This window comes from Saccharothrix sp. S26 (genome assembly GCF_021390395.1).
Lineage (GTDB): Bacteria > Actinomycetota > Actinomycetes > Mycobacteriales > Pseudonocardiaceae > Actinosynnema.
Map to the genome: position 1 here is coordinate 57,672 of NZ_JAJUWT010000006.1, position 230,686 is coordinate 288,357.

194 protein-coding genes and 15 pseudogenes (1 of these 209 running past the window's edge) are annotated in these 230,686 nt (G+C 70.4%); 112 read left to right on the plus strand and 97 right to left on the minus strand.

What is annotated here, in order from left to right; translation table 11 throughout:
• From LZG04_RS10875 to LZG04_RS10910, 8 genes are all read left to right on the plus strand, one after another.
• Positions 1–172, plus strand: partial view of a hypothetical protein gene (locus LZG04_RS10875; protein ID WP_233815709.1) — the 3' portion only. 2,882 nt of this gene lie to the left of the window's left edge; 172 of the gene's 3,054 nt are visible here — the last part of the coding sequence; its start codon lies off the left edge, out of view; the stop codon is at positions 170–172.
• Between the two features lie 22 nt (positions 173–194).
• The gene (locus LZG04_RS10880) at positions 195–884 is read left to right on the plus strand and encodes a DUF4255 domain-containing protein (protein WP_233815710.1); all 690 of its coding nucleotides are present in this window, start codon (positions 195–197) and stop codon (positions 882–884) included.
• On the plus strand, positions 881–3,061 hold the full coding sequence (locus tag LZG04_RS10885) for an ATP-binding protein (RefSeq protein ID WP_233815711.1): 2,181 nt from the start codon (positions 881–883) through the stop codon (positions 3,059–3,061). Before LZG04_RS10880 ends, LZG04_RS10885 begins: the two co-directional genes overlap by 4 nt.
• A 28-nt stretch (positions 3,062–3,089) precedes the next feature.
• Complete coding sequence (locus tag LZG04_RS10890) at positions 3,090–5,183, plus strand: DUF4157 domain-containing protein (protein ID WP_233815712.1); 2,094 nt, start codon at positions 3,090–3,092, stop codon at positions 5,181–5,183.
• A 246-nt stretch (positions 5,184–5,429) separates the two neighbouring features.
• Positions 5,430–6,953, plus strand: a complete 1,524-nt coding sequence (locus tag LZG04_RS10895) for a phage tail sheath family protein (RefSeq protein WP_233815713.1) — start codon at positions 5,430–5,432, stop codon at positions 6,951–6,953.
• 40 nt (positions 6,954–6,993) lie between these two features.
• The gene (locus LZG04_RS10900) at positions 6,994–7,434 is read left to right on the plus strand and encodes a phage tail protein (RefSeq protein ID WP_233815714.1); all 441 of its coding nucleotides are present in this window, start codon (positions 6,994–6,996) and stop codon (positions 7,432–7,434) included.
• Entirely contained in the window at positions 7,431–7,886 is a 456-nt protein-coding gene (locus tag LZG04_RS10905) for a hypothetical protein (protein WP_233815715.1), read from the plus strand. Before LZG04_RS10900 ends, LZG04_RS10905 begins: the two co-directional genes overlap by 4 nt.
• Positions 7,883–8,041 (plus strand): DUF6760 family protein, encoded by a 159-nt coding sequence (locus LZG04_RS10910; RefSeq protein ID WP_176947121.1) that lies wholly within the window; start codon positions 7,883–7,885, stop codon positions 8,039–8,041. The genes LZG04_RS10905 and LZG04_RS10910 overlap by 4 nt, the downstream gene beginning before the upstream one ends.
• A 1,050-nt stretch (positions 8,042–9,091) precedes the next feature.
• On the opposite strand, the gene LZG04_RS10915 is transcribed toward LZG04_RS10910, so the two are convergent.
• Positions 9,092–9,994, minus strand: coding sequence for a hypothetical protein (locus tag LZG04_RS10915; RefSeq protein ID WP_233815716.1), 903 nt, complete (start codon positions 9,992–9,994; stop codon positions 9,092–9,094).
• 460 nt (positions 9,995–10,454) lie between these two features.
• Between LZG04_RS10915 and LZG04_RS10920 the strand changes: the two genes are divergently transcribed.
• The 12 genes from LZG04_RS10920 to LZG04_RS10975 all read left to right on the plus strand — a co-directional run bounded on the left by LZG04_RS10920 (position 10,455) and on the right by LZG04_RS10975 (position 20,578).
• Positions 10,455–10,919 (plus strand): hypothetical protein, encoded by a 465-nt coding sequence (locus LZG04_RS10920; RefSeq protein WP_233815717.1) that lies wholly within the window; start codon positions 10,455–10,457, stop codon positions 10,917–10,919.
• Between the two features lie 27 nt (positions 10,920–10,946).
• A complete protein-coding gene (locus LZG04_RS10925) occupies positions 10,947–11,381 on the plus strand; it encodes a phage tail protein (RefSeq protein ID WP_233815718.1) in 435 nt (144 codons plus the stop codon).
• A gap of 22 nt (positions 11,382–11,403) precedes the next feature.
• Positions 11,404–12,168, plus strand: coding sequence for a LysM peptidoglycan-binding domain-containing protein (locus tag LZG04_RS42430; RefSeq protein WP_233815719.1), 765 nt, complete (start codon positions 11,404–11,406; stop codon positions 12,166–12,168).
• Positions 12,165–13,916 carry a VgrG-related protein gene (locus LZG04_RS10935; RefSeq protein ID WP_233815720.1) on the plus strand — a complete coding sequence of 584 codons (1,752 nt, stop codon included), beginning with the start codon at positions 12,165–12,167 and terminating at the stop codon, positions 13,914–13,916. The genes LZG04_RS42430 and LZG04_RS10935 overlap by 4 nt, the downstream gene beginning before the upstream one ends.
• 21 nt (positions 13,917–13,937) lie before the next feature.
• Positions 13,938–14,252, plus strand: a complete 315-nt coding sequence (locus LZG04_RS10940; protein WP_233815721.1) for a PAAR domain-containing protein — start codon at positions 13,938–13,940, stop codon at positions 14,250–14,252.
• A complete protein-coding gene (locus tag LZG04_RS10945) occupies positions 14,249–14,659 on the plus strand; it encodes a GPW/gp25 family protein (protein ID WP_233815722.1) in 411 nt (136 codons plus the stop codon). The genes LZG04_RS10940 and LZG04_RS10945 overlap by 4 nt, the downstream gene beginning before the upstream one ends.
• Complete coding sequence (locus tag LZG04_RS10950; protein ID WP_233815723.1) at positions 14,659–16,593, plus strand: putative baseplate assembly protein; 1,935 nt, start codon at positions 14,659–14,661, stop codon at positions 16,591–16,593. Before LZG04_RS10945 ends, LZG04_RS10950 begins: the two co-directional genes overlap by 1 nt.
• Positions 16,590–17,150 carry a phage tail protein gene (locus LZG04_RS10955; protein ID WP_233815724.1) on the plus strand — a complete coding sequence of 187 codons (561 nt, stop codon included), beginning with the start codon at positions 16,590–16,592 and terminating at the stop codon, positions 17,148–17,150. Before LZG04_RS10950 ends, LZG04_RS10955 begins: the two co-directional genes overlap by 4 nt.
• Positions 17,150–18,457: a zinc-ribbon domain-containing protein gene (locus LZG04_RS10960; RefSeq protein WP_233815725.1), complete on the plus strand. Its 1,308-nt coding sequence runs from the start codon at positions 17,150–17,152 to the stop codon at positions 18,455–18,457. The genes LZG04_RS10955 and LZG04_RS10960 overlap by 1 nt, the downstream gene beginning before the upstream one ends.
• A 54-nt stretch (positions 18,458–18,511) precedes the next feature.
• Complete coding sequence (locus LZG04_RS10965; RefSeq protein WP_233815726.1) at positions 18,512–19,585, plus strand: NAD-dependent epimerase/dehydratase family protein; 1,074 nt, start codon at positions 18,512–18,514, stop codon at positions 19,583–19,585.
• A gap of 176 nt (positions 19,586–19,761) precedes the next feature.
• Complete coding sequence (locus tag LZG04_RS10970) at positions 19,762–20,382, plus strand: response regulator transcription factor (protein WP_233815727.1); 621 nt, start codon at positions 19,762–19,764, stop codon at positions 20,380–20,382.
• 1 nt (position 20,383) lies between these two features.
• Positions 20,384–20,578: a hypothetical protein gene (locus LZG04_RS10975; protein WP_233815728.1), complete on the plus strand. Its 195-nt coding sequence runs from the start codon at positions 20,384–20,386 to the stop codon at positions 20,576–20,578.
• Between the two features lie 109 nt (positions 20,579–20,687).
• Here the strand turns inward: LZG04_RS10975 and LZG04_RS10980 are convergent, their stop codons facing one another.
• From LZG04_RS10980 to LZG04_RS10995, 4 genes are all read right to left on the minus strand, one after another.
• Positions 20,688–24,143: a BTAD domain-containing putative transcriptional regulator gene (locus LZG04_RS10980; RefSeq protein WP_233815729.1), complete on the minus strand. Its 3,456-nt coding sequence runs from the start codon at positions 24,141–24,143 to the stop codon at positions 20,688–20,690.
• Positions 24,144–24,566: 423 nt separating this feature from the next.
• Complete coding sequence (locus LZG04_RS10985; RefSeq protein WP_233815730.1) at positions 24,567–27,827, minus strand: BTAD domain-containing putative transcriptional regulator; 3,261 nt, start codon at positions 27,825–27,827, stop codon at positions 24,567–24,569.
• Positions 27,828–28,116: 289 nt separating this feature from the next.
• Complete coding sequence (locus LZG04_RS10990) at positions 28,117–28,551, minus strand: MerR family transcriptional regulator (RefSeq protein WP_233815731.1); 435 nt, start codon at positions 28,549–28,551, stop codon at positions 28,117–28,119.
• Positions 28,552–29,222: 671 nt separating this feature from the next.
• The gene (locus LZG04_RS10995; RefSeq protein ID WP_233815732.1) at positions 29,223–29,414 is read right to left on the minus strand and encodes a hypothetical protein; all 192 of its coding nucleotides are present in this window, start codon (positions 29,412–29,414) and stop codon (positions 29,223–29,225) included.
• A gap of 590 nt (positions 29,415–30,004) precedes the next feature.
• On the opposite strand from LZG04_RS10995, the gene LZG04_RS11000 reads away from it, so the two are divergent.
• On the plus strand, positions 30,005–30,634 hold the full coding sequence (locus tag LZG04_RS11000) for a LysE family translocator (RefSeq protein WP_233815733.1): 630 nt from the start codon (positions 30,005–30,007) through the stop codon (positions 30,632–30,634).
• A 6-nt stretch (positions 30,635–30,640) separates the two neighbouring features.
• Here LZG04_RS11000 and tsrT read toward each other — a convergent pair whose 3' ends face one another.
• Together tsrT and LZG04_RS11010 are read right to left on the minus strand one after the other, a co-directional pair.
• On the minus strand, positions 30,641–32,353 hold the full coding sequence (gene tsrT, locus LZG04_RS11005; protein ID WP_233815734.1) for a tryptophan 2-C-methyltransferase: 1,713 nt from the start codon (positions 32,351–32,353) through the stop codon (positions 30,641–30,643).
• Between the two features lie 420 nt (positions 32,354–32,773).
• Positions 32,774–33,299 (minus strand): annotated as a pseudogene (locus tag LZG04_RS11010) (hypothetical protein).
• A gap of 574 nt (positions 33,300–33,873) precedes the next feature.
• Between LZG04_RS11010 and LZG04_RS11015 the strand changes: the two are divergent.
• Positions 33,874–34,812, plus strand: coding sequence for a ThiF family adenylyltransferase (locus LZG04_RS11015; RefSeq protein WP_233815735.1), 939 nt, complete (start codon positions 33,874–33,876; stop codon positions 34,810–34,812).
• On the opposite strand, the gene LZG04_RS11020 is transcribed toward LZG04_RS11015, so the two are convergent.
• A complete protein-coding gene (locus tag LZG04_RS11020) occupies positions 34,786–36,894 on the minus strand; it encodes a tetratricopeptide repeat protein (RefSeq protein ID WP_233815736.1) in 2,109 nt (702 codons plus the stop codon). The two genes, LZG04_RS11015 and LZG04_RS11020, sit on opposite strands and share 27 nt — an antisense overlap.
• 113 nt (positions 36,895–37,007) lie before the next feature.
• On the opposite strand from LZG04_RS11020, the gene LZG04_RS11025 reads away from it, so the two are divergent.
• Positions 37,008–41,084, plus strand: a complete 4,077-nt coding sequence (locus LZG04_RS11025) for a BTAD domain-containing putative transcriptional regulator (protein WP_233815737.1) — start codon at positions 37,008–37,010, stop codon at positions 41,082–41,084.
• 205 nt (positions 41,085–41,289) lie between these two features.
• Here LZG04_RS11025 and LZG04_RS11035 read toward each other — a convergent pair whose 3' ends face one another.
• Positions 41,290–41,709 (minus strand): hypothetical protein, encoded by a 420-nt coding sequence (locus LZG04_RS11035; protein ID WP_233815738.1) that lies wholly within the window; start codon positions 41,707–41,709, stop codon positions 41,290–41,292.
• Between the two features lie 552 nt (positions 41,710–42,261).
• Here LZG04_RS11035 and LZG04_RS11040 point away from each other — a divergent pair.
• Entirely contained in the window at positions 42,262–42,717 is a 456-nt protein-coding gene (locus LZG04_RS11040; RefSeq protein ID WP_233815739.1) for a hypothetical protein, read from the plus strand.
• 955 nt (positions 42,718–43,672) lie between these two features.
• Here LZG04_RS11040 and LZG04_RS11045 read toward each other — a convergent pair.
• Together LZG04_RS11045 and LZG04_RS11050 are read right to left on the minus strand one after the other, a co-directional pair.
• Positions 43,673–44,677, minus strand: a complete 1,005-nt coding sequence (locus tag LZG04_RS11045; protein ID WP_233815740.1) for a hypothetical protein — start codon at positions 44,675–44,677, stop codon at positions 43,673–43,675.
• A gap of 1,013 nt (positions 44,678–45,690) precedes the next feature.
• Entirely contained in the window at positions 45,691–46,197 is a 507-nt protein-coding gene (locus tag LZG04_RS11050; protein WP_233815741.1) for a hypothetical protein, read from the minus strand.
• A 909-nt stretch (positions 46,198–47,106) separates the two neighbouring features.
• Here LZG04_RS11050 and LZG04_RS11055 point away from each other — a divergent pair.
• Entirely contained in the window at positions 47,107–47,439 is a 333-nt protein-coding gene (locus LZG04_RS11055; RefSeq protein ID WP_233815742.1) for a hypothetical protein, read from the plus strand.
• Between the two features lie 135 nt (positions 47,440–47,574).
• On the opposite strand, the gene LZG04_RS11060 is transcribed toward LZG04_RS11055, so the two are convergent.
• Both LZG04_RS11060 and LZG04_RS11065 read right to left on the minus strand, forming a co-directional pair.
• Positions 47,575–48,117, minus strand: coding sequence for a TetR/AcrR family transcriptional regulator (locus LZG04_RS11060; protein WP_233815743.1), 543 nt, complete (start codon positions 48,115–48,117; stop codon positions 47,575–47,577).
• A 568-nt stretch (positions 48,118–48,685) separates the two neighbouring features.
• Positions 48,686–50,128, minus strand: a complete 1,443-nt coding sequence (locus LZG04_RS11065) for an MFS transporter (RefSeq protein WP_233815744.1) — start codon at positions 50,126–50,128, stop codon at positions 48,686–48,688.
• Between the two features lie 325 nt (positions 50,129–50,453).
• Here LZG04_RS11065 and LZG04_RS11070 point away from each other — a divergent pair, with 325 nt between their 5' ends.
• The 16 genes from LZG04_RS11070 to LZG04_RS11145 are packed head-to-tail and all read left to right on the plus strand — an operon-like array spanning position 50,454 to position 64,421.
• Positions 50,454–51,497 (plus strand): acetylserotonin O-methyltransferase, encoded by a 1,044-nt coding sequence (locus tag LZG04_RS11070; RefSeq protein ID WP_233815745.1) that lies wholly within the window; start codon positions 50,454–50,456, stop codon positions 51,495–51,497.
• Positions 51,494–52,552 carry a hypothetical protein gene (locus LZG04_RS11075; RefSeq protein WP_233815746.1) on the plus strand — a complete coding sequence of 353 codons (1,059 nt, stop codon included), beginning with the start codon at positions 51,494–51,496 and terminating at the stop codon, positions 52,550–52,552. The genes LZG04_RS11070 and LZG04_RS11075 overlap by 4 nt, the downstream gene beginning before the upstream one ends.
• Complete coding sequence (locus tag LZG04_RS11080) at positions 52,540–53,781, plus strand: activator-dependent family glycosyltransferase (RefSeq protein ID WP_233815747.1); 1,242 nt, start codon at positions 52,540–52,542, stop codon at positions 53,779–53,781. Before LZG04_RS11075 ends, LZG04_RS11080 begins: the two co-directional genes overlap by 13 nt.
• A gap of 39 nt (positions 53,782–53,820) precedes the next feature.
• On the plus strand, positions 53,821–54,144 hold the full coding sequence (locus tag LZG04_RS11085; protein ID WP_233815748.1) for a muconolactone Delta-isomerase family protein: 324 nt from the start codon (positions 53,821–53,823) through the stop codon (positions 54,142–54,144).
• A gap of 22 nt (positions 54,145–54,166) precedes the next feature.
• Positions 54,167–55,327 (plus strand): class I SAM-dependent methyltransferase, encoded by a 1,161-nt coding sequence (locus LZG04_RS11090; protein ID WP_233815749.1) that lies wholly within the window; start codon positions 54,167–54,169, stop codon positions 55,325–55,327.
• A gap of 54 nt (positions 55,328–55,381) precedes the next feature.
• The gene (locus tag LZG04_RS11095; protein ID WP_233815750.1) at positions 55,382–56,650 is read left to right on the plus strand and encodes a beta-ketoacyl synthase; all 1,269 of its coding nucleotides are present in this window, start codon (positions 55,382–55,384) and stop codon (positions 56,648–56,650) included.
• Entirely contained in the window at positions 56,640–57,851 is a 1,212-nt protein-coding gene (locus LZG04_RS11100; RefSeq protein WP_233815751.1) for a ketosynthase chain-length factor, read from the plus strand. The genes LZG04_RS11095 and LZG04_RS11100 overlap by 11 nt, the downstream gene beginning before the upstream one ends.
• 5 nt (positions 57,852–57,856) lie before the next feature.
• Positions 57,857–58,102 (plus strand): acyl carrier protein, encoded by a 246-nt coding sequence (locus LZG04_RS11105; protein ID WP_233815752.1) that lies wholly within the window; start codon positions 57,857–57,859, stop codon positions 58,100–58,102.
• A gap of 17 nt (positions 58,103–58,119) precedes the next feature.
• On the plus strand, positions 58,120–58,905 hold the full coding sequence (locus LZG04_RS11110) for an SDR family NAD(P)-dependent oxidoreductase (protein ID WP_233815753.1): 786 nt from the start codon (positions 58,120–58,122) through the stop codon (positions 58,903–58,905).
• Positions 58,905–59,876, plus strand: a complete 972-nt coding sequence (locus tag LZG04_RS11115; protein WP_233815754.1) for an aromatase/cyclase — start codon at positions 58,905–58,907, stop codon at positions 59,874–59,876. The genes LZG04_RS11110 and LZG04_RS11115 overlap by 1 nt, the downstream gene beginning before the upstream one ends.
• A 7-nt stretch (positions 59,877–59,883) precedes the next feature.
• Positions 59,884–60,174 (plus strand): antibiotic biosynthesis monooxygenase family protein, encoded by a 291-nt coding sequence (locus LZG04_RS11120; protein WP_233815755.1) that lies wholly within the window; start codon positions 59,884–59,886, stop codon positions 60,172–60,174.
• A gap of 50 nt (positions 60,175–60,224) precedes the next feature.
• Positions 60,225–61,268, plus strand: coding sequence for an acetylserotonin O-methyltransferase (locus tag LZG04_RS11125; RefSeq protein WP_233815756.1), 1,044 nt, complete (start codon positions 60,225–60,227; stop codon positions 61,266–61,268).
• Positions 61,265–62,170 (plus strand): MBL fold metallo-hydrolase, encoded by a 906-nt coding sequence (locus tag LZG04_RS11130; protein WP_233815757.1) that lies wholly within the window; start codon positions 61,265–61,267, stop codon positions 62,168–62,170. The genes LZG04_RS11125 and LZG04_RS11130 overlap by 4 nt, the downstream gene beginning before the upstream one ends.
• A gap of 33 nt (positions 62,171–62,203) precedes the next feature.
• Positions 62,204–62,659 (plus strand): nuclear transport factor 2 family protein, encoded by a 456-nt coding sequence (locus LZG04_RS11135; RefSeq protein ID WP_233815758.1) that lies wholly within the window; start codon positions 62,204–62,206, stop codon positions 62,657–62,659.
• Complete coding sequence (locus LZG04_RS11140) at positions 62,593–64,212, plus strand: acyl-CoA carboxylase subunit beta (protein ID WP_374202801.1); 1,620 nt, start codon at positions 62,593–62,595, stop codon at positions 64,210–64,212. The genes LZG04_RS11135 and LZG04_RS11140 overlap by 67 nt, the downstream gene beginning before the upstream one ends.
• A gap of 14 nt (positions 64,213–64,226) precedes the next feature.
• On the plus strand, positions 64,227–64,421 hold the full coding sequence (locus LZG04_RS11145; protein ID WP_233815759.1) for an acyl-CoA carboxylase epsilon subunit: 195 nt from the start codon (positions 64,227–64,229) through the stop codon (positions 64,419–64,421).
• Between the two features lie 13 nt (positions 64,422–64,434).
• Here LZG04_RS11145 and LZG04_RS11150 read toward each other — a convergent pair whose 3' ends face one another.
• Positions 64,435–65,202 (minus strand): SDR family NAD(P)-dependent oxidoreductase, encoded by a 768-nt coding sequence (locus LZG04_RS11150; protein ID WP_233815760.1) that lies wholly within the window; start codon positions 65,200–65,202, stop codon positions 64,435–64,437.
• A gap of 241 nt (positions 65,203–65,443) precedes the next feature.
• On the opposite strand from LZG04_RS11150, the gene LZG04_RS11155 reads away from it, so the two are divergent.
• Positions 65,444–66,523, plus strand: coding sequence for an LLM class flavin-dependent oxidoreductase (locus LZG04_RS11155; protein WP_233815761.1), 1,080 nt, complete (start codon positions 65,444–65,446; stop codon positions 66,521–66,523).
• Between the two features lie 1,030 nt (positions 66,524–67,553).
• Positions 67,554–68,348, plus strand: a complete 795-nt coding sequence (locus tag LZG04_RS11160) for an AfsR/SARP family transcriptional regulator (protein WP_233815762.1) — start codon at positions 67,554–67,556, stop codon at positions 68,346–68,348.
• Here the strand turns inward: LZG04_RS11160 and LZG04_RS11165 are convergent.
• Positions 68,322–68,981: a TetR/AcrR family transcriptional regulator gene (locus tag LZG04_RS11165; RefSeq protein ID WP_233815763.1), complete on the minus strand. Its 660-nt coding sequence runs from the start codon at positions 68,979–68,981 to the stop codon at positions 68,322–68,324. The genes LZG04_RS11160 and LZG04_RS11165 overlap by 27 nt on opposite strands.
• Positions 68,982–69,082: 101 nt before the next feature.
• Here LZG04_RS11165 and LZG04_RS11170 point away from each other — a divergent pair, with 101 nt between their 5' ends.
• On the plus strand, positions 69,083–71,209 hold the full coding sequence (locus tag LZG04_RS11170) for an ATP-binding domain-containing protein (RefSeq protein WP_233815764.1): 2,127 nt from the start codon (positions 69,083–69,085) through the stop codon (positions 71,207–71,209).
• On the opposite strand, the gene LZG04_RS11175 is transcribed toward LZG04_RS11170, so the two are convergent.
• Positions 71,151–71,474: a substrate-binding domain-containing protein gene (locus LZG04_RS11175; protein ID WP_308199055.1), complete on the minus strand. Its 324-nt coding sequence runs from the start codon at positions 71,472–71,474 to the stop codon at positions 71,151–71,153. The genes LZG04_RS11170 and LZG04_RS11175 overlap by 59 nt on opposite strands.
• 45 nt (positions 71,475–71,519) lie before the next feature.
• Entirely contained in the window at positions 71,520–72,029 is a 510-nt protein-coding gene (locus LZG04_RS11180) for a hypothetical protein (RefSeq protein ID WP_233815765.1), read from the minus strand.
• Between the two features lie 200 nt (positions 72,030–72,229).
• Between LZG04_RS11180 and LZG04_RS11185 the strand changes: the two genes are divergently transcribed.
• The 3 genes and pseudogenes from LZG04_RS11185 to LZG04_RS11190 all read left to right on the plus strand — a co-directional run.
• Positions 72,230–72,703: a ricin-type beta-trefoil lectin domain protein gene (locus LZG04_RS11185; RefSeq protein WP_233815766.1), complete on the plus strand. Its 474-nt coding sequence runs from the start codon at positions 72,230–72,232 to the stop codon at positions 72,701–72,703.
• Positions 72,704–73,055: 352 nt separating this feature from the next.
• A pseudogene (locus LZG04_RS42950) lies at positions 73,056–73,169 on the plus strand (hypothetical protein); the annotation flags it as partial.
• 49 nt (positions 73,170–73,218) lie between these two features.
• Positions 73,219–73,611: pseudogene (locus LZG04_RS11190) on the plus strand (transposase family protein); the annotation flags it as partial.
• Here the strand turns inward: LZG04_RS11190 and LZG04_RS11195 are convergent.
• Positions 73,597–74,082, minus strand: coding sequence for a DUF2231 domain-containing protein (locus tag LZG04_RS11195; protein ID WP_233815983.1), 486 nt, complete (start codon positions 74,080–74,082; stop codon positions 73,597–73,599). The pseudogene LZG04_RS11190 and the gene LZG04_RS11195 sit on opposite strands and share 15 nt — an antisense overlap.
• Before the next feature lie 227 nt (positions 74,083–74,309).
• Between LZG04_RS11195 and LZG04_RS42435 the strand changes: the two are divergent.
• The 5 genes and pseudogenes from LZG04_RS42435 to LZG04_RS11220 form a co-directional block, all read left to right on the plus strand.
• Positions 74,310–74,546: pseudogene (locus LZG04_RS42435) on the plus strand (fumarylacetoacetate hydrolase family protein); the annotation flags it as partial.
• 382 nt (positions 74,547–74,928) lie between these two features.
• On the plus strand, positions 74,929–75,915 hold the full coding sequence (locus LZG04_RS11205) for a GlxA family transcriptional regulator (protein ID WP_233815993.1): 987 nt from the start codon (positions 74,929–74,931) through the stop codon (positions 75,913–75,915).
• 117 nt (positions 75,916–76,032) lie between these two features.
• On the plus strand, positions 76,033–82,686 hold the full coding sequence (locus tag LZG04_RS11210) for a LamG-like jellyroll fold domain-containing protein (RefSeq protein WP_233815767.1): 6,654 nt from the start codon (positions 76,033–76,035) through the stop codon (positions 82,684–82,686).
• A gap of 10 nt (positions 82,687–82,696) precedes the next feature.
• Positions 82,697–88,339 carry an RHS repeat-associated core domain-containing protein gene (locus LZG04_RS11215; RefSeq protein WP_233815768.1) on the plus strand — a complete coding sequence of 1,881 codons (5,643 nt, stop codon included), beginning with the start codon at positions 82,697–82,699 and terminating at the stop codon, positions 88,337–88,339.
• Positions 88,340–88,926: 587 nt separating this feature from the next.
• Positions 88,927–89,088 (plus strand): hypothetical protein, encoded by a 162-nt coding sequence (locus LZG04_RS11220; RefSeq protein WP_233815769.1) that lies wholly within the window; start codon positions 88,927–88,929, stop codon positions 89,086–89,088.
• 541 nt (positions 89,089–89,629) lie between these two features.
• On the opposite strand, the pseudogene LZG04_RS11225 reads toward LZG04_RS11220, so the two are convergent.
• From LZG04_RS11225 to LZG04_RS11235, 3 genes and pseudogenes are all read right to left on the minus strand, one after another.
• Positions 89,630–89,767, minus strand: a pseudogene (locus LZG04_RS11225) (transposase); the annotation flags it as partial.
• Between the two features lie 233 nt (positions 89,768–90,000).
• Positions 90,001–90,444: an ATP-binding protein gene (locus LZG04_RS11230; protein WP_233815770.1), complete on the minus strand. Its 444-nt coding sequence runs from the start codon at positions 90,442–90,444 to the stop codon at positions 90,001–90,003.
• A gap of 123 nt (positions 90,445–90,567) precedes the next feature.
• The gene (locus LZG04_RS11235; protein ID WP_233815771.1) at positions 90,568–90,804 is read right to left on the minus strand and encodes a hypothetical protein; all 237 of its coding nucleotides are present in this window, start codon (positions 90,802–90,804) and stop codon (positions 90,568–90,570) included.
• A 524-nt stretch (positions 90,805–91,328) separates the two neighbouring features.
• On the opposite strand from LZG04_RS11235, the gene LZG04_RS11240 reads away from it, so the two are divergent.
• Complete coding sequence (locus LZG04_RS11240; protein WP_233815772.1) at positions 91,329–91,955, plus strand: calcium-binding protein; 627 nt, start codon at positions 91,329–91,331, stop codon at positions 91,953–91,955.
• Between the two features lie 369 nt (positions 91,956–92,324).
• Here LZG04_RS11240 and LZG04_RS11245 read toward each other — a convergent pair whose 3' ends face one another.
• The 7 genes from LZG04_RS11245 to LZG04_RS11275 all read right to left on the minus strand — a co-directional run bounded on the left by LZG04_RS11245 (position 92,325) and on the right by LZG04_RS11275 (position 99,472).
• Positions 92,325–92,615, minus strand: coding sequence for an IS3 family transposase (locus tag LZG04_RS11245; protein WP_233815773.1), 291 nt, complete (start codon positions 92,613–92,615; stop codon positions 92,325–92,327).
• A 355-nt stretch (positions 92,616–92,970) separates the two neighbouring features.
• The gene (gene larC, locus LZG04_RS11250) at positions 92,971–94,128 is read right to left on the minus strand and encodes a nickel pincer cofactor biosynthesis protein LarC (protein ID WP_233815774.1); all 1,158 of its coding nucleotides are present in this window, start codon (positions 94,126–94,128) and stop codon (positions 92,971–92,973) included.
• Positions 94,125–94,811: a nickel pincer cofactor biosynthesis protein LarB gene (gene larB, locus LZG04_RS11255; protein ID WP_233815775.1), complete on the minus strand. Its 687-nt coding sequence runs from the start codon at positions 94,809–94,811 to the stop codon at positions 94,125–94,127. The genes larC and larB overlap by 4 nt, the downstream gene beginning before the upstream one ends.
• The gene (gene larE / locus LZG04_RS11260) at positions 94,808–95,644 is read right to left on the minus strand and encodes an ATP-dependent sacrificial sulfur transferase LarE (RefSeq protein ID WP_233815776.1); all 837 of its coding nucleotides are present in this window, start codon (positions 95,642–95,644) and stop codon (positions 94,808–94,810) included. The genes larB and larE overlap by 4 nt, the downstream gene beginning before the upstream one ends.
• Positions 95,641–98,154 carry a SpoIIE family protein phosphatase gene (locus LZG04_RS11265; protein ID WP_233815777.1) on the minus strand — a complete coding sequence of 838 codons (2,514 nt, stop codon included), beginning with the start codon at positions 98,152–98,154 and terminating at the stop codon, positions 95,641–95,643. The genes larE and LZG04_RS11265 overlap by 4 nt, the downstream gene beginning before the upstream one ends.
• A complete protein-coding gene (locus LZG04_RS11270; RefSeq protein WP_233815778.1) occupies positions 98,126–98,506 on the minus strand; it encodes an STAS domain-containing protein in 381 nt (126 codons plus the stop codon). The genes LZG04_RS11265 and LZG04_RS11270 overlap by 29 nt, the downstream gene beginning before the upstream one ends.
• Positions 98,507–99,046: 540 nt before the next feature.
• Positions 99,047–99,472: an ATP-binding protein gene (locus LZG04_RS11275; RefSeq protein WP_233815779.1), complete on the minus strand. Its 426-nt coding sequence runs from the start codon at positions 99,470–99,472 to the stop codon at positions 99,047–99,049.
• A gap of 138 nt (positions 99,473–99,610) precedes the next feature.
• Here LZG04_RS11275 and LZG04_RS11280 point away from each other — a divergent pair, with 138 nt between their 5' ends.
• The 3 genes from LZG04_RS11280 (at position 99,611) to LZG04_RS11290 (ending at position 101,349) form a co-directional block, all read left to right on the plus strand.
• Complete coding sequence (locus tag LZG04_RS11280) at positions 99,611–100,006, plus strand: ATP-binding protein (protein WP_233815780.1); 396 nt, start codon at positions 99,611–99,613, stop codon at positions 100,004–100,006.
• Between the two features lie 688 nt (positions 100,007–100,694).
• The gene (locus tag LZG04_RS11285) at positions 100,695–100,946 is read left to right on the plus strand and encodes a hypothetical protein (RefSeq protein ID WP_233815781.1); all 252 of its coding nucleotides are present in this window, start codon (positions 100,695–100,697) and stop codon (positions 100,944–100,946) included.
• A gap of 175 nt (positions 100,947–101,121) precedes the next feature.
• Positions 101,122–101,349: a hypothetical protein gene (locus tag LZG04_RS11290; RefSeq protein ID WP_233815782.1), complete on the plus strand. Its 228-nt coding sequence runs from the start codon at positions 101,122–101,124 to the stop codon at positions 101,347–101,349.
• A gap of 18 nt (positions 101,350–101,367) precedes the next feature.
• Here LZG04_RS11290 and LZG04_RS11295 read toward each other — a convergent pair whose 3' ends face one another.
• The gene (locus tag LZG04_RS11295; protein WP_233815783.1) at positions 101,368–101,805 is read right to left on the minus strand and encodes a DUF4383 domain-containing protein; all 438 of its coding nucleotides are present in this window, start codon (positions 101,803–101,805) and stop codon (positions 101,368–101,370) included.
• A gap of 369 nt (positions 101,806–102,174) precedes the next feature.
• On the opposite strand from LZG04_RS11295, the gene LZG04_RS42955 reads away from it, so the two are divergent.
• A complete protein-coding gene (locus tag LZG04_RS42955) occupies positions 102,175–102,450 on the plus strand; it encodes a hypothetical protein (RefSeq protein ID WP_374202802.1) in 276 nt (91 codons plus the stop codon).
• A gap of 199 nt (positions 102,451–102,649) precedes the next feature.
• Here the strand turns inward: LZG04_RS42955 and LZG04_RS11305 are convergent, their stop codons facing one another.
• On the minus strand, positions 102,650–103,531 hold the full coding sequence (locus tag LZG04_RS11305) for a hypothetical protein (protein WP_233815784.1): 882 nt from the start codon (positions 103,529–103,531) through the stop codon (positions 102,650–102,652).
• Between the two features lie 132 nt (positions 103,532–103,663).
• On the opposite strand from LZG04_RS11305, the gene LZG04_RS11310 reads away from it, so the two are divergent.
• On the plus strand, positions 103,664–103,990 hold the full coding sequence (locus LZG04_RS11310) for an RICIN domain-containing protein (protein WP_233815785.1): 327 nt from the start codon (positions 103,664–103,666) through the stop codon (positions 103,988–103,990).
• 28 nt (positions 103,991–104,018) lie between these two features.
• On the opposite strand, the gene LZG04_RS11315 is transcribed toward LZG04_RS11310, so the two are convergent.
• The 3 genes from LZG04_RS11315 to LZG04_RS11325 form a co-directional block, all read right to left on the minus strand.
• Positions 104,019–104,159, minus strand: coding sequence for a hypothetical protein (locus LZG04_RS11315; RefSeq protein ID WP_233815786.1), 141 nt, complete (start codon positions 104,157–104,159; stop codon positions 104,019–104,021).
• Positions 104,160–104,318: 159 nt separating this feature from the next.
• Positions 104,319–104,678, minus strand: coding sequence for a hypothetical protein (locus LZG04_RS11320; protein ID WP_233815787.1), 360 nt, complete (start codon positions 104,676–104,678; stop codon positions 104,319–104,321).
• Positions 104,679–105,700: 1,022 nt separating this feature from the next.
• Positions 105,701–106,429 carry a TetR/AcrR family transcriptional regulator gene (locus LZG04_RS11325; protein ID WP_233815788.1) on the minus strand — a complete coding sequence of 243 codons (729 nt, stop codon included), beginning with the start codon at positions 106,427–106,429 and terminating at the stop codon, positions 105,701–105,703.
• Positions 106,430–106,686: 257 nt separating this feature from the next.
• Between LZG04_RS11325 and LZG04_RS11330 the strand changes: the two genes are divergently transcribed.
• The 4 genes from LZG04_RS11330 to LZG04_RS11345 all read left to right on the plus strand — a co-directional run bounded on the left by LZG04_RS11330 (position 106,687) and on the right by LZG04_RS11345 (position 115,053).
• Positions 106,687–107,169, plus strand: a complete 483-nt coding sequence (locus tag LZG04_RS11330; protein ID WP_233815996.1) for a (2Fe-2S)-binding protein — start codon at positions 106,687–106,689, stop codon at positions 107,167–107,169.
• Entirely contained in the window at positions 107,166–108,149 is a 984-nt protein-coding gene (locus tag LZG04_RS11335) for a xanthine dehydrogenase family protein subunit M (protein WP_233815789.1), read from the plus strand. The genes LZG04_RS11330 and LZG04_RS11335 overlap by 4 nt, the downstream gene beginning before the upstream one ends.
• Positions 108,146–110,332 (plus strand): xanthine dehydrogenase family protein molybdopterin-binding subunit, encoded by a 2,187-nt coding sequence (locus LZG04_RS11340; RefSeq protein WP_233815790.1) that lies wholly within the window; start codon positions 108,146–108,148, stop codon positions 110,330–110,332. Before LZG04_RS11335 ends, LZG04_RS11340 begins: the two co-directional genes overlap by 4 nt.
• A gap of 65 nt (positions 110,333–110,397) precedes the next feature.
• Positions 110,398–115,053, plus strand: a complete 4,656-nt coding sequence (locus LZG04_RS11345; protein WP_233815791.1) for a glycosyl hydrolase family 18 protein — start codon at positions 110,398–110,400, stop codon at positions 115,051–115,053.
• Between the two features lie 36 nt (positions 115,054–115,089).
• On the opposite strand, the gene LZG04_RS11350 is transcribed toward LZG04_RS11345, so the two are convergent.
• Positions 115,090–115,485, minus strand: coding sequence for a hypothetical protein (locus tag LZG04_RS11350; protein ID WP_233815792.1), 396 nt, complete (start codon positions 115,483–115,485; stop codon positions 115,090–115,092).
• 68 nt (positions 115,486–115,553) lie between these two features.
• Between LZG04_RS11350 and LZG04_RS42440 the strand changes: the two genes are divergently transcribed.
• Positions 115,554–116,039: a zinc ribbon domain-containing protein gene (locus tag LZG04_RS42440; RefSeq protein ID WP_308199044.1), complete on the plus strand. Its 486-nt coding sequence runs from the start codon at positions 115,554–115,556 to the stop codon at positions 116,037–116,039.
• On the opposite strand, the gene LZG04_RS11360 is transcribed toward LZG04_RS42440, so the two are convergent.
• The gene (locus LZG04_RS11360; RefSeq protein WP_233815794.1) at positions 115,996–116,235 is read right to left on the minus strand and encodes a hypothetical protein; all 240 of its coding nucleotides are present in this window, start codon (positions 116,233–116,235) and stop codon (positions 115,996–115,998) included. The genes LZG04_RS42440 and LZG04_RS11360 overlap by 44 nt on opposite strands.
• A gap of 176 nt (positions 116,236–116,411) precedes the next feature.
• Between LZG04_RS11360 and LZG04_RS11365 the strand changes: the two genes are divergently transcribed.
• Positions 116,412–118,277, plus strand: a complete 1,866-nt coding sequence (locus LZG04_RS11365; RefSeq protein WP_233815795.1) for a recombinase family protein — start codon at positions 116,412–116,414, stop codon at positions 118,275–118,277.
• A 223-nt stretch (positions 118,278–118,500) separates the two neighbouring features.
• On the opposite strand, the gene LZG04_RS11370 is transcribed toward LZG04_RS11365, so the two are convergent.
• Both LZG04_RS11370 and LZG04_RS11375 read right to left on the minus strand, forming a co-directional pair.
• Positions 118,501–123,072, minus strand: a complete 4,572-nt coding sequence (locus LZG04_RS11370) for an NACHT domain-containing NTPase (RefSeq protein ID WP_233815796.1) — start codon at positions 123,070–123,072, stop codon at positions 118,501–118,503.
• A 247-nt stretch (positions 123,073–123,319) separates the two neighbouring features.
• The gene (locus LZG04_RS11375) at positions 123,320–124,255 is read right to left on the minus strand and encodes an HNH endonuclease (protein ID WP_233815797.1); all 936 of its coding nucleotides are present in this window, start codon (positions 124,253–124,255) and stop codon (positions 123,320–123,322) included.
• 1,045 nt (positions 124,256–125,300) lie between these two features.
• Between LZG04_RS11375 and LZG04_RS11380 the strand changes: the two genes are divergently transcribed.
• From LZG04_RS11380 to LZG04_RS42965, 4 genes and pseudogenes are all read left to right on the plus strand, one after another.
• Positions 125,301–127,340, plus strand: coding sequence for a hypothetical protein (locus LZG04_RS11380; protein WP_233815798.1), 2,040 nt, complete (start codon positions 125,301–125,303; stop codon positions 127,338–127,340).
• Positions 127,341–127,756: 416 nt separating this feature from the next.
• Positions 127,757–128,872 carry a hypothetical protein gene (locus LZG04_RS11385; RefSeq protein WP_233815799.1) on the plus strand — a complete coding sequence of 372 codons (1,116 nt, stop codon included), beginning with the start codon at positions 127,757–127,759 and terminating at the stop codon, positions 128,870–128,872.
• Positions 128,873–129,191: 319 nt separating this feature from the next.
• Positions 129,192–129,649: pseudogene (locus LZG04_RS42960) on the plus strand (transposase); the annotation flags it as partial.
• A gap of 4 nt (positions 129,650–129,653) precedes the next feature.
• A complete protein-coding gene (locus LZG04_RS42965; RefSeq protein WP_374202807.1) occupies positions 129,654–129,902 on the plus strand; it encodes a transposase in 249 nt (82 codons plus the stop codon).
• Positions 129,903–129,979: 77 nt separating this feature from the next.
• On the opposite strand, the gene LZG04_RS41640 is transcribed toward LZG04_RS42965, so the two are convergent.
• The 3 genes from LZG04_RS41640 to LZG04_RS11405 form a co-directional block, all read right to left on the minus strand.
• On the minus strand, positions 129,980–130,312 hold the full coding sequence (locus tag LZG04_RS41640; RefSeq protein ID WP_267936016.1) for a DUF4158 domain-containing protein: 333 nt from the start codon (positions 130,310–130,312) through the stop codon (positions 129,980–129,982).
• 61 nt (positions 130,313–130,373) lie between these two features.
• Complete coding sequence (locus LZG04_RS11400; protein ID WP_233815800.1) at positions 130,374–131,201, minus strand: abortive infection family protein; 828 nt, start codon at positions 131,199–131,201, stop codon at positions 130,374–130,376.
• Positions 131,202–131,206: 5 nt separating this feature from the next.
• Positions 131,207–134,587: a hypothetical protein gene (locus LZG04_RS11405; protein WP_233815801.1), complete on the minus strand. Its 3,381-nt coding sequence runs from the start codon at positions 134,585–134,587 to the stop codon at positions 131,207–131,209.
• A gap of 505 nt (positions 134,588–135,092) precedes the next feature.
• Here LZG04_RS11405 and LZG04_RS11410 point away from each other — a divergent pair.
• The 5 genes from LZG04_RS11410 to LZG04_RS11430 all read left to right on the plus strand — a co-directional run bounded on the left by LZG04_RS11410 (position 135,093) and on the right by LZG04_RS11430 (position 143,512).
• Entirely contained in the window at positions 135,093–136,523 is a 1,431-nt protein-coding gene (locus LZG04_RS11410) for a recombinase family protein (protein ID WP_233815802.1), read from the plus strand.
• 6 nt (positions 136,524–136,529) lie between these two features.
• Positions 136,530–137,840 (plus strand): hypothetical protein, encoded by a 1,311-nt coding sequence (locus LZG04_RS11415; protein ID WP_233815803.1) that lies wholly within the window; start codon positions 136,530–136,532, stop codon positions 137,838–137,840.
• Positions 137,841–138,148: 308 nt separating this feature from the next.
• Positions 138,149–139,447: a recombinase family protein gene (locus LZG04_RS11420; RefSeq protein WP_233815804.1), complete on the plus strand. Its 1,299-nt coding sequence runs from the start codon at positions 138,149–138,151 to the stop codon at positions 139,445–139,447.
• Between the two features lie 471 nt (positions 139,448–139,918).
• Positions 139,919–142,621: a hypothetical protein gene (locus LZG04_RS11425; protein WP_233815805.1), complete on the plus strand. Its 2,703-nt coding sequence runs from the start codon at positions 139,919–139,921 to the stop codon at positions 142,619–142,621.
• A gap of 12 nt (positions 142,622–142,633) precedes the next feature.
• A complete protein-coding gene (locus tag LZG04_RS11430) occupies positions 142,634–143,512 on the plus strand; it encodes a hypothetical protein (protein WP_233815806.1) in 879 nt (292 codons plus the stop codon).
• Between the two features lie 589 nt (positions 143,513–144,101).
• On the opposite strand, the gene LZG04_RS11435 is transcribed toward LZG04_RS11430, so the two are convergent.
• The 5 genes from LZG04_RS11435 to LZG04_RS11455 all read right to left on the minus strand — a co-directional run bounded on the left by LZG04_RS11435 (position 144,102) and on the right by LZG04_RS11455 (position 152,955).
• A complete protein-coding gene (locus LZG04_RS11435; RefSeq protein WP_233815807.1) occupies positions 144,102–145,118 on the minus strand; it encodes a hypothetical protein in 1,017 nt (338 codons plus the stop codon).
• 330 nt (positions 145,119–145,448) lie between these two features.
• The gene (locus LZG04_RS11440) at positions 145,449–146,762 is read right to left on the minus strand and encodes a DUF3322 and DUF2220 domain-containing protein (protein ID WP_233815808.1); all 1,314 of its coding nucleotides are present in this window, start codon (positions 146,760–146,762) and stop codon (positions 145,449–145,451) included.
• Positions 146,762–150,490 carry an ATP-binding protein gene (locus tag LZG04_RS11445; protein ID WP_233815809.1) on the minus strand — a complete coding sequence of 1,243 codons (3,729 nt, stop codon included), beginning with the start codon at positions 150,488–150,490 and terminating at the stop codon, positions 146,762–146,764. The genes LZG04_RS11440 and LZG04_RS11445 overlap by 1 nt, the downstream gene beginning before the upstream one ends.
• A 12-nt stretch (positions 150,491–150,502) precedes the next feature.
• Positions 150,503–151,399 (minus strand): DUF4194 domain-containing protein, encoded by an 897-nt coding sequence (locus LZG04_RS11450; protein WP_233815810.1) that lies wholly within the window; start codon positions 151,397–151,399, stop codon positions 150,503–150,505.
• Positions 151,396–152,955, minus strand: coding sequence for a DUF3375 family protein (locus tag LZG04_RS11455; RefSeq protein ID WP_233815811.1), 1,560 nt, complete (start codon positions 152,953–152,955; stop codon positions 151,396–151,398). Before LZG04_RS11455 ends, LZG04_RS11450 begins: the two co-directional genes overlap by 4 nt.
• A 756-nt stretch (positions 152,956–153,711) precedes the next feature.
• On the opposite strand from LZG04_RS11455, the gene LZG04_RS11460 reads away from it, so the two are divergent.
• Positions 153,712–153,921, plus strand: a complete 210-nt coding sequence (locus tag LZG04_RS11460; RefSeq protein WP_308199045.1) for a transposase — start codon at positions 153,712–153,714, stop codon at positions 153,919–153,921.
• Between the two features lie 57 nt (positions 153,922–153,978).
• Here the strand turns inward: LZG04_RS11460 and LZG04_RS11465 are convergent, their stop codons facing one another.
• Both LZG04_RS11465 and LZG04_RS41645 read right to left on the minus strand, forming a co-directional pair.
• Positions 153,979–154,530 carry a hypothetical protein gene (locus tag LZG04_RS11465; RefSeq protein ID WP_233815813.1) on the minus strand — a complete coding sequence of 184 codons (552 nt, stop codon included), beginning with the start codon at positions 154,528–154,530 and terminating at the stop codon, positions 153,979–153,981.
• A 349-nt stretch (positions 154,531–154,879) separates the two neighbouring features.
• Positions 154,880–155,014 carry a hypothetical protein gene (locus LZG04_RS41645; protein ID WP_267936023.1) on the minus strand — a complete coding sequence of 45 codons (135 nt, stop codon included), beginning with the start codon at positions 155,012–155,014 and terminating at the stop codon, positions 154,880–154,882.
• A 554-nt stretch (positions 155,015–155,568) separates the two neighbouring features.
• On the opposite strand from LZG04_RS41645, the gene LZG04_RS11470 reads away from it, so the two are divergent.
• Positions 155,569–156,471, plus strand: coding sequence for a phosphatase PAP2 family protein (locus tag LZG04_RS11470; RefSeq protein ID WP_233815814.1), 903 nt, complete (start codon positions 155,569–155,571; stop codon positions 156,469–156,471).
• Between the two features lie 221 nt (positions 156,472–156,692).
• Here the strand turns inward: LZG04_RS11470 and LZG04_RS11475 are convergent, their stop codons facing one another.
• Complete coding sequence (locus LZG04_RS11475; protein ID WP_233815815.1) at positions 156,693–157,004, minus strand: hypothetical protein; 312 nt, start codon at positions 157,002–157,004, stop codon at positions 156,693–156,695.
• A gap of 257 nt (positions 157,005–157,261) precedes the next feature.
• On the opposite strand from LZG04_RS11475, the gene LZG04_RS11480 reads away from it, so the two are divergent.
• Positions 157,262–157,747 (plus strand): HDIG domain-containing metalloprotein, encoded by a 486-nt coding sequence (locus LZG04_RS11480; RefSeq protein ID WP_233815816.1) that lies wholly within the window; start codon positions 157,262–157,264, stop codon positions 157,745–157,747.
• Here LZG04_RS11480 and LZG04_RS11485 read toward each other — a convergent pair.
• Positions 157,742–157,915, minus strand: a complete 174-nt coding sequence (locus tag LZG04_RS11485) for a hypothetical protein (RefSeq protein WP_233815817.1) — start codon at positions 157,913–157,915, stop codon at positions 157,742–157,744. The genes LZG04_RS11480 and LZG04_RS11485 overlap by 6 nt on opposite strands.
• A 192-nt stretch (positions 157,916–158,107) precedes the next feature.
• Between LZG04_RS11485 and LZG04_RS11490 the strand changes: the two genes are divergently transcribed.
• A complete protein-coding gene (locus LZG04_RS11490) occupies positions 158,108–158,272 on the plus strand; it encodes an L-threonylcarbamoyladenylate synthase (RefSeq protein ID WP_267936026.1) in 165 nt (54 codons plus the stop codon).
• A 153-nt stretch (positions 158,273–158,425) separates the two neighbouring features.
• Here LZG04_RS11490 and LZG04_RS11495 read toward each other — a convergent pair whose 3' ends face one another.
• Together LZG04_RS11495 and LZG04_RS11500 are read right to left on the minus strand one after the other, a co-directional pair.
• Positions 158,426–158,980: a hypothetical protein gene (locus LZG04_RS11495; protein ID WP_233815819.1), complete on the minus strand. Its 555-nt coding sequence runs from the start codon at positions 158,978–158,980 to the stop codon at positions 158,426–158,428.
• 269 nt (positions 158,981–159,249) lie between these two features.
• Complete coding sequence (locus LZG04_RS11500; protein WP_267936029.1) at positions 159,250–159,888, minus strand: carbonic anhydrase; 639 nt, start codon at positions 159,886–159,888, stop codon at positions 159,250–159,252.
• Between the two features lie 219 nt (positions 159,889–160,107).
• Between LZG04_RS11500 and LZG04_RS42445 the strand changes: the two genes are divergently transcribed.
• From LZG04_RS42445 to LZG04_RS11515, 3 genes are all read left to right on the plus strand, one after another.
• The gene (locus LZG04_RS42445) at positions 160,108–160,443 is read left to right on the plus strand and encodes a hypothetical protein (protein WP_233815820.1); all 336 of its coding nucleotides are present in this window, start codon (positions 160,108–160,110) and stop codon (positions 160,441–160,443) included.
• Positions 160,440–161,450 carry a sensor histidine kinase gene (locus LZG04_RS11510; protein WP_233815821.1) on the plus strand — a complete coding sequence of 337 codons (1,011 nt, stop codon included), beginning with the start codon at positions 160,440–160,442 and terminating at the stop codon, positions 161,448–161,450. Before LZG04_RS42445 ends, LZG04_RS11510 begins: the two co-directional genes overlap by 4 nt.
• 201 nt (positions 161,451–161,651) lie before the next feature.
• Positions 161,652–162,089 (plus strand): ATP-binding protein, encoded by a 438-nt coding sequence (locus LZG04_RS11515; protein WP_233815822.1) that lies wholly within the window; start codon positions 161,652–161,654, stop codon positions 162,087–162,089.
• Positions 162,090–162,097: 8 nt separating this feature from the next.
• Here the strand turns inward: LZG04_RS11515 and LZG04_RS11520 are convergent, their stop codons facing one another.
• Together LZG04_RS11520 and LZG04_RS11525 are read right to left on the minus strand one after the other, a co-directional pair.
• The gene (locus LZG04_RS11520) at positions 162,098–162,460 is read right to left on the minus strand and encodes an STAS domain-containing protein (protein WP_233815823.1); all 363 of its coding nucleotides are present in this window, start codon (positions 162,458–162,460) and stop codon (positions 162,098–162,100) included.
• A 239-nt stretch (positions 162,461–162,699) separates the two neighbouring features.
• On the minus strand, positions 162,700–163,905 hold the full coding sequence (locus tag LZG04_RS11525) for a PP2C family protein-serine/threonine phosphatase (protein WP_233815824.1): 1,206 nt from the start codon (positions 163,903–163,905) through the stop codon (positions 162,700–162,702).
• A 78-nt stretch (positions 163,906–163,983) separates the two neighbouring features.
• Between LZG04_RS11525 and LZG04_RS11530 the strand changes: the two genes are divergently transcribed.
• Positions 163,984–164,487 carry a MarR family winged helix-turn-helix transcriptional regulator gene (locus tag LZG04_RS11530; RefSeq protein WP_233815825.1) on the plus strand — a complete coding sequence of 168 codons (504 nt, stop codon included), beginning with the start codon at positions 163,984–163,986 and terminating at the stop codon, positions 164,485–164,487.
• Between the two features lie 99 nt (positions 164,488–164,586).
• Here LZG04_RS11530 and LZG04_RS11535 read toward each other — a convergent pair whose 3' ends face one another.
• Complete coding sequence (locus LZG04_RS11535) at positions 164,587–164,811, minus strand: hypothetical protein (protein ID WP_233815826.1); 225 nt, start codon at positions 164,809–164,811, stop codon at positions 164,587–164,589.
• A 37-nt stretch (positions 164,812–164,848) separates the two neighbouring features.
• On the opposite strand from LZG04_RS11535, the gene LZG04_RS11540 reads away from it, so the two are divergent.
• From LZG04_RS11540 to LZG04_RS11550, 3 genes are all read left to right on the plus strand, one after another.
• Complete coding sequence (locus LZG04_RS11540) at positions 164,849–165,289, plus strand: ATP-binding protein (RefSeq protein WP_233815827.1); 441 nt, start codon at positions 164,849–164,851, stop codon at positions 165,287–165,289.
• Positions 165,286–165,456, plus strand: a complete 171-nt coding sequence (locus LZG04_RS11545) for a hypothetical protein (protein WP_233815828.1) — start codon at positions 165,286–165,288, stop codon at positions 165,454–165,456. Before LZG04_RS11540 ends, LZG04_RS11545 begins: the two co-directional genes overlap by 4 nt.
• Before the next feature lie 98 nt (positions 165,457–165,554).
• On the plus strand, positions 165,555–166,643 hold the full coding sequence (locus tag LZG04_RS11550; RefSeq protein WP_308199047.1) for a PP2C family protein-serine/threonine phosphatase: 1,089 nt from the start codon (positions 165,555–165,557) through the stop codon (positions 166,641–166,643).
• Positions 166,644–166,886: 243 nt separating this feature from the next.
• On the opposite strand, the gene LZG04_RS11555 is transcribed toward LZG04_RS11550, so the two are convergent.
• The 4 genes and pseudogenes from LZG04_RS11555 to LZG04_RS11570 all read right to left on the minus strand — a co-directional run bounded on the left by LZG04_RS11555 (position 166,887) and on the right by LZG04_RS11570 (position 170,077).
• The gene (locus tag LZG04_RS11555; protein WP_233815829.1) at positions 166,887–167,108 is read right to left on the minus strand and encodes a hypothetical protein; all 222 of its coding nucleotides are present in this window, start codon (positions 167,106–167,108) and stop codon (positions 166,887–166,889) included.
• A 77-nt stretch (positions 167,109–167,185) separates the two neighbouring features.
• A complete protein-coding gene (locus LZG04_RS11560) occupies positions 167,186–168,238 on the minus strand; it encodes an IS30 family transposase (RefSeq protein ID WP_374202803.1) in 1,053 nt (350 codons plus the stop codon).
• Between the two features lie 202 nt (positions 168,239–168,440).
• Positions 168,441–169,337: pseudogene (locus LZG04_RS11565) on the minus strand (transposase); the annotation flags it as partial.
• Positions 169,338–169,471: 134 nt separating this feature from the next.
• Positions 169,472–170,077, minus strand: a complete 606-nt coding sequence (locus LZG04_RS11570) for a GAF and ANTAR domain-containing protein (protein ID WP_233815830.1) — start codon at positions 170,075–170,077, stop codon at positions 169,472–169,474.
• 857 nt (positions 170,078–170,934) lie between these two features.
• Between LZG04_RS11570 and LZG04_RS11575 the strand changes: the two genes are divergently transcribed.
• Complete coding sequence (locus LZG04_RS11575; RefSeq protein ID WP_233815831.1) at positions 170,935–171,414, plus strand: hypothetical protein; 480 nt, start codon at positions 170,935–170,937, stop codon at positions 171,412–171,414.
• Positions 171,415–171,519: 105 nt separating this feature from the next.
• Here LZG04_RS11575 and LZG04_RS42970 read toward each other — a convergent pair whose 3' ends face one another.
• Positions 171,520–172,338, minus strand: a complete 819-nt coding sequence (locus tag LZG04_RS42970) for a protein kinase (protein WP_374202804.1) — start codon at positions 172,336–172,338, stop codon at positions 171,520–171,522.
• An 806-nt stretch (positions 172,339–173,144) separates the two neighbouring features.
• Between LZG04_RS42970 and LZG04_RS11585 the strand changes: the two genes are divergently transcribed.
• The gene (locus LZG04_RS11585; RefSeq protein ID WP_233815833.1) at positions 173,145–173,549 is read left to right on the plus strand and encodes an ATP-binding protein; all 405 of its coding nucleotides are present in this window, start codon (positions 173,145–173,147) and stop codon (positions 173,547–173,549) included.
• 303 nt (positions 173,550–173,852) lie between these two features.
• Here LZG04_RS11585 and LZG04_RS11590 read toward each other — a convergent pair whose 3' ends face one another.
• From LZG04_RS11590 to LZG04_RS11600, 3 genes and pseudogenes are all read right to left on the minus strand, one after another.
• A complete protein-coding gene (locus tag LZG04_RS11590) occupies positions 173,853–174,038 on the minus strand; it encodes an ANTAR domain-containing protein (RefSeq protein ID WP_267936116.1) in 186 nt (61 codons plus the stop codon).
• 96 nt (positions 174,039–174,134) lie between these two features.
• Positions 174,135–174,266 (minus strand): annotated as a pseudogene (locus tag LZG04_RS11595) (hypothetical protein); the annotation flags it as partial.
• The gene (locus LZG04_RS11600; RefSeq protein WP_233816085.1) at positions 174,226–174,537 is read right to left on the minus strand and encodes a hypothetical protein; all 312 of its coding nucleotides are present in this window, start codon (positions 174,535–174,537) and stop codon (positions 174,226–174,228) included. The gene LZG04_RS11600 and the pseudogene LZG04_RS11595, both read right to left, overlap by 41 nt.
• A 22-nt stretch (positions 174,538–174,559) precedes the next feature.
• Between LZG04_RS11600 and LZG04_RS11605 the strand changes: the two are divergent.
• Both LZG04_RS11605 and LZG04_RS11610 read left to right on the plus strand, forming a co-directional pair.
• Positions 174,560–174,739 (plus strand): annotated as a pseudogene (locus LZG04_RS11605) (transposase); the annotation flags it as partial.
• Between the two features lie 932 nt (positions 174,740–175,671).
• Positions 175,672–176,028 carry a MerR family transcriptional regulator gene (locus LZG04_RS11610; RefSeq protein WP_233815834.1) on the plus strand — a complete coding sequence of 119 codons (357 nt, stop codon included), beginning with the start codon at positions 175,672–175,674 and terminating at the stop codon, positions 176,026–176,028.
• 499 nt (positions 176,029–176,527) lie between these two features.
• Here the strand turns inward: LZG04_RS11610 and LZG04_RS11615 are convergent, their stop codons facing one another.
• From LZG04_RS11615 to LZG04_RS11645, 7 genes and pseudogenes are all read right to left on the minus strand, one after another.
• Complete coding sequence (locus tag LZG04_RS11615; RefSeq protein WP_233815835.1) at positions 176,528–177,739, minus strand: PP2C family protein-serine/threonine phosphatase; 1,212 nt, start codon at positions 177,737–177,739, stop codon at positions 176,528–176,530.
• A 499-nt stretch (positions 177,740–178,238) separates the two neighbouring features.
• On the minus strand, positions 178,239–179,681 hold the full coding sequence (locus tag LZG04_RS11620; RefSeq protein WP_233815836.1) for a SulP family inorganic anion transporter: 1,443 nt from the start codon (positions 179,679–179,681) through the stop codon (positions 178,239–178,241).
• 569 nt (positions 179,682–180,250) lie between these two features.
• A complete protein-coding gene (locus LZG04_RS11625) occupies positions 180,251–180,547 on the minus strand; it encodes a DUF202 domain-containing protein (RefSeq protein ID WP_233815837.1) in 297 nt (98 codons plus the stop codon).
• Positions 180,544–180,705, minus strand: coding sequence for a hypothetical protein (locus tag LZG04_RS11630; RefSeq protein ID WP_233815838.1), 162 nt, complete (start codon positions 180,703–180,705; stop codon positions 180,544–180,546). The genes LZG04_RS11625 and LZG04_RS11630 overlap by 4 nt, the downstream gene beginning before the upstream one ends.
• 117 nt (positions 180,706–180,822) lie before the next feature.
• Positions 180,823–181,448: pseudogene (locus LZG04_RS42450) on the minus strand (MEDS domain-containing protein).
• Between the two features lie 87 nt (positions 181,449–181,535).
• Positions 181,536–183,005, minus strand: coding sequence for a PP2C family protein-serine/threonine phosphatase (locus LZG04_RS11640; protein ID WP_233815840.1), 1,470 nt, complete (start codon positions 183,003–183,005; stop codon positions 181,536–181,538).
• A 4-nt stretch (positions 183,006–183,009) separates the two neighbouring features.
• Entirely contained in the window at positions 183,010–183,732 is a 723-nt protein-coding gene (locus LZG04_RS11645; protein WP_233815841.1) for a GAF and ANTAR domain-containing protein, read from the minus strand.
• A 634-nt stretch (positions 183,733–184,366) separates the two neighbouring features.
• Between LZG04_RS11645 and LZG04_RS42975 the strand changes: the two are divergent.
• Both LZG04_RS42975 and LZG04_RS11650 read left to right on the plus strand, forming a co-directional pair.
• A pseudogene (locus tag LZG04_RS42975) lies at positions 184,367–184,543 on the plus strand (ANTAR domain-containing protein); the annotation flags it as partial.
• 56 nt (positions 184,544–184,599) lie between these two features.
• Positions 184,600–184,827, plus strand: coding sequence for a hypothetical protein (locus tag LZG04_RS11650; protein WP_233815842.1), 228 nt, complete (start codon positions 184,600–184,602; stop codon positions 184,825–184,827).
• A gap of 67 nt (positions 184,828–184,894) precedes the next feature.
• Here LZG04_RS11650 and LZG04_RS11655 read toward each other — a convergent pair whose 3' ends face one another.
• From LZG04_RS11655 to LZG04_RS41655, 4 genes are read right to left on the minus strand one after another with little or no spacing between them, the layout of a single operon-like run.
• A complete protein-coding gene (locus LZG04_RS11655; RefSeq protein ID WP_233815843.1) occupies positions 184,895–186,748 on the minus strand; it encodes a CheR family methyltransferase in 1,854 nt (617 codons plus the stop codon).
• A gap of 26 nt (positions 186,749–186,774) precedes the next feature.
• Complete coding sequence (locus LZG04_RS11660; RefSeq protein WP_233815844.1) at positions 186,775–187,518, minus strand: STAS domain-containing protein; 744 nt, start codon at positions 187,516–187,518, stop codon at positions 186,775–186,777.
• Positions 187,519–187,525: 7 nt separating this feature from the next.
• Positions 187,526–188,143 (minus strand): chemotaxis protein CheB, encoded by a 618-nt coding sequence (locus LZG04_RS11665; protein ID WP_308199050.1) that lies wholly within the window; start codon positions 188,141–188,143, stop codon positions 187,526–187,528.
• Positions 188,140–188,505 (minus strand): chemotaxis protein CheB, encoded by a 366-nt coding sequence (locus LZG04_RS41655; protein ID WP_267936040.1) that lies wholly within the window; start codon positions 188,503–188,505, stop codon positions 188,140–188,142. The genes LZG04_RS11665 and LZG04_RS41655 overlap by 4 nt, the downstream gene beginning before the upstream one ends.
• A gap of 561 nt (positions 188,506–189,066) precedes the next feature.
• Here LZG04_RS41655 and LZG04_RS11670 point away from each other — a divergent pair.
• Entirely contained in the window at positions 189,067–189,804 is a 738-nt protein-coding gene (locus LZG04_RS11670) for a GAF and ANTAR domain-containing protein (RefSeq protein ID WP_233815845.1), read from the plus strand.
• Positions 189,805–189,839: 35 nt separating this feature from the next.
• Here the strand turns inward: LZG04_RS11670 and LZG04_RS11675 are convergent, their stop codons facing one another.
• Complete coding sequence (locus LZG04_RS11675) at positions 189,840–190,877, minus strand: Ppx/GppA phosphatase family protein (RefSeq protein WP_233815846.1); 1,038 nt, start codon at positions 190,875–190,877, stop codon at positions 189,840–189,842.
• A gap of 934 nt (positions 190,878–191,811) precedes the next feature.
• On the opposite strand from LZG04_RS11675, the gene ctaD reads away from it, so the two are divergent.
• The 4 genes from ctaD (at position 191,812) to LZG04_RS11695 (ending at position 195,349) form a co-directional block, all read left to right on the plus strand.
• Complete coding sequence (gene ctaD, locus LZG04_RS11680; protein WP_233815847.1) at positions 191,812–193,575, plus strand: cytochrome c oxidase subunit I; 1,764 nt, start codon at positions 191,812–191,814, stop codon at positions 193,573–193,575.
• Between the two features lie 18 nt (positions 193,576–193,593).
• A complete protein-coding gene (locus LZG04_RS11685; RefSeq protein ID WP_233815848.1) occupies positions 193,594–193,860 on the plus strand; it encodes a DUF3040 domain-containing protein in 267 nt (88 codons plus the stop codon).
• A gap of 212 nt (positions 193,861–194,072) precedes the next feature.
• Positions 194,073–194,939, plus strand: coding sequence for an inositol monophosphatase family protein (locus tag LZG04_RS11690; RefSeq protein ID WP_233815849.1), 867 nt, complete (start codon positions 194,073–194,075; stop codon positions 194,937–194,939).
• A 41-nt stretch (positions 194,940–194,980) separates the two neighbouring features.
• Positions 194,981–195,349 carry an STAS domain-containing protein gene (locus LZG04_RS11695; RefSeq protein ID WP_233815850.1) on the plus strand — a complete coding sequence of 123 codons (369 nt, stop codon included), beginning with the start codon at positions 194,981–194,983 and terminating at the stop codon, positions 195,347–195,349.
• A gap of 19 nt (positions 195,350–195,368) precedes the next feature.
• Here LZG04_RS11695 and LZG04_RS11700 read toward each other — a convergent pair whose 3' ends face one another.
• Positions 195,369–195,743 carry a hypothetical protein gene (locus LZG04_RS11700; protein ID WP_233815851.1) on the minus strand — a complete coding sequence of 125 codons (375 nt, stop codon included), beginning with the start codon at positions 195,741–195,743 and terminating at the stop codon, positions 195,369–195,371.
• A 64-nt stretch (positions 195,744–195,807) separates the two neighbouring features.
• Here LZG04_RS11700 and LZG04_RS11705 point away from each other — a divergent pair, with 64 nt between their 5' ends.
• Both LZG04_RS11705 and LZG04_RS11710 read left to right on the plus strand, forming a co-directional pair.
• The gene (locus LZG04_RS11705) at positions 195,808–196,470 is read left to right on the plus strand and encodes a DUF2231 domain-containing protein (RefSeq protein ID WP_233815852.1); all 663 of its coding nucleotides are present in this window, start codon (positions 195,808–195,810) and stop codon (positions 196,468–196,470) included.
• Positions 196,471–196,775: 305 nt separating this feature from the next.
• Positions 196,776–197,918, plus strand: a complete 1,143-nt coding sequence (locus tag LZG04_RS11710; protein WP_233815853.1) for a glutamate--cysteine ligase — start codon at positions 196,776–196,778, stop codon at positions 197,916–197,918.
• A 73-nt stretch (positions 197,919–197,991) separates the two neighbouring features.
• On the opposite strand, the gene LZG04_RS11715 is transcribed toward LZG04_RS11710, so the two are convergent.
• Positions 197,992–199,473 (minus strand): amidase family protein, encoded by a 1,482-nt coding sequence (locus LZG04_RS11715; RefSeq protein ID WP_233815854.1) that lies wholly within the window; start codon positions 199,471–199,473, stop codon positions 197,992–197,994.
• 211 nt (positions 199,474–199,684) lie between these two features.
• Here LZG04_RS11715 and LZG04_RS11720 point away from each other — a divergent pair, with 211 nt between their 5' ends.
• Positions 199,685–201,466, plus strand: coding sequence for an N-acetylglutaminylglutamine amidotransferase (locus tag LZG04_RS11720; protein ID WP_267936044.1), 1,782 nt, complete (start codon positions 199,685–199,687; stop codon positions 201,464–201,466).
• A 62-nt stretch (positions 201,467–201,528) separates the two neighbouring features.
• Here the strand turns inward: LZG04_RS11720 and LZG04_RS11725 are convergent, their stop codons facing one another.
• Entirely contained in the window at positions 201,529–201,993 is a 465-nt protein-coding gene (locus LZG04_RS11725; RefSeq protein ID WP_374202805.1) for an ANTAR domain-containing protein, read from the minus strand.
• 708 nt (positions 201,994–202,701) lie between these two features.
• On the opposite strand from LZG04_RS11725, the gene LZG04_RS11730 reads away from it, so the two are divergent.
• Entirely contained in the window at positions 202,702–203,004 is a 303-nt protein-coding gene (locus LZG04_RS11730; RefSeq protein ID WP_233815857.1) for a DUF6292 family protein, read from the plus strand.
• Positions 203,005–203,431: 427 nt separating this feature from the next.
• On the opposite strand, the gene LZG04_RS11735 is transcribed toward LZG04_RS11730, so the two are convergent.
• From LZG04_RS11735 to LZG04_RS11745, 3 genes are read right to left on the minus strand one after another with little or no spacing between them, the layout of a single operon-like run.
• On the minus strand, positions 203,432–204,016 hold the full coding sequence (locus LZG04_RS11735; RefSeq protein WP_233815858.1) for a hemerythrin domain-containing protein: 585 nt from the start codon (positions 204,014–204,016) through the stop codon (positions 203,432–203,434).
• Positions 204,017–204,026: 10 nt separating this feature from the next.
• Complete coding sequence (locus LZG04_RS11740; RefSeq protein ID WP_233815859.1) at positions 204,027–205,247, minus strand: hypothetical protein; 1,221 nt, start codon at positions 205,245–205,247, stop codon at positions 204,027–204,029.
• The gene (locus tag LZG04_RS11745) at positions 205,244–205,675 is read right to left on the minus strand and encodes an STAS domain-containing protein (protein WP_233815860.1); all 432 of its coding nucleotides are present in this window, start codon (positions 205,673–205,675) and stop codon (positions 205,244–205,246) included. Before LZG04_RS11745 ends, LZG04_RS11740 begins: the two co-directional genes overlap by 4 nt.
• A 1,216-nt stretch (positions 205,676–206,891) precedes the next feature.
• On the opposite strand from LZG04_RS11745, the gene LZG04_RS11750 reads away from it, so the two are divergent.
• The gene (locus tag LZG04_RS11750) at positions 206,892–207,164 is read left to right on the plus strand and encodes a hypothetical protein (protein WP_233815861.1); all 273 of its coding nucleotides are present in this window, start codon (positions 206,892–206,894) and stop codon (positions 207,162–207,164) included.
• Between the two features lie 233 nt (positions 207,165–207,397).
• On the opposite strand, the gene LZG04_RS11755 is transcribed toward LZG04_RS11750, so the two are convergent.
• Complete coding sequence (locus tag LZG04_RS11755; RefSeq protein ID WP_233815862.1) at positions 207,398–207,712, minus strand: helix-turn-helix transcriptional regulator; 315 nt, start codon at positions 207,710–207,712, stop codon at positions 207,398–207,400.
• Positions 207,713–207,773: 61 nt separating this feature from the next.
• On the opposite strand from LZG04_RS11755, the gene LZG04_RS11760 reads away from it, so the two are divergent.
• Positions 207,774–208,808, plus strand: coding sequence for an NAD(P)/FAD-dependent oxidoreductase (locus tag LZG04_RS11760; RefSeq protein WP_233816015.1), 1,035 nt, complete (start codon positions 207,774–207,776; stop codon positions 208,806–208,808).
• A gap of 92 nt (positions 208,809–208,900) precedes the next feature.
• Positions 208,901–209,485: a hypothetical protein gene (locus LZG04_RS11765; protein ID WP_233815863.1), complete on the plus strand. Its 585-nt coding sequence runs from the start codon at positions 208,901–208,903 to the stop codon at positions 209,483–209,485.
• Positions 209,486–209,525: 40 nt separating this feature from the next.
• Here LZG04_RS11765 and LZG04_RS11770 read toward each other — a convergent pair whose 3' ends face one another.
• Genes LZG04_RS11770 through LZG04_RS11785 form a run of 4 tightly spaced genes read right to left on the minus strand, consistent with a single transcriptional unit; the run spans position 209,526 to position 212,058 of the window.
• Entirely contained in the window at positions 209,526–209,936 is a 411-nt protein-coding gene (locus tag LZG04_RS11770) for an arsenate reductase ArsC (protein ID WP_233815864.1), read from the minus strand.
• A 33-nt stretch (positions 209,937–209,969) separates the two neighbouring features.
• On the minus strand, positions 209,970–210,653 hold the full coding sequence (locus tag LZG04_RS11775; protein ID WP_233815865.1) for a helix-turn-helix domain-containing protein: 684 nt from the start codon (positions 210,651–210,653) through the stop codon (positions 209,970–209,972).
• Positions 210,650–211,591: an FAD-dependent oxidoreductase gene (locus LZG04_RS11780; protein ID WP_233815866.1), complete on the minus strand. Its 942-nt coding sequence runs from the start codon at positions 211,589–211,591 to the stop codon at positions 210,650–210,652. The genes LZG04_RS11775 and LZG04_RS11780 overlap by 4 nt, the downstream gene beginning before the upstream one ends.
• Positions 211,561–212,058, minus strand: a complete 498-nt coding sequence (locus tag LZG04_RS11785) for an FAD/NAD(P)-binding oxidoreductase (RefSeq protein WP_233815867.1) — start codon at positions 212,056–212,058, stop codon at positions 211,561–211,563. The genes LZG04_RS11780 and LZG04_RS11785 overlap by 31 nt, the downstream gene beginning before the upstream one ends.
• A gap of 114 nt (positions 212,059–212,172) precedes the next feature.
• On the opposite strand from LZG04_RS11785, the gene LZG04_RS11790 reads away from it, so the two are divergent.
• Positions 212,173–212,832: an arsenate reductase ArsC gene (locus LZG04_RS11790; protein WP_233815868.1), complete on the plus strand. Its 660-nt coding sequence runs from the start codon at positions 212,173–212,175 to the stop codon at positions 212,830–212,832.
• A gap of 13 nt (positions 212,833–212,845) precedes the next feature.
• Here the strand turns inward: LZG04_RS11790 and LZG04_RS11795 are convergent, their stop codons facing one another.
• Positions 212,846–213,484, minus strand: a complete 639-nt coding sequence (locus LZG04_RS11795) for an arsenate reductase ArsC (RefSeq protein ID WP_233815869.1) — start codon at positions 213,482–213,484, stop codon at positions 212,846–212,848.
• 140 nt (positions 213,485–213,624) lie between these two features.
• On the opposite strand from LZG04_RS11795, the pseudogene LZG04_RS11800 reads away from it, so the two are divergent.
• The 6 genes and pseudogenes from LZG04_RS11800 to LZG04_RS11825 form a co-directional block, all read left to right on the plus strand.
• A pseudogene (locus tag LZG04_RS11800) lies at positions 213,625–214,068 on the plus strand (phosphate ABC transporter ATP-binding protein); the annotation flags it as partial.
• Position 214,069: 1 nt separating this feature from the next.
• The gene (locus LZG04_RS11805) at positions 214,070–214,873 is read left to right on the plus strand and encodes a response regulator transcription factor (RefSeq protein ID WP_233815870.1); all 804 of its coding nucleotides are present in this window, start codon (positions 214,070–214,072) and stop codon (positions 214,871–214,873) included.
• A 55-nt stretch (positions 214,874–214,928) separates the two neighbouring features.
• The gene (locus LZG04_RS11810; protein WP_233815871.1) at positions 214,929–215,252 is read left to right on the plus strand and encodes a helix-turn-helix transcriptional regulator; all 324 of its coding nucleotides are present in this window, start codon (positions 214,929–214,931) and stop codon (positions 215,250–215,252) included.
• Between the two features lie 33 nt (positions 215,253–215,285).
• Positions 215,286–215,585, plus strand: coding sequence for a helix-turn-helix transcriptional regulator (locus tag LZG04_RS11815; RefSeq protein ID WP_233815872.1), 300 nt, complete (start codon positions 215,286–215,288; stop codon positions 215,583–215,585).
• Positions 215,582–216,646: an ACR3 family arsenite efflux transporter gene (arsB, locus tag LZG04_RS11820; RefSeq protein WP_308199052.1), complete on the plus strand. Its 1,065-nt coding sequence runs from the start codon at positions 215,582–215,584 to the stop codon at positions 216,644–216,646. Before LZG04_RS11815 ends, arsB begins: the two co-directional genes overlap by 4 nt.
• Positions 216,616–217,524: an NAD(P)-binding domain-containing protein gene (locus tag LZG04_RS11825; protein ID WP_233815873.1), complete on the plus strand. Its 909-nt coding sequence runs from the start codon at positions 216,616–216,618 to the stop codon at positions 217,522–217,524. The genes arsB and LZG04_RS11825 overlap by 31 nt, the downstream gene beginning before the upstream one ends.
• A gap of 134 nt (positions 217,525–217,658) precedes the next feature.
• On the opposite strand, the gene LZG04_RS11830 is transcribed toward LZG04_RS11825, so the two are convergent.
• The 6 genes and pseudogenes from LZG04_RS11830 to LZG04_RS11855 all read right to left on the minus strand — a co-directional run bounded on the left by LZG04_RS11830 (position 217,659) and on the right by LZG04_RS11855 (position 224,084).
• Positions 217,659–217,883 carry a hypothetical protein gene (locus LZG04_RS11830; RefSeq protein WP_233815874.1) on the minus strand — a complete coding sequence of 75 codons (225 nt, stop codon included), beginning with the start codon at positions 217,881–217,883 and terminating at the stop codon, positions 217,659–217,661.
• Between the two features lie 71 nt (positions 217,884–217,954).
• The gene (locus tag LZG04_RS11835; protein ID WP_233815875.1) at positions 217,955–220,027 is read right to left on the minus strand and encodes a PhoX family phosphatase; all 2,073 of its coding nucleotides are present in this window, start codon (positions 220,025–220,027) and stop codon (positions 217,955–217,957) included.
• Positions 220,028–220,192: 165 nt separating this feature from the next.
• Positions 220,193–221,467, minus strand: a complete 1,275-nt coding sequence (locus LZG04_RS11840; RefSeq protein WP_233815876.1) for a helix-turn-helix domain-containing protein — start codon at positions 221,465–221,467, stop codon at positions 220,193–220,195.
• A 42-nt stretch (positions 221,468–221,509) separates the two neighbouring features.
• The gene (locus LZG04_RS11845) at positions 221,510–221,683 is read right to left on the minus strand and encodes a hypothetical protein (protein ID WP_233815877.1); all 174 of its coding nucleotides are present in this window, start codon (positions 221,681–221,683) and stop codon (positions 221,510–221,512) included.
• Between the two features lie 114 nt (positions 221,684–221,797).
• Complete coding sequence (locus LZG04_RS11850; protein ID WP_233815878.1) at positions 221,798–222,775, minus strand: MFS transporter; 978 nt, start codon at positions 222,773–222,775, stop codon at positions 221,798–221,800.
• Positions 222,762–224,084, minus strand: a pseudogene (locus LZG04_RS11855) (FAD-dependent oxidoreductase). Before LZG04_RS11855 ends, LZG04_RS11850 begins: the two are co-directional and overlap by 14 nt.
• A 101-nt stretch (positions 224,085–224,185) precedes the next feature.
• Between LZG04_RS11855 and LZG04_RS11860 the strand changes: the two are divergent.
• Positions 224,186–225,055 carry a metalloregulator ArsR/SmtB family transcription factor gene (locus tag LZG04_RS11860; RefSeq protein ID WP_233815879.1) on the plus strand — a complete coding sequence of 290 codons (870 nt, stop codon included), beginning with the start codon at positions 224,186–224,188 and terminating at the stop codon, positions 225,053–225,055.
• On the opposite strand, the gene LZG04_RS11865 is transcribed toward LZG04_RS11860, so the two are convergent.
• The gene (locus LZG04_RS11865; protein ID WP_233815880.1) at positions 225,027–225,344 is read right to left on the minus strand and encodes a hypothetical protein; all 318 of its coding nucleotides are present in this window, start codon (positions 225,342–225,344) and stop codon (positions 225,027–225,029) included. The two genes, LZG04_RS11860 and LZG04_RS11865, sit on opposite strands and share 29 nt — an antisense overlap.
• Positions 225,345–225,447: 103 nt before the next feature.
• Between LZG04_RS11865 and LZG04_RS11870 the strand changes: the two genes are divergently transcribed.
• Both LZG04_RS11870 and LZG04_RS11875 read left to right on the plus strand, forming a co-directional pair.
• Positions 225,448–225,768, plus strand: coding sequence for an ImmA/IrrE family metallo-endopeptidase (locus tag LZG04_RS11870; protein ID WP_233815881.1), 321 nt, complete (start codon positions 225,448–225,450; stop codon positions 225,766–225,768).
• 47 nt (positions 225,769–225,815) lie between these two features.
• Positions 225,816–226,021: pseudogene (locus LZG04_RS11875) on the plus strand (cobalt transporter); the annotation flags it as partial.
• A 389-nt stretch (positions 226,022–226,410) separates the two neighbouring features.
• Here the strand turns inward: LZG04_RS11875 and LZG04_RS11880 are convergent.
• The 4 genes and pseudogenes from LZG04_RS11880 to LZG04_RS11895 form a co-directional block, all read right to left on the minus strand.
• Positions 226,411–227,183: pseudogene (locus LZG04_RS11880) on the minus strand (ADP-ribosylglycohydrolase family protein); the annotation flags it as partial.
• A 6-nt stretch (positions 227,184–227,189) separates the two neighbouring features.
• Positions 227,190–227,468, minus strand: coding sequence for a hypothetical protein (locus LZG04_RS11885; RefSeq protein ID WP_233815883.1), 279 nt, complete (start codon positions 227,466–227,468; stop codon positions 227,190–227,192).
• Positions 227,469–227,552: 84 nt separating this feature from the next.
• Complete coding sequence (locus LZG04_RS11890) at positions 227,553–227,792, minus strand: DUF2795 domain-containing protein (protein ID WP_233815884.1); 240 nt, start codon at positions 227,790–227,792, stop codon at positions 227,553–227,555.
• Between the two features lie 123 nt (positions 227,793–227,915).
• Complete coding sequence (locus LZG04_RS11895; protein WP_374202808.1) at positions 227,916–229,379, minus strand: SulP family inorganic anion transporter; 1,464 nt, start codon at positions 229,377–229,379, stop codon at positions 227,916–227,918.
• Between the last annotated feature and the right edge of the window lie 1,307 nt (positions 229,380–230,686).

A 230,686-nucleotide genomic window follows, 5' to 3' on the forward strand; every position in this document is an offset into this window, starting at 1 on the left:
GACGGTGCCCCGCGCGGACGGCCGGTTCACCGCGCAGCTGCTGATCCTGGCCAAGGACCAGACCGGGCCGCGCACGATCACCGCGACCGGACCCGGTTTCGGCCCGGTCCGCACGCCGTTCCTGGTGGTGGCCGCGTCCATCGGGCCGCCGGACATGGTGGCGCGCCGGTGAACCCGACAACGAGGAGGTGCCCGTGATCCACGAGGTGGACGAGGCGATCCGGCGGATGCTGACCGCCGCCGGCGTGCCCGGCGGTGGGGGAGAGCTGGCGTTCGACGCCCCGACCAAGGACTGGTCCGCGCGCCGCAACGCGCCCACGGTCAACGTGTTCCTGCACGACATCCGCGAGGACGTGGCGCGACGCCACGCGGGTGGCATGGAGGTCTACGACGACGAGGGCGTGCTGGTCGGCTGGCGCGGTCCGGCGCGGTGGTTCGAGCTGGCGTACCTGGTCACGGCGTGGACCAACCGGCCGCAGGACGAGCACCGGCTGCTGTCGGAGGTGTTGGCGACCCTGGTGCGCACCGAGCGGATGGCGAACGAGTGGCTGACCGGGACGTTGGCGGAACTGGGGCTGGGGGTGATCCTGAACTCGGCCCAGCCGCCGGACGGGCGGGCGACCTCGGAGATGTGGTCGGCGCTGGGGGGCGAGCTGAAGCCGTCCATCGACCTGAAGGTGATCGCGCCGCTGGCCGGTGAGTGGACCCAGGCCGGTCCGCCGGTGACGGAGGGCGTGGTGCTGGAGACGGCGGCGCAGGCGGGCGAGCGCTCGCGGCGGCTGCGCTACGAGGGGCCGACGAGCGCGGAGGGCGACGGTTTCGCGGCCACCAGACCACGGCCCGTGGCGGGTCCGAGGCGGCGTCGCGGGGGAGCGATCCGATGACGGAGACGATGACCGGCGTGTCCACCGAGCCGACCGCGCAGGGGCGGCGGTCGGGACTGGACGAACCTGCCCGACCGGGAGGTGCCGCCGCCGACCCGGCCCTCGGGGCGGCGTTCGAGGGGGACGCCGCGCCGTCGGCCGGTGCCGCGCGCGAAGCGGACCTGCTCTACCTCTGGGCGCGGTTGGGCGCGGTCGAGTGGCGGGTTCGGCAGGCGGTGGCCGAGGCGTTCGCCGCCGACCCCGACCGCCGCGACCCCTACCGCGGCCTCTACCTCACCGCCGACGCCGTGCGGCGCGTCCTCGACGCACCGCGGCAGCCGCCGCTCTTCCCGCCGCGGGACGACCTCGACCTGGACGCGTTCGCCGCCGACGTCCCGCCGCCCGGTCCCCGGCTGCTCGCCCTCGCCGAGGACTTCACCCTCGACCCGCTGGACGTCGAGCTCCTGCTGGTGGCGCTGGCCCCCGACGTGGACGCCCGCTTCGAGCTGCTCTACGGCTACCTCAACGACGACGTCACCCGCCGCCGGGCGACGGTCGGCCTGGCACTGCGGCTGTGCGGCGCGCCCGCGGCCGGGCCGGGGCGGTTCCGGCTGGCGACGACCGCGCCCCTGGTGGCGGCCGGCCTGGTGGAGGTGCGCGACCCGGCCGAGCCCGCGCTGGCCCGCTCGCTGCGCGTGCCCGACCGGGTGGTGGCGCACCTGCTCGGCGACGACACCCCCGACCCGGCGGTGGCCCCGCTGGTCCACGTCGTGCCCCGGCACAGCACGCCGGCGGCCGAACTGCCCGAACGGCTCGGTGCCGGGTTGCGCGCCGGCATCGGACCCGTCCACCTGCGCGACAGCGGCGGCGACGCCGGGCCGACGGCGGTCGCCGCGCTGGCCGCGGCGGGCCGGGACGCGGTGGTGGTCGACGTGACGGCGTTGGCCGACCGCGACCAGCCGGACCTCGCCGCGGTGGTCCGCGAGGCCCGGTTGCGGGGCGCGGGCATCGTGCTCGGGCCGCTGGAACCGCTGGTGCCCGAACGGTCGCGGTGGGTGCGCGAACTCGTCGCGCTCGCCGGTGACGTGCCGGTCGTCCTGCACAGCCGGCAGCACTGGGACCCCAAGTGGACCACGCGGCCCGTGGTGTCGCTGCCCGTCCCGTCGCCGTTGCCCGCGGAACGGGCCGCGTGGTGGACGCGCGCGTTCGGCGGCGAGCCTGCCTTCCTGCCGGACCTCGCGGGTTACCGGCTCGGCGCCGAGGAGGTAGACCGGGCGGTGGCCGTGGCGTCGCGGCTGGCCGCCGTCGAACGCCGACCGGTGGCGCTGGAGCACGTGCGGGCCGGCGTGCGGGCGCAGAACGGGGCCGGGCTGGACCGCCTGGCCCGGCGGATCGTGCCCGGTGTCGGCTGGGACGACGTGGTGCTGCCGGAGCGGACCCGTGCCCAGCTCGCCGAACTGGTCGTGCGCGCGAAGCACCGCGAACGGGTGCTCGGCGAGTGGCGGATGCGGCCCGGCGGTGGCCGCGGGCGTGGCGTGGTGGCGTTGTTCGCGGGCGAGTCGGGCACCGGCAAGACCATGTCCGCCGAGGTGGTCGCGGGTGAGATCGGCATGGACCTGTACGTGGTGGACCTGTCGACGGTGGTGGACAAGTACGTCGGCGAGACCGAGAAGAACCTGGAGCGGATCTTCACCGAGGCGGCGGGCGTGCACGGGGTGCTGCTGTTCGACGAGGCCGACGCGGTGTTCGGCAAGCGGTCGGAGGTGCAGAGCGCGCACGACCGGTACGCCAACGTGGAGTCCGCGTACCTGTTGCAGCGCATGGAGTCCTTCGACGGCATCGCCGTGCTGACCACCAACCTCAGGTCCAACGTGGACGAGGCGTTCACCCGCCGCATCGACGTGATCGCCGACTTCCCGGTGCCGGACGCCCGGCAGCGCCTGGCGCTGTGGGACCGCTGCCTGGGCCCGGCGCTTCCCCGCGCCGACGACCTCGACCTGGAGTTCTGCGCGGAGCGCTTCGAGCTGGCCGGCGGGTCGATCCGCGCGTGCGCGGTGACCGCGGCCTACCGGGCCGCCGCCGGTGACCGGCCGGTGACCATGGCCGACGTGGTGACGTCGGTGCACCTGGAGTACCGCAAGCTCGGCCGGCTCGTGCTGGAGAGCGAGTTCGGGCCGTGGCTGGACGCGGCGCGGTGACTGGTTCTTACCGATGCGGGAGGCAGTGATGCACGCTCACGAACACCAACACCAGCACGAGGACCACGCTCACCGGCGGGTCCGCCCCCAACGGGCCGCGGGCGGGGCCGGGCGCGGCGTGGACGAGGTGCTGAGGCTGCAACGCCTCGTCGGCAACTCGGCTGCCTCCGACCTCGTCCGGTCGGTGGTCGACGAGGCGGAGGCGGAACGGGCCGAGGTGCAGCGGTCGAGCGTGCGGGAAGCGCTGAGCGGTCCCGGCAAGCCGGTGCCCGACGACATGCGGTCGGAGGCCGAGGCGCGGCTGGGTGTGGACCTGTCCGGGGTGCGCCTGCACACCGGCGCCGCCGCGGAGCGTTCGACGGAGGAGATGGGCGCGCACGCGTACACCACGGGCCGCGACGTGGTGCTCGGTCGCGGCGGCAAGAACTGGAAGACGCTGCTGCACGAGTTCGACCACGTGCGCCAGCAGGCCGAGGGACGGGTCGAGGGCACCGACCAGGGCAACGGGATGCGGGTGAGCGACCCGTCCGACCGGCACGAGCGGGAGGCCGAGGCCAACGCCACCAGGGCGCTGCGCGGCGAGCCGCCCGGCCCGCACCACCACGGCGGCGCGGCGGGCGGCCACCACGGCGGCGTCCCGGTCCAGTTCGCGAGGATCCGGGACGTCCAGCCGGGGTTGAGCAAAGACGACGTGAAGCGGATCGAGCAGCGGCTGCGCGCCACCGAGCTGCAAGTGCCCGTGCCGCTGCCCGCCGGCAGGACCGAGCTCCGCACCAGGCGGCAGGACAACGCCCGGGGCATCGACCCGCGGCTGCACGTGACGAGCAGCACGGTGGGGCTGGCGAGGATCGACTGGAACGAGCTGATCGCGGGTGCCCCGATCCCCATGGGCTATGGCCCCTACGAGATCAGGGTGCTGCCGCACAGCGCCGATGCCCTCGCCGTCGCCACCGATGAGCTGGTGGAGCTGATGGACTCCCAGCACTTCAGCGGCGAGGCGCTAATGGAGAACTTCACCCGCCCCCTGATGGAATGGCTGGTGCGCCAGCGGAGCAACTCCGGCGGCGACGTGACGGTCGTGGCGAACCGCGTGACGACCGACGAGGGAACGGGCACCGAGATCACCGTCGGTGGTCGCCCCGGCTGGGACACCCAGGCCAACCAGATCGTCACGGGCTACGGGGAGGACCGCCGGCACATCATCGCCTGGCACGCGATGCGCGGGGCGTTCGAGAACGCCTTCAACGCCGCGCTGGCACCCGGCGAGAACATCAAGGAGCGGATGCGGGCCCTCATCCGGATCCTGAACGCGCCAGCCACCTGGGCGGACCTCGACGCGGCCGAGAGCGGCAGCGAGAGCGGCAGCCAGGACATCGGTGGGGCGGGGAGCCAGGGCGGCAGCGACGTGTCCATGGCCGACGTGCCGGCGGCCGCCACCACCTCGCCGCCGTCGCCGGCGGGCAGCGGGATGGAGCTCGACACGCCGCCCCGGGTGGCTTCACCGAACTCCGACCACGGATCGTCGCAGGCGGGCAGCACGACGTCGGAGCAGTTGCGCGGGGACCTGGTCGCGGCCGTCACCAGGGTGTTGGACATGCTGTCGAACAACCCGTTCAACCTGTGGGCGGGCGACGCCCAAGCGAACCAGTCGATCAACCGGGTCCGGCAGCAGGTGGCCGCCGAGATGAAGGCCAAGTCCGACGACCAGGAGCTGGTCGACGCGGTCCGCGCGCGCGCCAGGGAAAAAGCGGAGACGCCGAACCAGGACCAGCCCGTGTGGACGGAGGTGCGGGACACGCTGGAGGGCACCCCGGCGGACGAGGCTCGGACGATCCTCCAGTCCATGGTCGACACGTTCGACGTCGACATCCCGGTGGCCGGTGGCGGCAACGCCTCCACCACCTACCCGGCCTCCGACGACCAGATCGCCGCCGTCCGCAACACCCTGGCCACCGGTCTCGCCCAGGAGCTGCTTGCGATGTCCGACAACGACCTGCCCGGTGACTTCGACAAGCTCATCGACACCATCGGCCGGTGGTTGCGGCGGTTCCTGCGCCCGGAGCACCTCCGAACCACCGTCGAAGGCGGTCGTCGCACGGTTCGGCGTCGTCCGCAGAGCTGAGCCCAGCGGCACGAACCGTTCCCGGCCATCGGCCACGGCGTCCGCGCCCACCCCGCCCCGGCGCACCACCGCGCCGGGGCCGTTCGGCGTGCCCGGAGGCGCGTCCGCACCGCGGATGTCTTTTAGGGCAACGGCTCTGCCCCCGGTCGGGGTCCGCGAGCCCTGCCCGCGCGGGGCCGGGCGCAGCAGGCTGGGAGGTGCCAGAGCGACAGCAGCCGCCAGAGCGGGAAGAGACAGGGAGCGACCATGCCGCAGTACCTCTCACCGGGCGTCTACGTGGAGGAGGTCCAGTCCGGGGCGCGGCCGATCGAGGGCGTCGGCACCGCGGTGGCCGCCTTCATCGGCTTCGCCGAGCGGGGACCCTTCCACCGGCCGACCCTCGTGGCGAACTGGAACCAGTACGTCCAGCTCTTCGGCGGTTTCACCGAGGACGCCTACCTGCCGCACTCCGTCTACGGCTATTTCGCCAACGGCGGCGGCGCGGCGTACGTGGTGCGGGTCGGTGGCGAGGCGACCGACGCCGAGGCCGAAGCCACCGCGCCCGCGCCGGCCGAGCTGGGCGGCCTGCACGTGGCGGCCCTGCCCGGCGCGGGCCCGGACCTGTCGGTCGAGGTGGCCGACGCCGACGGCGAGAACCCGCCCGACGACCGCTTCAAGTTGCTGGTCAAGCAGGGCGGCAAGGTCGTGGAGACCTACGACGTCTCCACGAAGAAGAACGTCAAGAACTACGTCGTGACGCAGGTGTCCGAGCGGTCCAAGCTCATCACGGTCACCGAGCGGTCCAACGGCGCGCTCGCCCGCCCGGACAAGCAGCAGGTGGCGCTGCCCGCCGCGCCCGCGCCGTCGAAGGCGCTGGCTCGGCTCGACGCCAAGGAGTACCTGGGCGACCCGGACGAGCGCACCGGCATGGGCGGCCTGGAGAGCGTGGACGAGGTCACGATGGTGGTCGCGCCCGACCTCATGAGCGCCTACCGGCGCGGCCTGATCGACCTGGAGGGCGTCAAGACCGTCCAGCTCGCGATGATCTCGCACTGCGAGCAGATGGGCGACCGGGTCGCGCTGCTCGACGCGCCGCCCGGGATGAACGCGCAGAAGATCCGCACCTGGCGGCTGGACGAGGCCAACTACGACTCGAAGTACGCGGTGCTGTACTACCCGTGGATCAAGGTCTTCGACCCGGCCAACGGGCGCAACACCCTCGTGCCGCCCGCCGGGCACATCGCGGGCGTGTGGAGCCGCAACGACAACGAGCGCGGCGTGCACAAGGCGCCCGCCAACGAGGTCATCCGCGGCGCGGTGGACCTGGAGATCAACATCAGCAAGAGCGAGCAGGACCTGCTCAACCCGATCGGCGTGAACTGCGTGCGGTCGTTCCCCGGCCGCGGCATCCGGGTGTGGGGCGCGCGCACGCTGTCGTCCGACCCGGCGTGGCGCTACCTCAACGTGCGCCGGCTGTTCAACTTCCTGGAGGAGTCGATCCTGCTGGGCACGCAGTGGGTCGTCTTCGAGCCCAACGACGACCGGCTGTGGGCCAGCATCCGGCGCAACATCACCGGGTTCCTCACCGAGCAGTGGCGGCGGGGCGCGTTGTTCGGCCGCACGCCGGCGGAGGCGTTCTACGTCAAGTGCGACCGGGAGAACAACCCGCGCGAGTCGATCGACCTCGGCCAGGTCGTGTGCGAGATCGGGGTGGCCCCGGTCAAGCCCGCCGAGTTCGTGGTCTTCCAGCTCTCCCAGTTCTCCGACAGCACGAGCCTCGTCAGCGAATGACCCGCCCGCGCGGGCGTGAACGAGAAAGGCGGCACCACCGATGGCAGAGGGCGATGCTCTTTCCACCCACATCTTCGGCGTCCAGCTCGGCGGGTTCACCGTCGAGTCGCTCCAGGAGGTCAGCGGGCTGACCGTCGAGGAGGACGTCGTGGAGGTCTCGCAGGTGACGGAGACCGGCAAGCCGGTGCTGCGCAAGCAGCCGGGCGCGCAGAAGGGCGGTGAGGTGACGCTCACCCGGGGCCTGGACCAGAGCGTCACGTTCACCAACTGGCTCAAGGAAACGCTGGAGAAGGGCGCGGTCACCGCGGCCCGGCAGGACATCACCATCGAGGTCAAGGACACCGAGGGCAACACGGTCCGCCGCATGACGCTGTACCGCGCGTGGGCCAGCAAGTGGGAGGGGCCCTCGTTCAAGGCGGGCGAGTCCAGCGCGGCCACCGAGAAGGTGACGCTCGTGTTCGAGGAGATCACGGTCGAATGAGGCGGCGGACGATCGCGCTCGACCAGCTGGACGAGCTGGTCGAGCCCAAGGACGAGCCGGAGCGCGGCACGGCGCGCGGCGGGCTGCGCACCGAGTTCGACTTCGAGCTGCCGCGGGGCTACGTCGACCCCGACGGCGTGGTGCACCGGCACGGCCGGATGCGCTTGGCCACCGCGCGCGACGAGCTGCGGCCCCAGATCGACCTGCGGGTCAAGGAGAACCCCGGCTACCTCAGCGTGGTGCTGCTCAGCCAGGTCATCACCCGACTGGGCACGGTCCGCGAGGTCCACGCCGGGGTGGTCGAGCAGATGTACGCCACCGACATCGCGTTCCTCCAGGACTTCTACCGGCGGATCAACAGCGAGGGGCACACCCGGGCGGGCGTGACCTGCCCGTCGTGCGGCACCGCGTTCGAGGTCGACCTCGCGGGTGGTCGCCTGGGGGAATCGTGACGTACGCGGCCGACCGGCTGCTCGAAGAGGTCGCGTACGTGGCCTACCACTTCCACTGGCCGCGCGAGGAGATCCTCGACCTGGCGCACCACGAGCGCCAGAGCTGGGTCCGCGAGATCGCGCGCATCAACACGAGGGTGAACGAGGGGAGGTGACCCGATGGGTTTCCGGGACTGGTTGCGGCGCGGGAAGCGTGTCGCGGAGGCGACTTCTGTGGCTGAGGGCGCGGATGGGGCGGGTGCCGCGAGGCCCGAGGCCGACCGGGTCGCCGCTCCTGCTCGTCCAGCCTGGGACGGGGGTTGGCGCGCCGTGCCGCCGTTGGCCGGGGTGGTCCGGCGCGGCGGTGTGGCGGTGGGGGATGGGCTGCGGTTCCGGGACGGGCTGACGTCCTGGCGTGACCACCGGGTCGGCGGGGAGCTGGGGCACTCGGTGAGTGCGAGCGCGCCGTCCGGGCTGGTGGGCGGGGTGATCGGGCCGGAGGTGTCGGAACGTTCGCGCTATTCGGGCGGCGGGCCGTTGCTGGTGGCGTGGCGGGAGGAGGGCGGGCCTGCGGTGCGTGGGGAGGTCGGTGGCGTGGGCGGGAAGGCCCCGACCACCGGAACGGCCGGCCGGTCGCGCGGGGCCCCTGGCGCAAGTGGGACAGACGGGTCCGCCCACACCACCCAGACAACCCAGGCCGCGCGGACCACGCAGACCACGCAGACCGCGCAGACCGCGCAGGCTCTCGGGACCGTCCGGACCGCCCGGACCGCCGGCACTGCCGGGACAGTTCAGGTCTCCCGGTCTGCCCGGAACGCCCCGACCGCAGGGACCGGTCAGACCGCCGAGATTGCCGGAACTGCCGGGAGTGCCGGAACGGCCGGGACCGCCGAGGCCGGCGGGACCGGCCGAACCGCCGCAATCGCGGGGACGTCCGCCACCGCCGGGATCCTCGGGACTGCGGGGATGGCCGGGAACGCCGATATGGCCGGTGGCACTGGCGGGGCAGGTGCGGCCGATGGGGCGGGCGGGGCAGTCGGGATGGCTGGGCCGAAGGCTTCCACCGCACCGCTCGTGGTTTCGCGCGCCACCTCGCCGACCAGCCGACCTCCCGCCTCGTCCACCTCGCCGACCAGCCGTGCTTCCGCCTCGCCGGCGTCGCCGACCAACCAGTCTGCCGCCTCGCCTGCCCCGCGAACTGGTCGGGCTTCCGGATCGCCGGCCTCTCAGGTCAACCGGTCTGCCGCCTCGCCTGCCCCGCCGACCAGCCAGCCGCCCGCCTCGCCCGCCTTGGTGACTGGCCGGTCTGCCGGCTCTGCCGCCGAGTCGCCGAGCGGTCGGCCTGGTGCCTCGTCCACGTCGGCGAGTGATGGGTCTGCCTCGGCGGCGGCGTCGGCGAGTGGGCCGGCCCCTGCGAGCGGGGGGTCTACTGATACCTCCTCCGCTTCGCCGGTCGGTCCGCCTTCAGCCTCGGCGAGTGGTCGGTCCGCCGCCTCGTCCGCCGCACCGCTGACCGGGCTGCCCCCTGTCTCGCTCGCTCCGCCGGCGACAGGCCCGACGTCCGCCGCCTTGCCGGTGATGCGCTCAACCACACCGCCCACCGGCTCGCCTGGGTCGGGGTCCGCCCTGCCGCCTGCCGACTCGCCCGTGGTGCGGGCCACCCCGCCACCCGCCGGCTCACCCACCGGCTCGCCGCCCGTGGTGCGATCCGCCGCGTCGCCCGAGGTGTCGGTTGCCAAGCCGGCTGCGGTGTCGCCTGTGGCACCGGTCGTCCCGAAGTCCGCCCCATCGGCCGGCGCGGCGGCGGTTGCGCCGTCCGCTGCGGCCAACGGGCCGAAGTCGCCCAACACCAGTGCCGTCCAGTTGAGTCCGCTCCGACCCCCGTTGACGCTCGCCAAGCCGCCGATGTCACCGGCCCGCGCGCTCCCCGTGGTGGGTGCCGCGCAGCCGAAGGCCGCCAAGGCGGGCGGGCGACCCGCGTCGCGCTCGGCACCGGTGCTCGGCGAGCCGCTGACGGCCCTGCCCCCGACCGCCTCCACCGGCAGCCACGCCCCGGTGGTGCGGCGCAGCACGTCCCCGACGCCTCCGGTGGCCCGTCCGAAGCGGGGCACCGGGATCGGTGAGCCCATGTCGGACCTCCCGGCCACGGCGTCGCCGGTGAGGGCACGTCAACCGAAGGCACCTGACAGCAAGGCACCCGCCGGCGAGGCACCCGACGGCGATCCACCCGCGCCGCGGACGGCTCCGGCCGTGCGGACCACGCCACCGGACCGGCCGGTGCAGCGCGCGACCGCCACGGCACCGGAAGCCGGTCCGCGACCGCAGCGGCTGCCGGTGGTGACGGTCACCCGGCTCCCGGCCGGGCAGACCACCGCCCAGCTCGCGACGACCCGAGCCGAACCCGAAACCCGCCTGCGGCCCCTGATCGCCGAACGCCCCCTCACCACCAACACCGGCACGGGCCTGCCGGAACCGTTGCCCCACAAGGCGACAAGGCCCGTCGTGAGGCCCCGGTGGCCGGGCACGCCCGCCGCGTCAACAGGCCCGCAGCAGGCCCCATCGTCAACCGGCAGCCCCAGCCGGCCGCCTGTGAGCGCGCCGACCACCCGGAGCGTGCACGTCCAGCGGCACACCGGTCACCAGCGCACCGCCACGGCGGTGGTGCGCCCGACCCCGCCCCAGCCGCTCGACCACGCCTCGAAGCTGCCGTCGATCGCCCACCCTCACCCCTCCGGCACGCCGACCACGCCCGACCGGGACAGGACCGCGACCGCGCCGGCCGATGCCCCGCGCCCGACCGCCGGGAACGCCCCGGTGAAGTGGCCGTCCACCAAGACCGTCCAGCGGGCCTCCACGGCCACCAAGACCACCAAGACCACCCCCGCCCGCACCGACCCGCCGACCGCGGAACGCGGTGACGACGGCAAACCGCAGCTCCCGTTCGACCTCGACGACCTGGCCCGCAGGCTGCTCGACCCGGTCGGCCGGCTCCTGCGCGCCGAGCTGCGCGAGGGCCGCGAGCGCAACGGCCGACTGCACGACCGCCGCCGCTGAGCCGGCCGGCCCGACCAAGGAGCACCAGTGAGCGACGACGTGTTCGCCAGCAGCGTCTTCTTCCGGCTGACCATCGCCGACGACGACCTCGGCATGTTCCACACCTGCGACGGCCTCGGCGCGCAGGTGGAGGTCGAGCAGTACGCCGAGGGCGGCAACAACAACTTCACCTGGAGCCTGCCCTCGCGCATCACTTGGTCCAACATCACCATGACCCGTCCGGTGACCGCCGACTCGGCCAAGGTCCTGAAGTGGTTCAACGAGGTCCTCAAGGAGGCCGACCGCGAGGACGGCGAGATCGTCGCCCTGGCCCCGGACCTCACCCCGATCGTGAGCTGGCAGGTGATGGGCATCATCCCGGTCCGCTGGCAGGGCCCCAGCTTCGACCCGAACCAGTCCCAGGCCGCCGTGGAGACGCTGGAGTTCGCCCACGAGGGCCTCCACGCGTCCGGCGACGACTGAGCGCGAGCGAGGAGGGCGGACCGTGGCATCGAAGTTCCAGGCCGGGGTCGCGAAGACGGGCAAGGCCGTCTCGGCGTACTTCGGCTCCGGGCTCGTCAAGGCGCAGTTGGTGATCATGGAACCGCCGGCGACGAGCGGGGCCAAACCGGGTGCGCGGCTGGCCACGGTCAAGTTCCAGTTCAACCCCAACCGGCTCTCGCTGAGCAAGAGCGTCGAGTGGCGGCGCAAGCCCGCGCGGATGGCCGACCAGGCTTCCCTGCCGGAGTTCGTCGGCAGCGGCCCGCGGTCGTTGAGCGTGGACGTGTTCCTGGACGCGACCTCGGAGCACGACAACTCGGTGGAGGAGGGGGTGGAGAAGCTGATGATCGCCTGCGTCCCGACGAAGGCCAGCCTGCGCAAGGAGAAGCCCGCCAGCCCGTGGGTGCGCTTCGAGTGGGGCACCGCCAAGTCGGTGTCCTTCGACGGCGTGCTGTCCAGCCTGTCGGTGGAGTACTCGCTGTTCGACGTCGACGGCAAGCCGCTGCGCGCCACCTGCTCGCTGTCCATCGAGGAGGCGGGCACGGGCACGCCCGGCCAGAACCCGACCTCCGGCTCGCGGGAGGCCCGGCGCACGCACCGCGTGGTCGCCGGGGACAGCCTGCCCCAGCTCGCGTGGCGCGAGTACGGCGACGCCACCGCGTGGCGGGTCATCGCCGAGGCCAACGACATCGACGACCCCATGGTCCTGGTGCCCGGCACGGAGCTGCTGGTGCCGGGCACCGCGGGTGGAACGGAGGAGGAGCGGTGACCACGCCGAACGCGATGGGGGACAGCCACGCCGCCAGCGCGGTGATCACGGTGGATGGCAGAGAGCTGGGCGACGAGGCGAAGTTCCTGGTCCGCTGCGTCGTGGACGAGAACGTCGGGCTGCCCGACAGCGCGGTGCTGACCTACCGCGACGCGAACCGGGAGCTGCTCCAGCGGGCCGCCGTCAGGATCGGCAGCCGGATCGACGTGGCGATCGCCGCCTCCGTCGCGACCGAGGCCGAGCGCGTGTTCAGCGGTGAGGTCACCGCGCTGGAGATGGACTACGACAGCAACGCCGTGCTGGTGGTGATCCGGGCGATGAGCCGGGCGCACCGCCTGATGCGCGGCCGCAAGGTGCAGGCGTTCCGCAACATGTCCGCGTCGGCCGTGGTGCGCAAGGTCGCCCTCGGCGCGGGCCTGACCGTGGGCCGGCTGGACGTCGCCAACGTCACCTACCGGCACCTGAGCCAGGCCGGGGTCTCCGACTGGGACTTCCTCCAGATGCTCGCCCAGGAGCACGACGCCGTGGTCCGGGTGGACGACGGCGGGGAACGGCTGGAGTTCGTCAAGCTCACGCCCGCGAGCAAAGCCCCGAAGGCGGCCGCAGCGGGCGACCCGCACGTGCTGCGGTTCGGCAGGAACACCCACTCCCTGCGCGCCGTGCTCACCACGGCCGACCAGGCCAACGGCGTCGAGGTGCGGAGCTGGGACGTGGCCACCAAGAAGGCGCTGGTCGCGGTGCAGCCCAACACCCCGAGCAAGACCGTCCGGCCGGGGTTGGCCGCGAGCACGGCCAACGCGAAGTTCCCCACGAAAGCGCCGTTGCTGGTCACGGACACCCCCTACGCGACCCAGGCCGAGGCGACCCGCGTGGCGCGCTCGCTGGAGGCGTCCACCGGCGCGGGCTTCGGCGAGCTGGAAGCCGTGGTCGACGGCAACCCCAAGCTCCGCGCGGGCGACCCCGTGACGCTGGCGCGCTACGGCCCCGACTTCGACGGCAGCTACACCGTGACCGGCGCGCGCCACGTCCTCGGGCCCGAGACCGGCTACCGCACCACGTTGACCGTCAGCGCCTCCTACGACCGCTCCCTGGCGGGCCTGGTCACGGGCGGCAACGCGCCCGCCCGCAGCCAGCGGGTGCCCGGCCTGGCGACCGGGATCGTCACCGACATCAAGGAACCCGGCCGGGACCAGCGCGGCTGGGTGCGGCTCAAGTTCCCCTGGCTGGACGACAACTACGTCACGGACTGGGTCCGCACCGTGCAGTGGGGCGGCGTCGGCGGCGGCGGGGTGTTCAGCCCCGAGGTGGACGACGAGGTCCTGGTCGGCTTCGAGCAGGGCAGCCTGGACCGGCCCTACGTGATCGGCGGGCTCTACAACGGCGTCGACAAGCCCTCGCCGCACGGCCGCGCCCTGGTGGACCCCCTGCGCGGCAAGGTCAACCGCCGCTCCGTCGCCGACCGCAACGGCAACCGGTTGGAACTGCTGGACAGCCGGGCCGCCACCGGTGTCCGGCTGGTCACGGGCGACGAGCGGCTGGAAGTCCTGCTGGACGACAAGCAGAACCGGGTCGAGGTGTCCGTGCGCGGCGCGAAGGGCGCGATGGCGCTCAGCTCCGTGACCCTGAGCAGCACCGGAGCCACGGTCAAGGCCGGCACGGGTTCCGTCACGCTCGACAGGTCCGGCATCACCATCGACGCAGGCGTGGGCGTGCTCACGCTCAAGGGCACCCTCATCAAGCTCAACTGACCACGTGAGGAGAGTTCCGCCATGCCCATCGCCGCCCGTCAGGGCGACCTGACCGTGCACGGCGGCGCGATCGGCGCGCCGCTCAACCCGCTCTCGGCGGCCCACCTGCTCACGGTGCTGATCGAGGGCAAACCCGCCGCGACGATCAACTGCGTGCACGTGTGCGCCGTGGTGCCGCACAACGCCGTGCCCAACATCGTCATGGTGACGCCCGCCATCGCGCGCCGGGGCGTGCTCATCGGCGGCCTGGCCGCCGTCGGGGCGCTGGACGAGACCTCCTGCAAGGCCAAGATCTCGCCCCGGCCGGGCACCGTGATGATCGGGGGTGCGCTGTGAGCGCCGACTTCGTCGGCCGCGGCTGGGGCTTCCCGCTGCGCGTCGGCCCCACCGGCGGCATCGGCATGGTCGACCGGGACCAGGAGATCCAGGAGGCCATCCGGCTGATCCTCGGCACCGCGCCGGGTGAGCGCCCGATGCGGCCGGAGTTCGGCTGCGGCATCCACGACCTGGTGTTCGCCACCGCCGACGGCGCGACCGCCGGGCGGGTCTCGCGCGAGGTGCGCACGGCCCTGGACCGCTGGGAACCGCGCATCGACGTGACCGACGTGGTGGTGGCGTTCGACTCGGTCGACGTCGGCACGCTCTACATCGACATCCGCTACACCGTGAAGTCCACCAACGACCAGCGCAACCTGGTCTTCCCGTTCTACACGATCCCGTCCGAGGAAGGGGAGGCCGACTGATGGCGATCCCAGCGCCCAACCTGGACGACCGCCGCTTCCAGCAGTTCGTGGACGAGGCCAAGCGCTACGTCCAGCAGAGCTGTCCGGAGTGGACCGACCACAACGTGTCCGACCCCGGCGTCACCCTCATCGAGACCTTCGCGCAGATGACCGACCAGCTCGTGTACCGGCTGAACCGGGTGCCGGAGAAGAACTACCTGGCGTTCCTGGACCTGCTCGGCGTGCGCCTGTTCCCGCCCACCGCGGCCCGCGCGCGGGTGACGTTCTGGCTGTCCGCGCCGCAGGCGGAGACCGTGTCACTGCCCGCGGGCACCGAGGTCGCGACCATGAGCACGGAGTCCGCCGAGGCGACGGTGTTCGCCACCACCGGCGAACTGCCGATCGTGCCGTGCGACCTGGCGCGGCTGGTGACCAGGTCCGCGTCGGGCGAGCACGCCGACCGCACCCGCGACCTGGAGGCGGGCAAGGACGTGCCGTGCTTCCAGGGCACGCCCGAGCCCGGCGACGCCACCCTGTTCGGGCTGACCGCCGCCGTGCCGAACTGCGTGGTGGTGCTGCGGCTGGAGAGCCGTGTCGAGGGCATCGGCGTGGACCCCCGGCAGCCACCCCTGGTGTGGGAGGCGTGGACCGGCGTGGACTGGGCCGCCTGCGAGGTGGACGAGGACGGCACCGGCGGCCTGAACCGGCCGGGCGAGGTCGTGCTGCACGTGCCCGCCGGCCACACCACGTCGGTGATCGCCGGGCAGCGCGCGGGCTGGCTGCGCTGCCGGGTCACCGAGCCGGTGCCCGGCCAGCCGTTCTACTCCGAGTCGCCGACCGTCCGCGAGGCCGAGGCGTACACGATCGGCGGCACGGCCACCGCCGAGCACGCCGAGACCGAGGTCGACGTGCCGCTGGGCGAGTCGGCCGGCGTGCCCGGCCAGCGGTTCCGCGTGCCGAGGGCGCCGGTGCTGCTGGACGGCGACCCGGTGGTCGTCCAGGTCTCCGCCGGCGACGGCTGGGAGGACTGGTCGGTGGTCGAGGACTTCGGGGTCTCCGGGCCCGACGACCGGCACGTGGTGCTCGACGCGTCGATCGGCGAGTTCCAGTTCCCGCCCGCGGTCCGCGAGGCCGACGGCACGTTGCGCCGCTACGGCGCGGTGCCGCCGAAGGGCGCGGTGCTGCGGGTGGCGCGCTACCGCACCGGCGGCGGGCGGTCGGGCAACGTCGCGCGCGGCGTGATCTCGGTGCTGCGCAGCTCGGTGCCCTACGTGTCGGCGGTGGTGAACCGGGAGGCCGCGACCGGCGGCGTGGACGCCGAGACGGTGGCCGAGGCGAAGCTGCGCGCGCCGAACCAGCTCCGGGTGCAGGACCGCGCGGTCACCGCGGAGGACCACGAGCTGATCGCGCGGCAGGCCGCGCCGTCGTTGGCCCGCGTGCGCTGCCTGCCCGTGGAGGGGGAGGCGGGTGCGGCGCGGGTGCTGGTGGTGCCCGACGCGGTGGCCGACGAGGGCGACCGGTTGCGGTTCGAGCAGCTCGTCCCGTCCGACGAGGTGCTGGCCGCGGTCTCGGGCCGGTTGGACGAGCGGCGGCTGCTCGGCACCCGGCTGGTCGTGGAACCGCCGCGCTACCAGGGGATCACGGTGGTGGCCCGGCTCACCGCGGCCGACGCGAACCAGGTGCGCGAGGACGCCTTGACGGCGCTGTACCGGTACCTCAACCCGCTGCGCGGCGGACCGGACGGCCGCGGGTGGGGCTTCGGCAGGCCGGTGCAGTTCGGCGAGGTGTTCTCGGTGCTCCAGGCGGTGCCCGGGGTGCTGCTGGTGGACGAGATCCGGATGTTCCCGGCGAACCCGGTGACCGGGGCGCGGGGCGCGCCGGTCGACCGGCTGGACGTCGCGCCCAACGCGCTGGTCTTCTCCCACCAGCACCAGGTCGCGGTCGGTGCGCCGTGACCAGGGCGGCGTTGCCGGAGCTGCCGAGCAGCCACCCGTTGGGCGACATGCTGCCCGCGCTGTACGCGACGGACGACTTCGCGCAGCGGTTCACCTCCGGTCTGGACGCCGTGCTGTCCGCTGTGCTGTCCACCTTGGACAACCTGCCCGCGTACCTCGACCCGGCGCTCGCGCCCGAGGACTTCCTGGCGTGGCTGTCGTCGTGGGTCGCGGCGGGGCTGGACCCGGCGTGGCCCGAGCCGCTGCGGCGGGCGTTGGTGCGCCGGGCCGTGGAGCTGCACCGCAAGCGCGGCACGGCCCGCGGGTTGGTCGAGCGGCTGGAGCTGTCGCTCGGGGTGGGCGCGGAGGTGGCGGACGGTCCCGGCGCGCGCTGGTCGGGCACACCCGACACGCCGCTGCCGGGTGCGGCGGCCGAGGTGGTCGTGGTGCGGGTGTGGCCGGGCTCGTCCGGTGCGGTGGACCGGGAGCGGGTCGAGGCGCTGGTCGGCGCGGTGTGCCCGGTGCACGTCCGGTGCGCGGTCGAGGTGCTGGACGCGCCGCCCGCGGGTGAGGGGTGATGGCCGTGGTGCGCCCGTGCCCGCAGTGCGGCGCGTCCGTGCAGGACGGCGACGACTTCTGCGGCAACTGCGGAACCTACCTGGGGTGGTCCGCAGAAGCCGCCCGACCGGCCGCGGAACCCTCGACCCCGCCCGTCGGGCAGGGGACGTCCGCGCCGGAACCGGCCGTGGCGCGGGAAGCGGCGAAGGCCCCGGTCGAGAAAGGGCCGGGGCGGTCGGACGCAGGCCCGGGAGCGGGCGAGGACCCGGTCGAACAGCAGCCGGAGCGGCCGGCGGGGGAGGAGCCCCTGGCGTCGCGGGTCGAGGCGGCCATCGAGGAAGGGCCGCCGGACCCGGCGGCACCGGTCGCCGCCGCGCGCGAGCCGGCGGACCCCGCCCGACCCGGCCTGTGGGCCCGCTGGCGCGCCTGGGTCCGCTCGCGTTTCGGCGAGGACGGCGCGACACCGCCCGCCGAGACCGGACCACGCGCCACCGAACGACCGGAAGCGGCGCGGGTCCGGACCACCGCCGGGTCGGAGGCGGTCCTCGCCGAGGGGCGGTCGGACGTGGTGCTGGGGCCCGTGCTGCCGGCCCGGCCGGAGGCCAAGCGCCCGTTGCCGAGCACGACCACCGAGGTTGAGGTGGACGGTCCGCCGTGCCCGGTGTGCGGCACCGCCAACCCGCCGGGCCGCCGGTTCTGCCGCCGCTGCGCCACCCCGCTCCAGGGCGGCACCCCGGCCCCGGTCGAGGGACGTCACCGCCGCCCGCGCCGGCACGGCGACACGTCCCGGTGGCTGCGCCGGCTGGCCGCGCTGCTCGTGGTCGCCGCGCTGGTGGTCGCCGGCATCCTGTTCTACCCCCGGGGAGTCGAGCTGTTCGAGGACCTGCGCGACCGGCTGGCCACACCGGCGGCGATCGCGCCCGTCCGCACGGCCGCCACGGCCGAGGTGCCCGACCACCCGGCCGCGGCCGCCGTGGACGGGCTGTCGAACCGGTACTGGGGCGCGCCCGCCGTGGGCGACGCGGTCGAGTTCGGCTTCGACCGGCCGTTCCGGCTGCTGTCGGTCGTCGTCCACACCGGCGCGTCGGCGCAGCCCGAGCAGTTCCGCGAGCAGGCCCGGCCCACGGCCGTGGACCTGGTCGTGACGGTCTCCGGCGGCGCCACCCGCACGATCCCGGTGACGCTCAACGACCAGCCGGGACCGCAGCGCACCGACACCGGCATCAGCGACGTGGTCGCGGTGCGCTTGGTCGTGACGTCCGCCGCGGGGCTGGGCGCCGGCCGGCACGTGGCGCTCGGCGAGGTCGAGTTCTTCCGCCGCTCCTGACCGGGCGGGCAGCAGGCGCGGACGGGTCCGCGCACGGATGGAGAGGAGCACCCCGTGGACATCGCAGTGGTCACCGGCTCGGCCGGGCTCGTGGGCGGCGAGGCGGTGCGGCGGCTCGCGCCGCGGTTCGACCTGGTCGTCGGCATCGACAACGAGATGCGGCAGGAGTTCTTCGGCCCGGCCGGGTCGGTGGCCCGCGGCCTGGCCGAGGTCCGGCGCGTCCCCAACTACCGGCACCACCGGGCCGACGTGCGCGACCAGGCGGCGGTGGACGAGATCCTGCGCACGTGGGGCTCGGACGTGCGACTGGTGGTGCACGCGGCCGGGCAGCCCAGCCGCGCCTGGTCCGCCGAGCGGCCCCTGGTCGACTTCGGGGTCAACGCGGTGGGCGCGGTCACCGTGCTCGACTCGGTCCGGCGGCACTGCGGCGAGGCGGTGTTCGCGCACGTGTCCACGGTCAAGGTCTACGGCGACGTGCCGGACGCGCTGCCCCTGGTCGAGACCGCGACCCGGTGGGAGCTGGACCCGTCCCACCCCTTCCACGAGCACGGCGTGGACGAGTCGCTGCGGCTGGACCGCGCGGACCGCACGTTCCTCGGCGTGTCGAAGCTGGCCGCCGACCTCGCCGCCCAGGAGTACGGCCGCCGGCTCGGCATGAGGGTGGGCGTGTTCCGGTGCGGCAGCCTCACCGGCGCGGGGCAGGCGGGCGTGCGCGAGCACGGCTTCGTGTCCCACCTGGTGCGCAGCGCCGTGCGCGGCACGCCGTACCCGGTCCTCGGCCACGGCGGCAAGCAGGTGCGCGACGTGCTCGACGCGCGTGACCTGGTGGACGCCGTGTGGCAGTTCCACCTCGACCCCCGACCCGGCGAGGTCTACCACCTGGGCGGCGGCCGCGAGCGCGCCGCCTCGGTGCTGGAGCTGATCGCCCGCTACGAGCACCTGACGGGCGTGGAGGTGCGGTTCGACTACTCGCCGCAGGCCGGGTTCGCCGACCCGCGGTGGTGGATCAGCGACACCCGCAAGTTCCGACGCGACTACCCCGCCTGGTCGCCCGCGCACGGCCTGGACGACGTGCTGCTGGCCCTGCACGAGCACTGGGCCGCGGCGGAGGAGGTCGTCCAGGCGTGACTTCCATTCCCCTTGACCGGGCGACATCCCGCGGTGTTGAGTGCTGGTCGGGCGTCTTCACGCCACTCTTCACGCCACTCGGCCCCCATGAAGAACTCTTGTAGAAGCGCTTGAGAGCGCCTGAAGTCGCGCCTCGCAGACTCGGTGTCGGGGAACCGGATCTGTGGGAGGCAGCGGTGGAACGAGTTCGGGTCGTCGTCCAGGCGGCGGATCACCTGAGCCTGGCTGGGCTGACCAGCTACCTCGGCTCGCGGGCCGAGATCGTGGTCCTGGACCGGGACCAGCGGGCGCGGGCCGACGTGGTCGTGGCCGCGGTCGACCGGATCGGCCCCGAGGTGCTGACCGGCCTGCGGCGGATCGCCGCCGACGTCGGCGCGCCGGTGGTGCTGGTCCTCGACGAGATCGGCGAGAACGACGTGCTGGCGGCCGTGGAGTGCCGGGTGGTGGCGATCCTGCCCCGTGCGGCGGCGACCGGCGAGCGGGTGCTGCGCAGCGTCCTGGCGGCCGCGTCGGGCGGCGGCGTCATGCCGCCCAGCCTGGTCGCGGAGCTGCTCAAGCACGTGGAACGGCTCCAGCGCGAGCTGGTGTCGCCCGACGCGAGCGTGCCCAAGCTGACGCCGCGCGAGGCGGACGTGCTGCGGCTGATGGCCGAAGGGCTGGACACCGCCGAGATCGCCGGCCGGCTGTCCTACTCCGAGCGCACGATCAAGAACGTCTTCTACGGGTTGACCACCAGGCTCAACCTGCGCAACCGGCCGCACGCGGTCGCCTACGCCCTGCGGAAGGGGATGATCTGAGGTGGACGAGACACTGGTGGCCGAGCGGGATCGCGCCAAGCTGCGGCGGGTGGTCGACCTGGTGCGGCGGGGCCTGAGGTCCGGGAGCGCGCCGCGCGGCGCACGGCCGGACCGGGGCTGGGTGATGTCGGCGGACGGCGTGATCGGCGCACCGGCGGCGGCCGACGACCAGCCCGCCGCGACAACCGGCGGGTGAGGCGCCAGCCGGCCACGAGCCGGCCGGGCACCACGGAGCGCTCGCGGTGCGGGCAGCCGTGTCGCCGGTCGGCTGCGCGCCGGTGGTCCAGGGGCAACCGCGTCGGCGGTCAGCCGACGCGGGCGGTGGCCCGGCGGACGTCCCAGGCGGCACCCAGGTCGCGGTAGATGCCGACGGCTTCGCGCAGCGCCGCGCCCGCCTCCTCCGCCCGCCTGCCCCGGGAGAGCAACACCGCGCGGTCCTCCAACGTCTGCGCCGCCTCGAACACCCGCCCCACCGACCGGTAGTGCGCGACGACGTCCGTGAGCCCGTCCGGGTTCTCCTCCAGCACGCAGCGGCAGCGCCGCGCCGCCGCGGCGGCCCTGGCCGCGGTCGACTCCATGGCCGCCTCCGCCTCGCAGGCCTCGACCGCGGCACGCGCGGTCGCCCGGTCGCCGCAGTCCAACGCCACCCGGACCAGCTCGGGCAACCACTGGTGCCGCAGCATCATCCGGGCGTACTCGGTGTCGAGGATCCCTCCCCACACCTCGATCGACCCGGCGTGGTCGCCGTTGCGGTACGCCGCGGCGGCCCGCGCCGCGACCAGGAAGTCGTTGTTCTCCCGGTTGGCCGCGGTCGCCAGGGACAGCGCGAGGCCCTCGTGCAGGTGCCGCTTGAGGGTGACCTCGTCGTCCCGGTGCGCGGCGATCAGCGCGGCGACGCCGTGCAGCAGCATCAACCCGCCCTCGCGCAGGCCGAACCCGCTGATCCCGGAGTCGTCGTCGAGCACCGCGTCGAGCCGGCCCACCGCCTCGTCCCAGCCGCCGAGCCAGAACCGGTGCACGGCCGCGCCCACCTGGAGCGCCGCCACGGGCGCGCCGTGCCCGGCCGCGTCGAACGCCTGCCGCATCGTGTCGGTCGCCTCGTCCAGCCGGTCCAGGCACTGGAGCGTGAACACCCGGTTGTCCAGCAGCACCAGCTTCAGGTCCGTGAGGCTGTAGTCGGTGCCCACGATGTCCAACGCCTGGTCGAGGTAGGCCAGCGCGCTCACGTAGTCCCTCCGTGCCGCGTCGACCTGCCACAGCACCTCCAAAGACTGGCCGATCGCGAACGGGTCGGCCGCGCGTTCCCCGACCGCGATGGACTCGCGCGCGCTCGCCGCCGCCGCGTCGAGGTCGTCCAGCCCGGCGCGCTGCACCAGCGCCAGCAGCGACAGCAGCCGGGCCCGCCACGCGCCCGGCAGCACCGGGTCGGCCAGCGTCTCCCGCAGCGACGCGAGCGCCTGCTCCGGCCGCGACGCGCGGAACGGCACGTAGGCCGACGTCCACCGCACCTCCGCGATCCGGTCCGGGTCGCGCAGGTGCGGCAGTGCCCGCCGGGCGTGGTGCTCGGCCTCGGCGTCCCGGCCGATGCGGAACAGCGCGCTGCTCAGGTGCGCCCGCAGCGTCGCGGCCTGCTCCTCGGGCACGGCGGTGGACCGCAACGCCCGTTGCAGCAGTTCGACCGCGACCAGGGGCGCTTCGTAGACCAGCGCGGGAGCCCGCGCCAGCAGCCAGTCCACCACCCACGCGCCGAAGTCGCCGGCCGCGGCCAGCAACTGCTCGGCCACGTGGTGGACCGGCGCGCCGGCGTCCGCGAGCGCCTGCGCGGCCTGTTGGTGCAGGGCGTTGCGCAACGCCGCGGGCGTCCGTTCGTACAACGCCTGCCGCAGCACCGGGTGCCGGAACGCGATGCGCGACCCGGCGTCGCGCAGCACCCCCGCCGCGGCGGCCTCCTCGAACGATGTCACCAGCTCCGCCACCGGCCGGGACAGCACGATCGACAGCCCGTCGACGGAGAACTCGCCACCCAGCAGCGCGGCCCACCGCAGCACCTCGCGCGTGGGCGCGGAGACCAGGTCGAGGCGGCCGTCCACGGCGGACACCAGGGAGCCGGGCACCCGGTCGAACGCGTGCTCGCCCACCTCGGCCACGTCCTCGCCGACCACCACCAGCCGCTCGCGCAGCAGGGCGTCCGCGACCTCCCGCACGTACAGCGGGTTGCCGCCCGCCCGCGCGGCGATCTCGCGCAGCGCCGGACCGGGCGGCGCGCCCACCAGCCGCCCGACGATGTCGGCCACGTCCGCGTCGCCCAGCGGCGCGAGGTCCAGCACCACACCGCCACCGGACTCCACGACGCGGCGCAGCCGGACCACCTCCGCCCGGCGCGGCACCGGCCGCGCCGCGCCCATCAGCAGCAGCGGCAGCCGCCGGGTCAGCCCGCCGAGCCGACGCCACACCTCGGTACTGCTCTCGTCGGCCCACTGGAGGTCGTCCAGCGCCAGCGCCAGCGGCGCGTCCCCGCACAACCGCTCCACCAGGTCGACCAGCCGGTCGACGCCGCCCGCGACCGGGTCGCCGTTGCCGAAGATCGACCCGGCGGGCTGCCGCTCGCGCAGCGCCCGCGCCACGGCCGCGCGACGCGGGTCGGCGGCGGCGAGATCGACCCCGAGCGCGTCCAGCGCCAGCCGGAGCGGGAAGCGGCTGTCCAGCTCGTCGGCCACCGCGTGGGCGGTCTGGTGCCCGGCCAGCCCGGCGCGGGCCAGCGCGGCGGCCAACAGCGCCGACTTGCCGATGCCCATCTCGCCCTCGACCCACAGCGTCCCTCCGCGTCCGGCGGCCAGGCCCTCGACCGCCCGCGAGACCGCGGCCAGCTCGGCGTCCCGGCCCAGCAGCACGGGTTCGTCGGAAGCGCGGACCACCGGCGCGGCGTGGTGCGGGGCGAAGCGGTCGGCGAACGACGGCGCGGCGGACGACGGCGGCGTGGCGCGCGGGGGAGTCGGCGCGGAGCCCGTGCCGCCCAGCACGAGCCGGTGCGCCGCGCGCAACCCCGGCCCCGGCTCCACGCCCAGCTCGGCCAGCAGCACCCGGCGGGCGTCGCGGAACACCTCCAACGCCTCCGCGCCGCGCCCACCGCGGTGCAGTGCCAGCACCAGCAGCTCGCGCGCCCGTTCCCGCAGCGGTTCCTCGGCGACCAGCGCGCCGAGGTCGGCGATCACGTCGGTGTGCGTGCCGGTCGCCAGGGCCGCCTCGGCGCGCAGCTCGCGCGCGGCGGTCCGCTCCGAGGCCAACTCCCGCCGCCGGGACTCGGCGAACGGCCCGGTGAGGCCCGCCAGCGCCTCGCCGCGCCACAACGCCAGCGCAGCGTCGAACGAGCCGAGCGCCGCGTCCGGGTCACCGTCGGCCAGCTGCCGCTGCCCCCGCGCCCGCAACGCCCGGAAGTCGGCCAGGTCGGAGTCGTCCGGGTCCCACCGGAGGCGGTAGCCGGACCCCACCGACTCCAGCACCTTCGACGCCGTCCCGCGAGGCCGGTCGGGCTCCAACGCCTTGCGCAGCAACGAGACGTAGGTGTGCACGCTGCCCTCCGCGGTGGCCGGCGCGTCCTGACCCCACACCCCGGCCACCAGGTCGCTCCGCCGCACCGCCGCGCCGGCCCGCAAGGCGAGCATCGTGAACACCGCCCGGGGCCGCGCCGAACCCAACGGCACCTCCCGATCCCCGATCCAAGCGCGCACCGGCCCCAGCACGGCCAACCGCAACCCCGACATCTCGCCTGCCCTCCCAAGGCTCCTCACGTCGCGGGACGCCTCCGCACCCCACGACCGCGCGCGTCCGCACGCCTGGTTCCCGGAGGTCGCCCGGTGCCGACGCGCACGTCCTCCCCTTCCCCGCTCCGCCCCGCACCCCCGGCGAGGGCGGCTCGCGCCACGCGACGCGGCCGCGTTCCGGCCCGCCGCACGTTCCAGCCCCGCCCCGGCGGCGGCCGACGCCGTGCGGCGGAGCCGGGTTCCGGCTTTGCCGCACGCACGATCCGTCCCCGGCGGGTGCGGACGCGCCGTGCGGCGCAACCGGGTCTCGGCTGGTCGCACGTACCGCCGTTCCCGATCCGCCCGGTGGGGGCGGCCCAGCCGGGCCTCGGCCCGCGCGCACCTCTTCCCCGATCCGCGCGCGCACCGACCGGTCGAGGCGGCTCACGCCGCGTGGCGCAGCCGGGCTTCAGCCCGGCGTGCGTCCGGCTCCGCGCCGAAACCCCGGTACACCGCCACGGCCTCCCGCACGGCCGCGTCGGCGGCGGTGTGGTCGCCGTGGCCGGCCAGCAGCTCGGCGGCGTCGTCCAATGCCTCGGCCAACTCCACCGGCCGACCGGCCTCCCGGTACCGCGCCGCCGCGTCGAGCACGAGGGCCGGGTCGCGGTCCACCAATCCGCGGCAGTGCGACGCCACCGCGCCCGGGCCGGCGTGACCGGCGGCGCGGGCCGCCAGGTCGCCGTCGCCCGCCCGCGACGCCAGCCGCGACAGCAGGGGCAGCCACCGGAGGTTGGGCGCCACGCGGTCGGGTGCGAGCAGGCCCGTGACCGCGGTGAGCGCGTCGTCCAGCCGTCCGGCGCGTTCGGCGAGGAGGGCTTCGGCGACGTCGCGGAAGTCGTCCAGGAAGTCGTCCCGGTGCTCGGCGGCCGCCCGCAGGTGCCGCAGCGCCGCGTCCGGCCGGTCCTGGCGGACCGCGACGAGCGCGGCGACGCCGTGCGCGGGAGGTGCCGGCCCCCGGTCGCGCGGCCACGGGCCCGGCGTCGGCTCCCGGTGAGCGTCGACCAGCCCGACCGCGTCCGTCCAGCGACCCCGCCAGTAGTGCTGGACGACGGCGGCGGAGTGCGGCCGCGTCGCGCGCAGCAGCTCGTCCGCCTCGGCCAGCCGGTCGAGGTGCTGGAGCGTGAACACCTTGTCGCCCACCAGGTCCGACTGGACCTCCGGCACGACCGGCACCGCCAACGCCTCCTCGACCTGCCGCAACGCCTCGGCGTGGTCGCCGCGCGCGGTGGCCGCCCGCCACAGCCCGCGCCGGGCCTGGGCCACGGCGAAGTCGTCGCGCACCTCCCGCGCCAGCCGCAGCGCCCGCCGTGCGGCCGCCTCGCCCTCGTCACCGGTCACCACGACCGCCGTCAACGCCTCCAGGCGGGCCCGCCAGACGGGAGGCGTGGCGTGGTCGGCGACCGCCGCCCGCAGCACCTCCACCGCGTCGGCGGCGCGACCCTCGCGGTGGTGCGAGGCGGCCAAGACCCAGCGCACCTCGGCGACCAGGTCGTGGTCGCGGGCGCGGGCCAGCGCGTAGCGGGCGTCGGCCTCGGCCCGGTGGCCGAGCCGGAACACCAGGCGCGCCAGCTCGGCGGCGAGCCGTTCCCGGTCACCCGCGGGCACGTCCGGACGCGCGATGGCCGACCGCAGCACCGACACGGCCAGCTCCGGGTCCCGCGCCGCGACCGCGGCGGCGTGCTCGACCAGCCAGTCCACCACCCAGCGGTCGACCGCGGTCGGCGCGGTGGCGAGCTGCCGCGCCACCAGCCCGACCGGCGACCCGGCCGCGGCGAGCGACTGGGCGGCCTGGCGGTGCAACGCCGCCCGCACCGCGGCCGGCGTGCCCAGGTAGAGGGCCTGGTGCACCAGGTGGTGCCGGAAGGCGAACTCCGCGCCCGCCTCGACCAGCACCCCGGCCGCCGTGGCCTCCTCCACGACCGCAACCAGCTCGGACACCGGCTGTCCCGCCACCACCGCCGCGTCAGCGGGCGCGAACGCGGCGCCCAGCAGCGCCGCCCGGCGCAGCAGGTCCAGCGCCTCCGCCGACAGGAACGCCAACCGCCTGGTCAGCGCCGCCACCAACGACGACGGCACGTCCTGGCCCGTCACCGACGCCTCGGCGAACCCGTCGCGGACCTCCACCGCGTGCTCGCGCAGCAGCGCGTCGACCACTTCCCGGACGTAGAGAGGGTTGCCGCCCGCGCACCCGGCGAGCCGGTCCAGGCCGTGGCCGGGCGGCGCGCCCACCAGGCCGGTCACCAGGGCGGTCACCTCGTCCCCCGCCAGCGGTTGCAGGACGAGCAGGTCACCGGCCTCCACGACGGCGCGCCGCACCCGCGCCACGTCCTCGCGGTGCGGCACCGGCCGCGCCACCGCGATCAGGAGCAGCGGGATCCGGTGCGACAGGCGCACCAGCCGGTGCCACAGCAGCACGCTCGCCTCGTCGGCCCACTGGAAGTCGTCCAGCGCCAGCACCAGCGGCGCTTCCGCGCACAGCTCGCAGACCAGGTCCACCAGGCGGTCGATGGCGTCGAGCACGGGGTCGCCGTCACCCGCCGGCGCCGACAGGTCGCGGGCCAGCCCGACGCGGCGCGGGTCCGGCGACGTGACCGACACGGCGAGGGCGTCGAGGGCCACCCGGAGCGGGAAGCGGGCACCCAGCTCGTCGGCCGCGGCACGGGCGACGCGGACGTCCGCGCCGGCCAGGGACGCGGCCAGCAGGGACGACTTGCCGATGCCCGGCTCGCCTTCCAGCCACAGCGCCCCGCCCCGGCCGGCGTCCACTTCGGACACCACTCGCCGCACCAGGTCCAGCTCCCGGTGTCGTCCGACGAAGTGCTCCGCCGCCTGGAGCGGGGGATCGGCGGGTGCTGGGCTCGGGACGGACTGGTGGCGGACCGCCTCGCCCTCCAACACCCTGCGGTGGGCCTCCCGCAGGGCCGGGCCGGGCTCGATGCCGAGTTCGTCCGCCAGCACGCGCCGGGCGTCGCGGAACACCTCCAGCGCCTCGGCCTGCCGGTTGCCCTGGTGCAGCGCGGACATCAGCAGCGCCCGCAGGCCCTCCCGCAGCGGGTGCTCGACCACCAGCCCAGACAGCTCGGCCACCACGTCGGCGTGCTTGCCCAGCACCAGGCCCAGCTCGGCGCGCCGTTCCACGGCGGCCAACCGCAGCTCGTGCAACCGCGACCGCTGGGACTCGGCGAACCGGCCCGGCACGGAGAAGAACGCCTCGCCCTCCCACAGCGCCAGCGCGGCGTCCAGCTCCGCCACCGCTCGCTCGGGGTCGCGCCGCGCCAGCTCCTCCGCCCGCTCGCGGTGCCGGTCGAAGCGGTGCACGTCCAGCGCGTCGTGGTCCAGGCGCAGCGCGTACCCCGCGCCGGAGGAGGTCAGCACCACCCCGGCCGACCGCTTGGACCGCTCCGGCTCCAGCGCCCGGCGCAGCCCGGAGACGTAGGTGTAGAGGCTCGCCCCGGCGGTCGCGGGCGGCGCGTCGCCCCACACGCCGTCGACCAGCTCGTCCTTGGAGACCGCCTCGTTCGCGCGCAGCGCCAGCAGGGCGAACACGGCGCGCCTGCGCGCGGTGCCGACGTCGACCTCGGTGCCGTTGCGCCACGCGCGCACCGGACCGAGCAACCTGACCACCAGCGAAGCGGTCGTGCTCATCGACATCGGGACACCCCCCGTGTGGAAATAGGGGCCGAGTGGCGTGCTCTCGCAGATGGCGTACCTGCTCCGCCGCGCGTCGACTGGTGCTCAGTTCCTACTCGTCCGCCACGTTATCACGGCGTCGTTGCCGCAAGAATGTCCGCGAAGTCCGTCTCAATGGGCCCTTTTCGCTGGTCGCGCGACGTTACTTCGGCGTTGGCCCGATCGTTGCAGTGATCTTCGTGGCAGTTTCGGGAAACCTGAGATTCCGTTCAGCGTGGAATAGTCGGATGGCCGACGGCGCGGTTCACCGGAATGGCGGCAAGGGAACCGGGCGGTCGGTCGCAAGTCGGACGCGCACATCGGCGGGCAGTCGGCCGCGTGCGGGCACTTGACCAACTGCCGGCAGCCGCACGCCGGCGTCGAGTTCAGCGTCTTCAGCCCCGCCTGGCGCTCCTCGATCTCCCGCTCGATGCGGGCGTGATCGGCGATCTCCTGCCAGGAGCCCGCCGGACTCCTCGGCCTCGTCCAGCAGCGAGGAGATCTCGGTCGGACTGAAGCCGATGTTTCGGCAGGTGCGGATCATGGACCGGCGGTCGAGCACATCGTGCGGGTAGTGCCTTTTGCCGCAGATCTTCGGATCTTCCTCCAGCAGGCCGACGTGCTCGTAATAGCGCAGCGCGGACGAGGCCACTCCCGATGCCTTGGCCACTTGGGCGATCGGCGGGAGTTCTCCTGTCATGATCGTCCCCCGGTTCGTCGGACCGGCAGACCCGCCGGCGTCGATCTGTCGGTACTGCGTCTTGGCCGGTACGCCTCCGGACCGGAAGTACGCCGCTCACAGGACGTTCCGGGTGAACCGTGCTCGCACGCGCCGAGCGGTGCGTTCCTCACAGCTACGGCGCGTCCCGGTCACCCAGGGGACGCGTTCACGACCTGGGTGCCGGGAGTGCGGGAGCCCGAAGTCGTGCGCCGAACGCGCGGCCTCCACATCGGCGGTTCCGCCCACCTGGTAGGACGGCCGGCGTCGACCGCGGGCCGTGCGGATCAATTCCGCGTTCCGATCGGGACGGACCGCGTCTTATTCTGCGCGGAGGCGCATCGGTGAGGTTCGCCGATCGTCGGTCGGTGCCGCGAAACAATTGCGCGCCGTTTCGCCGCGTCGGGCTCACGCGAATGCGGATCGTCGCGCCGACAACGCCGGGCGGCACGGTCGCCCAAAGTCCACGCCACGTCGGCGTGACCACCGAAAACCGATCCCTGGGCACGCAGCGGTCAGGGTGCAGGCGATCGGCGTGCCGGAGGACGGCAGGAGGTCGAGCAGCCGTGCCGAGGGCAACGGCAGCGGCGAACCGGCGGCGGCGCGGCGGCCGGTGGCTCCGCCCGGCGTACGGGACCGCTGCTCCGTCCGGCTCATTTCGGTGCTCGTGGCTCCACAACCAGCTCAAGCGCCTGGGACGCCCGGACAAAGCGGTCGAGCACCTGCGCGAGGCGCGGATGCTGTACGAGCAGGCGCGCGACCTCCGCCGACTGGCCACCACGGTCAACGCGCTGGCCACCGTCGAGTCCCACCGCGGCCACGGCGAGGTCGCGCTTGCCCTCCATCACGACCCGCTGTGCGCTGCGGCTACGCGACGGGCGTCCCCGACGACCTCACCATCGTGCACCACTGCCACGGTATCGATCTCGGCCGGCGCGCCGACGACCAGATTCACGGCGTGTCCCACCACCTGGCCGCCGCGCTGCTCTCGCGCTTCGCGAGCGGGCTCACCGAGGCCGGCTCGGCCGAGGACTTGGCCCTCGATATCCGGGCGCGGGGCGCCCCGACGCACTCCCGACAGACCTCTACGGGCTGTGCCAGATCGTGGACGCAGTACCGGGCATCGATCTCGGGGCATGCTGACCCGCTTGGCGCCGCCCGGGGAGGCCGACCGGACGCTGGCGGAGGGGTGCTCGCGCAGGCGCGGGACATCGGCGGCCAGCGTCCCTCTCACGCCCCGATCCTGGTCATGCGGGAGCCGCTCGTGGCGGGCATCGTCGCCGCGCGGCAGGGCGATGAAAGGGCCGCAGCCTGCGTCGAAGACTACCTGCGACCATCCTCTTCGGACAGTCCGAACAAGGTTGGAAGACAGGACGAGGTCCGGCCCCGGAGCGCTGCTGTGGCCCAGGCCGTCAGTGGGGAGAATGATGGGTGCATGACGTCAGGGCTGCTGTCCTACCTCGGGTTGTGTCTGCTGATCACGGTGACGCCGGGGTTGGACACTGCCGTCGTGGTGCGCAACGCGCTGCGGGGTGGCACGCGCGCGGGACTGTGGACGGCGGTGGGGTGTGCGGCGGGGTTGTTCGTGCACGCGTTCGTCGTCGCGATCGGGTTGGCGGGACTGTTGCTGAGAAGTCAGTTCGCGTTCGACCTGGTCCGGTTGGTCGGTGCGGTGTTCCTCGTGCTGTTGGGGCTGCGGTCGCTGTGGGTGGCACGCAGGCCGGTCGTGCCCGCCCCCGGGCCGCAGCGGGAGGTCGGGCGGTGGGGTCGGCGCGCCCCCGCTGTCCAGGGGTTGATGACCAACCTCACCAATCCCAAGGCCACGCTGTTCTTCCTGGCCGCCCTGCCCCAGTTCGTGCCCGTCGACGAGCCGGGCAGGGCGGTGCCGGTCGCGGTCGGTCTGGCCGTGATCGCCGTCCTGTTCAGCCTCGCCGGGCTGGGGCTGGTCGCGGTGGGCCTGGGTCGAACGCGGCGGTGGCTGGATTCGCCGCGGGCGCGGCAGGCGCAGGAAGCCCTGCTCGGTGCGACGCTGGTCGCGCTGGGCGTGCGGGTCGCGTTGGAGTGAGAGGGCTCAGGTCCCGGCGGGTACCGCGATGCCCTTGGCCCTCGCCTCCTCGATGATCGAGTCGCGGTCGCGCCACCGGGACCAGAAGGCGCCGCGGTACCCCAGTTGCACCATGCTGGTCAGGAACGGGTTGTCGGCGTAGTTGTTGTCATGCCTGCTCAACCCCGGTGCGGTCGGCAGCATCACGCGCGGGTGGTCCCGTTGTGGGATGTGGTCCCACATGAACCGCAGGGTGTTCAGCCACCGCCCGTCCGGCCGGGACAGCGTCTCCTCGTCTTCCGGCAGCAGGGGCGAGAAGTAGTACACCGGTCGGAAGCCGCCGGAGGGCTCGAACAGGAACTGGCGTTCGTACTCCACCACGCTCGCGCACTGGTCGATTGTCCTGAGCACGATCGGCTGGGTGGCGGTGTTCGACTGGAGCCCGCGCACGGTGCGCTCGCCCGAGCACTGCCGGGCCAGGTCCATGCCCAGCGGTGAGTACGGGAAGGCCCGCAGCCCCAGGGTGAACCCCGCCACGGTGGCGTCCAGCGCCATGATGCGGTCGATGCACTCGCGCAGGGTGTCGAGGGTTTCGCCCGGCATGCCCAGCAACACCTCGACCATGGTCAGCATCCCGCGTTCGCGGGCCAGTTCGACGACACGCACGGTGTCGTCGAAGGTGTAGTACCTGGTGCCCTTGGCGGTGACCTTCCAGCCGCTGAGCAGGTCTTCCCGGACGTGGTCGGGCGCGACGTTGACACCGCGGCAGCCGGCCGCGACCAGCAGGTCGGCGAACTCCTCGTCGAAGGGCGCGGGCTGGGAGTAGATCCACAGGCGCAGCGAGTGCAACGGGGACGAGGCGTCGGTGTCCTTGCGGCGCGCGATCTCGCGCAGGACCGCCTTGCTGTTGGCGATGGACAGGTTGAATTCGCTGTCGGTGGTGTGCAGGTCGTGCACGCCCTGTGCGGTCAGCGCCTCGACCTCGTCCACCACCGCGGTCACGGCGCGGCGCGCGAAGCCGTTGCCCTTGGCGTCGGGTTCGACGCAGTGCGCGCAGGTGAAGGGGCACCCGCTCTTGGTGAGGATGTTGCCCAGGCCACCGTGGTGGTAGTGGGCCAGGTTGTCCACCTTGTACTCGACGCCCGACCGCCTGGCGTAGGCGGTGTCGCGGTTGACCTGCCAGGCACGACTCTCCCCGTGCCCGGCGTGGGCGAGCGGGAACGTCGGCAACTCCGCGGACACCGGCACGCGCGTGACCACACCGCCGCCCTCGTTGACGATCAGGCCGGGCACGTCCCGCGGCGAGCCGCCGGTGAGCAGCACGTCCGCGAGCCGGCAGATGACCAGTTCGCCCGGTCCCTTCACCCCGAAGTCCACGCCGAAGTAGTCGACGAGCGCGAAGGGCATCGACGAGAACCCGACCCCGCCCACCACCAGCGGCGCGGTGGTCAGGTGCCGGATCTCGGTGATGATCTCGCGGTGCTCCCCGACGAACACCTTCTGCTCCTGCGGGTAGATCGTGTCGGTGTTCCGCACGGTGACGCCGACCAGCAAGGGGCGGCGGTGGTCGAAGTACCCGGCCAGCACCGCCCGCCACTCGTCCCGGTGGAAGTTCAGGTCGATCACCTCGACGTCGAACCCCGATTCCTCCAGGGACGTCGTCAGGATATCGAGCGCGTATGGCGTGATGGTCGGCCGGATCTTGTTCGGGTTGACCAGGGTGACCAGAGCCCGTCCCATGTCAGAAAATCCCCCGCATTCCGTCTTCGCGACAATGCACACGCTACTCAACAGGGCTCTTGTTGTCAGAGTCCGTAAGAGTGAATTGCCGACGCGGTTGCGATTTGATCGACGCGTTCATTCCAGATCGGCGGGAACGTAAAAATATTCCGACCGACGCGGGATCCGGTACGGGGAGGGGATTGATGTTCCCCCGGGTTTCGCGGGGTCGGGTTACTTGACTTCATGCTGATCGCCCCCAGGAGAGGTCGCCATGCCAAGGAGTTGCCCGCCGGAGTTCCGCAGCAAGGTCTTCGAGCCTGCTCAAGGCCGGCCGCACCGTCGCGCTGTGGGGTGCCGAAAGTCGGCACACGGGCCATGACCTGCGTTAAGCGGCTGCGGGTTCCAGCCGCAACACCACATCATCGCGCAAGAGGATGTTCAGTTCGGGTGCCGCCCAGCCCTCGCATCGGCACGAAGGCGCACAGCTCGCAGCCCTGGCTGACCAGGTTCTCGCTGGAACACCACCGACCGCGTCAGGCTGCGCATGAGCAGCGGAACGATGATCCTGCCGTCCTCCACAAGCCGCTCCCACCACGCCTCCAGCAGATCCCACGCGGCGACGGTGACGACGATCCGGTCGAACGGCGCGTGCCGGGGCACCCCGTGCTCGGCGTCCGCCTCCACCACGTTCACCGCGTGGTACCCGGCTGCCGGAGCCGATCTCCAGTATCCGCATGCCCGGCTGGATGTCGGCCTGCTCCAGCATCATCGCCCGGGTGTGCGGGACCGAAACCGTGCTGACGGCTTCGCCCTGCTCGTTCCACTTGGTCAGCAGCGTGCCTTTGGCCGCATACGTCTTGTCCAGCGGCTCGCCGGGGGCGAACGGGTGCCGCGGTACCGCTGACAGGGCGGCAATCACGGCGTCGCTGTGCGCGGCACCCGTGTCGCGCAGTTGGTCGACCATTGCCCGACGGAGCGCCTTGGGACTGGCAGCCGCAGCTTCCGCACCATTATCAGTGTCACTTGCAGTGTTCACGGGTCACCTTCTGAAATGGTCGTCGCCGCTCCGCTACTGGTGGTTGGGGCGGTGCAGGACGTCTTGGCCGACGGCGTTCGCGGGCCGTGGCCAGGAGATCAGGACGGGCTGTCCCGGTTCCTGTCCGAGATCCTGTACCGGATCCCGTCCCGGTCGATCCGGAGCCTCCGCCCCACCACTACACGGGGATCGGAGAGCGCATGAACGGGAACGCACGACACGAACCGGCGGCCGGGGACGAGGAGCCGCGCCCGTCGGGCTGCCTCCCGCCGTCTGCTGGAAGGGGAGGGGGCCGCCGGACGGTCCTGAGGTTCATCCGGGACGAGTCCGTCTTGGTGACCCGCTGCAACCGCAACGACCTGAACAGCTGAGAGGAGGACGAGCCGTGCGGTTCCCTTGCGTCAAACCTGAGCACGCGCCCTTCCTCGTCGGGGAGGACAAGGTACAGATCGGCGGGATCGTGCCGGGTATCGCAGCCGTGATACCCGACCCCGATGGCTGGGTGTGGGCGCTGCTAGTGCTGCTCGACGGCACGCGGACGGTGGGCCAGGTCGCTGCGGCCCTGGTTCACCGCTTCCCCGAGCGCCCGGAGTCGGACGTGCGGGACGCCGTCGATGAGCTCTACCGGGCGGGCCACCTCTACGACGCGGACGCGGTAGGGGCCGGGGAGCCCCTGGATGAGCGGTACGCGACGACACGGGCCCTATGGCGGTGCATGGACCGCACCCCCAGGCCCGATGGCGGGGACGTCCAGGAGTTGGTGCGGCAGGCCCGCGTGGCCCTGATCGGCGTCGGCGGGGTCGGTTGCGCCGCGGCACAGGCCCTCACCCGCTGCGGCGTGGGCGGGCTGCACCTGGTCGACCCGGACGTGGTCGAGCGGTCCAACCTAGGCCACCAGGGCCTCTACACCCGCCGTGACCTGGGCACGCCGAAGGTCATCGCCGCCCGACGCCGGCTGCGCGCCCACAACGACGACGTCGAGATCACCGTCGAGCGCGCTCCCGTCGAGGGGCCCGAGCGGTTGCGGCGGCTCGCGGCCGACCACGACGTGCTCGTGATGGCCGCCGACACCCCTGCCGCGATCCGGGACTGGACCAACGAGGCGTGCCTGGCCACCGGCACGCCGTGGACGTACGGCGGCTACCACGGGCCGCTGGTGCAGGTCGGCGCCTACCTGCCCGGCGCGGGACCGTGCTACCGCTGCGCCCGCGCCGGGGACGCCGAGCCACCGATCACCGCGTGGCCGGGGAAGTCGCCCGCCGTCCACGCCGCGAGCAGCGTGTCCGCGGGCTATGCGGGGCTCACCGTCGCCCACCTCGCGCTGAGCCTGCTTACCGGCGTGCCCGCGCTGCCGCACCACAACGAGTATCGGCTGAACCTGGTCACCTGGCGCAGCGAGATCGTCGAAGCACCCTCAGCCGGCTGCCCCGCCTGCCGCTAACCCGTCCGCCCACCGCCGCAGCTCCTCGGCCCTGGGCGCGCCCAGCCCAGACAACAGCCCAGCGGCCTGGCATAGGCGCACCGCCGCATCGGACGGGCGACCGACGCGGATCAGCGAGGTCGCCATCGTCTCCAGCGAGGCGGCCCGGTCCCCGGCGGCCGCGTCGTCGTCGGCGTAGGCGGCCAGCGCCCGCAGGCACGACTCGATCGCCACGTCGTCCTCGCCCAAGCCCTGGTGCGCCACGGCGACGTCGTGCCACGCGTACCCCACCCCGAGCGCGTCGCCCACCTCGCGGCGCAGCGCCAACTGGCGCCGCGCGAAGACCAGTGCCTGCCCGAACCGGCCCAGCGCCGCGTTGAGCTGCCCGATGTTGCACACGACCGTCGCCTCGGCCAGCACATCCCCGGTCGACCTGGCCACGGGCAGCGCCGCCTCGTAGAGCACCAGCGCCTCGGCCGGACGCCCCCGGTCCCGGCCGTCCGACCCGAGCCCGCACAGCGCCTCGCACCGCCGCTCCGGGTTCTCGGCGCGGTCCAGCACCGCGCGGAAGTCGGTGTTCGCGGCGTCGTAGTCACCCAGCAGCCGGTGCGTGTTGCCCCGCCGGACCAGCAGGAACGCCTCCGCCGCGTGGTCGCCGACGGCCTGCGCGGCGCGCAGCCCGTCGTGTTCGGCGTCGAGGCGGTCTCGCCAGAGTGCCCGCCTGCCCAGTGGCAGGTGCCGCGCCGCGCCGGCCAGCAGCACCACGGCCGTGGTCAGCCCGCGCCGCACCGCGAGCCGCCGGGTCGCCACCAGCGTGGTGTGCTCGACCGCCAGCCACTCCCAGGCTTCCGCGCGTGTGCGCACCGGTGTGGCCAGCGGGCCGCGGGGGAGCGCCAGCCGGGGCTGGCCGGGGAAGAGCAGTGCGTCGGCCGCGTCGGCGGCGTGCGCGTACCAGTTCAGCAGGCGGTCCACCGCCGCGCCGCGCGCCGGATCCCCGGCGGCCAGGGAGGCCGCGTAGGCGTGGAGCAGGTCGTGAACGCGGAAGCGCCGCCGCCCGACCTGCTCGACCAAGTGCTCGTCCGCCAGCACCCCGAGCAGGTCGGTCGCCTCGTCGAGCCCGCCGCCGACGAGCGCCGCAGCGGCGTGCGTCCCGAACTCCGCGGCCGGGTGCAGCCCGAGCAGCCGGAACAGCCCGGCGGGAGCGGCGGGCAACCGGCGATATGACCAGTCGAACACCGACGTGATCGCGCTGCGCTCGTCGCCTCCCCGCTCCAGCGCGGCCAAGCCGCGCCTGATCTCGCGCACCACGTCGGCCACGTCGATGAACCCGCTGGACGTCACGCGGGTGGCGGCCACGCGCAGCGCGAGCGGCAGCCGCGCGCATGCCTCGACCAGTTCGGCAACAGCCGCGCGCTCGCGGTGGGCGCGTTCCCCTCCGATGATCCCCGCGACCAGTTCGAACGCCTCGTCGGCGTCGAGCAGGTCAACCGGGACGAGGGTGGCGCCCTCGCCCACCGCGAGCCCGTGCAGTGCCTTGCGGCTGGTGACCAGCGCCAGGCAGCCGGGTCCTGCGGGCAGTAGCGGGCGGACTTGCTCCGCGTCCGCCGCGTTGTCCAGCAGCACCAGCACCCTCCGCTCGGCCAGCAGCGACCGGTACAGCCCACTCTGCGCGTCGACGTCGACGGGGATCCGACCGTCCGGCACGCCCAGGGCGGCCAGGAACCCCGCCAGAACCACGCTCGGCACGGCGGGGGATCCCGGCCCGAAGCCTCGCAGGTCCGCGAACAGCGTCCCGTCGGGGAACTCGCGGCGCACCCGGTGGGCCCACCGGATCGCGAGCGTCGACTTGCCGACCCCGGCCGTCCCGTGCAGAACCTGGACCACAGCGGACCCGTGACCGGCTCCGCCTTCGGGCAGGCCCCGATCCAGCGCGGCGATCTCGCGCTGCCGCCCCGAGAAGTCCCGCACCCGGCCGGGCAGCTGCCGGGGCACCGGGGGCCGCGGCGCGGCGGGGTGCATGACGATCTGGTCGATCGTCCCCGCTTGCACCACCGTCCCGACGACCGAGCCGACCTCGTTGTGCACCTCGTCGCCCTGCCCCATGGGATACAGTCTTGCGAGCGCAACTCGGTCTTCCCGTCCTCGCGGGGCACATCACCCGAACCGCGCAACGCCGCTGCGACACCCGCGCGTCACCGCGACGCTGGAGGACGTCGGTGAAGATCCGCCTGCTCGGCAGCACCACGATCCTCGGTCGCGACGAGGAGCTGCGGCTGGACCGGAGCCCCGAGCGGCTGCTGCTCGCCGCACTCGCTCTGAACCCCGGCGTCGCGCTTCGGCTCGACGGCCTGGTGAACCGCGTGTGGTCCGCCGATGCCAAGCTGAAGGATCCGCACAAAACCCTGGTTGAGTACGCCGGGAACATTCGCGGCTACATCGGGCGGGCCGGAGGCAACCCGCAGCAGCTGGTGTACGACAGCAGGGCGAAGACCCTGTGCTTGTACGTCGATCACGACGCGGTCGACTACCACCGATTCCTCAAGCTCCTCGACGAGGCGCGCCGCCTGCTCGACCCAGCCCTGTTCGACGAGGCGGTGGCCGCGTGGACGGGCACGCCGCTGGCCGACCTCGGCGACGACCCGAACCCCTGGGTGAGCGCCCGCAGGTTGGCCATGGAGCAGGAATTCCGCAAGTGTCAAAGCGAACGCCTCCAGCTGATGGTCGACGCCGGGCACGCCGGACGAGCGTTCATCGAGGTGACCGCGCTGCTGGAGACTCACCCCGCCGAGGAATTCCTCCTACTCGGCGTCCGCGCGCTGGCGGAGCAGGGCCGCAGCGACGAGATCACGCGGTGGGCGCAAGCGGCCGTGCGGCTCGTCACCGACGCGGAGGGCGCCCCGGCGGTGCTGCGGAAGATTCAGCGCCTCGCCGCAGGTGTCCCCTCGACAGAGCACCCAGCCTCCACGCGCGGACCGGCACGGGGCTCCCGCGTCCGTGATCTGCTGGAGCTTTCCGAGACCTACGCACGGGACGTGAGCGTCGACGCCGACCTCCGGATCGAGCGCACCGTAGAAGCCAGCCTGCTCGACGCGCTGTTGGGTCCCCGCGAGGACAGACCGTTCGCGGTCGTCGGCGAAGCCGGATCCGGCAAGACCACCCTGCTGAACTCACTGCACCGCCGGTTGTCCGCCGTGCCGAACCTCGAACCCGTCCTGGTCCCCGCGCCGTGGCTGCTGCGCGCGGGCGACGCGGGCATGATCACCGAGCCCTTCGGCGAGTTGGCCGCAGCCGGGCGCAGGCCGATCCTGCTGCTGGACACCGCGGACCTGATGCTCCACGACGATGGTGCCAAGGAGCTCCTTCACCGCGTGCTCAACGCCCTCCACGCCTCGGGTTGCACCGGCGTCTACTCCACTCGGCCCCAAGAAGCCGCCAGTCTCACCCATCCCCGGTTGAGTCGCTGCGACCTCCAGCGCTACGACGACGCCGAGTTGGAGCGCGCCGTCACCGCGCTCGTCGCCCGCTACTGCCCTGACGTGCCCGTCGAGGAGGCCATCACGAAGGTGCGCGGCGCGACTGCGCGAGAGCTGCCCGCCGCCGACGTGTGCAGAAGCCCGCTGCTGCTGCGCGTGCTGTTCGACCTGGCCACGCCCGTGCTGCCCGACCTGAAGGATCTGGACGTCACCAGCCTCTTCCTGGACTACTGGGAGCGCAGAGTGGTCAGGGACGCGCGCACCGAAAGCGAGACGACCAGACGCGCGCTCGCCACGCACAACCTGACCGCGACCGCCGGTTGCGCCGGGATCGGCTTGCTGGCCGAGGGAGTGCCGGAGGTGCCGCACGAGTCCTTCGCCCGCACTGTGGGCAGGGCGGCCGGGGCTGACGTCGACCGGGCCGCCCTGCGGGAGGAGCTGGACGTCCTCGTCGAACGCGGCGTCCTCATCCGAGGAGGGGCCAACGCGGGCTTCTTCCACCAGACCATGTTCGAGTTCGCCGCCGCCCAAGGACTGCTGGACCGGCGTGGCCCTGCGGCCATCGGCCCCCTCGTCGACCGCGCGTGCAGACACGGCGGTGACCTGTTCGTGGGCGCCGTGCTCGAACAGGTGCTGGTGCTCTGCGGCGACCAGCCGCTGTTCCGCGCCGAAACCCGCCGGGCCGTGCACGCCCTGCTCGAAGCCGACAGCCAGGCTGTGCAGGCAATCGGCGCGGTCGCCTGGGCCCACCACCCAGCCCTCCTGGACGACCCCGTCACCGCGCTGGGCAAGGCGGGCGCGTCGGCGCTGGAGCGCGCGACCTGGAAGCTGCCGTCCATCGCGGGCAAATGCCCGGACGACATCGTCGACCAGCTGACGGTGCTCTGGCGGGCGCAGGAGGAACCGACCAGCCGCGCCGCCGTGCTACGTTCCTTCACCCGCTCCGCGATGCGCGCACCGGACGAGGTCGCAGACGCGCTGCACGAGCTGGACCTGCTCCAAGCCGTGCGGGACACCGACTCCTCCGAGTTCCGCTCGGCCCTGCTCGAAAGCCTGCTCGCGGTCGTACCGCAATCACGAAACCTGCTTCGCACGGTGGTGCTGCACCTGATCGAGCACTCCACTGATTCGGTGCCCGACGAGCTGGCCCTCCTCGCGGACAACTGGTCGGCGGTCGGGGGCGACAATATGGTCGGCCGAGTCGCCGAAGTGCTTGCTGCCGCGGAGAAGCATTCCCACAGCGTGATCACGGCGTTCGCTCGGGTGAACGCCGCGGAGTGGGAGCGCAACGGCGCTTGGAACGATCACCAGACATGGGAGGCGTTCCTCCACCGGGTCCGCGCGAACGAGCCGCCCATGCCCTCCACCAAGCGTCTCCTGACCGTGCGGACGATCGAGAACTTCCTCGTCCGGCTCGACGGCGAACACGCTCGGACCACCATCGACTGCCTGCTCGACTGGCCGGACGACGAACTGGGCGAACTCGTCCGAGTCACCCTGCTGCCCAATGTCCTCCGCTCCAGCTCACCCGCCGCCGCGCTACTCGAAGAGGCTGCTGCGGCCTCTCTCGCCGAGATCAAGAAGCGCCCTGCTCAAACCGGTCGCACGGGCCTCCTGCTCGACGTGCTCACCCAGGCCGATCTGCCCCAGGGGCTGCTGTACAGGGTGCTGCCGCTCCGAGTTCCGGATTGGGACAGCAGCGATGCGCTGCTCCGGCTCAGCCCGGTCGCCGCCGATCACGGGCACCCGTCCGCCCAGCGGTTCGTCGGGCACGTGCAGCGTGGCGTCCGAAAGCTGTCCGACGCGCAGCTGGACGTCTTCTTCTCCACGCGCACCGCGCACCTGCCCAGGACCGATGAGGTGTTCGACGCGGTCCTGGGCATCGCGATTTCCTCAGGCCGCACCGCGGACCTCACGACGATCGTCCGCTCTGCTTCGGCGACCAAGAGCCGGGTCAACCGCCACGCGCCGGAGCTGCTGCGGTACTTCCGGGAGCTCATGACGGGTTCCAGTGAAGAGCAGGCCGCGGGCGTCGGGTTCTTCGCCGAGCTGATGTCGTCCATCGACACCGGGATGCCGTGGCCCGAGCTGCGGGCCGTCCTGGACCAAGTCCACGACCTGGAGCTGCTCGCCGCGCTCATCGCGGCGCTGTGGCACCAGACGCCGACCGGGAACGTCAGGGACCAGGTCGACTGGCTCGGCCGGTTCGTCGAGATCAGCCCCGATGCCCCGATCCCGGTGGCCAGCCGAGGCGACGACGCCCCGCACACCGCGGTCGCGGGCGCCGCGGCCCTGGCCGTCATGTACATCCTCGGCCGGAGCGAGCCGCCGAACGCCGAGCACTGGCCTGTGATCCGGGCGCTGGGCCTGCACCAGCTCGACGAGGAGGCCGTGCACGTCGACGGCCGCAACTTCGCCATCGTCTGCCACTACCTGGCCCTGCTCGCCGTGGACGAACCACGTGTCTCCGGGAGGTTCCTGCTCGACTACCTCGCTGCGGCCGGGACCGGCACTTTCTTCGGCTGGGAGCCGGCACTGTGGCGGCGTGAGCTGCGCAACGCGGTCCTGCCGCTGTGCGTCTCGGGTGGCGCCGGGGCCGTCCGCAAGCTCATCGGCGCCTGCGAACTGTTGGACGAGCCGATCGCCGAAGTGATCACCGAGGCGGCCGCCGAGTGGAACTATGCCCAAGCACGCGAGCCACTGAAGGCGCTGAGCCAGGCCGAGCACCGGCCGGGTGTGCGCGCCCACCTGCTCGCCCTGCTCCGAAACCACGACCGCAGCTTCGGCACGCAGGAGTTCCCGGAGATCCTGAGCGCCTGACCGTGGGGAGAAGCGTGGACCCATGTGCGCCTATCCGAGGCTCAGGCCCTGCCCCGGGCGGCAACCGCTGTCGAGGCAGTGTCGACCCACCACGACGCCAGGTCCGGCCGGCCCGAAGTTCGTAGATGGTCAGCAGCGCCTCGTGCTGCGCAGGCCACACGCCGGCCTGGGGCCAGTCTCGCAGTTGCCGCCGGCTTGTCAGTCGCTATGAATGCAGCAGCGGCTTGGCGGTGGCCGTCTTGACCGCTTCGGCGTACTGCTCGGCCGTGAAGCCGGTTTTCCGCTCGCACTTGCGGATGTCGTCGTAGTACCAGATGAAGCCGCCGGACATCTTCGCTCCGGCGTCGGCCCACGTCCTCAGCTTCTCCCGCACCTGGTCCGGTGTGCGGTCCTTGCCGCAGTCGTCACCGTGCCGGCACCACAAGCCTGGGTCGAGGTGCATGCCGCCCATGGCCGCGGCCCACTCGTCCAACGCCTCTTTGTGCGCGTTGTGATCGCCGCCTGCGTAGCACTGGAGGTAGACGCGGTCCACCAAGGAGCCGAGCTGGTCCTTGACCTCTGTCCAGTAGCCCCGCCGGGTGTAGGGGACGACGGTGAAGTTCCGGTACCCGATCCTGTTCGCCATCCTGGCGAACTTCACCGTCGAGGGCATGTCGTAGCACGTCTCGTCATCGCTGTTGAGACGGTCACCCCGAGCGTGGCCAGGAGGACCCGGAAGTTGCGGTAGAGGACGGAGTCCTCCTGGTCCCCGTCTCTCCGGTCGATCAAGTTCTTGATCTTCACCCAGTCCGCCGACTTGTAGTCGGTCGAGTACGAGCCGACCGAGATCTCGACCCGCCTCACCGTCGTGGTCTCCCCGAGTCCCGGTGACGTCAACCGCTTCACCAGTTCGGGCCACTTCCGGTGGCCACGTATTCGCCGTCCGACACCACGGGCTTGTCGTTGTAGATCAGGTCGCCTTCCTTGAGCCCGGATGTCGCGGCCTCCGCCTCGCCCGCGAGGTGGAGGCTCCAGAGGATGACGGTATCGAACCCGGACTGCTGGAGGTCTTCCAGAACTTCCTCGGCGGCCGCCGTGCCGCCGTCCGTTCCGTCTTCGTTGACGCTGGGGTCCGCGCACCGACAGGAAGTGATACGCCATGCGATCCGTCCGCACCGCCGTAGCCGAGGGCTTCGCCTTGGCCGCCGCCCTCACCGTCACCACCACCGCAGCCGCAATGGAGGACATCCCGGTCGAGCGGATCGTGTTCCAGACCACCGACGAGGACAACATCGACCACCTGCGGGTGGTGCTGTGCGCCAAGGCCACGGGGGCCACCACCTACCAGTTGACCATCCAGCTGCTCACCCCGGACGAGCCACTCCCACCGCGCTCCGACGGCACCTGCATGGCCCACCGGATCACCGACATCCCCGGCGCCCAGCAGATCCTCGACTCCGTGCACCTCGACCCCGACGGCACGCGCGAGACCACCGCCCGCGCCACCGACGACTACGACGCCCACGAGGTCGGCGACATCACCAAGGACAAGCCCGCCGTCATTCAGGATGTTGCGGAATCCACGGCCATAGAGAACATTCAGGTCGGCCTCGTCAACGTCCAGGACGTGGCCAATCGCAACGGGAACCGCTGATTCCCGATGTCCCGGCGAACACCCAGACCGCCACCGTCGGCTTCAAGGCCGAGGGAAGTGGGGGCTGATCGGAGCGAGGTCTCTCGTTCCAAACCACGCGGCCCGATGGTTCCGGCCAGTCGCGCATGTCGAACCAGCGGCCTGGGCCGTTGGCCGAGGCTTCCACCGTCGCGGCCGACGAACGGACACGACCGTCCACTGCACCTGCACCCGGAAGAGGCACCACGCCGGCGGCCGAGTCGTACACACGTCGACCACGCCGGACTCGTCGGTTCTGTCGCTCATCACATGGTCCCCTTGCCCGTGGCCCGGTCGACCGGGCAGACGTGGAGGGCCAACGCACAGGCTCTGCATCGAGCCGGTCTGCCGCGCAGGGAGGCCAGATCGCCGTACTCGGCCAGGTGGAGTTAGGCCACGGCGTCGGTGACGATGTCCCTGGGGGCACGTCGAGCAGGGTTTCCAGATCGAATCCGCGGAGGTGGAGTCCAGTCACGTCATGGACTTTCACCGGGCGTGCCAAGGAATTTCGGCTTCTACCCACGATGGGTTCGATCGGCGACTGCCACGACCACGCCATGATCGAATCGTTTTGGGGACGCGTGCAGACCGAACTGCTCGACCGCCGATGATGGCACACCCGCTTCGAGTTGGCCAACGCCCTGTTCGAGTACCTCGTGATGTTCCACAACCGCCGCCGCACTCTCAGTCGTAGACGTCGTTCGCGGTGACCTTCGCCCACCCTAACCTCGATCCGAGGCCCTTCGGCGAGTAGGCATCTTGCCATCCGGCTCGCACCTCGTCGCGGAGACGACGCTGGGACGGGTCGGCCATGCCGGCGTCGAACCCGTCGGGCACCACCCCTGATCCCTACCGCCGCATCGACGGAGGAATGCCCTCCAACCCCGGGTGGCGCCCGACGCCTGTTCAAGGGCTCACTTCCGCTGATGTCGATGGGCTACGTCAACCATGGGCGGTCTTGGCCGGCGACGGCCAACCGGTGGGTGCCGCTGTTCTCGCTCAACCACGTGGTGATGTAGCCGAGGGCGTCACGTACCGGTTGTTCATCGGTGTAGTGCTTCGCGGCGCGTCCATAGATCAGTCCGCTCACGTCGGCCTTGCCGAGGAGGTTGTACGCGAACGCCTTGTCCCCGGGTCCGATCGTCCAGCCGAAGGTGTGCGAGAACGCACCCTTGTCGCGCCATTCGGACCCCCGGCGGAGTTCGGCGCAGATCTTTCCGTCGTTCTCGCAGTCCCCGAAGTTGAAGCGGAGCTCGAACAGGCCGTGGTCCATCACCGTGCGGTTGGCGGGAAACTGTTTGCGTTTCCCCGCGTCGGTGTTGTGCTTGGCGAGGGCCCACAGCACGTTCTGGACGGTGCCGGACACGGCCACGGCCTCTCCGGGCAGGAGTCGTTCGGACAAGAGGTCGTTCCAGCCGTTCCCGCCCGCGGCGCCCGCGCCGAAGCCGTACAGCACGCTGACTCCCGCTGGGAGGAGGATCCTCCGCGCCATGTCTCGAAGGCCGGCCATGGAGCAGGAGTACCGGTACTTGCGGGGGTCGGAGCAGTAGTCAGGAGATTTGAGGTCCAGCCACACGAAGGCCAGCTTGTCCTTGTGGTGGGCGGCCCTTTCCATCATCTTGGCCATGGAATCACCACGGCTGGAGGGGAATCCGGTGCAGTCGTGGTCGGCATCCCACGTACTGCGCCTCCAGGACGGGCAGGCGTCGACTTCGATGGCGTTGGCGCCGTGCTTGGCCGCGGCGTCCACCCCGTAAGCCATCAGCACGCGGTGCGCGATCGCCCAGACCGGCCGGCGGTTGTCCTGCGACGGAGAGGTGATGTCGTCGACGTGCCCGGTGGCTTGAGGGCTGAGCGTGGGATGCGGGTCGAACGGCTCGGTCCGCGGCTCGGCGGCTGCGGAGAAAGGCACGACGAGGCAGGTCATCAGCGCGGCGGTCACCGCGGCGACGAGCCTGCGCCCGGGCCGCGTCCGACGGCTGAATTCCGAAGATCTCATTTCGACGTCCTCTGTGGAGTGTGGTCGCGAGTCGATGTGCTCGCGATCTGATGGGAGATCCGCCCGCAGGTGATCGCAACATGGCACACGTCGTTACTCTGTTGCCTCCGATACGGTGGTTTTCGCGGCCACGGACACCCGGTGTGGCATCGGCAGGGTTGGCGGTGGGGTGTCACCACGTCGTATCGCACCCGTATGCGAACACGCCGGTACGCCCATGCCCCCGAATCATGTTCATGAACGCGAAGTGGATCGATCGGTCGCGGCTCCCAGGCACCTGTCGGGATGAACTCGTCGACTTCCCCGCACTTCCGCGTACCCAGGGCCGAAGGCCTCACCCCGAAGCGACTTCTCTCACGAGAAGGACTGGGACTTGTGGGACTTCGTCAGTAGCTGTTCCCGGACTACTGAGGTTGGGTGAGTCGACGGCTGCTGAGGCGGATCACGGGCCGGCCGCACCATGACCCCGTGGTGGTGTAGGCGTTCGCGGTCGGCGTCACCAGCATCTCCGCCGAGAATCCCATGGTGTCCACCATCGGTCGACGCGCGGTGTGATCCCACCCCCGCCACGGGCCTGCGGTGCCACGCGAGCAGGGTGTCGGGCGTGATCGAGAATGCCTCGCGCCCTCGCTGTCGATCAACCAACCTGGAGGGCAGCGAGTTGGGAACCGACCTCGGTTCGTAGCGGACCGGACCCGCGAGCCGCCGACGGGGGATCGTCCTCTTGCGGCAGCACGAGCGGTTCCGCGTTCTTTGTCGCCCTGCTGTCGGAGCAGCAGGTGACGACGCACGGGCCACGAGTACGGTGCCGGCGCCAAAGATCAACTATCCCTCGTCGCCGCCATGGTCCAAGCCAGTGGCGGCCGGAACGTGTGAAGTTCCCGGTGCCCGATCAGTGGTCAGAGAGCCGGGCACCGGGAATCCAATAACCGAGGCAGCCTCGCCGGGTCGACCCGTCACCTCCCGTACAGTGCGGTCTTGCAAGAACTCGACACCGGGGGCGCCACTTTGAATGCTGGGCCGTTGGTGATCGACAGGACCACCTCGCCCTTGTGGTCACTCTCTTTCAGGTCGCAGTAGAAGTTCGTCTTCGTTTCGAATTTCCAGCGACTTATCCATCCCGACATGTACCAGTAGTCGTGCCGCCAGTCGCCGACCCTCGTGTCGACCCTGAATAGGAATACTTTTTCTCCGCTCTTCACGGTTTTCTCGCCGAACTCCTTCGTGGGCTTGTACGTATGCGTGAACTTGACGTACAGCGCGCGAACGTCTTCTGCGTGGTAAGTGTTGTCGAAGTACACATCCGCCCAGATGTCCGTTGCCCGCGGTGAGCCGTTCCCGTCATGCGCGCTTCCAGGCCGGCTACCGGGCACGACGGTCGCAGTGGCCACGGCGGCCGTCGAAGTCGATATTGCGACGATGGCGAAGACTAGGCCCAGTGCGCGCTGTCGTAGTTTTGTCATGATTTGAAGGTTAGCTCCACCGGAGCGGGCTCTACGGGCAAACCGGAGACCTCCATGCCATCGGTGGACGGTGTCACCGCAAAGAGTTAGACATTAGGTGGGAGACCAGGTCGATGCGCACCCGTCGGAATGGCGCTTCACCCTTCGTGGCGATGTGCACTGGAGGAGTTCGAGTAGAATGCGCGTCAACCTCAGACGGTGTGGAGTGGTCCGGCGTCGCACATGTCCAGGCCGTTCTCAGTTCGGGCTGTCCACGGACTCCAGCAAACACGTGTCGGTGTCGCGTGGTGCGACGCAGTACGGCGACTTCATGCCGCAGCACCAGCAGCTCCACGTCCTTGGCCGCCGATGGCCGGGCGAGCGGCATCAACCAGCCGACGACCGGGGACGGCGGCCGTAGCGCCACGCCTCGCGATCATGCTCCTACCCGATCGCCGCAGGTCGGCGCCTCACTACTGTGACCGGGCGCGGCGTGGTCGACTTTTCGCGTGAGCGGAGGATCGTGCGACGTCCGGGCCGACCGTTCTGCGTCGTGGTGCGCGGCTGCGAAAATCCGCAGTATGGCCGCACGACAGTCAAAACGTGAAGAGTTCTTCGCGTAAGCCTCGGGTCAAGGTTCGGAGCGGCGGGGACGGTGTCGACGGGGCGCGTGCTGCGCCCGGCCGGGTCGAGCCGAGAGCTTCCCGAAATTCCGTTGACCGGTGGTAGGCAGGCTGAACATCATGGCCGACATGCACCAGTGACCAGTGACGACCGGAGAGTCCGACGGCGGGTTCGAGTCACTCCCCGCCGCCCTCCGCCGTGCCGCTCGAAGCCCGCACCGCGTGATCGGTGCGGGCCGCCCGCCACTGGTCCCGAGGCGATGTGCCGCACCACGCCTCCTGCACGAGCATGGAGCCCACCGAAACCATGAGCGACCTCCGCCGTACCGCCCTGCCCGCCGAACGTGCCCGGTCGGGCATCGACCGCGAAGCGCTCTGGGTGGTCGACGACCTGGGCCTGCCCGCCGTCCGCACACCGAAGGTGCCCAGCCGCGAACGCATTCACGTGCCACTGCTCGAACGCGACCGGCGGTGGATGTTCGAGGGCGACGAGCACGTCCACGGTCCGTCGTCCGGCCGCGGACGCCACGCCACCCGGCAAGGTCGCGTTCGAGCCCGACGGGAGCGGCACCTGGGCACCGGCACCCGGTATGCCGTGCTCCGCGCTCGACTACGGGGTCGAGGTCGCCGTCAGCTGTGAACGGCTGTCACCGGCGCGCTGTTGCACGGCGCGCCGGTGAAGGTCTCGTGCGGCGACCGGAAGCTCTTCGGCGGCCGGCAGTTCGTGCGGGATCGACGGTCCTCTGGGCTTCCTTCGATGCCCTGAGGCGGTTGTTCACGCCATTCCCGACAGCAGGGCGTCGAGTTGCCCGAACGCGGCGTCCGCCGCCTCCGGCGCGAGTTGGACTCCCTTCACCACGGCGATGATCAGCTCAGTGATGTCGCCGGCATCGACCCCCGGTGCCCAGTCGTCCCGCTTGGCCAGCATGTCGCGCAACGACCGGCGCCAGTTGGCCTCGTGGGCCTGCATCACCGCCCGGACGATCGGATCACGTCGGGCGCGCAGGTCCAACTCGGCCGTCACCACGAACAAGGCGGGGGAGTGCTCCAGCAGTTCGCGTAGGTGCGCCAGGTAGCCGCGCAGGCTCTCCGCCGGGTCGAATGCCTCCGGCAGGACCGCTGCGAACTGGCCGATCGTGTACTCGGCGACGCTGGCGACGATCTCCCTCTTGCCGGGGAAGTGGTGGTGCAGGGTGGAGTGGTCGATGCCGACGTCCTCGGCGATCTGACGCAGCCGCAGCCCTTCGAAGCCGACCTCGGCCACCTGGCGAAACGCCGCTTGGACGATCGCCGCCCGTCGGCCGCCTCGTTCCCGCATCGCTAACCTCCGTGCCTGACCGGTCAACCGAGGGACGTTTCCGCAAACCCGAAGTCCGTCCACGGAGGACGGGCGTCGACGACCCGCGGGGCGGGGAAGTCCAGCCCGGACGGGCGGGACTTCCCGTTCACCGGCCCGGTGCCGGCGGCTGGACCGCTTGATCGTCACGACATTATCGTCCATCACGGCGGCGGTACCGGTCGGAGGCCGGTCGGGCGTCCGGTCACGGCCGTTGACGGGACCGCCGCAGCACCGGACCGCGCGCGGGCCGTGCCGGACCGTCCGGGTGGGATGGTCGGGATCGCGTGACAGTGACCTGCGGCGCCGACGACCGGCGTCCTCGGCCGGGCTGTGCCCGGCGCACGGGACGGAAGCCGACGGGCGGCGGGGCTCACCGGGTCGCTGCGGCCGGGGTGGTGGCGACAGCCGACGCCCCGCACCCGGCGCGGACCCGGACCGCCGGTGCACGCCGGGTGCGGGCCGCCCCGCACCCGAGTGTCGCGGTGATCCCCAGCCCGGGATCCGACGACGGCACGGTCGTGCGATCGGCGGGGCACCGGTGCTGCCCTCAAGCGGCGTTCGTCGCGGGTGCCACGTGGGGCCGCCGGGGCAGGAGCGCGGTCAGCGCGCCGGTGGCCGCGAACCCGCCGATCAGCCACGGCCACGTGGAAACCAGCGCGTCGGTGGCGCCCGAGTGGGCGTTGGCGAAGTACACCGTTCCGACGACCGCCACTCCGAGCGCGGAACCGACTTGCTGGCTGGTGGCGAAAATGCCGGATGCCGCGCTTCCCCACTTCGAGGGGATGGAACTCAGGGCGAGGTTCACCAGGGGGACCGAGACCTGGCCGAGGCCGGCGCCGGCCACGACCAGACCGGGCACCAGCGACCACGTGCCGGTCTGCGCCGATGAGCCGTCGACCTCGACCAGGGTCCACGCCGTGCCGATGGCGAGCAACACCGCGCCCGCCATGAGCGCCCGGCCGCCGAACTTCGCGGCGAGCACCGGGGCGACCGGTGCGACGAGCAGCGTGCCGACGCTGTAGCAGACGATGACCAGGCCGGCTTCGGTCGGCTGGTACCCCTGACCGAATTGCAGCCACAGCGAGAACACCAGGAAGAACCCCGTCATCGCCGCGAAGAGCAGTGTCTGGATCGCGAGGCCGGCCACGAAGGTGACACTCCGGATCACGTCCGCGGGGAAGAGCGCGTCGTCCTGGCGGGTTCGGGCCTCCACGACCAGCAGGCCCGCGATGGCCAGCACACCGGCGGCCAGCCACGCGAATCCCGACAACGGCCACCCGTTCGCGTGGCCGTTCTCCAGGGGAAGCACGATCGCCACCAGACCGGCGGCGAGCAACAACGCGCTGATCCACCTCGGGCGTGTCTCGCCCTTGGCCTGCCTCGGCACCGTGAGCACCGCGCCGACCAGGATGAACACCATGATCGGAACGTTGATCAGGAAGATGGTGCGCCAACCCCAGCCGAACAGGTCCCAATCCACCAAGACCCCGCCGAGGACGATGCCGCCCGCGGCCGCGATCCCGCCGACCGCGCCGAAGACGGCGAAGATGGCCGCACGCCTCTTCTCGTTCGTGATCGTCCGGTAGGTACCGAGGACCTGGGGCGCGATCATGGCGGCCGCGATGCCCTGGACGCCCCGGTAGGCGATCAGCTCGCCGACCGACCCGGCCAGGCCGCAGCCCAAGCTCGTCACGGCGAACAAGGCGGTGCCGAGGCAGAAGACCAGCCTGCGACCGTACCGATCGCCGAGGTGCCCCGAGATGATCAAGGTGCCCGCGAAGCCGAGCAGGTAGGCGGAGATCGTCCACGGCAACGCCGACGCGTCCGATTGCAGGCTGCGTCCGATGGCGGGCAGCGCGGTGTTCACCAGGGTGGCGTTGACCAGGTCCATCATCGCCGCCGCCATCAGCACGGCGACGGCGAAGCGCCCGGGCTCCGCCGTGGTGGGCGAGGGCGCGTCCACGGCGGCCCGGTGATTCGTCTCACTCACGTCGTCTCAATTCACTCGTAGGCAACTCAACCAACCAGTTGGTCGAGAGAGTGGCACATCGGTGGATCGCGGTGCAACCGCCCCGGTGCGCGGTCGGCGGGCTCGTGGCTGCCCGCCGGCGCGGGGCACGAGACCTCACGGGCGCCACCCGGAGGTCCGCGTGAACGGTTCGGTGATCGATCGCCTGTGGCCCGGCTCCGGCGGCGGTCGCGATGGTCGGCGGAAGGGGGTGAACCGCTGCTCTTCCGTTGCTCTTCCGCGACTCCAGGAGTGATCGAGGGGCCGGTCCTAGCCTTCGTGGACAAGACGAAACGGGGGAAGAAGGATGGCTTCGAGCGCCGATTACGAGCACGTTTTCCTGCTGTTGTACGCGAACGTCACCGGTCAGGCGCTGGCTGTCGCGCTCGACCTGGAGATCGCCGACAAGATCGACGCCGGCCTGACCGAGCCTGCCGAGCTGGCGCGCGACCTGGGTGCGGACCCGCTGAACCTGACCCGGTTGTTGCGCGCGCTGGTCGCCCTCGGACTCTGCACCGAGGACGCGGACGGGCGTTTCGGTCTGACCGCGAGCGGCGAACTGCTGCGCACGACGGACCCGAACTCGCTGGCCGACCTGGCGAAGCTGACCACGGCGCACATCGGCGACCTGGTCGGCTGGCGGGAGATGAAGAGCTCCGTGCTGACCGGGAAGTGCGCCTTCGAAGAGCGCAACGGCACGGACTTCTTCGGCTACCTCACCGCCCACCCCGAGCTGTACCGGAGCCTCAACCTGGCGATGCGCGGCGGCTCGCGGCTGATCGGCAAAGAGGTCGCCGAGAGCTACGACTTCCCGCGCGGCGCCGCGGTCACCGACATCGGCGGCGGTGACGGCACCCTGCTGGCGAACGTGCTCGCCGCGCACCCGGACATGACCGGGACCGTCTACGACACGCCGGCCGGTGTGGAGCAGGCGAGGGCCACGCTCGACGAGGTCGGTGTGGCCGACCGGTGCACCGTCACGGCCGGTGACTTCTTCGAGAACGTGCCCGCCGGATCGGACGTGTACCTCATCAAGAGCGTGCTGCACGACTGGGACGACGAGTCCTCACGCCGCATCCTGGTCAACTGCCGCCGTGCCATCCCGGACCACGGGCGGCTGATCATCCTCGAACCGCTGCTCGACGACTCGGCCGCGGCGTCCGGCAGCGTCTACTCGCGGTTGAGCGATCTCAACATGATGACCGCGCTCGGCGGCAGGGAACGCAGCAGGGCGGACTTCGAGAAGCTCTGCGCCGACTCCGGGTTCGACGTCGTCGGGGCGCGCCGGCTGGAGCGGTTCGACATCGCCGTGATCGAAGCGGTCCCAGTCGTCGCCGGGGACGCCCGATGACCTCGCCCGGCAGCGATCGGATCGGCACGCTCCTGCTCGCCGAGCGGGCCGTCCAACACGTCCACGCCTTCCACGGGGACCTCGTGGCGAGAGCGCTGCTGGCCGAGGAGGAAAGCGGCGGTGAAGTGCGCCCGAAGGGCGGGGTGTACCGGTGCCGGGACGGTTCGCTCGCCCTGGTCGACGGCGCGGTGCCGTTCGACGTGATCGGCGACCAGCGGTTCGCGAGCGCGCCCGGTGAGCACGGCACCGGGCAGTACACGTTGGACGTCGTCGACGACGTCATCCGCGCCGAACCACCGGTCCTGCCGGAGCCCGCGGTCGACCAGGACGACGTGGACGCCGCTGTCGGCGAAGCCCTGGGGGATCGGCTCCCGGCGGAGCCCGACCTGGTCGCGGACGTGATCAGGCCGGTCGTCGCGCGCCTGCTCCGCGCCGGCCTGGGTTTCGGAGCCGAGCCGCGGCGTCTCCTGCAACTCACGGAACAGGCGGGCCCGGCAATGGACGCGGCCGTGTGCCCGCCGCGGACGGTGGACGCGCGCGCACTGGAGGACTCGCTGCGGGAACTGCGGGAGCTGTGCGGAGCGGACCTCATCCACATCGCGGTGTTCGGCACCGAGATGGCGGTCAACCTCACCACGAACGCGGCACGACGGATGCTCGGCAACGCGCCCGTCACCGACCCGGCCGCGCTCGTCGGCGACGTGCTCCTCCAGGACCCGCCGGTGCGGCTGCACAGGTTGTTCGCCCGGGAACCCGTGGACCTCGCCGGCCACCGCGTGAACGCCGGCACGCGGGTCCTCGTCCTGAACGGCGAAGCCCGGCCCGGGCAGGACCACGACCGGCCCGGGGCGCTGGCCGTCCGGGCCCACCCCCGTCCGGCCCGGTGGGCGATCGCGGTCGCGGTCGCGATCTGCTCGTCCCTGAACGCACACGCGAGTCGCCTCCGACCGGCGGGCGAACCGGTCCGGCGACTGCGCACCCCGGTGACCCGGGCCATCATCCGGCTGGGCATGACGACCGCGGACCACGAGGCGGGGCGACCGTGCGCGTCCTGATGACCTCGGTGCCGGTGGCAGCCCACTTCAACACGATGGTCCCGCTCGCGTGGGCGATCGAGGCCGCCGGGCACGACGTGCACGTCGCCGTGAAGCCGCAACTCGTCGACCACGTGACGGGCGCCGGTCTCGTCGCGGTGCCGGTGGGTTCCGGTGACGGACACGCCGAGTTGCTCGGTCGACTCGGCGCGGACCTGGTCGACTTCTACGCGAGCGTCGACTTCACCGGCATGCGCGGAGACCCGCCGCAGCAGGTGCTGAGCGCCAACGACGTGCTCACCGGCACGTTCTACGCGCCCGCCAACGACACCCGGTTCATCCGGGACGTGGCGGACTACGCCGATCACTGGCAGCCGAACCTGATCATCTGGGAGCAGTTCACGTTCGCCGGTGCCGTCGTCGGCGCGGCGAAGGGTATTCCGCACGGCCGCCTGGTCTGGAGCCCTGACCTGTTCCACCGGATGCGACAGGACGTCGAGGCCGCCTTGACCGGACAGCCGCCGTGGCGGCGCGACGACGCGCTGGGCGACTGGTTGGCCGCCGAGATCGGTGCGTTCGGCGGGGTGTTCGACGAGGACCTCCTCTTCGGTCAGTGGCAGATCGAGCTGTCACCGCCGGAGATCAGGCTGCCGTCGCCCCGGGAGGTCATCCCCGGCCGCTACGTGCCGTACAACGGGCCGTCCGTCGTGCCGGACTGGCTGCGCGAACCACCGGACCTGCCCAGGGTCGCCCTGACGATGGGCATCACGGCTCGCGGCGGGGACTACGCGAACCCGGTCGACGTCCGAGCGGTGATCGCCGAACTGTCCGAACTGGACGTCGAGGTGGTGGCGACGGTCGGGACCGGTGAACGAGACGGGATCGGCCCGGTCCCGGACCGCGTCCGCCTCGTCGACTTCGTGCCGATGCGCGCGCTCTTGCCGACCTGCGACGCGGTCATCCACCACGGTGGTGCCGGCACCTGGGCCAGCGCGCTGGTGTCGGGCGTGCCCCAGATCGTCGTGTCGACCCTGTGGGACAACGTCTTCCGCGGGAAGCAGCTCGCCGACCTCGGCGCCGGGCTGTACCTCACGCCCGCCGAGGCCGGTCCGGCCGCGGTCCGCGACGGGCTCGTGACCGTGCTGTCCGACGAGAGCTTCCGGGCCGCGGCGCGGCGCCTGGAGCACAGCGTGCGGGCCCAGCCGACGCCCGCCGACGTCGTGCTGCGACTGGAAGAGATGGCGAAGTGACACCACCGCGCGGGCGCGGTGCCGGACCGAAGGAGTGACATGGCCCTTTTCGCTGTGCTCGTCGCACCGCTGCCGGCGAGCCAGGTGCTGCCCGAGTTCCTCGAGATCCTGCCGCAGGGCTTCGACTACCACCGCAAGCTGATCGACGAGGGAGTGATCCGGCACAGCTGGATCCGGGTCGGTACCCAGGGCGGGCTGAACATCTACGACGTCGAGTCGCACGAGCAGTTGCTCGGCGCGCTCTACGCGAACCCGGTCAGCAAGTACCTCCAGTTCGAGATCATCCCGCTCGCCTCCCGGACCAGCTTCGACCCGGGTTCGTGGGGCAAGCAACCAGCCGCGACCACCGCGCCCGAGGCGTGACGACAGAACGAAGGAGCACATCGTGGACCAGCTTGGCCTCGACGAGATCGAGCGGTTGATCGGCGCGGCCGACGCCGGGGACGACGAGCTGCGCGGGACGATCTCCGACCTCGGCGCCGCCCGCGTGGCGCGACTGCTGGTCGAGGAGATCGTGTTCCGCGCCGATCCCGCGAACGTGCACCGCACGTTCGACGTGGTGCTGGAGCTCACCGGCACCCAGCCGTTGAGCTACGTCTTCCAGGTGCGGCCGGACGGGCGCATCGAGCACTCCGAGGGCACCAGCGAGAACGCGGTGCACGTCATCACCTACGACATCGCCGATCTGGTCCGCGACGTCTTCGGCACCGTTCGCACCCCGCGGCCCGTCCGACGGGCGATCCGCAGCCGCTTCGAGGAGTCGCACGACGCCGCCGCGGACCGCGGCCTGCTCGAGTCGGTGCTGTACTCGCAACGGGCCACCGCGGCGGTGCTGTCCGGTGTCGACGCACCCGCACCGGACCTCGGCCACCTGTCGGCGCGCTACCTGTCGGACAAGTGGGGTGGCCTGCACTGGTTCACACCGCACTACGAGTGGCACCTCGCCGGGCGCCGCCACGAGCGGTTGCGCATCCTGGACATCGGGGTCGGCGGGTTCGAGGGACGCGACACCGGCGGCGGGTCCATGCTGATGTGGCGCCGCTACTTCCCGCGCGCGGTGATCTTCGGCATGGACATCTTCGACAAGTCCGGCCTCGACCAACCGCGGATCAAGACGCTGCGGGGGGACCAGAACGACGAGGAGTGGCTGGACCGGGTCGCGACGGAGCACGGACCTTTCGACATCGTCATCGACGACGGGAGCCACGTCAACGAGCACGTCCGCACTTCGTTCGGAGTCCTCTTCGAGAAGCACCTGAGGCCCGGCGGGATCTACGTGATCGAGGACATGTGGACGTCCTACTGCCCGGGCTACGGCGGGGACGACGCGGCGGAGGCCGGGCCCGCCACGTCGGTCGGGTTGATCAAGCAGTTGGTCGACGCGTTGCACCACGAGGAGCACCACGTCGCGGCGGGAGTGGCGGACGGCGGCGTCGCGTCGTGGGTGACCGGCCTGAGCGTTTACCGCAACCTCGCGTTCATCAGCAAGGGCGTCAACATCGACGGCGGTATCCCCCGGTTCATCCCCAGGCGGGGACTCGCCTGAGCACCGGCCGGCGGGCTCGCAACCCGTCGCCGTCCCGCGAGAGATGAGGTGAGGATGTCTCAACGAGTCGCTGTCACCGGCCTCGGTGTGGTCGCGCCGGGCGCCATCGGCGCGGCGGATTTCTGGTCCCTGCTGTCGGAGGGACGCACCGCGACCCGCAGGATCACGTTCTTCGATCCCGCGCCGTTCCGGTCGCAGGTCGCCGCCGAGATCGACTTCGACCCGGCCGCGATGGGGTTCTCCCCCCGCGAGCTGCGCAGGATGGACCGCTTCGCCCAGCTGTGCGTGGTCGCCGCCCGCGAGGCCGTGGCCGACAGCGGCGCCGATTTCGCCGGCACGGACCCGTTCCGCGTCGCGGTGGTGATCGGGAGCGCGGTCGGGGCGACGATGTCGTTGGACGCCGAGTACCGGATCGTCAGCGACAGCGGTCGGTCGTGGCTGGTGGACCACGACTACGGCTCTCCCCGGCTCTACGAGCAGTTCGTGCCCAGCTCGGTGGCCGCCGAGGTGGCGTGGCTGGTCGACGCGCAAGGACCGGTCTGCGTCGTGTCCACCGGGTGCACCTCGGGTATCGACGCGGTCGCCCACGGCGCCGCGCTCATCCGCGAGGGCAAGGCCGATCTGGTGATCGCGGGGGCGACCGACGCCCCGATCGCGCCGATCACCCTGGCGTGCTTCGACGCGATCAAGGCGACCACACCCCGCAACGACACCCCCGAGATGGCGTCCCGGCCCTTCGACCGGACGCGCAACGGTTTCGTGCTGGGCGAAGGCGCGGCGGTGGTGGTGCTCGAGAGCGTGGCCCACGCGCGGCGGCGCGGTGCGCGGATCCGCGGCGAGATAGCGGGTTTCGCCTCGACGGCGAACGCCTACCACATGACCGGCCTGCGCAAGGACGGTCACGAGATGGCGCACGCCATCACGACGGCGCTCGACCAGGCCAGGATCGCGCCCGAGGACGTCGACTACGTCAACGCGCACGGCTCCGGGACCAAGCAGAACGACCGCCACGAGACGGCGGCGTTCAAGAAGAGCCTCGGCGCGAAGGCGCGCGACGTGCCGGTGAGCTCGATCAAATCCATGATCGGGCACTCCCTCGGGGCGATCGGCTCGCTGGAGATCGTCGCCTCGATCCTCGCCATGGAGCACGACGTGGTGCCACCGACGGCCAACCTCGAACACCCCGATCCCGAGTGCGACCTGGACTACGTGCCGGTGGTCGCGCGCGAGCACCGGACCGACGTCGTGCTCACGGTGGGCAGCGGGTTCGGCGGGTTCCAGAGCGCCATGGTCCTGACGAGCGGGCGGCGTGATGAGCGATAACGTCGTGGTCACCGGGATCGGGTTGGTGACACCCAACGGCCTCGGCACCGAAGACGTCTGGGCGGCGATGTTGGCCGGGCGCAGCGGTCTGTCGACGATCACCCGGTTCGACGCGACCCGCTACCCGGCCCGGATCGCGGGCGAGGTGTCCGAGTTCGCCGCCGAACAGCACATCCCCGGCAGGCTCATCCCCCAGACGGACCACATGACCCGGATGGCGCTCGTCGCGGCCGAAAGCGCGGTGCGGGACGCCAAGGTGGACCTGGCCACCGTGCCGGAGTTCGGCGGGGGAGTCGTCACCGCCGCCGGCGCCGGTGGCTTCGAGTTCGGCCAGCGCGAGCTGGAGAGCCTCTGGAGCAAGGGGCCGGAGTACGTCAGCCCTTACCAGTCGTTCGCTTGGTTCTACGCGGTCAACACGGGGCAGATCTCGATCCGGCACGGCTTGAAGGGCACGGCCGGAGTGGTCGTCGGCGATCAGGCAGGCGGGCTCGACGCGGTGGCACAGGCACGACGGCTGGTGCGCGCCGGGCACGAGCTGATGATCACCGGTGGTGCGGACAGCGCGCTGTGCCCCTGGGGCTGGGTCGCCCAACTCGCGAACAACCGGGTCAGCCGCGCGACCGAACCGGACCGGGCCTACCTGCCGTTCGACCGCCGGGCGTGCGGCTACGTCCCCGGTGAAGGCGCCGCGATGCTCGTGCTGCGTCCGGCCGAACGCCGTGACGCGGTACCCGGCTACGGCGAGATCGTCGGTCACGCCGCGACTTTCGACGGCAAGGCGGCCCGTGACGCCGCGGTGGGGGTCCGCAAGGCGATCGAGCTCGCGCTGGCCGACGCGGCGCTCACGCCCGGCGACGTCGACGTCGTGTTCGCGGACGGGTCCGGCACGCCGGAGCTGGACGACAGCGAGGCGGCGGCGATCGCCGAGGTGTTCGGCGCCCGGCGCGTTCCGGTGACAGTGCCCAAGACGATGGTGGGCCGCCTCTGCTCCGCGGGTCCGGTGCTCGACCTGGCCCTGGCGCTGCTCGCCATCCGGGACGGCGTCGTGCCTCCCGTCGTCAACAGCGCGCCCGCCCCGGACCACGTCCTGGACCTGGTGGTCGGCGAACCCCGTGCGCTCGACGTGCGGACCGCGCTCGTGGTGGCACGGGGTTATGGCGGGTTCAACTCGGTGATGGTCGTCAGGTCCACGGAGGGGTGATTCCTGTGCCCGCACGACGGGTCACGATCGAAGACGTCCGGCAAATCCTGGTCGAGGTGGCGGGCGCGCCGGACCCCGGCGACGCCGCGGGCGGTGTGGACGCCGAGTTGAACGAGCTCGGCTACGACTCGATCGCCGTGCTCGCGGCGGTCGCCAAGGTCGAACGCGACTACGGGGTCAAGGTGGACGAGGGTGAGCTGCTCGACGCGACCACGTTGGCCGACCTGGTCGAACTGATCAACGCAGCGTAGTGCCTGGAGGTCGGGAAATGCCGAACACAGCGGAGAGAACAGCCCTGGTCACCGGTGGCACGAGCGGGATCGGCCTGGCCGTCGTGCGGCAGTTGGCGAGGTCGGGCGCATCGGTGCACCTGTGCGGCAGGCGCGCCGACGTGGTCGAGGACGTCGTGGGGCAACTGGTCGCCGAGAGCCTCGACGTCACCGGGAGCCCGTGCGACGTGCGTGACGCGGACGACGTGCGGGAGCTTGTGCGGGCGGCGAAGGGAAGGCGCGGTCGGATCGACATCCTCGTCAACAACGCGGGCCGCAGCGGTGGCGGCGTCACTGCCGACATCCCCGACGAGCTGTGGGCCGACGTGATCGACACCAACCTCAACAGCGTCTTCCGCGTGACCAGGGAGGTGCTCAAGAACGGTGGGATGCTCGAGTCCGGTTGGGGTCGCGTCATCAACATCGCGTCGACCGGCGGCAAGCAGGGTGTCGTGCTGGGTGCGCCGTACTCCGCCTCGAAGCACGGCGTCGTCGGGTTCTCCAAGGCGCTCGGCCTGGAACTGGCCAAGACCGGCGTCACGGTGAACGCCGTGTGCCCGGGGTACGTCGAGACGCCGATGGCCGCGCGGGTGCGCAAGGGGTACGCGGAGGTGTGGGGCACCACCGAAGAGGAAGTGCTCGACAGGTTCAACGCCAAGATCCCGCTCGGCCGGTACACCACGCCCGAGGAAGTGGCCGGGCTGGTCGGCTACCTGGTGTCGACCTCGGCCGACCCGGTGACGGCGCAGGCGATCAACGTGTGCGGCGGGCTCGGGAACTACTGATGCTGGGACGTGACATGCAGAGCAACGAAGCAGGCGGCCTTCGCACGGAACACAGGACCACCGTCCCGGCCCCGGCCGCGACGGTGTACGAACTGCTCGCGGACGTCCGCGGGTGGCCGGTGATCTTCCCGCCGACGATCCACGCCGAGTCGTCGGAACTGGGCGGGGGCGACCAGCGCATCCGGCTGTGGGCGACCGCGAACGAGACGGTCAAGACGTGGACGTCGATGCGGCGGCTCGACCCGGTCGGCATGCGCGTCGACTTCGCGCAGGAGGTGCCGCAGGAGCCGGTGGCCGCGATGCGCGGCTGGTGGGCGGTCGAACCGCTGTCGGCGGACAGTTGCGCCGTGCTGCTCGGTCACGAGTTCTCCGCCGTCGACGACGACCCGGCGGCGCTGTCGTGGATCGAACGCGCGGTCGACACCAACAGCAACCGGGAACTGGCCTCCCTCGCGTCCGCCGCGGCGCGTGCGGTGAGCCCCGAGGAGCTCGTGTTCGACTTCTCCGACAGCGTCGAGGTCGTCGGACCGCGGCACGCGGCCTACGAGTTCATCGACCGGGCCGACGAATGGCGGTGGAAGCTGCCCCACGTCGCGAGCGTCGCCCTGACCGTCGTCGCACCGGACGTCCAACTGCTCGAGATGGACACCGTCGCGAGCAACGGTTCCACGCACCGGACCGCCTCGTACCGGGTCTGCTTCACCGACCACGCGATCGTGTACAAGCAGACTGAGTTCCCGCCGTTCCTGGCCGGGCACACCGGGCGCTGGTCGTTCACCGAGGCGGAGGGGCGCACGGTGGTCGAGTCCAGCCACACGGTGGTCCTGAACCCCGACGGGCTCGAACGGCTGCCGGAGGAGGCCCGTTCCGTCGGCGCGGCGAGGGACTTCATCACGTGCGCGCTGAGCACGAACAGCCGGGCGACCTTGGGCCTGCTGAAGGAATTCGTCGAGCGGAACAACGGGAGATGATCCAACGGTGCTTATTTTCGTCAACCTGTTCCGCGTCCACGGTGACGAGACCGAGTTCGAACGGGTCTTCGCGAGCACATCGGATTTCATGACGAAGAAGGACGGTTACCGCCGGCACCGCCTGGTGCGGGTGAACGGGGCGGAACCGCGTTACCTCAACATCGCCGAGTGGGCCGACGAGGACGCGCTGCGGGCCGCGGTCGCCGACCCGTCGTTCGAGCCACACGCCGGCGCCTTGCGCGAACTCGCGTCGTCGGAATCGTTGCTCTGCGAGGTCGTGCAGGAGTACCAGGCGTGAGCCGCGCTCACGGCAAGTCGTCGGAGTCTTGAGTACGAAGGGGAGAGCACATGTCGGAGCTTGTCGAAGAGCACGTGGACACGACCTCGGTGATCGCCAGGATGACCGAGTTCCACAGCGGCCTGCGGCTGGGCCACATGCTCAGCACCGTCGCCGAGTTGGGCGTGGCCGACCACCTGGTGGACGGCCCGTTGCCGGTCGACGAACTGGCGGCCCGCACGGGGACGCACGCGGACTCGCTGTACCGCGTGCTCCGGGCGCTGGCCAGCAAGGGCGTGTTCACGGAGGTCTCCCGGCGCGAGTTCGGCCTCACGCCATTGGCGGACACGTTGCGGTCGGACGCCGAACGTTCCATGCGGGACGTCTTCCGGCTCCAGGGCAAGCCGTTCATGCGCGACGCCTACGGCGCGATCGAGCACACCGTCCGCACCGGAGAACCGGCTTTCGAGCACGTCAACGGGGCGTCGCTGTTCGAGTACCTGGCAGCGCGGCCGGAGATGACGGCGCTGTTCAGCCGGGCCATGGGCAACGGCGCGCGCCAGGTGCAGCGAGCCGCCGTGGCGGCCTACGACTTCAGCGGCATCCGGCTCCTGGTCGACGTGGGCGGCGCGCACGGCCACCTGATCGCGATGGTCCTGGACCGCTACCCGGACCTGCGGGCGGTCCTGTTCGACCAACCGCACGTGGTCTCGGGCGCCGGGGAGTTCCTGGACGGCACCGGCCACCGGTCGCGCATCGAAGTGGTCGGCGGCGACTACTTCGAGTCGGTGCCCGCCGGTGGCGACGCCTACGTGCTCTCGCACGTGTTCCACCAGCTGAGCGACGAGGAAGGGCTGGTGGTGCTGCGCAACATCCGCGAGGCGATGGTCCCGGGCGGGAAGCTGCTGATCGTCGACCCGATCCTGCCCGAGGGCGACGTGCCGCACCCGGGCAAGTTCATGGACATCACGATGATGGCCCTGACCCGCGGGCGCGACCGCACCGAGCAGGAGCTGCGCGACCTGCTGGCCGGGGCCGGGCTGCGGCTCGTCGAGACCGTCGCGCTGAGCGCGCCGTCGAGCATCGCGGTCGTCACGACGGGCGCATCGGCGTGACGACCGCGCTGACGGAGCTGGCGGACGGCGCCTACGCCTACACGCAGGAGCCCGGTGGCTGGTGCGTGAGCAACGCGGGCGTGCTGTGCGGCCGCGACGGTCCCATCCTCATCGACACCGCCGCGACGATCAGCCGGGCGCACGCCCTCCGGGACGCGGTGGAGAGCCTGGGAAAGGGCACGGTCCGGTACGTCGTGAACACCCACCACCACGGCGACCACATCTTCGGCAACTGTGCCTTCTCGCCGCCGGCGACCGTGATAGCCCACGACGCGGCCCCGGCCGAGATCCAGAAGGCCGGCTTGGGCCTGCAATCGCTCTGGCCCGACGTCCAGTGGGGCGAGGTCTCGCTCGTCGAGCCGCACGTGACCTTCTCCGACCAGCTCGACCTCGAACTCGTCTCCGGCACCGTGCAACTGTTGTTCGTGGGGCCGGCGCACACGACGAACGACGTCGTGGCGTGGTTGCCGGAACCGCGGGTGCTGTTCGCGGGCGACGTGGCGATGAGCGGGGTGACGCCCTTCGTCCTGATGGGATCGGTCGCCGGATCGCTGCGTGCCCTGGCCCGTCTGCGCGGGCTCGGCGCGCGCACGGTCGTCTGCGGCCACGGGAAGGTCTCCGGTCCCGAGGTGCTCGACGACAACGAGGAGTACCTCCGCTGGCTCCTCGACGTCGCGCGGTTCGGTGTCGAGCGGGGTTGGACGCCGCTGGAGACGGCCCACCGGGCGGACCTCGGCGCGTTCGCGAAGCTGCTGGACCCGGAGCGGATCGTGGGCAACCTGCACCGCGCCCATGCCGAACTGACCGCACCGGGGTCGCAGCTGGGCGCCGAGCTGCCGGTGCGCACCGCGTTCGAGGAGATGGTCGACTTCAACGGCGGGCTGCCCCGGTGCGACGCGTAGCCCTGACACACGGACATGAGGGGATGAGTGCTGATGACCGACTCCACGACCGTCGAGAGGCACATCGCGTGGGCCGAGCTCGGCCAGTTCTACGCCGAGCAGATGGCGGTCCTCGATGACGGGGACGCCGAGGGGTGGGTGGACACCTTCACCGAGGACGGGGTCTTCGTGCCGCCGAACGACGCGCCGGAGGTGAAGGGGCGGCAGGCGCTGCTCGTGGGCACGCGCAGCACTGTCGCCAGGCTCGACGAGGCGGGCACCGTGCGAAGGCACGTGCAGACCAACATGAACCTCGTCGAGCTGTCCGGCGACAGTGCCCGGACGGTGTCCTACGTGCTGGTCGTCGATTCGACGCCCGGCGAGCCGACCCGGATCACGACGTCCACCGTGATGCGGGACGAGCTCGTCCGGGACGGGGCGCGATGGCTGGTCGCCCGCCGCGTCGTGCTGCGCGACGACGCCGACGCCCGTGGCGGGAGCCCGTCGTGACCGCCGGTGCCCACGACCCCGTGGCGGAGCTGACGGAGCTGAGACGCCGGGTCCTCGACGGACCGGGCGAACGCGCCACGGCCGCCCAGCACGGCAAGGGCAAGCTCACCGCACGGGAACGGATCGCGCTGCTGCTCGACCCGGGAACCTTCCACGAGGTGGAGCCCTTCCGCAGGCACCGCGCGACCGGCTTCGGCTTGGAGGCGAACCGGCCGCACACGGACGGCGTCGTCACGGGCTGGGGCAGCGTGCACGGCAGGACGGTGTTCCTCTACGCGCACGACTTCCGCGTCTTCGGCGGCTCGCTGGGCGAGGCGCACGCCGAGAAGATCCACAAGATCATGGACATGGCACTGGCCGCGGGCGCGCCGCTGGTGTCGCTGAACGACGGCGCGGGCGCCCGGATCCAGGAGGGCGTGACCGCGCTGGCCGGGTACGGCGGGATCTTCCGCCGCAACTCGCGGGCCTCCGGCGTGATCCCGCAGATCAGCGTCGTGCTCGGCCCGTGCGCCGGTGGGGCGGCGTACTCGCCGGCGCTCACGGACTTCGTCTTCATGGTCCGGGGCACCGCGCAGATGTTCGTCACGGGCCCTGAGGTGGTGCGGGCGGTCACCGGCGAAGAGATCACGCAGGACGGGCTCGGCGGCGCGGACGTGCACGCCGGCACGTCCGGTGTCTGCCACTTCGCGTACGACGACGAGCGGACCTGCCTCGAGGACGTCCGGCACCTGCTTTCGCTGCTGCCGCAGAACAATCGCCTGCTGCCCCCGGTGGTGGACACCGACGACGACGCCGGCCGGGTCTGCGAGTCGTTGCCGGCCCTGGTCCCCGCCGATCACAACCAGCCGTACGACGTGGTCGACGTGATCGCGGAGATCGTCGACGAGGGCACCGTCTTCGAGGTGCATGCCCAGTGGGCCCCGAACGTCGTCTGCGCGCTCGCCAGGCTGGACGGCCGGGTCGTCGGCGTGATCGCCAATCAGCCCCGGCACCTGGCCGGTGTGCTGGACATCGCGGCGAGCGAGAAGGCCGCCCGGTTCGTGCAGATGTGCGACAGCTTCAACATCCCGCTCGTGACCCTGCTGGACGTGCCGGGCTTCCTGCCCGGCGTCGGCCAGGAACACGCCGGGATCATCAGGCACGGCGCGAAACTGCTCTACGCCTACTGCAACGCCACCGTGCCGCGGATCTCGGTCGTGCTGCGCAAGGCCTACGGCGGCGCGTACATCGTGATGGACTCCCGGTCCATCGGCGCGGACCTGGCGTACGCCTGGCCGACCAACGAGATCGCGGTGATGGGTGCTGAAGGTGCGGCGAACGTGGTCTTCCGCAAGCAGATCGCCGCCGCCGACGACCCGGCGGCGATGCGTGCGCGGATGATCAAGGAGTACCAGGCCGAGCTGATGCACCCGTACCACGCGGCCGAACGGGGCCTGGTCGACGACGTCATCGACCCCCGTGAGACCCGGGCGGTGCTGATCCGGTCCCTGGCGGTGCTCGGTGAGAAGCACGCGGACCTGCCTGCCCGCAAACACGGCAACCCACCGCAGTGACCGGGCAGGCGGAGATGATCCGGATCGTCAGGGGCCGGCCGGGCGACGACGAACTGGCCGCGCTGGTCGCGGCGCTACTGGCGCTGCGGTCGGCGCGGCCGTCGTCCGCGCGGGCACCTCGTGCCGCTTCGCCGGGTTGGTGCCGTCCGGACCGGCCGATGTCGCGGCCCGCGCACAGCTGGCAGGGTCGGGGACTCCGCGCCTGGTGATCCGGAGCGGGCGTCACGTGACGCTGAGCCCGCCGTCCAACACGAAGATCGTGCCGGTGGCGAACGCCGCCTCGGGCTTGACGAGTTGGGAGATCCACCACGCGACCTCGGTCGTCTCGCCCACCCGTCGCAGCGGTGTCCGCTCGGCGATGTCGGACAGGAACCTGTGGTACGCGTCGGCGTCGGCTCCCATCGCGCCACCGGGTCCCCGGTCGATCACGCCGGGCGCCACGGCGACCACCCGGATGCCCAGCGGAGCGAGTTCGATGCTCCACGTCCTGGTGAGGAAGTCGAGTCCCACCTTGGTGGCGCCGTAGGCGGTGAAGTACGGCCAGCCGCGCCTGCCCAGCGAACCGGCGGACGACATGTTGACCACGATGCCACCGGTTGCGGCGAGCGCGTCGACCGCGTGACTGGTCAGCAGGATGGGCGCGCGGAGGTTCACCGCCAACTGGGTGTCGAGGGAGTCGGCCGTGATGTCGGAGAGCGACCGTGGCAGGGCGATGCTGGCGTTGTTGACCAGGACGTCGATCCGGCCGAACCGCTCGAGGGCGGTGGCGACGATGACCGACGGTGCGTCTGCGGCGGTGATGTCGGCGACGAGCGGGTGGATCGAGTCGTACCCGTCGGCCGTTTCCTCCAGCGTCCGCTCGGTCCGCCCGACGACCAGCACCCCGTAGCCGTGTGCGGCGAGTTCCCTGGCCACGGCGCGGCCGATGCCGGCACCGCCCCCGGTGACGACGGCCGCGCGCCGGATGTCCTCTCCTGCATCGGTAGTCATGGCCACGAGTCAACAACGCTCCGCTTGAGCACCCGTGGAGCGGCGCTACACCGGTGGACGGGGCGACCGCGGCGGGGTGGCCGCCTGGGCGGAGGGGTCAGGCGATGCTCAAGCGTCGCGCGACACCGGGATGCCAGGCTCGACGGCACGACGTTCGGGCAGGTCTTCCTCATCACGTTCAGCGAGGGTCGCTCGATGTGCGCCGGCATGCCCGGCTGGACTCACCAGCAGGAGACTGATCATGCGCTTCGGCATCAACTTCTTCCCCACCCTCGGACCCTCCGACCGGTCCGCGGCGCAGTACTACGACGAGAGCCTGAGGCTGACCGAGCTCGCCGACGAGCTGGGATTCGACCACGTGAAGACCGTCGAGCACTACTTCTTCCGCTACGGCGGCTACAGCCCCGACCCGGTGACCTTCCTGGCCGCCGCCGCGGCGCGTACCCGACGACTGCGGCTGGTCACCGGCGCCGCCATCCCGGCGTTCACCCACCCGGTCAAGCTCGCGGCGAAGTTGGCCATGTTGGACAACATCTCGCGGGGGCGGCTGGACGTCGGCTTCGGCCGCGCCTTCCTGCCCGACGAGTTCGAGGCGTTCCAGGTGCCGCTGGACGAGAGCCGTGACCGCTTCGACGAGAACGTCGAGGCGATCAGGCGCTTGTGGACGGAGCAGGACCTCGTCTGGGAGGGACGGTTCCACCGGTTCGGCCCGGTCACCCTCCTGCCGCGCCCGTACCAGCGGCCGCACCCGCCCATCCTGGTGGCCACGGCGTTCACGCCCGAGTCCGGTGAGCGCGCCGGGCGCAACGGCTACGGGGTCCTGCTGGTGCCGTCGATCTCGTCCCGCGAGCACGTGCAGGAGATGTTGCGCGTCTACCGCGCGGGGCGTGCGGAAGGTGGACACGACCCGCAGGGCGGCCAAGTGCACATGAGCTACACCCTGTCCGTCGCGGAGGACGGCGACCGGGCGCGCGAGGCGGGCCGGCGGCAGATCGAGCACTACACGGCGAGCCTCGTCGAGGCCGTCGAATCGTGGGGCCGGGCCCGCAGTTCGGCTTACGCCGGCTACGAGCGCCTCGCGGAAAAGGTGCGCAAGGCCGACTACCGGCAGCAGTTGGCGGAGAACAAGGTCCTGGCGGGCACGCCGGAGGAGGTGGCGGCGCAGCTGGCGGAGGTCCGCGAGTGGTTCGGTGACGTGACGGTGAGCCTCCAGGTGAACTCCGGCACCGCGACGTACCGGGAAGCCGAACAGAGCCTGCGCCTGTTCGCCGAACACGTGCTGCCACGGCTCGGCGCCGCCGGCAGCCCCGTCGGTTCCTGATGCGGTGAATACCGACCCGGTCGGCGGTGGGTGCGCACACCGCCGACCGGGTCGCGGACACCACAACGGGTGAGTGCCTCGAAGGCGGCGGAGGATCCTCCGCTGCCTTCGGTCGTCCGGGTGTCGAGGGGGCAGGGGGTCCGACCGCCTCGCGCCGCTCGTCGGCTGATGCGGTGGAGTTCGAATCTACGGCGACGCCCAACCAACTTGTTGGTAGAGTGTGGTGCCGTGGTGTTCACGGACCAGGGAGGGGGGTGGATGCCTGCCCCAGGTGCGCAGTCGTCGGTCGGGGAGGTGCCCGCTCGTCGGGTTCAGGGCCGCGGGCCAAGCGCGGCGACCGGGTGTGGGGTGGCTTTCGACCGGACCGCAACCGGGCGGCGGTGGTTTTCGGGCACGACGCGGATGTGACCGAAAGCCATTTCTCCTGTTGTTGAGCAGGCGTGGTGTCGTATCCGGCTTCGCCGCGGCGGGTCGGCTGGTCGAGTATTTTTTGAATGGTGGTCGAATACGCCTCGCGCGGGAATGTCGTGAGGTCGGGCGCCGGCGCGGCACGGCGGGGGACTGGTGGTTCGCCTTGTCGTCGAAACTCGCACAATGACCAGGTCTGCCGAGGTGGGTGCGTTCCGCATCACCGGCGAGGGGGCGGGGTTCTGGTAGTGTAATGGTGACACCGGGTGATCGGAATGGATGGGGTTTCCGTTTTCCTGGCGCGACTGGGTGCTCGGGGGAAGGGTTTTGCGTGAGCGCACACCTCGTGCTGGGTGGTCGATGCGCTCAAAGCGCTCAATACTTGTGCCGACGAGCACGATGAATCCAACTTCAGCAACGCATCATCTGGTCATGCCGGTGGCGTGGGAGAAGCTGCTCGTAGAGCCGGCCGGTTGTTGCCGGAGTCAAATCACATACGGGGGGACGCATGGTGCGCGGTACGTATACGGATTTCACTGACCTGCGTTCGATCGGCGGGTACGACCACGGTGCTCCCGTGGTGGTGCCGAGGCAGGCAGGTCGGTTGGACCACGGCCGGTCGATGGACGTCAAGGTGCTCGGCTCCGCCTCGGTCGCACTGTGCGGCAAGTCGATCATGCCGACCGCGGGCAAGCCGAGACAGCTGCTCATCCTGCTGGCGCTCCGGTGCGGTCGCGCGGTCCCGGTCGCCACCCTCATGGAGGAGCTGTGGGGCGACGACATCCCGCGCAGCGGGACAACGACCCTGCAGACCTACATCCTGAAACTGCGTCGGCTGATCGCCATGACGCTGCCATCGGACTCCCGCGGGGCGGCGAAGGAGTTGCTGCTCACCAGCTTCAACGGCTACCAGTTGAACGCCACTTGCGCCTCGTTCGACCTGCTTGAGTTCGAACGCCTGGCCGCTGACGGCGAGGCCGCGCTCGACAACGGCGACGCGCTCGGCGCGTCCAGGATCCTCAGCCGCGCGCTCGACCTCTGGCGGGGCCCGGCGCTCATGGACATCCCGACGGGGCGAGTCCTGACCACGGAGACCGTCGGCATGGAGGAGGCCCGCATGCGCGCCCTCGAACGCCGAATCGTCGCCGACTGCCAGTTGGGCAAGTACGCGGCGCTCGTGCCGGAACTGCGCGTGCTGGTGGAGCAGAACCCGATGGATGAGAACTTCTGCGCGCTGTTGATGATTGCCTTCCAGCGGTCCGGCGCCGCATGGCGTGCCCTCGAGGTGTACCGCAACCTGCGCGTCTCGCTGGTGGAGGAGTTCGGCGTGGAACCGTCCGCGCGCATGCAGCGCCTGCACCAGGCGGTGCTGGAGAACACGCAGGAGCTGTCACTGCGGGAGTACGGCCTCCTGTGAGGGCCACAACGGCGCCAAGCCGCGCTCCAGGAGGTCGAAGGCCGTTTCCGCGCGGGCGACCGCCGCCGGGAAGGTGCGGTGGGCACTGCGGCCGGAGCGGAGGTCACGGGCGTTGTGGTCGGCGAGGACCCGCTGCGTGCCGAACACCTGGGCGGCAACGAGGTGGGCGGTGAACTCGTCGCTCAGCCCGCCCGAGGCGAGCAACTCGGTGGTCAGTTCCCGTTCCTGGTCGAGCATGTAGGTGGTCAGGCGGGTCATCAGCGTCGGTGTGGAGTACAGCAGGTTGTGGAACGTGATGGCCGGCAGCGTGTCGTTCAAGCCGGTCAGGGGGTCTCGCTCGGCCAGCCGGTCGAGGAAGCTCCGCCGGAGGGCTTCGAGCGCGGACGCGCCCGCCGGGCGGTCCCGTACGACCTGGGCCGGGTTCTTGGCGTCGTCGATGAACCGGCGCAGGACGAGGTCTTCCTTGGTGGGGAAGTAGGCGAACAGGGTCGGCTTGGACACCTCGGCGGCGGCGGCGATGTCGGCGACGGAGACGTCGTCGAAACCCGATTCCCGGAACAAGGCGAAGGCCGCTTCCACGATCGCCTCGCGGGTGCGGCGCTTCTTGCGCTCCCGCAGTCCGAGCTCCTCCATGGGTACAGCCTAGCCTAGTCTGCCTCGGTCAGGAAGTTGACTGGGTCGTATACTTGACCGAGTTAAGAGATCCTGCCTTCCTTGTGAGGTCCGTCAAGACCATGCGCCAGCCTGACGAGGGCTCCGTCGAGTCCGAGATCCGCGCCGAACGCGACTACCTGGACGCCTGCCGCGCCCAGCTCGCCCGCATGCGTGAGGAGGTCGGCACGATGCTGGCCACGGGTGCGGGGGAGGGCGAGGACGTGGTGGACAAGTACTTCAACCACATGCTGCGCCAGTTCCGCGTCCAGGTGATCGAGGACTTGGCCGACATCGAGGGCGCACCGCTGTTCTTCGGCCGCCTGGACTACCCGGCGAACGAGGTCTACGAAGGCGTCGCCGACCGCGTGCGGCGGAGCGGATCGCCCACGCGCACACCGACCAGTGATCTCGTCTACGTCGGCCGCCGGGGTGTCCGCGACGACGACGGCGAGCCCATGGTCATCGACTGGCGCGCCTCGTTGGCACGCGCCTTCTACGAGGCCAGCACCCAGGAGACGATGGGCGTTCGGGTCCGCCGCCGGTACGGCTTCGACCACAACGGTGTCCTGACCGCGTACGAGGACGAGCCGATCGACCGCCCGACCGGGGCGGGCGGCGGGAGCGATTTCCTGGCCGAGGAGATCGAGCGGCCGCGCAAGGGCCCGATGCGCGACATCGTGGCCACGATCCAGCCCGAGCAGATGAGCCTGGTCCGCGCCCCGCTGGACCGCACGTTGTGCATCCAGGGCGCACCCGGCACGGGGAAGACCGCGGTGGGCCTGCACCGCCTGGCCTACCTGCTCTACACCGAGCGGGAACGCCTGCGGAAGGACGGCGGGGTCGCGGTCATCGGGCCCAACCGCTCCTTCCTCTCCTACATCCGCAACGTCCTGCCCGCCCTCGGCGAGGTCGAGGTCTCCCAGGCCACCATCGACGAGCTGATCGGCCCCGGCATCGCTGTCGGGCGCGTCGACTCGCCCGAATCGGCGCGGGTCAAGGGGGATGCCAGGATGGCCGAGGTGCTCCGACGCCACCTGTGGGCGCGCATCCGGCCGCTCGACGAGGTGGTGGAGGTCAAGCACCAGCACCGCACCTGGCGGCTGTCCCCGGAGGAACTGGCCGAGGAGGTCGAGGCCGTGCTCGGCCGCGGCGTCGACTACGGCACCGGCCGTGAGCTGCTGGCCCAACGCCTGGCACACCTCGTGCTGCGCCGGATGGAGCAAGCGGGCACCCCGACCGCCACCATGGCGCAGCTCCGCCGCCACAAGGCGATCAACCGCGCCGTCGGACGGATGTGGCCCGAGGTCGACCGCGCCCGCCTGGTCCTCGACCTCCTCACCGACGAGGCGCAACTCGCGCGGTCCGCGGCCGGCGTCCTCTCCGCCGACGAGCAGCGGGCCATCCTGCTCACGCCCCGGCCGCGCGGTGCGAGGTCGATCGGCTGGACCAGCCTTGACCTGGCCCTGCTCGACGAGGTCCAGGCCTTGGTCGAGCGCCCGGCCAAGCTCGGGCACGTCGTGGTCGACGAGGCCCAGGACCTCAGCCCGATGCAGATCCGGGCGATCGCCCGGCGACTGACCGGCTCCTGCACCGTCCTCGGCGACCTGGCACAGTCCACCAGCCCGGCCGCGGTGCGGTCCTGGACCGAGGTCCTCGAACACCTCGACCGGGCGAACGGAAGGGTCGAGGAACTGACCCGCGGCTACCGCGTGCCGACCGAGGTCATCGACTTCGCCGCCCGCCTCCTGCCGCACATCGCGCCTGGGCTCACCGGCCCGACCTCGTTCCGCCACACCGCCGACGCCCTGCACATCACCGAGACCGCGCCGGGGGAGAAGATCGCGACCACCGTCACGACCTGCGTCGCCGCACTGGCCGGGGAGGGGGCGATCGGCCTCATCGCCGCCGACGACGACATCCCAGGCCTGCACCGGGCCCTTTCCGACAACGGCTTGCCGCACACCGTGCTGGGCACCGACGGTGCGGGTCTGGAGGCCGAACGCCTCACCCTGACCCCGGTCACGCTCAGCAAGGGACTGGAGTTCGACACCGTGGTCGTCGTCGAACCGGCCCGCATCGCCCAGGCGGAGCAGCGCGGCCTCCAACGCCTCTACGTCGCCTTGACCCGAGCCGTCAGCAACCTGCACGTCATCCACGCCGAACGCCTGCCGGAACCCCTGACGCGGGAACTCGCGATGACCGACTGAAGCCGTCCGGTTCGTGGTGATGCGAGGCCGTGGAGCTCCGTCGTGGTGTCACGGCTTTCTCCACCGGGGAGAACCCCGCGCGGGTGTACCCGGTCGTCGGAGGCTCGTGGTGGATGAGGGTGCGGACCGGGTCGCGGATGACGATGTGGGTGCCGAGCATGACGTGCTCGGCCGTCTGGGACTTGGTGCGCACGCGTTCCAGGGCCATGCGCACGGCGGTGCGGCCCAGTTCCTCGTGTGGCACGTGGACGGTGGTGAGGTCGATGTCCGGGGACGGCCAAGGCGGATGAACTCACGCTTGACAGCTGTCTCACCCAGGCCAACCAGGCTCGACCCCGGTTGACGCACGGGACCAGTGAACATCGCGGGGGTCCTTCTTGCCCGGACGTCCGTCGCCGGATGGCGAGCGTGTCGATCTGGGAGGGCGGTGCCACATCTGGCCCACCCAGCCGGAGCGGTGATCGACTGGACCGCCACAGGTCAGTGCCGGCAACTTGCTCGGCGGATCTCCAGTCGCCCTGGTTGCGCGCATGACGATGCGACCGCACGAGGCCACCTGCGGGGATTCTTCACTGGCCGGCGATCGGAAGTTCGTTTCAGCCATTCGGCGGTCAAACTCGTCGGCATCCATGCTGCAGCGGACTTCGTCGGTGGTGTTCTTGCCGGTTTCGTCGACGAACTTCAATCCGCCGATCTTGCCTAATGCATGTCCGGTGGTCGGTTTGATCAGTGGATGGCCGATGATGTCGGATGGCTTCCCGGTGATCGCGGCGATCTCCGCCTCGAACTCAAGGTGGGCCAAGGTGACGCGGCCGAGCATGTACTGATACCCGGAGAGTGGTTCGATGACGTCGAAGATTGGCCGGACGTTGTTGTCCGGCGGTCACGCCCCGACACCGGACAACGTTTTCACGCTATACCTGGAACCGGTGCCCGATCAACCAGGTCGGAGACGTCAATACACACACGCCGCCGCCAGTTCGCGACGCGCGCCAATAGTCTGAACTCGAGGGATAAATCATGGGACTCAAGGGAAAGCGCATTCGACTCGTCGGTGTGGGCGCGGCGGTCGCGTTCGGGTCGACGCTGCTGGCCGGTACCGCAACCACGGCGCAGGCGGCGCCGGTGTACTACCAGGTGATCAACGCCAACGGCATCAACTCCTGCCTCCAGGTGAACATCTCAGGCGGCAAGGGAAACCTCGTCCTCGGCAACTGTGACCGCAGCGCGAAGCAGGTGTGGACGATCAGCGGCGGCATCTTCAGGAACCCGGTATCGGGCCACTGCCTCGACGGAAACGGCGCGGATGTCTACACATTCCCCTGCAACGGTGGCGCGTATCAGAAGTGGACGACCATCTCGAGCACTTCGAAGAAGTCCATCAGGCACGACTGGAGCGGTAAGTTCCTGGACGGGAACGGAGCCCTCGGTGCCAACGTGGTCTTCCAGCCCAGCATCGAGACGGCGTCTCGATGGGTGATCGACCAGGTGTGATGAACCCGGTGACCCCGTGAGCGCGGCGGGCCGTCCGCTGGCGGCCCGCCGTCGCCCTGCCGGACGAGCAAGAACTCGGACCTGGGTGAGGTGCTGGTGGACGGGGAGAAGCGTGGCAGTGCGCGACGGCCGCCTGGACTTCGCCGCGTTGGCCGCGGCTCCCCGAGGGCGCGACGAACGTCAGCGTCGGGTGAACCGGACGCCGGTCCCCTGCGCCGGTAGTGACTGCCAGTCAACAACGCCCGGGCAATGGCAAGCCGGATCCACCGATCGGGTTACCTGGTGTTGATCGCCGCACGCCGAACATCGGGGCGGGCACCGTGAGTGTTCATCAACGCGATGGGGAAGTTCGGTGCCGCGTGCCGAGCGTCCGTTGGAGTCCGACGGATCTGCTTTGACCGAGCTCGCTGTCGACCTGCGCAGATTGCGGCAGAAGGCGGGTGCCCTGTCGTACCGGGAGTTGGCCCGGCTGGCGCATTGCTCCTCAAGCACGTGGTCGGACGCTGCCGGTGCCGATCCCGATCGACCGGGTCGCCGCCGACCGGCCGTTCTACTCGGGCAAGCATCGGATGCACGGGGTGAACCTGCAGGTGATCGCCTCGCCGGACGGCACGATCCTGTGGGCGTCCGGCCAACTGCCGGGCAGCACGCACGACACCGCCGCAAGGGCTGCCACGGCTACGACCAGACCGGCGACCATCTGCTCACCCCGTACAAGGGAAAGAACAAGCTGCAGTCGCAGAAGGACGCCAACCCCGCCCACGCCCGGCTCCGCGGCTCCGGTGAACGCGCCAACGCCCAACTCAAGACCTGGCGCGTCCTGTGCACGCTCCGCTGCTGCCCCGTACCGCGCCGGCCGCCTGGCCAAGGCCATTTACGCATTCGTCGGGTCGTCAGGCTCGGTAGGCCGGTTTCATGATGGGTTTGGGCAGGTTGGTTCGGCTGTGCTCGGCGGCGCCGAGCCGCTCGATGAGCTCACCGCTCAGCCAGCCGCCGATGGCGCTGACCAGGACCCCGGTGCAGGCGAGGGCGAGCGCAGGGCCGGTGGCCTGCCAGGCGGGCTGCTCGGCCCTGAGCAGCCAGCTGCTGGCGAACAGCGTCAACATGGCGATGTTGGTCAGGGCGTGGAGCCGGCCAACCTTTCGAATGGGGCTTTGGGGTGGGGCGGACACGGACCACTCGATCCACGCCGCCGCTGTGCTGAGGACTCCGAGCACCACTCCGGCGGCGATGAGGTGGGCCGCGGTCACGTCGAATCCGGGACGGTGGGTGAGGATGCGCAGCAGGTCGAACCCGACGGCCGTGGTCAGCAGGCCGGGAGGTGAGATGACGAGGATCGGCTCTGCGGCACAGCGCGCGATCTGGACACGGTGGCGCACGGTCGCCCACCTCCTCGGAACGGTTCGTCACACGGCTTCCCGCCGTTCGCGGTCTCAGTCCACCGGAGGTGGAACAAGACCCGACCGGGTGACACTTGACCTCGGGCCGTGACCGGGTCGCAGGGACGCGACACCGACGATGGGTCGATGTCCGCCGGTGGCTTGACGGGAGCGCCGCTCGTGGCGAACGACGCGAGCGGTCCGTTCCGGCGCTGCGGGGTGAAGCCGTGGCGGCGCAACCACAGCCCGACACCCTGCTCCGTCATGTCCACTACATCGCCGGCTACACGATCTTCAACGACTGGTCCGCCCGCGACCTCCAGCCCGCCGAGATGGCCGTGGTCCTCGGTCCGTGCAAGGGCAAGGGCAAGGACACCGCCACCACCTTCGGACCCTGGTTGGTCACGCCGGACGAGCTGGACGCGTACCGCGAGGACGGCGTGCTGCGCCTGGCCGTGACCGCCGAGGTGAACGGCCGCCTCGTCGGCTCCGACCTGCTGTCCACCATGAGCTGGACGGTCGAGGGGACGCCTCCCGGGGCGCGCTCGTGCGACCGGGTGACGTGCTCGGCTCCGGCAACGGCGGCTGCCCGGCCGAGCTGTGGGCAGGGAAGCGGAGTCGCCCCCGCCGTGCCCCGGCGACACACTCTCGAGGGCATCGGGCGGATCAGGACCAGGGTGGTCGCCGGGGTCGAGGCCGACCGTTGCCACGCGCCCGCCGCCGGCCGCAGACCAGGCCGTGACAGCCCGGTCCCACCGTCGGCCTTCGTGCGGAGAAACGCCGCTGACCGGCGGCGAGCCCCGATAGGTTTCCGGCATGGGCAAGGGAAACGGAGACCAGCGGCGGATGGTGATCGTCGCCTACGACGACGCCCAGATCCTGGACGTGGCGTGTCCCAGCGGTGCGTTGGAGATCGCGAACCGGCACGGTGCGGCGCCAGGGTACTCGGTCGAGCTGGCGACGCTCAGCGGGGAGGAGGCCCGGAGCTCGTCCGGGATCACGCTCGGCGGCGCGCGGCCGCTGCCGACCGTGCACGGGTCGATCGACACCGTGATGGTGGTCGGCGGTGTGGGCAGCTGGGCCGCCACCCAGGACGAGCGGTTACTGGCCCAGGTGCGCCGGCTGGCCGCGCGGTCCAGGCGGATCGCGTCGGTGTGCACGGGGGCGTTCGTGCTGGCAGCCGCCGGGTTGGTGGACGATCGGCGGGTCACCACGCACTGGCGTTACGGCGAGTGGCTGGCGAGGTGGTACCCGTCGGTGGCCGTGGACCCCGCGCCCCTGTACGTGAGGGACGGCGACGTCTACACCTCGGCCGGCATCACCAGCGCGCTCGACCTCACCCTGGCGCTCATCGAGGACGACAACGGGCCGACCATCGCCCGCGCCGTGGCCCGCGAGCTGGTGACCTACCTGCACCGGCCCGGCGACCAGGCGCAGATCAGCATGTTCCTGTCCGCCCCGCCGCCGGGCGACCGGTTGGTGCGCGACCTGCTCGGCTACCTGAGCGCGCACCTGGCCGAGGACCTGAGCACGTCGGTGCTGGCGGCGCGGGCCGGGGTCAGCACCCGGCACCTGAACCGGCTCTTCTCCACCCACCTGGGGACCACGCCCGCACGGGCGGTGCGCGCGGCGCGCACGGAAGCCGCCGCGCACCTGGTGCGGGGCAGCGAGCTGCCGCTGGCCACGATCGCGCGCCGGTGCGGGTTCCGGTCGGCGGAGACCATGCGGCAGGCGTTCCTGGACCACTACGGGGTGACGGGGGACAGGATTCGCAGGATGTCGGACATGCCCGAGCCACTGGCGCCTTCAGGGGCACACACTTCCGGTTCGTGAACAACGCAGGGGTCCTGCGGTGCGGAGACCGGGCCACAGGACCAGTTCACGCCGACCAGAGCGAGGCGGCGTCGGGGGACGCACGCGAGAGCAGACCTTGGGGGCCTAATGGCGCGCGTGCGCGGTGTCGTCCTGTTCGCCGTCCTGTCCGTCATAGCCGCCTTCGTGCTGGTGTCGGTCCAGCCGTGGACGTCCGCACCGCCGCCCGACCCCGCGCCGGTGGCCGAAGCACCCGACGAGCTGTCCGCGTCGCTGGCCGCACGCCGGCAGGGCACCCGGGTCGAGGTCGCCGGCCTGCGCACGGAGACCGCCACGACCTACGCCAACCCCTCCGGCACCTGGACGGTCGAGCAGTCCGTCGGGCCGGTGCGGGTGCGCCGCGGTGACGACTGGGTACCGGTCGACACCGACCTGACCACCACTTCCGACGGCGGCCTCGCCCCGAAGGCCGGCCCGGTCGACGTGCGGTTGTCCGGTGGTGGCGCCACGCCCTTGGCCAGGGTCGCGGCGGGCGGCGCGGAGCTGACCCTGACCTGGCCGCGGGCCTTGCCGGTGCCGCACGTCGACGGCGACACCGCCACCTACCCGGACGTGCTGCCCGGCGTGGACCTGCGGGTGCGGGCGACCGACCAGGGCTTCGGCCACGACCTCGTGGTCCGGACGCGGGAGGCCGCCGCGGACCCCGCCCTGGCCCGCGTCCGGTTCGGCCTGGCAACCAAGGGGCTGAGCCTGCGCGCCGACGAGGCCGGGAACCTGTCCGCCACGGACGCCTCGGGAGCGGTCGTCCACTCCGCCGCCGCCCCGCTGATGTGGGACAGCCCTGACGGCGACGCGCCGCGCACCGAGCGGCGGGTCGGGGTCGAGCTCGGCGACGGCACGCTCACCCTGCTGCCGGACCCCGCGCTGCTGGCCGACCCGGCGGCCCGGCTGCCGATCGTCATCGACCCCTACCACTCGTTCACCACGCCGATGGCGCACAACTCGTGGACCCTGATCCGCCAGGCGTTCCCGGGGCAGGCGAACTGGAACCTGCGCCCGCACGACGAGGACACCCGGATCAAGGGCGTGGCGCGGATCGGTCACGCGCCCGGCTACGCGTCCGACTTCCTCGACCGGTCGGTGTTCCAGTTCAACCTCGACGCGGTGCGCGGCGCGGACGTGATCGGCGCGACCTTCAAGGTCTACCAGGTCTGGAAGTACGCCAACACCTGCGACACCGCCGCCGTGGACAACATGGTGCTGCACGTGACCGACCCGATCGGCCCGGGCACCACCTGGACCTCGCACTGGAACAAGTTCTGGGGGCAGCAGGCATGGCCCCGTTCGGCGGCCAAGCTCGGCCAGCCCTGCGGCCCGGACTGGGTAGGCGTGAACGTGACCGGCGCCGTCGAGGCGGGCGCGAACCAGAACGGGCTGGTCACGCTCGGCCTGCGGGCCGGCGACGAGACCGGCGACGCCGGCTGGAAGCGGTTCTACGTCCAGGACGGCTACTACCCGAAGATCGAGATCGAGTACAACCGCCGGCCGCTCGCCCCGACGGACCTGCGCACGGAGCCCGCGCTCTCGCCCTGTCACTGGTGCGCCGGGGTGACCTACGCCCCTGACACCACCCTCTCCCTCACCGGCGTCGGCTCCGACCCGGACGGCGGCCAGGTCACCGCGTCCTGGCTCATCGGGTCGCCCGCGCTCGTGAAGAAGCAGGCGCTCTCGTCCGGGTTGCGCGCCCGGACGTCCATCGAGACCGACGCCTACGCCGACGGCACGAAGGTCGACTGGACCCTGGGGATCTCCGACGGGGAGCTCGCCGGGCCGGTCGTGCGCGGTCCATCGTTCACCGTCGACACGACACCACCGTCGGACGCGCCGACCATCGCCAGCCCGACCTATCCCGCGGACAACGCCTGGCACGGCGGCGCCGGTGTGCCGGGCACGTTCACCTTCACGCCGCCGGCGGCCGACGGCGACATCGACCACTACCGGTACGGCTGGACGACCCCGCCGACCACCAAGGTGCTCGCGTCCAGCCTCGGCGGACCGGGCACGGTGACCACCGCGCCACCCGCCGACGGCGTGCAGACACTCTACGTGCAGAGCGTGGACAAGGCGGGGAACGAGAGCGGGATCCGCGAGCACCACACGCACGTGCGGGCCGGCAACGGCGCCCGGTCCCAGTGGTCCTTCGAGGGCAACGCGCAGGACACCGCGTTCCTGGGCGACCGGCACGGCACGGTGCACGGGCCGACGACCTACCAGCCGGGCGCGGTCGGCAACGCCGTCCGGTTCGAGCGTGGCGGCACGGTGACCGCGCCGCGCGCGGTCTCCACCGACGCGAGCTTCACCGCCGCGGCGTGGGTGCGGCTGGACGACGTCGTGCACACCCACACCGCGGTCAGCCAGTCCGGTGCGGCCGTCGCGGGCTTCGAGCTCGGGTACCGCACCGAGGCCGGCGCGGGCCACTGGTTCGTCCGGATGGCCACCACGCCGACGGCGACCGCGACCGTGGTCACCGCCCAGGCCACCCAGCCGGCGGCGGAGGACACCTGGACCCACCTGGCCGGCGTGTACGACGCCGAGAAGGGGGAGCTGCGGCTGTACGTCAACGGCGTGCTGTCCGCGACCGTCGTCCACCGGTCGACCTGGAACGCCGACGGCGAGGTGCACATCGGCAACGCGTTGCTCGGCGGCGGCTACCAGAACCACTGGCTGGGCGGTGTCGACGAGGTGCAGCTGTTCGACCGGGCGGTCGGCACCGGTGAGCTGAAGGCCATGGTCGGCAGCAGCAACGTGCAACTCGCGCACTGGAAGTTCGACGAGCGCGCGGTGAGCTCCCAGCCCGGCCGGACGGCGGCCAACGCGGTCCCGGGCGGCCAGGCGGCCGTGCTCGGCGAGGAGGGCGCGGAGTTCGTCACGCCGGGCGCGAGCGGCGACCGGGGCACCGGCGCGCTCCACCTCGACGGCCGCGGCCACGCCACCACGAACGAGCCGACCCTGCGCACCGACCAGAGCTTCACCATCGCGGCGTGGGCGCGGCTGGACGCCACCGGCGGCGACACCCGGCCGGTGGTCAGCCAGCACGGCACGAACACCTGCGGTGTCTGCCTGCAGTACCAGGCGACCACGGACCGCTGGGTATTCGTGCTGCCCAGGTCCGACGACGTCAACCCGCCCACCGGCTACGACTTCGTCCAGTCCAAGCAGGCGGCCGTCGCCGACGACTGGGTGCACCTGGTCGGGATCCACGACGCGTCCGTGCCGGAGATCCGGTTCTACGTGGACGGCGAACTCGCCGGCCGGCAGGCGAGGACGGTGGGCTGGCGGGCGACCGGGGCGCTGCGGATCGGCGGGGGCAACCTCGACGACCACTTCGTCGGCGACATCGACGAGGTCCGCCTCTACAGCCGGGCCATCTCCGACGACGAGATCCGCGGCATCGTCAGCGCGGAGGGCGTGAGCGAGGGTTCCTGGAAGCTCGACGGCACCGCCGACGACTCCTCCGGCAAGTCACGCGACGGAGGACTCGTCGGCGACCCCTCCTGGGTGGCGGGCCAGACCACCGGACCGGACCCGGCGGACCTCGCGGTGCGGCTGTCCGGCTCCGGCCAGCACGTCAGCGCGCCGAACGCCGTGGACACCACCCGCAGCTTCTCGGTCAGCGCGTGGGCGCGGGTCGACCAGGCGGGCCGACAGGCGTCGGTGGTGTCCCAGAGCGGCGCCACGCTCAGCGGGTTCACCCTGCGCTCCACGGCCGGCGGCCGGTGGTCGTTCGCCATGCCGCGACTGGACATCTCCGGCGGCGGCGGCATCGACGAGGCGCTCGGCACCCCCGTCCAGTCGGGGGTGTGGACGCACCTGGTCGGCGTCTACAGCCGGGACCGCGGCCGGGTCGAGCTGTACGTCAACGGCCTGCCGGCCGGGTCCGCCGCCCACACCACGACCACGTTCAACGCCACCGGGAACCTCCTCATCGGACGGTCCAAGATGGACAGCGACTTCGCGGGCGCGGTGGACGACGTGTCGGTGCACGGCCGTCCGCTGTTCGTGGACGAGATCCGCGCGATGGCCGGCCGCGACCTGACCCTGGTGCACAACTGGCAGCTCGACGAGCGCGGCGGTGCGACCGCGGCCGACTCGGTCGGCACCCGGGGCGGCGCGCTGTCCGGCGGCGCGGCGTTCACCTCCGGCCGGGTCGGCAACTCCGTGCACCTGGACGGCGTCGACGACGTGGTCTCCACCAGCGGCGTCGACCTCGACGTGGCGAGCGGGTTCACGGTCTCGTCCTGGGTCCGGTTGGACGGCTACACGTGCGCGACCGCGTGCCGGTACACGGCGGTGAGCCTGGACGGCGCCCAGCACAGCAAGTTCCGGCTGGGCCACCAGGTCGACACCGCGCAGGGCGACCGCGGGTACTGGGTGTTCGAGCTGCCCGAGCCGGACGGGTCGGTCACCGAGGCGGCGGTGAGCGTGCTGCCCGGTGAGGTGAACAAGTGGGTGCACCTGACCGGCGTGTACGACGCGGCCACCGGGAAGGTGTGGCTCTACGTCAACGGCACGCGGGTCGACGACGGCACCCTGCTCACCCCGTGGGCCGCGGGCGGAGCGCTGCGGATCGGACGCGGCCAGGCGGGCGGGGCCGCGAGCGGGTACTGGAAGGGTGACGTCGACGAGGTCCGGATGCACACCGGTGCGCTGGACAAGGCACGGGTGAGCGCGTTGTACCGGTCGTTCCCGGCACCGGCCGCGCCGGCGGAGCTCCCGGACGCGGACGCCGGTCACTGGACCTTCGACGAGGCCGTCGGCACGGTCGCGGCCGACGCCAACGGCCGGTTGCCGGCCACCCTGCGCGGCGGCGCGACCTGGATCGGCGGGCGCGACCGTGCCGCCGGCTGGTTCGACGGTACGTCCGGATACGCCGAGACCGCCGGCCCGGCGCTGCGCACCGAGCAGAGCTTCTCGGTCGCCGCGTGGGCGTACCTGGCGAGCGGGATCACCACCGACCGGACGGTGGCCGGCCAGGACGGCGCACAGGCCGGCGCGTTCCGGCTGGGCTACGACGCGACCGCGCGCCGGTGGTCGGTGGTGGTCGCGCCCGCCGCGGCCGGCGCCCAGCCGGTCTCGCTGACCTCGACCGAGGTGGCCGGCCCGGCCGACTGGACCCACCTGGTGGTCACCTACGAGCAGTCCACCGGCGAGCTGAGGCTCTACGTCAACGGCGTGCTGTCCGGCCTGCGGCTCGGGGTGGTCGTGCCGGGGTCGGCCGGCCCGTTCACCATCGGCCGCGGCAAGGCGAACGGCGGCCCCACCGGGTACTTCCCACGCGGGATCGACGACGTGCGGGCGTACAGCCGAGCGTTGACCGACGGCGAGGTGCGCCGGGTGCACGACGCGGCCCCGGCGATCGAGCTCGCCTCCTGGAGGTTCGACGCCGACAGCGGCGAGGACCACTCGGGGCGCGGCAACCCGGTGACGCCCGGCGCGGGGGTGTCCTACGTGGACGGCGTGAGCGGCCGTGCGCTGTCGCTGGACGGGGTGGACGACTCCGCCGTCGCGGCCTCGGCGGCGGTCACCATGCGGTCCAGCTTCACGGTCAGCGCGTGGGCGCGCCTGTCCCGGGCCGACCGGGTGGCCACGGTCGTGGCGCAGGACGGCTCGCGGATGAGCGGGTACGCCCTGCAGTACCGGCCGGAGCTCAACCGCTGGGTGTTCGGCACCCGCCTGTCCGACAGCGACGGCGCGGAGGCCTACCACGTCAGGTCGGCCCAACCCGCCCGCGTCGGGGTGTGGACGCACCTGGTCGGGATCTACGACAGCGCGGCCCGTGAGCTGCGGATCTACGTGGACGGGCAGCCCGCCGGGGCACGGGGGACCGGTGCGCTGTGGCCGGCCACCGGTGCGCTCACCATCGGCCGGAGCAAGGTCGACGGCGTCGGGGCGGAGTACTTCCCGGGCGCGATCGACGAGGTCCGGGCGGATTTGGGCATGGTGTCCGACCAGGACATCGCCGAACGGGCGGGGTGGCCGCCGCCGCCGGCGGGCCTGCTGGGCAGCTTCGCCGACGTCAACGGCGAGCGCCGCACGATGAGCACGAGCTCGACGCTCCCGGCCGGGTACCGGATGGTGGCGCCCCTGGGCACGCTCCCGGCCGCCGACACCCCCGGCACCCACCCGCTCTACGCCTGCGCGTCCGGGACGGGCGACGGGTTCACCTCCCGCCAGGAGACCTGCGAGGGCGGCACCGCGCTGGGCACGTTGGGCCCGGTGTTCACCGACCCGCCCGAGGGCGTGCCGTCGATGCCGGTGTACCGGTGCGCGGCCGGCGGCGGTGAGCGCTTCGACGCGACCGACTGCGGCGCCGGCGCGACCGTCGAGGTGCCGCTGGGCCACACGATCGCCTACGCCCCGTACGCCCGCTACTACAGCCGGACCGGTCGCGACCACTGGTCGACCACCGGCGGCACGCTGCCGGGCTACCGGTTGGAGCACGTGCAGGGCTGGGTGCCGCTGGTCCCGCTGCCCGGCACCGTGCCGCTGCTGAGCTGCCGGACCGGTGTCGACGAGTTCTCCTCCACCCGAAGCGACTGCGAGGGCGGTCGGAACCTCGGCGTCATCGGGTACGTGTGGCCGGTCAAGCCGGCCGAGGTGGACACCCGGCAGGTGTACCGGTGCACGGTCAACGGCCAGCGGTTCGTGTCCACGCGCGAGGACTGCGAGGGCCGGCAGGTCGAGGGACCGCTCGGTTACATCACGTACCCGTCGCCCGTTCCGGCAGCCTGAGGGGAACGCCATGCCTGTACGCAAGCGCAGCTGTGCCCTGGTCGTGACGCTCGCCCTGGTGGCGGCGCTGGTCCAGGTCCCGCCGAACGCGGTGGCGGCGGGCGGTCCGTCCGTCCCGCTGCCCTCCGTCGGCTCGGTCCCGGTGAGCGGGCAGGGCGACGCAGGTCCGCCGGCCGACGACCAGACCGGCCCGGGCCTGAGCGGGGACCAGGGGCCGCGGCCGATCGACCCCGGGTCGGGCGATTACGCCGCGACCGCGATGAAGCCGTCGGCGACCTGGGACGTCTCCGCCCACACCGGCGACTTCAGCTGGAGCTACCCGCTGAGGGTGCCGCCGGCACCCGGCGGGCTCACCCCGGACATCGCGCTGTCGTACTCCTCCAGCGCGGTGGACGGGCTGACGTCCTCGACGAACAACCAGGCGTCCTGGGTCGGTGACGGGTGGTCGTTGTGGCCGGGGTCGGTGGAGCGCGACTACCGGTCGTGCTCGGACGACCTGGGCGGCGAGGACGGCCAGCCCGGGGACCTGTGCTGGCGCAGCGACAACGCGACGTTGTCGTTGAACGGTGGCGCGACACCGCTGATCCGGGACGACGCGACCGGCGTGTGGCGGCCGAAGAACGACGACGGCTCCCGGGTCGAGCGGATCACCACCGGCGGCAACGGTGACGACAACGGCGAGTCGTGGCGGATCACGACGGTCGACGGCACCCAGTACCACTTCGGCACGGTGCCGTCGGCGGCGTCGACCTGGACGGTGCCGGTCTACGGGGACGACGCGGGCGAGCCGTGCCACGTGCCCGGGTCGTTCGCGTCGTCCGGCTGCGTCCAGGCGTACCGGTGGAACCTGGACAAGATCGTGGACCGCAACGGCAACATGGTGCTGTTCACCTACCAGAAGGAGGGCAACCACTACGGCCGCGACAAGAACAGCGTCGCGGCGGCCTACGACCGGGGTGGTTGGCTGCACCAGGTCCGCTACGGCCTGCGGGCCGACGACGCGTCGGTGCGCGCCACCGGGGTGGTCGACTTCACGACGGTCGACCGGTGCGTCCGGGACTCGGACTGCACGTGGTCCAAGCCCGACAACCTGCCCGACGTGCCGCTGGACCTCAAGTGCGACGGCGGGAGCTGTCCGAACCTGTGGTCGCCGACGTTCTGGACCACCAAGCGGCTCCGCACGATCACCACCAGGGTCCTGCGTGACGGCTCCTACCAGCCCGTGGACTCGTGGACCTTGCGGCACGAACTGCCCGACCCGGGCGACGGGGAGAAGCCCGCGCTGTGGCTCGCGGGCATCACCCACGCCGGTCACGCCGACGGCACGCTCAGCCTGCCCGAGGTCACGTTCCACGGTGCCCGGCTCGTCAACCGGGTGCACGGCGGCGACGACGGGTACGCCTCGCTGGTCCGGTTCCGGATGAACACCATCGTGTCCGAGACCGGCGGCGCCGTCTCGATCCGGTACGCCGAGCCGGAGTGCGTGGCCGGGCGCACCATGCCGGCCGAGCCGCACACCAACACCCTGCGCTGCTTCCCGTCGAAGTGGAAGCCCACGGGCGCGCCGGAGCGCACCGACCACTTCCACAAGTACGTCGTCGCCCAGGTGTCCCAAGTGGATGGTCTGGCCGGCGGTCTCGCCCACGAGACCCACTACGAGTACCTGGGCGGGGCCGCCTGGCACTGGCCGACCGCCGACTCCGGTGAGGAGGACCGCAAGACCTGGAACGAGTTCCGCGGTTTCGCCACCGTCCGGGTGCGCACCGGTTCCGGCCAGGACGGCAACCGGACCATGGCCGAGCAGCGGTTCCACCGCGGCATGCACGGCGACAAGCTGCCGGGCGGCGCGACCAGGGCGGCCGAGGTGAAGGACTCGGAGAACAAGGTGCGCGCCGACGTCGACTGGTTGCGCGGGTTCGAGTTCGAGAACGCCTCGTTCCGCCATGAGCAGGCCTCGCCGTCCGAGCCGCCCCGGCTGACCAAGACGATCACCGATCCGCACGTGACGGGCCCGACCGCGACCAGGGGGCCGTTCCGGGCGCACCGGGTGCTGCCGGGCGTCACCACCACCTACACGCTGCTCACCAGCGGGCGGCGCACCACCCGCATGAGCACCGCCTACGACGACCACGGCCGGGCCACGAAGGTCGATGACGAAGGCGACGTCGACGACCCCGAAGACGACCGCTGCACGCTGACCGGCTACCGCGAGGACACCACCCGGTGGCTGGTCGACCTCCCGTCGCGCACCGAGACCTTCGCGGTCCGGTGCGACCGGACCCCGGTCTTCCCCCGCGACGCGATCACCGACCGGAAGATCACCTACGACGCCGACGGCAACCCGACCCGGATCGAGGTCGCGAAGGAGCGGCCCGCGACCGGACCGGTCTACGTGACCACGTCAACCACCGCGTACGACTCCCACGGCCGGGTCACCGCGTCCACCGACGCCCTCGGCAACACGACCACGACCGCGTACACACCGGCGATCGGCGGACCCACCACCACGACAGCGGTGACCGCGCCGCGGGCCGGGCCGACCGCCGCCGGGCTGGTCACCACGACCACCCACGACCCGTCCTCCGGCCAGGCCGCGAAGGTGGAGGACCCCAACGGCCGGGTCACCGAGACCGACTACGACGCCCTGGGCCGCCGGACGGAGATCTGGCTGCCCAACCGACCGAGGGCGACCCACGCGCGGGGCAACGCCCGGTTCGCCTACGAGGTGCGCACCACCGGGCCGGTCGCGGTGACGACCACGCGGATCGGCCCGAACGGGGTGTTCACCGCCGCGACCGAGCTGTACGACGGGCTGCTGCGGCTGCGGCAGAAGCAGACACCGGCGGCGGGAGGCGGCCGGCTGCTGGCCGACACCCGCTACGACTCGCACGGCCGGCCGTTCAAGGTCACCCGGCCGTACTACAACGAGGGCCAGGTCGGCACCGACCTCGTGTTCCCGGCGGACGCGGCGGTGCCCGCGATGACGGTGACCGAGTTCGACGACGCCGGCCGACCGGTCGCGGAGGTGCTCAAGGGCACCGGCTTCGAGTGGCGGACCACCACGGAGTACGGCGGCGACCGGGTGCACGTGACCCCGCGCCAGGGCGGCACGCCGACCACCACGATCACCGACGCGCACGGGCGGACCGTCGAGCTGCGCCAGCACCACGGCTCGGGCTACCACTCGACCACCTACCGGTACACCAAGGCGGGGCGGATCGCGCAGGTCGTGGACGAGGCGGGCAACACCTGGCGCGCCGAGTACGACCTGCGCGGCCGGATGACCACGTTGGACGACCCGGACCAGGGCGTCACCGCGATGACCTACGACGACGCGGACCGGCTGACCACGACGACCGACGGGCGGGGCGGGACGGTCGCCTTCTCCTACGACGGGCTCGGCCGCCGCACCGGCAGCTACCGCGGCCAGGTCGGCGGCACCCGGCTCGCCGAGTGGACCTACGACACGGCCTCCAACGGCAAGGGCCACCCGGCGACGACCACCCGGTTCGCCGGCGGCCACCGGTACACCACCAGCATCGGCAACTACTCCCAGCTGTACCGGCCGACGGAGAAGTCGGTGACGATCCCGGCCACCGACCCGGCTCTGGCCCCGCTCGCCGGGACCTACACCTGGTTCGCCTCCTACGGCTGGGACGGCAGCCTGTCCGGCGAGTCGTACCCGGAGGTCGGTGGACTGGAGACCGAGACGGTCGACTACGTCCTCGACGACGCGGGCCGGCCGAGGTCGAGCACCGGGACCTACCAGGGCGACACCGTCGACCTGGTGGGCGCGACCGCCTACACCCGTTACGGCGAGGTCGAGCGCCTTCAGCTCGGCTCGGGCACGAAGCGCGCGTGGATCTCCCGGTACTACGAGGACAGCACCCGCCGGTTGAAGCGCACGATCGTCGACGCCGAGGTGCCGGCCCCGATGCAGACCGACATCAACCACACCTACGACCCGCAGGGCAACATCACCTCGATCACCGACCGCCCGATCGGCCTCGCCGCGGACACCCAGTGCTTCCGCTACGACGGCCTGCGCCGCCTGACCGCCGCGTGGACCCCGGCCGCGTCCTGCGCGGACCCGGCCGCCGCGCTGGGCGGTCCGGCCCAGTACCGCAATGGCTACACCTACGACCCGGCCGGCAACCGGCTGACCGCCACCAGGAACGGCACGACCAGCACCTACACCTACCCGTCGGGGCACACCGTGTCGTCGGTGACCACCACGTCCCCTTCGGGCACCAACACCGTCGACTACACCTACGACGAGGCCGGCAACACCACCACCCGCACCGGCGAGAGGTTCGACTGGGACGAGGAGGGCACCCTGACGTCGGTCACCAAGGGCGGCGCGACCACGTCGTTCGTCCACACCGCGGACGGCGAGCGGCTGCTCAAGACCGATCCGGGGGGCACCACGCTGTACCTGCTGAACCAGGAGGTGCGGCTGGCCAAGGGGAGCAGCACCCCGAAGGCGACCAGGTACTACACGTTCCATGACGAGACCGTGGCCGTGCGCCAGGGCGCGGCGCTCACCTGGTTGGCCGGCGACCACCAGGGCACACCGCAGGTCGCGGTGAACTCCCAGACGCTCCAGGTGACCAAACGCCGGTTCGACCCGTTCGGCGTGCCACGCGGAACGGCGCCGACGGCGTGGCCGGGGGAGAAGTCCTTCGTCGGCGGCGAGCACGACCCCTCGACCGGGCTGACCCACCTCGGCGCCCGCGACTACGACCCGGAGCTGGGCCGGTTCCTGTCCCTCGACCCGGTGATGGACCTGTCCGACCCGCAGCAGCTGCACGGGTACGCCTACGCCAACAACACGCCGGTAACGTCCCAGGACGCGTCGGGCCTGTTCACGTCCGAGTGCGACAACTGCGGGTACGTGGACTCCAGGGCGTTGCAGAACAAGGAGGACAACCCGAAGTCGAAGCCGTACAAGCCGCGCGGCAAGCCGAACGGCACCGGCCGGATCCTGCCGTCCGAGACAGTCTTCTCCACCCCCAAGAAGATCAACGACGTCCTCGGTGCCGTGCTGGAAGGGCTCAAGCGGTCGGACCTGATCGAGGAGCACATCCTGGCGTTGGGGAAGTTCGGCGACTACAACGAGTTCATCCAGCTCAACCGCTGGTACGGCAAGGTGCTCGACGTCCTCGACCACAAGTGGGTGCGGAGCCTGGGGCGGCTGAGCGCTCTCCTGGGTCCGGGTCTGTCCTACGCGGACTACCGGGCCACGGGTGACCGCCCGGTGGCGGCGGCGATCAAGACCGGCATCGAGACGGGCTTCTCGTGGGGCGGCGCCCTGATCGGCGGCGGGGTGGGCGGGCTGTTGGGTGCGCCGTTCGGCATGTTGGGCTCGCCCACCGGCATGGTGGCCGGCGCGGGCGGTGGCGCCTACCTCGGCAACATGCTCGGTGGCGAGGTGGCCAAGGCGGCCGACCCGGTCATCGACATCTTCGGCGCCTACATCGAGGACGGCATCGAACCCCACAACCTGGTGGGCAGCCGCCTGTTCGACATCGGCATCGGCATGCAGGCCGCGGCCGACGGCAGCATCAGGGAGAAGGCCCGGGACGGCGAGATCTCCGGATCCGACATCGTGGACTCGTCGATCGACGTGGGCCTGTCCGTTCTCGGCTGGTAGCCCGGGACGACGCGGTGGCTGGGCGTTCGCGGCGTTGGCCGCCGACGCCGCGGACGTGCCGGCCAAGGTCCGCGACGCGCACGAGCGCCAGCCCGACCGGGGCGAGGGCTGGTACCTGGTGTGCCGCCCGAGGCGCCCGACCCCGCCGATCGAGCTGGAGCGGTACCTCACCCCGGCCCGCCCGGTCGCCGACACGGACCTGGTGGGCCGTGAACTGACCGAACTGCGCGAACTCGAACGGGATCTGGATGTCGACGACCCGCGCGGCGACGCCTACGCCGAGGCCGTCGGGCTGCTGGAGTGGCAGCCGCGCGGCGCGGCGAAGGAACAAGGACTGGTCACCCGGTCGCAGGACTACGTCCCGGTGGCCGACGACGGTTACGCCGTCTACAGCGTCCCGCGGGACGGGCCGCTGGTCGACGCCTGGCGCAAGACCCTCACCGAGGTCGACGTGAACCAAGCGAAGCGGCTGCCGGGTCGCCGAGTGGGACGACCGGACCATCCTGGCCGGCGACGACGAACTGGGCACCACGATCACACTGCTCGACCTGACCTCCGCCGACGACGCGCGCATGCGGGTGGACCCGGTGCCACTGCCCCCGCGCTCCACCCGCGACGCGTTCGCCTACGGCTACGGCGGCGGCACCCCGGCCACCACCTACCAGACCCTGCTGCGCTGCGCGCTGGACGACAGCGGCCAAGTCGAGACGGTGCTGCGCGCGGAGTCCTGGAAGAACAGCCAACGGTGAGCCGTGCGCGGACGTGCTCGCCGAGTGGGCTGTCCGGTATGACGGTGACCCGCTCGCCACGTTCGGCGGCCGCAAGGGCGTCGGCCATGCCCGGTGTGCCGGTCGGGCTTTGCCTGCCCCTCGGCTGGCGGCGAATCGCGGATCGCTGGATGCAGCCCCAAAGCTTCGACAGGCGCGCTCTTCGCGGCTGCTGCCTGGTCTTTTCCGCCGGTTCCGTCCGAGCAGGCCAGGAAGGTTCCCAAGACCGCGAGGTTCACCGACTCGACGACGCCGTCGAGGGTGGTCTGTGTACACCTGACCGTCGAGCCACCGGTCACTCGCCGTCGGCATATGGGAGTATTCCTCGACTTTTGATCGTAACGCGCTTCCGGTGCGGCGATGACACGTACGAGTTACGCAGCTCTCCCAATTGTGGTCGACCGGTTCCGCGTGCGCGGTGAACTGGAAGGAGATCGGTGCGCGCAAATCCAGGGTCAGATCCACCCTCGGAGCGGTGGTGAGCGCGGTTGTGGCGGCTTCGTGGTCGCTGGTGGGTGTGCCCGCCGCGCATGTGCAGCTCGGCGAGCAGCAGTTCGTGCAACTGGGACCAGACACCGGCCCCGTTCCAGTCACGCAGCTTTCTCCAGCAGGTCATCCCGGAGCCGAAACCGAGCTCCTGCGGAAGAAACTCCCACTGGATCCTGTTCGGCAAGGTTTGTCACCCTTCTTGTGGTGGGCCGGTCGGGTGTGTGCCTGGCTGGTAGCCAGGAGGAGTCCGACGTCCAAGCGTTACGCGATAACGCAGTTCTTCGATCCGGCTGGTCGTCCCGAACCGGGGCGGACGGCTTTCGGCGCCCCTGCTGAGCGGGCGGTCTTCGGACCTTTGTCGAAGCGCCGCTCTGCCAGACCTTCCGTTGGAGGGGGCGGAATCGGTCAGGGGATGGGGATGCGGCCCCAGACGACTTTGCCGCCGTCCTCCTGGCGAACGCCCCAGGCGTTGCAGATCGTTTCGATCATGGTCATGCCGTTGCCCCGTTCGGGGCTGACGCTGGAGGAACCGACGACCGGTGTGCGGTGGGGGGTGGCGTCGCGAGCCTCGACGACGAGTTCGGGCCCGCGCTCGGGGTGGACTTCCCGGCGCAGCAGCAGGTGCCGGGGGTGGTCGGCGTGGTCGCAGGCGTTGGACGCCAGCTCCGTGGCCACCAGTTGCACGTCGAGGACGAAGCCCTCGTCACACGTGTGCAGTACTTCGCCGATGCGGTTGCGCACGGCGGCGAGGTCGTCGCAGGGCACCGAGGTGTCCACCGCCACCTGGCCGGTGGTCCGGCCCGCGTCGGCGTGACCGTCCGCACCGCGCTCGTCGTGCGCAATCGTCATCCCTTCACCTGAACCGGTTGCGCTGTCCGGGTCCGAAGTGGCCCCCGCGGTGGGATGTTCGGGGTTCGAGCGGGCGTTGTTCACTACATCGGATTGCCCGAAACGTTCGCACCCCATGCGTGGTTAGCCCATTCGGTTCAATGCCGGTGTGGGTGTCGCCGCCTGAGTCTTGGGCCGTCGGGGGTCATGCACCAGTTGCTCGTCGATGAGGTCGACCGGCAGGAACGACAGGTCGAAGGCGTCGAACCGCTTCGCCAGGTCGCACGCGACGATCTCGACCGAGCCGCTGGCTGTGGCCGGCGCAGCAGCCGGCCTCGGTACACCGCTGTTCACGGCTACCGTCGACAACTGGGAGCCCACTCGACTACGAAGACATTTTCACACGTCCGGAAACGGCACGCAGCCGGCTGATGGGTGCCGCTGCCGATGGCTGACCTGGGAAAAGGTGCTCAGAGCAGGGTGAGCGGTATGGCGTCGATCAGGCGCCCCGCGTGGTCACTTCTCGTCGTGTGACCCTGAACTTGGCGACTGCCTGGGGCAGCACGCCAGGCCTGGCGGGCAAGGCGGTATGGGCGCACCTGACGAATACGGTGCCGCCGGTCGAAGGTCCGCCGTGAGCGGCGCAGGTTCGACGAATGGTCCCTGCCGTTTGCTGCGAGGCCGCACTCCCGGACGGCCGGATGCTTCCAGCTGGCCGCTCCCGACGCTTCGGCAACCACTCCCGCGTACGACGTGATCAAGCCCTCAACGCCACGGCGGGTCGCCACCGAGGGGCGACGGTCATCGCCGCGTCGTCGTCGGCCTTTCCCGGTCGGCCAAGACGCACGTCTCATGGGGCGGTCGGCGTCGTGTCGGGCGGGTCTGGCACAGGGCTGTGCCGGGCGGTGATCAGGGCGATATCGTCGCCGGCAGGCTGGTCGCCGCAGCGGCCCGGTCGACGCCACCGGCGTCAGCGCGGCGATCACGTTCTCCGGCGCCGCCCCATCGCCTTGTCGCACCGTGTTCGGCAGCCCCGGTTCGTCCACCCTCGCCGGCACCAACGGTTCCGATGTGATCTGCGGTCTCGGATACGCCACCACCATCAACGGCGGCACGGCAACGACGTCATCTACGGCGGATCCGCCTCCAGCACCATCACCGGCGGCAACGGCGATGACACCATCTACGCCGGTGACGGCGACGACATCATCAACGGCGGCAACGGAAACGACACCCTGCACAGCCAAGGTGGCAACGACCGCAGCTTCGGTGAAGACCTCGTCGCCGGCCTGTTCACCTGGCTGTTCGACAACGGCAACGACATCATCGTCGGCGGACCCGTCGACGACACCCTCGACGGCCAAGCCGGCGACGACAACCTCACCGACACCTCCGGCGACGACACCATGAAGGGCTCCAACGGCAACGACACCATCAACGTCCAGGACGGACTCGGCGGCGACACCGCCGACGGCGGCAACGGCACCGACACCTGCACCACCGACACGACCGACACCAAACTCAGCTGCTAACCGCCAACACACGCACGACGCCGGGCCGTCACCGGCCCGGCGGTCGGCGCCGCTGTTCCTGCCGAAACATCCTCAATGCAGGTCAGGCGTCGTGGTGGTACTTGTTGAGGATGTCGCCCGGTCGCTGCAGTCGGTGGATGCCGAGCTGGTGACCGCAACCTGCTCTGTGGCCGGTGGTGGTGGTCTCAGCGTTCGGTCGAGGAGTTCGTGTCCGCGGTTGCGGATCGAGCGCTCCATGATCGTGTTCATCCGCGCTGTTGGGACACCGGGTCTGGCAACATGGTCGGGCTGGTGGCTCCCCGTCAGGTGATGACCAGGGTGGAGGGGACGGTGATCATGAGGTTGTTCCCGAGGACCGGACACCAAATTTCATGCCACGAAGCGAGAATCTTGACGACAGCCGACGCGGACCTCGTACGGGGCGCGGTAGTCGACTGTCGAATGTAAACGGTCGTGGTTGTAGTAGCCCAGGTAAGCGAAAACGCCGCGTCGAGCGGCGTCGCGGGTGTCCCAGACGGTGGTGCCGATCTCGGTCTTGAGGGTGGCGAAGAACGTTCCGCTACCGCGTTGTCGAAGCACGACCTTCGCAAGCCTCAGCTGCGGCAACACGCCGCTGGTCGAGGAGGCGTTCGGCCGCCAGACGCTCGCGCTGCTGGCCACCCTCAACGCCGAGTGCGCCGGCGTTGCCGTGGGGCGGCGACGCCGCCCTCGCCCATCGTGACGGCGCCAGCCGCTGAACCTGTCCGGTGCCGTCCGGATTCGGCCGCCGCACCGGCGGCTGACCGGTTTCGGCGTTCGCGCATCCCCTTCGACGCGCTCGACTTCCCCGCGCGTCACGGAGGGGGCCGCCAACCTCCGATTGGCGGATGTCACCGCCGCCGTCGAGCTGCGGGCGCAGCGCGCCCACGGCGGCGTCTGTGGGCATAGAGCCAGAATCTCCACGTCCTTTTCCGAACGCTATGGGCAGCAGGCGCAGGGGTGACGCTGTGGTCGAGTGGTCCGGTGCCGCGCTCGTCTAACCGTCAGCGCGTCGGTCGGGCAGTTGCGCCGGAACCCTGTTGCGGGCCTCCTGGTAGGACAACCCGAGTGCGGCGGACAGGGCTACGACGTCGTCGTGCTCGGGCTTGGTGGTCCAAGGCCCTTGTTTGACGCGCACGGGGTGTCCTTGGACGGTGGTGGTCGTGGTGGTGCGGGGGAGGGTCAGGCGGTCGACGGTCGTGCGGCGCAAGCCGAGGCTGCCGGTGCTGCGGAGCAGCAGCGTCCCCAGTTCCGACGCGAGGTGCGGTGGGCACAGGACGTGCACGACGTGGCCGGGCCGGTTCTTCTTCATGCCGACAGAGGTGATCCACACGTCGGCGGCACCCGCCTCCAGCAGCACGTCCACGGTGTGGCCGAGGGCTTCGCCGGTCACGTCGTCGACGGTGGTCTCCAGCACCGCCATGGCGGTGTGCCCGCCGCGGCCGACCGGTTCGGCCAGCACGGCCTGCAAGACGTTGGGGCGGTCCGGGAACTCCCGCGACCCCGCGCCGTAGCCGACCCGCGTCACCGTGGACTCCGGCATCGGGGTGTAGCGGGTGTCGAGCGCCCGCAGCAGCACGGCGCCGGTGGGTGTGACGGTCTCGGCGTCGATATCGGTGCCGCGGACCCTCGCTCCCGCCAAGAGCGCGGCGGTGGCGGGCGCGGGAACGGGCAGGATGCCGTGCCTGGTCCGGACGGTGCCCGTGCCGAGGCCGACGGGTGCCGAGTGGACCTCGGTGATGTCGAGGGCGTGGACCGCCGCGCTGACGCCGACGATGTCGACGACGGTGTCGTGGCCGCCCAGTTCGTGCAGGTGGACCACCGCCGGGTCGATGCCGTGGATGCGGCCCTCGGCGGCGGCGAGTTCGCGCAGTGCCCGCACGGCCCTCTCGGCGACCGGTACGGGTTCGGCGCGGGTGGCCAGCGCGATGAGTTCGGAGGCGTTGCGGTGGGTCGGCTGGGGTTCGACGGTGACCACGGCTCGACGGGCGGCGATTCCGTTGCGGTGTGCCGGTTCGACGTCGAGTTGCCAGCCCGTGAGCCCGGTGGCCGCGATGGCGGCGCGGATCCGGTCCAGGGGAGCGCCGAGGTCGACGAGGGCCGCGAGCAGCATGTCGCCCGACAGGCCGCACGTCGGGTTGAGGAACAGGATCACGTGGTCCGTCGCTCGTAGGTGGTGGCCAGGCGGTGGGCGGCCATCGCCGCGCCGTAGCCGGAGTCGATGTTGACGACGGTGAGGCCGGCGGCGCAGGAGGTGAGCATGGCCAGCAGCGCGGTCACGCCTTCGAGGGCGGCGCCGTAGCCGGTCGACGTGGGCACCGCGATGACCGGGCACGCCACTAGGCCGCCGACCACCGAGGCCAGCGCCCCTTCCATGCCTGCTACGACGACGACCGCGTCGGCGTCGGCGAGCTGGTCGGTGATGGCGAGCAGGCGGTGCACGCCCGCCACCCCGACGTCGCGGTGCAGCCGGACCGGCAGGCCGATGGCGGTGGCGACCGCCGCTGCCTCGGCGGCGACCGGTCCGTCGGCGGTACCCGCCGTCACCACCGCGAGCCGGAACGACCTCGGGGCCGCCGGTCGCCAGACCAGCAGCCGCGCGTCCGGTTCGTGGTCGGCGCCGGCGACCGCGGCGGCCACGTCTTGGGCCTGGTCGGGCTCGACGCGGGTCACCAGCACGGGTCCGGTGTTGGCCTCGAGCAGCCGGCGCACGATGGCGATGATCTCCTCGGTGCGCTTGCCCGGTGCGTAGACCGCCTCGGGCAGTCCCTGCCGTGCCTGCCGGTCGGTGTCGACGCGGGCGAAACCCAGGTCCGCGAACCCCTCGGCGCCGCTCATGTCGGCCGCGGGGCGGTGAGTGCGGTCGCGGGGATCAGCACGTTCATCCGGCCACTGGTGAAACCTGCCAGGTCGAGCGAGCAGAAGGAGAAGCCCGCGCCGCGGACGACGCGGTCGATCGCGGTCGCGTGCGCCGTCAGCCGGGGGATGTCGGCTGCGGGGACCTCGATGCGGGCGAGCGTGCCGTCGGCGTGCGCGCGCACCCGCACCACCGGGAAGCCGAGGTCCTTCACCGCGTCCTCGGCGGCTTCGACGCGCGCGAGCGCCTCGGTGGTGACCGGGTCGCCGTAGGCGATGCGCGACGACAGGCAGGCGGCGGCGGGTTTGTCGGCCGTCCCCAGGCCCAGCAGCGCGCTGGCTTCGCGGACGAGCTGCTTGGTGAAGCCCGCGTCGACGAGCGGAGCGATCACACCGCGCTCGGCCGCGGCGCGCTGTCCCGGTCGGTGGTCGCCCAGGTCGTCGAGGTTGGTCCCCAGCGCGACCGCGGCGCCGGTGAGGGCGCGCAACGGCGCCAGCGCGTCGAACAGCGCCGACTTGCAGTGGTAGCAGCGGTCCGGGCCGTTGGCGACGTAGTCCTCGCGCTCCAGCTCGTCGGTGGCGACCTCCAGGTGCGCGATGCCGTTGGCACGGGCGAACCGGCGGGCGGAGCGGCGTTCCCGCTCCGGCAGGCTCGCCGACACCGCGGTCACCGCGAGCGCGGCGTCCCCGAGCGCCTCGGCGGCCACCGCGGCCAGCAGCGCGGAGTCGGCGCCACCGGAGAACGCGACGAGCAGGCGGGACTCCTGTCGCAGCCGATCCCGCAGTCGGGTCAGGGCCTGCCTCGCACCGCTCATGACGTCCTTCCAGGTGGCTGGGGCCGGGCGCGGTTCGACCGCGTGGTGATCTCCGCCCAGACGACTTTGCCGTCCGTCGTGGTCCGGCTGCCCCACCGCGCCGCGAACGCGTTCACCAGGAAGAGGCCGCGGTGCTGCTCTTCTTCGGGGCCTGCCTCGAACAGGCGCGGCACCGCACCGTGGTGGTCGGAGACGTCGATGGTCAACCGAGCTCCGTCGTGGTGCACTCGCAGGAGCCCCGGCTGGTCGGTGTGCTTCACCGCGTTGGCGACCAGTTCGCTGGTCACGATCAGCGCGGCGTCCGAGACGTGGGCCAGCTCCCACTCCTCCAGCCGCTCGGCGACGAACCGCCGCGCCTTCCGGGCGATCCCCGGGTCGGCGGTCAGCGACAGGGAAGCCACCCTCCGGTGACCGCCCGTGTGGTGGACGTGCAGCAACGCCACGTCGTCGTCATGACGACCGCCGGTGAGCCGGTCGATCAGCTTGTCGCAGGCCACCTGGGCGTCGACGTCGCCCGGCAGGTTCCGCAGCCCTTGGACCAGGTGGTCGATCCCGGTGGTCAGGTCCCGGTCGCGGCTCTCGACGAGGCCGTCGGTGTAGAGCACGAGACGGGCGCCCTCCGGGAAGAGGGTCTGCTGCTGCGAGAACTTGTCACCGACGCCCAGCGGCATGCCCATGCTCTCGCCGATCAACGCCGTCGTGCCGTCGGGCAGCAGCAGGATGGCGGGCAGGTGGCCCGCGACGGCGTAGGTCAACGTCTGGTCGACCGGGTCGAACACGGCGTAGAAGCAGGTGATGAACGTGGCGCCGGGAGTTGTGTCCGCCAACGCGGAGACGTTGTGCAGCACGTCCACCGGCGGCAGGTCCAGCAGCGCGTACGAGCGCACGGCGGTGCGGATCTGGCCCATCACGGCCGCGGCGGTCACACCGCGACCGACGACGTCGCCGATCACGAACGCGGTCCGGCCGGCGCTCAGCTCGATCACGTCGAACCAGTCGCCGCCCACCTCCGACCCGGTCGCCGCGGGCAGGTAGCGCGAGGCGATCTCCAGACCGGACACCCGCGGCACGACCGGCAGCATGCTGCGTGCCAGTTCCATGGCCATCGTGCGCTGACGGGCGAACAACCGGGCGTTGTCCAGGGCGATCGCGGCGTACCCTGCGATGCCCTCGGCCAACTGCTGGTGGCGCGCGGTGAAGCGGCCGGTCTCGTGGTGGCCGAAGAAGAACCCGCCCAGCACCTCCTGCGAGGACGGCGAAACCACCGACACCGCCAGGTAGCTGCGCACCGGCAGGTGCCCCTCCGGCATCCCGTGGTGCGGCGCGCTGCGGCCGTACCGGGGATCGAGGGTGATGTCGTCCGACCGCATCGTCCCGGTGCCCTTGAACGTGGGCTCGAACACGGCCGTGTTGCGGGGCATCGGGAAGCGGGAGAACGCCTCCCTGGGCACCCCCGAGATGCTGTAGAGGGTGTAGGACTCGCCGAACTGGTCGACCAGGTTGTAGAAGAACGCGCCGAACTCCGCGCCGGTGGCCTTCGTCGCCGCGTCCGTCGCGTCCTGCACCAGCACGTCCAAGTCCAGTTGGGCGGTCAGCCGCCGGCCCACGACCTGCAGGGTGTCCACGAGCTCGGCTTCGGCGCGCAACCGGCGCACGGCGTTCTCCAACGCCGCGGCTTGCCGGCGGCCGGTGTCCTCCAGCACTTCGAGGTGCTCGTGCAGGGCATCCCGCTGCGCCGCGAGGTCCACCTCGCCCCGCCCGCTCCACGCGTGGGCGAGCAGTCCGGCCCGGACGCTCACCGAGATCGCGCGGAACAGCTCGGCCGCCTCGGCGGAGATCGGCGCCCTGGAGAACATCACCACGCAGAACACGTCACCGCTGGGCAGCACACCGCCGAACCCCAGCACCGAGGAGATGGCATAGCGGTCCACGAACTCCTGGTCGGGTATCCGCGAGCTGCCGGTCGCCACGGGCACGTGGAAGACACCGAACCCCCTGCGTCGGGCGTCGATCGCCCCGGCGACCACCTCGGCGGGGTGCAACCCCAGCTCGGAGACCAGCGCCGAGATCATCGGGGCGCCCGCGAGCGCGTCGGTGGACGCCAGCGGGATCACCCGGTGCGCCCGGGACCGGGCCGGGTCGTTCCACTCCGGCTCCAACCCGACGGTCGCCTCCAGCGTGAGGCACCGCAGATCCGGCGACGGCGGTTCCGCCCCCGTCGTCGTCACGACCCGTCGCACGTCGTCGGCCAGGTCCGCGAAGCGGCGCGTGGTGAACAGGCGGACCAGGGGCAGCACCGACGCGCCGCGCTCGTCCACGAAACTCCCGTGCAGCCACCCGACCACCTCACGGGCCGCGGCGGGGAACCCCGACGCCCGTTCGGCGACACCACGCAGCGCCGCCGCGGCCTCGACCATGTCCGACAGCCCGAAGGTCTCGAAGTCGTAGCCGCTCTCGCCGTCGGGACGGGCGGAACGGCGCTCAGGCATGATCGGCGGTACCGACCGCACCGCGCGGCACCTCGTCGCTGATGGACAGCATGAGGTGCAGCGACGTCATCGTGATGGCCGCCTTGACCTGCGGTTGCAACGCCGCCAGGCACAACGTGCCACCCGCGGCCTTCGACACCTTGTGCAACCGCACCAGGGCGCTCAACGCGCTGGAGTCGCAGAAGACCAGCCCGGAGAGGTCCAGCACCAGCGCTTCCCCCAGCGCGGCGACCGGCTCCGCGACCTCCAGGAAGCGCGGGGTCGTGCCGAAGTCCAGCTCACCGACCACCGACAGCACCGTGTCGTCGCCACGATCCCGCACGTCGACCGACAGCGGTTCGTCCTCGTCCACGATTGCCTCCTCCAGCACCACCTCACGGAGGGTACGCGAAACGCGCAGGTTGAAACGCGATGCCCGATGTCCGGATTCAGGTGCAACCGGCATCCGCACGCTCACCCACCAATTCGGCCTGTCGCGAGGCCGAACCGGACCCAAAGGATTCCCGGCCGTGACCACGTCGGCTGGACTGCCATGTCCGCGCGAAGACGCTTGCTCCGGTGATCGACGGCGGCTTGCCTGCGAGCGCGCGGTCCGGTGGTGCGCGGTCGCGGCGAGCTCCGGTAGTAATCTGATGGAATTGCGCCGGTCAGGGCAGGCAGAGCGCGCACGGGGTTTGGGCGCCCACGACCATGTGTGTTGGCGGTACGACGACGTGCGCGAGTTCAAGGTGCGCGCGCATGAATTTCCTTTCCGAGGGACTCACGTCGCGTTACCGGTCTGTTGCATCGCTTCCGTGCCGTAGACGCCCTGGTCGAGGATCTGCGCGGGATCGAGGGGATGGACCGGGCGCTGCGAGAGGATGCCGCCCGGGTCGCCTCGCTGGACGCTGCGTACCCCGCCGGCACGGTGAACTCACCCCAAATCGGCCCACACCGTTCTGCCGGCCGAGTGGACGTCGACACCCCATCGGCGCGCCAAGCCGTCGACGAGGACCAAGCCGAAGCCCCGTGTCCCGCCCCACCGGGAGATCCCCGGGACGGGCATCTCGCGGCACGCGTCCTCGACCTCGATCCGCACCGTCGACGGGGCCATCGACCTCCAGATCCTGACCTCGACCGGGGACCACCCGTGGCCGTCTGCCGTCAGCTCCGCGAGGACGAGCCATACCTTCTCCACGCAGTCCTCGTCTTCCCGGTACAACGCTGCCCGCACCCACCGCCGCAGCTCTGGTGACGGCGTCCGCGAGGCCCGCAGGTCCATGCTCAACACGAGCCGACCCCGTTCGCCCCCACGTCCGTCACCCTGTGCCTTGGGGCCAACCTGCTCGACCGCACTCATCGCCTCGACCTACCCGGGGAAACCGATCTCCACACCGACTCCGGCGGCTCGTGTCGTCGCCGTGACGACCGGTCCGTCGGAGCGGGTATAAGATGCCGTATCTGTGCCTTGTGAGGCCACAGGCATCGAGGGCGTGCAGTGAACACTGTCGATCTTCCGCGAAAGAGCGTCGACCTCGACCTACCCGACAGTCGCCCGTCCACAGCAGCCCTGATGGGACTGGTCTCAGACATGGCGGCCGAGGCTGGTGACGATCGGCTCGTGGACATCCAGGTCGTCACCGCGCAGTTGGTCGGCAACGCCTACCGGCATGCCCACGCACCGCGGCGGTTGCGGATGTACCGGTTGCCCGACCGCGATCTGGTGCGGATCGAGGTGGGTGACGCCAGCTCGAGCCTGCTGCCGGTTCTGGGCAGGTTGGACACACCCGAACACGGGCGCGGCCTGCTCATGGTCAACCGGCTGTCGGTCAACTGGGGACATCGACGTGACGCCGACCGGAAAACCGTCTGGGCCGAGGTCCGATTGGCTTGAGCCGTTCGTGAACACCCGGCCGGGGTTGACCGGTGGGCGTGATCACCGGTGGCGGCACGGACGACTCGCCCAGGCCCGAACGTGGTCGTGGTGCCGTGTGCTTCACGACTCGATCGCTGGCGTTCACATCGACGGGCACAGGGTGGAGCCGGTGAACGGGTGAGCAGTCAGACGGGAGGTGCGGCCTGGCGGGCCGGCTCCGACAGGTCGAGTCAGTCCACTACGGCGCCGCGCAGCGTCGTGGTGGAGAGGTTGTTGCCGTAGGCGAACGAGTGGGCTTCGCTTTGACTTTGTCGGGCACAGCAGGCCGGCGTGCCCGACAGGTGCAGTGGGATGAAGCTTCTCAGGCTTCGGTCTTGTGGCTGGACGTTCCGTTCCGTCGACCGGGGGAGCTCCCGTGCACGGCCACGATGTGGCCGTCGCCGCTCGCCAGGCGACTTTCACCACGACCGGCGCGACTTCGCCTGCTCGGGCCGAGTCGCACGCTGGTCCAGGGTGTTGTTTGAGGCGCCGCGCCCGACCAGCCCGGGTCGCGAATCGGTGCTTCGTCCACTGCCACCACCCTGCCGGCCCGAGAACCGGAAACGCCGGCGCCTCGATTGAGGCCCCAGTCTGATTGCACGAACCGTTGCCCAGGGCCGGCAGTGCTTGGTTGTTGGTCACGGCGGTCCGGGTGAGGGTCGTCGCGGTGGAGTTCACCGTTCAGATGCCGCCGCCCCGACCGGCGCTGTTGTCGGTGATGAACAGCGGGCTGCCGGAGACGCCGGTGACGGTCAGCGTGCCGCGTGGGCCGTTGTCGATGGTGCCGCCGTCGCCGGGCAGGCACGCCGTCTACGGCGGTGTTCGCGGAACCACGACCGCCTTCCGTCTCGATGCCGCCCTGCTCCTGCCTGCGGGGACCGTGGTGGATGCGGCCAGCCGCTCGCTCACGCCGTGGTGATCCTGGTGTTCACCGCATGGGCGCGACCCCGCTTCGTCCCGGCCGCGATCCTCAACTCCGTGATGGGCGTGGCCGTGCTCCTGTCGGGACTGGTCGCGTTCGGCTGGCTTCGTTGAGCCGGCTTCACCCGAAACCACCCCGCCCGGCGCTGCGACGAGGCAGTATCGTCGTCCTCATGCCGGAGGCAACAGGTGGTCCCGTGCTCGGACCCACGATGGTCGAGTGGCTCAAGGCACGCGAGGAGACCAGGCAACACGTCGAAAGTGGGGCGCCGCCCGTGGACGCGGCCTGGGTGCAACGGCTGGCCGACCTGTTGGCCACCGAGCGGTCGTGGCAGGACCAGTACACCGATCTCGTCGGCCTCGGCAGCCCCAGCGGCAGGTTCCCGTCGTCCAATCGATGACGTGCCGGGTCGCCCCGCTCAGCCTGCCTCGGACGCGGGTGGCGGAACCTGCCGGCCCAGTGCCAGCCCCAGGGTGATCATGACGACCCCGACGACCGCGTGCAGCCCATTGTCGGCGCTGTTGACCGGCAGGAGGTTGGCCGCGCTGTCCTCGTCGACCAACAGTCCGTACACCCACAGCAGCAGGTAGACGATGCCGCCGACGACCAGGAAGAGCGTGCAGCCGCGCACCGACCGCGCCAGGGCCAGCCCGGCGACACCGAAGGCCAGGTGGACGATGTTGTGCAGGACCGACACTTGGAACACACCGAACAGCAGCGCATGCGACGTGTGGCCCGCGAACTCCATCGCGTCGTGGTCGGCCGTGGCACCCGGGACGAATCCGGCGATGCCGCCGACGACGAACAGCGCGCTCAGCGCCAGCGCCAGTACTCTGACCGGCGCACGCGCCACCATCTCGACTCCGCGCATCCAGACTCCCCGTTGAGGCGTTCGTCGCCACCGAGGGCGGTTGTGAAAGCCGAATCAGGCCCAGCCTAATCGCCGACTCCGCGAGCGGGGCCAGCAGCCCGGTCGACGAGGTGGCGCGACCGGAGGCCACCACGCCGCGCCGACATCCCCGGTGGGCCCCTTCGACGTGAGCTGCCGCTGAGGCTGCTCTGCGACCATCGGGGCAATCGGGCAGGTCGCCGCCCGCACCGAACTGTCGTTGCGCACCATCGGCCACGACGACGAGGTCGGACTCGTGACGCCCTCCGCGCCCAACCGGGCGGGTTCCGCCTCTACACCCGGGCCGACATCGCCCGCCTGATGCTCATCCGCCGGATGAACCCCTGGGCTTCACCTTGGAACAGATGCGGGAACTGCTCGCCGCCACCGAACGCCTCGACAACCCCGCCCACCTCGACCCCGCTGCTGCCGCCCGGGCAGCTCGTCCGGCCCTACCCGCCGAACGGCACCCGGTGGGCGTACGAGGTGTACGACATCGCCACCCGGGAGATGAGCTCGAACTGCCTCACGATCGCGGACGGTCGCGGCGACGTCCACTCCGTGCCGTTCCGGTACGTGTGGCCCGCGGAACTCGATCTGATGGTCCGGTAGGCCGGCCTGCGGCTGCGCGAGCGGTGGGGCGGGTGGGACCGGCGGCCGTTCACCAGCGACAGCACGGGGCACGTCTCGATGTGGGAATAGCCGGCTGAGGACCGCTGAGACCGGACCGCCACGGCTGTTCCGCCGGCAGTGCTCACCTGGGACGCGCAATTGGGGAGACCATGCGACGGATCCTTCCGGCGGGCCGGGCTCAGGACTCCAGGCGCTCGGCGGTGTCGGCGAGCAGGGCGAGGAGCCAACGCCAAGTGCCCGGGTCGGTGGTGGACAGCGGCTCGGGGGAGAAGAAGTACAGGCGGTTTTCGACGATCTCGATGTGGACCGGGCGTTCGGCGTACCGGGCCAGGAGGTCGGGGGAGAAGAGGGTGCGGTCCAGCAGGGCCTGGATTTCCCCTACCCTGCCGAACGGCCCGGAGATGCTGAAAACGTCCGTGCCGGGGCCACGCAGCTCGGGTTGCCCGAGGGTGTCTTCCCCGGACCCGATCATGGCGCCCGTGCGTTTCGCCCGTGACTTCAGCACCAGGTGGGGGAGGTTGGCGTCGAGAGGAGTGGTCGCGTACCCCCAGCGTCGCGGTTCCCCGTTATGGTAGCCGGCCGAGTAGCCGTACTGGCCGATCTCCATCGGGCGTGGGTCTTCGATGCTGACGACATCGACGGCGTAGCGGTTGATGCCGATGTCGAAGATCCCGGCGGGGTGCTCCGGGTCCTTGACCTTCATCCGGTAACCCATGCCGTTGCGGGCGGCGAACTGCATGACGCGGTAGTGGTCGATCCGTTCCTGCCGGCCGCTCCTGCGGCCCAGGACGATGACCGGGACGACCAGCCCGAGGCCGATCGCCAGTGGCAGCAGCCCGAGGAGGCGGACACCCACGCCACCGTCGGGATGGGTGTCGGCGAGGTACATGCTGAGCGGGACGCTCAACAAACCGGAGAAGGTGACGGCGGCCAGGGCGAACAACAACGAGCAGCAAGCCACGTTGCCAGCCGGCCGGTCACCGTTCGCTTTCGCGTGCGCCAACGCCGCCGCAGGGTCGACCGGAGCGGTGAGCGGGGTGTAGTCCAGGTCGTTGAGCACGATTTACGCTACCCCGCCGGGCGGGCGGACCGTGTCCACGTCAACCGCACACCCGTGAGCGCACCAGGTGCCGCCGGCGCGGGTTGAAATGGTTGCGCGCTTCCAGGCCGTGGCAGCCGTGCCGCGCGGCCAGTGCCCTCGGACCACCGGGCCGGGCTCACCGGGCTTGTCCTGTCGGTCGCCGCAGCGATCCTCGGCACCCTGTTCATGGTGACACCGGCGCAGGCAGACGATGTCCAGATCGTGTCGGTCATTAACGACCTCTGCATGGGCGTGGAATACGCCAGCTTGGCCGACCAGGCGCACGTCGTCCAACAATACTGCTCCGGGGCGCTGCAGCAACGATTCGAGCGCCAAGCGCGGGCCGGGTCGGGTGGCGGGGTGGCCGCGCGGGTGATGCGGCGGGTCATGGTGCTGATGGCGGCCCAGCGGATCATGCCTTCGGGGTGGCGTTCGTAGTCGCGGGCGAGGCGGCGGTGGGCGGTGATCAAGGCCAGGCTCCGTCCTGCCCCGCCCAGCGGCGGGGCAGGACGGAGAAGCCACGCTGGTCCTGGGGTTTGCGGACGACCTCGACGGTCATCCGCAGGATGGTCGCGGCCCACTCGGCGAAGCCGCCGTCGGCGAACAAGCGCCGGACCTTGCGGCGACGTCATCGAGCCGGTTGAGGATGACTCGGCCACCGTCGCGGTCGTGGTCATTGGCCGCGCACACCATCACCAGCAGCAGTAGCAGACCGAGGGTGTCGGTGCCACTTGAGTCAGCATGAGGCGCTGGACGTGTTGCTTCGTCAGCAATGGTTGATGCTGCCCGAGGTGCTATTGACGTACGCGGCCCAGATCCATCCGAGCTGGCTGGTGTTGCTGTCCCTGGCGAGATACCAGAAGTTGCCACTCGAGCTCGTCGTGTAGCACCACACGTAGGCCAAGCCGGATTGGGAGGGGATCGTGCAGTAGTTCGCACCGGGGCCCTTGTGCCACACCGCACCGGACTGTGCCTGGAGGGACCCGGAGGAGTTGTTTGGGCCGCCGATGAAGTTGTTGTCACAGGCGGCGGCGACCGATGCGTTGGCGCTGGCCGCTGGTGCCGCCATCAATCCCAACGAAGTCATGCTGATGGCTGCTAATGCCGCGAGAAGATGCTTTCTCATGATCTTTTTCCTATCCATTAGGGTCCGAAGTCAATCTCCGGTAGTACACTTTTAGCATGTCTTGCCATGGAGTAACAGGACCCAAACGGGCAACGCCCAGTCTGTAGGGTCAGGTCAGACTGGGCGACCCTGAAGGTGAACAGACCGGTACAGTGAAGGGCCTAGCGGCACGAGGTGCGTGCGGCGGCCACCTAATGGTGAACTGCGCCAGCGCGCGCCTCAGTGCGAATCCTCACCGCTACATTATTCCCGATTCCTGATCGGCGCGAAATTCCCGGAAACGGCGATCATTTCCCGGGTAGAGCTGAAATTCGCGCCTGAAGGCGATGAATCGGGACAGCGGCAGGGCAGCGCTTCTCCTGGGAGCGCGTGCCGATCGCGGAAGTTCCCCCTCGCAACGCCCGACCGTCGGGCAGTGACCCATGCTGGATCGTGAGGGTTCCGCTGAACAAGCTGCCGTTCGGGTGACACATCCATGGAAGCGCAGAGTGTGTACTGCTGGTCTCGATATTCCAGTCGTGCTGGAATGTGAGGAATCGCTGGCGCACTCCCTGGGGGTGGCGTGCAGTCGACACCTATGGGTGATTGCTTTGAGCGTCCAGCTGGCCAGACTTGCCGCATGCACGTGTTGCGAAGAATCGGAACAATGCGCGGCGGGTCGTTGTCAAAGGCGGGTGACTTTTCGCTCGTAGAGGCTCGTTGGCCTGTGCCGCTCGAAAGTCATCGTCGCTTGTAGAGCAAGGCGTGTCGCCGTGTTGAGAGCATGTCCGGGTGATCGTGTCCCTGCTGTACAAGATGACCCGGAAGTTGCTGTCCGTCCCGTCGGCCTTGCTGCGCAGCGAGGCGGCGAAGGCGGGTGATCGAGTCGCACGTCGATCTCGTCCTCGGTTGCGCCCGAGTGCATCCCGAGCTTGTGGACGACGCCCCACCACAGTTCGCCGACCTGGTGTGCGCGACCGACCGAGCGGCGCCCGGCCTCCTCGACCAAGCCCTGAAGCATTTTCGTTAGTGCGGTGCAGCACTCATCGGTCCCCCAGCGTCACGTCGGACGGGCCTCGGGAAGGGGTGGCCAGGCGGGTGAGGAGTTCGGTCAGCAGCAGTCGTTCGCCCGGGGACAGGGGCGACTCGCGGTGGCTGCCCAGGGTTGCCAGCAGTGCCCGTGCCGTGTCGGGCAGGGCCTCGGTCCCTTGTCCGGTCGGGGGTTCCGGCTTGACGACGGCGGCGAACACGGCGTCGCGGACTCGGTGGGACAGGTCGGCGTGGGCCGGTGCGTCCGGGTCGGCGATGAGCGTCAACGTCGTGCCGACGCACGCGGAGTGGATGGTGGGCACGGCTTCCTCCGGCGTGACCAGCAGCCAGCCCCGTTCGGCGAGGCGGACCAGCATGTCGTGCAGCACCCGCAACCCCTCCCGTGCCGACGGGTGCTCGTGCGCCCTGGTGCCGCCGTACATCAGCACGTAGAACGCCGGGTTCGTCAGGCCGAACCGGACGTGGCCGTCCCACCCGGCTTTCAGGTCCTCGAACGGGTCCTCGGACGGCCCGCGGCCTTGCTTCTCGGCCATGTAGCGGGCGAAGCCCTCCGCGGCGACGGCTTCGAGGAGGCCTCGTTTGTCGCCGAAGTGGTGGTACAGCGTCGGCGCGGTGATGCCGGCGGCCTGGCACACGTCGCGGATGGACACGGCCTCGATGTCGACGTCCCGGAGCAGGGCCGCGGTCACGTCGAGGATGTGCTGGCGCGTCGATCCGACCATGTAGCGATGCTATACGCCAGGGGTTGTCATCGTTAAACCGAACCGGTATACCTGACTCTGTTACAGACGCCGCTATAGCGCGTTATACCGAGTTATACCGAGTCGAGGGGAACGCGGTGCCGGAGCCATCTCGCCCCGCACGGGGGCACACACGTCGGACGGTGCTGAAGTCCACCGCGGTCACGGCGGCGAGCACCGCGTTCCTGCCCGTCGCGGCGCACGCCGAGGCCGAGGCAAACGTGGTCGGGCCGAGCGCGATCGCGCCGGGGGAAAGCGCGGAGATCACCCTGTCGGTTAACGGCCGCGACCGGGTCCTGACCGTGGAGCCGAGGGTGACACTGCTGGACGCGTTGCGCGAGCGGTTGGGGCTGACCGGCACGAAGAAGGGGTGCGACCGGGGCGAGTGCGGCGCCTGCACGGTCCTGGTCGACGGCGAGCGGGTCAAGTCGTGCCTGACGTTGGCGGTGATGAGGCAGGGCAGCGACATCACCACGGTCGAAGGACTGGCCGACGGCGATCGGCTGCACCCGGTCCAGGAGGCGTTCATCCGCCACGACGCCTTCCAGTGCGGCGCGTGCACGTCCGGTCAGGTCATGTCCGCCGTCGCGTGCATCCGGGAGGGGCACGCCGGGTCGCCGGCGGAGATCCGCGAGTGGATGAGCGGCAACCTCTGCCGCTGCGCCTGCTACCAGAACATCGTGGACGCGGTCGCCGACGCGGCCCGGGAGGTGCGCCGATGAGGGCGTTCGGCTACACCCCGGTCCGGGACCCGGCGGAGGCGGTGCGCGTGGCGCGGCAGACGCCCGGCGCCGCGTTCATCGCGGGCGGCACGGACCTGCTGAACCTCATGCGGGACGGCGCCCAGCGGCACGAGCACCTCGTCGACATCAGCGGGCTCGACCTGGCGTCGATCACCGACTCGGCGAGCGGCCTGCGCGTCGGCGGTCTCGCGCGGATGCGGCAGGTGGCCGAGCACCGGTCGGTCCGCGAGCGCTTCCCCGTGCTGGCCGAGGCGCTGGAGGCGTCCGCGTCACCGCAGGTGCGCAACATGGCCACGATCGGGGGGAACCTGCTGCAACGCACGCGGTGCGGCTACTTCCGGGACGCGGCCTCGGCGTGCAACAAGCGCGTGCCGGGCAGCGGGTGCCCCGCGCTGGAGGGCTGGAACCGCGGCCACGCCGTGCTCGGCGGCAGCGAGCACTGCATCGCCACCCACCCCTCGGACCTCGCGGTCGCCCTGCTCGCCCTCGACGCGGTGGTGCACCTGCTCGGGCCGGACGGTCCGCGACAGGTCCCGGTGGGCGGGTTCCACCTGCGGCCGGGGCAGGCGCCGCACGTCGACACCGTGCTGCGGCCCGCCGAGCTGATCACGGCGATCGAGGTGCCGCGGCGCGCGGCGGCGGTCCGGTCGCGCTACCTGAAGCTGCGTGACCGCGCCACGTTCGAGTTCGCCGTCGTCTCGATCGCGGCCGTCCTGGAGTTGCGCGGCGGCCGGGTGCGCGACGTGCGGCTGGCGTTCGGCGGGATCGCGACGACCCCGTGGCGTTCCCCGGAGGCCGAGGCGGTCCTGCGCGGCGAGCCGTTGACGGTGGCGGCGATCGAGCGGGCCGGGCGCGTGCTCGTGCGCGACGCCGTGCCGCGACCGCACAACGGGTTCAAGGTCGAGCTGGTGCAACGCGCGCTGGTGGAACTGCTCAGCGGCTTGGGAGGCCTGCGGTGAACGTCGAACTCGTGGGACGCCCGGTGGCGCGCGTCGACGGCCGCGCGAAGGTCACCGGCGCCGCCCGGTACCCGGCGGACGACCCGGTGCCCGGTGCGCTGCACGGGTTCCTGGTGACCAGCACGGTGGCACGCGGCGAAGTGGTGCGCATCGACCCGTCGCAGGCCTTGGCGCACCCCGGCGTGGTCGCGGTGTACACGCACGCCGACCTGCCGCGCCTGACCGTGCCGACGTTCCCGTACATCAAGGGTTTCATCCCCTTGCAGGGCACCGCGGTGCACCACGCCGGCCAACCCGTGGCGATCGTCCTGGCCACAACGCTGGAGCAGGCGCGGGAAGCCGCGAACCTGGTGCGCGTCGACTACCGCGCCGAACCGCCGACGGCGTCGATGGACGACGCGACCGAGCCGCCCCACCTGCCGCTCCCGTTCCGGGGCCGGCCCAACGAGATCACCCGCGGCGACGCGGCGGCGGCGTGGGAGGCGGCGGAGGTCCGCGTGGAGGCCCGCTACTCCAGCCCGACGCGCCACCACAACCCGATCGAGCCGCACGCCACCACGGCGCAGTGGGAGGGCGACCGCCTGACGGTGCACGAGACCGCCCAGGGGGTCAACCTCACCAGGTCGGTCCTGTCCACCGCGTTCGGCCTGCCACCGGACCGCATCCGCGTGCTGGCGCCGTTCCTGGGCGGCGGTTTCGGCGCGAAGGGACCGGTCTGGCCGCACACCATCCTCACCGTCGCCGCCGCGCGGCTGGCGGGGCGACCGGTCCGTCTGGTGCTCACCCGCGCCCAGATGTTCACCCTGACCGGCCACCGGGCCGAATTCCGGCAGCACCTGCGGATCGGCGCCACCCGTCAGGGCAAGCTCACCGCCCTGGTCGAGACGACCACCGCGCAACTGAGCCGCACCGAGGAGTCGATCTTCAACGAGAGCGACTCGTCCAGCACCCTCTACGACTGCCCGAATGTCCACGTCAGACAGGAGGGCGTGCCGCCCGACCTCGCCTCGTCCAGCTACATGCGCTCACCCGAGACCACCGCGCACTTCGGCCTGGAGACCGCGCTGGACGAGCTCGCCTGGCAGGTGGGCGTGGACCCGGTGGAGCTGCGCAAGCTCAACCACACGGCGGTGGACCAGGAGACCGGCTCGCCGATCGCGGGCAAGCGCCTGCTCGACTGCTACCGGATCGCGGCCGAGGCGTTCGGCTGGTCCCGGCGGGCACCGCGGCCAGGCGCCACCCAGGACGGCGACGAGCACGTCGGCTGGGGCATGGCCACCGAAGCGCACACCTTCGCCGCCGCACCGGCCGACCCGCCGGTCACCGCCTCGGTCACGGTCGGCGCCGACGGCCGGGCGGTGGTGCGCATCGCCACCCAGGACATCGGCACCGGCACGTACACGGTGATCGGCCAGGTCGTCGCCGACGCGATGGGCGTGCCGCTCGACGCCGTCACCGCCGTCATCGGCGACAGCGCGCTGCCGTACGCGGGCGTGTCGGCGGGCTCGGCGACGATCGCGAGCGTCACCGGGCCGGTGGACCGCGCCGCCCGTGCCGCGCGGGACGCGGTGGTGGCCCTGGCGGTGGCCGACCCGCGGTCGCCGCTGGCCGGTGTCCCGGCGGACGAGGTGGTGACCGCGCACGGCCACCTGTTCCACGTGCGCGACCGCGCGCGGCGCGACAGCTACCGCGCCGTCGTCGGCAGGCACGGCGCACCGGTGGAGACGACGGGCAGCCTGCGGAACACGCCCGGCCACTCCTACGGCGCGGTCTTCGTCGAGGTGCGGGTGCACGCCAGGCTGGGTTCGGTGCGCGTCACCCGCGTGGTGACCGCGCACGACATGGGTCGGGTGATGAACCGCCGCACCGCCCGCGGCCAGGTGCTCGGCGGCGTGACGTGGGGCATCGGGCACGCGCTGATGGAGCACACCGTCCACGACCGGCACACCGCCCGCGTGGTCAACGCGAACCTGTCCGGCTACCTCGTGCCGGTGTGCGCGGACGCCCCGGCCGTGGAGAGCCACTTCGTCGACCACCCCGACCCCGCCAGCACCGCCCTGGGTGCACGCGGGTTCGGCGAGACCCCGATCACCGGGGTGCCCGCCGCCATCGGCAACGCCGTCTACCACGCCACCGGCCGACGGGTGCGGGACCTGCCCATCACGCGGGACAAGCTGCTGTAGAGCGGAGGCCGCGGTGAACCGATCACCCGGCCAGGAAGAGGGGAGGACTCTTGTTACGCCGATCAATGTCCGCAGTGGTGGTAGTCGCGCTGGCGGGGTCACTTGTCGTTCCGGCCGCCGCCGCCGATTTCCCCGCGGCCACCACGCCCATGATCACCTGGAACATGCAGGGGGGCAACAACCAGGCACAGAACGACAGCAAGTGGCACAACACGGTCCGGCGGCTGGCGCTCCAGGTGCCGATCCTGATGCTCCAGGAGGTCGGCCCGCACCCGCCCCTCAACAGCTTCGCGGAGCCCGACCAGACCTTCACCACGTACGACAGCCAGGGCAACCCGCGTCAGCACACCGTGCTGCACCGCACCTGGGTCGTCGACACCGACCGCAACGAAGGCCCCATGACCCGTCAGGTCTACTTCCTGCCAACCGACGACGACGCGACCAACCCGCGCCGGATCGGCGGCCGGGTCAACATCGCGCTCGTCCTGACCGAGGTGCCCGACGAGCTGATCGTCGTCGGCAACCCGGTCGACGCCGGCCGGAACGCGCTCGGCGTGCGGTTCGGTGACGAGTGGTACTTCACCATGCACGGCCTGACCAACGGCGGCGGTGACTCGGGACCGCTGCTGGACGCCATCGACGACCAGGTCGCGGCCCTCGGGACCCACTACAACGCGACGGTCGGTGGCGACTTCAACGTGGACCCACTGGTCCTCGGACGCCGGATCAACTTCCCGCCGAACCTGCGGATCCACAACGCGCGTCACCCGACCCACCAGAACGGTGGTGAGCTGGACTACTTCGTCACCACCCACTTCTTCGACCAACCGCTGACGGCCACGGTCCGGCCCGAGGGCGACTCCGACCACCGGCCGGTCCAGGCGGGCCAGCTCCGGGCGGCCGGCCCCACCCCGTCGATCGACGAGCTCCGGGTGATGCCGACCGGTGACGGGATCACGGCCGGTAGGCACACCGTCGACGGCATGAGCTTCCGGGACTACATGCACCGCATCGTGCAAGGCCTGACCACCGCCGCGGTGGTCGGTGGCTCGGCGGCCCTCCTCGTCAAGCGCACGGATTTCGTCGGTGCGCTGAACGACGGCGGGCAGGGCGACCCCGACCACATGGGGTTCGACGGCAAGGGCATCGACGACATCAAGGCCGAGTCGATCCCCGCGCTGCGGACACTGCGGCCGAACCTGATGACCCTGGTCGCGGGCACGGTCGACCTGGCAGGCGGTGCCGACGGCACGACGACGGCCGGGAAGATGCGGAGCTTCCTGGACGCGATCCACCAGACCTCGCCGACGACCACGGTCCTGCTCGGGACCCTGCCGCCGTCGACGAACCCGACGTACCAGACCCGGATCGACGCCTACAACAGCGCGCTCCGCACGATCGCCGACGCCAAGATCAGGGACGGCGCGCGGCTGGTGCTGGTCGAGCTGGGCTCGGTCACCCCGGAGGACATCACCCACGAGGTCTACCCGACCGACGCCGGTCACCGGAAGATCGCGGAGGCCTTCGCCGAAGGCGTGCGGATCGCGGTCCTGCAGCGCTTGATCAGCGGCCGCTCGTACGTCTGGGAGCCGATCGGCACGATCCTCCAGGCCGCCGCGACCGGCTCGAAGATCGGGTTCCCCGACCTGGACGGCGACGGCAAGGCCGACTACGCGGTGGTTGGGGCGGACGGCGGGGTCACCGGCTGGCGCAACCACGACCCGCGCCAGGACGCGGTACCGCTGGGCGACATCAGCCCAGCCGACCGCGGGAACGACCCGACGCGGGTCTACTTCGCCGATCTGGACGGTGACGGCAAGGACGACTACGTCCGGATCCTGTCGGCGGCCGACTCGCCGACCGGCATCCCCGCGATGCGGATGTCGCGGAACACCAGCAGCGGCGGCCGGGTCAGCTGGGGCAGCGCGACGATCGTCGCGAACGACCTCACCTACTGGCCGGAGCTGTACTTCTCCGACCTCGACGGCGACGGCCGCGACGACCTGATCACGCTGAACCGGCTGCTGTTCCCGAGCGCCTGGCGCAACGAGGGCGAGGAATTGCCCACTCCGGGCGGCTGGGGCAAGGTCGAGGGTTTCGCCACCCCGGGCCAGTCGCCCGGTGCGCAGGTCGCCTTCCCCGACATCACCGGCGACGGGAAGGCCGACACGGTCCGGGTCGAGTACGTCACCGGTGAGGTCCGGGCCTGGCAGAACACCGGCGCTCCGTGGAGCGTCAGCGAGGGCTGGAAGTCGCTGGGCGTGATCCGCGCCGACGATCCGTTCCAGGGCACCATCGGGGCTTTCGCCGACCTGAACGGCGACGGAATCGAGGACTTCGCCCTGACCCGCTCGGGTACGACGGCGAACACCGCCGAAGAGGCGGCCGTGGCGAGCGATGCCGGCGACACCGAGGGCTGGCTGGTGCCGAGCTACGGCGAGGACAGCCGCAGCGACGGCGGCGCCGGTGATCTCGGCGTCAACGGTGGAGTCGGTGACCCGATGGAGTCGCACCCCGGTGGCGACGACGGCGGATCGCGGCCGGCTGCGTCCGGCGACTGCCGGCCGGAGGGTCTGGCGCCCACGCCGGGCGTGGCGACGCCGTACTGCAAGGTCTACCAGGGTGACGGCCGGGAATGGCTCGGCCAGGGCAGGAACCGCCGGGTCGTCGGCTACTTCAACGGTGGCCGCACGGGCGCCGACGGCACGCCGCACTACCTGGTGAAGAACATCTCGTGGTCGAAGGTGACCCACCTCAACTACGCGTTCGCGACGGTGGAGAACAACCAGATTCAGGTCGACTCGAACGCCACCCGGATGGAGTGGCCCGGCGAGGTCGGCGCCGAGATGGACCCCTCTCTGCCCTACAAGGGGCACCTCAACCTGCTGACGAAGTACAAACGCCTGCACCCGCGGGTGAAGACGCTGATCTCGGTCGGTGGCTGGGCCGGTTCCGGTGGCTTCTACGCGATGACCACCAACGCCGACGGCTCGGTCAACCGGAGCGGGATCGACACGTTCTCGAGCTCGGTCGTGAACTTCCTGCGCACCTACGGGTTCGACGGTGTCGACATCGACTTCGAGTACCCCACGGTCCTCGAGAACACCGGCAACCCGAACGACTGGGCGGTGTCGAACCCGCGCCGCAAGGGTCTGCCCACGGCGTACACCGCGTTGATGAAGGCGCTGCGCGACTCGCTGAACCGGGCTTCGGTCGCGGACGACAAGTACTACCTGCTCACCTCGGCGTCGTCGGCCTCCGGCTACCTGGTGCGCGGGATGGCCAACCAGACCGCGCTGGACCACCAGGACTTCACCAACCTGATGGCCTACGACTACCACGGCACCTGGAACAATGTCGTGGGTCCGAACGCGGCGCTGTTCGACGACGGCAAGGATCCGGAACTGGCCGATCAGTACGCCACTCCAGAGTACGGGGGCATCGGGTACTTCAACACCAATTGGGCGATGAAGTACATGCGTGGCGCGATGCAGGCCGGACGCGTCAACCTCGGAGTGCCTTACTACACGCGCGGCTGGCGGAACGTCACCGGCGGTACCAACGGTCTGTGGGGCACCTCGCAGAAGCCGAGCGGCTGCGAGCCGGGCACGGGCGTCGTGCGGCCGTGCGGTGACGGTGCCGTCGGCATCGACAACATCTGGCACGACAAGACCGCCAACGGCGCCGAACTCGGCTCCGGGACGAACCCGCTGTGGCACACCAAGAACCTGGAGAAGAACATCACGCCGATCTACACCCGCAGAGTCGGGCTGACGCCGGACACCGACCTCACCGACCGGCGCACGGGCCACTACACCAGGTACTGGGACGACACCACGAAGACGTCGTGGCTGTGGAACGACCAGAAGAAGGTGTTCCTGTCGACCGAGGACGAGCAGGGCATCGACGCCGTCGCCGAGCTGGTCCGGTCGACCGGTGCGGGCGGCGTGATGATGTGGGAGCTCGGCGGCGACTACTCCTGCCCGGTGGACGTCCAACCGGACCTCCCGTGCGGGATGGGGTACACGCTGACCACCCGGCTGAACGAAAAGCTGGGCAACATCGGTGCCTATGACAACAGTCTGCGCACCGGCAGCGTGGGGGTCGCGCCGACGGTGACCGCCAACCTCAGCGTCGAGATGGTCAACTACCCGACCGCCACGGCGAACCTGTGGCCGTTGCAGCCGACCGTCCGGATCACCAACAACACCGGGCGCACACTGGGCGGTGGTAAGGACACGAAGCTGTCGTTCGACATCCCGGCCTCGACGTCACCGCTGGTCAAGGACGCCAACTGGCAGACCGGTGCCCAAGGCGGCCAGTGGAAGCTGACGCCCGGCACGACGTTCCACCGGGTCAGCATGACGCTGGAGTACTGCCAGATCATCCCGGCCGGGAAGTCGTTCGACTTGCCGATCATCTACTTCCTCCCGATCACCGGTCCGGTGAACACGAGTCTGTCGATCGGCGGCACGGCGTACGCCCCGGTGACCGACAACCTGAAGGGCCTCGGCACGGCGACCCCGCCGGCGGGTGGCTGCAGTGCCGGGAACTGGGACGCGACCAAGATCTACTCCCCCGCCACCCAGCCGGTCGAGCAGACCACGGTCAAGTACAACGGCAAGGTCTGGAAGGCCAAGTGGGAGACGAGGGGCAGTGCCCCGGGCACCGGGGTCGACGCCGACCACGAGCCCTGGAAGCTGATCGGCGACGCCGGCTGACCGTCCCCTGCCACCGGCGTCGGCCGTCCCGTGCCGTCAGGTCACGTCGTCGAACTCCCGTCCCAGACGGATCACCTCGTCCAGCGCCGCACGCAGGTGCGCCGGCGTGGTGCGCCGGTTGCAGCCGACGCACCTCAACGTCTGCAACCGGGCACCGCGCCGCAGCACACCGGGGTCGCGCAGCCCGACCCGGTGGAAGTACCACTCGCCCCGCTCCAGCCGCGCGCGGTGCACGTGCTCGTTGGCCCGGTCGAACGCCTCCGGGTCGCGGCGACCGCGGGGCAGGTAGCCGAACGCCACCGCCGTCAGGTCCGGCTCGTGGAACCGCACCAGGTGTGGTGAGGCGTCCACGAGGTCGGTGAAGCACCGGGTCAGCTCCAGGCGCCGGTCCAGCAGCGCGGCCAACCCGTCCCGGCCGTGGGCCTTCACCATCGCCCACAGCATCAGCGAGGACCAGCCCCGGCTGCCCAGGAACGGCGTGGCCTGGCCCAGGTCGAAGGGTGTGCCGCTCGAAAAGTCATCGCCACTGCCACAGCCAGCCCCCGATCAGGCACCCCTCACCCACCTCGACATCCGTCGACGGCAACGGCTGGGCGGCATCCTCAACGAGTACCACCACGCAGCCTGACCAGCACGGACGACATTTTCGGCAAGCACACGGCTGCCGGACCTATCTTCTGAGCGGGTTGGTTATCTGCGGGATCTGTGGGCGGCGGATGGACTCGAACTGGGTTCACGGGCGGGCGAGCTATCGGTGCCGGCATGGCAGAAGCAGCGCCCAGGCGCCCGATCCTGCTTCCGAAAAGATCTTGTACTGGCGCGAGGACGTGCTGCTGCGCTGGCTTGCCACCGCCCTGGGGTCGGCCGAACGCGGCGCGATCGAACCCGAGAGCATCCCCGGCCTATTGCGGGAGTCCGGTCGGAACGTCGTCTGCAACAGGGCTACCGCGGAGCTGGGCTCGATCCCACCTGGAGGCGGTCCCTGATGGCGAGGACGGCTGCGGCGCGTGCCCACTCGGTGAACTCGAACGGTTGGATGTCGACGACCACGGGGGCGGCGGTGGGGTGCAGGTTCGCGGTGATTGCGGCGTCCATCTCGGCTCGGGCCAACTCGGCCACGGCGACGCCCTCACCGGTGATCACGATCTTCTCGGGGTCGAAGGTGTTGGCGACGGTCGCCACGAGGATGCCGAGCGCGTGGGCGGTGTCGCGGAAGGCCCGGATGCCGCAGCCGTTCAGACAAGCACAGGCGGCTCGGGCTGCTCCGATCGGGCGTATATCCGGAGTTCCTTGTCATCGTGGCGAAGGCGCCTCGTCACCTCGGCGTCCAACCCCGTTCCGATGTCGAGGACCGCGCCATGTCGGTGTCCGCCCTGTCCCGTCCGACCACGCTTGCCGAGTGGATCGCCGCCACGGTCCCGCCGGGCATCCCGGCCATGGACGCCGCTCCGGTCGGGAGTCTGCGGTTTCTGTTCTACGGCCGGGCTTCCACTCGTGAGCACCAGGACCCGCGCACGTCGCGGGCGTGGCAGCTGGATGTCTCGCGCAGGCTCACCTGTGGGCACGGTGTGATCGTGGGGGAGTACTTCGAGGTCGGGTGTTCCCGGCAGGTGCCGTGGCATCTGCGGCTTCGGGCGGCGGCGATGCTGCGCTACATCGCGGCCAACGCCGACCAGGTCGACGCGGTGGTGGTCGGAGAGTACGAGCGCGCCTTCCTCGACAGGGCTCAGGTGCGCGAGCTGCGTGCGGTGTTGGAGCTGTACGGGGTGCAGTTGTGGCTGCCGGAGGCCGAGGGGCCGGTGGACTTCGACAATCCCGCCCATGAAGCGTTGCTGTCGCTGCTGGCGAAGCGTTCCCTCACGGAGGTGCTGCGTTCCCGGCACCGGGTCGTCACCGCGATGCGGATGCAGACCGTCGAGCAGGGACGTTACCTCGGCGGCAGGCCGCCCTACGGCTACCGTCTCGTAGACGCTGGACCGCATCCGAATCGGGCGTTGGCGCGGCGCGGGGTTCGGCAGCAGCGGCTCGTGCCCGACCCGACCACAGCACCCACCGTGAAGCTGATCTTCTCCTTACGTCTGGCCGGGCACAGTGCCGCGGGCATCGCCCGATACCTCAACGAGCAAGCCGTGCTCAGCCCGTCGAGCGCGGACGCGCAGCGCAACCGGAGACACGTCGATCCGGGTTGGTCGTTGCGTACGGTGGTGGAGATCCTGGGTAATCCGCGCTACACCGGTCGTCAGGTGTGGAATCGCACGAGCGCCGATCGCGCCACCCGCTCGCCGAGCGGGCGTCGGACCAGTGTCCGCAACGAGCAGCACGCGTGGGCGATCTCGACCCGCATCGCCCACACCCCGCTGGTGTCCGAGCAGGACTTCGTCACCGCCCAGACCATCCAGGCCACAAGGAACAGCACCCGCCATGCCGACGCCGATGGCGGGGAGTGCGCCTACTTGTTGGCGGGCAGGCTCCAGTGCGGGTTGTGCGGGCGGAAGATGGACTCCCATCGTTCCCACGGCCGTGCCGCCTACCGTTGCCGTCACGGCCACACCAGCGCCCGTACCCGACCGGAGGGGGCGCCGGGCAACCTCTATTTGCGCGAGGATCACCTGCTCGGCCGCATCGCCGCGTATCTCACCGCCGCGGGCATCGCCGACAACCCGGGCCCGGAGCACACCGCACGGCTGATCGACGAACTCGGACTCGTCTTCCGCTGCGACGCTACCGGGGTTGCTCTGCTCGACCATGGCACCAGTGGGGGAGCGCGCACATCACGCAGGCGCCTGGCACCGCAGCCGGAGACAGGAGATCGTGGCAAGGCAGGCGAACAACTCCTGCTGACCTTGAGGCGTGCGACGGCTTCGGCGGCGGATAAGCCCGACGTGCCTGCGGGCCAGGTCGATCCACGAGCTCACAGAAGTCGTCCCACGCGCCAGCCACTCCGGGGACCGATTCGCACGGCAGTGCCGCAGCGCCGGCACCGGCAGACCGGGTTCCACGTCGCCCTCCGCGCCACCCGTTCGCGGAACGCATCCCGAGCCGGAGGAGCTGAATACCCGCCGCCGGGCGAGCACGGCGGTGACCGCGGTCGACAGGTCGTGGGACGAGCCGGACGCCGCCCACTGCTCCTGCCCTCGCACCGGCAGACATCCTACGAGCAGCGACCATCAGGTAGGGTCGAAGTAGGGTCAGGAAACACAAAGCCCCACGAGACTCCCAGATGACCTGGAATTATCTCGCGGGGCAAATTATGTGTCCGAGAGGTTTGCCCGAACACGCGCCTGTGGGGAATTTCCCACTCAGGCTTTCGCTCAGTGGAAACCGCGATCCTTGTAGCGGTCACTCATGGTGACCTCGGTCAGGCTGGTGTCCGAGTGTCAGTTTGGTCGGAGACGGTCGCTTCGCGTGGATCTGATTGAGGATTCCCGTTCTCGGTGGAAGGTGCGGTTACCGAAGTCGATGACCTGGAGGATGGATAGGTGCTTTTGCTGCTTGCGGACGCGTAATTTTGAGGAGAAAAGGTGTGGTGTGGGCGCTCAACTCATCATTGAGTCGTTGTGCCTGGTCTTGTAGTATCTCCATGATGTTCGGCGGGGTTCTTCTTGCGTCGGCTTTTCGGTAGTCCTGTGCGGTCCACTGGTCCACTGAGTATTGGCCGACGAGGTAAATTCCCGCGTCGGTGTTCGCCTCCGGTAGATAACGGCGGACGAGTTGCGTCTCTTGTGACGTGGTGAGATCGGTGTTCCAGGTTGGTTTGACTTCGACGACGACAGTGAATTGTCCACCTGTCTGGTGTCCGTCGGAGGCGGGTGCTGTGGTTTGCACCAGGATGTCGGTGCGGTCACCAGAGCCGTAGGCGTTGCGTGGGTGGATCAGAACTTCGCGGTTGATGACTATTCCGCGGCCGTGAAGCCGGGTTCTGAGTTCGTGGGTGAGGTAGGCGGACAGGGCAGCTTCGAACTTGGGTGCCCAGGTTTCCGGTGTGGTGCCGCGGTTCTTGCGTGTGCGGGTCGGGGTGTGGTTCCACAGCAGTTCGCTGTGGTCTGGTAGTTCCTTGGCGATGTCGGCGAGGGTGTCGAGCAGGAGCTTGGCCAGTTCGGTGTTGGAGCGGACCAATCTGCGACTGGGGTCGTTGAGTATCTCGGTGATGTTGTCGACCGTGCTGCTGTCGGTCCATCGGGTGGCTTGGACGCGGCGTCGGGCGTTGACGAGGGCGCTGGTGACTTCGAGGTCGTCGGGGTGTTCCTGGGCGAGGTGGCGAAGTTGATCGACGGAGGCGCTTGTGGCCCGCTGGCCGAGGGTGCGCACGCACTCCATGCGCCAGGAGCGGATCTCGTCGCGGGGTGTGATCCGGCCCGGTTCGTGGCGTTCGGTGTCGGTGGCGGGCGGGAACAGGGTGGTGAGCCAGCGGTGGTTGTCGGCGAGTTGTTCCTCGTCGAGGCGGCTGAGGATGACTTCCCGGATGTGTCGGGAGGCGCAGGCCAGTGCGAGTTCGCGACCGAAGTCTTCGTCCGTGCGGGCTGCGGTGGCGGTGGGGTGCCAGAACCGGCTCGGGTCGTGGTGTAGCAGGATGCAGCCTGCTTGCACCGCGAGGCTGCGTTGGGCGGTGCCCGCTCGGGCGTGGGTGAGGGTGTCGGTGGCGATTGTGATCGCCGTGGGGTCCTCTGCGGCTACCAGGGGTGCCAGGAGTTCGGCCCAGGTGCCGATCGCGGCGGCGCGGGTTTCCGGCGTCTTATCCAGGTCGATGTCGGGCCAAGCCGTGTCTGCTGGTGTTGTGTCGAACGCGGAGGAGATTTGGTCGATCAGTGTGATCATGGTGTCGGCGATGTGGGGTGAGTAGTCCGCGTCGAAGTGCCCAAGCTCCAGGGGGCGCTCGCCTCGTGCGAGGTCGTTGTGCACGAGGTTTCGCAGGAGGGTGGCGACCAGGGTGGGGATGCGGCGGGTGGCGGTGCGCAGCAGGTGTCGTCTGCGGTCGCGGCCTTCTCCGCTGTCGGCTGAGGTGTAGGGACTCAGCAGTGCGCCCGCCCATGCTTCCCAGTGGGCGTCGGTGATGCGGTCGAGCTGGCCGAGGTGGTGCAGCAGGGTGATTGCCAGGCAGCCTGCCCATGCCGGGTAGTGGATCTTTCCTTGGCCGAGCCAGCCGCCCCGGTGGTCGTGTCCGCGGTCCAGGTAGGACAGGGCTGCGGTGGCAAGCTCTGTTTCGGCGTCATCGCCTAGGACACCGACTCCGACGAATGTCCTCAGGTCGTCGGACTTCGGGTAGACCTGCTGGCCGGTGAAGGGGTCGAACTGGAGGTTCCAGGCCAGTGCCCAGAACGCGTTGGGGTCGTCGCCCAGGGCCAGGCGTAGTCGATCACGCTGTGCCTCGATGAACTGCTGCGACTCGTCCCACTGTCTGGGGTGGTCGTGGCGGGCAGCGTTGCGTAGGCCCTGGGCCAAGTCGCTGTCGAGGGGGACGCCGTCGTAGACCCAGCGGATGTGTTCCCAGACGGGGTTGTCCTGGTGGTTGTAGGCAAGGGTGAAGACGTCCGGGTTGAAGCCGTTGAACAGGTAGGACGTAAGTCTTCCCATTGCCGCGGCCAGGGCGTCTTGTCCGGACTTGTGTGCTTGATCGGCTTGGTCGAGCGCCCAGGCGAAGTCGGCGCTGTCCAGCAGTCCGGCGCGTTCGGCTTCGCGCAGCCCGTCCGGCGGCGGGTACTGGCCAATCACCCTTCGAGCGGTCTCCCAGCCGTGGGCGATGACCCACACGTCGGCTTTGCGCCGTCCGGCATCGTCGGTGACGGCCTGCTGCACCAGGCGGCTGGCCAGGTCTCGACGCAGGGCTGTGACAGCTTCCGGCTCGACACCGTTGGCGTCGACCAGGTCGAGCGGTGCCGGAATCGAAGGGTGCTCGTACTCGCGTAGCTGAGACCACAGCAGCGCGGCGACCAGGTCGAGATGTTCGCGCGCGACGGGTGAGCCGAGGATCCGGTTGACGATGGAGGGCAGCAGCTTCGACGGGAGTTGACCGATCGGCTCGTCGTCCAGCAGCATCGTGTCGCTGTCGTCGTGATCAACGGACATGACCGGTCCGACAGGAAAAGCGGGGGCGGCCTGACCGGCGCGCACACGGGCCCACCGCAGCAGGGCGTCGAAGTCCTCGGGGCGCACGTCGTTGGCCATCTCAGACAGGAAGAGCTGGTACTCGCCGTACCAGGACCGCTCTGGCGGGTGCACGTGCCGCAGCATCTCGTGCAACGACAGATGGCCAGGCCACAGCAACCGGAGGAGCGTGCCCTCCAGCGCCTCCATCTCGATGGACGGCGTGGTGTCGGCAGGCAGGTGAAGGCTGTGCAGCAGGGCGCGCAGGCGGGGCGCGGCGATGTCGGGTGCGGCCTCCATGGCCGTCACGGCGGCGTGGCGGCGCTCATCGACGCCCCACCCGTCATGCTCGGCGATGGCCAGCAGCGGCTCGGCCAGTTCGGCGACGGCCGCGTCGCGCGCCAACCGCACGGCCAGGCGCACACGCGCCCGCTCCGACCACTCCAAAGAGGGTGTGGCCGCTGCCGATTCGAGCGTTGGTCTGAGCTGCTCGGCCAGACCGGGGTGGGCGACTTGCCAGCGGCCGGGCATCCAACCGGTTTCGCTGAGCTCCACCTCGCCCGCATGGGCGAGCAGGCGGTCGACCACCAGCGCCCGGATCGGCTCGGAGTCGACGATGACGCTGTGCGCGACCAGGCTCTCCGCGTCGGCCGCGGCCAGCCACTCGGTGTTGGCCGGGTCGAGGGTGACCAGCCACGCCGCGGCCTCACGTAACGGCACCGGAATGCTGGCGGTGTCACGGTCCGGCGCGTCGACGAGGAACAGGTTGACCAGTTGGTGTCGGGGCAACTTCCGGTCGTGGACGTAGCGGGCGGCGAGGTAGGCGCCCAACGACGAGTGCCGGAACCCCAGGCGGTCCTGCCCGTGCGCGGTGAACAACGCCGTGCCCAGCGTCTCCTTGACCGCGGCCTGGCTGACGTCGAACACGCCGCTGGTCGTCCGCTCCTGATCACCGGCCAGGCTCCCGGCCACCAAGTCGGTCTCCTCCCGGGCGTCCAGACCGCCGCCCATCCAGATGCTGCGACGTCCCGACAGCAACAGCCGGGCGGCGATGCGCCCGGCGACAGCCAAGCGCTGATCGACACTGAACTGCTCGGAGTTGCGATAGCGGTCCGGCTCGTCGGCCAACAGCCGCGTGCCCTGGGCGAACAAGGCCGACGGGCCGCCGGTCAGCCGGCCTTCGCGGTTGTGGATCCGCACCAGCAGCTCCAGCGTCAGCGGAACGCTGGCCAGCGCCCCCGCCCCCACCGCGACGGCGGCTTGCACCAGCGCCTGCCCGTCGTCGTGCACGGTGCTCGCCAACTTGACAGCCTGCGCTCGCGTCAGCGGCGCCAGGTCCGCGAGGACGTGGTTGTCCACGTGACGGTTCAGTACGTCGGTCAGGGCCACTGGATAATCAGCGGTGCGGCAGGCGATGAGTAGCCGGACCACGCCTCGCTGTACGCGCTTGAAGGCACGGTCCAGCGTGCCGGGCAACCGTTCCCGCATGGGGCTTTCGTCGAGCTGGTCGATGACCAGGGTCAACCGGGGGTGGTTCAGCTCGCCAGCCGGCTTTCCGGACGAGGCCAGTTCCTTGACATGGGTACCGATGAGTTCGTCGAAGGTGGCGTCCACCAGATCGCCGCCATCGACCCACAGCACCGCGTGGGAGTCGTCGTCTGCCTGGTCGGTGATGTCGGTCAACCCGCTGACCAGTCGGCGGAACGCCGAGCTCTTGCCCACACCCGGTTCGCCCAGCAACACCAGCGCCCCACCGCTGGAGGCTTCCTCCGGCGTGAGCAACCCATCGGGCACGGCTGCGCCAGCGGTACGCCACCATCGGGTGGAGACGTCGAGAAATCCCTCGGCATCGAGGTCGAAGGGTGTGTCGCCGTCCCACCCGCGACGGACTCGGCACAGCCTGTCGACTTGCTCGGGGAAGAAGGGCGCTCTGCTCATCTGTCCATCATCGTTCAGCGCTTCGTAGTCCTGTGGCTTCGCGGCTATGGACGACGTCGTGTCGCTGCGACAGCAGCGACACGGACCTCTTCTGGACCTGCCTGCTGGTCGCGCTTTCGTCGAGGCACGGTGCGGCCCGGACGGAGCATGGCGTTCCACTTGACCGCATCCGGCCAAGTGCAGGAGCGCCTACCCGCGTGCCACTTCACGTCTGGCAGCGGCGGCATCCACTCACAAGCCACTACTTTCACTCGGTCAACGGCACTGCCGTCCACCTCCGCGGTTTAGTCCACAGTGCAGATATTCGCGCCTGGACGAGCACATCGACGTCCTCGTCCTGCAAGACCCGTATATACCAATCTCCTATTAGTGAGTAACCATCACTGATGGCGTACTCTTCGTTGTTTGCGAGATCGTACGAAATGCTGTTCATCTGCTGGTCTGTGATGATCCCGCCGAGGGTGTCTTCGGAACCGTCTCCTCGGTAGCCGTTTCCTCGCTGGTAACCTTCACTGTCGGATAGCCATTCGACGTAGCAATCTCCAAACTCTAAATCTCCTGCGTAGGTCAAGCTGAACCTACTTGTGGTGAATCGGTCGCGTTCTGCGCGCCGATTGTGGTGGAATCCCCACCAGTGCTGCGACTCTACGCCGGTTACCGCTTCGGCGGTTTCGAAAATCTGCTTCATGTCGGACACGAGGATGTCATATGCGTCAGGTATGCTAAACCTTTGAGCGGATTGTCCGAATCTTACGGAGAATACCCTGTTCGGTAGGTCTAAATCGATTCTCGGGTTCCGCTTCGCCGATAGGGACGTATGATCGTTATTAAGGTGGAAGCGGATCGCTGATGGGGTTTTTCCGAGCGCATGCTCAACCCATGCTTCATGTTCTGACTTGGATTGTCGAAGCCGGGCGGTTGTGTAGTGACGAGGCTGGTCGTCGACTTTTTTGTGATCGACCTTGCACAATAGGATGAAGTTGTCGTACCGGTCGACCATGTCGGGGGTGCACTCGCCGTAGCGGGGCCCTCCGGGCGACCGCGCGGCGATGTGAGCCTCGTCACCCACGATCGCTTCCTCGTCTAGCATGGTCCGATCCGCGACCAGGACGCGCCGACATAGCGCACAGCGGTTGCCCGAGCGCGCCCACAGGATCTTACGATCTTTGTCACTGATGCCCACCGGATCATGATGGCGGATCACGCTGGCTGTTGGGCGGGCACCCCACGGCTAACTGACCTGGTGGCGCGTCTCGGAGGGTGGACCCGGTATCGATCGGTTGAGGTGACTCGCCGAGTTGATTCCGCATGTTGAGTGCGAGAGGCGGCCGAGGCTTGTCGCCGAGCAGTGCTCGTAAGAACGCCGCCATCGCGGCCTGCATCTACTTGTGCGATGCCTGAGCCCAATCCGGGACCGGCTTCGTCACCGACTTGTAATCTCAACCGTGAGCACTTGCCCGACCGAGATTGTGTGACACGCCGCCGGTTGGATGGCGCTACCGCTGTGGTGTCCGTTTCCTCAGCAGGGGGGTTCCGGCTTTGATGAGTGTGGCGTGTTCCTCGCTGCGCCGTGGATGCTCGACGAGCAACTGTCCCAGTGAGGTGTCGTCGGCGACCCTACGAAAGGGAAGTTCCGACGCACTGTTGGCCTTGCGCCAGCTCGGGTCGTGCACACTGGCAACAGGCTTAGTGGTAACCGGTTGCCGTGTACTGGCGCGTTCCGACAACGAGGCAGCCGCTCGTTGACCAACGCCGCCTCGTTCTTGAACGTCACGAGCAATTCCGCGCACGTGGCGGCGTCGCCGATGCTGCCAATCCGGTCCCGTACCGGGCGTTGGCGGCGATGAAAGCGCAGGCCGAGTTGGGCCGGTAACTGGGTGGGCGTCCGCCGTACGGGTACATGCTGGCCGAAGCCGGTGTACTGACGTGAGGATCACCTGCTGGAACGGGTAGCGCTGGCGGCGATATGCGATCGACTCAGGTCGGGAAGGGCCTCGGATGTGGTCGTGGCACCGCTGGCGAAAGACGTCGTGGTGGTTTGCGGCCCGCGGTGACGTCGAGATCCGTGATGACGGCAGGTCCGGCCTGCGTTCCAGTGGTGGAATGCATGGCGGTCGCTGAGGGTTCGGGGATCACGCGGGCTGACTGACTTGAGGACGCCCGGCGTCCCGTCATGCGGTTGGCGTCGCCTCCGCAGGGAAGGACATCACTGCCGGCAGCATGGGGTGATGCTGGAGCGAACCGTTGACGGGGTCATCGGATTGACACCGAAGCAGCGTGGTGCGGTGGCGGGATGTGCTCGGGGCTGGTTGCGGCGCCGCGGTCACATGTCGATGGTGCCGGGGCGCCATCCCCGTACGGTACGGGTGATCGCACGGCAGTGGTGGACCATCCTCGAGGACAGCCGCCTGACTTCCAATCTGCTGCGTCTGGAGACGGCCGTTGCCGCGATCGTCGAGGCAGCGGCCTCCCCGGTCGTGAGTGACGTAGGACGTCGTGTCTTCGTCGCGTTGGACCAAGTGGTCGACGCCTGTCGTGTGGTGGCGGCGATGTTCAACGTGGTGGGCTGGTTCGCTCCGCCCGAGCACTTGGCGGGTATGGCGGCGGTATTGGACCGGATGGAAGAGGTGATGTACGGGTTCGCCCGCGATGCCGTGGACGCGGCCGTGGAGGGGTTGCCGGAACAGCGTTGGCATGAGGTGTTGAGTTACACCGCGACGCGGGACGCGCTGATCGACGAGTTGAGGTCGGTGGCCGCCCGCATGCCGGAGGTGCAGGAGCCGCTGCTGGAGACGGTGTTGGGGTTGCCCGGTTCGGTGATCGACGCCGGTGACGGTCTGACCTTCGCGGCCAGGGTGTCGGCTGCCTGGGCGCGGCAATCCGACGTCCTCGACGATCGTCTGCGGGAGACGTTGCCGCACCTGCTGGATCCGTCGATGCCACTGATGTCGGAGGTCCGGCTGCACCTGACCGGGCTGCTGTTGCGGGAATACCCGTGGCGGGCCCATGTCGCTGCGGTGGCGGCTCGTGATCTCGTCCTGGCCGCGCTGGCCACCGACGCCGACCGCTGTCTGGACGTGATCACCGAGTCCGTTGAGCGGCAGAACCAGATGTACTTCACTCATACTCGGATCAGCAAAGCGGTCGCGGCGGTGAAGGCGGCGCGGTACCCGGAGGAGGCCGCTGATCCGGCGGCCAACATCTACCTGGCAATGGCGGAGGGTGATGTCCGGCGTGCGGCGGTGACGGTGTTGACGCTGCTCGGGGAGGACGTGCCCGACAAGGCCACGCTGCACCCGCTGCGCACCCGGCTGGCCGCCCATCGCGACAGCATGGCGTGCGCGGTGCTCCTGTGGTGCATCGACACCCACCTGCGTAACGCCATCGCCCACTCCCACATGGAATGGGATGCCGAACACCAGTGCATGGTGCTCGACGGTCGGGCGGTATCACCTCACGACTTGATGCGCATGACCCTGCAGGCGTACGGCACCTGCACCGGGCTGCACGCCGGGATTTCGGTAGCGCTCAACCAGGCGGGCAACCCCCACCACCACCGACCGCCGCCCACCGACCCCTCGGTATGGGACGGCCGCCTGCTCGACATCCTCGGCTCGCACGGCATCGAAGCGACCCGGGCGCGTAGGCAAGGCCGCACCATCCACATCCAGGTACCCCACGTGACGGCTGCCACTTTGCGCGACCACTTGGTGGGTGTGTACCACGCCGACCAGATCGTGCCGCACGTCGACGACTGGATCCTCGCCCCACACGACCGGCCTGACCTGCTGCTTGATGCCGCCACCCTCGCCACCGCCCGCAGCCTGACCGAGCCCGACCACGGCGACAGCCCATCGGCGCACGTGTACGCCATCGAGCCGGTCCTGTACGCGGGTGCCCTGTTCAACCACGGGCTCGCACCCGACAGGATCGTCAGGTCGGTGATCGGGTTGGCCTCGTCCCAGGCGGTCGGCGAGCGAAATCGACTACTGCCGCAGTGGTCGTCCGAGCCTGCGGCCGTGGCTGAGTTGACCTCGGCGTTACGACACCTTGCCCGCGGCGTCGTGGCTGCTGCCTCTCTGTTGCCGGAGTCGGTTCGGGACCACCTAGACGGCTTCGCCGCCATGCTCACGGCCCGCTGCGAACGGCTAGGTGCCGTTCACCTCGAGCAGGAGGCCAGGGAGGCCTCCATCCAGCTCGACTGGGCACTGCGATCGAATACTCCGATCGAAATCCCGTGGAGGCAGGAAGCACCTGCACCGCAGTAGGCACGGAAGAAGCGCCGGTGGAGAACCTCTACGACCCTCTCGGCCCATCAACGAGATGGGCATGCGCTGACTGTCGCGTACCCGAAATTGACGATTCAAGGTAGGGGTAGGGTTGATTTCTCGGGCGTGCGGTCCATCGGTATCGGGCACCGCTGCGGGCGGGGATGTGGTGACCAGAAGTGGTTACCTGGGTGTGGGGCTCCGGTGTCGGCGGGAGTCGCGAGTACGGGTGCACGGTCAACCTTTTGCGTCCCCTCACCTCGTCGAGGTAGCTCAGGCGGTACAGCTCGTCGAGGGATGTGCACCGGGCTTCACGGACCGCCCGGCGCCGCGGCGGCCTGGGCGCGCTGCCGCCGGACATCCCGGAGACGCGCGACGCGGGTGCCTGCGGCCGGCTGGATGGCTAGCCTTTACGCGTGGCAGGTGACGAGCGCGAGGACGAACAGCGGGAAGACCCTTCGGAGGACGACGGCCTTGAGTTGACGCCGAAGCAACAGGAGACGCTCCGGAAGTCGATGGAACAAGTGCGGCGCTCTCTGGGCCCGCGGATCGGCTTCACGCTTCCGTCCATGTCGCAGTTCATCCCCGACTCGGTGCTGAAGAACATGACGACGCTGTCGGCGTTCACCGAGACGCAGCAGGCAATCGTCGGCAACGCCATCAAGCCGTTCCTCGACTCGCAGGCCGCGTGGCGGAAGCAGTTCTCCGTCATCAACAGCGACATCTTCCGGACCACTGGGCTACAGCAGTCCAACCTCAACCGCATCGCCTCGCAGTTGACCAGGAACATCGACTTCGGCCTCGGCGGCACGCTCGCCGAGGTCGCGTCACGGTTCGCCGCGCAACAGGCATCCTGGCTGAAGGCCATAGGACCGTCGCTTGCCAACCTCAAGTGGACGTTCTATCCACCGAACCTGCAGGACATCGAAGGTCTGAGGTTGGAGCAGGTGGAAGAGGTCGTCATGGTCGACGGCATACCGCTCTACGGGGTGCCGCGCGCCTCTACGGCAGAGGCACTGATCCGCGCCGACAGCGCGAGCAAACGTAGGGGTATTCTCGGACGACGCTGGAGGACCATCTCAGCGGACTGCCGCGAGGTGGTCACAGCCTGCACGACGACGGCCGTCGCCCCGTACGTCCGCTTCGCCGTGGCCGCGCTCGACGCCCTCGATGCCGGCCACACGGAGGCTGCGCAGGCACTCGCCGGTTCGCTCATTGACGCCGTCCTCAGCGCCTACTTCAAGAAGGACCGATACAAGTTCACGCCCGACCGGAAGGGCAGGCGCACGAAGGACGCCTACGACGAGTTCACGGTCCGTCAGTTCATCGCGTTCGCTCCCATGTGGCAGACGTACCAGCAGTTCTTCGTCGAGGACGGAGACGTCGTGCCGAACACCTTCAGTCGCAACGCGACGGCCCACACCGTGAGCCCTCGCCAGTACAGCCGTCGCAACGCGGTGCAGGCATCGATGCTCGCCTGTTCACTGTTGTGCCGTCTCGACGAAGAGGCCGCAACCCGGAATGCCGCCTGAGGTCAGGCACCCGAGGACCGGCACCGCACCGGAAGTGACCCCCTTGCCCGCCGTGCGTCGGATGCCGACCTCAGCGGGACTGTTGCAAGATCGGTGTGTTCGGCCCGACATGCCCAGTCGGAGGTCCGGCGGGATGGGCACTGTAAGTGATGACATCTGAGCTCGTGGGGACGAGGAAGAGCAGGACCGGGACCGGGCGGCAGCCGTCGCCAGCTGTCGCCGGAGCAGGCCGCCGCGGCGGCGGTGGTGGTGGCCGAGGCAGGCTCGGTGGCTGGCGCTGACCGGCCCGGACGGGCTGCTCAAGCTGTTCATTAAGAGTGTGCTGGAGACCGCCCTGGCCGAGGAGATGACCGAGCATCCCGGGCACGAGAAGAACCGGGCCGAACCGGGCTGTGAGTCGACCAATGTGCGCAACGGCACGCGGTCGAAGACGGTGATTTCGGACGCTGCCGGCGAGGTGGAGGTCGAAGTGCCCCGCGACCGGGAAGGCAGCTTCGAGCCGCAGATCGTCAAGAAGCGGCAGCGTCGTCTCACCGACTCGACGAGATCGTATCGTCGTTGTACACCAGGGGAGTGACCACCGGGGAGATCTACGGCGCCCCGGTGTCGGAGAAGACGGTCTCCCGCATCACCGAGAAGGTCTTGGCGCAGATGAACGACTGGGCCGCCCGCCCGCTGGACGCCGTCTACGCGGCGGTGTTCCTCGACGCGATCGTGGTCAGGGTCCGTGACGGCCAGGTCGCCAACCGGCCGGTCCATGCCGTGATCGGGGTGACCGTGGATGGGCGCGAGGACGTGCTCGGATTGTGGATGGCCGCCGGCGGCGAGGGGGCCGAGTTCTCCGACGGGCGTGCTGGTCGATCTGAAGAACCGCGGCGTCGGGGACGTGTTCTTCCTGGTCTGCGACGGTCAAGGGCCTACCGGAGGTGGTGCCAACGTGTGGCAGCGGACCGTGGTCCAGACCTGCATCGTGCATCTGATCCGCAGTACCTTCGCCGCTGGTGGCCCGTCAGGACGGGGACGCAGGTGATGATGTGCTGGAAGCCTGTGCTGAACGCCTTCGCCATCACGTTCGGTGACCGCTGGCCGAACGCCGAGAACTACTGATCAACAACGCCGGACACACCGCTCACTAGATAGACCTGGCACCTCCAGCGGGTCGTCGAGGAAGCGGCCGACGTAGCATACGGTCGCCAGCTGCACGGCGTAGCCGAGCCGGTTGTGGTCGCGGCGCTTGGTCTGGACCAGCGCCCGGTCGACGTTGTCGAGGACGAAGTACCGCTCCAGCTCGGCGCGGGCGAACCCACCGGTGGAACGGCCGTAGGCGGCGGCCTGGTCGTCGGACAGGAACTCAACGGGTACTGCGCCCTCCTGCTGCCTCTCGTCCGCCCACCGTGGTGGGATCGGGGCGAACTTCAGCAGCGAACGGGTTATGGTCAACCGGTGTATGCCCTGGTCAGGCGCTAATTAGCGCTGTTTCCTGTTCCATTGTTCCTCCTCCCTATACGGTGGTTTTGCGCCAGGGTGCTTCGGGGTCGGCGAGGGTGTCGAGCAGGAGTTGGCACCAGGTGACCGCGGCGTTGACGGCCAGGTGTGCGTGGCGTGGGCGGAGTCCGACGCGGGCGGCGGCAGTGCCGTGTCCGGTGCCGTAGCCGCGGTTGCGCAGTTCGCCCAGTCCGGCCGTGATGGTGGTGACCGCGCCGAGGATTTTCTTGACCGCGTCGCTGCCGTCGGGGCCGGGTGCGGTCGAGGAGGGGTGCAGCCCGAGTGCTTCCTGGGCGGCCCGAGCGAGGGCGGGCAGGTCGTCCTTGTCGTTGACGGGGCGGCCTCGTTCGAGGAGCACGACCTTGGCGGTGCTCTCGACGAGTTCTTTGGCGCTGCCGATGGCCAGTGCGGGGTCATCGGGGATCGCGCGCTGGATGCGGTCGAGTTGCTCCTGGATGGCCGTGGGGTCGGTGAGCGTGGCCAGGGATCGCAGCGGCCGTAGCGGGCCTCGGTCGGCGGGTGGGGTGATCAGCCCGGTGCCGGGGTGGTCGACCGTGCACCCGTCCCTGCGCAGGGAATCGTAGAAGCGCTGGAGGTAGGGACCGTCGGGCCAGTCGATCAGCAGCCGCTCGAAGACCCGGCAGACGCGGGCGATGTGCCCCGGATGGGTCCAGTCGACGGACTCCAGGTACTGCTGGGTGGTGGTGCGTCGGACGCTGGTGTCGTCGTAGCGGCAGTCCGGGTTGGGGGCGAAGCCCTCGTCCTGGAACGCCGTGCTGATGGCGCCGACTGAGCTGTCGGTCATCAGGCTGCGGAACAGGCCGCGGGTGCTTGTGCTGATCATGTCCTTCACCTGCTGCCCTCCTGCGGTGTCTGTGTGGGCGCTCCGGCGGTGAAGTCCGGGCGTGTGTGCTGGATCTCTGCGCGGACGGTGAACCGGCAGTCGCCGCTCAGGACCTCGCGGATGTCGTCGATGTCGGTCCTGGCGGTGCTGGTGAGCCCATGGGCCAGCGCCAGGCGCACGACTCCGGCGGGATCGGAAGCCAGTCGTCGGCCGATGCCCTCATCGCCGCTGTCGATCTCTGCCCAACAGTGGGCGGCGAAGGCACGGATCGAGGGAGAACGTGATGCGGCGAGCGCGAGCAGGTCGTTTTTGAAGGTGTCGGCCGGAGCCTGGGCCAGCGCGCTTTGCAACAGCCGGGGGTTCTCGATGTCACCGTCCATGAGGGTCAGCAACAGGTTGCGGGCGATCCGGTCGCGTTCCTGCTCGTCCGGGGCGAGGATGACCAGCAGTCTGTTCGCCGCGAGCACCAGCTCTTTCGGGGAAGCCAGCCGTCGCGGGAAAAGACCCTCGTCGCTGCCGACCCCCTGTCCGCCGGCGATCGGTCGTACGGCCTGGAGGATCGTGGCGCGGAGGTCGGTGTCGAGCGATGCGGCGCCGCATCGTTGGGCGACGGCGGCGATGGCGTCGATCGCCTCGCGGCGCTCGACGTTCAGTTCCCGCGGTTCCAGCGCGATGTCGAGCATGGCGGCCACGAAGCGGTCACGTCGATCCGGGGCGCCGAGGTGGGAGAGGCCGGCCACGCTGACCAGGTCACTGCCGAACCCCGCGGAGCCCGGCGTGTAGGTGCGTGGTTTCGCCGCGGCCTCCAGCGCCGCGTTGGCGTGCTCGACCACGACAGGTGTCCTCACCTCCAGTTCCCCGAGCACGGGCATGAGCCACGGCGCCTCGCCCGTCTCGACCGCACGTGACAGCCGTTCGACCAGGTACTCCTTGGCCGGCGACAGGAGCTCCAAGGCCCGGTCGAGCGCTTCCGACACCGCTTTCTCCGTCACGCACAGCAGGTCGGAGAACTGGTGCGCGGCGTCGGCCACGAGGTCGGGATGTACCCGGGCGCACCCCAGCAGGAGGTCGACGTGTGACTCGATCGAGCGCCGCAGTCCTCCCTTCCCGGCGACCGGCGCCAGGCGGGCGAGCAGTCTGCCCGCCGCGTCCCGCGGCGAGGCCCACACCAAGGCGGCCAGCGCCGTCAGCAGCGTCTCGTTCGCACCCAGGGTCGCCCAGCCGCGGATGGGCCCCGTGGTGATCAGCCTGCCCTCCAACTTCTCGAACAACTCCCGCGCATGCTGCTCGGCGACCAGATCACCGTGCGCGCCGAGGAACTCGTACGCTGCCCTGGCCTGCCATACCGGTCCGTCGACCCACGCCTGCTCGGGCACCAGTTCGGTGTCGGGTTGCTGCCGCAACAGCGCCGTGGCCTTCTTGTGCTCGGTACCGCGCAGATAGCGGTCGACGGCCAACGGCACGTTGTCGTCGCCCAGGGCGTCGCCGAGGCTCGTGTCGCACTGGCGCTGGTTGGCCAGGGCCGCCCCGGTCGACATGCGGTGCCTCAGGCGCATGAACACGCGGTGGGCCCGGTCGCGTTGTTCGGAGGCGAGGGCTTCCAGACCGCGCGCCAGCAGCTGTTCCTTGCCCTCGAACACGGTGAGCTTATGACTGCGGGGAAGCGACTGCGCAGTGTGGTGCGTCTCGTAGCCCATGCCGGGCCCACCGAGGGCGAAACGCAGGTTGCGCAGGTCGTACAACCACGTGCGCACCTCGGCGTACATCCGCTCACGAGTGCCGGCCGCGACGGCCTGCTCGTAGTTCTCGACCGCGCCCGCGAGGTCGTTGCCCCGTGCGAGCGCCTGCCCGTGTCGGGCACGGGCCAACACGTACAGCTCGGGACCGCAGTCCGCCTCGACCGAGGCCAACAGGGGCGACCAGTCCCGACGGCACTCCGCGACGGCGATACGCACGCGCCCGGCGAACTCCGCCGCTTCGTCGGGCGCCGCCGCCGCGTGCCCGAGGGCGCGGTCGCCCAGGCTCTCGAAGAGCTCGGGCAGACCGGCGGCGATCGCTTCTTCGGCCAGCCACAGCAACAACTCCCCGGCGAACTCGTCGTCATCGCGCACGGCTGCGACGCGTTCGGCCGCATCCGGCAACGACATGTCTCCGGCCTCGTACCGCAACACCGCGTACACCGCCGTGCCGACACGCGCACGGGCGTTCGGCGAGTGCCGGAGCTCGTCGACCAGCTTGAACTCGTCCGGGAACTGGGACGGTACCTCTCCACGCCGCACCGGCCCCCAGGCGGCAGCGACGGCCGCGCGCATCGCGGCATCGTGCTGTCCGCTTGCCCGCAGTGCCCGCGTCAGCTGCGGCTGCAGGCCGGCGGCCTGGTGGAGGTAGCCATCCGTCTGCAGGTCGGCCATCACCGACTTGTACCGCCGGGCGGCGGCCCGCGGGTCGGACTTCGACAGCTTGTCGGCTTCGGCGAGCCGGTCGCGCAGCGCACCGTCGGCGAGAGGGCCGTGGAGGACGGCATCCGGAGCGAACACCGGTCCGGCCTCGTCCGGGGGGTGGAGGATCTCCCTGCAGTCGAGTCCGTCGGCGGCAAGCTCGCCGCGCAGCTCCTGGGCGTTGGTGAACGTCCGGTCGGCCGAGAGGTTTTCGCAGGTCACCAGCAGACTGCGCCAGGCTGTGTCGACCTGGGAAGCATCGGTCATCGTCCTGCCCAGCATGGCGTGCACGGTCTGCAGGTCCCGTCCGCCCGGCTGGAGGTCGAACGCCATCACCCGCAACACCGAACAGAATGCGCGAAGATCCTCGCGCGCGATCTCCGAGCCGGCCTGCTGTCGCCACAGTCGTCGCACGTGCCCGGTGAAGACCGCCAGCGCCGTCCGCTCGCCCGCACTGTTGGCCAGTTGCTCCTCACCGGAGGAAGGGGGCGCCGTCGCGAGCCGGTTGACCACGGTCACCAGGTGGCGACGAATCGGTTCGGGAGCATCCGTGTCGGTCGCGATCACGATGCGGTCGATCGTCGGGTTCCACTCCCGTTCCGTTCCCGGTTCCGCTGCCGCGCCCGGCGGTTTCCGACGGAACATCCGGACCGCCTGCTCGAGTGCCTGTGCCAGCGGGGACTCTTCCGTCCGGCCGAGCTTAAGGCCTTTCTTCGCCTGTACGGCGATGAAGCCCTCGTTGTCCGTGAAGGCCACGATGTCGTCGACGGGATAACCGGCCTGCAAGCCCACATGGGTGAGCCAGCCCGCGGTGCGCGGCCATGGCCGCGTGGCACTGGTGGGCAGGCGGGTTCCCGTCACCACGTGCGCGGCCAGCAACGCGCCCACCTGTATCTCGAACCGGAAGCCGCCAGCCGCTGCCGATCCCCCGCCGCTACTGGTCGCCATCCGCGAACCCTAGCGGTCGCGCGCCCGGCCGGGCCGTCATCCGCGACGCGGACCCGCGGGCAACGACCTTGGGCGTCTGCCTTTGGCGGGACTCGGCGAGCAGAAGGCACGATTTGGTGGAGACCACGCAGGCCGCCCGCGACCTTTTGGGCGGCCTGCGCGAAGCTGCTCGGCGAGTGGACCCGCCTGCCCAGCTCGGTGGTCATCGACCGATCCCGCGAGTGACCCGACTCGGCATCACATGACGCCGCAGTCGGAAGCCGTGTCATCCGGAGGCGACGCCGTTGCTTCCCGAACCGCGGAGGAGCGGCGGTGGCCCGGCTGTCACGGACGAAGTCCCCTTCGCCCGGACCGGCTGGATTCGCTCGTCCGCCGGACGAGGCGGTGTGCCGCCATGTGGGTGTAGGCAGTGCACTGTTCGGGTGTCAATTCCATGAGTTTGCGTCAGCCCACCGGTACGGAGTCGTCACGTAGGGCATCCACTGCCCGTCGGCGAAGGTGACAGATGACGACATCCATGACTGATCAGGATCTACTGGACGGCTGGTTGCAGGGCAAACAGCGTAAGGGTGAGCGGAGGCGTTCGCAGGACCCGCACGTGCACCTTGGGTTGCGGTTCGCGTTCTACGGGCGGATGTCGACCTCGGAGTACCAGGACCGGTACTCCTCGCGGTTGTGGCAGCGGGAGGTGTGCGAGCGCCTGGTCGCCGGGTACGGGGTGGTCGCGTCGGAGTTCTTCGACGAGGGCGCCTCGCGACGGCGTCGGTGGTCCAACCGGCCGGAGGCGGCGCGGCTGTTGGAGGCGTTGGCCGACCCGGACCGCGGGTTCGACGCGATCGTGGTGGGCGAGTACGAGCGGGCGTTCTGCGGTCGTCAGTTCGACGAGCTGGTACCGCTGCTGCGTGCGGTCGGGGTGCAGGTGTGGCTGCCGGAGGTCGGTGGCCGAGTGGACCTGGATGACGACGAGCACCGTCGGTTGATGACGTTTCTGGGTGCGCAGTCGGAGCGGGAGGTGATCCGGGCGCGCAACCGGGCACTGGCGGCGATGAAGGCGCAGGCCGAGTTGGGCCGCTATCTGGGTGGACGTCCGCCGTACGGGTACATGCTGGTCGACGGCGGACCGCATCCCAGGCGTGCAGATGCTCGATGGGGACGCCGTGCGCAGAAGCTCGCACCTGATCCGCGCACCGCCGGATACGTGAAGTGGATGTTCGCCCGTCGGTTGAGCGGGGTGTCGGTAGCAGGGATCGCCCGTGAGCTGAACGAGCGTGGTGTGCCGTGCCCGTCGGCGGCGGATCGAGGGCGTAACCGGCACCGCTCGGGTGAGGGATGGAGGGTGCAGTCGGTGCAGACGATCCTGGAGAACCCGCGCTACACCGGCCGTCAGGTCTGGAACAGGGTCGCCAACGACCGCGACGAGGTCGACCTGCACACCGGACGGCCGGGACAGGTACCGAACCAGCCGCAGGACTGGGCGATCTCACTGGAGGTCGTGCACACGCCGTTGGTGAGTATGCGCGACTTCACCGCGGCCCAGAACGTGCGCGCCCGACGCCCCAACGACGACGGCGGTGAACGTCGGTACCTGTTGTCGGGTTTGGTGGTGTGCGGGGTGTGCGGGCGGCGGATGGACGCGCACTGGGTGCACGGACGTCCCGGCTATCGGTGCCGTCACGGCTACAGCAGTGCCCGCCCACGCCTGGCGGATGGGCCCAGGCCGCTGTACTGGCGTGAGGATCGTCTGCTGGAAGACATCCCGGTTGCTGCGGCGTCCGCGGGTTTCGCGCGGCCAGCCGTGGGCGCCGACATGGTGGTGTTTCTGCGCGAGAAGGATATGACCATTGCCTGCGGGCACCGAGGGATCGAAGTCGTTGGAGGTCTGATGCCTGCCCTGTCGTCGCGGGGTTCGGTGCTGACCGACGATGCACTACGGTGAGCGGCCATGTCCGAGGGTGAACAGGACGCGGTGGGTTCCGCGATCTCGGGTGCCGTGCCTCCACGGTCCCGGGAGGCGGAGGGGCGGCTGTTGTTGCGTCGTCTGGTCGCTCCATTGGTGCGGGCGGGCTGGTCGGAGGCCACGGTCGAGGAGTGGTACGACGACGAAGATCCGGACCGGGGAGGTGCCGAGGTCGCGGAGGTCACCGTCGAGTTGGAGCGGTCGGGCTTCCACCTGCTTGTGTCGTGGAATCCTGTGACGGGTCTGCTGGTAGTCGCGGACCCGACCGAGGGTTGGGATTGGGACGACGGACTGTTGCCGCCGCTGTTCCCGCTTGACGAGGAGATCACCGTAGACCTGGCCGGCGAGAGTTCGCAGGCCGTTCGTGCCGAGACCGCACGTCGGGCGTTCGCGGCCGCAGGACTGCTGGATGCCACGAGGATCCGGCTGTCCGAACCGGCTACCTTCCTGCACGCCGATCTGGTCATGTCCTTCCGGGCCGACTACGTGCATGACGCGGCCATACGTCACCGTGGGCGTGACGACCTCGCCGGGGTGTATGCGTCGCTGGGCGAGGAGTTCTCCTGGCGGATCGCCTCGGGGATGCGCGCCTATCCGCTGATCGTGCCTGCGGCGGTGCCGTCGGCCGCGGCGCGGGGGATCGCGGAGTGGTGCTGGCGCCGGGAGAGCGTGGTCGAGGAGTGGCACCACAAGGTCGACGACCTCACGATGGCACGTGCCAACATCGCCGCCACCCGGGCGGTCCTGCCCCACGTGCACCTCGAAGGTGTCGACTGGCCCGCCGTGCGCCTGGCTCTGACCTTCCCTGGTCGGCGCCTGGCCGACGGCCGCGCCCTGGTCGGGCTGTTCGATGACGGCTGGGAACCGATCCTCGCCTCGATCCACGGCCAGGTGGACCTGTGGCAGCGCGCGGAGGACGAACTCGGACCGCAGACCGTGCTGGCGTTGCTGAGCATGCACGGCTCGCGCACCGAGTCCGTCGGCGACTGGTGGGGCTCGGGGCACTTCGAGACCCTCACTCGACTGGTGATCGAGAATGGGGCACAGGTCGGCAAGCTGCCTCGGACGGCGCTGGAGTTGTTCGCCGACGCGGATCGGTTCGCCGACATCGCCGCCCACGCCCCCGACGTCCTCGACGACGACCTCCTGTACTGGCTTACCCGCGCCATCTTCGATGAACAGTCCCGACGCCGTATCGAAGGGGAACCCGACACCGCCGTCGTCACCTTGCCCGACTGGGTGACTGAGGAACTCACCGAGCTGCTCACGACCGACCGCGACGACACGTCCTCCTGACCGGGGGCAGTGCCGACAACACAGCCACGAAGCCGGCGAGGTCACTCGATCGCGGGTTGTGTCCGTGATCCCGTTGTCGGGGCGTCGATGTCGTGACGGCCCGGATCGGACAGCGGGGTGATGGTGTGCGGCCGATCGGGCCTGTCCCAATCCATGTTCTTGCCACCGTGCCAGCCTCGAAGTTCGAGTGTGGACGAGGGAGGCGGATCGTGGCGGCCTTGTGCGACCGAGATGTGCTGACCGACTGGATGGGACTGTGGACCGAGGACGACGCCTACGGTGCCCGCGGAGTCCATCCAGGACCTGCCGTGGTAGACGGGTTGCGGTTCGCCTTTTACGGCCGTACCTCGACCATTGAGCACCAGGACCCGGAGACCTCGCGGGCGTGGCAGTTGGAGGTGTGCGAGGACCTGGTCGCCGGGCACGGCCGGATCGTGGTGAGCTTCTTCGACGCCGGGAGGCCACGGCGTGATCGGTGGCGGGATCGGCCGGAAGCGGCGGAGCTGTTGGCGGCGATCCGGGATCCGAATCGCGGGTTCGACGCGATCGTGGTGGGGGAGTTCGAGCGCGGGTTCGCCGGGGATCAGATCGAGCACGTCGTGGCGCTGTGCCGCAGACACGGTGTACAGGTGTGGCTGCCCGAGGCGGGCGGTCCGCTGGACCTGGACAACGCCGAGCACCGGGCACTGATCCGGATGCTGGGCGCGCAGGCGCTCCGCGAGGTCGTACGCGCCCGGCACCGGGCGATGGCCGCCATGCGTGTTCAGACCCGTGATCACGGCCGCTACCTGGGCGGGCGTGCCCCCTACGGCTACCGGTTGGTGCCCGCAGGCGCGCACCCGAACCTGGCCGAGGCGCGTCGCGGTCGGTGCGTCTACCGCCTGGAGCCCGACCCGGACACCGCACCCACGGTGCGGTGGCTGTTCACCGAGCGTCGAGCCGGGCGCAGCGTGCAGGACCTGGTCGTCACGCTCAACCGGCAAGGTACGCCATGCCCGGCCGAGCATGACCCCGAGCGCAACCAGCATCGGACACGTCGTCGGTGGACCGCGCAGTCGGTGGCGTCGATCCTGTCCAATCCGCGCTACACCGGTTGGCAGGTGTGGAACCGGCAGAGCGTCGACCACGACCATCACACTCCCGGCGAGCGCAGGCGGCGCCGCGTCACCAGGTGGAACCCGAGCAACCGCTGGGTCGTCTCCCGGCAGCGCTCCCACGCCCAACTGGTCAGCGAAGCCGACTTCGTCGCAGTCCAGCGACTGCGCTCGAACCGCCCTAACCGGGAGGGAGAGTCCCGCGAGTACTTGTTCGCCGGGCTGTTGCGCTGCGGCGTCTGTGGCCGGCGGATGGACAGCCACTGGGTGCACGGCCGTGCTGGCTACCGCTGCCGCCACGGCCGCACCGGTCCCCGTACCGGGCACACCCTGGCCACGCTGTACCTGCGCGAGGACCACCTGATCACCAGGATCAGCCATGCCTTGCACATGCCCGTGGCCGCGAGCCCGAGCCGGGTTGCCGCGCAGCTCCGCGCCCGCCATGTGATCATCGTGTGCACCGCCGACGGAGTGTCGGTCGAGACGCTCCGCCCGGTCCTGCGGGCCGCATAAAGACGAAACCACGGGTTCGATCTGATAAAAGCAAGATCGAACCCGTGGGGTAAAACTGTGTCCGATTTGCCCGAACACGCATCTGTGGGGAATTTCCCACTCGCCTCGAAGGGGAGTGGCTCATAAGTCCAGCTTAGCAGGGGTCTGGGGTGTCGTCGCAAGAGTGGGAAAGTTCCCACTCGAACTTTCGTCCAGTGAAATCGGCAGGGGTCTTTACGGTCGCACTCGGTAGTCGCCGTTCGGTCGGGAGGGTGCTCCTTGGTCGGTCGGAAGCCCGAGTCGCGAAATGCGGTTGATTGACTTCGGGCGACGCAAAATCCATTCCGTTCTACGGATTTGCGACCCGCCTTCGGTGCGATCTCGTTACGTTTCGTGATCCGCTGACTGTCCACATTGTCGGTGCGGTGGCGTACGGTGCCCGGAACCGCGGACTGGCTTCGTCTGCGGGTGGATCGCGGGTGGGAGGGCGTCATGGGCGGCCGGAGGAGCAAGGCGAAGTCGGGTGAGCAGGAGCTGCTTCGTCAGCGTCGGAAGCATGAGCGTGCGGTGCTGGCTGCCTTGTCCGGTTTCGGTGATTTGTTGGCTGCCGTACACGTGATCGTGTCCTCGCCGTTGGGGATGCACCGGCATTTGACTTTGTCGTATGCGGTGAGGCTGGCGTTGCGGGCGGCGGTGCAGCGGCGTCCTGCGGTGCGGGCGGTGGGTGGTATGCGTGAGCTGATGGAGTCGCTGGTGGCGTTGGCCGGGCCCGCGGCGTCGTTGGAGGACGAGGTTCCTTGGGATCCGCGAGTGCCCGCCGTGGGGGTCTTCCTCGGCCGGCCGTACCGGTTGTATCCGGGGATGTTGGAGCGTCCGTTGGCGTCGCTGCGGACGGCGGAGCTGGTCGCCCAGGCTGTGGACCCGGCTTTGAGGCGCATGGTGGGGTTCGGTGTGAATAACTGGGTCGAGGTGTTCCTGATGCACACCGAGCGGGTGGTCGAGATCCTGGCGCCTGCGTGGCCTGCGGACGGCGAACCGGAGGTTGGGGACCTCCCGGTGGTTGGCACTGAGGAAATGCGGGCCGCTGAGGAAGTTCTGCTGTGGACTGCGCTGGGACCGGAGGCGACGGAGGAACAGCGCAAGGCGCTGGAGTGGGGCACGATCCCGCTGGGTCGGCTGGAGGTCGACCTGCGGATGATGACCACGTGCTTCGGTAGGGCTGTTGCAGTGTCCGGTCCTGGTGGTGCGCGGTATGCGCTTCCGCTGCCGTACGTGACCGAGGCGTGGGAGTCCGGCATCGCGCAGTTGGCTGCCCGGGCTGCGGCGCGGTCGTGGCGGTCGCAGCAGGAGTGGCTGCGGATCGCGCGGGGTGAGGTCGGCAAGCTGCTGCACTCGCTGCACGATCTTCCGCCCGCTGACGTGTTCCAGGGACCTGCGGGGCCGGTGATGCTCATCTTCTACGGGCGACGCCACGTCCTGGCTCTTGCGGTCGCGGCGCAGATTGGACCTGAGGGTGGTGTCCGTGAGGCCGAGACCGCGTTGGCCGCGATCACACCGGGCGTCACCGTGCCCACCGATGCCGGGCCGCTGACCCTGCCGGAGGATGTGGAGATCGTGCGGGTGGTGGTGACCGCGCTGATCGGCACCTCGTTCATCGGGGTGACCGAGCCGGTCGCGATGATTTCTCTGGAGGACCTGGCGTGGATCGTCAAGACGTGTGAGCGTTCGGACGAGCTGTGGGCGTTCTTCCACGAGCAGGTGGTCACCAACGCGGATGTGCAGATGTTCGGTTGGGAGCCGGTGAATACCTGGCAGACGTGGCGGGCCAACGGTCAGGCGCTGCATCGCGCGGGGTTGCCGCCCACCGGCATCATGGTCGCCCTGCACCAGGTCGGTGACGAGGAGTGGGAGCTGGCGGGGCGGCGGGTCCCGCTGGAGTGGGCGTTGCACCGGCTCGGCCTGCCGCCGGTCAACCAGTTGGCGGTCGTCATGTCGGAGGGCGATCCGGTCAGCTTCGTGTCCGCGGACAGGACCGTGTGGGCGTTGGGTCTGCTCGATCGTGCGGATCCGTGGCACGGGCCGCTGTTCGCCGAGGTCCTGCGGGGGTCGATGCCATCGCATCTGGTGGCGTTCGCGTTCGACATGGTAGGGACGGCGTGCCGGGTGGCGCTGCAACTGCGAGACGAGACCATAGCGGTACTGCGTGCTTGCGGCCTCGATCGGCTGGTGGTCGAGTTCGCGTACGAGGATGCCTCTGGCGAACCATTGACACTGGAAGGAGGTGAGGGCGGTGAGGGCGGGATCGTCATCCGGTGGACTTCCTCCCTGCAGCACCATGAGGTCGAGAACCCCGGATACGTTCAGCGCCGACTCGGTGAGCTGATCACGACCGCGTTGCTGCGCAACTGCGGCAACGATCAAGCAGCGGCGATCGAGTCTTTGGCCGCCGCCTGGCCCACCGCGACCCGAGTGCTGGTGGTCTCGGCCGAGACCACCTTGAACGAGGCTCTCGACATGCGGCGGCCCGCGCCGGTGCCGGGGTGGGCGGTGTCGCAGGCCAACAGGCTGCTCGGCGTCCACCTGGTTCGCAGCGGACAAGCGGCGGGGCGTCGCGACCACGCCGAGTCCAGGGCACTCGAATTGGAGGTGATTCTGCCCTGGCTGCGTCACCAGGTGGAAGAGAGGTTCGCACGCTTCGACGCCTCTGCGGTGCTGCACCGGGCTGCGGAGGAGATCGAAGCAGTCGCCTTCACACGCGAGGCGCACCGACGTCAACGTTCGAATCGTACGCAGATGCCACCGCGCTTGTCGGAGACCGGTGATCCGGTACTCGAACCGGACGGCGAGAGCCCTTTGGTCAAGCAGTCGGCGGTTCTGGCGACGCTGATGGAACTCGCCCTGGTGGCCGATCGGCAGGGCACAGCTGAACCCGATGACATCGAGTGGGCCCACCTGCTGGCATTGGCCGGTTTGTTCGTCGACTCCACCACCCGCGCCGACGCCCTGCTGCACGAGATGAGCGGCGAAGTGACCGACGTGTCCGACCGCTTCGAGATCACCCTCCACACCGGGGAGTCCACGGCCGTCGACATCGAGGCGTTCAACGACGCCCGCCAACGCCATTACCAGCGGACGACCACGCGACCCGATACCGAGCAGGGACGCGGCCCTGACCCCAGGGAGATCCTGGCCTAGGTCGATCCGGCGATGCTGACCGACCTCGGCTGCACCGCCACGGCGCTGCTGGGCGCCTGCACGGTGCTCAGCGCCTGGCCGGTCACCAACGAACACCCGACTGCGGAAGTCGCGCTCGTCGACGTCGAGACCGAGCTGGTCGACCAACTCGACGTCGACCGTGCGCAGGCGCAAGCCGCGCTGGCGGCCCTGACGCTGACTGGCGCCGACTTGGCCGCTGAACGCGTGCAACCGTGGAAAGCGCGGGCCCGCGACCACCGGCTCCTCACCCGACCCCTGATCCGGCTGACCGAGCACACGGTGCTGGTCCTGCCCTGGAACTCGGCGGCCACGGGACGGGTCACCAGCGGCTACCTCACCGACGGCCTGCTGCCGTGGCCGACCAGCCGCCTGGACCGCTGTCCGACGGTGCGCAGTGCTATCGACCAGGTTCGATTGCAGCGCACCAGGGTCTTGGAGGACCAGGTCGACGAGCGGTTGCGGGAGATGGGGTTCATGGTACGCAGCCGCATCAAGCCCCACCACGCGCACACGATCGGACTCGCCGCCCTGCCCGGCGAGATCGACCACATCGCGATGCACCCCGACAAGGGCGTCCTGTGGGTCATCGACGACAAGGATCTGGCCGAGGTGTTCACCCCGGCCGAGATCAAACGCGCGGTTCGGCAGTTCTACGATCCGAAGAAGGGCGAAGTCGGCAAGTTGCAGGCCAAGGTGGACACCGTCGCGGCGGATTGCACGGCAGTCGCGGACGCCTTGGGCGTACCGATGCCGACGTCCGTCCAAGGACTGTTCGTCACACGGCGCCCGAGCCCGGCGGCCTTCGTGCCACGGCCGCTCATGGCGTTCGTGACACTGGAGGAGTTCGACGGCCTGATGGCCGCGGGCTGACACGTCACCAGCTCGTCGATCGACCTGACGTCACGCGGCCGGGAATGGGCCACTCCAGATCATTGATGGTCATGCCGTCCTCGTCGCGGCGGGGCCGCACGGCTTCGACATGCCTCTGAGTTGGCCTTTTCGCAGACCGTAGAAGAGTTCGTCTTCGCTGATCAGCGCGCCACCGGTGTTTGCATCGAAGTTATGGCGATCCGGCTGCGGTAGACGTATGTTATCGCTCAGGACGTCGTCGGGGTGCATGTAGATGTGACAGCGAGCATGCCGTACCAATTCCTGGTTGATTTAATGAGCGTATATCGTCGAACCGGATTCGTCGAAGTCGGGAACGAAGACATACTGAACCGGCAACTTGTGTCGCGCTGGATCAGCAGTGCTGCATATCGGCTCAGTGGGGCAAGAAAAGCGTCGTGCCGTCCGGCCTGAGGAAGCGGTCGGAAACGCTGGTCCGAAGGACTGCCGATCCGGCGGCTGCGCCTCGTCTCGTCTTCGGCTCCTTGGCCACGACGGCGTGGGAACTGGCCGAAACATGGTTGGCGTATATGCCGTTGGCGAGGCGGACTTCGGCTGACGCTGTCAGCGCTCAGAGTGAATAAGGGCTGGTCGGTAGGTGCATGATCGGATTACAGCGTTCGCAGAGGACTCGGCCTGGGCGCCTCCACAGAAGGTGTTCACCACACCCCTCACACTCCACGCTCGAGTCGGCAAGGTGCGACGCGTTGTAGCAATCGGTGGGCTCTGACGAGGCGCGGTCGGTCTCCGACGGTATTTTCGGGGTGTAGCGGGCAGGGCCTCCGGTCAGCGACTCGTAGAGTCGCAGGTCGTTCGGTGGGACCAGGTACACGATCCGGCCGGTGGTCATGAGTGGCACCGCTTTGCCAGCGGGGACCAGAGCCGCCACGTGATCCAGCGTCAGACCTGCCCACGGGTTGAGCTTCGGGTGATCGCCACCGCAGTGGCGGCGGTTGGTCGGGCATGTCTTGAAGTTGTGCACGGTGCACTTGGCGATGTCGACTCGGCGCAGACCGGTGGCCACGGCCGAGCCCCTGGGAGGAAGGTTGTCCCACGGGATGTGGTTGCAGCCCACCGAGGGCACCCGGTGGAACCACTTCGGTAAGCGCTCTGCGGGGGTGAACCACAGCGACAACCAGCCGGCTCGATGTGATCGAGCGGTGCGGCCACTCGCTGTCGACAGGTTGATGCGGGAGAGCTGGACCTCCACGCCGGTAGGGGTGGGCCCATGGATGGCGACGTCGAGGATGCTCCCGGTGCTCGTCGTGAACTCGGTGTCGCTGCGGTAGCCGGCGTCGTCGCCGGCCCGGTGCCAATACTCTTTCTGCCGCTTGTGCTCGTCGCTCTCTCGGACGATCTCATGCGTGCCATGGCCGCCGCCCGCGAAGTGGCTCGCGTAGTACTTGCCGTCGCGCCTGCGGACGAACATCTCGTCGTGGCCAGACACCGCTGGTTCCAGGCAGAGCAGCACGCGGTCGCCGCGCCCGATCTTGCCCCGCAGCGAGGAGACCGTCTGATAATCGCTCTCGGAGAGACGGGAGAGGTCCAACTCGCGGTTGTCCGGGACGTACAGCACACGCGTCGTCATGACGGCCCCGCATTCTCACGACCAGTAGGTGGTTGAGCGAAGAGCTGCGTACCGCGATGGTACGACGCCTGGCGAGCGGCACGGGTGGGCTCGGTGCACTACCGGGAAAGGGCCATAGGTGGTCGTCAGTATGGCGACGGCGGGGCGAGTCCCGTCGACTTGCGGATACTGTAGCGGTCACCGCTGGGCCGTCACTGGCGAGACGCCTGACCTGCCCGAGTGGGTGCACAAGCTCCACACGGCCTCCACCACCCGAAGCCGTGTGCTCGGCATCGGGGGTTTCTCCGCACCGTTGCGCCCCAGGATGGGGAGCCTTGATGAACGGCATGTCTAGCGCACTGAGGTGCCCAGGGCTGTGCGGACGCTCTGCAGCGCAGTGTGCAGCGGGATGCGCTCCTGCTCGATACGTCGGTGTCGTGTCCATTGTGGTGAGCAAAGATCCTCGTACAGGGAGCGTTCCTCAGCGGTCAGGTGCGGTGTCGGGCTGGGGGTGCGTGGCTGTAGTGGCTTGCCGTGGCGGTCGACGCTGGTGCCGTAGCGTTCCCAACGCTGGTAAGCGGCGCGGTTCATCAGCAGCGACCGTGCGGGGATTCCGGCGGCACGGAATCCGGCGAGGATTTCGAAGCCGTCGGGGTCAATGTCGCCCCAGTAGAACACGGCGGGGGCGTCGGTGATCCAGGTGAAGGACGCTGCGGTGGTGCCGCCCCGTCCGCTGCCTTCCACGGCGATACCGCCGGTCAGCGGCGGGAAGTGGACCGCGGTGTCCTTGTTCTCGCTGATGATGATCACTACTGGCGGATAGGGCAGAGGGAGGTTGTCGCCCACGGTGGCGCAGTCGTGTCGGCGGCCGCCCGAACCGAGGTGTGCAGGGTCCAGGTAGGTGAGGTGTAGGCGGGGCGGGTGGGGTGGCAGCAGGTGCAGTTCGTCGACGCCGGCGAGTTCGCGCAGCAACGCGTGCCGGGTGTTGAGCCATTTGGCGTGCAGCCCTTCGATCGGCACCTGTCGAGGCGTGAGCGGCGCGGGCGGGCCGGTGACGGCGCGTTCAGCGAACCAGTCTGCAGCGCGGCTGAGCAGGTCGAAGTCCACCTCGTCGTAGTCGATTACCTGGCGCAGCACGGCGGCAGGGGAGCGCGGCAGCGGGTTCCGACGTAGCAGGATCCGCGCGCGGGCGCGGGCGGTGGCCAGCGTGTCGTGCCAGCCAGTGATGCGGGCGGCGGTGTCGATGTCATCGACGAGCAGATGGGTAGGCAGGTGCTGTTCTGTGCCGTGGACGCGGCGTATCCGCCAGCGCAGCGTCATGCCGTGCCGATCGGCCCACTCGCGCCAGTCGCGGACCAGGCCCACGACGTCGCCGAAGTGGGCTGCCAGCATGGTGGCGTCGGGCTGTCCCAGCGGGAACGCGTGCGGCCATGCCGGCGGGCCAGCATCGAACGCCGACTCCGTCGTATCCGGTTCGGTCTGTGGTGTCTGGTGGCCCGCGCCGGGCGTGTGGCGGTGGTGCTCCCGTAGGACGGTGTCCGGCCAGCTGCGTTCCAGGCGTCGTCGGACGTCGTGAACCACCAGGTGGGGTGTCCTGATCCCGGCGATCGGGTCGGTGATGGTCCGATCGCCGCTGCGGGCCGTGCCGCGTGCTCGGCCGGTCATCAGCTGCTGCCCCGTCCTGTGGTGTCTTCGGGTGTGGACGGGCCGCCCGGATCGGCCGGTGTGGCGGCGGAGGTGCCGTTGTCTGCTACCAGGCTGTCCAAGGTGTCGCGGAAGGCTTGGCGGTCCTTGACCGGGTGAAGGAACGAGCGCTGTGTCCGGGTGTCCGTAGTGATCACCAGCAGTGCGTTCATGTGCGGTTCCAGGCCGGTCACCTTGTCCAGCGGGGCGCCGATGACGAGTTGGAAGCCCAGCCCCCGCCAGGCCTGCACCGCGCGGCCGGCGAACTCGGCGTCGGCTTTGATGAATCCCTCGTCGAGGAACACCGGGGCGAACCGCGGTCGATCGCGCAGTTCGTCGCCCAGCCGGAACCTTAGCGCCGCGCCGACGATGAACGCGATGAGTTCCTGTGACTCGCCGCCCGACTTGCCGCCCAGCGATGAGTGGGTGGACACCAGGTGGCCGGTCTGCTGGTCGTAGCACTCGGCGGTGACGGTGACGTGTTTGCGCACGTCGAGCAGTTGGTCGCGGTCGCGCTCAACCGCGCCTGTCTTCGTCGTGCCGCCGCGGCCGGGGGTGGCTCGCAGGCCGCGCGGATCGTCCTTGGTTCGGATCTGGTCCATGAAGGCCTGTAGATCCTGGAACCGCTGTTCCAAGGCGTGGTCGTCCAGATGTGTGGTTGCCGTGGACGAAAGCTGGGCCAGCTCGCGGCGGAACGTGGTGACGTGCTCGAAGCGTTGTCTGCGCATCCGGATGCGCAGACGGTTGGCGTTCGCGCCGAACGGCAGTGCGCCGAGGATGGCGTTGATCGGTTCCAGGCGCCGTTCGATCTCATCGATCGCGTCGCCCATCGAATGGGCCAGCGGTACGAGGTCCTCGCCGGACCAGTCGGTCAGCCGGCGTCGCCACTGGTCGCGACGGGTGTGCAGGCCGGTGGCCTCGATTTCGTCGTAGAGGCGTGCGTAGTCGGCGTAGGAGTCCAGCGTCTTGCCGAGTTTGGGGTCGTACCAGTTGTGCTGGAACTGCATGAACCGGTCCTCGATGAGACTAGTGAGCTGGGTGATCCGTTGACCGGACACATCGGCCTGCTCACGCAGTCGTCGGCGGAGCGCGACCAGGTATCTGGGGAAGTCGGCGAGGATGTTGTCGCGGTCGGCGGTGACGGTGGCGAAGTGCCGATCCAGTTCCCGGGTCTGCTCGTTGGTGAGCACGACCCGCTGTTCGCGGTCCAGGCGCTGCAGCTCGCCCACCACCGCGTCCTGCCGGTCGACCAGCTGGTTCCACAGCTCGTTCAATTCTCTGTGGTGGCGTTGGCAGCCGTACACCTGGTTGCGGGCCTGCTCGACCTGGCCCTCCAGATCCTCGATGTGTTTCTGCAGGGCCTGGAGCCGGGTGTTGTCGTCGAGGATGGCCTGGCGTTGCCTCCGCAGGGCGGCGATGCGTTCGTCCGAGCCGGGCACGTCGATGTCATCCCAGCTCAACCGGGCCACCGCCTGGCAGGCGCCGATGCGTCGCTGCAGTGTGCCCTGCTCGGCTTCGACGGCCTTGACCGCCTGCCCGGTGGATCGCAGGTCGCGTTCGATGTCGGCGAGTTCCTCGTCGATGTCGGCGAGGGTGTCGGTGTTGGAGAAGCCGATGATGTTGTGCCGTTCGGCGCGTCCGTGCGAGCCGCGGCGACCCCGTCGGGTTTGCCCGGCGGGGGTGACCCGGTAGCCGTGCCCTGCCAGGTCGGCTGCGGTCGGCACGCAAAGCGCGTTGAGGGATGCGTCGCTGACGTGCTCGAATACCCACGAGGTGAACGGGGTGGCCTTGAATTGCAGTTTTCCGGCGATCCGCTGTGAGTCGGCTGCTGCGGTGCGCGTCGGATTCCACGGTTGCAGCGTGACGCCTTCGAACGTGATCCGGCCGGTCAGGTGCAGCGGGTCGATCTTCCGGGAGAAGTCCTCCAGCCGGTCTCCGGGCACCAGCAGCAGCCGTGCACTGGCGCCTAGGACGGTCTCGATCGCCGTGCGCCACTGCTGCTGGCCGTCGGCAACGTCGATCAACTCGGCGAGGAACGGCAACTCTTCCGCCGCGAGCCCGGCCGCCTGCGCGACCTGGGCGCGCAGTGCGTCGAGCCACGGCGGGACACGGCCGCTACGGCCCTCGTAGGACGTCCGCTCTGTCCTCAGTTCGGTTCGCCGCTGCAGAAGAGGGAACTGCTGCTCCTGCAGAATTCTGTCGCGACGCTGCTGCAGTTCGACGGCTGTGGAGTCCGCGGCATCGACCAACGCCGTCGCGGCCTCGCGTAGTGCCTGGTAGTCCGCCGCCGAGTCCAACCCGCCGGGCAGATGCCCGCTCAGGATGACCGTGTCGCGGGCAAGGACCGTACGGCGCTGGTCGAGTTCGTTACGGCGCGCGGTCTCCACCTGAAGGTCGTCGTCGATCCGCCGCAGGGTTCCCCCTCCTGCGGCGTCGTGGTCGGCCTGCGCCTGTGTCAGGGCCCGCTCCTGCTCGGCGCGTGTGAGCTGTGCCGTGGCCAGGGCCTTCTCGGCGTGGTCACGCTGCTTGCGGTTGGTGTCGACGGCGGCGGTGAGCAGGGCGTCCTCGGTGCGTAACGCCCATAGCGCGACGGGTGAGTCGGCGCCCAGATCCAGGCCGAAGCCGTCGATGGCCCCGATCCGGTCGCGTGCCTGACACAGCTCGTCGTACCAGGCTTTCACCGGGGCGAGCATCTCGGCTTTGAGCTGCTCGGTATGCATGGTCAGGTAGGCGTCCTCGAGCGCGTTGAAGTGCTCGATGGCGCGGTCGGCGTCGTCGTAGGTAGCGGGCCGTTCGAGGACCATCTCCTTGTACAACTCGTCGACGGTGCGGATCTGCTGGCCGGCCTGCACGCGGGCCAGCAGCCGCAGTGCCTTGCTGCCGTCGCCGCCCGCGCCGATGCCCAGCCGGGTGAACAGTTGCTGGGAGAACGTGGAGTACCGCTCGTGGTGTACGGCGCCGGGGATCCGTGCCTTGACCTGGGCGGGGGCGAACGGCGACGGGCGAGTGGTGGTCAGCGGCGCCAGGTCGGCCAGGTCGAGGGTGCCGTCGAAGGTGAACATGCGACTGAGCACATCGGCGAATCGGGTGACGCGGGCCGCGGCGTAGTAGAGCCGGAAGGCGGTGAAACGCCGCCCGTGGTCGTCGACGAAGGTCGCCGCGACCGCACCCCAGGTGTCGGTTCCGTCCCCGCGCAGCACTTTGGGCTTGTCCGCGCCGTCGGCGTCCTCGGTGGTGTCGGTCTGTCCACGCAGGTAGGACAGCAGGTTGCGTTGTTCGGCCGAGCGCGCCCGACCACGCACGGCGTCGTTGGAGGCGCCGTTGAACGGGGTGTCCGACGGCTGCATCAAGGCCAGCCACGCGTCCTGGACGGTGGACTTCCCGGTCCCGGATGCCCCCGACATCAATGTGGAGTCGCGGTCGAACTCGATCAGCCGGCGTCCCTCGAAGCCGCCCCAGTTGACCAGTTGGATGCTTTCCAGGCGGTGTTGCACGGTGGCCGGTGTCGTCTCCCGTCGCGCATCCGATGCCCGCGTGGCCGGGGCGGGGGCAGGGCCGGTCGCCGTGGACGACCGGGCGGAATCCGCAGGAGCGCCGGGTACGACATCCTTGGCGGAGGCCGGGGCGATCGAGGGCGCGGCGGTCGGGCCGGGCCGTGGTCGGATGTCCGCCCGCAGGTCGCCCAACTCCAGGGTCATCTCCTCGGTCATCGTCCACTACTTTCATTCACCGCTGTCGGCGGCGTGGTCGGGTGCCGTCGCGGTGACGGAGGCAGCAGGAGAGTGGTCGGCGGGCGTGGTCGGGCCCCCGGCGCCGTCGGTGTTCTGTTGCCGCAGCCAGGCGAGCAGTTCGGTGAGCCTGGACAGCGGCATGAGCGTGTCGATGGCGCGTGCGACCTCGAACCGCTCACCGGTTTTGCGGCCGATCAGCAATCCGGTCTTGAACACCTTCTCGATCGCCCGCTCGACCCTGCCGCGGTCACCGACCTTATCGGTGGCGTGGGCGGGCCGGAACCGTGTCACGTAGTCGTGGATGTCGTCGCGGTCGACGAACACCCGGCCGGTGCCGGCGGCCTGCTCGGTATGCGACCGGGTGCGCAGGCACAGCAGCACGATGGTCTCCTCGCGGGTCCACGCCTGGTCGTAGAACAGCGTCGGGAATCGTCGTCCGCCACCCTCCGGTGTCGCCTGCCGGGTGAAGGCGACCTCACGCTGGGTGTCCAATTCCAGGACCATGAACAGGTCGTTGAGGCGGGCGCGGATGGGGCGTGGATTGCCGACGAGAGTCCGCCAGTCCCGTGGGTGGGTCTGGGCGCTGATGAACGGATGTTTGATCAGGTGCACCAAAGCTTGCCGTTGGGCGAACAACAACGCGCCCTCGTCGCTCTCGAACAGCGAGAGCGTCGAGGTGCTTTCCGTGTCGCCGTCGTCGTCCAGGTCGGGGAACTCCTCGCCCACACGGCCGTGCGCATCGGGCTTCTCCGGCTCAGGCCATGCCGTCGTGTCCTCGACATCGGTATCTGCGGTCGGGTCACCGATCGATGTGGCCTGATCCTGCGTGCTGCGGGATGTCACGACGTGCAGGGACGCGGCGGGCTCGTCGCCGAGGTTGTGGATCATGTCGATTGCTCCCGTCGCTCGTCCCGGTGCGGGCCGTCATTCCCGCTGCGTGTCCGCTCGGCGTCTCCGTCGGCCGACACCGCTGCGGTCGTGCCGTCGTCCGCGCCAGCCGTGGCGATGCCGTGGGCGGGGACGATCCTGGGCACCTCCAGTGATCGACAGCTGCCGTCGGGGCGCACCGTGTCGTACACCTCGGTCTCCTCGGTCACGGCCAGAGCGTCGGTGTTGGTGGCAAGGTGCAACAGGCCGTAGATCTCCACCGGCCGCCGCAACGCGTTCGGGAACCCGCGGAACAGGCCACCCGCCGAGTCCGGCGCACCGGATGTGCCCAGCGTCGACAACCGTGCTCGCAGCGCGTCCAGCGAGGGGCCTCCCTGCATCAGCAACTCCCGCATCGACGGCGCGTCGGGCTGGTCGGCCGAGACGTCCACCAGCGGCGGCGGTGGCGCGGACGTTTCGGCGTCGTGGAACCGTTCACGCAGCAGCGACACCTCGATCTCCGCTGGTAGCAACGACACCGGCACCCGGGTCTTCGGCCCGCCACGCAGCATCCACACGGTGATCTCCGACTCCAGCGCCCGCAACGTCGCGTCCAGCTCACGGTCGCGGGTGCGGTCGTAGGTGGTGATGAACTCCTTGAGCGCCGAGGTCGCCCGCCCTCGTTCCACGATCACCCGACTCATGCCACGCCGGATCATCGACACGGTGCCGCGCAGGTCCGCACGATCGGAGTCGGTGAGGATGTCCCCGGCCAACGGGTGTTCCAGAAGGTCGGCGATGTCCTCACGCAACTGCTCGACCAGCACCTGGTCGCGCAGGAGGTCGAAGGCACCCTTGAACGCCCGACCCTCGGGGGTGGCCTCCTCCAGCGAGTCGGCCTGTCTCAGGTACTCGTCAACGGTCTGCCCCGCGGGTCTGTCCTCACCGCGCAGCGACACGAAGATCTGATCACGCAAAGTGGTGAACGACTCCGACACGCGCGCGAAGTCCGAGGGCAGACCGGCGACCAGTTCGGTCAGCTCGGAGAAGCCCTGCAACATGTAGTCGGCGCCCGCCGCGGGCATGTCCCCACCGGCGAGCAGCCGGTCCCGTTCCCGGGTCAGACGCCCGATCTCGGCATCCAGGATGTTCACTCGCGCCGCCCGGTCCGGATTGGCCACCCGGTTGAAGCGGCGGACCTGCTCGAGGATGGTGGCGATCCGGTGCTCCGAGAGGGTGGCGCGTTCCCTGGTCAACTGCTCGACCAGCCGCAACGCGTCCTGGGCGTGCGAGGTGAGCGTGTACTGCTCGGTGCCGTCCTCTGTCGGAGACCGGATGAGCCACTGATCCGACACCCACTTGCGGCACAACCCGCGCCCCGACCCCGCCGGCACCTCCCGGTCGGCCAGCCCCGACAACCGCAACTCGGTGAGGAACGCCTCGACCATCTCGTGTAACCGGGCCGCGGGCACGGCCGGGACCTCACGGGAGAACGCCGAACGGAACACCGCGATCACCACCGGAGCGTGCCCTTGGTGCAATAAGGACAGCGTGGGTTGCTCGAACGCCTCCTTCACCCGAGCACGATCAGCGACGACGCCAGACATCCCCCACCTCCCACAATCGCGCACGCACCAGCTGGCACGACATCCCGTCCACCCGCCCGAGCGCGCATGCCGGCTCGACAGTCGCCACCGATCTCACCGCCGCGTCGGTCGGCCCGGTGCCCCTCGACGACACCAACCGGCATCGGCATCGCATCGGGCGATCGTCCCCACCGCGCCGCCGACGGACAGGATCCGGATACGGCAAAGGGGCCGGCACATCCCAGCGCGCGGAGCGTGTCAAGCCCTTCACCCGCCCATCGCCGATGCCCGCGACAGCGTTAGCCACATCGGAGCGGTCGGAACGCCCAGTCGGCCCATAAGCCGCAGAAGTACGGAGTACATCGCTTCTAGGATCGGAGCCGACTGGTCTGCCTGGACGCCTATGCACGCCATCTGCCGCCGCGCACCGGCTGTCCAGGGCAGGCTGGACGCACTATCAACCACACCGGCCGAGCCTCAACCTGTCCGGCATCGCCTTTCTGCTGAACGTCGAAGGCGTGCCCTGTCCAACGGGGGTCGAACCGACCGCAACCGACACCGCTCGGGCAGCGAGTGGACGGCTATGACAACCTTGCCTGACTGGCCGTCAGGTGGATCACCTGCAGGTACTGCTGATCAACGCCAACGCGACAGCTGTGCTGGGCACCGGCGTGCTGTGTCCAGGTTTCCTGGAATCCGATTGCTGTACATGCCGAGCTCGGCGAGGTGGAGGGGACTTGACCCCGAGTGCTGGTCGGAATTGGTACCGATCGGGGTCCGTGGGTGCGGGCGTTGGTCGTCGTGGGATACACGGTGCTCGCGGTTGACCCGCTGTCGGTGGGCCGTTACCGGGAACGCCACGGCGTGTCCGGCGCGAAGAGCGACGCGGCCAACACGCGCACCCTGGCCGACATGGCGCGCACCGACTCCCTCCGGCCGGTCAGAATCGCCAGTTGACCTGGATCCGTTAGGCGACCGTCGCTCCGTCGGGGTTGATGACGGCGGACTCCAGCATCACGAGGAAGAGCAGATGTAGGTCGTCCTCGTCCATGTCGGGCACCGTTTCGCCGTCCAGCTGTTCGAGGCGCTCTGCGCCACCGAGTTCCTCGAACTCGTCTGTGAACTCCCGGAGCAGCGCTTCTGGATCCTGGCTGATCGCCGCGGCGGCGCGTTTGAGAAGCCCAGGGTGGTGTCGAGGTGTTCGGCGATCAAAGCGAGCACGTACTCGTCCGCGTCATCGGCGTCGATGTCGTTGCCGTGGTCCATGGCGGCGGGAAGCGCCATATCGCGAAGGTGCTCGACGACGTCTTCGCCGGTCTGCTCGCAGCGGGCGACGAGCACCTGGTGCGCCAGTTGTGTGAGTGCGATCAGGTAGGAGACGGCGGTCAGCCCGGAGCCGAGGTTGGTCGTCAGTACCGGCGCGATGTCGTCGGCGGTTCGGTGCCCGCCGTAGACCTCGGCGTACACCCGGGCGGTCGCGAGGACGCGGTGCCAGGGCTCGGGAAGGTCGGTTTCGTCGTCCGCGAGTTCGGCCGCGACATCGTCGAGGACTTCGGCCGGCTGCATGTCGTGGATCTCCGGGCGGGAGGGTGGACAGCCAGTAGTCGGTGGGCTCGGGTTCGCCGGTGAGCCATTCGGCCAGCAGCCAGCACTCGGGCAGGCTGCCGTCGGCGGCGCGGGGGATGTTGCAGTTGGCCGAGCGTGCTCGCAGCGCGAGGAAGCGGGAACGCATGGTCGGGGTCGGGTTGACGGTGCTCTTGCGGGAGCCGTGGCGCCAGACCACGAACCGACCGGCCGAGCGTCCGGCCGTCGTCACGAGGGTCTTAGCGGTGACGGGCTTGTCGAGGTAGGTCGTCTTCGTGGGTGGGCGGCCGGTGCCGGACCATGTCTGACCGACGCCGGGTACCGTGGCCGGTCAGCTGCGCAGCCACGGGATCGTGTCGCGCAGCCGTCGATCGCCTGCCTGCGCCGCCGGTGGTCGGCCGCCCTCGGCGGTGATCACCTGGCCGACGAACCCCAACGCGGCTGCCGCCGCCGCGATGCCGCCCACCCTTGTGGCACCCGCTGCGGCTGCCTTGACACCACGACCTGCTCTGCGCCCGCCACCAGGTTCGGATCGGGCGACCCGTTCACCACCGAGATCCGCCGCAGCCTCGACCTGACCGACTACCGGCCCATCCGTTCCCACGACGTCATCGAGCACTCGATCGACCAGCGCTGCCGGCAACCGTCGGTCCTGCCACACAGCTCCTACCGGCGCGAACGTACCTTCGGCGGTAAGACCTACCGCGAGCGCGTCGCCAGCGGCGATGCAGGCGGCCGGGACGATCAGCAGCGATCCGGCCGCGGTCCCGGCCCGCTTCCGACTCGCCGGGAGCGGATCATGGGCACGCTGCGAAGACCTCGCGTTACCCGAGCCGCGGCGCTTCAAGGCCCGACCTGCACCGACGACTGGACAGGCCCTTCCGCAGCTGCGACCGGGCTTCCCGCCGAGGCAGGTGTACCGTCCGGCGATCGCCCGCGTCCGCGCTCTCGCCACACCGGGCGGTGGGCGCCGGGCCGCTCCATGATGGACCTCTGATCGTCGTGGTGGAGGGTGCGGGCGTGGCATCGGAGGAAGAGTGCGACCGCGGACCGGAGCAGGTCGTGGCACCGGTCCGGTCCCGGCGGTGGGCGGTGATCGCGGTCGCGGCGTTCGGGGTCGCGGTTCTGGTCTACGTGCTGGCCGTGTGGACGGTGACGGGTCAGGCGCTGGAGAACGCCGCGTTGCGCGGCGCGGATCAGGTCGACTTGGCCCAGGCCGGTGAGGCGTGGCGGGCGCTGGACGAGATCACCGTCTACTCGCTGGCGGCGGCCGTGGTGCTCATCGCCTTGGTCGGCGCGCTGCGGAGGCGCTGGGACCTCGCGGTCGCGGCGGTCGGTGTTGTGGTGCTCGGCCAGGTGGTCGTCCAGGGTCTCAAGCGGTTCGTGCTCGTCCGACCCCCGTTGGTGGAGGTGACGGGCGACTACACCCACAACAGCCTGCCCAGCGGGCACACCGCGATCGCCATGACCGTGCTGTTCGCCGCTGTGATCGTCGCGCCTCACCGCTGGCGCGGCGTGGTGATGCTGTTCCTGCTGCCGTGGGCGGTGGGCATCGGACAGTACACGCTCACCGCGAAGTGGCACCGGCTCAGCGACACCCTCGCCGCGGACGCGATCGCCCTGGCCCTGGCCGCGCTCGCGTCGTGGTGGCTGGCCCGCCGCGGTGCGCTGCACCGCTACGAGGGCCGTCGCCGGGTCGGCCGGGTCGTCATCGGGGCGTTCGCCGTGGTGTCCGCCGTGGTGGGACTGGTCTTGGGCGGTGTGCTGTGGGGCGTGCCGCTCGCCCGTGCCGGCCTGGCCGGCGTGGTGCGGGACCACGACTACGAGTGGGACGTCTACCTCGGTGCCGGGTCGTTCGCTCTGGCCGGGTCGCTCGTCGCGGCGCTGGTGTTCCTGGCCTCCTGGCGACGGTTGGCGACCTGACCGCACACCGGTACGGGGAGGTCGCCAACGTCGCCGGCCGGAACGCCCCGTGGGCGGGTTCAGGCCGGGTTCTACCGCTGGTCGCCCCGGAGCTCGATATCGCGACTGCCCGGCTGGTGGTGACTGCCGTGGCGGCAGCGGCGGCCTGCTACGTCAAGGCCCATGCCGCAGTCGTTGATCGACATATGGCGCGTGTGAGGACGAGATCCGAGGCGAGTTGCTCAAGCTCGGACACCGGTGCGTTCTACGCCCGCGTCCGCGAACGCGGCACCACCTCCGGCGACGAGCTCCTGCTGCGCGCGACCGGCGCCGCGCTGAAGAAGACCATCGCCGGCGAAGAACGCCGAACTCACTGCTGCGTGCGGACGTCCCGCACCGGTCCGCGTCGTCAACCAACTCGCCCTCGAAATCGGCAGCTCCACGACGCGCCGGCGCACCCGGACTCCAACGTCGGCAGACGGGCCGGTGATGATCTGGACGACGGTGCTCCCGGTGAACAGGCCGGAGATGACCGTGCCGGTGTAGGTGACCACGATCGGGTTGAATCCGTACGCCTGGTGGATGGGGCGGATGCCGCCGGCGTCGGGTCGAACGACAGCGGGTATCCGATCAGGTCACTCGGTCCGGAGTGGCCCGCACATCGACGGCCGGGCTCGTTCACTTGGATTTCATCAGTAACTGCCCCCGCGCCGGGAAACCCTCCCGAGTGCTCGATGAAACCGCCGTCGGCGATCACCGGCACCGTGCGAAAGAACTCGCGGAGCGACTCCTCGGCGGTCTCGCCGATCGTATGCGCCACACGGCGGCCGTCGCGGCCCGTGCGGACAAGTCGGCGGTGACCGTGGCACCGGCCGACCGAGACGTCCTGGTCGCGGCGGCGTGGCTGCACGACATCGGCTATGCGGAGGCGTTGCGGGACACCGGGTTCCACCCGCTCGACGGCGCCCGTCACCTGGAGCAGCTCGGTTGGCCGCGGCGCGTCTGCGCCCTGGTCGCACACCACTCGGGCGCCCGCCTGGTGGCTGGCGTCCTCGGCTTGGTCGACCAGCTCGACGCCTACCCCCACGAGGACGACGCGGTCTCCGACGCGCTCACCTACGCCGACCAGACGGTCGACAACAAGGGACGTCGGGTGACCATCCGGGTCCGGCTGGAGGACATGTTCCGCCGGCACGGCCCGGACTCGCCCAATGGGAGGGGCCACCACCTGCGTGCGCCGCACCTCCTGGCCGTCGCGGACCGCGTGGAGCGCCGGAGGCTTGCCCGGAGGTCATGAAATCAGGCCGTCGAGGACGGTGGGGGCGAGGCCGAAGGCGGTGGTCATGCCGATGCCGGAGGTCATCGAGACGACGCGGGTGGTGGGATGCGGCGTGGCGGTGAGGAACTCGTCGGGGGCGAACGCGTAGACGCCGGTCCAGCGGCGGCGGACGGTCAGGCCGGGCACGCCGAGCAGGCGACCTCGACATCTGCGGTTTGTCGTCGCGGGTGGCTGAGAGGAATCCAGGTCAAGGGGTGTCCGTCCGACCACCCGCGGATCGTGCACATCGGCGGTGGGGAGCAGTTGGACGATTGGGTCCAGGACGTCCCCGCGACGGCGCGTCTGTCGGCCGAGCGCTTCTGGCCGTGACCGCTGACGTTGGTCCTGCGGCGAGGCCGCCGGGTGCCGCTCGAAGCGACCGGTGGCCTGAAGACGGTGGCCGTCCGGGTGCCCGACCACCCCGTCGCGCTCGCGCTGCTGTCGGTCCTCGGGGACGGCGCAGCGGCTCCGTCGGCCAACCGCTTCAGTTGCCTCGCAAGGTAAGTCCGGACGGGACGCGGATGTCCGGTCCGGTCGAAGTGGGCGGTGGCACGAGCGCTGACCTGAGGCCCGCCGAGTAGGCGCGAACACCTGGTAGCCGGCCTGTTCGGCCCTATTCCGCGGGATCGGTGTCGGGGCGGCTGTCGGGGCGGAGGTTCAGAGTGAGGTGATCTCCAGGGTGGCGAGGGAGTAGATGCTGGGCACTGTGCCCAGGCCGGCCGTGCACAGCAGCACGTCGGTGGCCGGGCCGGTGAGGACCTGCAGGACGGTGCTCCCGGTGAACAGGCCGGAGGTGACCGTGCCGGTGTGGGTGACCACGAGGGCGGCCCCCACGACGGTGGCGGTGCGGTTGGTCGAGAGGGTCGAGGTCTGGCCGGTGTTCCAGGTGATGGTGAAGGTGCTGGGCCCGCTGTTCAGCAGGTCGAGGCAGCCGTATCCCGGTAGAACCGTGGTCGACGTGCGGGTGCCGGAGGTCAGGGCCGGGTTGCTCAGCGACACGCACGGCCCGTACTGGGCCGTGAGGTGGGCGGTGACGTCCTGCGGGGCCAGGGTCAGCGGCGGGGTGTAGGCGTGGTTCTGGCTGCTGGGCGGGGTGCAGGTGACGTCGAGCACGCCGGCCGAGGCCGTCCCGGCCGGACCCGCCACGAGCAGCGTCAGGGTGCACACAGCCGTGGTCAGAACGGCCATGGCGGTGCGGAACGACTTGATCATCATCGCTCTCCATCCGGGCGGTACCCGCGAAGCCCGGGTAGGCACGAGCCCGCCGGCCACCCAGGATGACCCCGTCCGCCCGCCCGCGACAGGACCAGACGGGCGGCACCGCCACCTAGGCGGTGGGCACCGCCACAGGTGCCGCCAACTAGGTCCGAACACCGCCAACTTCAGGCGGTCCGGACGAACATTGTCCGTTCCGCTTGAACTCTGCGGACCGGATGCCTGTTGACCTGCGATCCGCAGGCTAACGTCCTTGCCGGGGGCGTTCAGTTCGTGGGGACGGGGACGTCGAGGCCGCGGGCGGCGACGAGTCGCATGTTGCCGTCGGCCAGGCGGTAGCACAGGCCGATCACGGCGGACTGGCCGGCGTTCACCCGTTCGGCGAGTAGTCGGGAGCGGTCGAGCAGCAGGTCGACGGTGCGGCTGACGTGCTCGGCAAGGATTTCGTCGGCCTGCCCGCGTCCGGCGGCCCGGGCCGCGATGACGCTGGGGGTGACGCGCTCGACGACGTCGCGGATGTACCCGTCCGGGACCGCGCCCTCGTCGAGTGCCGCGCACGCCGCGGCGACCGCGCCGCAGGTGTCGTGGCCGAGGACCACCACCAGCGGGCTGCCCAGCACGCCGACCCCGTACTCGACGCTGCCCAGCACCTCCGAACCCGCGACGTGGCCCGCGGTGCGCACCACGAACAAGTCGCCCAGCCCGCGGTCGAAGATGATCTCGGCGGCCAGCCGGGAGTCGGAACACCCGAACAGCACGGCGAACGGGCGCTGGGCGGGTGCGACCTCGGCGCGCCGTGCCGCGTCCTGGTTGGGGTGCTCCGGCGTTCCGGCGACGAAGCGCTGGTTACCGGACATCAGCAGCTCGAAGGCTTCCCGGGGAGACGAGTGCTTGATCTCAACCATGGTCTGGACCCTAGGTCAATCCAGCGCCTGTGCTGGCCTGGGTCTCGCGGTGCGGGGTCCGTTCCATGCCTGAGCGCGTACCAACGGCCGAGTGGAATCCGTGGCCGGTGTTCGACGCTGACGCGGTCACTCGATGTCAACATTGAGCCGTATTGGGTATCCTGGAGTCGCACCTGGAACGCGGTGAAGGACGTGGTGTGCTTGTCGGAGCTTCCACACGTGGGCAGCGTGTTGTGTTCGATTGATCGCCACGGTCCGACGTTGGTCGTGGCGGGGGAGATCGATGCGAGCAATGCCCAATGGGTCGGCGAACGGATCGGCGTCGAAACCGGTGTTCACACCGTGGACCTTTCCGGTGTCCGGTTCTGCTCTGCCGCCGGTGTGACGATGTTGTTCGACCTCGGACAGGACGCGGTGGGGCGTGGCGACGTGCTGCGCTTGCTGCGCTCGCCGCAGTTGGACCGGATGCTGCGGCTGAACTCGCAGGACGCGATCGAGGGATTCACCTTCGTCGCGGACGGCGGTCCCGTCCCGGGCAGTGCGGGAGGGTCGTGAGCCAGGTCGACATCACGCGGGACGGGGCACCCGGGTTCGTGCACGCGGCGTTGATCGTGGACAGTGACCGGTCCCTGCGGGAGCGGCTGCTGCCCGCGCTGGACCGGTCATTGTCGGCCGGTGAGGCGGTGGTGATGGCGGTCGGCGCGCACACCGAGCGTGTGGTGCGAGCCGCCCTCGGCGGACGTGCGGGTGCGGTGGAGTGGAGTGCCCCAGGCGCCTTCTACCAGCGGTTGGGCCTCACTTTCAGTGCTTTCCGCGATCACTTGGCGCATCGGCACGCGGCCGGGCGGCGGGTGCACGTGGTGGCCGAGCCCGACATCGTCGCCAGCGCCGATCCGGAGGCACCGATCGACCGGGTGGCGGCCTATTTGCCCTACGAGGCGTTGTGCAACCAGGCCTACGCCGTGTTCGACTGCGCCGTCACCTGCCTGTGGGACAGTCGGCGCCATCCGGCGCTGGTCATCGAAGGGGTGCGCGACCTGCACCCGTTCGAGATGACCGCGGTGGGCGTGCGGGCCAACCTCGGGTTCACCGCCACCGCCGACTACCTGGCCGGTCGGAACCTGATCGCGCTGGAACCGCCACCCGCGTCGGTCGACCTGGACCTGGAGGTGGGATCCCTGGGGGAGTTGGCCGGAGTGCGGGCGGCTCTGCGCGGGTGGGCGGGTGGCCGTGGGTTCGCGGTCGAGGCGATCGACGACGTGGTGACCGCCGCGGACGGGATCGTCACCAACGCGGTCGAGCACGGTCGGCCACCGGTCCGGGTGCGGGGCTGGCAGGCCGCCGACACGCTGGTCGTGCAGGTCGACGACACCGGCGCGGTCCCGCTGCCCGCCTTCGGCGGCTACCGGCCACCGTCGCCGGGCCAGCGCCGTGGCCGAGGGCTGTGGATCGCACGTCAACTGGCTGACGCCGTGACCACCCACACCACCGACAGCCACACCCACGTCCGCCTCCACTTCCCGCACGAGATCACCCACCGGGGCCCGATCACGAACGGGTGATCGGCGGCCCGTCTTTCCGATCGTCATGTTCGCGGGGCCAGCATTGGTATGTGAGGCCACTGGAGTGAAGTAGGTGTCCGCACGCGGTGCGGTGCGGGTGAGAGATCTTGTCACGGGCTAGGGTGAGCTCCGTCGCGACAGGGTTGACGGATCGGTCACGCGGTTATTCTCGCGCCGTTCGACGTCTTCGGTGGAGAGGACGTGAGGCGTGTGACGCTGATCGACGAGGACGACACCTGTTCGGGGGCTCTGGCTCTGGACCTCACCGACGAGATCCCGCCGCTGGTCCGGGTGCGGCGGTGGGCGGGCTGGGCGTTGTCCGATCTGACCGACGACGAGTTGGGCGACTGCCTGCTGGTGGTCACCGAGCTGGTCGCCAACGCCTACGACCACGGTGAGGAGCCACGTCGGGTGCGGTTGCACCGGTCGGTGGAGCCGTGTTCCGTGCGGATCGAGGTCGACGACGGGGTCCAGGGAGAGGTGGTGCTGGGACGCTCCCGGTTGGGGCCGCATCGGGGCCGGGGTCTGGTGATGGTGGCGAACCTGAGCGCGAAATGGGGAGTCGAGTACCAGGAACAGGGCAAGACGGTGTGGGCGGAAGTCCCCTGCGCCGCACCGCCGCTCGTCGGCAGGGACTGACCGGTCGGTCAACGTGACAAGACCGCGGTGACCGCCTCGTCGACCGTGGGACGCACCGTCACCACCCGGTCGAGTTCGGTGATCTGCATCGGTCGCAGCACCGCGTGGTGCGCGGCCACCACCGCGAGGGGCATCGCCAACCGCGCCGCGCGCGTGATCGCCTCGGCCAGCAGTTGCAGACCGGTGGAGCCGATGAAGCCCACACCCGACAGGTCGACCACCAGGCCACTCGGCCGGCGGTCCAGCTGGTCGACCAGGTGGGTGCGGACCGGTTCGACGGTGGTGGAGTCGATCTCGCCGGTCACCACCACGACGGGCACACCGCGGTGAGGGGTGGTGCGGGCTGTCGCGAAGTCGGTGGTGTCGAGCATGAGGGGTGCCTCTCGGTGAAACCACGAGAACCGGCGACCGAGCTGCTGCTGAACCCGTATGGCCGCTCCGCGGCGAATCGGTGGATATTCACCACGCTCGACGGTACGTGGTTGCCGGTCCTGCGCACAATCCGCCGGCGGGGCGCTTCGCCTGCCCGCCGCGTGCCGGACACCCGATCGGGTTCGCCAACACCAGCACCGCAGCCCTGATCGGCAGACCCGACCGGGTGCATGCCTCGTCAACGGTGGTCGGAGCCCTCCGGTACTGGACCGAGCGGGCCGTGCCAGTCAAGGCACACCACCATGGCATCGTCCTCCGCGCCGGAGACGTGGCGGTGTCCGGCGAGTTCCTGGAGGACCGCCCGCGGCACTTGGGCGGCCGGCAGCAGGCGGGTGGCATTGATGGCGCGAGCGAGGGCTTGTTTGCCGTAGCGCTCGCCGGTGGCGGAGGCGACGTCGTAGACGCCGTCGCTGACGAAGATCAGCCGGTCGCCGGCTTCGACCTGGAACTGCTCGGTTCGGTAGTGGGTTTCCTCGAACATGCCGAGAGGGAGTTGCGCGTCGAAGGTGATGGGTTCGATGGTGCCGGCGCGCAGTCGCCACATGCGGGGCGACCCCGCGTCGATGACGTCGACGTTGCCGGTGCTCAGCTCGAAGCGGAGCAGGAGGACGGAGACGTGCACGCGTCCGCCGTACTGCCCGTAGATGGCTTGGTCGGCGAGCGCGGCCTGGTCGGGCAGCGGGATGCCGGCCCGGCGCGCGTTGCGCAGGGCGTTGATCGCCAGGTTGGTCAGGAGGGCGGCGTCGATGCCTTCGCCCATGCCGTTGGTGACGGTGAGGGTGAGGTGCTCGGCGGAGGTGGACCAGTCGAAGTTGTCGCCGTAGATCGCGTAGGCGGGTTCGAGTTGGGCTCCGATGCTGTACTCGGTGCGCGCGCACGCCCGGCCCGGGAGGAGTTGCCACTGCATCTCCGCGGCGAGGGTGAGCCGGTCGGCACGGCGGGCCTGGAGGTAGACGTCGGTGTCGCGCTCCGCGACGATGATCTCGTGGCCGAGGGTTTCGGCGACTTGCGCCAGTTCGCGGAGCGTGTCCGGGTCGGGCGAGGCGGGAATGGCGACCGACAGCACGCCCAGCCGGTCGCCGCGCACGGTGACCGGGAGGTGGGCCACCACGCCGCCGCCCTCGCCGTCCTCGAGGTAGGGCCGCTGGGTGCCGAAGGCCCGCCCGGGCGCGCCGACGTTGGTCGACAGCGGACGACGCGTGTAGGGCAGGACCGCGACCGGTTGCAGCATGGTCAGCGCGTAGTCGGCCATGAGCAGCTCCACCCGCCGTGCCCCGAACAGGCGGTCGAGCTCGGCTCGTACGGCGTCGAGCAGCTCGTGGGGCGCTGCGGTGCGCAGCACGCGTTCGACCGAGTGGTACCGGTCGGCGCTGGGTGAGGGCACGTGGTTCTACTTTCTCGCCGGCTGCCACACTGGGGTGGCGGCCGGCGCGGCTGTCGGAGAACGTCGATGGATGCGAGAGTGGAAGGTGTGAACCGGATCCGGCACCATCCCACCTGCGACGAGGTGCTCCATGCTCTCACCGGCGTGGCGGAGCACCTCGAAGTGCTCTGGGAACGGAGCCGGGAGGTCTCGGCCGCTCCGCTGTCGGTGTCGCAGCTGCGGGCGATGTTCGTGCTGGAACGCGCGGAGCCGATGAACCTGCGTTCGCTGGGGGAGGCCCTGTCCTCGAGCCCGCCGTCGGTGAGCCGGCTGTGCGACCGGCTCCAGGCCGCCGGGTTCCTCGACCGCTCCACCAGCGCCACCAACCGCCGCGAGGTCGAGCTGCGGCTGAGCGAGCGCGGCCGCGGCTACCTGCGTGAGCTGCGTGCCCGGCGCAAGGAACGGCTGCGCGAAGTGATCGAGTCGATGCCGTCGGCCGCGCGCAAGGCACTGTTCGACGGGCTCACGTCCTTCCACGAGGCCGTCTCCGAGTTGGAGCCACGCGGCGAGGCGGACGGCAAGCACGACAGCCAGTCGGCCTGACCTCAGCCTGCTCATTGTTGTCGTCCTGCAACTCTTGATCGGCGAACTGTTGTCGTGCCGGAGGTCGGCGCCTGCTAACGTTTGTCATCCGACAATAGTTCATGGGCTGATCCGAGCGTCCGGAAGGGGGTCCGACTTGGCCTCCGACGACGCATCCGCGCGCGAGCTCATCGTGCAGGTGATCACCGAACAGGGCGGACGCGCCGTCAACCACTGCGCGGCGACACCGTGCTGACCGGTCTGCTCAACGCCGTGGACGGCCAGATCCCGCTGCTGGTCGGTCAAGAGCTCGGCGAACACATCGCCGTCGACCGCGCCGAACATGCCCTCGACCAGCCGCGCTCTCCCGAGGTCCGGCCCGATGCGACCCGCTGACCCGGCCGCCGTCGAGCGCGGCGCCGCCACCGGTCACCCGCACGCCGTGCGCGTCGAGCAGGACCTGCTCGCCGCCCGCCACGCCGTGCGGGCCGCGGCCGTCGCGGCCGGCTTCGACCTCGTGGGCCAGACGAAGATCATCACGGCGGCCAGTGAGCTGGTGCGCAACGCCTACGTCCACGGCGGCGGTGGTGTGATGACGATCGAGGAGACGACAGGCGATGGCGGCCGGACCGGGCTGCGCCTCGTGGTGTCCGACGCCGGACCGGGCATTCGCGACATCGACGCCGCGCTCGCCGACGGGTTCAGCACCGGCGCCGGTCTCGGTCACGGCCTGGGCGGAGCGCGCAGGCTGGTCGACGACTTCCACGTCGAGAGCGCGGCCGGCGTCGGCACCACGGTCACCATCGTGAGGTGGAACCGGTGAGGGCCTCCGCCGCGCGAGAGATCCACGTCGACCACATCAGCGCCGTCCATGTCGCCCGAACCGGTACGCCCGGCGTCGGTCCGAGCTTCCTCATCACCTCGACGCCCGGCAAGGGGGACAGCGGCGACACCGCCGTGGTCGTCCGGACACCGGCCGACCCGGCATGATCCCGATCGAGCAGGTGGGCGCGTACATCCGGCGACTGTGCGACGCCCACGACGTGCCGTTGGAGTCACGCACCCGAATGGTTCTCAGCGCACTCGCCGTGGCACGCGGAGTCGACGGCCCGGTCGGCGTCGACGTGCGCGTCCAGCCCGAGCCCGACGGCGGCGCCACACTGGCCGTCCGGCTCGACCTGCCCGCACCACCCGACCGGGACCGCCCGCCGAACCTCCCGCTCACCCCGGAAGCCGCCGACCCGCGTCACCCGGTGTGGAAGATCCCGTTGTCTCGAAAGCAGAACAGCGTGCCCGCCGTCGCCCACTACGACGACGAGGCCGCCATCGAACAGGAACTGCGAGCGCTCATCGCGCGCGTCGACGCATTGGAGCACGAGCACCGCGACCTCAAACACGAACTGGCCGAGACCAACAGCGGCGTGCTCGCCATGTACGTGCAGCAGGAGGAGCGGGACGAGCAATTCCGCCTCGCGCACGCCGTCATCTTCCGCGAACTGGAAGACGCGCTGCGTCCACCATCACCCATCGTGGACGGCATCGAACTGGGCGTGTGCTACCGACCGGCGGGCGACGACACCCCGACCGGCGGCGACCTCTACGACTGGTTCCTCCTGCCGGACGGCACACTGCACATCACGGTCGTCGACGCCGTGGGACACGGCGTCACCTGCACCCGCAACGCGCTCAACGTCACCCACACCGTGCGCACGCTCGCCCTGGAAGGCCACCCGCTGCACGACCTCGTCCGCCGCACGGACCAGGTCAACCACGGCGCGATGGCGACCATCCTGCTAGCCCGACTCGACCCCCGCACCGGCCACCTGGAGTTGGCCAACGGCAGCCACCCGGCCGCGCTGCTGCTCCACGACACCGAGGCGAGCTACCTCCCCGTGCCCGGACGCGGCGTCGGTTTCCCCCTGCCCGGCAGCGAAGGGGTGCGCACCGCACGGCTGACCCCGAACGACACCCTGCTCCTCTACACCGACGGCCTGATCGAAAGCCGAGGCGACCTCGCGGAAGGCGAGGCGAGGCTCACCCACGTCGCCCGTCGCCACGCCGGCCGACCGCTCGACAGCCTCCCTTCGGCCATCGTCCAAGACATGCACGACGTCGTCCTGTACCCCGACGACACGCTGGTGCTGGCCGTCCGATTCACCCGCCTGGCAGAGGACTGATTGCGGTGGGATCGCTCTCGAAGGTCGAGGCGACGTAGGGGATCACGTCCTCTTGGCCTTCAACCACAGGCGGCGGCGAGCCGCTTCCAGCAGCAGGGCGCAGGTGTCGAGGCTATGGCGTCCCTCGCCCAGCGCGGGCCGGGCAGCCGCTGAGCGGGCGGCAGCGCCGGCCCCCGGGACCGGCGAGGCCGCAGCGTCGCCGACGCCTCGCACAACCGCTCGATTCCGCTGGCCGCTTCACGGTCAGCGCTCCCGAAGATCAGCAGCTTGCTCGTGCAGCCGCTCATCGAGCATCGCGCCCCTCTCACCCGCTCTGGCCTCTCCGAACGAGACCAGACAACTGTCGACGTTCTGCTCAACCTGCAACACGAATGTCCGAACCCAGCCCGCGCCCGGATCAGCCACCACCGGAACGCGGGCATCACGACCTGTCGTTGTCGTATTGAGTACGGTCTTCCAGCGCATCGTCCACCTGGCGCGGCCCGTCCCGGTGGGTCGAGGCTGCGGGTGACAAGGTACAGACACTTCATCGCGGGGTGGATTCAACCGGTCAACGCAACACCAGGTCGGTCGTGCCGTGCCGAGAGTAACCTGTCGAAGGCCTCGGCCGGAGTTCGCCAACCAAGCCGTTTGCGCGGCCTGGCGTTGAGTTGCGCTGCGACGAACTCGAGGTAGTCACGGTGGTAGCCGGACAGGTCCGTGCTCTTGGGAAAGTACTGCCGTAGCAACCCGTTCGTGTTCTCGTTGGTCGCCCGTTGCCAAGGCGAGTGGGGATCACAGAAGTAGATGTCGAGCCGGGTAGCCTCGGCGATGACCGTGTGGTTGGCCATCTCCTGCCCTTGGTCCCAGGTCAGGGTGCGGCGCAGGAACGGCGGCAGCCGGTTCATCGCCTCGATCGTCGCTTCCCCGACAGGAAGGGCGCCATGGTTGTCCGGCAAGTGCAACAGCACCACGAAGCCGGTGGAGCGTTCCACGAGCGTGCCAATCGCCGACTTGTTCTCCTTGCCCGTGATCAAATCCCCTTCCCAATGCCCCGCGACCACGCGGTCCAGGACCTCCGACGGCCGCAGCGCGATGTTGACCATGCCCGCCAGGCGCCCACGCCGCTCGGTGGTGCGTCGCGTCCGGCGCAGAGCCCGCCCGGTGCGCAACGTCTTCACCAGCTCCCGCTGCAGACCACCGCGACCCTGCACGTAAAGGCTGCGGTAGACGGTCTCGTGACTCACACGCATGCCCGGATCGTCGGGGAACAGCAGCGGTAGGCGCCGACTGATCTGCTCGGGGCTGTCCTTGGCCCGCAACCGATCCTGCACGTGCTCACGCAGCCGGTCCTCCACCGCCAGTAGCCTCGCCTTCGGCCGCCGGGCACGCTGATCGGCCACCGCCTGAGCCACCGACGCCCGGTACCCGGACTTCCGACGGACGATCCCGCGCGCCAGCTCCCGGCTCACCGTGGACGGCGAGCGCCCCAGCACCCGCGCGATCGCCCGCACTCCCTCACCTGCGGCCCGGCGGCAGCTGATCTCCTCCCGCTCCCGGAACGACAGACGACGCGCACCGGACAAAGGCAGGCCGACGGGGAAAGGCTCGGGCATCACGCCGCCAACGTGCCGGAACCACTCCCACGCCACAGTGATCGACACGCCGACCGATGCCGCCGCCTCCGCCACAACCATCCCCGACCGGACCGCGGCCCAGAACTCCCGCCGAACCTCGACCGGAATCGCCGGTCGACCTCCAACACCCACGCAACACCTCGCTGATCAGCGGTGTTGCGTTGACCGGTTGAATCCAGCCGGCCTGTTCGGTCGGGAAATGCCCACGGGCGCGGATCGCCCGGCGGTAGCGGGCGTTGAGCGACTCGATCGCGTTGTGGAACAGATCATCCGCCGGATCTCGACGTCTTAGTCGAGGGGTACGAACTCGTCCCAGGCGTTGCGCCACAACCGGATCACCGCCCCGTACTTCCGTCCCCACTTCTCCGCCAGGTCCTCCAGCGCGACGGCCGCGGTGTCGGGGGTGGGGGCGGTGCAGATCGGGGCGATGCCCCGTTTCACCGCGTCCCAGTCCTGGCGGGCCACCAGCCGGAAGGTGTTGCGGATCAGATGCACCACCCAGGTCTGCACGACGGTGTGCGGCCACACGTTCGCCACCGCGTCGGGCAGGCCCTTGAGTCCCGTCGCAGACCAGGAAGAACACGTCGTGAACGCCGCGGTTCTTCAGGTCGACCAGCACGCTCATCCAGAACTTGGCGCCCTCGCCGCCGGTGCCCATCCACAGCCCGAGCACGTCCTTGCGCCCGTCCACCAACGACAACACGATTTCATCGAAGTCGGTCAGGCGACGTTGCCGCTTCTTCACGATCTGCGGCTCGAAGGTGCCCTCCCGGTCGCAGGGCACCTCGATCCCCACCTCGCTGGCCGTCTCCGAGATCACGGTCTTGGTCCGGCTGCCGTTGCGCACGTTGGTCGACTCGCGCCCCGGTTCGGCGCGGTTCTTCTCGTGGCCGAGGTGCTCGGTCATCTCCCCGGCCAAGGCGGTCTCCAGCACGTTCTTGGTGAACAGCTTGAGCAGGCCGCCGGGACCGGTCAGCGCCAGCCCTCGTGCTTTGGCCTCGGCCACCATCGCCGCCGCGGCGGACTGCTCCGGCGACAGCTGCCGCCCGGTCCCGGCATCGCTCTCCCGTGCGCTCAAAGCTCAGATGTCATCACTCACAGTGCCCATCCCGCCGGACCCCAGGCCCGGCGTGTCGGGCCGAACACACCGATCTTGAAACAGTCCCAGGGCGGCACGCGAACTGTGAGACGGTTCGTCCTTCCGTGTGGGGTTCACCGGTCGTGCAGGTGGCGGGCCAGCACGTCGTGGGCCACCTCGGCCAGTGGGCGGTTCGTGGCAAAAGCGGTCGCTCGGAGCTGGGCGAGTGCGCTGTCGGTGCTGATCACCTGTTGCGCGGCCAGCAACCCGGTCGCGATGTTGACGGCATCGTGGTCGGTCGAGGAGTTGATGTGCTCGACCACTTCGGTACGGGAATTGGCCAGCAGCACCACCGCAGCCACGTCCGCCAGCTCGCGCGCGTCGGCGAGCATCGAGCGGGACAGGGCGCCGGGGCTGCGGCGGTAGAAGGTCATGGTTCCCAGGTTGGCGACCGCGGTGCGCAGTGGGAAGGCGAACACCGCGGCGACGCCGATGGCGCCGGCGGCGTCGGTGAAGCCCGGCCATCGCGCACCGTGTTCGGTCAGGTTGGTGACCAACACCGGATCACCGGTCGTGAACGCCGTCACCGACGGGCCCTCGCCGGTGGTGTACTGCAGTTCCTCCACGCGCCGACCCCAGGGGTCGGTGACCGCCAGCTGGTGCTGTGCCAGTCCCCGACCGCGGATGGTGATCACCACCGCATCGACTCCGGCCAGCCGTTCCAGCGCCGCGTCCGCCACGACCGCGGCGCACCCGGTTGCGGGATCCGCGCGTCGAGCGGCGTGCACGACGCTGTGCCACAACTCGTCCCGGTGTCCAACCGGTGATGATCGGCTGCTATCCGGCATGGTGCGCGGCATCCGCATCGACGTCGACGTCCGGGGGCGCCGACCGGTCTCGCGAAGTGGTCACGACCGCCATCCGCACCGCCGACACCTCTCGCGCTGTACCCGGTCCGACCGGCCGATGGGGTGTGTCGATGCCGCGGAAGCCGCGACGACGTCCTCCCTGAGGTGCGTGGCCCTGATCATGCGCGCTTCGGCGTCCGGCAGCGGTGGATCATCGGATTTCCGGTGAACGGGACCAACCGGGCAATCCGCACCGTGTCGGAGTCGCATGGTGTCGTGTTCCCATGCCGTTGCGGTGTCCCTGCCCCGATCTCCGCTCCGACGAGGTCGGGGGGTTCACCACTCCGGGCACGCCCTGGTCCGAGTTGCCGCTCGCCGCCCGCAGGTCGCCCCGCACCTGCCACCACCTCTCGATCAGCGGTTGCGATGGACCACGCCGGGGTAACCACTCGGAAGGTCGATCAATCCTGCGTGGCCGACGAAGCTCGTCGGCCACGCAGGCCAGCACGGTGGCGGCGGGGCGCCCTGCGACACGTCCGCCGCTCAGGAACGGCCTGCCTGGCGATGGACCGCCTCCCCGGTGAATAAGCCGTGCGCATGATTTGCCTGGATGCTCGCTCGAAAGCAGGGGACGTGTCATGTCGAGACTGCCGCAGGGGTGGGCGCTGATCGGGAAACGCTCCCGGCCGATTTTCTTCCTCGCTTGGTGAACTCGCAGTTAACGTCTCGTGGCTGGCTGTGTGCTGGCGGTGACCTACTTGATTCTCGCGGGTTCGGTTCGAATCCGGAGCGGAGCCGCCGAATTGTCCCAGTTAGTAGTTTATGCGGGCTGGTCGAGGGTAGCCGAACTGTCAGCGCTCGTGTATGCGGGCGATTTCGACAGGAGGCCCGAGATGACCAGTGCGACAGGCCCGGCGGGCGGTGTTCCTGGAAATTCGGGGTTCCAGGGCGGCAGGATGGCGGGTGACCTCGGGGCCGGTGCGCCTGCCGTGCGGCGGGCGGATCTGGGAACGAAGCCGTCGTTCAGGACCACGGAGTTCTTCGTGTTCCTCGCCGCGGTCGCCGCGGTGGTTGTGACGGCGCTGGTGGTGGGCGGTGATGCGGACACCGCTGATCCGTTCAACGCCGAGCAGGCGTTGCGCTACGTCACGTTCCTGGCGATCGGTTACATGATCAGTCGTGGCCTGGCGAAGGCGGGCAGCCGTCGCCGCGACGTCGATCACCGCTGAGCAACGGGACGGACGAGGTGAAGATCCGCCCTCTCGGTGGTCGTCTGGGCTGCCTCTTGATGATCACAGTCTCGGTAGTCGCGTCCGTCGTGCTGACCATCTTGCTCAACGTCGTCCTCTGACGCCGTTTCCGGGTGTGGGCTCGATGCCGCGCAGCCGGTGTCCTCGATGGCAGCGACGGTGGGCAAGTGGTCGGCAGAGGAGTTCGGTCCGGTTCTCGCTGACTTCTTGCTTTTGCCGGGCGGGCTGTCCTTCTGCTTCTTCGTACCAGGCTCCTTTTCGGGGCTGGCTCCGGTTTCGCAGCGGAGTCGACCTGTTGCCGCTCGACTTCCGCGGGGGCGGCGGTATCGGCGCCGGCGTGAGTGGCGGGCTGCTGGTGCACCGTTGCCGCGCTCGGTAGCGGTGCGGTGGAGATCGGGGCCGCCGCGCTGGAGGTCGCGGTGGCCGGGGACGTGGTCGAGCGGGCGCCGAGTTCGCCGGTTGGGCAGCGGGTGTGATCGCCCACGCGACGCTGATCGCGCTGAGCAGCGCCGCCGCCGAGGCCAGCAGCGCCTTGCGCGGCGCCGGGGCCGTCTGCGGCGTCTCGGCTGGAGCCGTCGGCGGGATCCGGGCGGGTATCGGGAGGGTGTTCTCGGCCGGGTTGGCCTGGAGGGCGCGGGCGCAGTCGGCGGCGGTCGGCCGCTGGTCGGGGTCGGAGGCGGTCATCGCCGTCAGCAGGTTCGCCAGGTCGGGCGGCAGGTGCGCGGGGACCGCGGGGGAGCGGTGCAGGCGGGCGACGGCGGCCTCGACCTCGCTGCCGGTGTACTCGCAGTGGCCGGTGAGGCACTCCAGCAGGACCAGGCCGAGGGCGTAGATGTCGGCGGAGTGGTCGACTCCGGTGCCGCGGACCTGTTCGGGGGCGAGGTAGGCGGCGGTGCCGACCATCTGGTCGGTGCGGGTCAGCCGGGTCGCGCCGGGCAGGTGGGCCAGGCCGAAGGTGACTGTCCGTGATACCGCTACACCCTCCGTCGCCGACCAGGCACTTCCGGGTGCCCCTGCAGTGCAGGGGCGAAACAGCGCACGTTGCGGTCTCCGCCACACGCGTTAGTTCAGCGGTCCCTGCTCGACGACCGATCCACGAGGCCACGTCGGCGGGCGACGATCCGCGCGGAAGTCCGGTGTGCGGCACGCCCCGGACGGCGACGTCGCGCGCTTCACGCCAATGCTGCCGATGACCGTCCGCAATGTGGACGCTCGCCGGATTCCGTAGTGCGAGCACGATCTGAATCTGGCTGGTCGGCTCGCGAGACGACATCGAACGCCCCGCTGTACTCGCGACAGGGCGGAGATGCCCCCGAGCACCTAGAGCACGGCTCGCCGGTCTCCACCGGGTACCGGAGGTGTGGGTCAGCCGATACCGCGGCGCGGTGTGGCCGGTGCCGCTGATGTCCGCCAAGACGGTCTTGTGGTGGTAGTGCGGCACGACACCCCGGTCTTCGGACAGCCGGTCCACGATCATCATCCCCGTCGCCGCGAGTCACTGATCGGAAAACGTCCCCGAACCGGTTGGTGTGGTTCACGGGCCCGCGGTGGTCGGCGCACGGGCGCGCTGTCGTCGGCGGGTGGTGAGGTGCCGTCGCCGGGCCGGTGTGGCGACCCGCGTCGGCGGGTACGTCGAGACCATGGGTGCGGTCGAGCGGATCGGCTCCACAGGGCGGGACGACGGACGTCGAGGCGCGCGGGGGCGACTCGTGTTCAGTTCCGACCTGCCGGTGCCGTGGATGTCGTCGTCGGAGGAGTTGTGGCGGTGGGTGCGGGCGGGGTTGTACCGGGAGGACGAGGACTGCGTGGAGAAGGTGGCGCTCGTGCTCGCGGAACTGGTGGCCAACGCCTACGAGCACGGGCGACCGCCGTACGGGGTCAAGGTCTGGCGGTCGACGGCCGTGCCGGTCGTGCGGATCGAGGTGGAGGACGCCGGCCTTGAGGATTTGGCCGTTCCCGGGTTGTCGCGGTGGGGTGGCACGCGTGGCTCCGGCTTGGTCCTCGTAGGCGGGTTGGCACGTCGGTGGGGTGTCGACGTGCACCGGGCGGGCAAAACGGTGTGGGCCGAGCTGGCCGGACGTGCGGCCTCGGTCGGGTCCGGCGAGGTGGTCTGACCGCGATCCTCGGAGGTGGGGTTCCGGTCGCCGGCACGGCCTCCGCCTCGCGGGAGGTCAGCACACCGGTACGGCCCGGAGCCGTGCCGCTCCACGGAGCATGGGGCATTGTCGCTGGTCGTGTCCGATGAGGTAAAGGACATGGCATCAGACTGTCGATTCCGGGACCGCCCGCGTCGGTGGGACACCCGCGGCGGGATGGCGGTGGGCGCCTGCGGACTTCGAGGAAGGAGCGCTGTTCGGTGGGCGAGGCGGTGCTTCCTGGAGGCCCGAGACCCGGTGCCGGCAGGTCGCGGAGCGTGGTCAGGGGGTACGAGGAGGTGGGATGGGCAGTTGGCCGGTTCGGGTGAGGTGGTCGGCGACGTCGTGGAGCTTGGTGTTGGTGCCCTGACTGGCGCGCGCGAGTTTGGCGAACGCCTCATCGGCGGTGATCTTGTGACGTTCCATCAGGATGCCTTTGGCCTGGCCGATCAGGTCGCGGCTGTGCATGCCCAGGCCCAGTTGCTTCTCGCGCCGGGCGGCGGCCAGGGCGACGGCGGCGTGGGTGGCGAAGAGCAGTCCGACGTGTTCGGAGTCCCGGTCGAACGCCTCGGGCTCGGACGAGTAGAGGGTGAGCGCACCCAGGTCCTCGTCGTTGACGAATAGCTGGAACGACAACATGCTCAGCACCCCGAGGTCACGGACGCGCGGCGAAAGCGGGCCAGCGTTGCTCGGTGCGCAGGTCGGGCACCACGACGGTGAGGTGCCGGCGCAGCGAGTCGAGGCAGGGGTCCTGCACGGTTTCGTACTGGGCCCGGTCGATCCGGTCGACGAGGTCCGCTGTGCGCGCGACGGTGTACACCCGGCGCTTGCCCAGCACCATCATGATCCCGGCGTGCCGCGCGCCGGGGATCGCTTCCACCGCGGTGCGCACCACCCCGTCCAGGGTGTCACGGGCGCTGTCCTGGTCCTGCAACGACCGGGCGATCCGTCCGAGCTGGACTGCCACCTCGTTCCACCGACCGCCAAGGGAGCCGCAGATCGTGAAGAAGCGGCAACGTCGCCTGACCGACGTCGACGAGATCGTGTTGTCGTTGTACGCCAAGGGATTGACCACCGGGGAAGTCTCGGCGCACTATGCCGAGATCTACGGCGCGTCGCTGTCGAAGGAGACGGTCTCGCGGATCACCGACAAGGTCGTCGCGGAGGTGTGTATCCAGCCCAGGCGTGTGGTCCACCAGCCCCGACCTGCGCATTCCCTCGAGATCTCACGTATCGCTGGTGCGTGCCGGTCGCACGGGTCCGCGCTGTCTCGGAGATTTGCCGCTCGGATGCCGCCGGCACTCCTGGGTGAGGACCGCTCGGACGTCACCCGAAGATCGGTTCACCCTGGGCTGGCCGTGACAGCGGTGGTCTTGACGGCCGGGTGAGCCCGCCGACCGTGCTCATCGCCGCAGGTAAGCACACCTGGATCACCTGGTAGAGGAAATCTGTGATCGCTGGAGTAGACATTCCCATGCCGGTGTGTGTAGTGTTCTCCCTGTCGAACAGAAGAGAACGTCCTATCGGCGCGGGAGAGGATGAACTACCCGCGAGTTGGGAGCAGTACGACCCCGCCGGCCGGGACCGGTAGTAGAACGTTCCGCGGGCGGAGTCAAGGGCAGTCGGCACAGGTAGTACCGGGAGCACAACCGCAATACGCTCGACAGCAGTTCGCACGGCCCGGAGTCCGACTGTCGGCAGTGGAAGTGGCAGCATCGGTCAGGCGCGCTGGAGCCGATCAGTGGAAGGGGTTCCGGCACGGTGGCCGCAGGCGGTTGGTGAGGTGAGCCGGAGTGTTCAACGAGGCCGGCGCCGACCGTCGAGGCAGTACAGGCAAGGCAAGGATCGACAGAGAAGGGAAGGGTTGCACGCCATCGGATCGCCTGCCTCGGAGTGAAGTCGTCCGGGCGGGTACCGCAGTCCAGATCGATTGGATGGTGGTTTCCGGTCACGTACATGCGATCCCCGCGTTGTCCGGAGTTCGTACGGACGGCGTGGACATGACAAGCCGGTCTCAGGACCGGTTGGTGGAAGTGAACCCGTAACCCCAGGGGCCCGGCGCCGAGATGGTGCCGGGCCCCTCTTCGCGCGCGGAGGTGCGATGATCCCAGAGACGGCCGAGCCGCGGCCGGCGGCCGACAAGTTCGACGACGACCACTACCCCGCCTACACGATGGGCGGGGCTGCCGAGATGCTCGGCACCACGCCGGGCTTCCTGCGCAGCCTGGACGAGGCGAAGCTGATCCAGCCCCGACGTTCCCCGGGCGGGCACCGCCGCTACTCCCGCCACCAGTTGCGCATCGCCGCCCGCGTCCGGGAACTCGTCGACCAGGGCACCGGACTGGATGCCGCGTGCCGCATCGTCACCCTGGAGGACCAACTCCGGGAAGCACGCGAACTCAACGACAAGCTCTCGTCACCACCCGGACAGGACTACCCGCCGCTGCGCGGGGTGTGAGGCAGGCAGGGCCGGGACGTCGACCGAGCAACCTCCGGCAGGGCAACGAGCCAATCGTGCCGACCGTCCCCTCGACGTCCCGAATCCCGCCGCCGGCACCAGCCACCGGAACACCGCGTTCGACCCTCGGCGGTATGTGACCATGCTGGCCCGGACGTGGAGTGGTGGGGCATTCGCGCAGGTCACGTACGTGCACTCGAACACCCACTCCGTGTTCATCGGGCCCTGTCCGCAGGCGTTGGACGCCAGCCCAGTGGCCACCAGCCGCACGTCCAGGACGAAGGCCTCGTCACATGTGTGCAGCACCTCGCCGATGCGGTTCGCACGGCGGCGAGGTCGTCGCAGTGCACCGGGGTGTCCACCACCTGGCCGGTGGTCCGGCCTGCGTCGGCGTGACCGTCCGCGCTCGTCGTAACGATGCGGGCTGAGCGCGAGCGGATCATCACCCCCTTCGGAGGTCGATGCGCCGCTCGGTGGCCTTGCCGGATCGTGTGAGACGTCAAGCAGGTGAGGCGGTGTCGATGTCGGCGCCGTTGTCGGCGTGGCGTTCGGTGCGGTTGGTGCCGTGCCAGTCCAGGCAGAGCACGGTGGCGTCGTCCTGGAGGTGGTCGCCGCAGGCGTGGCGCACCGCTCTGGTGACGGCCCGCACGACCTCCCTGGCGTGCAGTCCGGCGGTGTCGCGGACCAGTGCCGGCAGGTCGGCGTCGGCGGCGTCGCGTTCGAACGTGCCGTCGGTGATCAGCACCAGCCGGTCGCCGGGGCGCAGGTCGAGCCGCTGCACCCGATAGTGGTGCGGCTGGACGCCGAAGAGCAGGTCGATTTCCAGCTCGACCGGTCGCACCACGCCGTCGCGCAGCAGCAGCGGTGCGGGGTGGCCGGCGTTGACCAGCTCGATCCCTCCCTCGCGCAGGTCCAGGCGCAGCAGCAGCCCGGTCGCCAGCGATCCGCGGCCGTGGTCCAGCAGGGCCTGGTTGGCTTGTCGCGCCTGCTCGGCCAGGTCGTGGCCGGCCCGGCGGGCCCCGCGCAGCGCGCCGACGAGCAGGGTCGCGGTCAGCGCCGAGGCCACGTCGTGTCCGACGGCGTCGGTCATCGACAGGTGCAGGGTGTCGGGGTCCAGGGTGTAGTCGTAGGTGTCGCCGCCGATGTCGTCGGCGGGCACCAGGGCTCCGGCGACGGTGAACTGAGCAGCCTCGCAGCAGGACGCCGACGGCAGCAGCTGGTGCTGGATCTCCGCGGCCAGGCTCATCGGGGTGGTGCGCCGGCCGGAGTGGTAGAGGTCGGTGAAGCGGCGGTCGGCGACGATGACGTAGGCCAACGCGTGCGCCGCCTCGGACAGCTGCGACAGCACCTCGTCGTCGAAGGAGGGCACGGTCACCTCCAGCACGCCGACGCAGTCGCCGCGGTTGGTCACCGGCAGCACCACCCGCACCCCGTCGTCGCCCTGCTCCTGCCACGGCCGCTGGGTGCGCAGCACCTCCTCGTAGACGCTGTCCCGCAGGCGGACGTGCACCGCACCCCACCCGCCGCGGTCCTGCGCAGTCGAGGTCAGCCGCACCAGATGCTCATCGACGAGATCGACCAGCAAGAACGACACGTCGAACGCCCCGAACCGCTTCGCCAGATCACGCGCGACGACCTCGACCGAATCCGCCGGCGGTGCGCTTTCGGCCGCCGCCAGCACATCACCCGGTTTCAACACCTCACCGTTCACGGCAACCTCCGACGACTGGAAATCCACCCCACCACAGACCTCACCGTCCGGACGCGGTCCGCAGCTCTTCAGCGCGGCCGTCGCCCGCCGATGGTGCAGTCCATGGGGAACGTGCTCAGGGCAGGGTAAGCGGTACGGCGTCGAGCAGGCCGAGCACGGCCACCTCGCGTCGCACGACCGGCGAGGGCAGCACGTGGAGGACGCGTCGGTGTCCTGTATCCGAAAGGAGCCCTCCGGCAGTTCACCCGCATCGGGCGGGGCACCTCCGGCCACCCACCCTCAGCACCTCTTCGCCGCAGCCGGTCTCGGCGACGCAACGGCGTACCCGGGTGTCGGGACTTGTCGCTTGATCGGGTCCGCGCGGTCGGCCGGGCAGACGGACCACGGTGCCGAAGAACCCGGTGACCTGCCGTGGGATGGCGACGAAGCCCTCGGCGTCCAGCGGCTTGGCGAGATAGGCGTTGGCGTGGGCGCTGTAGCTGGCCGTCACGTCGACGCGTCAGTGGCTGCCGGTGAGTTCGCCGGTGAGCGCGCTGTGCATCTTGGCGCTGTGCTCGTTGAGGCCGATGATCTCCACTGTCTTGCCGCGTGCGGCGTACTTGGTGGTGATCGCGTCCAGCGCGGCCACCGATGAGGCGTCCCAGACGTGGGCGTCGGTCATGTCGATGACGACCTTGGTGGGATCGCCCGCGTAGTCGAACTGGTGGACGAGGTCGTTGCTGGAGGCGAAGAACAACTCGCCGTTCACGGTGTAGACCACCTGGTCGCCGTCGGGGTCGACGAGCGCGGTCACGGTCGCGAGGTGGGCGACGCGCCGGGCGAAGATCACCATGGCGGTGATGGTGCCGATGACGACGCCGACGGCAAGGTTGTCGGTGGCGACGACCACGGCGACGGTGACGGTCATGACGGTGATCTCGCCGGTCGGCATCCGCTTGAGGGTCGCCGGGGCCACGGAGTGCCAGTCGAAGGTGCCGAAGGCGACCAGGACCATCACGGCGACCAGGGCGGCCATCGGCATGTCCGAGACGATCGGGCCGAACACGATGCACAGGATCATGAGGAAGACGCCGGCCAGGAACGTCGAGAGCCGGGTGCGGGCGCCGTTCTTGACGTTGATCATGGTCTGGCCGATCATCGCGCAGCCGCCCATGCCGCCGAAGAAGCCGGTGACCACGTTGGCGATGCCTTGGCCGATGGACTCGCGGGTCTTGTTCGAGCGGGTGTCGGTGAGGTCGTCGACCAACTTGGCGGTCATCAGCGATTCCATCAACCCGACCAGCGCCAGCGCCAGCGCGAACGGTGCGATCAGCTTGAGCGTGTCCAGGGTGAACGGCACGTCGGGCAGGCCCGGCACCGGCAGGGACGAGGGCAGGGCGCCCTTGTCGCCGACGGTCGGGACGGCGATGCCGGCGCCGATGGTCAACGCCGTGAGCGCGATGATCGTCACCAGGGGTGCGGGGACGACCTTGGTGAGCCGGGGGAAGAAGATCATGATCAGCAGGGCGGCGACGACGAGCGGGTAGACCATCCACGGGACGTCGACGAGCTCTGGCACCTGGGCCATGAAGATCAGGATGGCCAGCGCGTTGACGAAGCCGACCATCACGCTGCGAGGGACGAAGCGCATCAGCTTGGCCACGCCCAGCGCGCCGAGCGCGATCTGGAACAGTCCGCCGAGGATGACGGTCGCGATGAGGTAGCCCAGCCCGTGGTCCCGGGCGAGCGGGGCGACGACCAGGGCGATGGCGCCGGTGGCGGCGGAGATCATCGCGGGTCGTCCACCCGCGACGGAGATGACCACGGCCATCGTGAAGGAGGCGAACAGACCGACGCTGGGGTCGACCCCGGCGATGATCGAGAACGAGATCGCCTCCGGGATCAGCGCCAGGGCGACCACCAGACCTGCCAACACCTCGGTTCGCAGGACCTTGGGGGTCATGCGGGCGGACCGCAGGCGCGTCAGCAGTGCGGTGGGAGAGACGGGTGAGGTAGTCAAGAACAACCCTGTCGCGTTCGAGCACGACCCTTCACCGGGAGCGTGCGGGGGAGACGTGGGACACGACGCCGAGGTGCGCTGGTGAGCGGTTCGCGCGAGCGCCGCGGAATCCGGACGTCAGGTGGCATGCCGACCGACGAACCGGCGTAGTGGGCCTAAGGCCGTAGCGACTACGGCGGGCAGGACGAGAAGCGGGGCAGCGACTCGCGCATGCGGCATCTCCTGTCCGTGGGGAACTTCCTGGGCGGGAGCACCGTCGCCACTCGCGAGAGTGAGCGGCGCTCACGGCCGTCATGTCGAGGTGTCGACCTCGGACTTGAACGATCCAATTCTATCCGCATGCCGCGGAGGAGTTTGAAGTGGTGCGGCTCGGATGTGGCCGACGGCACCCACAAACAGTCCGAGGACGTGGCTCGGCCAGCAGCTGTGCGCGGACCCTCACACGGCAGTTTCGTCACCCTGTCTGATCGAGGCGCGAACGACTGTCCATTGCGTGCCCCGACGCGTCCGGTTCACATCACCATCAACATCGCCGACAGGCACCCCGCCATCGTGAGGACGCCGACGACCAGCGGCAGACGACCGATACCGGCTCCGCGCCGCACCCCCTGTCCTCTGCGGCTGCCCACCCGCACTGCCAGGACCGCCACCAGCGCGATCAGAACGGCGGGCACCACTCGCAGGCCCCAACCGCTGCGGGCCGCTGCCTGCAGTAGCAGCACCGAACACGCCGCCGCGCTGAACGCCGTGCGCCGCCAGGCCAGGTCGGTGCGTTCCGGCTGCAACCCCGGATCCCGTGGACCGCTCACCCGACGACCACCAGGATCCCGGCCGTCATCGTCACGACCAGCACCCTGACGGCCAGCACGGTCACCACCCGGCTGCTCGGCAACGGCCGCTCGGCGCGCATCGCCCGCTGGACCGCCCGCCACCGGGGGTAGCTGCCCGCGGCCAGCAGCGCCGCCAACGCGAATCGGGTGGGAAAGACGGGTCCGCAGCACTGCCGTGACCCCGCGCCGGTCGACGTGGTCGGCCAGGGCGAGCAGACTGCGGTGGTCGATGAAGGCCAGGTCGGTCGCGTCGATCACGATTTGGCCGTCCGCAGACGGCGGATCCGTGCGGTCCAGCGCCGCCGGCCACAGCTCGTGCGACTCCGCGTCCAGGTCACCGTCCAAGGCCACGGAGGTCCCGGCCGGTGCGTGGGCGTGCAGGTGGCACGGGGCGGTGCCTGCGGTGGACCGGGGTGCAGGCAGGCGACCTGGGCGACGGCGGCGTCACCGAGTTGGACCCGGTCGTAGGCGCACATACCCGCCAGCGGGTGGGTGGCCATGTAGCAGTCCACTAGGTGCTCGTAGCGGGCGAAGGCCTCCAGCCGGGCCGGGGTGCTCACCAACGGGGTGACGTCGGCGACGACCAGCAGACCGGTGAACCCCGCGGCTAACGCCTCCTGCGTCGCATCGGCGCAGACCCGCACCTGCTGTTCCGGGCCGACCACCGCGCCGGGGAGTACGTCGCCTCCATCGAGGCGACCCGCACGGCCCCCCGCCGGGCGCCCTCCTCGAAGATCCCGGTGGTCCGCAGCCGTTCCGCGAGGTCGTCCGGGGTTCCGGTCGTCACATACGGGACGCGCTGCCCCGCCCCGAGGCCTTTGACCAGGAACCCCGGCGCCGCCGCTTTGAAGTCGGCTGGCCGCTCGTAGCCGTGGCACAGGTGGTTGCGGGTCCCGCCCGCGGTCGAGCGACTGCATGGCGCGGTTACGTCATGCGCGGAAGGGACGCGTGCCGCCGTGCCGGGTGATCACGTGGTGACGCCGGGGTCGGTCCAGCGGGCGAACAGCACGGTGGCGTCGTCCTGGAGGACGCCGCCCTGGTGGTTGAGGACCGCTTGGATGAGGCGTCGCGCGGTTTCGGGCGGCGGGTGACCGGCGGCGGCTTCGCGGTGCAGGAAGTCGATGAGGCGGGCTTGGCCGAAGGGCTCGCCGCCGCGGCCGCGGGCTTCGGTGATGCCGTCGGTGTGCAGCACCAGCCAGTCGTCGGGTTGCAGCGCCTCCTCGGCGATGGTCAGGTCGTGCGCGCTGAGCCCGAGGGGTGGTCGTCGGCCACCGGTCAGAGGTTTGACGACCTTGCCCTCCCGCATGACCAGGGGCGCGGGGTGGCCCGCGTTGAGGTGGCGTAGGCGCCCGGTGGTCAGGTCGAGCTCGACCAGGACGGCGGTGGCGTGCGCGCCCTCGCCGAATTGTTTGGCGATCGCCTCGTCGATGGCGCGGGCCTGCTCGTACAGGCCGTGCCCGGCGCGGCGGGCGCTGCGGTACGCGGCCAGCGCGATGGCGGCGATCAGGCCGCTGCGCAGGTCCTGCCCGGCCGCGTCGAGGACGATCAGGTTCGCCGTCGTCTCGGACAGCGCGTAGTCGAAGGCGTCGCCGCTGACCTCTTGGCGGGGTTCCACCACGCCGGTGACCATGAAGTTGTCCACTCCGGAGGTGAGCGGGGGCAGCAGCGACCAGATGAGTTCCCCGTCGACGGTGCGCGGTGCGGGCAGCCGGACCCGGTCGAGGGCGTCGCCGTGCTGGTTGAGCAGGGTGACCATGTGCCCGAGCAGCGTGGACAGCCAGCGGCACTGGGTGCGCAGGGCCGGGTCGTAGAGGTCGTCGGTGTGGGTGACCGCGATTTCGAGCACGCCCAGGCGCTCGACCCCGTCGACCAGCGGCATCCACAGCCGTGGGTGATCGGGCACCTCCGCGGCCAGTGTCTCGACGTGTCGGAACGCCCGTCCGGCCAGGGTGGTGTCGATGTCCAGTGGCTTTCGCTCGCCGTCGTCGCCGGCCCGGCCGGGCGGGGTCAGCGGGTGCAGGCGGCGCTGGTCGTAGTCGACCAGGTAGACGGTGATCCCGACACCCAGCGCTTCGCCGGCGGCGCTCGCTGCGGCCGGCAACCGTTCCGGTGGCGCCAGGTGGGTGTCCTCCAGCAGCCTGACCAGCGCGGCCAGGGGAGGGCTGTGCGGCCGGTCCTCTCGCGACGGGCGGCTGTAGGCCGCGCGGTGGTGCGGTGTGAGCTCGTCGAGGCGTTCGTTGACGGCGTGGGCCAGGACGTCGCGCTGCAATGGGTCCAGGCCGCCCAGGCCGTGGATGTAGGCGTCGACGTCGATCAGGCCGGCGTCGCCGCCCAGTCCGAAGTACCGCACCCACAGCTCTTCGAGCTTCAGGTCGGCGCGCTTGAGCGCCTGGGCCAGGGTGCGCTGCTGCTCGTCCTCGCGGTTTCGCTGGTCCATGGCGTCAGCGGCGGCGTCGCACGGTGGACCGGGTGAGTCGTTCGGCGGCCTGCCGGAGGGTCGTGCCCTGTCGGCCGGCGGTGTCGGCCAACGCCAGGAACGCCGTGCGCTCGTCCACGCCGTCGCGGGCCATGATGATGCCCTTGGCCAAGGTGACGACCTCCCGTTCCCGCAGTCTGTCCTTCAACCGGTCGCTGATTCGTTCGGCGTCCTGGGCGGTGCGCACGTTGGCCAGCAGCACGGCCGCCTGCGTGGCGAACAGCGTGAGCACCTGTTCCTCGCGTGCGCCGTAGGCGTGGGGCCGATGGGCGTAGACCTTTAGCGCCCCTAGCGCTCGGGAGCCCGCGACCAGCGGTGCGCTGAGCGCGGACCGCAGTCCCAGCTCCGCCGTCGGCCGGGACCAGTCGGGCCACCGGTCATCATCGGCCAGGTCGTCCACGCGCACCACGACCCGGTCCTCCCACGCTTTCAGGCACGGGCCCCGCCCGAGGCGGTACTGCAGGGCGTCGGCCTTTCCCACGACTGCGTCGGTGGCCGCCGCCGTGACCCGCTCACCCCGCTGGTCCAGCAGCGTGATGCCGGACCCGACCGTGCCGGGGACGGTCTGCCTGGCCAGCGAGGTGATCAGCTTCAGCGCCGTGTCCACCGTCTCGGTCGACAGGAGCAGACCCGACACGCGGGCGAAGACACCGGCCAGCTCGTCGGTGCTTGAGGCGTCCGAGGCCATGCCACCACCTCTGCTCGTCATCGAGTCGTCGGTCCGGGCTTACCCGGCTGTGCCGGATCTGAACGTGTGGTCGTGTCGTGGTTCGGCGCGCCGCTGAACGGGGCGCGGACAGATCGTTTCCGCTCGACCTCTGCGGGGTACCGTCACGACGCGTCAAGAAGCCGGCGCTTGATGTCGCGCACCCGCGCCGGTCCGGCGCAGGTGCGCCCTGCCGGGGAGGATCGGGGTGGAACTCGCCGAGAGCCTTGCCCACGCCGCGGGTGTGTTCGCCGCGCAGAAGTCGCTTGCCGCGACGGTGCGACAGGTCACCGAGCTTGCCGTGCGGATCGTGCCCGGCGTCAACGCGGCCGGGACCTCGTCGGGCAGGCGGCCCGGCGGTTTCGTGGCCTCCGGTGCGCTCGCTCACGCCTGCGAGGCCGTCCAGCGGCGTCTCGGCGAGGGGCCGTCGGTGGAACGCGAGCCGGTCGCAGGCGTCGTCGTCGTGGATCTGGACTCGGACTCCCGGTGGCCGCACTTCCGGCCGCGGGCGCGGGCGCTGGGGGTGCGCGGCCTGATCGTCTGCGACCTGATCGAGGAGAAGACGGCGCCTGCCAGGCTCACGCTCTACACCCGGCACGCCTGGGAGTCGCGGGTCGTGCACGTCGCCGAGCTCTACGCCACCCATGCCGCGGCCGCGTTGACCTACGCCACCCAGCTTGAGCAGCTCAACGCCGCGGTGGCGACCCGGGAGCGCATCGGGCAGGCCATCGGCCTGCTGATGCAACGGCACCGCCTGACTCCCGACGGGGCGTTCCAGCTCCTGGTGCGGGCGTCCAGCAGGTCAACGTCAAGCTGCGGGACCTCGCGGAGATCGTCGTCGAGACCGGGGTGGAGCCGGGTGAAGCGGCGGACATGGCCCGCCGCGCGGCCAAGGAGGCGGGCGCGCGGGTCGACGAACTGCGGCAGTGGCGCACCGAACCGAGGACCGGTAGACCTGCGGGCGGACGCCTCGGCGAGGCCGAGCAGCGAGCGCGCCTGGCCGCAGCCAGGGCAGTCCACCGGATGGCCCGCTCGTCGACCCGCCGCACCGGCGTGGACGGGAAAGACCACCGCTGACACCGATCACGACCGCTACGCACCCATGGCCCATCCGCGAAGCGCGGCTGCCGCCGGTCCCCCGGGGTCAGGCCGGCTCGGTACCCTCCATCAGCAGGATGCCGCCCCGGATCTCGCCACCCGGCGTGCGCAGCGGCCCGCAATGGACCCGCAGGGAGATCCGCTTGCCCCGCCGGTTGACCGCGGCCATGGTCTTCGTCTCCGCGAAGTGCAGGTCCTGCAGGGCGGCACGCACGGTGGGCCGCAGCTCGGCGACGGGCATCCCGATGTCGAGGTTGAGCAGGTGCTGCCCGACGGCTTCGTCCTGGCGCAACCCCCACAGGTCCTCGGCGCCGAAGTTCCACGCCACGACCCGCATCTCACCATCCACCACGACGACCCCGGACCGGATCGAGGTGAGGACCGACTCCAGGAAGTCGTTGACCTCGTCCAGCTCGACGCTGCGCTCGCGCAGCGCGTCGTTGATGGCCTGCAACTCGTCGTTCGTGGACTGGAGCTCCTCGTTCATGGTCTCCAGCTCCTCGTTCGTGGACTGGAGCTCCTCGTTGGTGGTCTCCAACTCCTCCACGGTGGACTGGAGTTCCTCGTTCGTGGTCTCCAGCTCTTCATTGGTGGACTGGAGTTCCTCGTAAGCGGACTCGAGCTGCCGGTTGGCGTGCGCCAGCTCGTCCAGCAGCGCCCGCGCCGCCGTGACGTCGTGGAACACGATCGACACGCCCAGCAGGCCGTTGTCGCCGTCGACGAGCGGGTTTACGTGGATCTCCAGCCAGATCGCCTCGCCGGGTCCGCGCTGCCACTCGACGTCCTTGATCCGGATGCCGCGCCGCTCGACCTTCGCCTGCTCGACGTAGGCGCGCAGCTCCACCGGCCGGTAGGACACCTCCAGGTCGCGCAACGGGCGGCCCAGGTCCCGGTTGGAGAGCCCGAACACGAGCTCGGCCTGCTGGTTGACCAGCGCGACGACGTCCTCGCCGGTGACGACGACCTGGGCGACAGGTGACGCGGAGAACGCGTGGTCGCGCAGCTGGGCCAGGCCGCGGATCTCGGTGGTGCGCTCGTGCGCGAACGACTGGGCGGCGAAGTGGCCGAGCCCGACGGTCGCGGCGGTCGTCTTGCGGAACACGCGCCGCTTCAGGTCGACCGGGTCGAAGATCCGGCTGTGGGACAGCAGCATCTCGGCCTTGCCCAGGAACAGCAGACCACGCGGCGCGAGCGCGAAGTGCAGCCTGCCGAGGATCTTCGACTGGGTCTCGGCGTTGAAGTACATCAGCGTGTTGCGGCAGACCAGGAGGTCGATGCGCGAGATCGGGGCGTCCTGCACCAGGTCGTTGCGACCGAAGATCACCGACCGGCGCAGGTCCTTGCGGAAGGTGTACTGGTTGCCCTGCCGCTCGAAGTAGGTGCCCACCATATCCGGCGGCACCTTCTCGACGGCGCTCTCCGGGTAGGCGGCGTGGCGGGCCTGGGCCAGCGCTTCCTCGTCCACGTCGGTGGCGTAGATCTTCACCCGTTGGCGGAACCGGTCGGGTCCGATGGCCTCGGCGAACACCATGGCGAGGGTGTAGGCCTCCTCACCGGAGGCGCAGCCCGCGCTCCAGATGCGGATCTGGTCCTCGGGGGAGCGTTCAGCGAGCAGTGCCGGCACCAGGTCCGACCGCAGGACGTCCCACGCCTCCGGGTCGCGGAAGAAGCCGGTGACGTTGATGAGGATCGTGTTGAAGAGGGCGTTGAACTCCTCGGGATCGACCTGCAGGTGGTCGACGTACTCGCTGTAGGCGTCGATGCCGACCTGCGCCATCCGCCTGCGCACGCGGCGGGCGAGGCTGGTGCGCTTGTAACCGGTGAAGTCGAAGCCGCGCGACTCCTTCAGGTAGAGCAGCACCGCCTCGAATTCACTGCCGAGCTCGAGCTCGTTGGACACGTCCTCCACCCGGTGAACCGTACCCGCTAGGTGACTTGCAGCGTCGCCCACACGACCTTGCCGCCCTCCGGCGCCGGCGAGCAACCCCACGCCCGCGCCGCCTGGGCGACGAGCAGCAGCCCGTGCAGGCGGTGCGGGTCCCCGCCAGGGTCTCGGATGCTCACCGTGCCGGGCACGTCGTCGTGGACCGCGACGCTGAGCAGGTCGCGACGCAGCTCCAGCCGGACCCGCGCGGCGGAGCCGGTGTGCGCGACCACGTTGGCCACGAGCTCGTTGACGATCAGGAGCGCGGTGGGCGTGAGGTCATCCACCCCCCACTCGGCGAACGCCCGGTACGCGAACCGACGTGCGACACCGGGGCTGTCGGGGCTGTTGGGCAGCAGGATGCGCGCTACACGTCGGGGCGGTGGCTCGTCCACCGCGGCCAGTGCCTCCACCAAGGTGCCGTGGACCGGCAGGTACCGGCCCGTGCGGCTGCGCGCGAGCAGGTCGGCGACGTGTCCGCCGCCTGCGACCAGCAACATCGGCACCCCCGGCCACTCCGACAGCCGTTCGTGGGTGGTGGCGAAGACGGCGAGCACCGCCGGGCGGTCGACGCGGAGGTCCGTGAGGTCGACGATGACCGCCCGCGGCGCGTCGGTGCCGATCTTCAGCAGGTGGTCGCGCAGCCTGTGACAGCCGGCCAGGTCGAGCAGACCTCGGACGGTGACCACGACCACGTCGTCCAGGTCGCGGGTGTTCAGGCGCAACCCGTCGGCGGTCCGTCCCATACCGTGCTCAGCCACGCACGCCGACTTGGTGCCGCAGCACCTTCGCGGCTTCGCTGTTCTCCTCCGCCTGCCGGTCGTACCGTTCGCCGATCCGGTCGTTGCCGCGCTGCCGGGCTTGGTCGGCCAACCGGCGGCACAGCGCGGCCTTCTCCTCGAGGGTGCGCAGGGCGGTCCAGATCGCGCGTTCCAGGGCGGAGCCCTGGGCGGCGAGCAGGGCTTCGGCGGTCCAGGCGTGCCCCACCCGGCAGCGGTAGCGGACGCCACCGTCGATGTCGGTGAGCACGCCGTGGCAGTCCGGGCACGCGAACTCCGACGCCCCGCCCACGGCTCCGGCTGTTTTCTCCACGCGCCCTCCGCCCGCGATCTCGTTCTCCCACACCAGCAGCTCCGGCGCCGTGTTCGGCACCACCTCGACTTGCTCGGAGGCGATTTTCGCGAGCACTTCGCCGATGTCGTGGGCAGCGACCACGTAGTCGGATGTAACGGCCTGTAGAGCGTGCTGCGGCATGCTGGGGTAGAGCGCGTCGCCGGGATCCTGCACCACCACCCTGCCGCCACGCTCGGCGATCGCGTGCAGACCCGCGACCCCGTCGTCCAGCACCCCGCTCAACAGCACACCCGTCACCGAAGCCCCCTGGCGACCGCCGCCGACCGGAACAGGGCGTTGATCGCGGGCCGGTGCCCGTTCTCGGTGGGGCCGTGCGAGAGCGCCACCGCGTCCTCCAGCACCAGCAGATGGTGGTCCGGTCGTGCCACGTAGACGCGCCCGTGTTCCAGCGGCTCGCCGTTGCGGGCGGCAGCCGCGGGCAGGGGGCCCGAGCGGTCGAGGATCGCGGGCAGCGCGCTCGTCCCCCCGGACGGCAGGTGCAGCACGACCAGGATGCTGGCCGGCAGGTCGGCCGGGAGCTGGGCCACCATGGCCCGCAGGGCCTCGACACCGCCGGCGGACGCACCCACGACGACCACGTCCCGCGGTCGGGGTGTCATGGCTCCTCCTCGCATGTACCTGTTCGTCAGTGGGTAACCCGTTCGAGCACGTACAAACCCGCCGGACCGGCTTACCGCGGCACCACCTGACGGCCGCTTCCACCCACCGTTCGACCGGTGCGGGAGGTGGTGTCGTTCGTCCGCACCTCGGTGCTCGTGCCCGGTCGCGCGTGAGAGGTTTGAACGCGCCCGCCGCTGCCGATCCGGCTCCTATCGATCATGGTTGCCCTGGGCGGACGAGTACCTGCTCGGGCACATCCGGGACCGGAGGTCCGGCTCGATGGGTGTTGATCCGCCGTTCGACCCGCTCACCGGGGTGCTGGTCGCCGCTGGGCCGGTTCGCATCGCGGAGGCGGTGGCCGGGTACCCCGACCTGAGCGAGGGCGGCCGGCAGGGGAGCCGGAGGTCGGACCCGATTGCTGTGGGATGCCACCGCGGCTGGTCTTGCAGTCCGTCCTCGCTGCGACGGATGCTTCGGTTCTCGCCTGATCGCCACAGCGCGGGAACGGGTTCCGTGCCGTCCGGACAAGGCCAGGGCGGCGACTTCGGAGGGATGCCGGTATGACGACGGAAGAGCAATACCGCCGGCACGGCCACGACGCGGACGACCTGGCGGAACTCGCGTCGCGGTTGGGTGACCTGGCCCGCTACCTGCAACAACAGGACGGTGTCGAGGACACGCTGCGCGGTGTCGTGAGGGCGGCCGTGGACACCGTGCCCGGCGCGCGGTACGCCGGGGTGTCGGTGACCGAGGCGCGCAAGTCCATGCGCACGATCGCCGGCTCCGACGAGCTGGTCGGGAAAGTCGACCAGGCGCAGATCGACCTCGGACAGGGACCGTGCCTCGACGCGCTGTACGGCAAGCACGTGGCGGTGCTGCCGGACATGGCACGGGAGCGGAGATGGCCCCGGTTCGCCTCCCGAGCCGTCGAGCTCGGTGTGGGCAGCATGCTGTCGTTCCAGCTCTACGTGACCGACGACGCCCTGGGAGCGCTCAACCTGTACTCCAGCGACGCGCACGCCTTCAACGACCAGTCCGAGCAGGTGGGGACGCTGTTCGCCGCGCACGCGGCGGTCGCGATGGCGGATGCCCAGCAGATCGAGGGCATGACCCGGGCGGTGAGCACCCGCGACCTGATCGGCCAGGCCAAGGGCATCCTGATCGAACGCCACCGGATCACCGGAGACCAGGCCTTCGCCGTCCTGGTGCGGGCCAGTCAGCGCACCAACACCAAACTGGCCCACATCGCCGAGTACCTGGTCCACAGCGGCGAACTGATCACCGAGCCGCGACTCTGAGCGGGAACCGCCGCGCAACCTCGGGTACTCCGGTGTCACACCTCGGTTGCCCTGGGTGACCCGGCGGTGAACCGGTCCGGGCGACCGCCACCCCACCGACCGAGGTGTGGACGCCCCGGCTGGTCGAACGTGCGTTCCAGCAGCGTGAGCAGCAGGCCCTCCTGCGTGGACCAGGGGCAGATCTCTACGCTCTCGCGGCCGGTGGCCGTCATGAGGGCGTGTGCGACGACTGCTCCGGCGAGCGACTGGTGCGCGCGGTGCGGGGAGATACCGGGCAGCTGTGCCCGTTGCCGGGGCGGGAGCGCGGCGAGCCGGGGGATCCACCGTGCGAGGTCGGCGGCGTGGAGTCGACGTCGCACGAACGGGCCGTCGCGCTGTGGTCGCGCGCCGCTCAACCTGGCGAGCTGCCGGAAGACCTTGGAGCACGCAACCGCGCGCGGGAAACCGACCGCCGGCACGCCGTCCACCGGCAGCGCCGAGCGGATGGCGTCGACCACCTCGCTGCCGGTGGCGCCCAGCAGTTGCCCCGAGGTCCCTCCCACTGCGTCCCACATCCGGGTCACCGTCCTGGCTCCGAGGGGCAGGGACAGCGCGAACAGGGGATCCGCGTCCTCGCCGACCGCCAACTCGACGGTCCCGCCCCCGACGTCCAGCACCATCACCGGGCCGGCCGACCAGCCGAACCAGTTCCGCGCCGCGAGGTAGGACAACCGCGCCTCCTCCCGGCCCGGCAACGTCCGCAGCCGGACTCCGGTCAGGTCGGCCACCCGGTCTAGGACCTCTCCGGCGTTGGTCGCGTCGCGGATCACCGAGGTGGCGAACGGCACGAAGGTCGACACGCGTGCCGGCCGCAGGGCGATCAGCGCCCGGCTGACCGCGGCGGCGATCCGGTCGACCCCCTCGTCGGTCACCCGCCCACCGGGGTCGAGTGCCCGGTCCAGGCGGAGCCTGACCTTGTGCGACAGCAGCGGGCGCAGCACCGAACCGCGCTCGGGGTCGACCACCGTCAGCTGCGCGCTGAAACAACCCACGTCGAGGACTGCCACCCGGTACGGCTGCTCGGCCACTGACATCACCCGCCCTCGTACCGCGGTTCGGCGGTGCTCACGACCGGGTCCGCCGGACAGCGGGGCACTGTGCCGTCGGCTCGGTCGGGGACCGGAACCCGATTTTCACCTCGGCGGCGTGAGCGCTTGGCGATCACCACCCGAAAGGGTGTCCGCTTCGACTGGAACGGTCAGCCGTCTCACCCGGCACACCGACCACGCAGAACGGCGGGCCCGCATGGGCGCCTCGCGGCTCTCGATCAAGGCTTGGGCCGGACGCATGTCGGTATCGATCTTCGACTCCGCGTCGACCCCGACGTCACCGCGGTCGCTCGGGGCGCCGCGGGCGGTGCGGTCGTGCCAGGCCGGACGGGCACTCCTCGGGTGACGAGCGGATCCGGTGGTGATCGAGGTGACCACCACTGTCCTCCGAAAGCCGCTGATAGCGGTCTTCACCGCCGGTCTGCAACGCGGGTCCGCCCGCCGGCGCCACACCGACCGCCAGCAGTCGGCAGCCGAGGCCGCGCGGTTTCGGCGGCCACCATGCGCAGTCCGTGCAGCTGCCTCCGCACGTCGGCGAGGTCGTGGCACACCGTGCGGCGCGGGCTCTCCGGTCCGGGCGTCGACCGGCAGAAACTCCTCCTCGACGCCCAGCGTCGAGGCAGGTGACAGGGTGTCCACCGTGGCCTCCGGCGGCGCTCGGTCCAGGCATCCGAGGTGCCCGGCGGATCGGAGGGGGAAACGCGGGCCGGGAAGGGCGAGGACGGCGACGATCCGGACATATCGGATCAACCGGATCGTCGGCTTGGGGCGAAGGGGTGATGTGGGAGCAGCGGTGTGTAAGAGGGCCGCAGCCGGGTAGCCGGGCGCGTCCTCGACGGTTCCAGGTGACCGACGGGGCTTTAGAGCGGTCGTCCAACCCGGTGGACCCGTGTCCTGCCCCAGTGATCCGAGGATGGTCATGACGACGCTGAAGCCGACGCCGATCGTGCCGAGGGAGGCCGCGCGACCCCGCCTGAAGGGGACGGCGCTGTTGCGGCTGTTCCGCACGACCGATCACAAGCTGATCGGGCTGCTGTACCTGACGACATCGTTCGGCTTCTTCCTGGTCGGCGGTCTGATGGCGTTGCTGATGCGCGGCGAGCTGGCTCAGCCGGGCCTGCAGTTCCTGTCCAACGAGCAGTACAACCAGCTGTTCACCATGCACGGCACGATCATGCTGCTGCTGTACGCGACGCCGATCGTGTTCGGCTTCGCGAACTTCATCCTGCCGCTGCAGATCGGTTCGCCGGACGTGGCGTTCCCTCGTCTCAACGCCTTCTCGTACTGGTTGTACCTGTTCGGCGGCCTGATCGCGGTGAGCGGGTTCCTGACCCCGGCCGGCGCGCCGGACTTCGGCTGGACGGCCTACACGCCGCTGTCGGGCGCGATGCACACCCCCGGCGTGGGCGCGGACCTGTGGATCACCGGCCTGGCCGTCGGCGGTCTCGGCACGATCCTCGGGGCGGTGAACATGATCACCACGGTGATCTGCCTGCGCGCACCGGGCATGACGATGTTCCGGATGCCGATCTTCACCTGGAACATCTTCATCACGAGCATCCTGGTGCTGATCGCGTTCCCGATCCTCACCGCCGCCCTGCTGGGGCTGCTCGCGGACCGCCATCTCGGCGCGCACGTGTTCGACCCGGCCAACGGGGGCGCGATCCTCTGGCAGCACCTGTTCTGGTTCTTCGGGCACCCCGAGGTCTACATCGTGGCGCTGCCGTTCTTCGGGATCGTCTCGGAGATCTTCCCGGTGTTCAGCCGCAAACCGATCTTCGGCTACAAGGGGCTGGTCTTCGCCACCATCGCCATCGCGCTGTACTCGGTGATCGTGTGGGCGCACCACATGTACGCCACCGGCGCGGTCCTGATGCTGTTCTTCTCCGCCACCACGTTCATCATCGCCGTCCCCACCGGCATCAAGTTCTTCAACTGGATCGGCACGATGTGGAAGGGGCAGCTGACGTTCGAGTCGCCGATGCTGTTCAGCGTCGGATTCCTGGTGACGTTCCTGTTCGGCGGACTGTCCGGCATCCTGCTCGCCTCGCCGCCCATCGACTTCCACGTCACCGACACGTACTTCGTGGTGGCCCACTTCCACTACGTGCTGTTCGGCACGATCGTGTTCGCCACCTATGCCGGGATCTACTTATGGTTCCCCAAGTGGACCGGCCGGATGCTCGACGAACACCTCGGCAAGGTCCACTTCTGGACCACGTTCATCGGCTTCCACCTGACGTTCCTGGTCCACCACTGGCTCGGCAACGAGGGCATGCCCCGCCGCTACGCCGACTACCTGGAGAGCGACCAGTTCACCGGTCTCAACACCATCTCCACCATCGGCGCGTTCGTGCTCGGCGCGTCCACGCTGCCGTTCCTCTACAACGTGGTCAAGAGCTACCGGTTCGGCGAGCCGGCAGGCCGGGACGACCCGTGGGGCTTCGGCAACTCGCTGGAGTGGGCGACCTCCTGCCCACCGCCGCGGCACAACTTCACCGAACTGCCCCGCATCCGCTCCGAACGCCCCGCGTTCGAGCTGCACTACCCGCACATGGTCGAGCGGATGCGCGCCGAGTCCCACTACTCCGTGCGCAACCGGAACCAGGACGACACCGGCGTCGACCAGCCCACCGAGAAGTACCTCGCGCCTACCGACCGCGAGACCAAGCACGACGGCTGACCCCGAGGGGAGGACCCGATGACCCGGTACGAACGCCGTCAACTCCGCCGGATCGAACGCCGGTTCGAGACCACAGACCCCGGCCTGGCCTGCGCGCTCTCCGGCCGGACGGCAGTCACGCGACCCGTGCACCGCGCGTCGACCAGGGCGTGGGTGGCGCTGCTCGGCATCGCCTTCGTGTCCGGTGGGGCAGTCGTCCACCTGCCGCTGGTCCTGGTCGGGTGCCTCGTGCTCATGACGGCGGCGTGCCTGCACGTCACACGCCCGCGACCGGTCACCCCGTAGGACTGCGCGGCGGTCCCGGGGAGAACTGGTTTGCCCGTCGAGGGCGGTGGTACCCCGGACTCGACCGGGTGGTCCGCGGTGATCGCGCCATCCGCTCACTTCTCGGCAGGTCGGTCGAACAGGCGCCGGCCCCACCACATCCGTGGCTGGGCGCGCCTGTGGCGGCCCGGTCACCCCGCCCTCGGTGGCGGGCCGACCACTCGAGGACCGACATGACCGAGACCTCGCCGACCTCGCGCCGAAGCGTCGTGGACCTCGACGAGCTGCTGGCCGTCGCCCGATCCGCGGCGCGGGCGGGAGCGCGCACGGCCGCCTTCTGGCGCCACCGCGCACACCGCCTGTTCCTGGAGGACGACATCGCGCTCGCCACCCTGATCGACGAAGCACGTCAGGAAGCTGACCGGGCCATCCGATCGGTCTTGAGCAGCCGGCGGCCCAACGACGGCGTCCTCGGTCGGGAGCGGAGCACCGCCGGCTACACCGACGTGCGGTGGATCGTCGACGAGCTCAGCGGGAGCGTCGACTACCTGTACGAACGGCCCGACTGGGCGGTGGGCGTGGCCGCCGCGGCGCCCGGCGGCACGCTGCTGGCCGCGGCGGTGTCGGAGCCCGCGGTGGGGGTGCTGACGGAGGCGCGGCTGGGCGGCGGCACGGTGATCAACGACGATCCCGTGCCCCTGCCGGGCAGACGGGACCTCGCGTGGGCGCTGGTCGAGGTCGCGCCGGTCGGGAGCAGGGCCTCGGCGGGTCGCACGGTGGACGCCCTCGTGTCGGGCGTGGGCGAGGTCAGGCATGGGGGCAGCACCGCCGCGGCGCTGGCCCGGGTCGCCACCGGCCGGGCGGACGCGCTGTGGGCGCCGGACCTGAAACCGTGGGACTGCGCCGCGGGCGTCCTGCTCGTGCAGGAGGCCGGCGGCACGGTCGGGGACCTCGTCGGCACGACACCGCAGACCTGGCCCGGCAGCGGCGACGTGCTGGCCGCCACACCCGCCCTGTGGCGCCCACTGCGGCAACTGCTGGCCGAAGTGCACCTACCGCCCGCGTCGGCCAAGCACGGCCCGGCCGTCACCGACCGGTGAGCGGTCGACCCCTGAGTTCGCGACCGCGAGGAGAGGCACGGATGACAGAGCGCACCACCCGACCCTTGACCACGATCGACGTGGACGGGGGCATCCCCCTGGTCCGGGTGTCCGGTTCGCTCGACGCGGCGGCGCAGCGGCCCGTCGCGGCCGAGTTGGACACGGTCTTCGACACGCGTCCCGGCGCGATCGTGCTGGACCTGAGCGACGTCGACTTCATGGGGTCGGCCGGCATCGCCCTGCTGATCAACACCCGGCACCGGGCGGCACGGCTGGGCATCCCCTTCGCTGTCGTCGCGGGCAACCACCGCGTGCTGCGGCCACTGCGGATGAGCCAGGTCGACACGGTGCTGCCCCTGCACCCGACCGTGCCCGCCGCGGTGGCGGCGGTGCGGCTCGCGTCCACTTGAGCCGGTCGCGTCGAGCCGGTCACGCGCCTTCGTCGCCGGGGCTCTCCAAGCGGAAGAAGTTGCTGGGCGAGCCGTCCGAGCGCTGCTCCTGGTAGGAGAACCGGAGCTGGCGCGCGTCGAACGCCGCGAACCACTCGTCCCACTCGATGTGACGCAGGTTCCGGCTGCCGTAGCCGGGTAGGTCGAGCCGCAGCACCTCCGGGCGGTCACCGCCTCCCGGGAGGGTGGCCGGGCGCGCGTTCCGTCGTTCGGCCCACTTCCGGATCACCTCGTGGCTGGTGGTGACCAGGCTGCGGCGACCCACCCGCCGGGTGGCCCGATCCGGCGGGGTGGCGTCCGGTTCGGTCTCGTCGTCCCGGTCCGCGTGGTTCCCCGGTCGCTCGTGGGTGGCCATTTCGGCACCTCCGTGGTCTGGGGCACGTGGCGTACCCGTCGACCACGGACCTAACCGCGACCGCGTGGCGGAGCTTCCGGTGACGCGTCGGCCGTGCGTCAGCCGCCGCGCGGGCGAGTGTGACGACACGCAGGATGCGCCGGCGGTCGTCCTCGAGCGGATCTGCAAGCAGGTGGCGCACGCCATCCCCGGCGCCGACGTGGGGAGCGTGACACCGCTGTCCGACGACGGCCCGATGACCGGAGCGACGACCCGGCAGGAGGCGTTCGAAGTGGACGCCGCGCAGTACCGGGCCGAGGACGGGCCGTGCCTGCGAGCCGCGGCTGCTGCGCGGCGCGTGGCTCGGTCGCCCCGTGCACCCGCTCCTGGTGACGGTGCCGATCGGCGCGTGGGTGTGCTCCGCGATGCTCGACGTGAGCGGCCACCAGCCGCCGCACGGCGGCTGGTGCAGATCGGGCTGGCCGCCACGCCGCCGACCATGCTCGTCGGCTTGGCGGACTTCTCCCGCCTGGACGTCCGCCAGCGGCGTGTCGGCCTCCTGCACGCGGTCGGGAACGTGCTCGCCGCGGGTTGCTTCCTCGCCTCGACCCGGTGTCGCGACCACCGGTCCGCCCGAGCGTGGGTGCTGGTCGGGCTGGTGGTGCTCAGCGCGGGCGGCGCGCTGGGTGGCCACCTGTCCTACGCACAAGCCGCCGGTGTCCACCGGTGGCAGGCGGACACGCCCTGAGCCCCTGTCCGCGTCCTTGGGAGGTGGCACCGACACCTCCGCCCGCAGGGCCTGCCGGTCGACGAACGGCGGCGCCGGGGAACCGGTCGCACTCGGTTTGTCCGTGGTTGTGAGTGGTATTCCGTGATCCCTTGACGGGGTCTCGGATTCATCCGGATGGGACTTCGGAAGGGACTTCTCGTCGGTCAAGCAGTGTGCCGACGCCCACGCGGCTGCGCTCGTGCGGGTTCGTGCTGTCGTCACGCCGGTGTGCGGATGGTGCGGGCGCACTCGCGTGCTGACCACCAGCGAGCGGTGAGGACACCATGATCAACGCTGATCAACCCCTCCTGGGTACCGACGTGCCGACCCTGGGCGTGGAGGAGGAGTTCCTGGTCGTCGACCCCGGCAGCGGCCTGCCCGTCCCGGTGGCGGGCGAGGTCGTCGACCTGGCCAACCGGCTGGGCGCGGACCTGCAACCCGAGCTGACCCGTGTGCAGGTGGAGAGCAACACACCGGTGTGCCGCACGCTGCGCGAGGTGCGCGGGCACCTGCTGACCGCGCGGTCGATGGCCTCGGCGGCGGCCCTGCAGGCGGGGGCGCAGCTGCTGGCGGTCGGTGTGCCCCTGACCGGACCGATGGGACAGTCCTTCAGCGACTCCGACCGCTACCGGCGGATCGGGGAGGGCTACGGTCTGCTGGCCGCGGAGCACGGGGTGTGCGGCTGTCACGTGCACGTCGCCGTGTCGGATCGGGAGACCGCGGTGCAGGTGTGCAACCACCTGCGACCCTGGTTGCCGGTCCTGCTCGCGCTGACCGCCAACTCGCCGATCCACCAGGGCGTCGACACCGGCTGCGCGAGCTGGCGGTCGGTGCTCAACAGCCGCTGGCCGTGTTCCGGCGCGCCGCCGTACTTCACCTCGGCCGACCACTACGACGCCGTGCTGGACATGATGGTCGAGAGCGGGGCGGTGCTGGACCGGGCGATGGTCTACTGGGACGTGCGGCCCTCCGACCACCTGCCCACGGTCGAGGTCCGCGTCTCCGACGTGCCCGCCACGGTCGACGAGTCGATCCTGCTCGCCGCCCTGGTGCGCGCCCTGGTCACCACCGCCCTCGGTGCGATCCGCCAAGGCGATCGAGGGCTGCCCGTCACCACCGAGGCGTTGCGCGCGGCCTACTGGCGCGCCGCGCACGACGGCATCACCGGCGACGGCATCGACCTGTTCGGCAACCGCCGCGTCCCGGCCGCCCACGTGGTGCGCCGGCTGATCCGCCACGTGCGGCCGGCCCTGGGCCAGAGCGGGGAGCTGCGCGCGGTGAGCGCCCTGTTCACCAAGGTCCTGCGGAACGGCAACGGCGCCGTCCGCCAACGGCGGGCGTTCCAGCGGCGCGGGCGGATCGAGGACGTCGTGGAGCTCCTGAGCCGTGACACGGACCACGACTGGCTGCCGGAGACCGCCGCGTGATCGTCGACGCCGCGCCGTCCGCACCGGCCAGGGCCCGGTCGCGCACCGGGGCAACGACGACCGCGTCCCGGTGCTACGGGAGGGTGGGCAGGTAGGCGGGTGCGCGCCGCGCCGGCGCGGCGCGCTCGAACGCCGCCGCGAACCGCAGGACCGCGGCGTCCGCCCCGCGTCCCGCCATGAACGACACGCCGATCGGGAGCGGGCCGGAGAAGCCCGCCGGGACGGTGACGTTCGGGTAGCCCGAGACCGCCGCCGGAGTGGCGGAGCCCAGTCCGGCGGGGTCGCCGGCGTAGTCGGTCCGCCACGCCGGGGCGTTCGTCGGGGCCATGATCACGTCCAGGCGGTGCGCCTCGATCACCTCGTCGATCGACCGGCGCGCCAGGTCCGTCGCGGTGCGACGCTGGTCGAGGTAGGTCGGGTCGGTGAGCGGTGGCGCCTTCTCGGCCTCGAAGAACAGGTCCTGCCCGAACCTGCTCAGCTCGACGGGATCCGCCTCGTTGAACTCGATCAGCTCCCGCACGGTCCGCGGCACGCCCGGTCGCGTCCTGAGGTACGCCTCCAGGTCGTGCTTGAACTCCGCGACCAGCGCGGGCAGCCCGATCGCCTCGATCCGGGCCTGGTAGGGCAGGTCGACCTCGACCACGGTGGCGCCGTGGCGTCCGAGCACGTCCACCGCCTCCTGGACGACCCGGTCGGCCTCCGCGTCGTGGCCCGCCCGGCGCCACACGCCGACGCGTGCACCGTGCAGCGGGTCGGACGCGAGCGCGGCGGTGTAGTCCACCCCGCGTCCGGCCAGGACCGACATCAGGATCGCGGCGTCCACGACGTGCCGCGCCACGGGGCCGGCGGTGTCCTGCCGGGTCGAGATCGGCACGATCCCGTGGCCGCTGATCGTGCCGTGCGTGGGCTTGAACCCCACGACGCCCGACTGGCTCGACGGGCAGACGATCGAGCCGTTGGTCTCGGTACCCACCGCCACCTGCGCCAACGAGGCCGCGACCGCCGCGCCCGAGCCCGACGACGAGCCGCACGGGTTGCGGTCCAGCACGTGCGGGTTGTTGGTCTGCCCGCCCACGCCCGACCAGCCGGAGGTGGACCACGCGGACCGGAAGTTCCCCCACTCCGACATGTTGGTCTTGCCCAGCACCACGGCCCCCGCCGCGCGCAGGCGCTTGACCAGTTCGGCGTCGTCCGACGGCGGCACGTGCAGCGCCCGCGAGCCCGCCGTGGTGCCCAGACCCCGGGTGTCGATGTTGTCCTTGATCAGCACCGGGATGCCGTCCATCGACCCGAGCGCCTGGCCGCGGGCACGTCGGCGATCGCTCTCGGCCGCCTGGTCGAGTGCCTCGGGATGCACGAAGAGCACCGACCGCACCTGCCGGTCCACGGTGGCGATGCGTTCCAGATAGGCGTGGGTCAGCTCGACGGAGGTCAGCGCACCCGACTCCATCCGGTCGACCAGCTGCGGGATCGTGGCCGCGTCGAGGTCGAGGTCGAGGTCCGGACGCGGGCCGGCCTCGGCACGGGCCGGCGGCACGGCGGACGGAGAGGACATGGCGTACACCCCAAGCCGGCGGGCGGCCGGCGTCAAGCCATGGGCCGTTACATCTGTGTTTCGGTGAGGCCGTACCCGGGTATGACACCGCTTTCGCATCGTGAAACGCCTGGTCGCTCGTACCCGTGGCGCTTGGTTGCTCTTGATCGGGGTACACGGGTGCCAGCCCGGCACGGGCGAGTCCTGTCGACCGAGTCATCCGAGGTGGACCATGTGCGGAATCGCCGGTGAAGTCGTGACCGGCCGGAACGACGTCCCGGACCTCGACGCCGTGACCCGCATGACAGGCGCGATGAGATCGCGCGGGCCGGACGGCGAGGGTTACTGGTCGGAGGGGCGGGTGGCCCTCGGGCACCGCAGGCTCTCGATCATCGACCTGTCCGACACCGGCTCCCAGCCCATGGTCGACGCCGAACTGGGACTCGCCGTCGCCTTCAACGGGTGCATTTACAACTACCAGGAGTTGCGGGCCGAGCTGTCCGACCGGTACCGCTTCACGTCCACCAGCGACACCGAGGTCGTCCTCAGGGCCTACGACCGGTGGGGTGAGCGGTTCGTCGAGCACCTGGTCGGCATGTTCGCCATCGCCCTGGTCGACCGGCGGCGCGACCGCGTGCTGCTGGCCCGCGACCGGCTGGGCATCAAGCCGCTGTACGTCGCCGACGTGGCGGGCCGGACCCGGTTCGCCTCCAGCCTGCCCGCGCTGCTGGCCGGCGGTGGCGTGGACACCGGCCTGGACCCGGTCGGCCTGCACCACTACCTGTCGTGGCACTCCATCGTCCCGGCGCCGCGCACGATCCTGCGCGGGGTGCGCAAGCTGCCGCCCGCCACCATGCGCGTCCTCGAACCCGGCCGCGAGCCCCGCGACCACGTCTACTGGCAGCCGACCTACACCCGGCGGCCCGAGCACGCCGGGTGGACCGCGCAGGACTGGCGAGACGCCGTGCGCGAGGCCCTGCGCACCGCGGTGCGACGACGGACGGTCGCCGACGTCGAGGTGGGCGTGCTGCTGTCGGGCGGGGTGGACTCCAGCCTCCTGGTCGCCCTGCTGGCCGAGGAGGGGCAGCGGCCCAGCACGTTCAGCATCGGCTTCACCGACCGCGACGGCCTCGACGGCGACGAGTTCGCCTACTCCGACGCCGTCGCGCAGAAGTTCGGCACCGACCACCACCAGCTGCGCATCGGCGACGACGAGCTGGCACCCGCCGTCGGGCGCGCCGTCGCGGCGATGAGCGAGCCGTTGGGCACCCACGACGTCACCGCGTTCCACCTGATCTGCCGGGAGGTGTCCCGTCACGTCAAGGTCGTCCAGTCCGGTCAGGGAGCCGACGAGGTGTTCGGGGGCTACCGCTACCACCAGCCGGCGGCCGGAGCACCGCGGCCCGGGGCCGCGCGAGTGCTCCGCGACGCGTTCGCCGACCACGACCACGACGACCTCGCACGCATCCTGCTGCCGGACTGGCTGACCGACCACGACCCCAGCGGCGAACTGCTCGCCCACCACCTCGACCGGCCGGGCGCGGACACGGCGCTGGACGCCGTGCTGCGCACCGACACGCACCTGCTGATGCCGGACGACCCGGTCAAGCGGGTGGACAACATGGCGATGGCGTGGGGCGTCGAGGCCAGGGTGCCGTTCCTCGACCAGGACCTCGTCGAGCTGGTCGCGGCGTGTCCGCCGGAGCACAAGTCCGGCCAGGGCGGCAAGGCCGTCCTCAAGGACATCGGGCGTGAGGTGCTGCCCATCGAGGTGGTCGACCGTCCCAAGGGCTACTTCCCCGTCCCCGCCCTCACCAGGCTCGACGGCGAGGTACTGGACATGGTGCGCACCGCGCTGTCGTCGGACGCGGCCCGTCGGCGCGGCATCCTGCGACCCGACTACGTCAAGGCCCTGCTCGACGACCCGAACGGCCACTCGACCAAGGTCGGCGGCAACGAGCTGTGGCAGGTCGGCATGCTCGAGCTGTGGCTCCAGCACCACGGCATCGGCTGACCCGGCGGGTCGGGGGAGGGGGCAGGCCGTCGAGCGCCCGCACCGCCCGGTCAGGGCGCTCGTCAGGTGGTCCGGTGGGGCGGGGAGGTCAGCTCGCCGGTGTGCACCAGCCTGTCGGCGAGGTCGCGCAGCTTCATGTTCGCCCGCTGGCTGGCCCGCACGAGCAGGGTGAACGCCTGGTCGCCGGTGAACTTGTGGCGTTCCATCAGGATGCCCTTGGCCTGCCCGATCAGGTCGCGGGTCCGCATCGCCTCGGTCAGGTGCTCGCGCTCCTGCGAGGCCGCCAGGGCGACGGCGGCGTGGCTCGCGAACAGCGACCCGACGTGTTGGGAATCCTCGTCGAACGCCCGGACGTCCGGCGAGTAGAGGTTGAGCGCACCGAGGTCGTCGTCCTGCACGAACAGCTGGAACGACAGCATGCTGGACACCTCCAGCAGCGTCGCCCGCTCGGTGAACGAGGGCCATCGCCTCTCCGGGCGACGTCGGGCATGTCGACGACCTTCTCCAGGTAGAGCGCATCGAGGCACGGGCCCTCCCCGGTGTCGTACTGGACCTGGTCGACCTGACCGGGCAGTTCACCGGTGACCGAGACCGTCTGCACCCGGTGCTTGGCGAGAACCATCATGAGCCCGGCGCGACGGGCACCGGGAACGGTGTCCACCGCCGCGCGCACGATCTCGTCCAGTGTTTCCTGCGTGCTGGACTGGCGGTGCAGCGTGAGCGCCACCTGGCTCAGGTTCACGGCCAGGTCGTCGTGGTCCTGACGTTCCGTCGTCGCGATGGACCTTCCGTGTCCGTTCTGGGAGCGGCTGGTCGGGCGCTGGGCCATGTGCCCCTCTCCATCTCGTCAGGGGTCGATGCGGCCTCCGGATCGGGAGACGGGCACTGGTAGGACCGCGGTATCCCAACCCTGCCCTCCCTTCGCCGGCGGAAAGCGAGACGTGCGGGGCTCGCCTCCGCTACGACCCGCGGACCACCCCGCCGACTCGGGTGCCCGACGCCTGGACGGCCCACCGGGACGCGGGGTGCTGGGCGACGGCGACGATCCCGGAGCTCGCTGTCGGCCGTGCCGGCCCGGCCCGCTTCGCGTACGGGATCCTGACCGTCGCCGGGGCCGACGGCCACCCCTGCCCGTCACTCCGACGGGGGTTTCTCCGCCTCGTGCGGGGTACTGGCGCAGTGCGTCAAGCAGCCGGCGCGTTCACTCGACGGTTGGACGAAGGCGGCGACGCGGGATGTCTTCGGAGTACGACGATTTCCTGGCCGGGGTACTTCGGGGCTACGTGCGGTTGGTCACCGGGCAGTTAGGGTTCCGCCCTGAGCGCGGATACGTCCAGGCCACGACCGCGTACCTCGAGCTCGACGGCAGGCTGCCCGGCTTCCCGGACCGCGAGGTGGCCTTGTTGTGGGACGACCGCGGTGGCTGGGCTGCGGCGGTGGAGACGCACATCGGCGAGGACCTGATCCTCCAGGCGTGGTTCGGCGCGAAGTCCTTCCCGGGCCGCGGGCGGTGGCCGGGCGGGCGCGTGCGTTGTTGAGCGGCGCCACGCGGAACGGCTCGCCGGCCCGACCACGCGGGGACTTGGCCGGTCGGTTGGCGCCGTACGCCGCCGCGACGCTGACGCCGGTGTCCCGGACCGCGTGAGGCGCCGGTTGACGGTGGTTCCGACGCGTCCGGCGATGGACCCGCGAATCCCGGGTTCGCGACCGGTCGCACCGGTCAGGAGGGTGTTCCGGGCGATTTCGATGGGTAGCCTGCCGAGTGCCGTGCCCTCGGGCACGGCGGGACCGCGCAAGTGGTGGGCCAGGCCTGACGCGGTGTCGTTGAGCAGACAGCGCCCACGGCGGTCTGGTTGCGCGGTGCGGACCGGACGACATCGTCCGGCCCGCACCGCGCCCGATCACCCGCGGTTCTGCGCCGCCGAGCGCCGTCGGACCGCCGCGTGGCGCCCGACGGCTTGTCGACTACTTCCGGTCGTCCGACAACGCCGAGCGCACCGCGTCTTTCACGCGGTCGAACAGGGCCACCGCGGGTCCTGCCACGAGGTTGGCGGTGGCGGACTGGGTGCTCGGGTGCGGGTGCGTCGGCGCCGTGCGCTCGGCCGCCCGGACCAGTCCCGCCATGCGGCGCAGTTGCTCGGGGTCGTGCTGCTGGCGCAGGTAGCGGAACTCGTAGGCCTCCTCGTGGTGGGCGTGCTGCAACACCGCCTCGCGCAGGCGGGCGAGCTTCTCGGGGAAGCTCGGGTCCTCGGTGCCGATGGACTCCAGGTGTGCCAGCTGTTCCTTGGCGTGTTCCTCTTCGGCCAGCCGGTCCTCCACGATGGCGTCACCGCCGTCGACGCTGCGGCGCGTGGCGGGGTGGACGACCATCTCCTCGGCGGTCTCGTGGACGGCGAGCAACCGGACGAGCCGGGCGAAGGCGTCCGACCGCTGCTCGCCCGCGGAAGACTGGACCTCCGCGAACAGGTCGCGGATCTCCATGTGCTGGCCGATCAGCAGCTCCACGACGTCAGCGTCGCGCTCGGTGTCCGGCTCTGATGTGGTGGTCATCGTGCCTCCGTCAGCTGGTGGTGTGCTGCTGCCGCAGCGAGGCCACGGGGTGCTCACCGTTGGTCGCGTGCCGGTAGTCGGTGCCGAACTGTTCGCGGTGCAGGTCGATCACGCGCTCGCTCGGTGGCAGCTCCCCGCCCATCAAGGCGTCCTGCATGGCTTCAAACCGCTCGTGCGCCTCCTGGACGTAACCCGTGCCCAGGGTGGTCAGGTCGATCTGCGTGTCCAGCAGCTCGCGCAGGTACTCCTTGTTCGGCTCGAACGTCACCGGCGCGGGCAGCTCCGGTGCGAGGACTTCCTCCGGTTCACGGCCGTCGTTGGCGCGCATGAGCTCGCACGCGAGGTGCAGGTGTTCCAGCTCCATGTTCAGGTGCAGTTCCCAGATCGCCTTGATCCGGCGGTCGGACTCGGTCTGCATGAACGAGTAGTACAGGTAGCACTCGTTGTACTCGTGGTTGACCAACCGCTCCCACCACGTCTCACCGGGGTCCACAAGGGACTCGTAGTGGGTGACGTGCTCCTCCTCGATCAGGCCGATCTCCTGGTAGAGCTGCCGGGCGATCGGCTCCATGTACTCGGGCCCGACGTTCATGTAGAAGTTCATGGTCTGCTGCTCGGCGGACATGATGGTCAACGCGTGCAGCTTGGAGATCGGGGCCGCCGTGCTGCGGTCGTAGGGCTCGCGCACGTTGTCGGCCGGGTGCCGGTGATGGTACTTGGTCGGCCTGCCGGGGATGACCTCGGTGAGGTCGTCGACGATCCGCTCGGCCTTGCGGCGCTGGACCATCTCGTACAGGTTGGCGTAGCGGTAGAGGTGGTCGAAGTCCTCCAGCACGCCGAACTGGTACGCCTGCTTGAGGTACGGGTCGGGCTCCATGCGCGCCACCCACGCGGTGAGGTCCACCGCGACCTGCTCGTAGGCGATCGTGGTCTCCAGCGCGGAGGACGCCCCCGGCAGCAGCCAGTTGACCGCCTTCTGCTGCTGTTGCTCGATGTAGCGCACCTCGGCCAGCCGGCGCTTGACGTCCATGTCCGCACAGTTGCGGGCGAACTGGTGGCTGAACAGCAACGCCTCGACCTCGATGCCGTTCATCGTGATGATCCGGCACCGGGTGTACGGGTCGCTGTGGTCGGGGTCGATCGGGTCCACGTCGAGCTCGCGCCAGTTCCGGACCTGGCGGTCCAGCGGGATGCCACGGTGTTCCAGCGGGTTGAAGCCTGTCGTCGTCATCGAATTCCTCGCACGTCGTCGTTGCGTTGGTCCCGGATCGCCTCGGTGACCGGGCAGACGGTGGTCAGGACGGGCTCCAGCGACGGCCAGGCGCCCAGCAGCGCATCCGGGTCGGTGAAGCGCAGCGCCCTGGCCACCTCGTTGGTCGAGACCACCAGCTCGACCGGCACGCCTCGGGCCCGCGCCTGGGTGCGCACCGCAGCCACCAGCGCGGCACCGTGGCCGTCGCAGCCGGTGGCTCGGGACAGGTCGAGGATCAGCACCCGCGGCGACTCGGCCAGGCACCGCTGCGCGGCTTCGACCAAGGGGGTCCGCACGGCGCCGGTGACCCGCAGCACCAGCACGCCCGGAGCGGGTTCCGCGCGGTCGACCGGCGGGCCGGCCGGATCCGGCTCCACCGGCCCGCGGCGTGCGTCGACAGTGGTCATCTGTTCCCTCCCGGAAGGGGTTCTCGTCCGGCGCGTGCGGCGGCGACGTGGGCGGCTCGGGCGTGGGACACCACAGGCCGAAGGAGGGAGGCCGAGGTCGTGGGCACGACCTCGGCACTCGCCGTGCCGACTCCTCAAGGCCCGGGCGTGCGGGGCCTCCTCCCGTCCGCAGCGGGTCCTCGTGCTCGTGCGGCGACCAAGGGCATGATCACGTCCTCGTGCCCGATATCGGCTGTGGGTGACGGAATGGGGCGCGCCGGCCACGTCGATGGAACGTGACGGGATGTCGTCCCGACGGTGCCTCCTCCACCGTGGCACGGGTCTCGCGGCGCGGCGACTCGGGATCCGGGAGGAGACCGCGCGGTAAGGCCGCCGGGACCAGAACAGCACCCGTCCAGGTGAGACCTGGACACGGATGTGCACCTATGGTGACGGCCGGACCGCGATCGGGTCACCGGGTGGGCGGGTTTCGCACTCCTTGAGGACGTCGACGAGTCGAGCGGGCCAGCGTGCGGCCATCGCACCACAAGACCCCGGCTGTCGCCTGTGCCCGGACGTCCCACGGGACAGTCTTCCAGGTGTGCTGTGGACGAGTTCGGTGGCCTCGACCTGCGCGTTGCCTCGCGCCGAATCAGCTCGCTCAGACGGACGAAGGTGCGGAAGGACAGCGGAATCAAGGGCTAATTGTTGCGGGTCATGACGTTGGCGACGGCTGGTAGGGCCTGCGACGAGGGGACGGGTCTTTCGGCGGCAGGATGACAAGTGCGACCAACCGTCCGCCGAGCAGAGGTCGGCGAGCACCTTAATGCGCAGTGCTTCGCGGCCTTCCGCGAAGGACGAGCGGGCGATGCCCTCCATGATGATCCCCAACAGCAGGTGGGCCGCCATATCCTCGCGTCCGGCCGGGTTCAGGGGGTGCCCGCGCCGTAGAGACCGCGGTGCCGAGCCCTGCGAGTCCGGGAGCGACGAGATCGGGCACCGCCTCCAGGTCGGCCAGCGCGAACTCGTGGTAACGCCGCGGCTCGTCGCCCAGGTTCAGCGGTTCACCGGCGACGCGGTGCAGGTAGGCCAGTACCGCGCGGGTCGAGTAGATTCACCGGGACGCGCCGTAACGTGGACGTGCCGGACCGCGATGCCGGGCGCAATCGGAACGCTTGCTCGTGTCCAACAGTGTGTTCGATGGCCGTTCCTGCCATGTCCAGGCCAGGAGCACACCATGAACGAGCAGGGCACGACATCGTTGCGGACCGCCACAGCGGCTGACATCGCGCGGGACGGGGTGCTGGTCACCATTGTCACCGGCGAAGTGGACTTGGACAACGCCGCGGAACTGGCCGCGGAGTTGTCCGCCCGGTTGGACGAGCAGCCCACCGCGTTGGTTCCCGAGGCGTGCCTGTCCATGTCCACAAAGGACTTCGCCGGTGAACTCGATCAGGTCCTCGAGTTCACCGCCGATACGATGGACGCTTGGTCCTTCTCGCATCGTTAGGCGTCCGAGGCAGCCGTGCCCGTTCGTGCGACCGTGCCCTCAGCTCGTCGGATGTCGAGCCGGTCGGTTCCGTCGGCTGGTGGAGCGCAGCGAAGGTGTCGCACAGGGTCTGCAGGCCGGAGTCGGCAGCGTACCGACCGCCGATATCACCTGCTACTCGCCATCAAGGACGAACAGCGTCGGCATCGAGGGCACCTCGAACCTCGATATGGACGCGGCTGTTCGAAGGCTGATCAGTCGTTGTGCGGGTCGGTGGTCGGTGGGCAGCAGGTCCCGAGGTGGGCTTGGAGTTCGGTGAGTGCGGTGGTGATGCCGGTGGGGTTGGCGCGGTAGTAGACGGTCTTGCCGTCGCGGCGGGCGGTGAGCAGGCCGCCTTGGCGCAGGGCGGAGAGCTGTTCGCTGGCGGTGGACTGGGCGATGCCCAGGCGTTCGGCGGCCTGGCCGACGGTCAGTTCGGCGTTGCCGGCGAACTCCAGCATGAGCTGCTGGCGGCTCTCGCTGGCCAGGGCCTTGAGGAAGCGGCGGGACGTCTCACCGAGTTCGACCACGGAATGATGATGGCCGTCATCTCGTCATTTCGCGAATTTCCGATACTATCGAGCTATGTCGATGGTTGAGGTAGTGGTGATCGGTGGCGGCCAGTCCGGCTTGGCAGCCGCGTATGCGGTGAAAGTTGCTGGTGGAAGCCCTGTGGTAATGGAGGCGGGGGAGCGGTCGACGGGCTCGTGGGCGGGTTACTACGACAGCCTGAGGTTGTTCTCGCCCGCTCGGTACAGCGCGCTGCCGGGCCTGGCGTTCGGGGGCGACCCTGACCGGTACCCGCGCCGGGACGAGGTGGTGGCCTACCTGGCGCGGTACGCCGAGTGGCTGGGAGTGGAGATCCGCACCGGGCAGCGGGTGGAGAAGATCGTGGCCGGTGCGGGCGGTTTCGAGGTGGCTGTGGCCGGTGGCGAGCGGGTGTCGGCTCGGCGGGTGATCGCGGCGACCGGTGGGTTCGGCGCGCCCTACCGGCCTGCGTTGCCAGGGCTGGATCGGTTCGCGGGTTCGGTGGTGCACGCCGCGGAGTACCGGATCCCGGAGCCGTACGCGGGCAAGCGGGTTGTGGTGGTGGGCGCGGGCAACTCCGCGGTGCAGATCGCGCACGAGCTGGCGTCGGAAGCGCGGGTGACGTTGTCCAGTCGCAAGCCGGTCCGCTTCGTCAAGCAGCGTCCGTTGGGGCGGGATGTGCACTGGTGGTGGTCGGTGACCGGGGTGGACCGGGCGCCGGTCGGGCGGTGGTTGCCCAAGCAGTTCTCCACCCCGGTGTTGGACGGGGGCACCTATCGGGCTGCGATCGCGGCGGGTCGGCCCGACCGTCGGCCGATGTTCACCGACCTCGACGGTGACATGGTCACCTGGTCCGACGGTGGCCGTGAGCGGGTCGACGCGTTGATCCTGGCCACCGGGTACCGGCCGGGGCTGGGGTACCTGGAGGCGATGGGCGCGTTGGACGTCGAGGGCTTCGCGCGGCACCGTTCGGGGCTGTCGACTACGCATCCCGGTTTGGGGTTCGTGGGGTTGGAGTGGCAGCGCAGTCTGTCCTCGGCGACGCTGCGCGGTGTCGGGCGCGACGCCCGCTACGTGGTGCGGCGCCTGGGACGGTGACCGGTGACTGCTCGCCGTGATATCGGGGGTGCTTTTGTCGGTGGGCGGGCGTACGTTGCCCGGCCATGAGGAAGCCGCACGAGCAGGTCGGTGTGGGCGAGCTGGTGGAGGCGTTCCGCGCGCAGGCCGCGAAGGTGCGTGCCCACCCGCTGTTCGCGACCGCGGTCTACTCGTTCTCGTTCACGATGCTCGGCTCGCCGCAGGGGAGTCGGTTCCTGTTCCCGCCGGCCACTGAGGACCAGCAGCACTACCTGGCCTCGGTGCTGCGGCCGTTCCTGTCCCAGCGCGACATGGTCTCGCTCGGCGTCTGCTTCGGGCAGTTCAGGCAGGGATGCGCCGATCCGTTGATCGCCAAGGGGTTCGACGATCTGCGGGAGGACTACAAGAGGGCGAGCAGGAGCGTGCTGTTCGCCACTACCGGCACGTGGAGGAAGGGCGAGGCGCCGCCGGACCGGGTCTACACGGACTGGGAGGTCGCCGAGGCCGTGCTCTACGGCGGTGGTCTGGTGCACGTGAATCCGGAGCCGCGGCGGCTGCTCAAGACCCTGGATGGGCCAGGCAGTGCCGAGTGGAACAACCAGGCGGTGATGCGCCTGTTCCACACCGTCGGAACCGCGGCCCTGAGGGTCGACGACCTGCTCGACCTCGCTCAACAGCAGGGTGCCCTGCCGTCCTGATGCCGGTGGCCCCACGGGCCACCGGCGCCGGAGTGGTCGGTCAGGCTGGCTGGTCGAGCAGTTCGGCCAGCAGGCCGCGCACGCGGCGGTCGATGTCGTCGCGGATCTGGCGCACGGACTCCACGCCCTGCCCGGCCGGGTCTTGGAGCTCCCAGTCGAGGTAGCGCTTGCCGGGGAAGACGGGGCAGGTGTCGCCGCAACCCATGGTGATGACCACGTCGGAGGCTTCGACGGCCTCGGTGGTGAGCTTCTTGGGCACCTCGGCGGTGATGTCCAGGCCCCACTCGGCGAGCGCCTGCGTGGCGGTGGGGTTGACCTGGTCGGCGGGGGCGGAGCCGGCGGAGCGGACCTCGACGCGGCCCAGGCCGTGGTGCTGGAGCAGCGCGGCGGCCATCTGGGAGCGGCCGGCGTTGTGGATGCAGACGAACAGGACCTCGGGCTTGCGGTTCAACGCTGTTGTCCTTCGGTATCAGGTGGTGATCGGCTATGCGGTGGGGTGGACGGCGGGTGCGAGGCGGTCGACGCGGTCGGCCAGGTCGCGGAAGGCGATGTCGAAGGCGTCCTCGGTGCCGACGGTCGCCGGGTCCGGCACGGACCAGTGCAGCCGGTCCGTGCGGTCGGCGCCGAGTTCCTCGTGGGCGTTGTCGCACACGGCGACGACCAGGTCGTCGGGCTGGAGCACCTCGTCGAGGTGGTGGGTGCGGGCGCGGGGTAGCGACAGACCGTGGGCGCGGGCGGTGGCCAGGGCCATCGGGTGCACGCGGTCGGCGGGGCGGGTGCCCGCGCTCGCGGCGGGCACGGAGCTGCGCTCGCGCCACAGCGCGGCGGCCAGCTGCGATCGCGCGGAGTTGCGCGAGCACACGAAGACCACTCGCGGCGCCTGGCGGAGCCCGGTGGGGACCAGGTCGGTGAACACGGTGGTGCGCAGCCGCAGGTAGGTGCGGCGGTGGTCGCCCTCCGACCGGGACCGCTCGACGACTCCTGCCTGTTCCAGCAGCTTGACGTGGTGGGCGAGCAGGTTGCTGGGCAGCCCGAGTTCGCGGCCGACCTCGCTGGGCGAGGCGTCGCCGAGCAGCAGCAGCTCCACCACGGCCAGGCGGGCGGGTTCGCCCAGGGCCGCGTGCAGGCGTGCCCGCTCGACCACGTCCGAAGGCCAGTCAGTACTCATTGACTCAATGCTGCTTGAGGCGGAATGCCCGCGTCAACCCGGTGCGATCGAAACCACCCGTGCTCGCGCGCCCACGCCTGCGTGGCCATCTGCACCGCGTCGAACGGGCTGCCCAACGGCGGGGTGTAGGACAGGTCGAGGTCTTCGAGGTCGGCCACGGTCATGCCGTGGTGCAGGGCGGTGGCGAAGGTGTCGACGCGCTTGTGCGCGGCGCTGGCGAGGTGGCCGACCAGTTGGGCGCCGAGGAAGCGGCCGGTGTCGGTGTCACCGGTGACCCGGATGTGGATGCTGTGGGCGCCGGGGTAGTAGCGCTTGTGGTCGTCGGCCACCGTGGCGACGGTGGCCGGGGTGAACCCGTCGGCCTCGTGCTCCCGCAGTCCGGTGCGGGCGATGACCAGGTCGAACACCTTGAGCACCTGGGTGCCCAGCGAGCCGGTGAACTCGCGGTCGCCGCCCAGGGCGTTCTCGCCGGCGATGCGGCCCTGCTTGTGCGCGGTGGTGCCCAGCGGCAGGTAGGTGTCGGTGCCCAGTACGCGGTGGTAGGGGTGGACGCAGTCGCCGGCGGCATAGACGTTGGCGACGCTGGTGCGCATGTGGCGGTCGACGGCGATCGCGCCCCGCACGCCCAGGACGACGCCGGCGGTCTCGGCGAGGGCGGTGTCGGGGCGCGCACCGACGACGACAAGCACGACATCGGTGCGCAGGTCGAGACCCCGGCTGCCGGTGACCAGCAGGCCGTCGCCGCTCTTGGTGATGCGCTGCACGGTGGTGTCGGTGCGCACGTCGACGTTGTGGGCCCGCAGTTCGTCGGAGACCAGGGCGCCGAGTTCGGGGTCGACGGTGGGCAGGACCTGGGGCAGCCGCTCGACGACGGTCACGCGCAGGCCGCGGGCGTGCAGGGCCTCGGTCATCTCCAGGCCGATGTAGCCGGCGCCCACGACGACCGCGGACTTCGGGGCCCGACCCAGGCTACGGTGAGGTCGAAGGTGTCGTCCATGGTGTGCAGCAGGTGCACGCCGTCGGCGGGGCCGAGATCGTCCAGGCCGGTGATCGGCGGACGGGCGGGCACCGCGCCCGTGCCCACGATGAGCTTGTCGTAGTCGAGCTCGTGGGTGCCGGTGGCGTCCCGCACGGTCACGACCTGTCGCCGCGGGTCGATCGACAGTGCGCGGGTGTTCAACCGCAGTTCCAACCCGGCGTCCTCCAGGTCGGTGCGGGTGCGGTGGGCCAACGATCGCCAGTCCGGGACGTCGCCGGAGACGTGGTAGGGGATCCCGCAGATGGAGAAGTTCGGGTAGGCGTCGGCGACCACCAGCAGCGGTCGTGCGGTCGGGTCCAGCTCGCGGGCGCGCAGTCCCGCGCTGATGCCCGCGTCACTGCCCCCGATCACCACCAGGCGTGTCATGGAGCTCGTTCCTCGTCGAAGTGGGTCCACCGTGGTCCGTGGGTTGACTTCAACACTAAGAGTCAACAAGTGTTGAGTCAACAAACGCTGACTGAACTTGTTGGGAGTCCCCCCATGCCGACGACGCACGAGTACCGGCGCAACGACCTGAGCGTCGACCAGCAGTTGGCGCTGCGCACCGCGGCCTCCCGCCTGTGCGAGGCGTTCGACGGGGTCTTCGGCGCGGAGACCATCGAGCGGTTCCTGCACTCCAGTTACGACGGGTTCGCCGCGGCCAGCACCGTCCCCAACTACCTGCCCCTGCTTGCCGAGCGCTTCGCCCGGCAACGCCTGCACGTGCTGGCCCGGGTAGAGGGGCACCAGCGGGACGGCAAGCCCACCGTGCTGTTCCTGTGCGTGCACAACGCCGGGCGTAGCCAGATGGCCCTGGGCTTCTTCCAACATCTGGCGGGCGACGGCGCCGTGGCCTGGTCGGGCAGCTCCGAGCCCGGTCACGAGATCAATCCGGCGGCGGTCGTCGCGATGGCCGAGCGCGGTATCGACATCTCCGGCGAGTTCCCCAAGCCGTGGGCCGAGGAGATCGTCCGCGCTGCCGATGTCGTGGTGACCATGGGTTGCGGCGACGCCTGCCCGGTCCATCCCGGCAAGCGCTACCTGGACTGGGTGCTGGACGACCCGGCGGGCAGGGCGGTCGAGGACGTCCGGTCGGTGCGCGACGAGATCGAACGACGGGTCCGTGCGCTGCTGGTCGAACTGGAGGTGCTTGTTGGCTGAGTTCGCCGGCCGGTCAGTCGCGCAGGTCGGTGATCAGGCCGCGGACGCGGCGGTCGATGTCGTCGCGGATGACGCGCACGGTCTCCATCGGGGCGTCCACGGGGTCGGCCACCTGCCAGTCGAGGTAGCGCTTGCTCGGGTAGACCGGGCAGGCGTCGCCGCACCCCATGGTGACGACCACATCGGTCGCGCGGACGACCTCGTCGGTCAGCGGCTTCGGATAACCGTGGGTGAGCGGGATGCCCAGTTCGCCCAGGGCTTCCACGATGGTGTCCGGGATGACGCCCAACGGGTTGCTACCCGCCGACCGCACGGCGACCTTGCCGAACGCGTGGTGCTCCAGCAGCGCGGCGGCCATCTGCGAGCGCCCGACGTTGTGCACGCACACGAACAGCACCTGCGGCACGGTGACCGTGGTGAGACCCTTGAGACGGCCCAGGTCGGTCAGCCGCTGCCGGGCGAACCGCGCGGTCAACGTGGCCAGGTGGGTTCTGACCGTGGCGCGGGAATCGAGCAGGTCGTAGGTCTCGGCCACGAAGCGCCGGACGGTCTGCGCGCTGAACACCCCCTGGAACTTGTCGGTCAGCTCGTCGGCCATGCGGTGCAACTGGTCGCCCACCTCGTGATGAGGCAGACCGTCCCCCAAGCTCATGAGGTCCCTCCCTGGACCGGACTCCGTCGGCGCGGAGCACACCAGCTTGCATCGACTTGTGTCAATCCAAGCCCTACTCTCGGAGGTCATGGTGGAGTTCCCGGGTGATCCGCGGGTGGACGGTCCACCGCTGGTGAGTCGTCCGGTCAGGTGCGGTCCGGCCGGGAGTCGTCGAACGCGCGCTGCGCGGGGCGGCGCTGTGGGACGAGGTGAAGGACAAGCTCAAGCAGAACGCGTTCGGCCTGTCCGGCGGCCAGCAGCAGCGGCTGTGCATCGCCCGCGCCATCGCCACCTCACCCGAGGTGATCCTCATGGACGAGCCCTGCTCGGCGCTGGACCCCATCGCCACCGCCAAGATCGAGGACCTGATGGTGGAGTTGGCGACCCGGTTCACCATCATCATCGTCACGCACAACATGCAGCAGGCGGCCCGTGTCTCGCAGCGCACCGGCTTCTTCACCGCCGAAGCCGACGAGCAGGGGCAGCGCACCGGCAAGCTGATCGAGTTCGCCACCACCGAGCACATCTTCGGCAACCCCGCCGACGCCCGCACCGAGGCGTACATCACCGGTAGGTTCGGCTGACATGGCCGGTCCGATGGTCCAGGCGTGGGAGTCCGACCACTCCCGCTTCCACAGCCGCAGGCGTGCCTGCCTCACGGCGGGGGAGAAGCTGCCCGACCGGCTCGCCCTGCTCGTCGTCGACCACGGCGCCGAGGTCGACGAGCTGGCCCGGTCGTTGGCCGGGCAGCCCGTGGAGCTGCGGACCTGCCCGGACCCGGCGGAAGCGCTGCTCGTGGTGGGTCGCACCTGTCCGGACGCGGTGCTGCTCGGACCCGCGACCGGACGGTTGGACCCGATCGAGTTCCTGTCGATCGTGCGCGCCGACGACCCCGACGTGCCGGTGGTCGTCGGCGCCGACCCAGGCTCGGGCGACTTCGCCAGCCGTGCCACGGACGCGGGCGCCAACGTCGTCGTCCCCCGCCCTTACCGGGTCAAGCAGCTCCTCGCCGTGCTCAGCTCCCTGTCGTCCGGCGCCCAGCCGCTGGACATCCGGCCGATGGCGATCGACCTCGGGCGGCTCAAGGTCGACGGCGAGGTGCCCCGCATGTGGCTGGACGGCGCCGAGATCACCCTCCCGCCCATGGAGTTCCTGCTGCTGCGCTTCTTCGCCGAGCGCGTCGGCTCCGTGCTCACCCGGGAAGCCGTCGTGAGGGCGCTGTGGGGAGAGACGCCTCCGTCGAGCAACAGCCTGAACGTGCACGTCGCACGCCTGCGCAAGCGCCTGGGCGACGACGATCACGACCCGCAGTGGATCCGCGTCGTCCGCCGACTGGGTTATCAGTTCACCGTGCCGCCACGTTCACCTGACGTTCACCCTGGTCGTTGAGGATGCGACCATTGCATCCACGGATTTCGGACCAGCGGGGGAGGCTGCGCTGCTCATGGCGGACGAACGCGACCCCGCGGCAGCGGCGCAGCTGTTCAAGGCCCTCGCCGACCCGGTCCGGGTTCAGCTGCTCGCACTGGTGCGGCGGTCACCGTCCGGCGAGGCGTGCTTCTGCGACCTGGCCGACGAGTTCGACATGCCCCAGTCCACGCTCAGCCATCACCTGAAGATCCTGGTCAACGCCGGTGTGCTGAGCAGGGAGCGCCGCGGCACCTGGAGTTGGTACCGGGTGGAGCACTCGGCGCTGGACACCATGGAGCAGATGCTGCGACCGGGCGGGCCGCTCCGTGAAACCCCGGTCGACGTGGAGCGCGGCTGACACATCAGCATCATCTGATATCATTCTCGACTGATGTCACTCGATGCTGATGTGTTACGCGTCCTGGCCGACCCGTTGCGGGCCCGGATCGTGGAGCTGCTGGCGGACGAGGCGTTGTGCACCTGCCACCTGGTCGAGGAGACCGGGGCGAAGCAGACCAACGTCTCCAACCACCTCAGGCTGCTGCGCGAGGCCGGGATCGTCGAGGCCGAGCCCCGCGGACGCTTCACCTACTACCGACTCGTGCCCGACGCGCTCGAACGCGCCGCGGGCACGTTGAGCGCGCTCGCCTCGCGGGTCCGCACCACCGATCAACCCCGGAGGCCCTGTTGAGCGCGCCCACCACCGACCGTTCCGACGTCCTGCGCGGACTGTCGTTCCTGGACCGGTTCCTCCCGGTGTGGATCGGCGTGGCCATGGCCGCCGGACTCGCGCTGGGCCGGTTCGTGCCCGGCCTCCAGGGCGTCCTGGACGCGGTGAAGATCTCCGAGGTCTCGCTGCCGATCGCCCTGGGCCTGCTGCTGATGATGTATCCGGTGCTGGCGAAGGTCCGCTACGACAAGCTCGACACCGTCACCGGTGACCGCCGCACCCTCGTGCTGTCGCTCGTGCTGAACTGGGTGCTCGGCCCAGCGCTGATGTTCGCGCTGGCGTGGATCTTCCTGGCCGACCTGCCCGAGTACCGCACCGGCCTGATCATCGTCGGTCTCGCCCGCTGCATCGCCATGGTCATCATCTGGAACGACCTGGCCTGCGGCGACCGTGAGGCCGCCGCCGTGCTGGTCGCGGTGAACTCGGTGTTCCAGGTCGTCATGTTCGGCGTGCTGGGCTGGTTCTACCTCGACCTGCTGCCCGGCTGGCTGGGCCTGGACACCACGTCGCTGGACTTCTCCCCGTGGGAGATCGCGCTGTCCGTGGTGATCTTCCTGGGCATCCCGCTGGCCGCCGGCTACCTCAGCCGCCGCATCGGCGAGCGCACCCGCGGCCGGGACTGGTACGAGTCGAAGTTCCTGCCGAAGATCGGGCCCATCGCGTTGTACGGTCTGCTGTTCACCATCGTCCTGCTGTTCGCGCTTCAGGGTGATCGGATCACGTCCCAGCCGCTGGACGTGGCCCGGATCGCATTGCCGCTGCTGGTGTACTTCGCGGTCATGTGGATCGGCGGGTACGCCCTGGGCAAGGCCGCCGGGCTGTCCTACGAGCGGACCACCACCCTGGCGTTCACCGCCGCCGGCAACAACTTCGAACTGGCCATCGCGGTCGCGATCGGCGTGTTCGGCGTGACCTCCGGACAGGCCCTCGCCGGCGTGGTCGGCCCGCTGATCGAGGTGCCGGTGCTCGTGGGCCTGGTCTACGTCAGCCTGTGGCTGCGCAAGCGGTGGAGCACGACCTGACCGTCATCGTCATCGGCGGCGGCCAAGCAGGGCTCGCCGCCGGCTACTACCTCCGCCGGGCCGGGCTGGGCTTCACCATCCTCGACGCCCAACCCGTGCCCGGCGGCGCGTGGCCGCACGGCTGGGACTCCCTGCGCCTGTTCTCCCCGGCCCGGCACAGCTCGCTGCCCGGGTGGCCGATGCCCCGCTTCCCGCACGAGGGCTATCCGACCGCCGAGCACGTCGTGGACTACCTGGCCGCCTACGAGAAGCGCTACGAGCTGCCCGTCGAACGCTCGGTGCGTGTGCGTTCAGTCCGGCGGGTCGACGGCGGCTACGACGTGGACGGACGCTTCGCCGAGGCGGTGATCAGCGCGACCGGCACGTGGTGGCGGCCGTTCATCCCCGCCGCCGCCCGCAGCCTGCCGGGTCGTCAGCTGCACACCGTGCACTACCGCAACCCGCAGGAGTTCGCCGGGCAGCGCGTGGTCGTGGTCGGCGGCGGCAACTCCGGCGCCCAGATCGCCGCGGACCTCGCGAGCCACGTCGACCTCACCTGGTTCACCCGCCACCCACCCCGCTACCTGCCCGACGAGATCGACGGCAAGGCCTGTTCGACATCGCCACCCACACCCCTGGCGGGGTCGGGGCCCTCGGCGACATCGTCGCGGTCCCGCCCGTGCGCCACGCCCGCGACCAGGGACTGCTCATCGCTCAACCGATGGACCACCAGGTGCTCACCGCTGCCGACGCCGTCATCTGGTGCACCGGCTTCCGCCCCGCGCTCGACCACCTCGCACCGCTGGGCCTGCGCGACCGCAACGGCCACGTCCACGCCGAACCCCGCTTGCACCCGCTCGGCTACGGCAACTGGACCGGTCCCGCCTCGGCCACCCTGATCGGCGTCGGCCCGACAGCCCGTAACGCCGTGCACGCCATCGGGAAGGAGCTGGGTGTGGTCATCCGGAGATGACCATCCCCGCGACGCCGTTGTACGCGTAGATGCCGAGCAGGAGCACGGTGACGGCTCCGGTCAGGTAGACCACTGACGTTGCCTGGAAGAAACGGCGCCTGCTGGTGGTCCGGCCCTGCCGACATCCCAGGCGCTGACCACGCCGAGGCCGGCCGGCATGACGAAGCCCATCGCCGTCAGCACGCCGACCAGCAGGGGCGCGAGCGGATCGGCCGTTCCCAATTCGGGTTCTCCATTCCTGTCGATGCCTGCGCACACCACCGCGAATGGGCTGGGCGTGACCACCCGGAGATGATCACGCCCAGCCGGTCAGTCGTTCCCACTGACCGATCACCCGGCCATCGGTAGCCGGGCGTCTACTCCTCGCCGATCCGATCGTTGCCGCGACCCGAGCGGGTCACCACGACGACGGAGGGGCGGGCGATGGTGCCCGGACCGTCGGGCCAGGTGGAGCCCGGCTTGTCGACGGTGGCGCCGTCCACCTCGCCGGGGTGCTGGACCGCGACCAGGATCCGACGCTCCTGGATGATCGGGCCGCACGTCTCCGCGCCGATCGGCACCGTGAGGAACTGCTTGACCAGGCCGCGGCTGCGACCGTCGACCGCGACGCCGAACAGGCCGTCGTTGGAGCCCAGCGCGTTGCCGTCGGTGGAGATCCACAGGTTGCCGTGGGCGTCGAAGGCCAGGTTGTCCGGGCACGAGATGGGGGAGACGCGGTCCTTGGGGAACCCGGCGAAGTAGGTGCTCGGGTCGGACGGGTCACCGCACACCAGGAACAGCCGCCACCGGAACGAGGTGGCCGCCGGGTCGTCGCGGGTCTCCTCGACCTCGACGATCTGACCGTGCCTGTTGCGGGTGCGCGGGTTGGCCTCGTCGGGACCGGCCTTGCCCGCCGCGCCCCGGTCGGAGTTGTTGGTCAGCGCGATGTAGACCGTGCCCGTGCGCGGGTGCGGCTCGACGTCCTCGGGACGGTCCATCTTGGTGGCGCCGACCTTGTCCGCAGCCAGTCGCGTGTAGACGTAGACCTCCTCGGCGGTCATACCGGGCACGAACGACGTCCGGCCACTCGCCAACGCGATCCACTCGCCGGAGCCGTCGAACGCGCCGTCGGAGGGCAGCTTGCCGGTGCCGTCGATCTCGGCGGCGGGACTGTTGCCGCTGAACCGGGCGACGTAGAGCGTGCCCTCGTCCAGCAGGGTCAGGTTGTGCCGCCGCGCCGCCTGACTGGTGCCCGGCTTCATCCGGTTCTTGGACACGAACTTATAGAAGTAGTCGAACCGCTCGTCGTCGCCCATGTAGAGCACGACCCGTCCGTCACGGGTCAAGCGCGGCTCGGCGGCCTCGTGCTTGAACCGGCCCAGCGCGGTGCGCTTGCGCGGCACGAAGTCAGGGTCGAACGGATCGATCTCGACGATCCACCCGTGCCGGTTGACCTCGTTGGGCTCCTGGGCGACGTCGAACCTCTTGTCGAACCGTTCCCACTTGCGCTCGCTGGCCAGACCCCTGAGCCCGTAGCGGCCCAGGCGGGCCTTGGTGGTCGGGTCGGTGACCAGGTCGGCGTTGCCGAAGTACTGGTTGAAGTTCTCCTCGCCCGACAGCACGGTGCCCCACGGAGTCACGCCGCCACCGCAGTTGTTCAGCGTGCCCAGCACCTTGCGGCCGGTCGGATCGGCCGACGTCTTCAACAGCGAGCTGCCCGCGGCCGGGCCGGTCAGCTCCAGCTCGCTGGTCGCGGTGATGCGTCGGTTGAGCCGGTGCCGAACCGGCGACAGGCCGCCGGAACGCTCCTCGTCCAGCACGACCACGCTCAGCCCGTGCGCCGCCCACGCGATCTCCACCTGCTCGCGGGTCGGGTTCGCCGCGTCGTAGCCGGCGAACATGATCTGCTCGCTGGTGTACTCGTGGTTGGCCACCAGCACAGCGCGGCGGTGCTCGTGCGGCAGGTCCAGCAACGCGAGGTAGTCGACGTTGTAGCCGAACTGCTCGGCCTGCGCCGCAGCGGTCTGCCGCCGGGGGTCGAACGCGGGAGCACCGGGCAGTACCGGATCGCCCCACCGGATGACGACATCCTGCTCGTAACCGGGCGCGGTGACCACCGCGTCCTGGCGATTCGGCGCCACCGCGTCGAACCGCAGCCCACGCGGCTCCCTCTGCCACCCTCGACCGTCAGGGTCGGCCACCGCGGGCACGGCCATCGCGCTCGCGCCGGCCACGCCGAGCGAGACCACCGCCGTCGTGCGAAGGAGGGAACGTCGCGAGACCGCCGACGCGACCACGTCACCGAAGTAGCTGTTGCCCGAGGTGTTCGGCGCCTCGTGGAAGCAGGCGTCGCCGCAGCGGTAGCGGCAGGTCAGGGCGGAACGCCCGGTGTGGTGGGTGTTGACCAAGGGCAGCGGAATCTGCCCGTCGGTCGATGAGCGCGGCGGCACGGTACCTCCATGCGGTTCATTCGGGAACGACACCCACCAAGCTGGATCGGTGGATCTCGATTCAGGACGATAAGTGCCCGATTCCGTCGCGCGGCGAAGCGAAGGTGAACAGAAGGCGAACCTCTACCCCAGGTGGCACGAAGGTCACCAGTGCGGCACGGTCGACTACAGCAGCGTGGTGCGTGCCACGCCGAACTGGTGGAGGATGTCGAGCGCGAGTTGCCGCGCCGTGCTCCGTAGAACAGGGGCCTCCGCAGTGGCCGACACCACCGCGGTGACCGGGATGACGCGCTGAAGTGGCCGGCTACTGCGGATGCGTGCCATTCCTTCACGGCCCGCTCCACCGGTGGCGTTGCCGAAAGCGACCATGGGCTTCGAGGTCTTGAGCCGGGTCAACACCACTTGGATCGCCAGGCTGCCGTCATAGCCGAGCCGCCGGGCGTGGGCGGTGGCCGCCGCGACGCCCTCGGCGATCACGGCTTCGACCATGCGGGTCGGCACGGCATTGTCGCTTGTCGGGTCGCGATCGAGCCAGGACTCGATGTTCATCGCGAAGTTGCTCGCGCCGTCATGGTGGAGTTCGAGGTCGGGGATATCCCATGACAGGTCAGTGCGCATGTGTTCGTCGGCCCGAACGATCCAGCGTCGCAATCCCACCAGCGGGTTACCGATGGTGTCAGTGTCGAGCTGTCGCAGGATTTCCGGCCTGGACGCACCCGGCGGTGCGACCTCATAGGCGACCCGGAGTGCGTCAGCTACGAGTGACTCCACCTCGTCACGGGCAAGACCAGGCATGAGGGACGAGAGCGGGGCCAGAGGCCGCGCGCTGACCATCACCCAAGCGTGCTCGCCCAGGTTGATCCTCTCGGTCACCTGGTCAACCATCTCGGCCAAGGCGTTCTCCTGGAACGAGCGGCGGCTGAACCGGTCGGCGTACGCGCGCTCCAGCTGGTGTTCGCTCATCCACCGGGTGTCGGACCCGTCACGGAACGGCACGCCCATCTCGTTGCGCTCACCGATCACGTGAGGCGCGTCCGGGCTCATCGGCACCGACACGACCACCAGTCCGGGCTCGCCGTCATCACCGTTCAGCGAGAAGACTTCGAGCCCGGCCACCAGCGGGCGGATTCGTTGCGACGCCAGGGCTCGCAGCCGTTGACGATCGCGTTCGAGGTTGGTCACGCCGACGATCCCGGTGGCGTGCTCATCGGCCTCGGTCACCCCGTAGACGATCAGGCCACCCTTGGCGTTGGCCATCGCGGCGACGTCCTTGGCGAACTCCCGGAGCTTCTTCTCGTCAGCGGGCGGAAGGGCCTGCTTCCAGTCCAGGTCCTCGGCTTCGGAGACGCCTTGGTCCACGGCCTCGCGCACGATCGCGTACGTCAGCTCTTGGGGCGTCAGTCCGAGCGTCGAATGGATCCGCGACCACATCACCGGCATCGCGAGACGATAACCGACGACTGAGGGGCTGTCTGCGGACCTTCAGTCGTGGTGCTCAGCGTCGATCTCGACCCGGTGGTGCAACGCGCAGTAGACCTCGTGCACGAGATCGGACAGGGTGTCGAAGTCGACCGGTATCTCCGCGTTCAACGTCAGGATGATCCCGTCGAGGCTCGGGTCGGATCTGCAGCAGTGCAGTCGCGGTTCGGTCGTCATCAAGACCCCTGTCGCGCCGGACGGCGTCATCTCCTGCGTGATGCTCGTCCTCCCGCATCGCGAAGAGAGCGGGCAACGGTGTCCTCAGGGCGAACGTCGGATGAACCCTGGTAACTATGAGGAAGATCGCGGCACGGACCTCACCGACGCGGCTGCCGCGACGACGCCCAACACAGCCAGCACGACGAACACCGCCGGGTATCCGCCGAGTGTTCCGGCGAGTGCGGTCGCCGCCCAGGGTGCGACGGCGGCGGTGACGGCCATGGGAGCGTTGAGGACGCCGCTGAGTCGGCCGTAGTGGGCGGCACCCCACCGGTCGGTGACGGCGGTGGCCTGGATGAGGGTGAAGATACCCCGTGCTGTGCCCGCGAGGACGGACGCGGCGATGAGCAGGACGGCCGGGCCGGGGATCAGCCCCAACAGGAGCGTGGTGGCCGACGCGGTGAGCAGGACGACCGCTGTCCTCGTGCGCACGCCGGCGACCGCGACGAACCGCGCGTAGCCAAGACGTCCCAGAACCTGGCCGATGCCGCCGAGCCCGAGGGCCCAGGCGGCGGTGGTGGACAGGCCGCGTTCGGTCAGCAGCGGCACGAGTGTGACCACGACGGCATATACGGCGAAGGCGCCGAGGCTCAGTGCGACGACCAGGACGAAGAACGGTCGGCTGCGGGCGATCGCGTCTGGCGTCTGGGCGGTCTCGTGCCCGTGTGGCGGCCACGGCAGGCGCAGGCCGAACACGTGCGCGGGAATCGTGGTCACGGCAAGCACGGCGGCGAGTACGAGGTAGGTGGCTCGCCAGTCCAGGTGAACGGCGATGCCGGCGGTCAGCGGCGCGAACACCGTGCTGGCCAGACCTCCGATCAGCGTCAACGCGGTGAGGGCGCCGACCCGGCGATCGCCGTACCAGCGGGTGAGGGCGGCGAAGGCGGGCTGGTAGAACACCGCGGCCATGGCCGCGCCGATCACCGACCACGCCAGGATGAACATCGGCAACGAGCGTGCGGTGGCCATGCCGACGACCGCGAGCACCGCCACGGCGGACCCGACACGCCCCTCGATCGCGCCGGGCTGCTTGAGATCAGACGCGCGCACTCGGAGCCGTCAACGTCAGCTCCGCCACCTGCAGACCGCCGCAGCACCCACCCGAGGACTCCGGCTCGACGTCGAACACGCCGGATCCACCGCAGACGCCGGTCTCCGGCAACGTCAGCTCGACCTTCGCCGCCGACTCGTGGTCGCCCGCGATCTCGGCGGCCACGCTGCGGACCTACTCGTAGCCGGTCATCGCCAGGAACGTCGGCGCGCGCCCGTAGCTCTTCATCCCGACCAGGTAGACGTTCGGTTCCGGCTGGCGCAGCTCGTTCGCGCCGTGCGGGTAGACCGTGCCGCAGGAGTGCACGTTCGGGTCGATCAGCGGAGCGAGCTTGGTGGGCGCCTGCAGCACCGGGTCCAGCTCCAGCCGGACCTCCGACAGCCACGAGTGGTCGGGCCGGAACCCGGTCAGCACCACGACCTCGCCCACCGGGTCCAGCCGGTGCCCGTCCTGCGAGACCAGGATGAGTTGGTCGCCGTCACGCTCGACCTCGGACGTGCGGAAGCCCGTGACGACCTCGACGTGCCCGGCCTTCGCCGCGGACTTCGCCTTCAGGCCCAACGCGCCGCGCGCGGGCAGTTGGTCGGCCTCGCCGCCGCCGAACACATTGCCGACCGCGCCGCGGCGCAGCAGCCAGGTCACGTGCGTGCCGGGATGCTCGGCCGCCAGGTCGGTCAGCGCGATCAGGGCGGTGAGCGCGGAGTGCCCGCTGCCCGCCACCGCGACCCGCTTGCCCGCGTACCGCTTGATCTCGTGGTCCAGGTCGGGCACGTGGTAGGTGATCCGGTCGGCCACCGCCCGCTCACCGATCGCCGGCAGCCCGTCCCCGCCCAGCGGGTTGGGCGAACCCCAGGTGCCGGACGCGTCGACCACGGCTCGTGCGGTGATCCGCTCCTCGCCGTCGTCGGTCTGGACGTGCACGGTGAGCGGCTCGCTGTCGCGGCCCGCGTCCACGACGCGGTCACGTCCGCGGCGGGCGACGCCGACCACGCGGGCGTTCACCCGGACGTGCTCGCCCAACGCCTCGGCCAACGGCACCAGGTACTCGGCCGCCCACTCGGCACCGGTGGGGTAGCCCTGACCCTCAGGTGCCGTCCAACCGGTGGGCTCCAACATCCTGCGCGCGGCCGGGTCGACGAGTTCGGACCACTGCGAGAAGAGGCGCACGTGATGCCACTGCGCCACCGCCGCGCCGGCCTGCGGGCCCGCTTCCAGTACCAACGGCCGCAAGCCGCGCTCCAACAGTTGGGCCGCCGCTGCCAGCCCGACTGGCCCCGCACCCACCACGACCACAGGAAGCTCGCTCACGAGCCACCCCTTTCATCGCCTGTCTTCGATCGAACAAGGTGGCAATGTATCGACTCTGTTCGATGGATACAACCATCGACTTCAATCGATAGACTGGACTCATGACGACGACGCTGCCCGCGGTGGGCCTCGCTCCCGAGGATGCCTCGACCTACGCCGAGTGGTTCGCCTGCCTGGCCGACCCCACCCGGGTGCGCCTGCTGCATACCGTCGCCACTCACCCCGGCGAGATCACAGTGGGGGCGCTGACCGAGGCGGTCGGCGTCAGCCAGTCCACCTGCTCGCACCACCTGCGCAAGCTCGCCGACGTCGGCTTCGTCCGGCTGCGCAAGGAGGGCACCGCCACCCTGGTGTCGGTCAACCCGGCGTGCTGCACGGGCCTGCCGCACGCCGCCGACGCCGTCATGGGCACCATCGTCACGCGGCCGTGCTGCCCGACCGACCTGCCCGCCGACGTCACCGTCCGCCCGCTGGGCGAGGACGACTGGTCGGACGTGCGCCGCATCTACGGCGAGGGCATCGCCACCGGCAACGCCACCTTCGAGACCGAAACCCCGAGCCGCCGCGCGCTGGAGTCGAAGTGGCTGCCGGGGCACCGCTGGGTCGCCGTCGTCGACGGCCGGGTCGCCGGCTGGGCCGCGGCCACCCCTGTCTCGGCCCGTGCGTGCTACTCCGGCGTCGCTGAGACGTCGGTCTACGTCGGCGACGGCTTCCGGGGCCGGGGCGTGGGCAAGTCGCTCCTGCACAAGCAGGTCACCGCCGCCGACGAGGGCGGCCTCTGGACGCTGCAGACCGCGATCTTCCCGGGGAACCGGGCCAGCATCGCCCTGCACCACTCGGCCGGCTACCGCACCGTCGGCGTCCGCGAGCGGATCGCCCGGCACCACGGCGTTTGGCGCGACACCGTCATGCTCGAACGCCGCGCCGACTCGGCCTCCGTCCTCACCGCACCCGACTGCGCCACCTGCTGAACGTCGGCGGCCCGAACTGTCGAACCGGAACTGTCTGGACAGCGCCCTCACCATGGTGAACACAGCCGTGGTCGCGCCGAACCGCGGGGCGGTATCGTTTCAGGTAGCGGCGGTGGGGCTCGCCGCTTCGAAAGTCCGTCTGCGGGAGACCTTTCACCGGAGGCAGCTCCAGCTTCCAATCCAGGTCGTCCGCCTCCACCATGCCCGTGGTCACCGCATCATCGAGCAGTTCGTCGGTCAACGGCTCCGGCGCGACCCCGAGAGCGCGGTGCAGTGCTGTAAAGGTCATGACTCGAGCGTAGAGATAGCCGACGACAGCACCCGTACCCGGACGGTGGTGTCAGCGAGACGTCCACCACGACCCCACCTTGTGCGATCAGCCATTGCGCCAGGTGCAGGCCGAGACCGCGGGCGTTCTCCACCGCCCACCGACATTCGCCGAACTGCCGCGCCCAGGTCAGCCGCCGCCGGTACTCGACAGCGGATCCTCCGACGAGGAAACCGAGGCGAACAAGTTCGCGGCCGACCTGCTCGTCTCGCCCGCGTACCGGAGTGAACTGATCAAGCTCAACTCGTGGAACTCGCGCCAGGTACGCGCGTTCGCGGATCGGCTCGGTGTCGCACCCGCGATCGTGGCCTGCCGGTTGCAGTTCGAACTCAAGGACTACCGGTTCGGCAAGGACCTATTCGAGAAGTACGAGCTGGTGGACTGACCCACCGGGAGGCGGGAAGCCGACGCGGATCCTTGACCGGCGGGCACGCCGACCACTGCAACGTCGGCATCGTCCTGGCGGCCGTGTCGCTGATGGTCATGCCGTTCCTGTGGTCCGCGCAGCACCGCGCCGGACGCGAACTGGGCTCGGTCAGCGCCGTCGCGGACTTCGAGCAGACCGTGATGTGCATCTGCCTGTCCGCGGAGTGCTCCTTGTGGGCCTGATCCTCAACTCGCTGTTGGGCTGGTTCTGGGTCATGACCTCGAACTCTTCGTCATCGACGGGCTGTGCCTGCCCGGCCTTCCCGCACTCCAACTGCGCGCGGCCAAAGAGAACCTTCACGCGAAAGGGCGCCGTGGCATGCGATTCCCGCGCCCGCTGCGCTGGCTCGTTGCGGCGGTCGGCTCCCACCGATGGTGACATCGCTCGGTCGCCGGCGCTGCGGCCAGCCACCACCCACGAAGACCATGAACGCATGGAACCGGTATGGGTCTATCCCGTGAGGCGATCGGCGAGGTCGGGCAGTCTGGTGGTGGTGTGGAATCGGCGCAACCAGGTGGTGGGCAGTGTGGTGGTGCCGTTGCGGGCGCCGGCCATGGCGGCGGTGGAGTCGGTGGCGCCGCCCGCGTGGATGGCGTAGCGGATCGCTTCGACCGGATCGTCGGGGTTGCTCAGGAAGGCGAGCAGGGCGAGCGGGACCGAGGACAGGGCGGAGGGGTCGTTGCCCAGCGCTGCGGCGGCCTCGGTGGGGGTGGCGTGGTGGGCGAGTGTGGCGACGCGGCCGAGTTTGTCCTGCCACAGCCGTGAGGGAAGGAGCCGTTGCAGGTCGAGCAGGAACCGGATGTGGTCCAGCGGGGTTGTCGGGTCGCTGCGCAGTGCGAGGAAGGTGGCGGCTGCCTGGCATCGGGCGCCGTGCCGGCCGTGGGGTGGGCGTGGGCGACGGTGGTGCTGCGGTCGGCCAGTTCGACCGCGTGCTCCGCGCTGGTGGCGACCAGTGCCACGGGGGCGACGCGCATGGCGGCGCCGTTGCCCTGGGAGCCTTGGGTGTCGAGGAAGGCGTGGGCGGCCTCGCGCCACGGGACTCCGGCGTGCAGGAGACCGAACACCTGTGGGCTTCCGGTGCCGTAGCCGCGCCACGGTTCACGTTGCCAGGCCGCGGCGAACTCGCGTGCGAGCCGGTTTTCGTCGAGGAGTCCGGGGTCGCGTCGAGCGGCGAGGTGTTCGGCGAGCACGACGGTGAGCACGGTGTCGTCGGTGTGGACCAGCAGGCTCGGGGCGTGTTCCTCGGCGGCGAGGGCGTCGGGTGGCACTGTGTCGCGGCCTTCGAACGGTGCGCCGAGGGCGTTACCGAGGCCGGTGCCCAACAGCAGTCCGCGGGCTTTGTCCGCGCGGGTCGGGGTCCTGGTCGAGGTCATCGCGGGTCACCGGGTTCCACTGGGGTGGAGCACGATTCGGTAGAGGGGTTGACTGCCGGCGCCGATCCGATGGGTTCCGGCGTGCAGGACGTGCGGCTCGCCGTCGATCGTCGCGGCCACCGCGTCGGCCAAGTGCACGATCAGGAACCCGCGCAGCAGGTGCCCCCGGCTGGCGGTGTCGCCGACCTCGCAGGTCAGCATCCCGCTGCGGGTGGCGGCTGCCATCAGCTCCCGCGCCCGGCGTGCCGGGCGGCCGGGGGTCGAGCAGCGCGACTCGCCGGTCACGACCGGTTCGACGTCGGGTGCCGGTCGCGACGGGCGATCGTTTCGGTGTACGGGGTCGGCGGGTTCCGATCGGAGCACGGCGCCTCAGCGGGCCGCTTGGAAGGTCACCTCGGTCATGCACGAGAGCATGTCGAGGACGGAGGTGAACCGGCGTTCGGGCAGTTTGTTGATCGCGGCGAAGACGGCGGGGCGCGCGTCGCAGCGCAGGGCGGCGTTGATCAGGTCGATCTTGCTCGCGGAGCCGGCCAGGAAGGCGTCCTGGACGCAGTCGATGATCTCGGTCTGGGTCAGTGCCCGGCCGGTGCCGGGGTGGGCGGTTTCCATGACCCCAACTCTACTCTAACGTGAGGGTTGTGTAGAGTGGTGGTGCTCATGACGGGAGCACGAGTGAGGGGCGGCACCCACCGGGTGCCGCCCCTCGCCGTCATCGGCTTCGTCCGTGCTCGGTCAGTGCGAGCCGGCGAGTTGCCCGGTGAGCTTGCTGTGCAGCTGTTCGCTGTGCGCGTTGAGGCCGATGATCTCCGCGTCGATGCCGCGTGCGGCGAACTTGGTGGTGACGGCGTCGAGGGTGGCCACGGCGGAGCTGTCCCAGACGTGGGCGTCGGACAGGTCGATGACGGCCTTGGTGACGCTGTCGGTGTAGTCGAAGGAGTGCATGAGCTCGTTGGTGGAGGCGAAGAACAGCTCTCCGGTGACGGCGTAGACGCGGATCGTGCCGTCGGGGTCCAGCACGCTGGAGACGTCGACGAGGTGGGCGACGCGGCGGGCGAAGAAGACCGCGGCGAGCAGGGCTCCGGCGACGACGCCGAGGGCGAGGTTGTGGGTGGCCACGACGACGCCGACGGTCACCACCATGACGGCGGTCTCGCTCTTGGGCGCACGGCGCAGCGCGCCGGGCTTGATGCTGGTCCAGTCGAACGTGCTGACCGACACGAACACCATGACCGCGACCAGCGCGGCCATCGGGATGAGCGAGACGACCGGGCCGAGGGTGAGCACCAGGATCAGCAGGAACACGCCGGCGGCGAGGGTGGACAGACGGGTGCGGCCGCCGGACTTGATGTTGATGATGGACTGGCCGATCATCGCGCAGCCGGCCATGCCGCCGAGGAAGCCGGTGGCGATGTTGGCGATGCCCTGGCCGCGGACCTCGACGCCCTTCTTCGACGGGGTGTCGGTGAGGTCGTCGATCAGCTGCGCGGTCAGCAGCGACTCGATGAGGCCGACCACGGCGAGGGTCAGGGCGTAGGGCGCGACGATGGTGAGGGTCTCGAAGGCGAACGGCACCATCGGGATGCCCAGGATCGGCAGGGCGTCGGGCAGGTCGCCCATGCCGCCCACGGTCGGGACGTCGATATGCAGGAAGACCGTGAGCGAGGTGATGACGACGATCGCGACCAGCGGCGCGGGGATCGCCTTGGTCAGGCGGGGCAGCAGGTAGATGATGCCCAGGCCGAGCACGGCCAGCGCGATGACGGGCCAGCCGCCGGCGGTGATGTGCGGGATCTGGGCGGTGAACAGCAGGATGGCCAGGGCGTTGACGAAGCCGACCATGACGGTGCGTGGCACGAAGCGCATGAGCTTGTGCACGCCGATCAGACCGAACAGGATCTGGAAGACACCGGTCAGGATGGTCGCGGCGAACAGGTACTCCACGCCGTGGTCGCGCACCAGCGGCACCAGCACCAACGCCATCGCGCCGGTCGCGGCCGAGATCATGCCGGGTCGGCCGCCGGAGAACGCGATGATGATCGCGATGGTGAACGAGGCGTAGAGCCCGACCTTCGGGTCGACACCGGCGATGATGGAGAACGACAACGCCTCGGGGATGAGCGCGAGGGCGACGACCAGGCCGGAGAGCAGGTCGGCGCGGGGGTTGGCGAACCAGTTCACGCGCACCCTGGACATCAGGGTGGGGCGCGGGGCGGCCTCGAACGAGGACAAACGTCACCTCGGGGGACTTGAGCGCGAGTGGGCAGGCGCTACTCGCGTGGTGAACAGGGGTGGTCCCGGCGCGCGACGATGGGCGCGGGGTGTGCCTGCCTCGTGGCAGGCGGGAAGTGTGGGGTGGTGCCGCGAACCGCTGATCTCGCGACCGTGGTGCTAGGTGCCGCGGACCTCCGGTGCGGTGCTCATGCGTCGGGTGCCTCTCGAAGTCCGGACGAACCCCACGCGACGCCCTGGTGACCAGGGGATCGGGGTTTCATGACGGGCCGCGGCTTCTCCGGCGCAACCACAGGGAACTCTACCCTGACGTGACAGTTGATCCCAGATGGGGTGGACTGATGGTGAGCAAGCTCTCCACAGCATCCTGCTCGGCTACGGTCGGCGGGGTGCTCGACCCGAGGGATCGTCCGCCGTTGCGTCTGGCGGAGTTGTTGCGGCTGCTGCGTGATCGCGGCGTCGAGTGGGTGCTCAGCGGTTCGACGGTGCTCACGCTCTACGGCGCCGACCTGCGGCCCGACGACCTGGACGTGGTGCCCGACCTGGCGCCGGAAAACCTGGACCGCCTGGCCGGGCTGCCGGCCGAGGCGGGCGCGGTGCCCGCGTTCTTCCCCGACTGGAAGCCGGGCCTGACCCTGGAGCAGTGCCTGGCCTGGACGCCGCGGCCGGCCACGTCGGCCAATCTCGACCACCTGTTCGTCACCCGATTGGGGATGCTCGACGTGCCGCCGGAGATCACCGGCACCTACGCGCACCTGCGCGCCGGCGCGACGGAGTTCGAGCTGGCGGGCGTGCACGTGTGGGTGCGCGACCCCCGCGAGGTGCTCGACCGCATCCCCGAGCCGCCGTGCCGCAAGAACCGCGCGGGCGGACCGCCGCGTACGTCGCCGTGCTGGCACGGCTGCGATCGGGATCGGCGGGAGGCGGCTGACGGTCAGGGCAGGCGGGCTCAAGCCATTCCGGAACGCCACGTGGTCGAGGACGGCCCGGACCCCGGACAGGCGCTCCGGTCACCGCCGGATGATCGCTCGCCACGCCACGCGAAGCGGGACGGTCTTGGAGAGCGGGAAAACCGGACCACCCGCCAACTGGTCGCGACCGCTGTGCCGACGCACTCAGGTTCTCCGCGACGCGCCCCGCCGGGGAACTCCACCCGTCATGGACATACCCGTGCCGGCGGTCACGTCGCCCTCGACACCCTGCAGTGCGGCGTGGGAGCAGCGCTGCGTGACCAGGACGGCGGGGAGGAGAGCGCCGGGGAGAGCGACGTCGTA

Bases quoted from the DNA above. Each gene is read 5' to 3' on its own strand.
- larB (WP_233815775.1), bottom strand. From the start codon at position 94,811: ATGAGCGGCGCCGAGGGGTTCGCGGACCTGGGTTTCGCCCGCGTCGAC.
- LZG04_RS11060 (WP_233815743.1), bottom strand. From the start codon at position 48,117: ATGCGGGAACGAGGCGGCCGACGGGCGGCGATCGTCCAAGCGGCGTTT.
- LZG04_RS11640 (WP_233815840.1), bottom strand. From the start codon at position 183,005: ATGGACCAGCGAAACCGCGAGGACGAGCAGCAGCGCACCCTGGCCCAG.
- LZG04_RS10950 (WP_233815723.1), top strand. From the start codon at position 14,659: ATGGCGATCCCAGCGCCCAACCTGGACGACCGCCGCTTCCAGCAGTTC.
- LZG04_RS41655 (WP_267936040.1), bottom strand. From the start codon at position 188,505: ATGACACCCCGACCGCGGGACGTGGTCGTCGTGGGTGCGTCCGCCGGC.
- LZG04_RS11620 (WP_233815836.1), bottom strand. From the start codon at position 179,681: ATGACCCCCAAGGTCCTGCGAACCGAGGTGTTGGCAGGTCTGGTGGTC.
- LZG04_RS11205 (WP_233815993.1), top strand. From the start codon at position 74,929: ATGGTGATCGTCGCCTACGACGACGCCCAGATCCTGGACGTGGCGTGT.
- LZG04_RS11890 (WP_233815884.1), bottom strand. From the start codon at position 227,792: ATGGAAACCGCCCACCCCGGCACCGGCCGGGCACTGACCCAGACCGAG.
- LZG04_RS42970 (WP_374202804.1), bottom strand. From the start codon at position 172,338: ATGGTCGGCACCGCCGCCTACCTCGCCCCCGAACAGGTCCGCGGCACC.
- LZG04_RS11055 (WP_233815742.1), top strand. From the start codon at position 47,107: ATGAGCGACCTCCGCCGTACCGCCCTGCCCGCCGAACGTGCCCGGTCG.
- LZG04_RS11450 (WP_233815810.1), bottom strand. From the start codon at position 151,399: ATGATCCACAACCTCGGCGACGAGCCCGCCGCGTCCCTGCACGTCGTG.
- LZG04_RS11480 (WP_233815816.1), top strand. From the start codon at position 157,262: ATGCGCCACACGGCGGCCGTCGCGGCCCGTGCGGACAAGTCGGCGGTG.
- LZG04_RS11400 (WP_233815800.1), bottom strand. From the start codon at position 131,201: ATGATCAGCACAAGCACCCGCGGCCTGTTCCGCAGCCTGATGACCGAC.
- LZG04_RS11500 (WP_267936029.1), bottom strand. From the start codon at position 159,888: ATGGTTGAGATCAAGCACTCGTCTCCCCGGGAAGCCTTCGAGCTGCTG.
- LZG04_RS11865 (WP_233815880.1), bottom strand. From the start codon at position 225,344: ATGACCTTTACAGCACTGCACCGCGCTCTCGGGGTCGCGCCGGAGCCG.
- LZG04_RS11145 (WP_233815759.1), top strand. From the start codon at position 64,227: ATGATCCGGATCGTCAGGGGCCGGCCGGGCGACGACGAACTGGCCGCG.
- tsrT (WP_233815734.1), bottom strand. From the start codon at position 32,353: ATGGGACGGGCTCTGGTCACCCTGGTCAACCCGAACAAGATCCGGCCG.
- LZG04_RS11155 (WP_233815761.1), top strand. From the start codon at position 65,444: ATGCGCTTCGGCATCAACTTCTTCCCCACCCTCGGACCCTCCGACCGG.
- LZG04_RS11075 (WP_233815746.1), top strand. From the start codon at position 51,494: ATGACCTCGCCCGGCAGCGATCGGATCGGCACGCTCCTGCTCGCCGAG.
- LZG04_RS11135 (WP_233815758.1), top strand. From the start codon at position 62,204: ATGACCGACTCCACGACCGTCGAGAGGCACATCGCGTGGGCCGAGCTC.
- LZG04_RS11405 (WP_233815801.1), bottom strand. From the start codon at position 134,587: ATGGCGACCAGTAGCGGCGGGGGATCGGCAGCGGCTGGCGGCTTCCGG.
- LZG04_RS11795 (WP_233815869.1), bottom strand. From the start codon at position 213,484: ATGAGCTTGGGGGACGGTCTGCCTCATCACGAGGTGGGCGACCAGTTG.
- LZG04_RS11115 (WP_233815754.1), top strand. From the start codon at position 58,905: ATGCTGGGACGTGACATGCAGAGCAACGAAGCAGGCGGCCTTCGCACG.
- LZG04_RS11185 (WP_233815766.1), top strand. From the start codon at position 72,230: ATGGGACTCAAGGGAAAGCGCATTCGACTCGTCGGTGTGGGCGCGGCG.
- LZG04_RS11370 (WP_233815796.1), bottom strand. From the start codon at position 123,072: ATGAGCAGAGCGCCCTTCTTCCCCGAGCAAGTCGACAGGCTGTGCCGA.
- LZG04_RS11050 (WP_233815741.1), bottom strand. From the start codon at position 46,197: ATGACAAAACTACGACAGCGCGCACTGGGCCTAGTCTTCGCCATCGTC.
- LZG04_RS11785 (WP_233815867.1), bottom strand. From the start codon at position 212,058: ATGACACGCCTGGTGGTGATCGGGGGCAGTGACGCGGGCATCAGCGCG.
- LZG04_RS10900 (WP_233815714.1), top strand. From the start codon at position 6,994: ATGGCAGAGGGCGATGCTCTTTCCACCCACATCTTCGGCGTCCAGCTC.
- LZG04_RS11560 (WP_374202803.1), bottom strand. From the start codon at position 168,238: ATGCCCGAGCCTTTCCCCGTCGGCCTGCCTTTGTCCGGTGCGCGTCGT.
- LZG04_RS11095 (WP_233815750.1), top strand. From the start codon at position 55,382: ATGTCTCAACGAGTCGCTGTCACCGGCCTCGGTGTGGTCGCGCCGGGC.
- LZG04_RS10980 (WP_233815729.1), bottom strand. From the start codon at position 24,143: ATGTCGGGGTTGCGGTTGGCCGTGCTGGGGCCGGTGCGCGCTTGGATC.
- LZG04_RS11670 (WP_233815845.1), top strand. From the start codon at position 189,067: ATGACGACGGAAGAGCAATACCGCCGGCACGGCCACGACGCGGACGAC.
- LZG04_RS10995 (WP_233815732.1), bottom strand. From the start codon at position 29,414: ATGGAGGGCAAGCGCGACCTCGCCGTGGCCGCGGTGGGACTCGACGGT.
- LZG04_RS11555 (WP_233815829.1), bottom strand. From the start codon at position 167,108: ATGCGCTGGAAGACCGTACTCAATACGACAACGACAGGTCGTGATGCC.
- LZG04_RS11160 (WP_233815762.1), top strand. From the start codon at position 67,554: ATGGACGTCAAGGTGCTCGGCTCCGCCTCGGTCGCACTGTGCGGCAAG.
- LZG04_RS11520 (WP_233815823.1), bottom strand. From the start codon at position 162,460: ATGCTCGACACCACCGACTTCGCGACAGCCCGCACCACCCCTCACCGC.
- LZG04_RS11720 (WP_267936044.1), top strand. From the start codon at position 199,685: ATGTGCGGAATCGCCGGTGAAGTCGTGACCGGCCGGAACGACGTCCCG.
- ctaD (WP_233815847.1), top strand. From the start codon at position 191,812: ATGACGACGCTGAAGCCGACGCCGATCGTGCCGAGGGAGGCCGCGCGA.
- LZG04_RS11415 (WP_233815803.1), top strand. From the start codon at position 136,530: ATGTCCGAGGGTGAACAGGACGCGGTGGGTTCCGCGATCTCGGGTGCC.
- LZG04_RS11430 (WP_233815806.1), top strand. From the start codon at position 142,634: ATGCTGACCGACCTCGGCTGCACCGCCACGGCGCTGCTGGGCGCCTGC.
- LZG04_RS11735 (WP_233815858.1), bottom strand. From the start codon at position 204,016: ATGACCACCACATCAGAGCCGGACACCGAGCGCGACGCTGACGTCGTG.
- LZG04_RS11540 (WP_233815827.1), top strand. From the start codon at position 164,849: ATGCGACCCGCTGACCCGGCCGCCGTCGAGCGCGGCGCCGCCACCGGT.
- LZG04_RS11840 (WP_233815876.1), bottom strand. From the start codon at position 221,467: ATGCCGGTGATGTGGTCGCGGATCCATTCGACGCTCGGACTGACGCCC.
- LZG04_RS11685 (WP_233815848.1), top strand. From the start codon at position 193,594: ATGACCCGGTACGAACGCCGTCAACTCCGCCGGATCGAACGCCGGTTC.
- LZG04_RS11435 (WP_233815807.1), bottom strand. From the start codon at position 145,118: ATGACGACGCGTGTGCTGTACGTCCCGGACAACCGCGAGTTGGACCTC.
- LZG04_RS11000 (WP_233815733.1), top strand. From the start codon at position 30,005: ATGACGTCAGGGCTGCTGTCCTACCTCGGGTTGTGTCTGCTGATCACG.
- LZG04_RS11345 (WP_233815791.1), top strand. From the start codon at position 110,398: ATGTCCGCAGTGGTGGTAGTCGCGCTGGCGGGGTCACTTGTCGTTCCG.
- LZG04_RS11690 (WP_233815849.1), top strand. From the start codon at position 194,073: ATGACCGAGACCTCGCCGACCTCGCGCCGAAGCGTCGTGGACCTCGAC.
- LZG04_RS11215 (WP_233815768.1), top strand. From the start codon at position 82,697: ATGCCTGTACGCAAGCGCAGCTGTGCCCTGGTCGTGACGCTCGCCCTG.
- LZG04_RS10905 (WP_233815715.1), top strand. From the start codon at position 7,431: ATGAGGCGGCGGACGATCGCGCTCGACCAGCTGGACGAGCTGGTCGAG.
- LZG04_RS11180 (WP_233815765.1), bottom strand. From the start codon at position 72,029: ATGCTCGGCCGCGTCACCTTGGCCCACCTTGAGTTCGAGGCGGAGATC.
- LZG04_RS11445 (WP_233815809.1), bottom strand. From the start codon at position 150,490: ATGACCGAGGAGATGACCCTGGAGTTGGGCGACCTGCGGGCGGACATC.
- LZG04_RS11165 (WP_233815763.1), bottom strand. From the start codon at position 68,981: ATGGAGGAGCTCGGACTGCGGGAGCGCAAGAAGCGCCGCACCCGCGAG.
- LZG04_RS11745 (WP_233815860.1), bottom strand. From the start codon at position 205,675: ATGACCACTGTCGACGCACGCCGCGGGCCGGTGGAGCCGGATCCGGCC.
- LZG04_RS11810 (WP_233815871.1), top strand. From the start codon at position 214,929: ATGGCGGACGAACGCGACCCCGCGGCAGCGGCGCAGCTGTTCAAGGCC.
- LZG04_RS10985 (WP_233815730.1), bottom strand. From the start codon at position 27,827: ATGAGCACGACCGCTTCGCTGGTGGTCAGGTTGCTCGGTCCGGTGCGC.
- LZG04_RS11740 (WP_233815859.1), bottom strand. From the start codon at position 205,247: ATGACGACGACAGGCTTCAACCCGCTGGAACACCGTGGCATCCCGCTG.
- LZG04_RS10890 (WP_233815712.1), top strand. From the start codon at position 3,090: ATGCACGCTCACGAACACCAACACCAGCACGAGGACCACGCTCACCGG.
- LZG04_RS11760 (WP_233816015.1), top strand. From the start codon at position 207,774: ATGGTTGAGGTAGTGGTGATCGGTGGCGGCCAGTCCGGCTTGGCAGCC.
- LZG04_RS11440 (WP_233815808.1), bottom strand. From the start codon at position 146,762: ATGACCGGCCGAGCACGCGGCACGGCCCGCAGCGGCGATCGGACCATC.
- LZG04_RS10895 (WP_233815713.1), top strand. From the start codon at position 5,430: ATGCCGCAGTACCTCTCACCGGGCGTCTACGTGGAGGAGGTCCAGTCC.
- LZG04_RS10885 (WP_233815711.1), top strand. From the start codon at position 881: ATGACGGAGACGATGACCGGCGTGTCCACCGAGCCGACCGCGCAGGGG.
- LZG04_RS11295 (WP_233815783.1), bottom strand. From the start codon at position 101,805: ATGGTGGCGCGTGCGCCGGTCAGAGTACTGGCGCTGGCGCTGAGCGCG.
- LZG04_RS11035 (WP_233815738.1), bottom strand. From the start codon at position 41,709: ATGGCGAACAGGATCGGGTACCGGAACTTCACCGTCGTCCCCTACACC.
- LZG04_RS11410 (WP_233815802.1), top strand. From the start codon at position 135,093: ATGACGACATCCATGACTGATCAGGATCTACTGGACGGCTGGTTGCAG.
- LZG04_RS11275 (WP_233815779.1), bottom strand. From the start codon at position 99,472: ATGAGTGCGGTCGAGCAGGTTGGCCCCAAGGCACAGGGTGACGGACGT.
- LZG04_RS11140 (WP_374202801.1), top strand. From the start codon at position 62,593: ATGGCTGGTCGCCCGCCGCGTCGTGCTGCGCGACGACGCCGACGCCCG.
- LZG04_RS10940 (WP_233815721.1), top strand. From the start codon at position 13,938: ATGCCCATCGCCGCCCGTCAGGGCGACCTGACCGTGCACGGCGGCGCG.
- LZG04_RS11380 (WP_233815798.1), top strand. From the start codon at position 125,301: ATGCTGGAGCGAACCGTTGACGGGGTCATCGGATTGACACCGAAGCAG.
- LZG04_RS11335 (WP_233815789.1), top strand. From the start codon at position 107,166: ATGAGGGCGTTCGGCTACACCCCGGTCCGGGACCCGGCGGAGGCGGTG.
- LZG04_RS11695 (WP_233815850.1), top strand. From the start codon at position 194,981: ATGACAGAGCGCACCACCCGACCCTTGACCACGATCGACGTGGACGGG.
- LZG04_RS11230 (WP_233815770.1), bottom strand. From the start codon at position 90,444: ATGACGATTGCGCACGACGAGCGCGGTGCGGACGGTCACGCCGACGCG.
- LZG04_RS11495 (WP_233815819.1), bottom strand. From the start codon at position 158,980: ATGATCAAGTCGTTCCGCACCGCCATGGCCGTTCTGACCACGGCTGTG.
- LZG04_RS11660 (WP_233815844.1), bottom strand. From the start codon at position 187,518: ATGGGACGGACCGCCGACGGGTTGCGCCTGAACACCCGCGACCTGGAC.
- LZG04_RS11750 (WP_233815861.1), top strand. From the start codon at position 206,892: ATGAACGAGCAGGGCACGACATCGTTGCGGACCGCCACAGCGGCTGAC.
- LZG04_RS11790 (WP_233815868.1), top strand. From the start codon at position 212,173: ATGCCGACGACGCACGAGTACCGGCGCAACGACCTGAGCGTCGACCAG.
- LZG04_RS11645 (WP_233815841.1), bottom strand. From the start codon at position 183,732: ATGGCCTCGGACGCCTCAAGCACCGACGAGCTGGCCGGTGTCTTCGCC.
- LZG04_RS11150 (WP_233815760.1), bottom strand. From the start codon at position 65,202: ATGACTACCGATGCAGGAGAGGACATCCGGCGCGCGGCCGTCGTCACC.
- LZG04_RS11110 (WP_233815753.1), top strand. From the start codon at position 58,120: ATGCCGAACACAGCGGAGAGAACAGCCCTGGTCACCGGTGGCACGAGC.
- LZG04_RS11610 (WP_233815834.1), top strand. From the start codon at position 175,672: ATGATCCCAGAGACGGCCGAGCCGCGGCCGGCGGCCGACAAGTTCGAC.
- LZG04_RS11775 (WP_233815865.1), bottom strand. From the start codon at position 210,653: ATGAGTACTGACTGGCCTTCGGACGTGGTCGAGCGGGCACGCCTGCAC.
- LZG04_RS11100 (WP_233815751.1), top strand. From the start codon at position 56,640: ATGAGCGATAACGTCGTGGTCACCGGGATCGGGTTGGTGACACCCAAC.
- LZG04_RS11085 (WP_233815748.1), top strand. From the start codon at position 53,821: ATGGCCCTTTTCGCTGTGCTCGTCGCACCGCTGCCGGCGAGCCAGGTG.
- LZG04_RS11675 (WP_233815846.1), bottom strand. From the start codon at position 190,877: ATGTCAGTGGCCGAGCAGCCGTACCGGGTGGCAGTCCTCGACGTGGGT.
- LZG04_RS10915 (WP_233815716.1), bottom strand. From the start codon at position 9,994: ATGGGCTCACCGATCCCGGTGCCCCGCTTCGGACGGGCCACCGGAGGC.
- LZG04_RS11860 (WP_233815879.1), top strand. From the start codon at position 224,186: ATGACGACGACGCTGCCCGCGGTGGGCCTCGCTCCCGAGGATGCCTCG.
- LZG04_RS11070 (WP_233815745.1), top strand. From the start codon at position 50,454: ATGGCTTCGAGCGCCGATTACGAGCACGTTTTCCTGCTGTTGTACGCG.
- LZG04_RS11590 (WP_267936116.1), bottom strand. From the start codon at position 174,038: ATGCACAGCCGCGACCTGATCGGCCAGGCCAAAGGCATCCTGATGGAA.
- LZG04_RS10960 (WP_233815725.1), top strand. From the start codon at position 17,150: ATGGCCGTGGTGCGCCCGTGCCCGCAGTGCGGCGCGTCCGTGCAGGAC.
- LZG04_RS11700 (WP_233815851.1), bottom strand. From the start codon at position 195,743: ATGGCCACCCACGAGCGACCGGGGAACCACGCGGACCGGGACGACGAG.
- LZG04_RS11815 (WP_233815872.1), top strand. From the start codon at position 215,286: ATGTCACTCGATGCTGATGTGTTACGCGTCCTGGCCGACCCGTTGCGG.
- LZG04_RS42955 (WP_374202802.1), top strand. From the start codon at position 102,175: ATGAACCCCTGGGCTTCACCTTGGAACAGATGCGGGAACTGCTCGCCG.
- larE (WP_233815776.1), bottom strand. From the start codon at position 95,644: ATGAGCGGTGCGAGGCAGGCCCTGACCCGACTGCGGGATCGGCTGCGA.
- LZG04_RS11730 (WP_233815857.1), top strand. From the start codon at position 202,702: ATGTCTTCGGAGTACGACGATTTCCTGGCCGGGGTACTTCGGGGCTAC.
- LZG04_RS11290 (WP_233815782.1), top strand. From the start codon at position 101,122: ATGCCGGAGGCAACAGGTGGTCCCGTGCTCGGACCCACGATGGTCGAG.
- LZG04_RS11325 (WP_233815788.1), bottom strand. From the start codon at position 106,429: ATGGTCGGATCGACGCGCCAGCACATCCTCGACGTGACCGCGGCCCTG.
- LZG04_RS11170 (WP_233815764.1), top strand. From the start codon at position 69,083: ATGCGCCAGCCTGACGAGGGCTCCGTCGAGTCCGAGATCCGCGCCGAA.
- LZG04_RS42965 (WP_374202807.1), top strand. From the start codon at position 129,654: ATGGGCGCGAGGACGTGCTCGGATTGTGGATGGCCGCCGGCGGCGAGG.
- LZG04_RS11805 (WP_233815870.1), top strand. From the start codon at position 214,070: ATGGCCGGTCCGATGGTCCAGGCGTGGGAGTCCGACCACTCCCGCTTC.
- LZG04_RS11320 (WP_233815787.1), bottom strand. From the start codon at position 104,678: ATGAGAAAGCATCTTCTCGCGGCATTAGCAGCCATCAGCATGACTTCG.
- LZG04_RS11365 (WP_233815795.1), top strand. From the start codon at position 116,412: ATGTCGGTGTCCGCCCTGTCCCGTCCGACCACGCTTGCCGAGTGGATC.
- LZG04_RS11535 (WP_233815826.1), bottom strand. From the start codon at position 164,811: ATGTTCGGCGCGGTCGACGGCGATGTGTTCGCCGAGCTCTTGACCGAC.
- LZG04_RS11465 (WP_233815813.1), bottom strand. From the start codon at position 154,530: ATGCAGCCGGCCGAAGTCCTCGACGATGTCGCGGCCGAACTCGCGGAC.
- LZG04_RS11125 (WP_233815756.1), top strand. From the start codon at position 60,225: ATGTCGGAGCTTGTCGAAGAGCACGTGGACACGACCTCGGTGATCGCC.
- LZG04_RS11020 (WP_233815736.1), bottom strand. From the start codon at position 36,894: ATGGGGCAGGGCGACGAGGTGCACAACGAGGTCGGCTCGGTCGTCGGG.
- LZG04_RS10990 (WP_233815731.1), bottom strand. From the start codon at position 28,551: ATGACAGGAGAACTCCCGCCGATCGCCCAAGTGGCCAAGGCATCGGGA.
- LZG04_RS11715 (WP_233815854.1), bottom strand. From the start codon at position 199,473: ATGTCCTCTCCGTCCGCCGTGCCGCCGGCCCGTGCCGAGGCCGGCCCG.
- LZG04_RS11845 (WP_233815877.1), bottom strand. From the start codon at position 221,683: ATGACGACCGAACCGCGACTGCACTGCTGCAGATCCGACCCGAGCCTC.
- LZG04_RS11425 (WP_233815805.1), top strand. From the start codon at position 139,919: ATGGGCGGCCGGAGGAGCAAGGCGAAGTCGGGTGAGCAGGAGCTGCTT.
- LZG04_RS11710 (WP_233815853.1), top strand. From the start codon at position 196,776: ATGATCAACGCTGATCAACCCCTCCTGGGTACCGACGTGCCGACCCTG.
- LZG04_RS11350 (WP_233815792.1), bottom strand. From the start codon at position 115,485: ATGGTGAAGGCCCACGGCCGGGACGGGTTGGCCGCGCTGCTGGACCGG.